Origin of the sequence: Sphingomonas colocasiae, assembly GCF_019880585.1 — a bacterium.
Taxonomy (GTDB): domain Bacteria; phylum Pseudomonadota; class Alphaproteobacteria; order Sphingomonadales; family Sphingomonadaceae; genus Sphingobium_A; species Sphingobium_A colocasiae.
The window spans coordinates 1-230686 of sequence record NZ_JAINVV010000008.1; the positions used below are offsets into that span (position 1 = coordinate 1).

A 230686-nucleotide genomic window follows, 5' to 3' on the forward strand; every position below is an offset into this window, starting at 1 on the left:
TCTTCTCCAAGCTGAAGCACTTCCGCCGGGTCGCAACCCGCTACGATAAGCTCGCCGCGAACTTCCTCGCCATGGTCCAACTCGCCTCAATGAGGCTGTGGCTACGGGCTTATGAGTCTACGGCCTAGCCAGCCCTGCAGGCCGGTCCGCTTCATCGATCGCTCGCAACAGGTCGCCAAAGCAGGGAGTTTCATCGATCTTGTATGCCCGTTCGAATGTCGGCCCCAAGAGCGCAAGGTCCGTCAGCTTCAATGATCCGATGGCCACGATCGGCTCTTCCTCATCTTTCATGGCCTCAATCTCCATGCCTGGCATCAAGGCCGGCGGCAGACGCTTCGTGGCGGCGCACTATGAAGGGAGCAGCGGTTGCGGCCGAATTGAAACGGCGGGGGACTGCACGCCCACGACCATGATCGTGAACAGAATCAGTCCCTCTTCTGTCGTGACATCGAAGCGCACGTCACCATCCCAGACCATATCCGGGCGCTCTCGCAGCATCTCGCTGACAAACAGGACGGCCTGCCGACGAGCGTTCTCGGCACTTTCAAATTCGAGAGGATCGCCGCTCGGTCCTCCGGCGTCGTTCGCCGTGCGAAAATAATATTGTGACATACAGCCCCAATCGGTCTGGTTGCATTTTGATTGCCATCGATTGCCAGGCGAAATGAAAGCGAGCGTCGACGCTCGATCCTGGCGCTGAATGGTAGTGCCGTTAACGACCGAACCGCGACGGGCGATCTGGCTTAGCGAGGCCCCGCATGGGTGCGTGCCTTTGAGAACACGGCGACTGTACGCTTAACTCGCCAACGCACCTAGCGTTAGTTTTCCTAGTGGCGCTGCCGTGGCGGCCTGAGTGGAGGGCATTCGGAACCGAGACCCTCCCGTCGCATTTGGCGACAGGAGGGACTGGTTACGACGATCTACGGTGACACTTGCAATAACCACTAAACACTAAATGCGAGGCTTGGGCTTTGGCCCACGCTTCCGGGGTTTGAGGATGAGGCCGGTCCGCGCCTCCATATCCTCCATCCATTGGGCAGAGCCGACCGGGCGGCCGATGCTCTCCGCTTTGCGGAGGGCGGCATAGCCCATGGCCTGGTCGAAGGGCTCCCCCAGGAAGGCTGCAAAGTCACCGACGCGCTCCAGGGCCGGCGCAACGCACACGACATGATCGTCGACGCCATCGAGATGCGCGCGAACGCTCGACCAGCGCCATTGCTCGGCACTCGAGACAAGCCGCGCGCGCACCGGATTGAGCGCCACATAGCGCAGGGCATGGACAAGATGCGGCTCATCCATCGCGACCAAACTGAAACGCCCTGCCATAAATGACCGGTCACGCGCAGGCGGGCATTGATATAGCCGGTATAGTGACGATGGACATGGCGGAATGTGCGCCGCAACCCGTCCTCATCCGAGCGCACCGCGATCAGATGCACATGATTGGGCATCAGGCAATAGGACCAAGATCCCAACGCCCCACCGCCCCGCCGCATCGGCCAGGAGATCAAGGTAGAGCGCATAATCCCCATCTTCGAAGAGGGTCGGATCACGCCGATTGCCCCGCTGCGTCACGTGATGGAAGATGCCGGGAAGCACGATGCGCGGAGGGCGAGCCATCGCAGGAGATGGTCAGCAGATCGCACATCCGTCAACAATTTGGGGTTTTTGCACCTGTCACCGTAATATCAAGCAGAAGCAGCGACAATCATAACAGCTTCAACGCTTCGGCGTCGGCGATTGGACAAGCATGCACAGGCCGCTGTACCGGCTTGTCGTCTCGATCGTGGTCGTTGTCAGGTAACCAGCCTTTTTCGAGGATGATTTGGTGTCGATCCTCGCGTTCATGGCGTTACCCGAATAGGCGCCCTCAATATCCAAGTTCGTCGCGAAGCCGACCGCATCATCTCCGCAGGTCACGTTGAGCTTAAAACGCCCGCCACGGGCTTCGACACGATTGAAGGTGCATGCGCCGTCTACGGCAATTCCGGGCAGGATCAATCTGCCAGCCTTGTCGAGCCCTCTTCCGATACAGTCATCCGTATCGAACGGCATGCCGATCCTTTCGCGGAGCTTCGATCGCGCGGTCGACATGGCAGTGCTCCCCTTTTCAAGCGGAACAAGATCGGCGGCCGTGATCTGGAGCTTCGTGTGCCAGCCGCCAATTCTCAGTCCCATCACCCCGGCCAGATCCTCCTTGCGCGTCGAGACTTGGCCGGCAGCATCGGTTGACGCGATACCGGCGACCGCCAATCCAACACAAAACGCCAGATGCGCCCTCATTGTCGATCTTCCTATCCTATTCACCCTGAGGGCATAACCCTGCCGATCGTCCCATGATCCAGCGGAACACAGTCCCATAGGACCGAATCGCTTTTCCTACCCAAAGGCGACCCACGTGGAACCCACGACCGCACACAGCGCAATGGGTCTTCCGCAGGTCGGGGAGATTTTGCCTGTCCAATGCGCTTAAAGATGGTGGTGCCGCTTAGGTGACTCGAACACCTGACCCTCGCATTACGAAATCGTGTCAGAGATTTGTAAAAAGCGACGGTTTTCTAGTATTTTATAGCTGCTTGCACTGGCACTTTTGAACCGACCCACGCCTATCCCAAACTGCGCTGAAACCGTTCGTCGCACGCTTCCACGGGAAAGCACTTTGGCCCAGTGAAAATAAGGAATCCAACCTGCGCTATACCTGCAACGCGCCGTGATCGGGCGATGGGGGAGGTGCGCTTACTTACGAGAACGATCTCTACCGGGCTTCACGAGCATCCAAGGGTAGATGATTTCCCTTGGCATGCGCCCCCGGAACCGATGACCCGTATTTGTGATATGCCAAGCGCCGCCACGGTTTTTGCCATGGCCGGGAATACACATAATCTTGTTCACATTCTCCAGCGTGGGCCAAAGCGCCCAGATCAGAATGTGTTCGAGCTCTTCCGTGACGAGCTTGGTTCGCGCTGATGCGTTTACAATTCGTCCGAAATCGATGTGTCCAATGCTCAGAAAGGTCTTTCGTTTTTTGCTCCGCAGATATTCGGCGGAGGGATGGTTCTCGAAGCGGGATGCTAGGTTCTTCGTGATGCCGATGTACGCGATGGTTTCCCGATGATGCGCCGACTGATGGTCCCAGCTAATCGCATAGAGGTATCCGGGCTTCTGTTGCGCTCCGCTGATCGGCGCTATCTCGTTGCTAGGCCCCCACGGTTTAGGCTTTGACCAATCTATCTCGATTGGCCGGAAGGCGGGCTTGCAATCAAATTCGTTTGGCTCACCCCCTAAATCAGCAGGTTTGAATCCGTGTGGTGCTGCCATGGGTCATCCTCATTGAGTTTAACGAGATAAAAGCCGTCGCTTCTCCGCCTCGAACTCAGCCTCAGTCAGAACTCCCGTCTCCTTGAGCTTCGCCAGCTTCTGAAGCTCGTCGGCTACCGAAATTGGAGCGGCTGGAGGAGGAGGCGGAGCGGCTGAAGCAACCACGATTGGTTGGACGGCCTCAGCGATGTCAGCTCGGAAGGCGCGTTCCACGGGGATGGAAAGCATCTTGCCGCTGCGCTCAATACCAACCTCGTAGGTAGGCAGAGTTGCAGCCTTGGCGGTTGCATCCAGAAAGCTGTTTGGATCTTTGAAGCGCTTCTTGGCGACCTGAGTGATTAGGTCTCCAATCTGGATTCCAGCTCGCTCCGCAGGCGAGCCAGGTTCAATCTTCGTCACCCGAAGTGCCATGAACTTGCCCACGGTGGTGGTATCGAACGTCACTCCGATCGTTGCATGATTGGGAAAACGTGTCCCGACTGGTAGCTTGCCACCGGCTGCACCGAGGAAATTCAGAATGTTGTTGTGAAACTCTGGACCGGAGAAATCGGTGCGCTTCATCTGACCGAACGCCATCTGCAGCTCGATCCAGCCGGATGCCTGCACGCGGGATATTCCCCTCAAGTCAGCCACGTTGAACCGGAAGAAGCGGCGCGGCGGCGTCGAGTAACTGTTCCCCATAAGCACTTGGCCCAGGATGGACTCGCCCATCGACATCGGGGATTCGCAGACGACTTCGCTTGTTGTCGAGGAGATCACAGTCCAGCGGGCATCGATGCACTTGCTAGCAAGCTGACCCACCACGGCTGATGGCGGCTCGGCAAAATGCATTTCAGTCGCGCCTGACGGTGTGACTGCATAATATTCGTCTGCCAGCGCAGGCGTCGATACGAGGCCGCATAGCGCAGCTATCAACATCCTTATTGTCATCGCATTCAGCCCCCTCAATGACCTATCGATCTACTGATGATTTATCGCTGATCGCTTAACAGCCCCAGCCGCAGTGAAGAGCTGATCCGCCAGATATCGTTTCAACGTACATGCTGCCGCCGCAACTGTTATAGGTATCCGGAAGAGTAGCGTACTCTGGATCGAGAGGAGCAGAGAAGCCAAGCGCGGAGAGGCGTGTCTGAACGACTTCGGGCTTTTCCAGAAACGTGATTATTCGGCTGTAGCTACTGTCCGATTCCGGAGGAGAGTAACGGGCGGTCCCGATCCTGCTAAGTGCAAGTCCGTTCCATTTCGTTTCGGCAGGAAACCTGATTTCGGCATGCGCAGAAAGGACGCCATCGTTGTCAGTCGTCGAGCCAGCCTTGACGGGTAACCCGTTAGGAAAGGCATCCAACTTAACAGTAGCCCCGCTCGCGCCATTGTTCATGGCAGCATCAAGTTTATCGTAAACCGCGCTGAGAGTGCCACCGCTTATGCACTCGGAAGGCGATGCAAAAACCAGCGTATCGTCCAAATTGTACTCGACCACAGGCGAAGGGATCACCGGACGCTCAGGCTCGGTAAGCGTGGTATCGACGGCCTCCGGTTGGCTGCTTTCCTTCGAGCAGGCAGCAACAAGGCATATTGCAACGGCAAACGTCACCCCCCGGATACAGAGCCTTTTATTCATGGGCGTCCTGCGCGGGAGGGATTATGCTTGTCGTATGCACAAGGCGCAGGCTTCGCTCAATCTTGACGAACAGAAATATGAAAATGATCAGGACAAATGCTAGAAACGCCGCACCGGCACCGCCCAAGGTCAACCAGAACCGGGCATTTGCCTCAACTTCGCTGGCTGCTCGCGCGGAAACATTGGCCTCAAAACGATTTTTATGCCAATCCACCAACTGAGCCACCCGCTCTTCGCTTAAAGGTTTGCCTTTACTGATTTTAAGCTGGTTGGCGACATCGAGGACGCTCGTGGCGTACGTCAGCGAATGTCCAGGCATCTCGTCGGCAAAGCTCTGTAAGCCCTTCTCCCAATCTGTCAGCTTAGTCGTTGTGCGCTGGCCCAAATAGGTGTGGAGAATTTTTGCAGCCGCCTTCAGGTCCGGCAGGATGAATGCCTCTACGTCCTTCGGTGCATCGCTGACTGTTTCGGTGATCTTCTGCTCGGCGATAAACTCGGCGAGCGTCCCGCCATTGGGTTTGCTCGTCTCGGTCAGACCGCTCGAGCGAATTAATGGCGGGATAGCGCTAGCCAAGCCGAAGCCAGCAACCAACAGCGCAACCGTCGCTGCCACAAGAATGACGACGCGCAATATACCAAGGTAAACTTGTTCTAGTTTGGCAAGCATCCCCATCTCCCCCGATCGATCGCATGCTCCCCAACAGCGTGTCGCTATTGCAGGGTAGTCGGGGTTCATTGTTGCACAAGTGGCAAACCGCCAACGAACGGGTCCAAAATGGATGTGTTTATAAGCGATGCTCGGCAAAGGCCATAACCCTGCCGATGGCCCCATGATCCAGCGGGAAGCAGCCCCATAGGACCGAATCGCTTTTCCACCCAGAGACGACCCACGTGGAACCCACGACCGCACGCAGCGCAATGGGCCTCCCGCAGGTCGGGGAGATTTTGCCTGTCCAATGCGCTTAAAGATGGTGGTGCCGCTTAGGTGACTCGAACACCTGACCCTCGCATTACGAATGCGATGCTCTACCGGCTGAGCTAAAGCGGCCCACTGCAAATGCCCGCGCCGGTGCGTGGGCGGGGTGGCGCTTAGCAGCGCTTCGCGTGTTGCACAAGCGTCGATTGCCGCCGCCGGGCGCGATTTCGCGGTGGCGGGCTTAACCACTCCTCAACCATATGGGCGCATGAATGGCGGATGGGCGGCGTGCCCCGGAGCGCGGAATGGATAGCATGCGGGCAATCGACGAGCAGGATGTGTTCGACCGCGATCGTGCGGACGAAGGATCCGCCGACATGTCCGTCACGATCGGAACCGACGAGCGGCGCATGCATGTGCGCGCCTATAACCACTGGGCGTCGCTGCTCAATGGCCGCCCCTTTCCGCTGATTTCAGACCTCCAGCCCGCCGATCTCGAGGATTTCGGCCCGCACAGCGTGCTGCTGGATTTCACCGCCGATCCCGAAAATCCGTCGATCGCCTATCTCGGCCGCAAGCTGCAGGACGAATGTGGGTTCGATCAGACGATCAGCGTCGCCGACATTCCGAGTCGCTCGCTGCTGTCGCGGCTGACAGACCATTATCTCGAGATCATCGCCAACCGCGCGCCGATCGGCTTCGAGGCCGAGTTCGTCAATGTGCGCGGATCGAACACGCTCTATCGCGGCATCCTGATGCCCTATTCGTCCAGCGGCGAGGCGATCGACTTCATCTATGGCGTGATCAACTGGAAGGAAGTCGCGCGCACCGATCTGGAGGACGAACTGATCCTTGAGATGGATCAGGCGATCCGCACCACCCCGCGCACCGCGCCTGCGCCCGTCCCCGTCTGGGCCGACGGCCCCAGCGGCGAAACGATCGACGAAGAGGAAGACGCGGCGGACGAAGGCGCCGTCGCGCTTTCCGAGGATGACGGGCTGGCCGACTGGCTGGACGCGGCACGCGAAGGCGCCGTCGCCTTTCGCGGCGCCGACGCGCGCAGCCGCGCCGCGCTCTACCGCGCGCTCAGCCTCTGCTATGATTTCGCGCTGGTCGCCGAGCGCCGCGCCGAGGAATATGCCGAACTGCTCGAGGACGCGGGCGTGAGCGCGCAGGCGCGCGCGCCCATGACGCCGATCGTCAAGCTCGTCTTCGGCGTGAACTACGACAAGGGCCGCCTGACCGAATTCGCGGCGGCGCTCAGCCATGGCCGCCGGCTCGACCTGGGCGTCGGCGCGCTCCGCGCCTTCCTGGAAGGCGCCAAGGGCGGACTGAAGGCGATCGTGAAGGCCGAGCGCGCGCTGCGCACCCCGGCCAAACCCAGGATCGACCGCGCCGAGGCCGGCCGCGTCCGGCTGCGTGACGTCGCGCCCAAGGGCATCGTCACCATCGATACGGGCGACGCGGAGTTCGTACTGCTGATCGCCCGCCGCGTCGCCGACGGCACCGTCGGCGTGCTCGGCGCCGTCGAGGATGGCGACATGCTGGACCGCGCGATCCGCAAGGCGGCCAAAACCGATCTTTAAGAGCCTGTTCGGAAAATGCGTCGACGGCGCATTGCCGCAATATCCCAAACGGACTCAAAGCGCCTCCACGGGCTTGCGATCGCGTTCGTCCGATCCTTTTGTCGAAACCCGGCGAGTCAAGCCGGTTTTAGTCCGTTTCGGGTGCCCGTTATGGGTTGAGATCGCCGCCGCTTAGGCGCATAGACGCGTAATAATATTGCGCGGAACCACCGCGCACCTTGCAGGCGGAGTAACATGACGGACTCGATCGAAGTGCGACCCAGCGCGCTCGCGAAACCCTTTCACGCGCCCATCGCGGCGGCACTTGTCGACGGCGCATTGCCTGGGGAAATCCAGAATTTCGGAAAATCGGCGCGGGCGGCAGCGGCGGCATTCGTCGCGGAAACCGCATGGCAGCGCCGCCCCGAGACTCCCGCGATCGCGCTCGAGTCGATCGGTGCGGAAGAAGAAGGCGGGCTGCGCCGGATGCGGCTGGCGGTGATCAATCGCGACAAGCCGTTCCTGGTCGATTCGATCGCCGGTGCCATCGCCTCGTTCGGCCTCGCCATCGAACGGCTGCTCCACCCCGTCGTGCCCGTCGCGCGCGACAAGGACGGTCGCCTGGCCGCGATCGGCAAGAAGGCGGGCAAGGATGCCGCGCTTGAATCGCTCGTCTATGTCGAGATCGAGCGCGCCGACGCGAAGGATCGCCGCGCGCTCGTCGCCGCGATCCGCGAAACGCTGGGTGACGTGCGCGCCGCCGTGCGCGACTGGCCCAAGATGCAGGTCGCGCTGCGGAACGACGCGGAAGCGCTGGGCGATACCGAGGGCGCGGCGCTGCTGCGCTGGTTCCTCGACGGCAATTTCACCCAGCTCGGCCATCAGATCCGCCTGAACGACGGCACGATCGAATCGTCGCTCGGCATCGCGGATGCCGGCGGCGCGCCGATCCTGGCCGACGCCTCGCTCGAGCTTGCCCGCAAATGGCTGGCGACGAAAGGCAACACCGCCCCGCTCATCGTCAAGTCGAACCGGATTTCGTCGGTCCATCGCCGCGCGCCGCTCGACGTGCTGATCGCCCCCGTCGTGCGCGATCGCAAGACCGTGGGCCTTTCCATCCATAGCGGCCTGTGGACCAGCGCCGCGCTCGCCGCCGCCCCCGGCAAGGTGCCGGTGCTGCGCGAGGGGCTGGCGCATATCCAGGACAAATACGGGTTCAGCGCGACCGGCCATGCCGGCAAGGCGCTGGCGCATGCGCTGTCCGAATTGCCGCACGACCTGCTGATCAGCTTCACGCTCGACCAGCTCGAGGAAACCGCGCTCACCGCCATGTCGCTGGAGGATCGCCCGCGCCCGGCGCTGATGCTGCAGAAAAGCCCGCTCGGCCGCCATCTGTTCGCGCTGGTCTGGCTGCCGCGCGACGATGTGTCGACCGCGCGCCGCGTCGCGATCGGCGCGATGCTGGAGGAAGCCGCCAACGCCACGGTGCTGAGCTGGGCGATGGAGCTGGACGACGGCAATGTCGCGCTGATCCGTTACGCGCTCGACCTGCGCGACGGCGGCGCGATGCCCGACAGCGCCGCGCTCGACCGGCGGCTGGTGCAGATGGTGCGCGGCTGGCTGCCCGGCGTGGAGGCCGCGCTCGGCGAACTGGGCGAAGGGCAGCGCGCCGCCGCCCGCCTGGCGCTGCGCTATGCCAACGCCTTTCCCAACGGCTATCGCAACGCCTATGGGCCGGAAGAAGGCGCGCGCGACATCGCCCGGCTGGGCGCGCTCACCGATCCGGCCGATCGCGGCGCGCGGCTGTTCCGCCGCGACAGCGACGCCCCCAACCAGCTCCGCCTGAAGATCTATCATGCCGGCGGGCTGATCCCGCTGTCGGACGCGGTGCCCGCGCTCGAACATTTCGGCTTCCGCGTGCTGGAGGAGATCCCGACCGCGCTGGATGCGGGCAAGCTCGGCTATATCCACGATTTCCTGCTGGAAACGACCGCCGATCCCGACGACCTGCTCGCGCGCGCCGACGTGATCGAAGCGACGATCTCGGCGGTGCTCGACGGGCGCGCGGAGAATGATTCCTTCAACCAGCTCATCACCACCGTGGCGCTCGATCCGCGATCGGTGCTGCTGTTCCGCGCCTGGTTCCGCTATCTGCGCCAGACCGGTTTCGCTTACGGGCTGGACACGTTCGCCGCGGCGATCCGCCGCGCGCCCACCGTCGCCCGGCGGATCATCGAACTGTTCCACGCGCTGCACGATCCGGCGAACAAGGGGGACGCCGACGCGGCCGAAGCCGCGATCGACAGCGCGCTCGCCAAGGTGACCGCGATCGACGACGATCGCATCCTGCGCCGCATCCGCGCGCTGGTGGCGGCAACGCTGCGCACCAACGCCTTCTCGCCCGCCGCCGCCGAGGCGCTGGCGTTCAAGCTGGACAGCGCCGCCATTCCCGGCCTGCCCGCGCCGCGCCCCTGGCGCGAGATCTGGGTCTATTCGCCGCGCGTGGAGGGCATCCATCTGCGCGGCGGGCCGATCGCGCGCGGCGGCCTGCGCTGGTCCGACCGGCGCGACGATTTCCGCACCGAGATCCTGGGCCTGATGAAGGCGCAGCTCGTCAAGAACGCGGTGATCGTGCCGACGGGCGCCAAGGGCGGCTTCTATCCCAAGCAGCTTCCCAGCCCCGCCACCGATCGCGACGCCTGGCTCGCCGAGGGCACCGAAAGCTACCGCATCTTCATCCGATCGCTGCTGTCGGTCACCGACAATATCGTCGAGGATAAGGTGGTCCATCCGCAAAGCGTGGTCGTGCGCGACGGTGAGGATCCCTATTTCGTCGTCGCCGCCGACAAGGGCACGGCGACCTTCTCCGACGTCGCCAACGCCATCGCGCTCGATCGCAATTTCTGGCTGGGCGACGCCTTCGCGTCGGGCGGCAGCCAGGGTTACGATCACAAGGCGATGGGCATCACCGCGCGCGGCGCCTGGGTCTCGGTCCAGCGTCATTTCGCCGAAATGGGCATCGACGTGCAGAGCGATCCGGTGACGGTGGCGGGCTGCGGCGACATGTCCGGCGACGTGTTCGGCAACGGCATGCTGCTGTCGAAGTCGCTGAAGATCGTGGCGGCGTTCGACCATCGCCATATCTTCCTCGATCCCGATCCCGATCCGGCGGCGAGCTGGGCGGAGCGCGACCGCATGTTCAAGCTGCCGCGCTCGTCCTGGGCGGATTATGACGCCAAGCTGATCTCGAAGGGCGGCGGCGTCTTCCCCCGCACCCAGAAGGAGATCCCGCTCAGCAAGGAGATCCAGGCGGTACTGGGCATCAGCGCCAAGAAGATCGATCCCTCCTCGCTGATCTCCGCGATCCTGACCGCGCAGATCGACCTGTTCTGGTTCGGCGGCATCGGCACCTATGTGAAGTCGCGCGACGAGAGCAATGCCGAGGTCGGCGATCCGGCGAACGACGCGCACCGCGTCAATGGCGGCGACATGCGCTGCCGCGTCGTCGGCGAAGGCGCGAACCTGGGCGTCACCCAGGCGGGCCGCATCGAATTCTCCGAACGCGGCGGCCGCATCAACACCGACTTCATCGACAATTCGGCGGGCGTCGATTGTTCGGATAACGAGGTGAACATCAAGATCCCGCTCAACCGCGAGATGCGCGAAGGGCGGCTGTCGTTCGAGGATCGCAACACCTTCCTCGCCAGCATGACCGACGAGGTCGCCGGTCTGGTGCTGGAGGATAACCGCTTCCAGACGCTGGCGCTCTCGATCGCGGAACGCGGCGGCGCGGCGGTATTGCCGCAGCAGGTGCGCGTGCTCGAGATCCTCGAAAGCTCGGGCCGGATCGATCGCGAGGTCGAGGGGCTGGAAAGCTCGGACGATCTGCTGCGCCGCGCGCAGGACGATCGCGGCCTCACCCGGCCGGAGCTCGCCATCCTCCTGAGCCATGGCAAGCTGGCGTTGCAGCACGCGATCGAAAAGAGCGCGGTGCCGCAGGATCCGGCGCTGACGCCGCTGCTCCACCAGTCTTTCCCCAAGGCGATGCAGAAGCGCTTCGCCAAGGCGATCGACGCACACCGGCTGCGTTCGGAAATCATCGCGACCGAGATGGCGAACCGCTTCGTCAACCGCATGGGCCTCGTCGCGCCGTTCGAGCTCGCCGAGGAGGAAGGCGCGCCGCTTTCGCAGGTGGCGATGGCCTATTTCGCGGCGGACGCGATGTTCGGCCTGCAATCGCTGTGGGATGCGATCGAGGCCGCGCCGGTGAACGAGGTCGCCCGCCTCGAGCTGCTCGTGGCGGCGGCGGCGGCGGCGAGGCTGCATGTCAGCGACCTGCTGCGCGCGACACGGCAGGATTCGCTGGTCGGCGAAACCGCCGAGCGGCTTGGCCCCGGCATCGCCCGGCTCGATCGCCAGACCGACAAGCTGTTGCGCGCGGAGGCGAAGAGCCAGGCGAGCGCGCTACGCGCCCGGCTCGAAACGCTCGACGCGCCGGCGGCGATCGTCGATCGCATCGTGCGGCTGGACGAGCTCGACGGCGCGGTCGGCATCGCCGATTTCAGCCGCGCGCGCGGTTTCGACGAGATCGACGCGACCAAGGCCTATGTCCGGCTGGGCGAGGCGCTGGGGCTCGATTGGGCGAAGGCGGCCGCGCTGCGCTGCGCCACCGCCGATCCCTGGGAGAAGCTGCTCGCCGCCGGACTGGCGCGCGATTTCGAACAGTTGCGCATGGACTTCCTGACGCGCACCGAGGGCAATGATCCGCAGGCCGCGACCGAAGCGTGGCTGGAGGCGCAGACCGCGCGCATCGCGCAGTTCCGCGCGCTGATCGACCGCGCCCGGACAGCGCCCGCGCCGACCACGGCGATGCTGGCGCAGATCGCGAACCAGGCACGGATCCTGCTCGCGCGGTAACCTGCCTCTCCTTTGTCATTCCCGCGCATGCGGGAATCCAGTTTCTTCTTCCGGATACTTCACGGAAAAGCTGGATTCCCGCGTTCGCGGGAATGACAATGAGGGGAAAGCAGGCGTACAAGGCCCCACTCAGGCCTGAAGCCACTCCCGCAGCAGCGCGCTGGTCTCGGCGGGCGCTTCCAGTGCGGGCAGATGGCCGCATTTCTCGAAGACGTGCAGCCTGGCACCGGCAATGCCGGCATGGATTTCGCGTGACGCGGCGGGCGGCGTCAGCCTGTCGCCATCGCCCACGCCCACGATCGTCGGCACCGCGATGGTCGCGAGCGCCGGCCGGCTGTCCGGCCGGGTCAGGATCGCCTGCTGCTGGCGAAGAAAGGCGTCGCGGCCGACCCGCTGCGCCATCGCCGTCACCGCCTCGCCCACCGGCCCCTCGACATGGCTAGGATGGACGAGCTGCGGCAGCAGCCGCGCGGTGACGCCCATGAACTTGCCGATCCTGAGCGACTCCATCGCGCCGCGCCGTTCGGCCGCGCGCGCCGCATCGTCGGGCGCGGCGCTCGTCGCGAGCAGCGCGAGGCGGACCACCCGTTCAGGCGCCTGGCGCATGATCTCGAACGCGACATAGCCGCCCATCGAGAGCGCCACGAGCGAGAAGCGCGGCGGCGCCGCCGCCAGGGTTCGCGCGGCCATCGCCGCGACGCTGTCGTCGAGCGTGAGATCGGCGACCATCGGCGCCGCGATATCCGCCAGATCGTCGATCTGCGCCCGCCACAATGTGGCGTCGCACAACAGCCCCGGCAGGAACAGCACAGGCGTCAACATGATGACGGCCATGGCATGGCGGCCCCGATCTTGCGACACTTTTCGATATTGTAAATGCGAATCGTTCTCGATATGCGACTCGCATCATTCATTGCAGGAACGACGCGGCGCCGATGCCCGAACCGACGCCGACACGAACGCCGCCGAAGCGCAGCCGCAAGGCATTCTGGCTGAAGCAGCTTCACACCTGGCATTGGATGAGCTCGGCGATCAGCCTGATCGGCCTGTTGCTGTTCACGATCACCGGCTTCACGCTCAACCACGCGGCCGAAATCGAGGGCACCCCGGTGGTGACCGAAGGGAGCGGCCAGTTGCCCGCCCCGCTGCTCCCGCAGATCGCGCCCGACGACAAGCCGGACGCGAAGAAGCCGCTGCCGCCGGCGGTGGCCGAATGGGTGGGACAGGCATTCTCGGTCAAGTCGGGCGGCACCGCCGAATGGTCGGCCGACGAAATCTATCTGGCGCTTCCGCGCCCCGGCGGCGACGGCTGGGTCGCGATCGACCGCGCGACCGGCGCCGCGACCAGCGAGAAGACCGACCGGGGCTGGATCTCGTACCTCAACGATCTCCACAAGGGCCGCAATTCGGGCACCGCGTGGAAATGGTTCATCGACATTTTCGCCTTCGCCTGCCTCGTCTTCGCGCTGACCGGCCTGTTCCTGCTTCAGCTCCACGCCGCCAAGCGCCGGAGCACCTGGCCGCTCGTCGGCCTGGGCCTCGCCATTCCGACCGCGATCGCGGTCGCTTTCATCCACTAGGAGCCACGAACATGCAGCTTTCCCACCGCATCGTGCTGACCGGCGCCACGCTCGGCGTGGTCGGAGCGCTCGCCGCTCCCGCCGCCGCGCAGACCATGGACGTCACCGTCACCATCCCCCGGCTGACCGTGGCGGAATATCACCGCCCCTATGTGGCGATGTGGATCGAGCCCGCCGCCGGCGCCGCGCGCACCATCGCGGTCTGGTACGATTTCGACATGAAGAACAACGAGGGCACCAAATGGCTGCGCGACGTGCGCCAATGGTGGCGCGCCTCGGGGCGGACCATGCAGTTCCCCGCCGACGGGATCACCGGCGCGACGCGCGCGCCGGGCGCGCAGAAGATCAGCTTTACCGCCGGGCGCGGACCGCTCGGCACGCTGGCACCCGGCCAGTATACGCTGGTGGTGGAGGCCGCGCGCGAAGTGGGCGGCCGCGAACTGCTCCGCCTGCCCTTCGCCTGGCCGCCCAAGCCCGGCCAGACCGCCCGCGCCGCCGGCACCACCGAGCTCGGCGCCGTCACCGTCGCATTCCGTCGTTAAGCACAGTCATCGATCTGGGAGAATGACCATGAAGACCCGTATCGCACGCATTCTCGCCGGCGCGGCGCTCGCCGCCGCGCTCGTCTCTCCCGCCGCGGCGCATCGCCAGTGGATGATGCCCTCGGCCACCGTCCTTTCGGGTGACGATGTCTGGGTGACGGTCGACGCCGCCGTCTCCAACGACCTGTTCTATTTCGAGCATCAGCCGATGCGCACCAACAACGTCAAGGCCTGGGCGCCCGACGGCACCGAAGTGAAGATCGAGAACGCGTCCACCGCGCGCTATCGCAGCACCTTCGACGTGCACCTGCTGCAAAAGGGCACGTACAAGATCGCCTCGGTCAGCACATCCGTGATGGGCAGCTACACGCTCAACGGCAAGACCGAGCGGCTGCCGCGCGGCACCACCACGGAAAATCTGGCGCAGGCGATCCCGGCGGGCGCAACCAACGTCCAGACCGCCGAGAGCAGCAACCGCAACGAGATCTTCGTGACCGTGGGCGCGCCGACCGACACCGCGCTCAAGCCGACGGGCAAGGGCATCGAACTGGTGCCCGTCACCCATCCCAACGATCTGATCGCGGGCGAGGCGGCGACCTTCCAGTTCCTGCTCGACGGCAAGCCCGCCGCCAACCTGCCCGTCACCGTCATTCCCGGCGGCATCCGCTATCGCGACACGCTCAACCAGATCGACCTGAAGACCGGCGCGGACGGCAAGGTGACGATCACCTGGCCCGAACCCGGCATGTACTGGCTCAACGTCACCACCGGCGGCGGCCGGGGCGAAGGCCCGGGGGGACCGGGCGGCCCTGGCGCGGGTGAAGGCGGCCAGCCGTCGGCGCCCCCGGCCGCGCCCGCCGGCCCGCCGCAGCGCCGCGCGGGTTATGTGACGACGCTGGAAGTGCTCGCGCCCTGACCGGCCAGCCGCGGATCCTGATACCCCGCGCACTATCCCCGGCCGCGTTCGCCATGCGCGACGCGGCCGGATCCGTTGTGGCGCTGAGCGGCCTCACCATGGGCACAAGCTGGTCGGTGCGCGCGATCGCCCCGCCCGCGGGTATCGCGCATGACATCCAGGCTGTGCTCGACCGGATCGTCGCCCAGATGAGCAACTGGGAAGCAGGATCGGACATCAGCCGCTTCAACAGGGCGACACCGGGCGCCTGGCGCATGCTTCCGCCCGAATTCGCGACCGTGCTCGATGCGGCGCTTGGCGTCGCGCGCGCCAGCGACGGCGCGTTCGATCCCGCGATCGGCGCGCTGGTCGATCTGTGGGGCTTCGGCCCGGCCGGACGCGTTGCGCGACCACCCGACGACACGGCGGTGGCGGAAGCGCTCGACCAGGCCGGCCATCAGGCGATCGAGCTCGACATGCTCGGCCTGCGCGCTCGCCGCACCCGCCGCGCCGCGCTCGATTTTTCAGGCATCGCCAAGGGCTATGGCGTCGATCGTGTCGCGGACCTGCTGCGATCGCGCGGCGTGCGCCATTTCCTCGTGGAGGTCGGCGGCGAACTGTTCGGCGCGGGGCTGAAGCCCGACGGCCAGCCCTGGTGGATCGATCTGGAAGCGCCGCCCGGCGCGCCCTTCCCGCCCGTCCGCGTCGCACTGCACGAACTGGCGATCGCGACTTCGGGTGATTATCGCCGCTGGCACGAACATGCCGGCCGCCGTTACGCGCACAGCATCGATCCGGCGACGGGCCGCCCCTCCACCAACGGCGTGCGATCGGTGACGGTGCTCCACCCCAGTTGCATGCACGCCGATGCCTGGGCGACCGCACTCACCATCGCCGGCCCCGATGCCGGCCTGGCCATGGCCGAGGCGCAGGGCCTGCCCGCGCTGATCCAGAGCGACGCCGGAGAGGCGATGTCCGCGGCGATGCGGGAGATGCTGGACTGAGCCGCGCGGAAACGGGGCAGCGTCGCCCTTCCTGTCACCCCCGCGCACGCGGGGATCCAGCTTTTCCGTGAAGCATCGGAAAGAAGAAGAAGAAGCTGGATTGACCGACGGTCGACTACGTCTCCCGCGTGCGCGGGAATGACAAGAGTGGAAACGAGTCGCCCCCCAAAAAAGCGAACCCCCGGCAGGGAGGGACCGCCTGCCGGGGGAGCTTCGGGCATTGCTGCCCTCTCAAAGGGGGTAATGGCCGGCGACAGAGGGACAGAAGTCGCCGGCCACCCCCTTATCGGTCAGAAGCTGTAATAGAGGCTCAGCACCGCCGAACGGTCCTCGCCGGGGGTCGCCCAGCCATTGTTGCGGATGCTGGTGTAATATTTCTCGTTGGTGAAATTCTGGACGTTCAGCTGCGCGGTCAGCCCTTCCGTGATCGGATAGGAGATGAAGGCGCGATGCGTCAGGTAGCTGTCCGCCTTGTACAGCACCGTCGTCGGCGTCGTGCGGGCGTTGTTCAGGTAGAAGCTGCCCTGATAGGTCAGGCCGTATCCCACCTGCAGCCCGAACGGGAAGGTGTAGGTGGTGAACAGGCTGCCCGAATGCTTGGGCGTGTTGGTCAGCGGGTTGCCCGCCTGCGGATCGAAGGCCGCGCAGGTATAGGTGGTCCCGCCGATCACCTTGGTCGCGCCGGGATTGGCAAGGCATTCGTCGGTGATGCTCTGCTTCACCACGCTGTCCAGATAGGTGTAGTTGGCGAAGATCGACCATTCGCGCGTGATGTTGCCGGTGGCGCCCAGCGAGACGCCGTCCACGCGGTTGCGGCCGTCATTGACCGGCAGGCTGCCGACGAATGGATCGTTCGCGGTGACCCGGAAATTCTTGCGCTCGTTGCGGAACAGGGCGGCGGTGAGCTGGAGCTTGCGATCGAACAGGTCGATCTTGCCGCCGATCTCGTAGTTGACCGCCTGTTCGGGCGCCAGGCTGCACGGATCGACGTTCAGGTTGGTCGCCGCCGCCAGGCCGCAGCCCGACCGCACGCTTGTCGAGGTCGGGTTCTTCGAATTGCCATAGGCGATGTACAGGCTCGACGCGGGCGTCGGCTTGAAGACCAGGCCGACGCGGTACGAGAAGAGATTGTCGTTCGAACTCTGCACCACGCCGGTCAGGTAACGGCTGGTCTGGCCCGCAGGGATCGGCAGCGCGTCGGGCGTGATCGTGTCCGACCGGAAATCGCCCTTGTTGTTCTCGTAGCGAAGGCCGGCATTGAGCTCGATCTGATCGGTGATCTTGATCGCGTCGAAGATATAGACCGCCTTGTTGTTGGTCTCGCCATCCTGATGGCCGGTGCGGATCGCGTTGACCGGGCCGGTATAGATGCCGTTGGGATTCGCGATATTGATCGGATCGAGCGCGGGGTTGGGCGTGGCGCCGCCGGGGTTGCGCTGCACGTTGCCGTTGTTGAGCGTGTAATCCTCGACCAGGATCGATCCGCCGATCACCATGGTGTGCTCAAGCCCGCCGGTGCTGAAGTTCAGGCGCAGATCGAGCTGGTTGTAGAGCGTCTGGTTGACCGAGTTGCGATAGCCGCCGCGCGGGCCGCTGGGATAATAGACGCCCGGCAACTGGCCGGCGGCGCAGGCCGCGCCGGTGGGCAGCGTGCCGTTGGCGAGGCAATAGGTGCCCTGCGGCGGATCGACGACCAGATTCTGCGCGATCCGCTGCCAGCGGGAAAGGTTGCGGACCGACACCTTGTCGCTGAAGGCGTGATCGAAGATGATCGTCGCCTGATCGACCGTCTGATCCTGCGTGTCGAGATTCCTGTAGCCATAATAGCCGGAATCGGGAACGCCGGGCAGCGGACCATCGTACAGCGCGTTCTTGTAATAGGGCACGCCATATTGCGGCGTGTTCTCGTCCTCCTGATGGACATAGAGGAAGGTCAGCGAGGTCGGCCCGTCGATACCGAGCTTGACCGAAGGCGCGATGCCCCAGCGCTTGTACTTGTCGAAATCGCGGCCCGGCACGTCGTTGCGATGGAACATCGCGTTGACGCGCACCGCCGCCAGTTCGGACACGCGGACATTGCTGTCCACCGTCGCGCGGTAATAATCGTCGGTGCCGATGCCCGCCTGCAGGATCGTCAGGTCGTCGGCGCCCGGGCGCTTGGTGACCAGATTGACGGTGCCGCCGATCGAGCCCGATCCGCCATAGACCGAGTTGGCGCCGTTCACGACCTCGATCTGCTCGAGGTTGAAGGGATCGGTGCGGCTGTACTGCGCGCTGTCGCGCACGCCGTCGATCGTGATGTCGGTATTGGCGCTCTGGCCGCGCAGGTTGATGCTGTCGCCATAGCCGCCGCCGCCTTCGCCCGCGCCGAAGGTGATGCCGGGAACGGTGGCCAGCACGTCGCGCAGGGTCAGCAGGTTCTGCTTGCGGATCGTCTGGCTGCTGACGACGGTGATCGTCTGCGGCGTATCGAGCAGCGGCCGCACCTGCTTGGGCGATTCGAGTTCCGAATGGGGGTTGGTCGCGGTGACGATGATCGGTTTCGCCTCGGCCTCGCCTGCGTGCTGCTCGTCCGCCGGAACCGCGTCATCGGCCGCGAAAGCCGGCGAAGACAGCAATCCAACGCACGACAAGGCGAGAAAGGCTGGCGCTGCCGCCGATGTTTTCCTGGACACGATGAAACCCCCATTTGTTGTCTGGGGGCCTGCTATTGAGAGTCGTTCGCACTGTCAATGCTATTGCGAGACATTCTTACCTTTGTTGCGCCGGAAGCCGGTCGCGACGCGTCAGGCGGCGGCGCTATCCTCCACACCCTCGGCGCCGGACGCGCGGACCGAGCGATTGCGGCCGCGCCTTTTCGCTTCGAGAAGCGCCGCGTCGGCGCGATTGATCAAGCTGTTGGTCGGGCTGTCCTCGGGCGATGCGGCGACGCCGACCGAGATCGTGACCGCACCCAATATGCGCCCGCGATAGGCGAGCGGCGCGGACGCAACCGCGTCACGCAGGCGCTCGGCGGTGTCGAAGGCGCCCGGCGCCGCGATATCAGGCAGCAGGATCGAGAATTCCTCGCCGCCGAAGCGGTAGACGCTGCCATGCGCACCGACGATGTCGAGCATCACCTGCGCGACATGCTGCATCACCGCATCGCCGGCATCATGGCCGAACTCGTCGTTGAAGCGCTTGAAATGATCGATATCGATCATCAGGCACGACAGCGGCTCAGCCTTGCGATCGCGCGCGCGACGATTGAGCGTCTCGTCCAGACAGCGGCGATTGAACAGGCCGGTCAGCGCATCCTTGATCGCAAGGTTGGTCAGCCGCTCCCGCAACCGGAGATTGGCGAGCGCAAGCCCGATATTCTCCGCCATCAGTTCCAGATAGAGCCCGGTCGCCGCCGCCGTCTCCCCGTCCGCGGCTTCCTCGAAATAGAGCAGGCCGACGGTATCGCCCTGCGCGGTCAGCGGCACGCACAGGCTGGTCACGCCGCTTTCCCCGATATGCGGGCACGGCACGTCGTTGCGCGCGCGGTTGCTGACATGCGGCCGCCCCCGGCGCAGCCCCCAGCAGGCGGTGGAGGGAAAGGCGGTGACGGGTTGCGCCGGATCGAGCCAGGTGCCCACGCGCGACAGGCCGTTGCGGCTGTCGTTGAGCACATAGAGATGGCCGGGCAGGCCCGGAAAGATCTGCGGCGCGAAACAGGTGACGACCTCCGCCAGTTCGTCCTGGGATTCGCAGGCCTGCAGCCGGTGCATCATCTGCAGGATCAGATCCTTGGTCTCGCGATCGGCCCGCTGCGCGGCATCGAGCCGGTCGCGCTCCAGCCCGTTGTTCCGGAAGATCTGGATCGCCTTGTTCATGTCGCCGATTTCGTCGCGGCGGCGATCGGCGGGCACGTCGACGGCATAATCCTGATTGGCCAGCCGGTTGACGATGCCCGCCATCCGCGCGAGCGGCAGCACGACGCGGCGGCGCAGGACGAAATAAAGCACGGCCAGGAACAGCAGCGCGGTCAGCCCCAGCATCGTCTTCGCGACCAGGCTGAGCGCGTCGGCGGTCTTCTGCGCCTGCTGCACCATCATGTCCGATCGGGTGGATACCAGTTCGCGGAACCGCGCGATCGGATCGAGAACAGCCGCCTGCGCGCGCTCGTGATCGGGGCCGAACAGCAATGCCTGGGCGCCTTCGCGATCGCCGCCACGCATCTTCGCGATCGCCGATCGCTCCAGCGCGTCCAGTTCATCCAGATTGCGTTCGGCCTGATGCAACGCCGCGCCCTCCGCCGGCGTGAGCCCCAGCCGGCGAAGCCCGTCTATCGCGCGTTCCATCGCGGTGATCTGGTTCTCCTCCCGGCGAAAGGCCGCGAGATGACGCTCGGCACCGCCACGCATGACGAAAAGTCGCGCCTGATCCGACCGCACCTCCGATTCCAGCGCGAGCGCGTCGCCGAATTCCTCCAGCGCCAGCCTGTGCTCGATCGTCGCGCGCTCGTCATTCGCTGCCTTGGCGGACAGAAGGAAGGAGACGCTCGAAACGAGCGTCATCACGATGGTCAGGCCATAGGCCCAGTTGGTGATCGTGCTGATCCGCATGGCCCAAACCTAGCGGGGACGGATTAGAACATGATTAACCCGGAATATCGGCGGAGCGCAGCGTGTTCCGCCCGGCGCGTTTCGCCACGTACAAGGCCGCGTCGGCAGCGACGAACATCGCTTCCGCATCATAAACGAAGGGATCCGCGGCATATGCGATCCCTGCGGACGCGCTGAGGCTGGACGGTTCGCCGGAGCGCAGGATCGGCGCGGACAGCCGATCGAGTACGGAAGCGACCTGCATGTCGATCGCACGCCGCGACCGGCATGGCCGGCACAGCACCGCGAATTCGTCGCCGCCGATGCGCGCGACCATCAGCGCATCGGGAAAACCGGCGGCCAGCCTTTCCGCCACGGTTTCGAGGCACGCATCCCCCATGGCATGCCCGCCCGCATCGTTGATCTGTTTGAAACCGTCTATGTCGAACAGCACCAGCGCACCCAATGGCACCATGCCGGAATCCACCAGTTCCCCATCCAGGAAGCGCGCCTGGAAGACCGCGCGATTGACCAGGCCCGTCAATGCGTCATGTTCGGCCAGGCGGCGCAGCGCTTCCCAGCGCACGCGTTCGTCGGTGATGTCGCGCTTCAGCCCGTAAAGATGGGTGGGGCGGCCGGCGCTGCAAACGATATCGGCGGTCAGCCGCATCCAGCGATAGGCACCGTCGGCACGCCGGATCCGGGCATCGAGGCTGAAACCCCGCCGCCGCGCGATCGCCTCGGCACGCAGCCTCTCCATCGCGTCGCGCGAATCCTCGCAATACATCGCGACGGCGTCCGGCCGGGTGACCTGGGCATCCTCGGGAATGCCGAACAGCTCGAACACGCCGCGCGTCCAGGTCAGCGCCTCGGTGGACAGATCGCATTCCCAGGCACCGATGCCGGCACGCAAGGCGGCACGGGCGAGCAGGTCGTCCGATCCCGCCATGCCGGGTCTTGCCGGCAATGTATCGATCCTGTGTCGAGGCACGCTGTTCCCCGTGAGACTCGTCAGGGCTGGCGCCGCGCGGCGACGACCTTGACCGGGGCGGCGATCATCTGGCCTTTCATCAACCCCTCGCCGGCGGCTTCGGAGGTCGGTGCGTCCATGATGCGACGAACGACATCCATGCCCTCGACGACGCGGCCGAACACCGCAAAACCTTGGTTGTCGCCGGGTTTGGACGGATCGGCATCGAGCGACGACAGATTGCCGACGGAGATGAAGAAATCGGCCCTGGCGGTGCCGGGCGCATCGCGCGCCATCGAGATCGCTCCATCGACATGCGACAATCCGGTCTGGGTGGTCGGTTCGTGCTTGATCGGCGGCAACAGCTTCTTCATGTCCGCGCGGATCCCGGCCTGGATCAGCCCGAAGCCGTCGCCCAGCTTCATCGCGCGATAAAAACTGATGCCGTCGAAACGCTTCTGATCGACATAACGCAGGAAATTGGCGGTGGTGATCGGCGCCCGCTCCTTTTCCAGCTCGAGCACGATCGCCCCTTCACCGGTCTGGAAGATGACACGTACCGTCGCCGGTTTCGCCGCATCGGCGGCGACCGCCGGCGGAACCTGTGCGGCGGGCGGCTGGGCCGCAGCGGGTGAAACGGCGAGATAGAGCAGCGCCAATGGTACGAATCGTCTCAGCATCGGACGAGCTTAGCGCAATTCCCGCCGCGAGACCCAGCGGACTTGACGGGTACGGGCTGGCGGCATCTTATGCGCGGGGGTCAATCGTCGGGGACTCGAAACCATGCATGTCGCGGCCGGGCAGGACGCAGGGGCGGAGCACGCCGCGCCGCCGCGCGTTCTGCTGATCGATTGCTATGCGGAGATGCGCCGCACCGCGCGCGCGATGATCCGCGGCGAAGGCGATCTGTCGTTCCAGCCCACCGACCTCGCGCATGAGGCGGCGATCCGGCTGATGGGGCTCGATCGCATCGATGTGAACGGGCATGGCCATATGCTGGCCCTGTCCGCCCGGGTGATGCGCCAGACGCTGATCGACGAGATCCGTCGCGCCAGGGCCGCCAAGCGCCAGGCGCCGAATTCGCTCACCGAATGGCCGGGCGGCGGACGCAGGCAGATCGAGCTGGACATTCTCGACGATGCGCTGCGCGCGCTCGCCCAGGTCTCCGCCGACCATGCAGAGATCGTCGAGCTGCGCTTCTCGCTGGGCCTGACCGTGGAGGAGGCGGCCGCGGCGACGGGCATCACCACCCGCACGGTGAAACGGCGCTGGCAGGCTGCGCGTGCCTGGCTTCAACGCTATCTCGAAACCGACGGGCTCGAAACGGACGGGGCCGTTGCCCACGCTTGAAGCCAGGCGCCGGGCGCTGCTGCTGTTCGAGCAGTTGCTCGACCTTCCGCCCGGCGCGCCGCAACGCGCCACCCTGTTCGCCGACGCCTCGCCCGAGATCCTGGCCGAGGTCGCGGCGCTCGAAGCCGCCGAGGCCCGGAGCGCCGAATCCTTCGCCACCGCCTTCGACGCCGATGCGCCGGTCTTTCCCGGCGAGCGGCCCGAGCGTGTCGGCGCCTATCGCCTCGACGCGCTGATCGGCGAAGGCGGCATGGGCGAAGTCTGGCGCGGCATCCGCGACGACGGGCTGTTCGAGCATCGCGTCGCGGTCAAGCTCATCCGCCCCGGCATCGTCTCGGCCGGCGCCGAAGCCCGTTTCGTCGAGGAACGCCGCCTGCTTGCCCGGCTCGACCATCCCGGGGTCGCGCGCATCATCGACGGCGGCGTCAGCGAGGGCGGCTGGCCCTATCTGATCACCGAACTCGTCGAAGGCGACGCGATCGACCGGCATTGCGCCGCGCAGGATTGCGACCTGCGCACCCGGATCATGCTGGTGCGCGACGCCGCGCGCGCGGTCGAGGCCGCGCACGGCCAGTTGATCGTCCATGCCGACATCAAGCCGGGCAACCTGCTCGTCACCCCCCGGAACATGGTGAAGCTGCTCGATTTCGGCATCGCGCGACTGATCGGCGGGGCGGGCGACGCCGGCCCCGCGCTCCAGCCGATGACGCGCGCCTATGCGAGCCCGGAACGCGCGGCCGGCGCGCTGGCGGACGTCGCCGACGACATCTATGCGCTGGGGCTGGTGCTGCGCGATCTTGTCGCGGATCGTCCGGCGGATCCGGGTGCGACGGCGATCGTCATGCGCGCGACCGCACCGGCAGCGGCAAATCGTTATCGCACCATGGAGGCGATGGGCGCCGATCTCGATCGCTGGCTCGCCGATCTTCCGGTGCGCGCGCATCCCCGCTCATTTCGCTATCGGCTGAACCGTTTCACGCACCGCCATCGCTTCGGCGTGGCGGCGAGCGCCATCGCGCTGCTCGCGATGCTCGGCGGCACGACCTTCGGCGCGATCGGCCATGTCCGCGCCGAGCGCGCGCGCACGGCGGAGGCGCAGCGCATCGCCGATCTGCGCGCGGTATCGCATTATCTGCTGTTCGATCTGCAGGCGGAGATGGCGCGCCAGCCCAATTCGCTGCGGCTGCGGACGCGGATCGCCGAACGGCTCCAGCTCTATCTCGATCGCATGGCCGCCGATCCGCGCGCCACGCCCGCCACCCGCATCGAGGCCGCAGAGGGACTGATCCGCCTGGCCGATCAGCAGGGCGATCCGGGCCAGGCCAATCTCGGCCAGCCCGCCCATGCCCGCCGCAATCTGGAGCGTGCGGCGAACCTTGCCCAAGGCCTGCCGGGCCCCGACGCGGCGCTGGTCCGCGCGCGGATCGCGATCGCATTGGCCAGGCAGATCACGATCTACGACCATGCCCTCGTCCGTGCCGACGCGCTGATGACCGCCGCCAGCCGGGATATCGATGCGTCCGGAGCCGTGGGCGTGGGACTGCGCGCCACATATCAGACCGAACTCGCCACGCTGCGCGCCTGGCAGAATCGCTATGACGAGGCGATCGCCGCCGCGCGCGCGGCTATGCGCGAGTCCCTGCCCGCCGATCCGCGCGAGGCGGCGCTGCTCTCGTCGCGCATGGCCGACATTCTTGGCGAGAGCATCTTCTATCGCGGCGATCATCCCGGCGCGGTCGCCCCCTATCGCCGGCAGCTCGCGATCCTGACCGACGCGCGCGCGCGCTGGCCGGACGACGCCAGGATCCGCCGCAATTTCGCGCGCGCCACCTGGGCGCTCGGCACCACGCTGATCGATATCGATCGCGCCGCCGAAGCCCTCCCCATGCTCGAACAGGGACTGGCCGAAATCCGGGCCCTGATCGCGCAGGATCGCGACAATGCCGATGCGCAGCGCATGCTGCGGATCCAGGAGATCGCCTATACCCAGGCATTGGGCCGAACGGGCCGCGCGGACGAGGCCGTCGCGATGCTGGCGGCCAATGTCGAGACACGTCGCAGATCCTGGCTCGCCCAGCCCGGGGAAGCGATGCGGCTGCGCGACTATGCCATCGCCATCGCCGCGCTCGGCGATCTCCAGGCCGAACATGGCCGCACCGCCGAAGCCTGCCGAACCTATGACCAGGCGGACATCATGTTCGGCCGGCTGAAACGCGACGGCAAGTTCATCGAGATCGACCGGGATTATTCCCAGCGGCTGCTCAACGAGGCGCGCGCGCGCTATTGCCGGAACCGGGCGTAGAAGTCCGCTGCGCCGTCGCCGCGCCCCGGCGAACGAGCTCGACCACCCGGCGTGTCGCGTCGATCACGGCATCGGGCCGATCGATCTGGACATAATGGTTGGCGTCCGTCAACACCCGATGCCAGCTCCGCGTCGACCAGGATGCCTGATCGTCGTGCAACGCCTTGAGCTCCGCCTGGAAACGCACGCCCTGTTGCGGGTTCAGCTTCATGTCCTTCAGGATCTCCGGCGAATAGGGCGCGACGCCGGTGAGCACGAACAGCGGCCGGTTACCCAGAGTCCGCACGGCGCCGGCACGCGCCATCGTCCGGTCGAACCCTTCGAGTTCGGCGATCGCGCCGGTGATCGAGCGATGCGACAATGCGGTGGTCTCCGCGACGATCGCCGGCGGCCCCTGGGGCGGTTCCTTGCCGCCGACCGCCAGGCGCACCGCGCCCATCCACGACCAGGCCGCGATCGCCTTCATCGTCGGCACCATCGTGCGGGGATGCGTGTCCGCGCCGGTGACGCGGCGGAACCGCGCGATCTGGTCGGGATGCGAGGTATCGACGAACACCAGGCCGGCGACGCGGTCGCCATGGTCCTGCGTGAACACCGTCGCATAAGGCCCGCCGATCGAATGCGCGACCAGCACCAGCGGGCCGGTGACGTCCGCGGCATCCAGCGTCGCCTGAAGATCGCGCGAGATCGCGGCGGCATCCTGCGGCCCCGATTTGGGATCGCTCCACAAGATGCCGGCGCGATCATAGACGCAGGCGCGCGTGAACGACGCGACCGGACCGAACACCTTGCTCCACGAGAGCGATCCCGACAGCGTCAGCCCGGCTTCGAAGATCACGGTGGGCGATCCGCTGCCCCGGCAATCGATATGCATCCGCCGCCCGCCGATATCGACCAGCCGGCCGGTCGGCGGATAGGCGGATGCCGCCTGCCGCCGTTCAAAGGCCTCATAGCCGCTCCCGACGATCATGGTCGCCGCCGCAACGCCCACGACACCGAGCCCGATGCGCTTCAGCCAGCGGCGCGCGGGCATCAGAAACGCGTCTCGACCGCGAGGCCGACGGTGCGCGGCTGGACCGGCGTGACCAGGATGTAATTGGGCCGGTTGAGCGCATCGCGCGACAGCGTACGCGTGATCGCGCCGTCGCTGTCCAGCAAGTTGCGGGCATAGACACGCACGGTCCAGCGTTCGGAGAGGGTGAGCGATGCGTTGAGGTCGATCGCGCCATAGGCGTCCGCGACAACCGGATAGAGCAGGGGATTGGCGCTGGTCACGTCGGACAGGCGCCGCCCGGTATGGCGCAGGCCCGCGCCGATCTGCATTTCCGCATTGTCGGCCGCACGGAACCGGTAATCGGCGGTGAGCGCGCCGCTGAACTTCGGAATCCGCGGCAGCCCGTCACCATCGCGCCCGCCCAGGCTGGGCGGCGCATCGGCCGTCAATTGCGCGTCGGTATAGGCGCCGTTGGCGCCCAGGGTCAGCCCGTCGATCGGCCGCCAGGCAATCGTCGCCTCGAACCCCTGGCTGCGCGCGGAACCCGCATTGGCGAAGCCAGCGGTGCCGCCCGCGAAATTGACGAGAAGCTGGATGTCCTTCCAGTCCATATAGAAAGCGGCGATGTCGAGCGTCAGGCTGCGATCGAACAGCAGCGACTTCAGACCGATCTCGTAATTGACCAGCGAATCCGAATCCACCGTCGGCGGCACGCCCGGCAGGACGACATTGGGGCCGCCGGGCCGGTAGCCGCTGGCGACACGCGCATAGAGCATGGTGTCGCGGTTCAGGTGGAAACGCGGGCTGACGCTGTAGGTGACGACGCTTTCCGCCGAAGTTCCGGGGGTGTTCGCGGTCGGCACGATCGCGCCGCTGCTGATCTGGCGAAAGCGCTGTTCGTTGCGCGCCCAGCGCAGCCCGCCGGTCACGTCGAACCGGTCGCTGAACTTGTAGGTGGCGTTGCCGAAGACCGCATATTCGCGATATCGGGCGGGCAGGCTGGCGATCGCGAGCGGATTGAGGCCGGGAAGCGGATTGCCGCTCATGTCGAACGCCCCGAGCCGTTGCTCCTGCCCCGTCTTCTCATGGGTGAAGAAACCGCCGATCAGCCACTCGAAACGGTCATTGGTGGGTGAGGTCAGCCGCACTTCCTGCGTGAATTTCTTTATGTCGAGATCGAGCGTGAAGGGCGCGAGACCGACCGGCGCACCGAACAGCGGAAACAGCACGCCATAGGCGCGGCTGGTATCGCGGACATGCCTGGTGCGCGTGCGATTGTACGAACCGGCGGCGGTCAGCGCGGCAAAACCGAGATCGTAATCGATCGTCGCCGCATAATAGTTCAGCGTCTTGCGGAAGCTCTCGGGCAGGTAATTGTTGTTCGAGAGACCATTGCCGATGCGTTCGCCGGTCACCAGATCCTCGACGACATTGGCATTGCCGTCGGCGTCGATCGTCTGCCACAGTCCAGACAGCTTCACCGAGAGATCGTCGGTCGGCTTCCACAACAGGCTTACGCGTCCGCCGCGCTGTTCATAGCCATTCTCGTCGCGCTTGCCGGTGGTGAGGCTGTCCACATAGCCCGGCGCCTTGCGATAGGCGTAGCTCGCGGTCAGGCCCAGCCGATCCTGCACGATCGGCAGGTTGACCATCGCCTGCCCCGCATAGCCGGCATGGCCCGCGCCCCGGATGCCGAACGTCTCCCCGCCGGCCTTGCCCGAAGCAGCGTCGAGCCGGGGCGAGACCGTCACATATTTGAGCAGCCCGCCGATCGAGCTGGCGCCGTAGAGCGTCCCCTGCGGGCCGCGCAGCACCTCGATCCGCTCGATATCATAAGGCAGCAGGTCGAGCGTGAAGCCGGCGCTGCGGGCGTAGATCGAACTGGCGCCGACGGGCGCGTCGTCCAGATAGGTGCCGACCGTCGTGCTCTCCCCGATCGGCGCGATGCCACGCAACGACACCGTCGCCTGGCCCGGCGTGCCGGTGCTGTCGATCTGGAGGCCGGGAATATAGGGCCCGACATCGGTCAACTGCCCCGCACCGAACTGCTCCATCTGCCGTCCGCCGACGACGCTGATCGAGATCGGCACATTGCGCTGCTTCTCGCTGCGCTTCTGCGCGGTCACGACGATCTCGGCATCGCTTTCCGCTTCGGCATCGGCGCCGGTTTCTTCAGAGATGCGCGTGGCCGACGCGGCGCGGATCAGGATCGTGCCGTCGGCGTTGACGCTCGCGGCCAGGCCCGATCGCGCGATCAGCCGGGTGACGGCGTCACGCGCGGTGAAGCTGCCCTTCAGCCGTGCCGCCGTCTGCCCCGCCACCGTTGCCGGCGCGAAGATGATGTTGGCGCCGGTCCGCCGCGAAACCGCCTTCAACGATGCTTCGAGCGATTGCGCGGGCAGATCGAAATCGATCGCCTGGGCATGGGCCGCCACGGGCGCCAATGCCGCGACCACCGCCGCCGCCATCATCGTATCGCGCAAACCCCGGTGCCCCATTCCATCCCCCGTCTTCATGACGCCGGCCATTCGCCAGCACGCCATAGACGCGCGTCCCCCTGGAACACCCCACCCGCTTTTTTTCAGCGTGGCTTGCCGAGGCGCTGCCCCTGGGGAGAGCTGGTCAGCGCCAGCCCGTAAATGTCCGAAACCGCGCGGGCGAACTGCGCGCTGTCGGTGGCGCGGAAGGCGCCGCTGATCCGCAATCGCGCGACGGCGGGATCGTCGATCGCGATCGGCTGATCGGCATAGCGGTTCATTTCCGCCACCGCCTCGCCCAGCGGGGTATCGCCGAACACCACTTGCCCGGCGCGCCAGGCGCGCGCGGTCTGGAGATTGACCGCCTGGAGCATCGGCCGCGCACCGGGCGTCGCCTGTCGCAGCCGCTGGCCCGGAACCATCTCGATCTCGGCGGGCGCGACGCCGGCCCTGGACGGTTCGACCACGCGGACCTTGCCTTCGGCCAAGGTCACCGACAGGCCGCCATCGACGAAGCGGACATCGAAAACCGTGCCCACCGCCACGACGCGGGTGCCGCCGGCCTCGACGATGAATGGCCTCAGCGAATCCTTCGCGACCTCGAACGACGCCTCGCCGCGATCGAGCCGGACGAGGCGGCGATCGGCGTCGAACGCGGTGGTCAGCGCCGTCGCGGTGTTGAGCGTCACGACCGACCCGTCGGCCAGGCGCAGCGAACGCTGCTCGCCCACCGCGGTCTCAATCGGCGCCGGGCGCTGCGCATACCAGCCGCCGATGCCGACAGCGACGGCCAGGCTGGCGGCAAGCGCCAGCGCGAGCGGCCGTCGCGAACGGCGCGCGGGCCCCGCCGCGGCCCTGGCGCCACCCGCCAGATCCCAGGTCTCGCTCGTCATTTCGAACGCCGCGCGATTGGCCGCGCTGGCATCGAGCCAGACACGAAAATCGCGCTCGACCTCCGGCCCGCGTGTGTCCGACTGGAGGCGCGCGACCCAGACCGAGGCCTCGACGATCTTCTCCTCGTCCACCGGCTCAGGCTTCGCGGTCAATGCGGTTCACCTTCATCGTCAGCTTCGCCACGGCGCGCGCCATCGCCTTTTCCACCGCGCTCGACGAGATACCGAAGGCCGCCGCCGCCTGGCTATAGGTCAGCCCGTCGACGCGGACCGCGATGAAGATCTCGCGCGTGCGTTCGGGCAGGTCCGCGATCGCGGCCTCCACCAGGCGCAGCCGCTCGCGCATCGCCAGCACCTCGTCCTGCGGCGGGGCGGCGGGATGGAGCAGATCGAGCACCGCGCGGTCGGCATGCGCGGTCGTGCGCACGCGCTGATGGCGGCCGAGCGACGCCGAAAGATTGAGCGCGGTCCGCCACAGGAAGCGCTCGCGATCAACGATCGGCCGTTCGGGCGGCTGCGCGGACAGCCGTGTATAGGCTTCCTGCACGATATCCTCCGCATCGTCGCCGGCACGCGTCCGCGCGCGCAGATATTGCATCAATCTCGCCCGGAAGCCGTGATCGGCCATGCGGCCCTCCTCTCGCGCGCGAGGATCGCGCATCGCGGCGGCGGCGCAAGTGGGTTTCGGTTCAGTTCGCCCGCCTCACCCTGCCGGCGGCCAGCCGCTCGGCCAGGAAATCGACGAAGACGCGCACGCGCGCCGGCGTGTTCGCGCCGCCGACAAAGACCGCATGGATATCCTCGCGGTCGCCGGGATTATAGGGTTCGAGCAACGCCACCAGCCGCCCTGCCGCGATATCGTCGACGACATGGAAACTGCCGACGCGCGCGATGCCGACGCCCTGGCGCGCGAGCTGGACCAGGGTTTCGCCATTGTTCGCCTCGATATTGCCCTTGACGCCCAGCGCATAATCGCGGCCGTCGCGGCGGAAGGGCCAGACCGGTTCCGCCCGGCGGAAATTGAAGTTCAGGCAATTGTGCGCGTGCAGATCCTCCGGGACGTCCGGCGTGCCCATCCGCGCCAGATAATCGGGCGAGGCGACGATCGTGCGGCCATTCTCGCCCAGCTTCCGCGCGGTCAGCAAACTGTCGGGCAACGGACCGAAGCGGATGGCGATATCGGCGCGGCCGCCGGCGATATCGACCAGCGTGTCGCCCAGGCTGATATCGACCAATATGTGCGGATAGAGCTGAACGAATTCCTCCAGCAGCGGCACGATCGACAGCCGCCCATGCGCGAGCGCCGCGCTTACCCGCAACCGGCCGCGCGGCGCCGCCTGCTCGGCGATCGCTTCCTCGGTTTCGGCCATGTCCGCCAGGATCCGCTGCGCCGCCAGATGATAGGCCTCGCCTTCCGGCGTCAGGATCATGCGGCGCGTGGTGCGCACGATCAGCCGGACGCCCAGCCGCGCCTCGATCCGCGCGACGATGCGGCTCACCGCCGAGGGGGTAAGCCCCAGCACCCGCCCCGCCGAGGAGAAACTGCCCTCGCGGATCGCCGCGACGAACGCCTCCATCTCACCCGACCGATCGATCATTTCGCGCGCCATTGTTGATTCCCACGCACAGATGCTTCGCCTGCACGCCGTCTACCGGACATTGCCGCGAAGCGCCATTTGTACGCGATCCCGAGGATGCTGGCGCATCCGGGATCGTTTCGCTCAAGCGCCGCGCAGGCTGACGCAATCAAAAATGAAAGGGTGCGCCCCATGAAGATCAACCCGCCGCTCCTGGCGCTCGCCATCGGCGCATTCGGCATCGGCGTGACCGAATTCGCCCCCATGGGACTGCTGCCGGTGATCGCGAACGATCTGGGCGTCTCGATTCCGGCGGCCGGGCTGCTTGTCAGCGCCTATGCGCTGGGCGTGCTGATCGGCGCGCCACTGATGACGCTGACCACCGGACGCGTGCCGCGCCGCACCTTGCTGATGCTGCTGATGGGGATCTTCACGGTCGGCAACCTGGTGTCGGCGATCTCCGACGGCTATGCGATGCTGCTGGTCTCTCGCGTCATCACCTCGTTCAACCATGGCGCCTTTTTCGGCGTGGGATCGCTGGTCGCGGCCAGCGTGGTGCCCGCCGACAAGCGCGCCGGCGCGGTGGCGGCGATGTTCATGGGCCTGACCATCGCCAATATCGCGGGCGTGCCGCTCGCCACCTGGGCGGGCGAACTGATGGGCTGGCGCGCCGCCTTCTGGGGGATCGCGCTGCTCGGCCTCGTCACGCTGGCGGCGCTGCGCTTCGCGCTGCCCGATCTGCCCGCCGACCAGGGAACCGACATGCGCGCCGAACTGCGCGAACTGACGCGCGGGCCAGTGCTGGCGGCCCTCGCGCTCACCGTCATCGGATCGAGCGCGATGTTCACGGTCTTCACCTATATCGCGCCGATCCTGCGCGTGGAGGCGCATGCGTCTACAATGTTCGTCACCGCCATGCTCGTGCTCTATGGCCTGGGCCTTACCGTCGGCAACTGGCTGGGCGGCCGCTATGCCGATCGCTCGGTCGACGGCACGCTGATCGCGGCGCTGGGCGCGCTGGTGCTGCTGCTGATCCTGTTCGCCGGAATGATGCACTGGCCGGCGCCGGCGGCAGTGCTGATCTTCCTGTGGGGGGTGGCGAGCTTCGCGCTGGTGCCGCCGCTGCAGATGCGCGTGATGACCGAAGCGGCGAGCGCCCCCAACCTCGCCTCCGCGATGAATATCGGCGCCTTCAATCTCGGCAATGCCATCGGCGCCGCGCTGGGCGGCGGCGTGATCGGGGCCGGGCTCGGCTATCCGGCGGTGTCGCTCGCCGGCGCGGCGATGGCGGGTGCCGGGCTCGCGCTTGTCATCGGCCTGCGCCGCAAACCCCGGGCCGCGCAACTCGCCAACGCATGCCCATGATAAATCAATCCTGATCGAACCAGATATTTTCCATTTGGAGAAAACACCCGGCCGTCCTACGCTTCGCGAAATATGATCCAATCGCGTCGGACGGGGGACATGGGATGGACAGGGGCAAACTGACGGGCGACGTATCGCTTTTCCTGGTGCTGACCTTGGCGATCAGTTGCATCTTCTATGCGCTGATCCTGAGCGCCGGGCCGGTGCAGGGATTGCGCCTGTATATCACCGGACTGATGTGGGCGCCCGCGGTCGGCGCATTGCTCACCGTCCATATCCGCAAGCTCGACCTGGCGTCGCTCGGCTGGGGCTGGGGCGAAAACCGGTGGAACCTCGCCGGCTACCTCATCCCGCTCGGCTATGCCGGGATCGCCTATCTCATCATCTGGCTGACCGGCCTTGGCGGCTTCGCCGACGCGAAGAATGTCGCGCAATTCGCGGAGATGCTCGGCTGGAAGAATGCGGAACCGGCGATCGTCGTCATCGGCTATGTCCTGCTCGCGGCCACCGCGGGCTTCGTCACCTCGCTCGCGACCGGGCTGGGCGAAGAGATCGGCTGGCGCGGCTTCCTGGCGCCACGCATGGCGGCATTGACGGGTTTCACGCCCAGCGTGTTCATCGTCGGGCTGATCTGGGGCGCCTGGCACATGCCGCTGCTGCTGTTCGGCGATTACAACCAGGGCACCGAATGGTGGGTTGCCGCACCCTGCTTCATGGTGCTCGTCTTCAGCGTGAGCATGATCATGGCCTGGCTCCGCCTGCGTTCCGGCAGCCTGTGGCCCTGCGCGATCCTGCACGCCAGCCACAACCTGTTCATCCAGGCCGTCTTCACGCCACTGACCGGCGAACGCGGCACCGCCACCGCCTATGCGATCGACGAATTCGGCATCGTCGTGCCCGCCGTGCTGATCGGCTTCGCGATCTGGTTCTGGTTGCGGCGCGGACAGGTTTCGCAGCCCGCGATCGCGTCCTGATCGATGCGCCGGGATCACCCTTGTCACCCGATCGCAGGATTTACGGCCCGTCCGATTGCGCAAGCCATATCCAGATCATATGTAATGAGCCGTTTGAAGCGATGAGTTCCAATCAAGAGACAATGAATCACTCCATGGAAATGCCGGACACCGCCAATGCGGATCATTCCCCTGTCGATGGAGCGATCATCGCATGAAGGGCGACCAACCCACGCTCGGCACGCTGTTGCGCGGTCTACGGACGCGCAACAACTGGACGCTCAAGGAAATGAGCGACCATAGCGGCATCCCGATCTCGACGCTGTCCAAGGTCGAGCATGACCGGCTGACGCTCACCTATGACAAGCTGCTCCAGCTCAGCCAGCGGCTCAACATCCGCATGTCCGAACTGTTCGCGGAAACCGACCCCGCCGCCGAGACGCAAGTGACCGCGCGGCGCAGTATCGGCGAGTTGGAGAGCGCGATCCGCGTCACCACGCCGAATTACGATTATCACTATCTCTGCACCGAATTGCGCCGCAAACGGATGATCCCGCTGATCACGCGCATCCGCGCCAAATCGGCCGAGGAATTCGGCGAGCCCGTGCGCCACCCCGGCGAGGAGTTCGTCTATGTCGTGAAGGGCAGGATCGTCGTCCACACCGAATTCTACGATCCCGTCACGCTGGACGAAGGCGCGTCGATCTATCTCGATTCGAACATGGGCCATGCCTATGTCACGGCCGAGGGCTGCGAAGAGGCGATCGTGCTGGGCGTCTGCTCAAGCGCCGAGGACGGCCTGATGGATTCGCTGCTCAACCTGCATGGCGACGACGCCGAGCTGGAGAATATGCCGGCCTGACCGCCGGTCGCGCCTTACCGATCCCGCTTGCGCCAGGCATTGGCGGCGATCGCGCCGCCGCCCTTGATCTCGCGCATGGCGATCGTCGTCACGAAACGCTCGACGCCGGGCAGGCGCCATAATTCGGTGCGCAGCAGTTCGTCGAGATCGCCCATGTCGCGCGCGAGCACCTGCAATTGATAATCCGCGTCGCCGACGGTGGCATGGCACGCCATGACCATCGGGTGCGCGCGCACGGCATCCTCGAAGGCGAGATGGAGATCGAAGCGCACCATGACGCGCACGAAGGCGGTGGTACGCAGCCCCACCGCCGCCGGATCGACTGCGGCGTGATAGCCACGGATCACCTTCGCATCTTCCAGCGCCTGGACGCGCTTCCAGCAGGGCGATTTCGATATGCCGACGGCATCGGCAAGCGCCGCGAACGACAATCGCGCGTCGCCCTCGAGCGCGCTCACAATCTCCCGATCGATGCGGTCGAGCGATGGGAGGGCGGATTCGGCCGGCATCAGGAGGCGTCCTCAGTCGAGTGCTGCGGTGAACCGATATCCAAGTCCGGATTGCATGACAACCCGCGCACGACACATCAATCGTTCTCATATTCATCATATTCGAGAAACGATTCTCGAAATCCGGTCACCCGAGCCCCCTAGATTAGGCACAATGTGCCACGCCCGAAATGTTAGGTTCGATCCATCGATACGGCCCTGCAAGGAGAGACAGGCAATGGACCGCGCCCGTTATCACGCGCTGTTGGGAGCGAGCGAAAAGCTCGACTATGAAATCTATATCTCGACTCAGGCGCTACTGTCCTGCCAGAAGCCGTTCGACCAGCTCATCAATCACGATGAGCTCCAGTTCCAGATCGTTCACCAGGTCGAGGAACTCTGGATGAAGCTGATGGCGCACACGCTGCTTGAAGTGGACGACTATATGGTTGCGGGCAACGCGCATCGCGTCGCCGGCCTGCTCGGCCGTTGCCATCGCATCATGCGGCTGATGATCTCGCAGCTCGATCTGCTCGAGACCATGTCACCCAAGGAATATCAGCAGATCCGTTTGCAGCTCGGCAACGGCAGCGGGCAGGAATCGCCGGGCTTCCGTGTGCTTCTCCAGATGATCCCGGAACTCTGGCGCAGCTTCGAGAAGCGCTATCTGATCGACGCGGGACGTACCGTGCGCTCGATCTACGACCAGGACTATGCGCATGACGACGCCTATGTCGTCGCCGAGGCCCTGATCGAACTGGACGAACAGTTCGGCAAGTTCCGCTCTCACCATATCTTCCTGATCCACCGTTCGATCGGCATGGGATCGGCATCGCTCAAGGGCCGCTCGGTCGATCTGCTCCAGGCCGGCGCGCGGCACCGCTTCTTCCCCGAACTGTGGGATGTGCGCGTCGCCATGACCGACGATTGGGGCGGGCAATATGGCCGCGTTCGCGACAGCATATCCGTAACCGGTGAAGCAGCATGAGCGCGCATCGCGCGCTGTTCCTGGTCCCGGGCGAAGGCCCCTATCTGCTCAGCCATTCGGTCGGCTGCCTGCCGCGCGCCGCGCGCGCCCGGCTCGACGACGACATGCTGACGCCCTGGGCCGAACTGGGATCGGACGGCTGGGGCAACTGGCTGGGCGTGATCGATCGCTTCCGGGGCGCCGCATCCGGCCTGCTTGGCGTCGAGCCCGAGGAGATCTGCCCGCAGCCCACCGTCTCCTCCGCGCTGTTCAACCTGCTTTCCGGCCTCAAGCGCGAACCCGGCCGCGACGTCCTGCTCGCATCGGCGCATGCCTTTTCATCGCTGGTGTTCGCGATGGAGCGGCTTCAGCGACTCGGCTATCGCCTCGAGCTCTTGCCCGAGGATGTCGACCCCGGCGATCCGCAGAGCTGGATCGACGCGATCGACGAGCGCGTCGCGGCGGTGGTTCCGATGCATGTCCATTCGAACAGCGGCGTGATCTCGCCGATCGTCGAGATCGCGACGGCCGCGCGGCGACACGGGGTATTCTCGATCGTCGATGCCGCGCAGTCGGTCGGCATCCTGCCGGTCACGCCCCGCGCCTGGGGCGTCGATGCCGTGCTCGGCACTTCGGTCAAATGGCTGTGCGGCGGCCCCGGCGCGCCCTTCCTGTGGATCCGGCGCGAACTGGTCGCGGAAATCGAGCCGATCGATGTGGGCTGGTTCTCGCATGAAAATCCGTTCGCCTTCGACGTCCGCGACTTCCGCTACGCCGGCGATGCGCGGCGCTTCTGGGGCGGCACGCCCACGATCGCGCCCTTCTCGCTCGCAACCACGGGCATCGAGACGATCGCATCGATCGGCGTCGACGCCGCGCTCGAATGGAATCGCACGCTCATCGCGCATCTCGAAGTCGCGGCGGATTGCCGCTTCGACATGACCCGCCAGGGCGGCACATTGTGCCTGACAGCCGAGGATATCGAGGGCCTCGCCACGGCGCTCGGCGATGCGGGCTGTCGCTTCGACAGGCGCGGAGATGTGGTGCGCGCATCGTTCCATGTCTGGAACAGCATCGAGGATGCAGAACTGGTGGGCGGCATCCTGCGCGACTTTCCGGCGCGTCAGATCGGCGCGGATCGGCCCGATCAGCGCAAACCGCTGGGCCGCGCCGCATAACAGGCGGTCACGCCCCGCTCAGGCGGCGGCAGGCATCGTCGTCCAGCCGAGCGCGGGGATGGTGATCGAACGCTTGCCCGACATGTCGACGCGCGTAACGAGGATCTGGCGCTCCTCGATATAATTGATCACACGCTGGGCGCGGCGCAGCGAGGTGGTGCCGTAGACGCGCGCGAGCTCCTCGTCGCTGGGGCACGGTTCGCCATCGCGCGCGGCGCGGGCGATGCGCAGATAAGCGCCGAGCATGTCGTCGGGCAGCCCGTGCGCCACCGCGATCGCGGGCGCCCATTCCTCGTCCATATCCTCGAACACGCCGGCGCGCGCGGCGCCCAGGCGCCGGGCAAAGGCCGATGCGTCGAGCGGCGGCCGGTGCACGCCCATCATCCGGCAACGCACCTGGAAATCCTGGAACAGCAGGGCAGCCGATCGCGATGACGAGTCCGGATCCTCGACGAGCGCGCGCAATGCCTCCGCGACCACCGGGCCGGGGTCGATCGCGGGTGCCGCCGGGCGCTCGGGCGGGGGCGCGGTGCTGACTTCGATGGTGTGCAGCACATCCTCGACCGGCGGTGGCTTGGGCGGCACATAGGTGACCGGTGCGGGGCCGGGCTCATCCAGTCCGTCGAGCAGGGTCTGGCGCATATCCTCGGCCGAAACCTGCGGCAGCGGCGTCAGCAGCGGGCCGGTGCCGCGCGCGGCGGTTTCGACGGGCCCGATGCGGATCGACACCGGCCGGCGCGAAATGGCGGGGCCAAGCGCAAGGAAATTGCCGCGCTGGAGATCGCGGATCGCATCGGCCTGGCGCCGTTCCATGCCGAGCAAGTCGGCGGCGCGCGCCATGTCGATGTCGAGAAAGGTGCGGCCCATCAGGAAGTTGGACGCCTCCGCCGCGACATTCTTGGCGAGCTTGGCCAGGCGCTGGGTCGCGATGATCCCGGCGAGCCCGCGCTTGCGCCCGCGGCACATCAGGTTGGTCATCGCCGAGAGCGACGCGCGCCGCACCTCCTCCGTCACCTCGACGGCGCCGGAGGGTGCGAACACCTGCGCCTCGTCCACCACCACCAGCGCGGGATACCAATGTTCGCGCGGCGCATCGAACATGCCCGAAAGGAAAGCGGCCGCGCAGCGCATCTGCCCTTCGGCGTCGAGTCCCTCCAGGCTGAGCACGACCGAGGCGCGATGCTCGCGGCAGCGCGCGGCGAACTTGACGACTTCGTTGATCGAATAATCCGCGCCTTCGACGACGACATGGCCATAGGGACCGGACAAGGTCACGAAATCGCCCTCGGGATCGATGATCACCTGCTGGACATGCTCGGCGCTGCGTTCGAGCAGACGGCGCAACAGGTGCGACTTGCCCGAGCCGGAATTGCCCTGGACGAGCAACCGCGTCGCCAACAGCTCCTCGAGGTCGATCGAAGCGCCCTTGCCTGTCGTGTCCGTGCCTATATCGACTTGAATCGTCATCGCCGCCGTTTGGCCGAGATGCCACCGTTCCGGCAAGGGCCGGATGCGCCTTTCGTCGCGACTTGGCGAAATAGACTCTAGGGTGTGGCGCCTCCAGCCGCGTTCCAGCGCTTCATCGACCGCTTCAGCACATCGTGCGGCAGGCCGAAGACCTTGAATCCATCCGCCCCCGTCATGTCGCGCGCGGCGACCATCGCGTTGACCACGGCTTCCTCGGTCGCATCCACCGTCGCCTCGAACAGCGGCGTCAGTTCCTCATTCGAATACATCTCGACCTGGGCCTGGCCGCTCTGCACCGCTGGCACTTGCGGATTCGCGGTCGAGAAGGCGACGAAGATATCGCCCGAGCCCGCGCTGGCGACCGAACCCAGCCGGCCGAGCCCGAGACCCGCGCGCTTCGAGATGCGCTTGAGCTGGTGCGGCAGCAGCGGCGCATCGGTTGCGACCACGATGATGATCGAGCCGTCGCGCGCCCGACCGACCGGAGCGGCTGCGGGCGCGCAGGCCCGGACGCCCTTGCCGTCGCCGCCCACCTTGCAGGGCAGATAGCTGTCCGCCAGTTCCTTGCCGACCGGCGCCCCGCCGATCCGCAGGCTTTTGCGGTCGCCATAATTGCACTGCACCAGCACGCCGACGGTGTAGCTTTTCCCGCCCTGCTTCACGATGCGCGACGAGGTGCCGATGCCGCCCTTGAACATGTTGCAGATCATGCCGGTGCCGCCACCGACCGCGCCTTCCGTCACCGGGCCGCTCCGCGCGGAATCCAGCGCCTGGCGGACATGCTCAGGCTTCACATGGAAACCGTTGATGTCGTTGAGCACGCCATCAAAGGTTTCCGCGACCAGCGGCACGAACCAGCGCGCGTTCCAGCCCTTGTCGACCATCCAGCCCACGGCGGTGTCGCGCGCGATGCCGACGCTGTGCGTGTTGGTGATCAGGATCGGCCCGTCGAGCAGGCCGCGCTCCTCCAGCCAGACGGTGCCGGTCATTTCGCCCGCGCCGTTGAGCGTCGACCAGCCGGCGAAAACCGGCGTCGTCGACTGGCGCCCGCGCGGGATCACCGCGGTCACGCCGGTGCGCACCGGGCCTTGGCCGACCTTCGTCGCGCCCTCGCCCGAAATCAGCGTGGTATGGCCAACCTCGACGCCGGCGACATCGGTGATCGCGTTGAGCGGTCCGGTCTCGCCGTGGAAGGGAACGCCGAGGTCGCGCGCGCGCTCGGGCGCGGTCTGGGCGCCGGCCATGCCGGTGAAGCCGCCTGCCAGGGCGAGCACGGCGAGCGCCGCACGGACTGTTCGATTGGTCATATATCCCCCGGCCGATGAAATAGCGGCTGATTGTCGCGACGGCGGCGCAAACCGCAAGGTGCGAAGCGCCGACCGGCGTTGCCCCCAGCGCACCAAGACGGCTTGTATTCGTGGCGATGGTCAACATAATCGCCCGATGCCGAAACCGACCGATAATGCCCCATCATCGCCCGATGCCAGCGATGCGCGGCACACGCCGATCCCGCCTTTCGCGGCGTTGCGCGCGTTCGAGGCGGTCGGCCGCGAAGGCGGCATCCGCAAGGCGGCGGCGGCGCTCAATCTCGACCATGCCGTGGTCAGCCGCCATATCCGGCTGCTCGAGGAATGGATGGGCATCGGCCTGTTCCACCGTGACGGCGGACGGTTGCGACTGACCGAGGCGGGCGGACGTTTCCATGCGCGGATCTCCGGGGCGATCGCCGAGATCGCGCACGCGACGACCGATGCGATGGACAATGACGGCCATCGTGGACGCAGTCTCAAACTCTGGTGCGTGCCGGGCTTCGCCGCGCAATGGCTGACCGACCAGATCGCCGATTTCGAAGCACTCCATCCCGATCATCGCGTCGAATTGCGCCCGACCGATGCCGCGGCCGACCTGCTCGCGCGCGAAGCTGATATCGATATCCGCTTCTATGGCGACGACTGGCCGCCCAGCCCCGGCGGCAAGGGGCTGCGCTTCGTGGCGCTGGCGCGGCCGTCGATCATGGCGGTCGCCAATCCAGAGATGGCGGCGCGGCTGGCGCAGGCCTCGCCCGCCGACCTGCTCGACGCGCCCCTGCTGCACGAGGAGCATGACGAACAATGGCGCGCCTGGCTGCGGCTGAACGGCGTCGCGCCCGCCGGCCGGATCGCGGGTCCGCTGCTCTGGCACGCGCACCTTGCGATCGCCGCCGCGCGGCGCGGGCGCGGCGTGGCGCTGGCGAGCGACTATCTGGTCGCCCGCGATCTCAAACAGGGCACGCTGGTCGAAGTGCGGATGCCCGGCACGCGCCAGGTGGAGCTGGGCACCTATGCCTTCGTCACGCGCGAGGACCGCTGGTCCTCACCCGCGATCACCGCGCTCCGCCGCTTCCTGCTCGCGCGCGCGGCGGGATAGGCGAAACGATCGGATGCTCAAGCCCTTCTAGCTCGACGCACCTTACCCCTCCATGGTCATTGCGAGGAGCGTAGCGACGAAGCAATCCAATGCCGGACGCATCTCTGGATTGCTTCGCTTCGCTCGCAATGACGGGGGTGGCCGGAACGACGCTCAAGATGGCTCGGATGATGCTTACTTCAATCCACCGCGCGCAGGGCGGTGCCGATCCGTTCGACGATCTCGTCGATCTGCGCCTCGCTGATGATGAGCGGCGGCGACAGCGCGATGATGTCGCCCGTCACGCGGATCAGCAGGCCGTCGTCGAAGCAGCGCTGAAAGACATCGAATGCCCGCCGCCCCGGCGAGTCCGCTCTGGGCGTCAGTTCGATGCCCGCGATCAGGCCGAGATTGCGGACATCGACGACATGGCGCTCGCCCTTCAGCCCGTGCACCGCCGCCTCCCAATAGGCGTTGAGATCGGCGGCGCGCGCGAACAGCCCGTCCTCGGCATAGACACCAAGTGTGGCGAGGCCGGCCGCGGCGGCAAGCGGATGGCCCGAATAGGTATAGCCGTGGAAGAATTCGATGCCGCGCGGCGCGCCTTCGACGATGCGATCATGCACAGCACGGCTGGCGGCGACCGCGCCCATCGGCACCGCGGCGTTGGTCAGCCCCTTGGCCATCGTGACGATATCGGGAGTGATGCCGAAATAATGCGCGGCGGTGGGCGCGCCCAGCCGACCGAAGGCAGTGATCACCTCGTCGAAGATCAGCAATATGCCGTGGCGCGCCGTGATCTCGCGCAGGCGCTCGAGATAGCCGCGCGGGGGAACGAGCACGCCGGTGGAACAGGCGACCGGTTCGACGATCACGGCGGCGATCGTCTCCGGCCCATGCAGCGCGACCAGCCGTTCGAGCTCGCCCGCCATGTCCTCGTTGGTGTCGGGCTGCCCGCGCGTGAACGCCGCCTCCGCGCGATAGGTGGCGGAGAGATGGTCGACGCCCCAGATCTGCGCGCCGAAACTGCGGCGATTGCCGCCGATCCCGCCGACCGAGGTGCCGCCCATGTTGGTGCCGTGATAGCCGCGCTCGCGCCCGATCAGCCGCGTGCGTGCGCCCTCGCCATTGGCGCGGTGATAGGCGAGCGCCATCTTGAGCGACGTATCCGCCGCTTCCGACCCCGAATTGGTGAAGAAGATGCGATCGAGCCCGGCCGGCATCATGTCGGCCAGCGCGCTTGCCAGCTCGAACGCCTTGGGATGGCCGAGCTGGAAGGTCGGCGCGAAATCGAGTTCGGCGGCCTGTTCGCGGATCGCCTCGACGATCGCCCGTCGGCCATGGCCGGCATTGACGCACCAGAGTCCCGCGGTCGAGTCGAGTACGGGCCGCCCCTCCGGCGTGCGGTAATACATGCCCTCCGCCGAGGCGAACATGCGCGGCCGTGCCTTGAACCCGCGATTGTCGGTGAAAGGCATCCAGAAGGCGGACAGATCGCCACCGGCCTGTTCGGGATTCATGGGGCTCGCATCCTCCTTTGTCGCCAGCGCTCTGGCTCGCGCTGAATGTCGCGCCAAGGATAGCGGAGGGCAAGGTGCCAAGCTCGCCGCATCGTTGCCCTGCGGGCAACACCGTGCCTGCTGATGCCGGCCTATTCGATCGCGTCGACGCGATCGGGATAGAAGGCCAGCCGGTCCCGGATTTCGGCGACGGCCGGGTGCGGATGCTCATAGCTCCACACCGCGTTCCGCGAACGATCGCCGCCGATGGGAATGCTGAAATAGGATGCCTCGCCCTTGTACGGGCAATAGGTCGCGTGCCCGGTCCGTTCGAGCAGGGCCATGTCGACATCGGCGCGCGGGATGTAATGGACGGGCGGATAGCAGGCTTCACGCAGCGTCAGCGCGCGCCGCGTATCCGCGACGATCCGCCCCGCGACGGTGACGACGACGCGCCCGGGATGCGCCTCGATCGTGATGGGATGATCCGGACCGGGGATCAGGACAGGCTTGTCGGTCATGACGCGGCTCCCTCGATTTTCATCAAGATAGGGAGCCGGCCACGCCGCTTCTACGTCGCCGGCCGCAATTCCGGCCCGCCACGGAACAGGCGATACAGGCCGACGGTCAGCAACGGCAGCACCAGCACGACCAGGAAATAGGCCGCGCTGTAGCGATATCCCGTGCCGATCAGTTCAATGAGGCCGATCGCGGTGGCGGCATAGCCCGCCAGGATGATCAGCGCGATCGCGATCGCCGGACGGGCAGCCTTGGGCAAGGGCCGGCCGCGATCGAGCCCGGTGCGCGCCAGCCGCTCGTTGAAGCCGTGCAGCAGGCCCACGCCCGTCTTCAGCAGCGCGCCGAAGATCACCAGCCGGATCACCAGCGACAAGGTCGGGCTGTCGACACGATCGAGCACATAGCTGACCGGCAAGGCGGACGCCTTCACCTCCGGATAAAAGGCGCTGAGCGTAAGGAGGAAAGCGAAGCCGGGAAACAGGATCAACGGCCCGGCGATCGCGCCCGCCACCAGCGCCTCGCGCCGGCTCGCGAAATCGCGCGCGACGAAGATCAGCACGGGCAGGATGGTGATGTTGTACGCGGTATAGCTGACGCCGTTCCACAGCGCCGGGCCGGCATGGACGGGTTCGGCGCCGAGCGCGCCCGCCATATCGCCGCCGAATTGCGCGACGACGAGCACGAACATCGTGCCATAGGCGATGTAGAAGATGATCGACCAGGCGGAGATGACGCGCTCGATCCAGGTGTTGCCGAAAAAGACGAGGCCCGCCACCATCGCCATGAACAGGCTGGCGCTCAGCCAGTGCGGCATGCCCGCCAGTTCGGCGAGCAACTCGCTCGCCGCCGCCGATACCACCGCCAGCGACAGGATGAGCGCCGCGATATAGCCGATCTCGAACAGCCAGCGGAACCGGCCGAGCAACAGCCCCATCAGGCTGTTATAATCGAACGCCCCGGCGCTCCGCGCGAGTTCGAAGGCGATCATCGCGCCGATGCTGAACAGCAAGGCGGTAAGCGCCATGCCGATCAGACCGGAGGCCGGATTGACCGAGAGGAAGAACTCCACGAGTTCGCGCCCGGTGGCATAGCCGCCACCGACGAGCACCGCCTGGATGACGAGGCCGGGCACCACATAGCGAGTCAAACCGCGCACATCATTCCTCCCGCCATGTATCGAGCGCTTCCCGACGAAACCGGCCGCCGCCCTTTCGGGTAGCGAACGCGAATTGCGCGATCATGCCCGTTCCGCCGCGCCCGCGCTTTCCGAATCGGGACTGGTTGTATCCCGATCGGGTCAGACGCGGCGCGTGGCGGCACCAGGCTCAGCGCGCGCCGGCCACGCGGACCGAGATCGCCGACGGCTGGCTGGCCGTATGGACGATCGAATGGGTCTGCGCCTTGAAGTCGCCCGGCCTGGCCTTGAGGATGTTGGGCACGAAGGTCTGCGGATTGCGGTCGATCAGCGGGAACCAGCTGCTCTGCACCTGGACGGCGATGCGGTGCCCCTTCTTGAAGACGTGCGATGCCGAATGCAGGTCGATATCGTAGCGCAGCACCTTGCCCGGTGCGATCGGCTCGGGCTTTTCATAGCTGGTGCGGAAACGCCCGCGGAACACGTCGTTCGCGACCATGCGCTGGCGGCCGCGCAGCTCGACCGGCGTCGCCTCGTCCGACGGCGAGACGTCGATCAGCTTGACCACCCAGTCGGCATCGCTGCCCGTGGTGCTCGCGAAAAGCTGCGCGGCGATGTCGCCCGAAATCGTCAGATCCTCGGCCAGCGGTTCGGTCTGCCAGAACAGCACATCCTTGCGCTTGGCGAAGGGCGCCTGATCATCGGCGATCCAGCTCGACCAGGTGGAGCCGGGGCGCATGAAGGGCTTCAGGTTCGCCCGGTCGCGATAGGGCACGGGATTGGCGGGATCGGAGACGAAGCTGTCCGCCTTCTCGCCCGCGCCGGGCGCCTCGAACGACAGCCTGCCGCCGCTGCGCAGATACAGCTTCCGCTCGACGCTGTCGGCCGGCGGCCATTGCTTCAGCTTCTGCCACTGGTTGCTGCCCGACTGGAAGACCAGCGCCTCGGGCTGGTCGAGCGTGCCGATCCCTTTCAGCCAATAGCGGAACCAGGGCAGTTCGACATTGGTGCGGAACTCGGTGCCGGTCGGCGAACCGAGCTGATAGGGGCCATAGCTGCTGCCCTCGCCACGCCAGCCGCCATGATTCCAGGGACCGACGACGAGATAGTTGAGCCCCTTGTCGTCGCCCTTCTCCTGATTGGCGTAGATTTCCATCGGCCCGTAGAAATCCTCCTGATCCCACCAGCCGGCGACGATCAGGTTGGGCGTCGCCACCTTGGCGGGCATCATGTGCGAGGTGCGGCCCGTCTTCCAGAAAGCGTCGTAATTGGGGTGATTCACGAAATTCTGCCAGCTCGGCATGGTGCGGCCCAGCTTCTGCTGGTCGAGCGTCGCGAGGTCGGTCTGCTTCAGATACCAGTCATAGGCGTCGTCGGTGCCGAAATCGAAAGCCTGCATCGATCGGCCGTCGGTTTCCAGCGCCGACACCCATGACCAGGCATAATCGAGGCGGAAAGCGCCATTGTGCAGAAAGTCGTCGCCGATGAACATGTCCTCGGGCGAGGCCTGGGACGAGACCGCCTTGAGCGCCGGATGCGGATCGATCGTCGCGATGGCCGATGTCCAGCCGCCATAGGAGACGCCGAATACGCCGACCTTGCCGTTATTGTCGGGCAGGGTCTTCACCAGCCAGTCGATCGAATCATAGGTATCGGTCGCCTCGTCGATCCCGTCGGGCGTCGTCCTGGTCGGCCGCAGATTGACGAACTCGCCCTCCGACGCGAAACGGCCGCGAATATCCTGGAAGACGAAGATATACTTGTCGGCAGCCAGCTCGGCATAGCCGCCGCCCTTGGCCAGCGCATGATCGATCCGCGCGCTGGTGAAGCCATAGGGCGATCGCGTCATCATGATCGGCAGCTTCTCGGTCACGCCCTTGGGGCGCCAGACCTGCGCGTGCAGCTTCACGCCGTCGCGCATCGGGATCATCACATCTTCGCTGACATAGCCGGAAACCGGGGCTTCGGCCGGCGCCGGCTGGGCCTGCGCGAAGGCGGCGGGTGTCGATACGATCGGCGTGGACAGGCCGCACAGCGCCGCCACCGCCAACAGCCGGGCCAGATGCCCGCGACGAACCCTCAATCCATTCATGCAACGCCTCCCATTTTTCCGGCGAGACGAGACGAACGGAAATGATTTGTCAATATCTTCGAGAATTTTTCCAGACAGGATCAATAAATCCTGAACTGGCGCGCGCTACGGTCGTCATTCGGCGAGCGCGACCTCGACGGTGGTCGACAGGCCCGGTCGCAGCCGCGCCAGATCGCGCTGTCCGGCATCGAGCACGATCCGCACCGGCACGCGCTGCACGATCTTGGTGAAATTGCCGCTGCCGGGCTCGAACGGCAGCAGCGAGAATTCCGAACCGGAGGCTGGTGCGAAACTCTCGACACGCCCGGTCAGCGCATCGCCACCCAGCGCATCGACCTTCACCCGCGCCGTCTGGCCGACCAGCATGCGCCGGGTCTGGGTCTCCTTGAAATTGGCGACCACATAGAGCCCCTGATTGGGAACGAGGGTCAGCAACCGCGTGCCCGGCTGGACGAAATCGCCCGGCTGCGCCTGGCGGTTGCCGACAATGCCGGAGACGGGCGCGCGCACCAGCGTGTAGCCGCGATCCTGCTCGGCCAGGCTGCGTGCCGCGCGGGCGCGCTCGGCCCCCGCCAGCGCGCGCTCCAGATCGGCCTGAAGCCCCGCGCGACGGGTCGCCGTCACCGTCGCGCGATCGCGCGTCGCCGCGAGGCTGGCGATATCGTGCTGCGCCCTCGCGCGCGCATCGGCGGCGGCGGCGCTCACCCGTTCTGCATCGCGACGGGTGGCGAAACCGCGCTGCATCAGCGCCGCGAAACGGTCATTGTCCGCCTCGGCACGGCGGCGCTCCGCGTCCGACGAGGCGATCGCGGTCCGCGCCACCGCGATATCGGCGTCGGCCAGCCGGTTTTCCGCGACATGCGACGCCAGCGCCGCGCGCGCCGCCGCCACGCCCGCATCGGCGTCATGCACCGCGGCGTCGGCGGCGGCGAGCCGGGCGGCGAATTCGCGATCGTCGATGCGCACCAGCGGATCGCCCGCGCGGACCTGCTGATTGTCGCGCACCAGCACCGTGGTGATCTGCCCGCCGATCCGCGAGGAGACCATCGTGCTGTCCGCGCGCAGATAGGCATTGTCGGTCGCTTCGCGTGACGCCGGCGAGAGGATCCAGGCGACGCCCGCCGCCGCCAGCAGCAAGGCGGCACCGCCCGCGACGAGCGGACGCGGAACGCGGCGCGGTGGCGCATCAGCGACGGGCGCCGCCACGATCGGTTCGGCGGTCAGCGCGTTCATGGCGTGATCACCAGCAATGTCGAGGTGGCGGAGGCGAGCAGACGCCCGTTCGCATCGGTCAGCTTCGCCTCAGCGAAAGCGACGCGACGCCCGATCGATATCACCGTGCCTTCGGCTCGGACCCGGCCGGTCCTGGCGGTCATCGCGCGGTGATAGGCCACTTTGAGCTCGAGCGTCGTATAGCTCTGCCCCGGCGCGAGCCGTGAATGGGTGGCGATGCCGCAGGCGGAATCGAGCAGGGTCGCGGCATAGCCGCCATGCACGGTGCCGAGCGGATTATAAGTGCGCCCGTCGGGCTCCCCTTCGAACACGGCGCGCCCCTCCGCCACCTCGACCAGCGCGAAATCGAGCGTGCGGCCGATCGGCGGCTGGTTGCCATGCGCCAGCATCGCGCGGAGCTGATCGAGGCCGGAAAGATCGGCGCTGTCACTCATGCCCCGCCTCCCAGCCCGAACCGGTTCCGGATCGCGGCGGCGGCATGCGCCAGGATCGCATCGGACTGGGCGGGATCCGCCACGGCGCGCGACAGCGACAGCGCACCGACCATTTCCGAAAGCATCGCACTCGCGGCGGCATCGGCATCAGCCACGCCGAGACGCGCCAGCGCACCGGCCAGCCAGCCGGTGAGCGCCGCTATACCCCGGCCGAAACGCTCGCGCGAAACCGGCTCCAGCCGCGCCATGTCGGTCGAGAGCGCGGCGATCGGGCAGCCGCGTTCGCGCGAATCGCGGTGCCGCCGCGACAGGTAGAAACCGACATAGGCGTCGAGCGCGGCCGCCGGATCGCGCTCCGCCGTCTCATGATCGAAACGCCCGCGCACATCATCGAACATCACGCCGATCGCCTGCGCGACCAGATCGTCCTTCGACGCGAAATGCGCGTAGAATCCACCATGGGTGAGCCCGGCCTGCTTCATCAGCGCGGCCACGCCGACGCCGTCCGGCCCCCTGGCTCGGATCGCCGAGGCCGCCTCTCTCAGGATCTTCTCGCGGGTCTTTCCCCGGTGTTCGGCATCGTAGCGCATCGCCGCCTCTTGCTTTATATGATGATCATCATATTATCACCGTCCCGCAAGCGCAAGGGGTGAAGGAGCGATGGCGAACACGATGATCGCCCCGGAGGCGCTGCCGGACGCGCGCAAATATCTGATCTTCGGGGTGATGGCGTTCGGCCAGTTCCTGGCGCTGATCGACATCCAGATCGTCGCCTCCTCGCTCAACGAGGTGCGCGCGGGGCTGTCGGCGAGCGCCGACGAGATCAGCTGGGTGCAGACCGCCTATCTGATGGCGGAACTGGTGATGATCCCCTTCGCCGCGTTCCTGGCGCAGGCGATGTCGACGCGCTGGCTGTTCGCGCTGTCGGCCGGCCTCTTCACGGTGGCGAGCGCGCTGTGCGGCCTGGCCTGGAGCATCGAATCGATGATCGCCTTTCGCGCGCTGCAGGGCTTTGTCGGCGGCGCGATGGTGCCGACCGTGTTCGCGACCGGTTTCGTGCTGTTCACCGGCAAGCAGCGCGCGATGATCCCCGCGATCCTCGGCATGGTCTCGGTCCTCGCGCCCACGATGGGGCCGACGCTGGGCGGCTGGATCACCGACGCGTTCAGCTGGCGCTGGATCTTCTACGTCAACATCGTGCCGGGCACGCTCGTCGCGGTGCTGGCGTTCCTGTTGATCCGTGTCGACCAGGCCGATCCGTCGATGCTGAGGCGGATCGACTGGATGCATCTGGCGGCGATGGCGGTGTTCCTGGGCGGGCTCGAATATGTGCTGGAGGAAGGCCCCCGGAACGACTGGTTCGAGGATGAGGCGATCGCGATCGGCGGCTGGCTGTCGTTCGTGGCGCTGCTGCTGTTCCTCGAACGATCCTTCCGGTCGAGCCGCCCGATCGTCAGCCTGACGCCCTTTCGCCGGCCGACCTTCGTTTTCGCCTGCGTGTTCAACCTGGTGATCGGCTTCGGCATCTATTCGGCGACCTATCTGGTGCCCGTCTTCCTGGGCACGGTGCGCGGCTATAACGCGTCGGAGATCGGCACCACGGTGTTCGTCGCCGGACTGATCCAGATGCTCGGCGTGCCCGTCGCCGCCGCGCTTTCGCAACGGATCGATCCGCGGATCATGATCACCTGCGGCCTTGGCCTGTTCGCCGCCGGCCTGTGGATGTTCAGCTTCATGACGCCCGAATGGGGTTTCCACGCGCTGCTCTGGCCGCAGGCGGTGCGCAGCTTCGCGATCATGCTCTGCATCGTGCCGAGCGTGACAATGGCGCTCGCCGGCTTCGAGGGGCCGGAACTGCGCTACGCATCCGGCCTGTTCAACCTGATGCGCAACCTGGGCGGCGCGATCGGGATCGCATTGGTCAACACCTGGCTGCAGGACAATGGCCGGCTCCACATGCTGCGGCTGGGCGAGGCTTTGGGCAGTGCGGGCCGCAGCGGCGGCGAGCTGATCGAGGCGCTGGCCCGCCACGCGAGCACGATCACGCCCGATCCGGCGCGCGCGCTGATGATGGCGCAGGCGCTGGCGGGGCGGATCGTCCAGCGCGAAGCGCTGACATTGGCGTTCAACGACGTCTTCCGGCTGATGGCGCTGCTGTTCCTCGCCGCGCTGGTCCTGGTGCCCTTTTGCCGGCCGGTCCGCCAGGGCTGATGGCGGACCGGCCGCTCGATCATTTCCGCCAGACCGCGACGCTGGCCGAACCGCAGGTATAGGATGAGGTCCGCTTGTAACCCTGCTTGGTATAGTCGGCGTGCCTGGCCGCCGCTTCCGCCGCGCTCATGCCATGGAAGGTCGCCCATTTGCCCTGCGCCGGAACCCATTTGGAATCATAGGTCGCGCCGTTCGCCTTGCAGGTGACGATATCGGGCATGATGCCCGAATCGGCGAGATGGTCGACCATGCGCTGATAATTGGCGCTGGCCACGCCGTTGAAGCTGTAATTGCCGATGCGGTGCGGCGCCCAGAGCAGCACCGGTGCCAGCGGCATCTCCTTTCCGGCAAGCGGCGTCCATGTGCCGTTGATCTCCGCCGCGTCGTTGACCAGCGTGTTCGTCATCCCGCGCTTGAACGGCATCGGCTGGGGAACACCGTTTTTGACGACATGGACATGCAGGTGCGGCCCGGAGGAATCGCCCGAATTGCCGATCACCCCCAGCTTCTGCCCGGCAACGATGCGCGCGCCGTTGGTCACCTTGGTCTCCAGCAACAGGCTGGGCGAATTGCCGTCGCGTTTGGTGCTGGTGAGCAGGGCCGCATTGTGCGGGCAGAGCGAGGCTTCGATGCCGCCGGCCGGCGCATGTGCATAGAGCACATGGTTCCCGTCATCCTGGAGCACCCAGAGATGGTTGCCGCCGAACGGCATATTGCCCTTCGTGAATTCGGCATGTTTGCTGCCGGGAATATTCTCCGGCGCGTTGCGCCAGCAGCCGACAACGGTGCCCGATGCGATGGCGTAGAACGGCTTTCCATAGACCACCCAGTTCGACAGGATCTTTTTGTCCGCATTGGCGGTCTTCAATCCCGACCAGATATTGTCGGCGCCCAATCGACGCGCGCCGATATCCTTGCCGAGCACTTGGGTGGGATTTTCCTTCGAATGGACGCCCGCCGAATAGCGTTCCTCCGGCCCCAGATCATTGGCGCGCAGCGGCGGTTCATAACCCGCCTGCGCCATCGCCGCCCCGCCGGGAATCATCGCGGCGCAGGCCATCAGAAGATGGGCGACCCCGCCCCTTGCACGCGTGTGAACCATCGCAACTCTCCCAGAACGATTGATACGAACCGCTGCGATATCTGGTCACATCGCATGGCCCGCGGACCTAAGGGGGATGAGAAGGACGGAGACAAGCGCGCGGCCGATCGGCCGGTGCGATGTATCCACGCGTGCAAGATCCGTATCGCCGGCGACGGCGGCCACGCCCGAAACGACCCTTGTCATCGCATCGGCCAGTGCTCTTCGGCTGCCGCCGTTTCGCGCAACGCCTATCTGAGCGCGCGGATCCAGTCCCACATATGTTCGCCACCGGGATCGCGGGCGGGCTCGGGCAGGCGGCTCGCGGCAAGCGCGCGTGCCTCGTTCGGGGTCAGGCCGAAGCGCTGCCGAAAGGCGCGCGCGAAATTGGTGCGCCAGAGAAAGCCGCAGCTTTGCGCCACATCGGCGATCGCGATGCCCCGCCGGGCGGGATCGCGCAGCATGGCATGGGCCAGATGCAATCGGTGATCACGCAGGCAGGCAGCGAAGCCACCATGCGGCTCCATCAGATAGTAGAGCTTGCGGCGCGATATGCCGAAACGCGCCGCCACGCCGGCCACGCTCAAACCGGCATCCGCCGCATTCTCGCCCAGGAAGCGGCGGATCCGCGCGGTCAGGATCGGATCGAAGCCTGCCGCTTCCTCTACCGGCCCTTCCGCGTTGAGCACCGCGGCGGCGAGGGAGAGCGTCGGCCGCACCACCGCCTCGGCATCGCCGGCGCTCATCATGGGGGCGGCCGCGAACAAGGCGACCAGATGATTGCGCAACAGCGCCGTGAGCGGCGCGGCGCCCGGAATCCGCCGCAGATTATGCGCGTCGGGCGCATCGAGCAGCGGAGCCAGCAACCGGCGCGGCACAGTGAGGTTGAGGCTGTCGAACGCGCTGGCCACCGTCGCCTGACGCTGCGCGAGATCGGCGACGAGCAGATCGCCCGCCATCGCCTCTCCGTTCCCCATGCCGTCGCGCGGCCCATGCCGGCCGGACAGGCAGAATTGCAGCGTGATATGATCGATTCCGTCGCGGCCGATGCGCGCGCGAGACCGATCGAAGGTTTGCGCCGAACAGCGATAGGCCGTCAGCACCACCTCACCGAAATGAAAGGCCTCGGCGCGGAAATGGAATTCCGTATCTTCCACCAGGCGCGCGCGGACATCGTAAAGCGCGCCCATGCTGTCATGCCACAGCGCCAGTGCGGCGGCCGGCCGCATGCGCGCCGTATCGAGCAGGCTGTACGGGATCCGGATTCCGGCGTCGGGACCATGTTCGAGCATCTGCACACCGCCCTGTGCCCTATCCCACCCGGACAGGACGCTCGGTCAGAGCGGTGCGATCGTCAAGCCCGGAATGCGGAAGCCCGCCGCGTTCAGGCGATCCGCGTGAAATCCATGCCGCAGAAGATCAGGCGGGAAGGAACGCCGTTCACCGCCCCGTCGAACCAGACCCGGGTGACGCCGCCGATATCCTCCTTGGGCGACCAGAAGCCGGCCGGCCGGCGGACGAACTCGCCCGCGCCTTCCGCGACGAGCCGGTTGCCACGCACCAGGACCGCGAATGTCCCCTCCGGACCGCCATATTCGCCGGCCAGCGGCTTGAGCGCCGTCGCCGCCACGGGTTGCTGCGGCGCCGCGCCGCGACCGAACAGCGTGTCGCCCCACCAGAAACGGTCCGCCGCCTCACCCTCGAAATCGAGCTGGTGTGCGGCATAGGCCGGATGATCGGTCGCCAGCGATGCCTGACCGGCCAGTTCCACCCTGCCCTCTCCGCGCCCATCCGCGAGCACGAGCCCCGTATCGGTGGCGCGCAGCGTGACCGAACGGCCGTTCGGCCCAATGAAAGTGCCGGCATAGCGTTCCGGCTTCGGCACGCGGCGGAAGGCGAGCGGATCGGGCGGTGGCGGCAATGCGGCGCCCGCCGCCACAGCGCGCATGAGCTGCACGGCGTAAGCGGAGGTCTGGCGCGGACGATAGGAGACCAGCCGCCCATTGACGCTGGCGAAACAGGCGACACCCGCCGCCGGATCGGCATGGAAGGCCGACGAGAACAGCGTCATGCCCCCGGTGTGGTGCAAGGCGGGCTTGCCGTCGATCTGCACGGTGCCGAAGCCGCTGGCATAGCGCGCGCCCGGCCCGAATTCGGAAGAGGCGATATCGGCGGCGAGCAGCTTGCGCGCGGCCGCGTCGGACATGAGCGGTCCGCCCTTGCCCGCGCCCAGCGCCAGTACATAGCGCAGATAGCCCGCCATGCCCTCCGCCGAGGCGGCGACCGCGCCGGCCGCATTGTCAGACTCGCTCCACGGCCCCACGATCAGCGCGGCGCGGCTCATCGCCGCGCCATCCTCGCGGAAAGGCACATAGCCCGTGGCATAGCGCCCGCGATCGGCGGTGCGGATATGCGCGGCCGCGCCCGTCATGCCCAGCGGCCGCAGCACATCGTCCTCCAGCGCCTGGACGTGCGATTTGCCGGAGACCTTGCCGATGATCAGCCCGAGCATGGCATAGCCGATATTGCTGTACGACATGCGCGCGCCCGGCTTGAAGCCGGCCCATAATTTGCCGTCGGGCGTGCGCGGGAAGACCGGCGCGTCATGCGCCAGGCCGCCGGCATGGTTGAGCAATTGCAGCACCGTCATCGGCTGGGCAGGCAACGGCACACCGGACAGATAGCGGGAAACCGGCGCGTTCAGATCGATCAGCCCCTTGTCCTGCGCGGCATGGAGCCACAACCCGGTGATCGACTTGCTGATCGATCCGATCTGGAAAAGCTGTTCGGGGTCCACCGCCACGCGCTTGTCGACATCCGACCAGCCGACGCAGAGCGAGGCCGCGAAGCCCTGTGCGTCGACCAGGCTGATCGTCATGCCGGGCAGGCCGACCGCGTCGAGCTCGGCGGCGGCATAATCGCGCAGCCGTTCCAGCGCCTCGCCATAATCGCGGCCCGACTTGTTGCGGATCGAAAGCGTCGCCGGCGGTTTCGCCGCGCTCGCCATCGCGGGCAGGCTCGCCGCGACGGTCCCGATCGCCGCCATGCCAAGCAGATCGCGCCTGTTCACGCCCATCATTCTTCTCCCCAATCCGGTTTTCGGTCGCCGCCTCTGGCCGCGCATGCTCTGGCCAAACCCCGATCTCGTCAAGGCGAAGAATGGCCTGAACAGGACAAGATTATCCGAATTCTTATTCAGGGGGCCGTTACGATCCGTACCACCGGAGAGAGGCGATCGAAGACGACCACCGCGTCGAAGGCGCTTGCGGGCGCCATCAGCATCTCGGTCGTGAAATTGGCGCGGATCGTCCGGTCGCGCGCCAGCCATGAGGAGACGCGCGGCGCGGTTCGGGCGGTGCGGAGATCGAGGATGAAATCGCCGCGCCCGGCGGCCGAGAGCGCGGCATCGAGGCTGCCCGGCGGCTGCGCGTCCGGCATGTCGGCGGGCGGCGACGCGGCGGAGCTTGCCGCGACGATCAGCAGATCCTTGCCCAGGGCGGCGCGCAGATGCTGGCCCATCGCCTTTGGCGCCTGCGCATAGACGCTCCAGATCCCGCCGCGCAGCGGCGCGTTCACGACATGGCCGTTATGCGCGAAGACCAGCACCCGCCCCGCCGGCCCCTCGCGATCGAGCACCCAGCGCACATTCTCCGCCATCGCGGCGTCACGCACCGCATCGGCCCTGTAGAGGTTCGGCGACAGCGTCGCGCCCGGCGCCTCGGGCGGCACCGCACCGAACAGCGCTTCAAGCTGGCGCGCGGCGATCATGCTGTTGCGCGCCCAGTCATAATCCGCGCGCGTCGACGCCGCGATCAGCGCCGCGCGATGACGGTCGAAAAAGCCGATCAGCCCGGCGATCGCCCGGCGCAGGCGGGTGCGATCGCGCGGCGCCAATGCGGCATGGCCGTCATGGCTGAAGCGATCCACAAGGGGGGTGATCGCCTGCCGCGCCGCCAAAGACCGGTCCGGCGCGGCACGTTCCAGATAGGCAAGGCCATCACGCAGGGTGCCGGCCGCGTTGCGCCACAGGCCGCTCGCCTCGCCGCCGCTCATGTCGAAGCCGTAAAAGCCGATCTTGCGGCCGGCGCCGCGATCGGCGTTGTAGCGGCGGATCCAGTCGATCAGCTCGCCATTCTCGGGATAACGCCCGAAACCCCAGGTCAGCCCGCCGGGCAGGAGCCGGCGGATGTCGCCCGGCCCGCCCGCCGCATAATCGTGCAGGCGGCGCGATTCACTGATCCCGGATTCGATCGCGATCGCGGTGAAGCCCCCCTGTTCGACAAGCGCGCGGAACAGGCAGTTGCGAAAGGCGAGCGGCTCATGCGCGCCATGGCCGGGCTCGCCGAGCGCGACCACCCGCGCCTTGCCGATCATCGACAGGATCGGCGCCATCGCCGCCCGATATGACGGCGACGAACAGTCGGGCAGCGGAACCGCATGGTCGCGCGCCCATGCGGCAAAGGCATCGTCCTGCCCGTCCGGCTGCCGCGCCATCGCGGGCGACGCGGCCAGCGCGAGCGCAATCAGTGGCCAGGGCCGGAAGCGCCGCGACCGCACGGCGCGCCCGATCACGGCAAGTCGACCCGATAGGCCGGAACGCCGGTCAGCAGCAGTCGCTGCGCCTGCCCATCGATCATCGTGTCGAACGCCAGCCATTCGGGTGCGTGCGCGGGGCTCGCCATCCGGAAACGCGCGCCATCGGCTTCGAGCGGCGTGGCGTCGCCATCGGCATAGGCCATCATCAACCGGCCATTGCGGACGAGAATGTGCAGGTCCGGCCCCTCCTCGCCATGCATGCGATAATGGCCGACAAGCGCATGATAGGCGGCGGGCGCCTCGACGGGCCTGGCGGCGCCCTTCGCGACATAGCCGGTCGCGCCTTCGACGATGTCGGTCACCACGCCTTTGTCATCGCGAAAGAAGGTGAAGGCGCGCGGCCCCCTGGGCGTCACATACAGCCCCCAGCTCTGGTCACCCAGGCGCGTCAGCGGCAGCGCGGCGCCACCCTCGCTCAGCATCAGCCCACCCTTCGCATCCGTCGCGAAGCGCAGCACCTCCCCCTTCGGCCCCGAGAACTGGCCGACGAAGTCCGCCGCCTCGGTGCGCAGCGCGGGCGGCGCGGCGGCCGGTGCGGGCTTGCCGCCGCTGGCCTGGACCAGACGGGCGATGATGCGATCGCGCAACGCCCGGTCGAGCGGACCGTTGGCGAGCAGGACCACGCCGAAACCATCGGCCAGATGCGCCGACAGATACGCGCGGAACCCCGCGATCGCACCGCCATGCGCGATGACGCGCCCACCATCCTGCACATCGACGCCATAGCCGTAATTGTCGCGCGCCGGCGTCACGAACCGATCGAAGGCGCGTGCCGAGATCAGCCGGCCCGATGGCGTATCGCCACGCGCCAGCAGCATCCGGGCATAGGCGCTCATATCCGCCGCGTTCGACACGATCGCGCCGTCCGACGCCAGATAGTCGAACCAGGGCGCCTCGACGAAACCGCCTTGGGGCGTGCGATCATAGCTGGTGGCGATCTGGCCGCGCAGCCGGCCGTCGATCTGCGGCGCGCTCGCCGTCATGCCCAGCCGGTCGAACACGCGCTGTTGCAGGATCAGCGGAAAAGGGCGCTGGTCGATCTTCTCCGCCGCATAGCCGAGCAGTTGATAGCCCGAATTGGAGTACCAGAAATGCGCGCCTGGCGCGTAGCGCGGCTCGAAATCGTCGAGCGCCGCGATCAGGAAGCGCATCGACGCGACATGGGTCAGGTAATTGGGCAGGCCCGCCGTATGCGTCAGCAGCGCATGGCCGGTGATCGCCGGGAAACGCGAGCGCGGATGGAAATCGGGCAGATAGCGGGCGATCGGCGCGTCGGGATCGAAACGCCCCTCGTCGGCGAGCTGCATCATCACGATCGCGTTGAACGATTTGGAGATCGATCCGATCGCGAAGCGCGTTTCCGCCGTCACCGGCTGACGACGGGCGATATCCGCATAGCCATGCGTCGCCACCATCAACAGGCGCTCACGGCTGGTGACCGCGACAACAAGGCCGGTATCGCCGGGCGCCGATTCCACCATGGCGCGCACGTCCGCGAGTGCGGCGCGCATCGCCGGCGTTTCGGCCTGCGCGGCGGCGGGCGTGGTGAATGCGAAGCCCAGCGCGAGCAGCAGCGCGGCCAGGAGGGATTTCAAGCGAGGCATGCGTTCACCAGTTCGTCAAATGCCCGGCCCGGCCGCATCGGATCGGCGACGGGCAGATTCCATTGATCGGCGCAGCGCGCGATCGCATCCGCCGCGGCCTCGGCCGAAAGCCCGGCGGTGTTGAGCGACACGCCGGCGCAGCGCGCTGCCGGATTGGTGAGCCGCGCCAGCCGCACCGACATCGACACCGCCTCGCCGATCGATGGCAGGGGATAGCCGGAAAGCCCGACGATATTCTCCCGCCCATGGGCATGGCAAAGGACGAGAATATCGGGTTGCGATCCGTGCAGCAGCCCCAGCGACACGCCGGCATAGGAGGGATGGAAAACCGATCCCTGCCCCTCGATCACGTCCCAATGATCGGGATCGGCGGCGGGGCTCAGCAGTTCCGCCGCCCCGGCCACGAAATCGCTGACCACCGCATCGATCGGAATGCCCGATCCCGCGATCATGATTCCCGTCTGACCCGTCGCACGGAAATCGGCGTCGAGGCCGCGTGCACGGAACGCCGCGGCGAGCGACAGGGCGGTGTATTTCTTGCCCAGCGCGCAATCGGTGCCGACGGTGAGCAGCCGCTTGCCCGTCCGTGGACGACCATTGCCGATCGGCAGATCGGCCGGCGGCGTGCGGATATCGATCAGCCTGCGCCCGAGGCGTTCGGCCGCAATCTGGAGGCGGGGATCGGCGGACAGACGGTCGTGCGCGCCGCTGACGATATCCAGCCCCGCTTCCAGCGCTTCGAGCAGACAGGGAATCCATGCCTCGCGAATGCCGCCGCCGATCGACGCCATCGCGAGTACCAGCGCGCGCGCGCCGGCGGCATGCGCCTCGCCTGGCCGCATCACGGGCATGCCCAGCGAAGCGAGAGCGCCATCGCATTTATATTCGGCGACGCACAGCGCCGGCGCCCAATCGCGCAGGCCCAGCCCTGTCTTCAGGAATGTCGCATCATCGGCGTCGCCCAGGAACAGAAGATAGGGGCGCGGCAGATCGATCAGTGCACTCATTGCTTGAACTCCGAATAAACCGGTCGGCCGGGCCGGGCGTCGGGCACCAGCGCCCCGCCATCGACGACATGCACGCCGTTCACCAACACGTAGCGGAACCCCTCCGAATAGCGCGCCGCGTCGCCATAGACCGCCTTCGCACCCACGGTCCTGGGATCGAACAACACAATATCGGCATCGGCGCCGGGCTGGAGCCGCCCCTTGCGGCGCATCGCCGGCACGAAGCTCTCAAGCCTTTGCGCGGGCATCAGCGACATCTTGCGGATCGCCTCGCTCCAGCCGAGCACCTGCGTGTCGCGCACATAGTGACCGAGCACGCGCGCGAAGGTGCCGGCCGAGCGCGGATGGCTGTTCGGCCCCTCGATATTGCCCGCGTCGCTCGCCACCAGCACGAGCGGATCGCGCAGCAGCGCGCCGATGGTCTCCTCGCTGTTCATGTGCATGATGACGCCGTCGTCGCCTGTGCCCGATCGCAGCGCGTCGAACTCGGCCTGGGTCAGCCGCTTGCCGGTGACGCGCGACTGGAGATCGCCGACGGTGACGCCCCAGCGCTTCTCCCAGCCGGGCTCGAAGATCACGCTGCGGATCGCATCGACCGAACCGTCCCACGGATAGGTTTCGGTCGAGATATCGATGCCGCGTTCGCGCGCCGCGCGCATCAGCCGCACCATCAGCGGCGCATCGGACATCGCCATGCTGTTGATATGGACGACATGGACGCAGGCATTGGTGATGGCGGCGTTGGCGATGCTTTCCTGCACCGATTCGAGCGTGCTGTCCGGCTCGATCAGGCTGCCGTAGCGAACATGCGTGAAGACGCAGCTCTTCGTCTTGCCGGCGACGCGGGTGACATCGAGCATTTCCTTGTGCGTGATGCCCGGCGCATATTGGGTGCCGCTGCCGATCCCGATCGCCCCGTCGCGCAGCCCTTCCTCCAGCAACGGCGACAGCCGCGCATATTGGGCGTCGGGAATGGGCCGGTTGATCTCGTCCGCGGTAAAGGCGGCCATCTCGTCCTCGAGTGCCGCCAGTCCCGCCGCGCCGCCGCCCTTCTGAAGGAAATAGCGGATCGCGGTATGGCCGACGCTGGTGCCGTAGTTGAGGCGCTCGCGCCCCTGTTTCGCATCATACCAGTTCGCCACCGGATAGGTGCCGATCTCCAGCTCCAGCCGGGTGGTGACGCCGTCCTTCGCCTCGAAGGCGGCGGTTTCGTCGTTGGTGGCGTGCGAATGCAGATCGATGAAGCCCGGCGCCGCGATCAGCCTGCGTGCATCGATGGTGCGCCGCCCCTTGAGAGGCGCTTCGCTGACGGCGGCGATCCTGTCGCCGTCGACCGCGATGTTGCGCACCCCGTCCAGCCCGGTCTCCGGATCGATGGCCCGCGCACCGATATAGACGATGTCGTGCACCGCATCATCGCCCTGCGCGACCGCGAAGCCTGTCGGGAAGCCGAAAGCCAGCACTGCCCCGGCCATCCCCAGCATTCGCGCGCCGGACGGTCGCTTCCGGCTCGGGCTGCATTCCTGACTGAGCGTCTTCATGATGCGCGTTCCCTGCGCTTTGGTGAGGATCGACATGCCGGGGCTCGCGCCCCGACGATGCGGCCCCCATGAGAAAGCGGATTTGATATAATTCTGTCAATTGATAGTTTATTTGGAAAACTAACATCGGCATGGGCAGGCGACGAATCATGGCAGGCAGAAACGGAGACAGGAAATCGGATGCGGACCGGGGGCCGGTCGATCCCGCCGACCCGGCGGCCAGCCTGCCCAATATCGCGATATTGCGGCGCCTGCGGAACGAGCTGGCCGATTACACACCGGCTGAACGCGCGGTCGCCAAACATATCCTCGCCGAATATGCGACTCTCGGCTTCGAGACCGCCGAATCGCTGGCCGACAGGATCGGCGTCAGCGCGATCACCGTCGGCCGCTTCGCCCGCCGACTGGGCTATCGCAATTTCAAGGCGCTGAAGAACGAACTCAAGGAGAGCAGCACCGACGCCTTTCCCTGGCTGATCGGCGAGGATCTGGCGGATTTCGTCGATGGGGCGGATCAGTCCGACGGAATGGAGAACAGTCATCAGCGCGAGATGAATGCGCTGATGGCAGTCTATCGTCTGGCGAAAACCCCGGGCTGGGCGGATCTGGTGGAGTTGCTCGCCCGCTCGCGCACCGTCCATGTCGCGGGTTTCCAGACCGAGCGCGGCATCGCGATGCTGCTCGCCCATCACCTGCAGTTCATGCGCGACGGGGTGCGGCTGGTCGATCTGAGCGCGGGCAATTATGCCGATGTGTTCGCGCTGGAGGAAGCCGACACCTGCCTGGTGGTGATCGACATCCGCCGCTATTCGCGCCAATCCTATCTGGTCGCCGAACAGGCGAGCCAGCACGGCATTCCCCTGATCGTGCTGACCGACATCTATTGCGACTGGGCGCCCCGCTTCACCCCGCATGTCGTGACCGTGCCGACACAGACCGGCATGTTCTGGAGCTCGCCCGTGGCCCTGGTCTGCGCGGTGAACCTGATGGTCAACGGCGTGATCAAGCTGATCGGCCCGCGCGTCGAGCAAAGGCTGGAGAAGCTCACCCGCCTCCACCAGACCTTTACCGGCTATGCCGGCCACCAGCCGCCACGCCCGAGGCGCCCGTAGACGCGCCGGGACGGATAGCGGTACCGCCCTGGCCTAGCGGAACATGAAATAGTCGTAGGCGGAGCGCGCGACCTCCGCGACCGCCTTTTCGCGGGCGTCGTTCGACGTCGTACTGCCCTTGGTATAGACCGAGATCGCGACATGACCGCGCCCGCCCGGCAGCGTGATCACGCCGACATCGTTGATCGTGCCGCCCAGCGTGCCTGTCTTGTGCGCGACGGGCGTATCCGCCGGCAACAGGCCCTTCAGCCTCTTGTCGCCCGTCGTCGTCCGGCTCATCACGCCAAGCAGGAATTCGGTGCTCTTCGCGCTCAGGATCTTGCCCGACCAGATCTTGGCAAGCAGATCGATCATCGCCAGCGGCGTGCTGCTGTCATTGGGATCCGCATCGAAATCGGCGCGCGGCAGGTTGCTCGCCGGGATCGCCGCGCCGGACGCGCGCGCCGCGCGCAGACCCTCGCGCAGCGGCACGTCGGCCGGCAGCTTGTAGAATTTCTTCAGCAGCGTCTTCGTGTCGGCATTGACGTTCTGATCCTTGATGCCGAGCGCGCGCAGGTTCGCGGTCACCGCGTCCGGGCCGCCGGCCAGCGCGGTCATGATGTCGGTCGCGGTATTGTTCGACTGGATGATCATCACCTCGATCAGATTGGCGACCGACAACTGGATGCCTGGATGGAAGATACCCGGCGCGACGGGGCCGGATTCGTTGATATTGGCATCGGCCACTGGCACGAGCTGATCGAGCGTGATCTCGCCCTTGTCGACCCGGCTCAGCACCTTGACCGCGACCGCCACCTTGAAGGTGCTCGCCATCGGGAACATCTCGGACCCGTTGACCGAAACCTGCTGCCCGCTCTCCAGGTGCCGCGCGGCGAAACCGATCTTTCCGCCGCCGAGCGCCTTGGCGTAATCCGCCACCGCAACGTCGAATCCCTTTTGCGTCGACGCGCTCGCGGCGACCGGCCTGGCTTCCGGAATATTCTGCGCCCAGGCCGGGGACGCGATGGCGACGGCGGCGGCAATGGTCGGGATCAGCAGGCGCATGGATTTTCCTTTCAGGGACGGCTTGAATCTGGAAGCGGACGGGATGTTCGATGGCGCAGGCCATGAAACAGTCCGGCAGGTTTAGCGGTCGGGAATTCCCGATTGCAATGGCCGGCAAGCCGTTCGCTCTCCACTTTACGACTACAATTGTAATCGATAATGTGGCGATCACGGCAGGTACCGGTGAAACAGGGTATGGCGAATAGCGGATATGACCGATGGACGCGCCGCTCGGCATTGGGCGCGCTGGCCGCCGGGTCCTTCTGGAGCGGCATAAGCGCCCATCCCGTGCGCGCGACAAGTTCGACGAAACCAGCGCCCATCGACAGGTCCGGCTTCGTGCCGATCGGCGGCCTCGATCAATGGATCGGCATCCGTGGCGATGACATGCGCAATCCCGTCCTGCTGGTCGTGCACGGCGGACCGGGGGAGGCGCAATGGCCGATGGCGGCGCATTACCGGGTGTGGGAAAGACATTTCACCGTCGTGCACTGGGATCAGCGCGGCGCCGGCCACAGCTTCGGTCGCCATGGCACGGCGACGCCGGACATGACGCTGGAACGGATCAGCAGCGACGGCGCCGAACTTGTCGAGCATCTCTGCCGCACGCTCGGGCGGAAGCGGATCATCCTGCTCGGCCACTCATGGGGATCGACCGTCGCCGTCAATATCGTGCAGCGACGACCCGATCGCATCGCCGCCTATGTGGGCACCGGCCAGGTCGGTAGCTGGAAAGGCGCGATCGCGATCAAGTTCGACCTGCTTCTGTCGAAAGCGCGGGCCGATGGCGACCATGCGGCGGTCGCGGCGCTGGAAAAGAGCGGGCCACCCGATCCGGACGATGCCATGGCGGTCTTTGCCCTCAACGATCGCATCCATCGCTACTGGCCGCCATCCGACATCGAATGGGTCAAGTCGCTTCGCGCCAATGCCGCCGCCGCGCGATCTTCCGATCCGCAAAGCTACAAGGATTTCGAAGACGGGTTTCGCTTCAGCGCCCGACAGGTCGTTTACGATCAGATCAAGGTGGACCTTCCCGCCACGGCCGGCACGCTCGACACCGCTTTCTTCGTGCTTCAGGGACGCGACGACCTGATCACCCCGACCCGCGACGCCATCGATTATTTCGAGCGCGTCGTCGCGCCCTTCAAGAAACTGATCCTGATCCCCGACGCCGGACACTTCGCATTCATGACGGCGCCTGACGCATTTCTTGGACATTTGACGGGCGCGGTCAGGCCCGTCGCCATCGAACGCGGAGCGTGACGCTCTCGACGGGCTGGTCCCTCGTCGGTGCTCCCCATGCTGCCGGTACATCGCCGATCTCGTTCAACCCCGCCGAGCGCAAGCGATCCGGCGGCGGGTCATCTTTGCCGGTCGTTCAGAAGGCCTTGCCCACTCTGATCTGCAGCGTTGTGCCATTTTCGCCCTGGCCGGTCCGCAGGCCGGCCTCAACGTCGAACTGCCAGCGCCCTTTCAATATGTCGAACCGAGTACCAAGACTGAGCTGGAATTGCTCGCGCTTCCAGCCATTGCCCTGGAGCGCATAGATCGCGAGGCCGGGGATATCGGCATAATCGAGCCACTGCGCATCGACATCGGCGAACTCGTGATTCCATTCCGCACGCATCCGGGGTGTGATCGAACCGAAGCCGGCCTTCCGGCGATACTGGATCGTCCCGCCGATCGTGCCGGTGAGCGATTCCACCCTGCGGGCGTCGAAGCGCAGATTGTAGCGATCAGCCCCGGTTTCCGAATAGGCATCGAGATCGGCGCCCATATATTCGCCGCGCCCGTAGAGCGACCACATCAGCGCACCGTCCATCCGGTCGATGCCAAGCGCGAGGGCGGCAACGCTATAGTCTCCGCTCCGCTTGCCCAGGGCTGTGCCGTTCACCGCCGCGACATGGCGCCGCGTGGTGAAATCGAGCTGACCACGCCCGATCATGCCGTCGACGAACCCATTCTCGATCGGCTGGAAGCTGGCATAGGCGGCATAAAGCGTGCTCTTGCCGCGCACCCGCGCGCCCGTGGCGGTGCGGCTGACGTCATTGCCATAGCCGCCGCCCACCCCGACCAGCAGGCCTTCGGCAAGCTTGATGTCTGCGCCACCGCTGAGGCCCGAAGTGGTCGCGGTGACCTTGGATCGATCGGTGGTCGCGTCCCGGGTGCCGATATCGATCGCGCCCCCCAACCAGCTTGCAACCGAGCCGATGCGGCGCTTCCCATCGTCATCGCCGGCATTGGCTGCGGCATGATTTGGGTTCGAACCGCCCGCTGCGCGCGAAACGCCGACGGACGTGCCGCCTTTGCCCGGTACCTCACCCCGGATCGGCGACGGTTGCAGCCTGTTCATATGACGATCCATCACCGAATCCGTGTCGTAGCCGCGCATCTGATCGGGGGTCGCGCGCGCCCTGTTCCAATCGTCGGAACGCTGGAGCATGGCCGTCGGATCGCGCGCGGCGAGCGTAAGGCCCATCGCCATGCCTGTGCGACCGCCGCCATGGTGGAGCTGTTCGTTGCGACGCATGAAGTTCGACACCTGCGCGCGCGCGAAACGCCGTGCCGCTTCGGACTGGGCATCGCTGATCGCACCGACATCAGGATCGGTGCGCGGATCGGGACGGGCCTCGACGGTGAGCGTCACGGTCGAAGGCAATGAGGTCCCGAAAATATTGCTCAGCGTATAGGCGATCTCGATCGTCCCACCGAAACGGTCGTTCGGCGTCACGTCGAGGCGATAGTCCGCGCCGTTCGCGACGATCGCCGTGGTGGCGGAATCCGCCGGCGTGATGCCGACCACGGTCGCACCGGTGAACGGGCCGCCGATGGCGCCGTCGGTGAGCAAGATCGACACCGTTTGGCCATCGCCCGTCCTGGCGATCTTGGGCATGATCACCGGGATCTGGCCCGCCACCGTGATGGTCACGGTTCCCGGCGACGAGGTGCCGCCGGGGCCTGTCGCGGTAAAAGTGAAGCTGTCCATGCCCGCGAAACCGACCGCAGGGGTGTAGGTCGCGACATAAGACGCAACGCCAGCCTGGACTCTGGCGCCTGGGATCGAGGCGCCGCCATTGAGGGTAACCGTGCCCTGCGCGGGCTGCATGCCGATCTGGATCGTGTCGTACACGCCGGTCACCAAGGCCGACAGATCGATGCTGACGCTCGTGCCAGCCGTGGTGGTCCGGCCGTGGACCGCGCCCGCCCCCGATGCCGCGACCGGTGCCGCGGGCGTCGCGACGATGAGGTTGACGCTGGCCGGGGCCGAAGGTCCGTTGGGCCCGATCGCCAGCCAGGTGAAGCTGTCCGCGCCATAATAGGTGGCAGCCGGCGTGTAGGTCACCACATCGCCCGCAATGGCCACGGTGCCATGCGCGGGCGCCGTGCCGATCGCGATGCCCGAATACACCCCGGTGATCGAGCCCGACAGGTCGATCGCGGTGCCGGTGCCGGCATAAGGCACCGCCACGCCGGTCTTGTCGACAGCAATCGGGACAGGCGGCACCGCGACGCTCAGCGTCACCGTCGCAGGCGCAGAGGTGCCGCCGGGGCCGGTCGCCACCCAGGTGAAGCTGTCCGCGCCGTAATAGGTGGCGGCCGGCGTGTAGGTGACCACATCGCCCGCAATGGCCACGGTGCCATGCGCGGGCGCCGCGCCGATCGTGATGCTTGAATACACCCCGGTGATCGAGCCCGACAGGTCGATCGCGGTGCCGGTACCCGCGTAAGGCACGGCCACGCCGGCTTTGTCGGCAACGATCGGCGCGGGCGGAACCGCGATGTTGAGCGCCACCGTCGCGGGCGCAGACGTGCCGCCCGGGCCCATCGCGACATAGGTGAAGCTATCGCTGCCGTGATAGGCAGGGGACGGCGTATAAGTCACCACATCGCCTGCAACAGCCACGGTGCCATGCGCGGGCGCCGTGCCGATCATGATGCCCGAATGCACGCCGGCGATCGAGCCCGACAGATCGATCGCGGTGCCCGTGCCGGCATAGGGAACGGCCACGCCGCTTTTGTCGGCGGCGGTCGGCGCAGGCGGAAGCGCGACGTTCAAGGTCACCGTGGCGGGCGCGGAGGTGCCGCCAGGGCCGGTTGCGACATAGGTGAAGCTGTCCGCACCGTAATAGGTGGCGGCCGGCGTGTAGGTCACCACGTCGCCGGCGATGGCCGCGGTGCCATGCGCAGGCGCCGTGCCGATCGCGATGCCCGAATGCACACCGGTGATCGAGCCCGACAGATCGATCGCCATGCCGCCACCCGCATAAGGCACGGCTACACCGTTCCTGTCCGCGACGATCGGTGCAGCTGGAAGCGCGACGCTCAGCGTCACCGTGGCAGGCACAGAAGTGCCGCCGGGGCCCGTCGCGACATAGGTGAAGCTGTCCGCGCCGTAATAGGTGGCGGCCGGCGTGTAAGTGACCACGTCGCCCGCAATGGCCACGGTGCCATGCGCAGGCGCGGTGCCGATCACGATGCCCGAATGCACACCGGTGATCGAGTCCGACAGGTCGATCGCCGTGCCGGTGCCGGCATAAGGCACCGCCACGCCGCTCCTGTCGGCGACGATCGGCGCGGATGGGGTCGCGATGCTCAGCGTCACCGTCGCGGGCGTGGACGTACCACCGGGGCCGGTTGCGACATAAGTGAAGCTGTCCGCGCCGTGATAGGTGGCAGCCGGTGTGTAGGTCACCACGTCGCCGGCGATGGCCACGGTGCCATGTACCGGCGCGGCGCCGATCGCGATGCCCGAATGCACACCGGTGATCGAACCCGACAAGTCGATCGCGGTGCCGGTACCGGCATAAGGCACAGTCACGCCGGCCCTGTCGGCGACGACCGGCACGGATGGAAGCGCGACATTCAGCGTCACCGTCGCGGGCGCGGACGTACCGCCGGGGCCCGTCGCGACATAAGTGAAGCTGTCCGCGCCGTGATAAGTGGCGGCCGGCGTGTAGGTCACCACGTCGCCGGCGATGGCCACGGTGCCATGCGCGGGCGCCGTGCCGATCGCGATGCCCGAATGCACGCCGCTGATCGAATCCGACAGGTCGATCACCGTGCCGGTGCCGGCGTAGGGCACAGCCACGCCGGCCTTGTCGGCGGCGATCGGCGCAGGCGGAACCGTGACGTTCAGCGTGACTTTCGCGGGCGCAGACCTGCCGCCAGGGCCAATCGCGACAAAGGTGAAGCTGTCTACCCCGTGATAGGCGGCAGCCGGCGTATAGGTGACCACATCGCCCGCAATGGCCACGGTGCCATGCACCGGCGCGGCGCCGATCGCGATGCCCGAATGCACACCGGTGATCGAGCCCGACAGGTCGATCGCGGTGCCGGTGCTGCCATAGGGCACCGCCACCCGGCTCTTGTCGACTGCGATCGGCGCGGTCGGACTCGCGACGTCCAGTGTGACTTTCGCCGGTGCGGAGGTGCCGCCGGGGCCGGTCGCCACCCAGGTGAAGCTGTCCGCACCGTAATAGGTGGCGGCCGGCGTGTAGGTCACCACGTCGCCGGCGATGGCCACGGTGCCATGCGCGGGCGCCGTGCCGATCACGATGCCCGAATGCACACCGGTGATCGAACCCGACAGGTCGATCGCCGTGCCGGTACCCGCGTAAGGCACGGCCACACCGGCCTTGTCGGCGACGACCGGCGCGGATGGGGTCGCGATGCTCAGCGTCACCGTCGCGGGCGCGGACGTGCCTCCGGGGCCCGTCGCCACCCAGGTGAAGCTGTCCGCGCCATAATAGGTGGCGGCCGGCGTATAGGTCACCACGTCGCCGGCAATGGCCACGGTGCCATGCGCGGGCGCCGTGCCGATCGCGATGTTCGAATGCACGCCGGTGATCGAGTTCGACAGATCGATCGCGATGCCGGTGCCGGCATAAGGCACCGCCACGCCGCTCCTGTCGGCGACAGTCGGTGCGGATGGGATCGCGACGTTCAGCGTCACCGTCGCGGGTGCGGAGGTGCCACCGGGACCGGTCGCGAGATAGGTGAAGCTGTCCACGCCGTAATAGGTAGCGGCCGGCGTGTAGGTCACCACATCGCCCGCGATGGCCACGGTGCCATGCGCGGGCGCGGTGTCGATCGCGATGTTCGAATGCACGCCGGCGATCGAACCGGACAGGTCGATCGCGATGCCGGTGCTGGCATAGGGCACCGCCACGCCGCTCCTGTCGGCGACGACCGGCGCGGATGGGGTCGCGATGCTCAGCGTCACCGTCGCGGGCGCGGAGGTGCCTCCGGGGCCCGTCGCGACATAGGTGAAGCTGTCCGCGCCATAGTAGGTGGCAACCGGCGTGTAGGTCACGACATCGCCGGCAATGGTGACCGTGCCGTTCCTCGCCGCAGTGCCGATCGCGATCGCCGTATGCGGCCCGCCGGTGATCGACCCCGACAGGTCGATCGCGGTGCCGGTGCCCGCATAAGGCACCGTCACGCCGCTCTTGTCGGCGGCGATCGGCTTGTCGATGAAAATGTAGGTCGCACTGTCGGTGCTGGTCTGGCCGTTGACTGTCACGCTGACGGCTGCGGCGCCGGAGCCGATTGTCGGCGCGGCGACCGTGAGTGAAGTCGCGCTCGCGGCTTCGACGATCCCCACCGTCGAGCCGAAGCTGACCAGATTGTCGCTGGGCGTGGTGCTGAAGCCGGTACCGGAAATCGTCACGACCTGGCCGACCGGGCCGGAGTTGGGTGAGATGCCGGTCACGCTCGGCACCACGACGAAGCCGCTGCTGCCGGTCGCCGAGCTTTGCGAATAGCCCTTGGGTGTGGACAGGCCGAGCTTGAAGCCCGTGGTCGAGCCTGGCGTGGTGCCGATATAATCGAGCGTGATGGTGCAGCCGCCATTCGGCACGACCACGTCGTTGAACTGGACGATGATCGGGATCGGAGTCGCCATCGATCCGATTCCGCAGGTACCGCCCGGTGCGCCGTTCAGGCGCGTCACGAGTACAGGCACGCCGAGCACCGCAGTCAGGGGCGCGCTGCTCGTTGCATTGGGATTGCTGAAGCTGATCGTCATCGTACCCGCCGCACCGGCCGCCAGCGAGCCGGGCATGAAGTCCGTCGATGCGGTGATCGCGATCGCCGCGCCGACCGTGAAGCTCTGCTGAACCTGAGACGCGACGTTCCAGTTGGAATCGCCCGCCTGGTTGGCGTCGATCCTGCAGGTGCCCGTGGCAGTGAAGGTTACAGTGTTCCCGGTGAGCGCACAGCCGGTGCTGGCGCCGTCGAGCAACAGGGTCACCGGCAGTCCCGATGTCGCGGCAGCGCTCACGGTGTAGGGTACACCGCCTACCGATGCGGCCGGTGCCGCCGAAGTGAAGCTGATCGTCTGATCGCCCCTGGTGATCGTGACGCTGACATTGCCGGATATGGAGACGGCCGGAGCCTGGCTGTCTGATGCCATCACGGCATAGCTGAACGAACCGGCCGTCGTCGGCGTGCCCGAAACGGTGCCGGTCGCGGGATCGAGCACAGTGCCGGGCGGAAGCGAGCCGGGAACGGCGAGTGCATAGGAATAGGGTGCGATGCCGCCCGAGCCGGTATTGGCCTGGCTATAGGTCGCGCCCACCTTCGCCCCCGAAGCGGGGCCGGTGGCGATCACCAGGATTTCGGGGGTCACGGTGAAGCTGCGCGACACCGTCGGCGCCACCGCCCAGCTTCCGCCGCCGGCCTGATCCGCATCGATCGTGCAGATGCCGGTCCGGAGCAGCGTCAGCGCGGCGCCTGTCACCGAACAGATCTGGGTCGTGGCCGATGTGAAGCTCACCGCCAGGCCTGAACTCGCCGTTGCCGCCAGCGTCAGCGGCGAGTTGGAGAGCGACGCATCCGCCAGCGGATCGAAGGTGATGGTCTGGTCGACCGGCTTGACAGTCAGGCTCACGGTCGCCGGCGGTGAACTGCCGCCAATCCCGATCGCCTTATAGGCGAAGCTGTCGGGGCCCGCGAAACCGGCGTTCGGGGTATAGGTCACCTGCTCGCCCGCGAGCTCGGCCGTGCCGTGCGCCGGCTGCATCGTGATCTCGATGCTGGTGTGATGGCCGCCGGTGATCATGTCGGACAGGCCGATCGGCGTCGGCACCTCCGCCGGGACCTCGAGCGCGAAGCCCGCCGCGATCGGCGGCGCGACATAGGTGAACCCGCCCGGCACCGCGCTACTCGTCCCACCAGGGGCCGTGACCGACACCGCGACATTGCCCGCTGCATGCGCGGGCGTGTTGAAGGTCAGCGATGTGGCGCTGTTGACGGTGACGCTGCCGGCCGGAACCAGGACACCACCGATCGTCACGCTGGTGCTGCCGGCAAAGAAGTTGGTGCCCGTCAGCGTCACCGACGTGTCGCCCGTCATCGGTCCGCTGCTCACCGACAGCGCGCTTGCGGTCGGGACGGCGGCATAGGTGAAGCCACCGGGCACATTGGCGCTCGTCCCCGCAGGGTTGGTGACCGTCACCGCGACATTGCCCGCCGCACGCGCGGGCGTGCTGAAAGTCAGCGACGTTTCGCTGGCGACCGCCACGCTGGCGGCCGGGATGACGGTGCCGCCGATCGTCACGCTGGTCTTGCCCGCGACGAAACTGGTTCCGGTCACCGTCACGGCCGTGCCGCCCGCAATCGGTCCGCCGTTCGGCGACAGCGCGGTTGCCGTCGGCACATCGGCATAGGTGAACCCGGCGGAGACCGGCGCGGTCGTGCCGCCGGGTGTCGAGATGGTCAAGGCGACACTGCCCGCCGCATGGGCAGGCGTGTTGAACCTGAGCGAGGTGGTGCCGCTGACGGTCACGCTGCTTGCCGGAACCAGGATGCCGCCGATCGTCACGCTGGTCTGACCGGCGAAGAAGCCGCTTCCCGCCACGAATAGCGACGTGCCGCCCGCGGTCGGCCCGAAAACCGGCGTCAGCGCCAGCCCAGTGGGCACGGCGAGATAGGTGAACCCGCCCACCACCGGATCGGTCATTCCGTCCGGCATCGTGGCCGTCACGATGACGTTGCCCGCCGCATGGGCGGGCGTGACGAAGCTCAACGATGTGGGACTGGAGACCGTGACATTGGCGGCCGGAATGACGGTACCGCCGATCGTGATACTGGTGTTTCCGGCAACAAAGCCGGTTCCCGTCGCCGTCACGCTCGTCCCGCCCGCGATCGGGCCGGCAGTCGCCGACAGCGAGCTTATGGTCGACGCCGATGACGCCACATAGGTGAAGGCGTTGTTCAAGGTGGCGGTGGTTCCGCCTGCGTTGGTGATCTGGACGTTGACAACCCCCGCGGCATGGGGAGGCGTGACGAAGCTGAGCGACGTCTTGCTGATGACGTTGACGTTGCTCGCAGCGGCGCCGTCGACCAACACGGTGGCGCCGTTCACAAAATCATTGCCCGTCACCGTAACCGTCGTACCGCCCGAAGCCGAGCCGGAGGTGGTGTTCAGCGAAGTGATGGTCGGAATCGGGATACAGGTGATGGTGAAGTTGACCGAGCCCCCCTGGCCGTTATTGCCATAGGAGATGTCATAATTGGCGGCGGTGGGCTTGAAGCTTCCCGATCCGCTCCCGGATCCCATGACACGGCCCGAAACATAGGTTATGTTCTGCGACCAGAAATACGGATATGCGTTGTTCCTGGATGTCCAGCTATACTGGATGACGTCGCCGACCTTTCCGTTCAATATGCCGGCGAGGGTGGTGCTTCCGCTTGCGAAGCTTCCGCTGTAGTTTCCGGCATTGAATGCATTGCACGCGGCGGAGGCCCAAGCGGCGCCAGGCGCGAGCGCGGCGCAGAGCAGGAAGGCGCCAAGAACGGCGCGACGGGCCCGGCAGGCCGCGACGACGATGCTTCGCAGCAACCCGATCGCGAGCAGCAGCAAAGCTGCCCCCACCCCGGATTGCCGCGCGCGATCGCGTGCCTGCGTGACGATGCCTGCGGCGAATGCCGCGATTCCCCCGATCCTTGCCATGCCGAGCTTGAGCCCGAAACGACCCGTTCGGTGCAATGCTACAGATTGACCGGCGGCGCGCAGGACCGGTCAATATTGACTGCCGACAAGACGATTATCGCCGATTAAGGTGCCGGCATCGCCATTCCGTCCGCCATCGACCAAGCCCGTCCATGGCTTTCCCTCAATGCCTGGCCCCGGCCAGCGAAGCCGGTGAACCGATGATGCCCTTCACGGTCGTTTCCATCGACGATCACAGCCTGTTCCGCACCGGCATCGAACTGATCGTGAAGGGTGCGTTTCGCGGCGTGGTGTTCGCGTCGTTCGCCTCGCTCGGCCAGGCGCTGGAAATGCTGACCGCGGCGCCCGACATCATCCTTCTCGACCTGCATCTGCCCGGGGTCGGCGGGCATGATGCCATCCCGCTGCTGCGCCTGCGTTGGCCGGGCAGCAGGATCATCGTCGTCACGTCGGTGCAGAACGATGCGGAGATCGCGCGCGCGATCGAGGCGGGCGGCGATATCGCGATCCTGAAGTCCGAGGCGCCCGAACGCCTGATCGGCGCCATCCGCGATCTCGCGCCGCGCGCCCGCGAGGCCAGCAGATCGACCTCGGAGGGGCAGAGCCCAGCCGGGGCGGCGCTGACCGGCCGCCAGCTCGAGGTGCTGGGCTATCTGCGCGAAGGCCATTCGAACAAGGCGATCGCCAACCGGATGGATATTTCGGAATTCACCGTGCGCGGGCATGTCCAGCTGATCCTCAAGGTCCTGCAGGTATCCAGCCGCGCGCAGGCCGTGTTCGAGGCCCAGAAAGCGGGCATCCTTTGAGCGCGGCATCGACCGCGATTTCCGCTCACGACGAGCCGATCTCCGAGCGGGAAGTGCTGATCGAGCAGGTGCGTATCGTCTATCGCACCGTCGGTCGCGCGGGCTGGACGATGATGTTCCTGTCGATCTTTGTCGCGGCGGTATTGCACGATCAGGGCCTGCCCATCCTGATCTGGCTGGCGGTGCAGATCGCGCTCAAGCTCGCGACCTTCGCGGAAATGCGCTGGTTCTTCTCGGAAGACAGTATCGAGCGGAATCCCGAAGGCATGGCACGGAGGCTGATCCTGAGCCAGATGCCCCATGCCGCCGGCTGGGCAAGCCTGATCTGGCTGGTGGCGCCGCACGCCACCCCGGGAGAGATACCGTTCGTGATGGTCATCCTGGCCGGCGCGGTGAGCGGTGGCGTCACGACCTATGGCGCCCTGCCGCGCGTGCATGCCGCCTATATCGCCACCTTCGCGCTGGTGCAGCTGATGACGTTCATCTATCTCCGCGCGATCCCGGGCGACGATCCCTATATCCAGTACGCGCCGCTGCTGAGCATCGTTTTCGGAATCGGCATCTTCATGAACACTCGGATCGCGGGCCAATCCTATCGTCAGTCGATCCTGCTGCGCTTCACCAACGCGCAGCTGGTGCACCGGCTGGAAAAGGAAGTGCGGAGCGCCGAGGCGGCCGATGCCGCCAAGTCGACCTTCCTGGCGGCCGCCAGCCACGATCTGCGTCAGCCGATCCATGCGCTGGGCCTGTTCCTGGCGCTGCTCGACGGATCCAGGCTGAACGCCGCGCAACGCGAGACGCTCGGACTGGCAAGGTCGGCGCTTCGCGCATCGAGCGAGATGCTGGATGCGCTGCTCGACTTCTCGCGCGCCGAGGCCGGGGTGATCGTGCCGCGCCCCCGGACCTTTCCGATCAACGAGGCGCTGCGCCAGGTCGAAGAGGAAATCGGGATCACCGCCGACGAGAAGAAACTCTTCTATCGCACGCGCGACTGCGACGCGATGGTCGAAGCCGATCCGGGCCTGGTCAAGATCATCCTGCACAATCTGGTCAGCAACGCGATACGCTACACCACCACAGGCGGGGTACTGATCGGATGCCGCCGACGCGGCGCACGGATCATGGTGGAGGTCTGGGACAGTGGCGAGGGCATTCCCGCCGATCAGCGCGAGGCGATCTTCAGCGATTTCGTCCAGCTCGGCAATCCGGAGCGAGATCACCGGAAAGGATTGGGGCTGGGACTGGCGATCGCCCGGCGTCTCGCCCGCCTGATCGGCAGCGAGATCACCCTGGCATCGATCGAGGGGCGCGGCAGCGTATTCCGATTCGCCCTGCCCTTGGCGCCCGCCGATGCCGACGGCATCGCAGGGGGTGCGCCATCCGAACCGGGCCGCGCGCTCGCCGGGGGCACGGCCCGATCCCCCGCCCATATCCTGGTCATCGACGACGACGAAACCATCCGCATCGGGCTCGGCGCCCTGCTGCGCCACGCCGGCTATTCGGTCGATACCGTCGAGACCATCGCCGAGGGGCAAGACAGCGCCCGAAAGCATGTGCCCGATCTTCTGATCTGCGACCTGCGCCTGCGCGCTGGAGAAGATGGCGCCGAAGCCATCCGGCTGCTGCGCGCGCAAAGCGGCCGGCGGATCGGCGCGCTCCTGATTACCGGCGAGACCCACCCGGCGCGGATCGCAGAGGCCGCGCGCGAGGATATCGAAATATTATACAAGCCAACTCCACCCGATCGCTTGCTCGAAGCCATCGTCCGCGAGCTTTCAAGATGAAATGCCTCGCTACGGGGGTCGGATATGCCGACATGCGGTAGCGGTGGAGCGGGTAGCGGGGATCGAACCCGCATCACAAGCTTGGAAGGCTAGTGCTCTACCATTGAGGAAGACCAAAACTCCCTTGATTTTAAACACTTTTTATCTCGACGCATTTGCGCCAACGCCACGAAATGCGACCGAAATTACCCCACGGTTACCCCAGAAAATGGGGTGAAATCGTCCTAGCCGATCGACATTGCTCGGTGAGCGCCGCTCCGCATCGATGCCGATTGCCCCCGATTCCTGACGATAAATATCGACCCGGCTCGACAAGCGACAAGCGAGGACGAGCATGGCAAGGCACAGGTTTACCGAGAAGTGGATATGGGCACGAAAGGCGCCGCGAACAGGTCGGGTTTCTCACAGTGACATCCTGTGCCCGGGACTTCAGCTACGCATCTCCGAAAGCGACGTTCGATCCTTCTCTGCGCTCGTTCGAGTGGAGGGGCGGCTTCGGCGCTACACGCTGGGCCAGTTTCCGCGGCTGAGCCTGAGGGACGCTCGCAGACAGACGCTGGAGCTATGGCGCGCGGCCGATGAGGGCAGCCTGCCCGCGCCGGCGCCCGTCCAGGCACGGTTGCGGCCCGTTGAAACCTCACCCCCGAAAGCTCGGACGGTCGCCGTCACTTCGCTCATCACGTACGCGCAGATGATCGAGCGCTATGTCGAGCTGCATGCCAAGCCAAACACGCGGTCCTGGCGGGCGATTGATGCGGGTCTTCGACACGCGGCGGTTCAGCACTTCATGCCGCTGCCGGCGGAGGAGATAACTCGTCGCCAGATTATCGACGTGCTTGATGGGCTTGTCATGGCCGGCACGCCCTATGCGGCGATCACGGTCCGCAAATACCTTGCCATGGCGTATCGCTGGGCGCACGATCGCGAGATGATCTCGGTCAACCCGGCCGAGCGTATCCGCCCCCCAGCCAAGAACATCGATCGCGATCGAGTCCTGACCGACGCGGAGCTAGGTGCCGTCTGGCGAGCGACCTTCCGCATGGGCGATCCCTACGGCCAGCTCATCCGGTGCCTGATCCTGCTCGGCCAGCGTCGCACCGAGACGGCATCCTTGCGCTGGTCGCACATCGTCGGCGACGAGTGGCATCTGGCCCAAACGAAGAATGGCCGCCCGCATCTGGTGCCCCTGCCGCCACTTGTAATGGAAACGCTCGCCAGCCTGCCCCGGCATGGCGATGATGCGTTCGTGTTCACCACCGATGGGGGCGCCACCTTCAGCTGTGGATATTCGAAGGCGAAGCAGGAGCTCGACCGCTTGTCCGGCGTCAGCAATTTCAGGCTTCACGATCTGAGGCGCACGATGCGTTCCGGCCTAGCCCGGCTTGGCGTGACGGCGTCCGTCTGCCGAAAAATCATCGGTCACAGCGAGGGCAGAATTGACAGAATCTACGATCGTTACGATGCCCTCGCCGAACGGCGAGAGGGGTTGGAGCGATGGGAACAGCACGTGGTGAGGGTGGTCGGGGCGTAGGGACTGGGAAGCCGCCACGAGCAAAGAAGGATACAAAGAAGCGTCCGGTCATGACTTCGCTCGCTTATTCTCAGATGTGGGCAGCGTTCAGTGATTATTACGAGCTGCGGGATGAATTTGGATACGACGATCTAGTGATGTATCTCAACGCATTACATGTACGAGACCAAGAGGATACAGAACAAGCTGCCAATCAAGGAACACGACGACGAGATATTTATAAACTTACAAACGAGTTTCTGAAGAATGCCTCGTCCATTGATCGCATACTGCGGAGCATGCAAGGGCAAGTAGAAGCGATTCTCGACCTACTTCAAGACAGCCCTACTTTGATGGAAGCGGTTTACGATGTTAATGCAGGTCATCCAAGCGTGTTATTTCTCCCGCCAGAACTTATTAAATTATACACTTTTCATCATGACTTGAGTGAATTGAATTTTTTGGAGTGGATTGACGAACTTCGAGCGATCCCAGTTCGAAAAAAACTTCCTCGTGGTAGATTCGGGCAGCCGACTCTCCAGCGCGCTGTTGCCGCTTGCCGCGACTACTGGATCAAATCGGAGGGTCGTTCGTGGACGATGATCGCCCTGAAGAACCATGCTGACAAGCCAACCGGCCCTGACCGCCTCACAGGTCTTTGCGAGGCATTCGTATTCGACATTCTGTCATGCTGCGGCATCAATTTCACACTCTCCCAACTGGCGACGGCATGGGCGGTCGTCGACAAAGCTCCGGGCACGCCAAACATACATGCACGACGGGGGAAACGGCGTCCTATCCTTATCAGCGAAAAATAAGTTGCCGACGCGGCCATTATTTACTCCAATAGACTATTAGCGATCACTCAAAATGTTGTGTATCTGGTCTGTCGCCAATTCGGCTTTCCGAAAGGACGACCAGTGCCCCACCATGATCACAGTCTCAGCAGGGTTTCGACCGCTCGCGCCGGTAATGGTGAAGAGGCGGTCGAATTGGCCACCGGGAACGATCCCCGCCGCGAGCATCGGAATCGCCTTAACCGGGTTGCGCAACAACCGTTGGCAATTGCGCCGACATCGCGGACTCCCGCCTCGATCAGCGACAATGCAGCGTCCAGAGGCGTGTTCGATCAGCGCGCCAGACCGCCCCCAAATTCTTAGCCCATAACGCGCCTTCGGCCAGACCGCGCGCCCATCCAACGCCTACTCTCTTCCGAACTGAACCACGCCGGCACGCGCTGCGGCGATCGCAGCTCTGCGTCCGTAATTCTAGGATTGTTTTTGCATGACTATCGATATCGCCAACCTACCGGACACCTACAAGGTTACCGAGCTCATGGCTCAGAAATTTGGTCTGAACGACAATCAGGCCAACGATTTAGCCGGCGCCCTCCCCGCCTTTCGTCCCGAGAGGTTCTCCTTGCCATACGCCGATGGTGCCGAACTCGCTCTTCAGCGACCTTTCGGCACGGAACTTCGCGCGCTCACTGGTCGCCACAACCTGCATATCGAGGAACTGGCGTTGCTTGACGAGGACACGTTCGAAACGGCCGGCCATCTGGACTTCTTCGATCGACATGGGATGGAGGTCGGCTGGGCACTGATCAGAGCTGCTTGGGCTGCCGAAGGCCAGCTCCCACCTGCCGCTGGAACCAGAGTTGAGCCTATCGACGCCTCCAAAATTCTGACACTGATGCGGGACGGGCTGGCGGAACTTTTCCGCAAATACACCGGTCACAGTGCGTCTCGATCAGACTTTCGTATTGTCGGGGGTCGGCGGCAGCCGGTTATCGTCCAAGGCAGTTGCGCAGACTTCGTGCATACGGCCCTTAAGTCGCTTGGCTGGCCGTTCACGGACGCCGACATTGCGGAGAACTATTCGCTTGTAATCGGCAGCTCGTGGCACAACCGCGATCGCAGCTGATGCATTTCTGATCAACTATCGCGACCGCAAGATCTCTAGCTGTCTTAGCGCGGGGTCCTGAACTCCAAACCGCGCGGGCTGTCCAGGCGATTGAGCAAGAGCCGCCAAACTGCCTTTTCTGCGCATTGGTCCACGGCCCACCCGGCTGGTAATACAGCTGGGTGGACCACGGCAGGGCTTTGCCCGGACGCCGCGACCGTCGCGCAGGGGTGAAGGCAGGCAGGCCATCCGCGCGCGGCGGTCGCATTCCACCGTCCCGGCCCAGTCCGGGGCGCCTCCAACATCCACGCGCGACGATCGCGCATCGTAGGGACCTGCCTTATTTATGGAAATCTTTGACTCTGAAAATGCCGGCGAAGTGCCGTTCGAAGCACTGTCGTCCGAGCTGCGCGCCTATCTCGGCGGTATCCAGCCATGGGGCAATCCCTCCTATCTGGCAAACGAAATGGGGGCCGATACTCCTGTTATCCCGTGGCGAGAAGGCATGCCGCCTTCCACGTTCAGTTGCCCGTGCTGCAAAGGCGGAACTGTAATTGCGACCGCACACAGAAACACCGCTGGCGTCATGACCCTGACCTGTGATCGGGGTTGCTCTCAGCACAGGGTTGCGACCAAGTCCAAGCGCGTCGCTCCCCGCGCATTCCGGTACAACGACGATCTGCTCGAGCCTATGCCGCACGCGATGCTGGAGGCGATCAGCGCGAGGTTGAACGAAGGCGTCTACAACGCTGACTATCCGGACGTTATGCGCATGCTGGATCTTATTCGCGGCAAAGCGCAGAAAAAAACAATGTACCGGGCGACGACCTCGTCCGGCACGATCGCTGTCGTCGTTCGCGGCGATTGGACCGAAGCTGGCGCAAACAGCAAGATCATTCGGCAAGTGCATGCTGTGCGGAATGTCGACGGTAACGTAGTGGCGGTTGTTGGCCTGCCCAAAGGGCCTTGGCCCCTCGTCGGTCAAGACGAAGTACTGTCGCGGACAGATGCGCCGATTCTCCACGTCGAAGGCGAGAAGACCCGGGAGGCAGCCGGAGCGCTGTTCCCGAGCTTTGTGCCTACGACATCGCTGTGCGGCGCGCAGAACCCTCACCATTCTGACTGGTCATGCATGCACGATCGCGACGTGACGATCGTAGGCGACAACGATGCCGCCGGTAAGCAATACGCGGAAAGTGTCGCCGCACAGGCGTTTGCGGTGCGCGCTCGCTCCGTCAGGATCGTAAAGCTGCCCTCCGGCCTTCCGGATGGATGGGATCTGGCCGATGCGCTCGAAAACGGAGTGTCAGCGGAGGATCTGGCGGTGGCGGTAACCAACGCCCCGGCTGTCGAATGGGACGCGGTGAAGCACGCCATGCGCAGCCAGCACGACGTGTTGCATTGGCCCCCTCTTCGCCTGCCAGACGGCCATCTGCGGAATAAGCACCATGTCGTCTCGGCGGTGGAGGAAGCGCTTAAGCGGATTGATTCCGGCTGTCGGCGCGGAACCTGGCTTGGCATTCTGGGCTGCATCTTCCATGCGTTTGGCACCGATGGACTCGGCATTGCGATCGCATGGTCGAAGAGTGATCGCGAGCGGCACGGGAAGTTTTGTGAGGGAGAGGTCGAGCAGATCTTCGATCAGTTCGTTCTCCAGCCTTTCCCCACGCCGATGCTGGTACGCGACCTGTTTTGGCGGGCGTGGCGCGAGTCCTCGGCAAAATCTGACGATGGGAACGGCTGGCGGCCTGCCCCCGACGCCATCGCCGAAGCAGAACTCGCGGCATTCGAAGCCGAACATCGCAAATTCCAGCAGGGCGACAATGTGAAGATCGGCGTCCAGAAGAGGATGGAGGACGGCTCTTATCAAGTCGAACGGGTAAGTGAAGACACTATGAAAACCCTCTATAAGTCGCGACGAGTTAAAGGCTTCGACGGGAAGAAGGAGATGTCGATCTTCGATCTCTGGTCGCTGCACCAACGGATAAGCCCGCAGGAGCTTGTTTTCCGCCCGGGCCTGGAAGTCGGCCCCAGCCAGTTCAATATGTTCCAGGGTTTCAAAATCCGACCTGTAAAGAATGCCGGTAGCTATCGGGAATTTCGCATTCTGATCGATCGGATTTCAGCTGAAAATGAAATACGCAATGACTATCTGTGGAAGCTGCTGGCTTACCGATTTCAGAATCTCAATACATTCGTTCCGGTCGCTGTGATCTTTAGAGGCCCGCGAGGCGCCATGAAGACCACCCTGACAACGGTCATTCGCAATCTTCTAGCTCCGTACAGCGTATCGATTTCGGATCCCGATAATCTCGCAGGACGCAACAACGGGATTCTGCAAGATAAGCTCTTTGTGCAAGCTGAAGAAATCGAAGTGCGCACCGAGGATCAAAATCGACGGCTGAACAATTACATCACTAACGATATGATTGATTATATCGACAAATATAAAGCGCAGTGGACTGGAGAAAACCGTACGTTCATGGCGATGACGAGCAACGCGTTTTCTCCGGTGAAAATCGCCCCGGATGATCGGCGATATCTTGTTCTGAACGTGAGCGATCCGTTTAACGGTGACGAGGAAGCGCGGGGCAAGGTGTGGCTGCGTATGCACGCCGAACTGGAGTCCGGCGGGTACGAGGCACTTATGTACGATCTTCTCCACACCGACTTGTCGGGGTTCAACGTTCGCGCGATCCCGAAAACACCTTTGTTCCGGGAACTGGCGAGCTATGACATGGACAAGGAGCCGGTAGTTTCGTGGTGGCATGAGATTTTGTTGGACGGCGGTATCGAGTGGGCCGATGGGGCGGTGAACGCCTGGACCGACCCAGTCGCTAAGGACGCTTTGTATCAGCGTTATCGCGGCTGGTGCGAGGACAACGGAACAGCAGCTAGGACGAGCATTCTGTCAAAAAGTATGTGGGCGAAGCGGCTTAAAGAAATAACAGGCGGTAAGCTCACGGCGACGCGAGTCCGGCAAAGCGACGGCTCCCGGAAGTGGTTTTTCGTCTTTCCTTCCTATGAAGAATGCTGCGCCGCATTCGAGCGAGAGTTCCGGACCACGATCGAGCGCGCGCCCGCTCCCGACAGGGTACAGCCCAAAATGTAACGGTTATCGGCCACCCCTTGAGCGTAGGGGTGGCCGACATCTGGTCGGACAACATGCAGTGTACCCGGCTGAAGTCCTCGGCTTTTTTTGCCCGACCACCCCAACCATACTGACCATAGGAAAGAGAAGAAAAGTAGAGAATCTTTTATTTAGTCACGCTCCCAGAACTCTTTCCGAGAGATATGGTTGGGGTGGCCGGGATGGCCGGCGCCCTAGCCGTTGTTTTCGTCACCGGATGTCAGAGGACCTGCGCGCCCGATCGAGTAAGAATGCAGACGTTATAAGCAAAGCCATTTGCTGCGCACCTTCGCCTGCAAATCCCCCAATTGCGAGCACAGCTTCCGCGAAGCCTTCGCCAACTGGTCCGCCAACTGCGCAACCTCGTCCTGCTCCATGGCTCGATGCGTGCGCGCAGCCTTGCGTGCCCGCAGCGCCAGCACCCGCATAACCACTGTCCAGCGCCCATGCTTGTCGAGCGTCACCTTCGCCACGCCGTGGCACAGGAACGCGCGCAGGTCGTCGTGTTGGCGAAACGCAGCCAGCGTCGCGGATGCTGCCTTGCCCTCGCCAGCGAAAGCGCCGCCCTCGCCCAGCGCCGTGTTCAACTCATCGAACCGCTGCCCGACCAGATGCTGCAGACGGATCGCCTTGCCGCGCTCAGTCTCTGCCATGACAAGCAGCGTCTCCGTTACCGCTTCTTCCGCTCTCGCGAAGGCGTCCATGCACCGGCCCCTCAAAGCGTTCACCTTGTCGCGGGCGGCGTCGAATGGCTCCGGCGGCAGGGCCGGCTCGATCTTGGTCTGGGCGTTCATTTCGCTACCGTAGGGGCTCTCAGTTTGGATTGCGTGTAGAGTGCTGGTGCTACCGCCCCAGATACGGCTCGCACGCGACGCCATCCCCGTCACGGTCCAGCGCGTCCCGATAGCCCGGTTGCCCGCGATACAGTGGCGCGGCGCCGGCAGCGCGCGCGTCGGCGCAAGCTCGATAGAACGCGACCCCCGCCGATGCCGGTCTCGTCATCGCCGGGGCATCAACTTCGGGTCTATCGGCGCCAGTCATGGCGGACAGCGTCTCGGGCGGCTCGGCCGCCTCCCTGCGCCGCAATGCCTCGACGCGGTCGTCTTCGCCCTGCGAAACCACGGCCTGCGGCTCGACTGGTGCAGTTTGCTCGCCTTCCGACAACATCCATCCCAACCCAAGCCCTGCCGCAACTGCGGCGCCGATCGGAAGGACCATGCCGCGCGACTTGCGAGGGACCGCCACTGCCCGCGAGAAGGAGGAGATTTTCGACGCGTTGAAGCGCTTGGGGCGCGGCTGAAGCGGAGTAGCTTTAAAGGGCTTCTTGAAAGACATTCGCAGACGATAACTCGTCTTGCTTATCAGGTCGTAAATCCAGAGCGCTGTTCCTGCCAATCAATGCCGCCGCCTTCCCGGATTTAGACGGCAACACCGGACCTGAGCGGAGTTTTGTCGCGGTACCGCAGGCTTTTCCTAACGGTCGGTCGAATGGTCGTATTGCTACTGACCCGTACGCCGCATATTGATCCAAATTGGACATAACCGCCAAAGGAAGCCGACATGGCCGAGGATACCAACATAATCGAGCTGACGATCGAGGTCGTCACGGCCTATGTCAGTAACAACAACATGCGCGCCGACGACATGGCCGGCTTCATTGCCACAACGCACGCCGCGATCGCCGCTCTGGACAAGCCCACCGATGAGCCCGAGCAGGAAGTAGCCGCACCCGAGCATGTTCCAGCGGTCACGGTGCGCAAGTCGCTCTCGTCCAAGGATCACATCATTTCGATGATCGACGGGAAGCCCTACCGCACGCTGCGCCGACACCTCTCCACGAACGGCCTCACGCCGGACGAGTATCGCGCGCGCTACAATCTGAAAGCCGATTATCCGATGGTTGCGGAGACCTATTCGGAAGCGCGCCGTGCCATGGCGAAGAAGATCGGGCTTGGGCGCAAGCCGGGCGAGAAGGCACCTGCCAAGAAATCGACCGTCGAGGCTCCTGCAAAGAAGCGTGGCCGGCCCGCTAGCAAACCTAACGCCTGAGCTGGCAACTCGGCGAGCACGGAAGCACGACCAAGCAAGGCGATAGCGGCGCTATGATCCGCAACTGTTGGTCGGCGCGGCAATCACGCTGCCGACTTATATCGCAGCCCGATACGGCGAAGTCGAAATTCCCACTTTGCCCTCGTTGGCCTCGAACGAAACGGGTCTAGTTACTCTTTATCCACGCTGCAAAGCTATCGGGATTAGCTATCACCCAGTTAGAGGATAGAGAGATATGAGCGCGGCTAAGTGGATCTGGATCACCGGCGCGATTCTATTGGGTGTCGTTATCAACACACCGGTGGGATGGATCATGACAGCGATATTGATTGGCTGCCTCTATGATCCCCCGTGGACGCGATTGGCCATGCGCGGCGGCTCGGATTATCGGCAAGGTCGCAAGATCACTTCTATCGTCTTGACCAGCATTATGGGGCTAGGAAGTTGGTCGATGATGGCGGATCGTCGAACGATGGCTGAGGCCGACAAGGTGCTGGCAGATAGTCAAAAGACTCTTGCCTCCTTGGAAGAACAGTTTCCCAGCGAGAACAAAAACCAGGAATGGGAATATACATCTGACGTGGACGTTATGACGGATCGGCCGACACGGATGGCATGCATCATGTCGCGGAACGCGGTTCGGTTAAACCCGCCCTATGAGTCTACAAGGGCCAAGCTGTGTCTCCGCGATAGCCCGCAGCACGGGCAGAACGCCTTTATCACGCTGGAGAAAGAGGGGCAGATTCTCTGCGCATACACGGGGTGTACCGTGAGGGTACGGTTCGACAAGAAGAAGGCCCGGGATATGGCGGCTGGGGCCCCCGACGACAACTCGACTCGCACGGTGTTCATAGCAGATCGGAAGACCATCGAGCGGGAGATCAAGCAATCTGCTGCCGTCATCATCCAGCTTCAGCTCTATCAAGCCGGGACTCAGTCGCTTAGCTTTGACGTAAAGGGCTTGAGTTGGCCTAACGGTTGAGCACGAGTGGGGTTCTGGATACACCCCGATCAAAGGCGGGCGCTTCAATCGGGTGTGGAGTCGGAATCTCGGATTTCCTGATCGCCTCCCGACGGCGACTGGTCGTCCTCGATAAAAGTTACCGCTTTTCGCCAGGCGCGCTCGGCTTCACGAAGATCTGGAAAATTCATCGCCACCCGTGAGCGAGGCGACGTCACGGCGTAGCTTTGATGGGTTATAAACGGTCCGTTGTGAACCGTCATTTCGAACAGCTTCACACCGGCGCGTACCCGCAATAGCTTTTCCAAGGTGGGCATTGTTACCCCCGTGAATCAACGGCGTATCGGTGGCACGGATATCCTTCATGAAGGGTTCGAGGCATTCACCAACGCCGTATCAACTGTAATTCTTCGGCGCCTCAGGCCGGCTCCGCCGCCGATTGATCAGCAATCGGAATGCTGCGAGAGCGATCTCATATCTAGACTATTGATGGTGGGCCAGCTGCGTAGTTCAGATGACAACGGCTCTGCACCACTGTCATCCTGCTGCGGGGCATGTGCTCACGCCGGTCTCTACCTGTCAAATGACTCCGGGTTGCACGAGCCACTGGCAGGCCGGTCCTGGTCACCCGGCCTGCCGGACATGCGGTGGGGCAGCATGCCCTAACACCAGTGGCGTGGGGCACCGGCTGGCGTCACGGGAAAGGCTATCTCACGCTCGCAGCTTCGCAAGTCCTATTATTGCTTGCGATCAAATCCGGTGCCTTGCCTAGGTGCGTTGCCCTCGGACAGGTCGGTATCTTTTATCTCGATCCAGATTTTTTGATGTCGATCCTGCCTGCGCCCTAGCCGGCGGCGCACCAGCTTAGATCGACGGAGGCCAAGCGTGATCAGGCAAAGAAGCGCAGCCGCCAAGACCAGATAGATCATGCTTCCATGCATAAGATGAAGTCCACTCCACTTTATTGCTTCCGACGTTTCGATCACTCGGATCGTTGACGCGCCAGCCTGGGAGTCCTGAGCGCCGCGCCAGCTAGAGCCCCTTCAATCATTGCGGTGGTGGCGGACGCGATTCAAGCGCTTCCGCTACCAATTTCCAAAGATCGCCTCCCGTCTTGTCGCCAACAAACACGCACGATCGCAGTTGCTCAGCCACGAATGCGGACGCGCGCTCTCCATGAAGACGCTCCACTTGGAGAGCGATTGCGAGCGCCTCCTGTTCCGGTGTCATAGTACCACCCCCGAAAACGAGAAAACCAGAGGACGACAGCCTCCGAAACAATACGCGCGCAGGAAAAATCGCACACCGCAACGAACAAAATCGCCGGAGCGACGCGCCTTTCAAAAGTCAAACCATCAGGTGGCGACTCGCAAGGCCGTTCGGCATGATGAGACACGATGCTTGACTATAGAGATCGAAGTAAGCTCTCCAAAGATTACCAACTTCTTAATTTTTACATGTCAGATTGATCGGAATTGGACTGTAAATTTGGTAAATCCACCACTGGCTGGGCATGTTAACCTTTAGGGGCAGCGCTGTCCCATAATCGCGCCGCTTCGGTGGCGACACCCGTCGCGCCGCCGCCCCCTTCACCCCTCGGAAAAGGCTGACACACGAACCCAAACGGGCGATTGATTTGCCGAATCCGCCATCTGGGCGTGGGATGAGAAACTGGATCGTCTGTTACCGCCCCAATCGCGGCCATCCACTTGCTGTAAACGACCGCTGAAACCCGTCAGCTAGCGCGCCAATTGCGATCATTATTGGAGTCATGTAATGATGCAGTATGCTGACTCGTACCCGATGGCTATTTCTTGCTCTACTGGTTGCAGCTTGCGATGCTCAAAATGATGGATTGCAGAAAGTCGAACGCATCCAACTGATCCTTTCAGGTTGGGCGTCGATGGATATAGAAGTCAATATTTCAGGCGAGGGACGATACACCATAAATCATGGGGTGAGCAGCGCCCAAGCGGTATCCGGATCATTTGTGATCTCGCCTCAGAAGTTCGCCGATTTGGCGAACCTACTAAAGCCTTTCCAAAGCCGATCCGTGCCTCTGACGAAATCGAGCATCGATCGACTTATGACGTGGACTTGCCCAAAGCCGTCGACACGGATCAATGATGCTGGAGCCTTCTATGTGCAATGGACCGGGCCACGACTGAATAATTACTACTATGCCGACTTCGGATGTGATGCGAATAAAATGAAAGCGCGCAATGCAGAACTCCGCGCGATAATGCGAAGCCTTCCAGTGCCGACGTTATGAACGAGGTAGGCGAACGACCGCATCCCACCCATTTTCGCCGTTCGCGATCGGAGAGGCGCTGATAAAAGCGGTCGGGCAGGAAGCGCCCCAATTGCGGACGTCGCTGCTTCCATTAGGATTGCGCCCTCAGGCTTGTGGACAGAGGATCATATGGAACGACAGGACAGAGACGTATCGCTACCGGATCAGATGCAGGGGCGCTGGGTGGATGTCGATGATGCATCTTCCGAGTTGGTTGTCGTAGGCAGCGAGGTTACCTGCTTCGGTCAAGAAATCGTCTATGACTACAAACTAGTAGGTACAGACAATGGTGCCCTTACTGTTAGCTTGAAGATAGATGATGAAGCACGGGAAGATGAATTTCAGCGTTCTAACGTAACGGAATTGGTGATTACGCCTGAGGGCGATTTTCATGCCTACAATACTCAGTTCGCAAGCCAGTTCATAAAAGCGGACGGTTGATACGCGAATTTGGACGACAGCTTCCCACCCATTAATGGCCGTCGATCCAATCCTTTCACGGCGACGCGTCACCACCCTACGAATATCCAGACCAGCACGTATACGCCGCCCAGTGCGACCAGCACTCGGCTCATGTCGCCAGCATCGCCACGGCACGGCGAACCTGCTCGGGATACCAGAGGCCGCCGCTCGGCGACGGCACGCCACGCCGATTAAGCGCCGCCGCGACGGCGCGAGCGCCAACCACGCCCTCGGCCGCGAGCTGATCCAGAAGCGGTGCGACGGCTAGGGCGCGCTCGACCGCCTCGCGGCGCCGGGCCCTGCCGCTATTCGCCGCCCCGACACGGCACAGGTCCCGCAAATGCGCCGCCCCATTGGGATTGCCCAACTTAACGCCCCTAGCCTTCGCCGCCGCAAGCGCGGCCTTGGTCCTCTGGCTGATCATCTCGCGCTCGTGCTCGGCCATCGCGGCCATCAGGTGCAGGGTCAGGCGGTTGGCGTAGGGCATGTCGCACGCGACGAACTCGACGCCGCCGTCCATCAGGTTCGCGATAAAAGCGACGTTGCGGGCAAGCCGGTCCAGCTTAGCGATAACCAGCGTCGCGCGGTGCAGGCGGCACGCGGCAAGCGCGGCCTCCAACTGCGGGCGATCGGTCTTCTTGCCCGACTCAACCTCGACAAACTCGGCGACGACGCGATGCCCGCCGCTGGCGGCGAAGCCCTCCACGGCGGAGCGCTGCGCCTCCATGCCAAGCCCGGTCATGCCCTGCTTGGCTGTGGAGACGCGCAGATAGGTCACGATCTGCATGGCGCCCTGCCCTACGCCGCCACGTCAGCGACGACGGGCTCGGAGGCCTCCGCCAGGAAGCCGGAGCGGATCGCGCCAGCCACATAGCCTTGGCACCAGCTCTTGTCCGAGGGACGCGCCTTGGCGTTCGAGAAGGTGGTCGCGCCCATCAGACCGATCAGCTCGCCACGGGCGACAGTGCCGCGCTCTGCGACGAGCGCGACGATCGCCGCGACCACCGTGCCCGGATTCGGCGCTATGTCGCCAACGCGAACGAGTTGAGCGTTCACCTCGCGCCCACGACCGCGATAGCCCGACGCCTTGCGACGCGCGGACAGCGCTTGGAACGCGGCCTCGTCCTGCGCGGACCATGTTGGCGACGCTACGACGATAGGCGCCGCCTCGGCAGCGATTGGAGCGGCTGGAGCGGGCTCCGAGCCCGACGTGGGCTCCTTTATATCGGCGTGCGCGGCCAGCTCGACCACGGACGCCTCGCCATCGTCGCCCGCGCCTGCGGCCGGGAAGCTGTCCTCCAGCGCCCCGCCCTCTGGCGACGCCCCCGTCTCGGCCTTCTCCAGCGCCTTGCGCTGCAACAGCTTGGCGCTGGCGCCGGTCCGGGTGGAGAGGGTTTTGCGCTCGGCGGCGCCCGTCGTCTTGCTCATAGTCTTTGCTCCAAGAAAGTCTCGTTCTGGGAGCCTTTCGATGCCCGGAGAGCAGAGAATGGCAAGTGACGGCGGACGTTATTTTTGGTAGTTTTCCGCCATTTTTGGCCCTCCCGGCATGGTACCTTGCCGGGGCATACCCGCCGGACTCCCCCGCGCCCTCGGTTACCGGGATCGGAAATTCTCGAAGAAATTTTTTCGATTTTCGAGTCACAAACTCAAGCTGGCGATGGTCCTTGAATAGGCGCTGACGGCTAGTCTTTCCTGCAAAAGTCTCGTTTGGAGGCAACTCGATTGCATCCTCGCAGACGCTGGCGAGTGATCGAAACGCCTATTTTGGCAGATTTTCGCTATTTTTTGCACGGTCCCGGGCGGAGGTTTCTCCACCGGGGGAGCCGGCGGCCTCAGCCACTGCGATCGAGGATTTTTCGATTTTTTTCGAATTTGCGAGGCCGACGACTGGCAGAGTCGCTGCCGCCTTCTCTTCGGCTTCGATCAGCAGCCTCAGTTCGGTTAAGGGGATTTGCACGATCTTCTCCGATCCGCGCTCCGACGTCAGCTTTATGTCGAAAAAGCCAAGCGGGTTGCGGGCCGCTTGAGCGATAAACGCGTTGATCTCTTCCTGCGGAAAATCCATCGCCACGTATTCCGTGTATGTGCAGGTATAATTGGAGATCACCGGATTTGGCACAGACCCGCACTCTCGCCCGGAGCCCTTTTGCAGGTAGACCTCACGCTCGACCAGCGCTCCGCCAATAATAAGATTCGCTTTCGTAAACCGCTCTGACCCGGCGCTCAGATTGCTGGTCACCTCCACGTCACCTATGCTTGTCGCCGTCCGACTGTATTCCAGCGCCAGGACCAGAATGGTGAGCCGCTCGTTGGGCTTTGCCTTAAGCCGCTTCGTCTCGAACCAGCTCTTGTATTGCACAAAAGGCCCGGCATCACCCTCGGCTTCCTCGGAGCGTGCGCAGCCCACGGTGTTCGACTTTATGGCGTCGTCCAATGCCCCGAAGCCTTTTACCTCGATGCATTTGGCGTATCGGGCCTCCTTCAAGGGCTTTCGCTTCGCGAGCGCTGGCTGTTGCGCCAGCAATCCAAACGCCAGTACGGCTGTCGCTACAGCAAATTTGTAAGTCGGCATCGTTGTCGCCCCTATGTTCCTCTCGGGGCGACGGCCGAAGCCGGATGTTGGAAACCCGCTGAACCAACGAGCGCATGCGCCTTTACCGGCAAGCCGGCTGGACATGCGCGCATGCCACCCGGCCTCCGAAGATCGGTGACCGGCTGGTTCAGAAGGGGTTTCCACGCCCCGCCCCCGAGTGTCGCGGAGGCGGCATCTGTTTACGCGCGGCTTTGGGCGGGTGGCAAGTGATGGCAAACCGACAATGTTTTGCGGATCGGCGCCCCTCACGGAACGGTCAGGTTCTGCGGTCTGTTAGACGATTGATCGGAGCGAGATATGGCAAGGAAAGTATATAGCGAGCCCAGTAAGGTTGAGGCTCAAGCGGATGGGATCCACGTCGAGGGGCCTGATGCGGTCGAAGTAACGTTGACGCCACAAGCCGCACTGGAAACCGCCAAGCGGCTGGGTAATGCCGCCGTGGACATGCTCGTCGGCAATCCGGACAGTCCGCCGAAGGGCAACAACGAGCCCTGAGGACCAGCGTAGCGACGGCTGCGATCGGGGCAGCGAGCCTCGGCACTGCGCTCCCGCGTACGTTGCAACGTTAGCACCGACCCTCGAAACCCATTTATATTCGATACAAAACCAACCTCTCGCGTATAAATTCGAGGGACTGTTTTATTGTACGACCGTTGCAGTCCCGCCGGGAACACGCTTGATTACGGGGGATCGTTCCGCCATCCATTTCTGGAGAACGCCGATCGCGATCGCAAGCTGGCGGGCTTCCTTTGAACCGCCATTGTGAATGATGCCGATCACCCCGCCGTGCACTTCTGCGATGGGCCGCCGGACATCCCCTGAGCCAGTTCCTGACTTACCTCTACCATCTGGACGCTGCTCTTGACCCGGAGCGAGGTGACCGAACCGCCGCGCACGTTCATTTTCGCCCGGGCCGAAACCGGGATAGCCGAACGCCGTCACCGCAGCGCCGAGGGCATCGGCTGCGCGGCGGTTTTGAGCTCTAAGCATCTCCTAACACAAACGCCCTCAAACCTTCCCAAGGCATTCTCAGGAAAAATAGCGGCTGATCGCGGGAAGGTGATCCCCGTCGAACTGGATGAGTGAGTCCCCGTCGGGCATCAGCATCGCGGGCGTCTGAAAGCCACGAAACTCAGGATAAGTGGCGGTGAGCGCCCTGCTGATGTGGGTGATGCGCGTCAGGTTTATCGAATAAAGCTCATCGCTGTTTTTTAGAGCCTTGACACTCCCGCTTTTAACTACATTGGCCGGCGGGGCACCCCGATATCCTAACGCCATATACCGTTTGAAATACTCGAACGCAGCTGACTTATCGAGTTCAGCCTCCCAATAAAATTGGGCCACTTCGCCAGACTCCTCGGGTTTGAGCGTCACGGGTATGTAGCGTATCTCAAGATTGGCCACGGCACCGGGATGACGTTTCAAGAGTGCCTGAGAGTACGGGCAGCGGCTACTGCAAAGGACATAGATTGGCCGCCCATGGCCAACCGACGCCTTGGTGATCTTATCTATAACGCGCAGGGGATGCAGGGCCGTTTGACCGCTGATCACGCGCGCGCCGTTGTTTTGGCGAAAATGGCCTGCGGCTTGCGCGGCGGCAGGAATAACACGCCCCGCAACCAGCAATGCAGCAGATGTGGCAAGCATTTCTCTTCGGTTCATGATGAGATCCTTGCTTTGCTTAAAACTAAAGCTCGGGCGTTGCCCGTTGGTCGGCCTGACGGATCGTCTCGGCGTCACGGGCGGCCTTCATCGATTGCGCCTCCGCATTCGCGATCTCGTCCTGCTGCGCCCCATAGGTCGGATTGAACAGGAAGGAGGTGAAATCGCCCGCGAGACCCGCACCCACGTTGTTCGAGATGCTGAACGCAACCGTATCACCACAACCCGCCCGCACGGCCTCCTTGAGCACAAAGGAGTCGCTGTAGCTCAGCGTCCCTTGATTGATCGCTCGAAGGCATCGCGAATATGGGGGCACGTTAGGGACGAGCCGTTGCCCGTCTACGGATTTGAGGCTCACCGTTCCATCGAACGGGCCGTATTTGGCGGCCATATCCGCCGCGATCTTGTCTTTCAGCGGTGCATGCTCGGGGCGGTAGTAGACGACCCGCCATACGCCGACGACCTTCTCGTCATTCTTCGCACCCGACAGAAACACATCAATCGTTTCATAGGGTCGTCCGTCCTGCGGCTTGAATAGCATTTTAAGGCCGTAGGTTGAGCCGTTAAGCGCGACATAGGGATTCTTGTTCTCGTTGTTATTTGCGGTGAACTGCGCCTCGGGATAGCGGCAAGCCAGCCCGCCCACCGCGTCCGGCAACGATCCACCCAAGGCCACACCGAGTATATCGGGGCGGCCATTGGTGTTCGGTTGAACAGGACAGGCGACCCCGAACGCATCGGTGATGCTCTTGCCCGTCCACAAATCTCCCGGCCCGATCCGGTTGGCGTCGATGGTGGCGGGTGATGCAGGGCGCGCTGCTGGAGAAGCGGCGGCGTTGCTCGCCGATGCGCCTTGTGTGCTATTATCTGGGGAAGTTTCATTCTCGGAAGACCCGCAGCCGGACAATGCAGTCAGGCAGAGAAGTGCCGTCACGGCCGCGTGAACGCGGTAGCTCATAATTATTCCCCTTTACCTTCAGCCCACCAAATGTGAGCCGCCCCAGCCGAACGACGCTGATAAATGGAATTAGCGACGAATGGAATCTGAATTCCAGCGATCGTTGCGAGCACCTCCGCGTGGGTCCGATGAGCAAGGCCACCCCAATCAGCCCAAGGATACGGGCGGCGTTATAAGCCTTATCCGCAAGCATGATGGTGTGCGGCCAAGTTGGTCGAGCAGGTTGTCCGCGGCCGTGGTGCGTCTGTCCTAAGGATACGCGGCACCGACCGCTCGCACCTCACTCGATCAAATCCAGGACGGTCGCGCCTTTCGCTTCCAACTCCGCAGCGATCTGCGCTTTACTCTTCGATTGCAACATATTGCATACTGAGCAGCGCCAAGTGATCGTCTGCAGGAGCTTGAAATTGAAAATCTGCTGACCGTCGCAATCAGGCGTACCGCAAGGAAGCCTGAGCGTGTTCTTGAGTGAGGGATGCACCATCTCCGCTACATAGCGAACCGACAACGCAAGCGCCATCGCTCGCGCACTGAGCAGCATCTGCGACCGGCCTCGGGTTGCAGGGGGCAAGCCGCGTACGCTGCAACGTTATAACCGGGTGTCGAAACCCATTGTATATTCGACACCCATCATGGCTCTCGCGGTATAAATTCGAGGGGGTGTTTTAACGTACCAACGTTGCAGGGGACCGCGACCTTCCCTCGCGCGGTTTTCCACCCGGCTTCAAATTGCACCTTCGCTCGACAGGATTTGCAAAATGGTTGGCAGAGCGGGCCGCCCGCAATAAGATTAGATCGCGTCGGACGACGACTATGGACGGAGCCGGCTTGGAATCTAGCTCCGGTGCCCCCCTTCGTCGTCGACCGACGCGACCTGCCTGCGCGCTATGGACCTGCGCAGGCCTGCCAAAACCCGAACGGGTTCGGGCAATGCGCACATTGTAGAACAATGGTTCCCCGTCGCAAGATAGGCCAGCGCGAAGAGATAGCGGAGCGCGAAGATTGGCCGTTTCCAACCATTGGTCTCGCAGTATCGTCGCGCTGCTTGGCGCCGAGGATCTACGATCGGCGCCTAATCCGCGATCATCGTCAGCCGCGCCATAAACCGAACGCCCTTGGCGTCACGCGAGCTGCCCTGCGCCAAGCAGACGCCGTCCTTCACAACGCCCTCCAACTGCACGCGCAGGTCGTTGTAGCCTAGCGCGGTCACCACGCCGGGCACGTGCCGATGCTGGGTGGTCAGCAGGTCTGCAGAAAACATGTCGCCCTGCTGCTTGTAGCTGCCCACGTAGGCCATGCCGCTGTCGCCGCCGCGCAGGCGGCCCTCGCGCAGGTCGAGGACGCCGTAGTCAGTGCCGTGGGGCGTCTCGAAGGCGATTTTGTATAGTCCGTTGGGTAGGGGCATGGTGGCGGCCTCCGAAGAATAATGACGGCTTCGATAGCAGCCAAATGAAAAGCGGACCAACCCTCCCGGCTTGCGCAGTCACGAGGGACGCCAACCGATGCAGATTAAGCGCATACACTATTGTGATCGGGCTCCAAGCGCGTCAAAACGTGACGCGCGTTCGACAGGAGGGGAAATTTGGCTGACTTAGAAATTGTCCATATATCGGACCTGCACTGGGCCTCGTCTCAGTCACAAAACCTCAAGGTAGTGGTAGAACCGCTGATAAACGACCTTGCGGATACCAAGCAAAAGTCCCTTATCAATCCTGACCTCGTAGTCTTCACTGGAGATTTTGTAAATTCAGGTGAAGACAAATGTGAGTTTAATGCTGCCTATGAAGAGTTCATGGTGCCGGCGATAAATGCCCTCGGCTTGAATAAGAATTGCGTTTTCCTTTGCCCTGGCAATCACGACATTTCCAGAAAATCCGTCCGCGATGCGGAATTCATTGACCGTGGCCTACGTTCGTCTTTATCTTCCGTCGATTCCACAAATAACTTTCTTGATAGACTGAAGAATCAGAATCTTGCCGACCTAATGGCTGTCGAACGAACGGATAATTATTATTCATTTGTCGACAGCGTTATTCCAGACCCTATTTATTCCGGTCCACTTCTGCGGTGCTACCAACGAAATGTTCGCGGTATTCAGGTTGGCATAGCATCCTTTGATACCGCATGGCGCGCCACAGGCGAAGCGGATGACGTTGATAAAAACTACTTGCTCCTAGGAGAGCGAAACGTCGATGATGCCATTGAATCTCTAAAGGCCGCCGACCTACGCCTAGGTCTGATGCACCACCCGCTTGAATGGCTTGCCGAGTTTGACGAATTAGCCGTATCAAGCCGTCTATCTGCACACTTTGATGCACTCTTTTGCGGACACATGCACCGAGCCAATCCCCAAACTCGCACTTCTGCGCAAGGCACCGCAATTTTTAGCCAGACAGGAAGCGCATACGCAAGCCGCCGATGGTTTAACGGCTATCAGACATTAAAAATCAACCTTGCCGAAGCGGAGTGCGAGTTCCTCATTCGGACATATTACGACACCCCGAGGCGAGAATTTGACAAGGCTACCAATATCCACAATGACGGATACGTCAAACTACCGTTCGTACCGCAAAAAAAAAGCACATCTGATGCAGTCGTAGAATCATTTCTGCGTGCGACCAGGCCAATCATTCGAATTCGAGCATCAGATCATTTCAATATGCTTGATGATGTCGCATTTTCTAAACTCGATGCGAAAGAAGCTTTTGTAGTACCACCTTTGTCAAAACGCATTGTTGAAACCAATTCGCAGGGCGCGTCCACCCCAGCGGAAAATTATATAGACCTTAGCGTCGATGAAATATTGCGAGACCATCGGTCCTATTTGCTATCTGGAGGAAGAGAGGTAGGAAAAACGAGTCTGCTGCACTATTTATCTGTGTTAAGCGCGGAAGGAATTATTGATCGCCCCCGTATACCGGTTGTTTTGAATGTTGAATATATGAAGACTGGCCTATACGAACTTAAACGCGCCATTCATTCGTATTTCGGATCATCGCCCAAGGGTTTCGACCTTGATAGAGAAATTGATGCAGGCTCGTTCATATTCCTCTGTGACAATTATATCAACGACACTGTCGGCTCGGCAGCGCTTGAATCTCATATCAAGACATACCCAGGAAACCGCTGGATTGTAATCAGCAGGCCTAGATTGGGCAGCATCACGGGAGACGTGGATGATGCACCCTTTTTGTCTGATTTCGTGAAGGTACACATTCGCGCGCTTCCCAGAAAGTCAATTCGAGCACTCAGCAACCGCTGGTCAGCTGCGATTGGCTCTGACAATCAAGACGTGTTTGATGTTGTAATGAAGCAACTGAAAGCTGACGGCCTGCCTCGGACAGGCTACATGGTCATGTTAATTTTATGGGCCATGCAGCAAGAAAAAGAGCTGGACCGCGTTAACGAAGCAATGCTTCTGAGCAATGTAGTGGATTATCTACTGGGAAAAGCTGATTTTACGCAGTCAAGAAGAGGAAATCTCGATCCGCGCGCAAAGGAGATTACTCTTGAGTATCTCGCTGAGTATATCTCTGACTGCTCTGGCTACGCACCAATAAACGACGTCACTACGTTTCTTTCAAACTTATTTCAGTCTAAACGGCTTCCCTTTGTCTCGACAGACGTCCTTCCAGAGCTTGTCAAATGTGGAATTCTCGAGCGTCGAGACGATATTATAAGCTTTAAGTATAAATGCTTTGAAGAGTATTTTTACGCGCTTAGAATGAAATCAGAGCCGTCTCTCCTAGAAGATTCTTTAAAAAGAGGGAATTACCCGCTCCGCGAACGAGAAATTGAGATCCTAGCCGGACTTCGCCGTCAGAATGCGGACCTAATAACTGCAATTAGCAGCGACATGGAATCGCGCAGACCTGCCTCTATATCAAACATCTCTCGCGCCGATTTACTTGCTATGAGTAACAGCTCGATGGGATTTTCTCTCTCTACCGAGCAACTCTCCGACCTTCGCAGAAAAAGACTTACTACGGAGCAGGTCGACGATCTCCTCGACGCAGCTGACAGGCGAGCAATTAAGAAGCAAGAGGAAGATTTGGAAAGGGAAAATAATAGGCATCTCGGTGACAAGGATTCTGTTAATCATCTCGTATTGCTCCCTGAGGAGCCCGACGAGATGAGTGTTGGCGAGTATATTGTTGCTTCCGAACTGCTTGCTCGTGTCGTCAAAAATTCTGATTTTACGGATTTCGAACATAAGGAACCGGCCGCGAGGCTTGTTCTACAGACCTTCGTAAAAATATGCGCCCACTTTAAGCAGGAAATTGAGAAGATTCTGAAAGAGCAGGGCGAGAGAGAGGAGACAAAACACGGACTCAAGCCCGAAGAAATGGAAATATTGGTCTACATTATAACTAATTTATTAACTAGAATAGTCGCCGATCGAATGGCAGAGCAACTGTCTGCTCCGAATATATCTCCGCTCATAGCCGAGATTTGCGACGATCGAGAAACTACTCCTATAGAGCGCATGTTTTTGGTCTTCCTACTGCAATCCTTGCGGTCTGAAAATTGGGAAGTTCAATGGGGGGATCTACTTAAGGACTCGGGAAAGAGCGGTTTTATTATGGAGAATTCGATCGGAAAAATGAGAGCAATTGTGAACTCTCAGTTCCTAAACGACCTCGAATACAGAAAGCTTCACAAGGTAATCGACGCGGCAGAGGAAGTGCTTGGCTGGACCCCAGCTCAACGAGACTATGTGATCGAGGATCTTAAAAAGGTAGCGCTTCAGGCCGAACTCAGAGACAGCGCGTGAAGGGGCGCCTAACTCCGTCGTCAACAACGGCCAGCGATTCTGGCGACCTGCGAGTCGATCAAAATAAGGTCTCTAGGGTTTTAGGAGATTGCCACCACCCTACGATTCGCAAGCTGCCAATCGATACCCTCGAAGCACCCGAGAGCTCTCGCCCTCGCGCCGCTCCCTTCAAGACCACTTAACCTGCTGTTTTTTCTGGGTTTTCTGGAGCGGGTAGCGGGGATCGAACCCGCATCACAAGCTTGGAAGGCTAGTGCTCTACCATTGAGCTATACCCGCACTCCGAGGATGGCGCACTGCCATTCCGTGCGCGGACAGTCAACCGCCCAACAGTCCGCCGAGGCAGTTCAGCGACGCGGATCACCCGCGCTGCCGAGCGGCGCATCGGCCGGGGGATAGAGCGACCAGGGTCCGGCCGCCGAACGATCCTCTGGTGCCAGCCGGCCGCGTTCGTTGGCGGCGGCGATCAGCCGGTCGAGCAGGCGCTGGCCGAACAGCCAGGCCCCCAAGCCGGAATCGGCGTTGATATGGCCGAGTTCGCCGACATCGACGAAATGGCTGCCCCAGAATTTCGCCATATTGTGCGCGCGATCGATCGAGCAATAGTCGTCGTTGCGGCTGGCGACGACGATCGACGGGAATGGCAGGCTCACCTTGGGCGCCGGCCCGAAACCGCCGATCGGCCGGCTCAACCCGTCGCGATCGCAATCGGGCGGGGCGACGAGCAGCGCGCCGGCGACCGGCCAGCCATAGGGTTGCCCCTCCAGCGCCGCCCACCATGCCACCGCCAGGCAGCCCAGGCTATGCGCGACGAGCACGATCGGAGCCGGCGCCGCCTTGATCGCATGATCGAGCTTGGTGACCCAGGGATTGCGGCGCGGCGCCGACCACATGCCGAGATCGACGCGGTCGCAATCGCCGCGCGTCGCTTCCCAGATGCTCTGCCAATGCGCGGGCTCCGAGCCGTTGAGGCCCGGAACGGTCAGGACAAGGGGCGTGCTGCCCCGGCCGGCGAAGTCATGGTCGACCATATGCGTCTCCACCCGAATCGAACGGCACGAAGGCACCGTCCCACACCGGAGACTTAATTCAACCAATCAAGTTGACAAGAGGCCTTCCGCCCAGTCGTTGTCCAATCGCGGCAAGCGGATCAGGCGAGCGGCACCGGATCCGCCAGGGTGATGCCGTCGAGCACATGCGCCGTCTCGTCGCGCACGCGCAGCATCAGCTGGCGCAGCCGGCAATGGCTTTCCTCCAGGCAATTCTTGCATTTCTCGTGCGCGTAACGGCTGGCGCACGGCACCAGCGCCAGCGATCCGCGCGTCAGGCGGACGATATCGCCATAGCTGACGTCTAGGGGCGCCAGCGCCAGCCAATAGCCGCCATCCTTGCCGCGCTGCGTGGCGACCAGGCCGGCGCGGCTCATCTCCGACAGGATGACGGTAAGGAACTTGGCGGGGATGTTCTGCGCGGTCGCGATCTCGGTCAACTGGATCGGACCTTCGCCATAATGGTCCGCAAGGTGCTGAAGCGCGCGGATTGTGTACCGGGTCCGTTGAGAAAGCATGGCTTTTCTTGGACCCGCGCCCCGCGCTTTGCAACCGCCTTGCGAACCGATCGGCGATGGACCCGACTATCATCACCGGATAATCAATGCGGATGACCGAAACGCTCCCCCATATCATCGGCGGACAGGCGGTTTCCGCCGACGCGCCGCTCACCAGCATCAATCCGTCGGACACCGACGATATCGTCGCCCGCTTCCCTGCCGGCGGCGCGGCGGAGGTCGATGCGGCGGTGGCGGCAGCGCGCGCTGCGCAGCCCGGCTGGGCGCACGCCTCTCCCGAGGTCCGCTCCGACCTGCTCGACCGGATCGGCGCGACGATCATGGCGCGCGCGACCGAACTGGGCGAATTGCTGTCGCGCGAGGAAGGCAAGACCCGCGCCGAAGGGCTGGGCGAGGTGCTGCGCGCCGCGCGCATCTTCAAATATTTCGCGGGCGAGGCGCTGCGCCGCCACGGCCATACGCTGGAATCGACGCGCCCCGGCGTCGACGCCGCGACCCATCGCGAGGCGGTGGGCGTGTGCGGGCTGATCACCCCCTGGAACTTCCCGATCGCGATTCCCGCCTGGAAGGCGGCGCCCGCGCTCGCCTTCGGCAATACGGTGGTGCTCAAGCCCGCGAACGTCACGCCCGCGACAGCCCATGCGCTGGCCGCGATCATCCAGGAATGCGGTGCCCCGCCGGGCGTGTTCAACCTGGTGCTCGGGCGCGGCGATGTCGGCCAGGCGATCGTCGATCATGCGGATGTCGATCTGATCTCCTTCACCGGATCGCAGGGCGTCGGCGCGAAGGTGGCGGCGGGCGCGGTGGCGCGCCAGGCGCGCGTCCAGCTCGAAATGGGCGGCAAGAACCCGCTGGTGGTGCTCGCCGACGCCGATCTCGACCGCGCGGTCTCCGTCGCGCTCGATGGCGGCTTCTTCCAGACCGGCCAGCGCTGCACCGCGTCGTCGCGCGTGATCGTCGAGGATGCGATCCATGACCGCTTCGTCGCGGCGCTCGCCGAGCGCGCGGCGGCGCTCAAGGTCGGCGCGGCGCTCGATCCCGAAACGCAGGTCGGCCCTGCGGCGAGCGAAAGCCAGTTCGAGCAGAATCTGCGCTATGTCGGCATCGCCACGGGCGAGGGCGGCAGGCTCGTCACCGGCGGAGAACCGCTGACCCTGGAGCGGCCGGGCTATTACATGGCGCCGACCTTGATCGCGGACACCGATCCGGACATGCGGATCAACAATGAGGAAGTGTTCGGACCCGTCGTTTCGACGGTGCGCGCCAGGGATTACGAGGACGCGCTGGCGCTCGCCAATCGCGGCAGCTTCGGCCTGTCCTCGGGCATCGTCACCACCTCGCTCAAACATGCGCGGCATTTCCGCCGCCATGTCCGCGCAGGGATGGTGATGATCAACCTGCCGACCGCGGGGGTCGATTATCACCTGCCCTTCGGCGGCACGCGCAAGTCGAGCTACGGCCCGCGCGAACAGGGTTTCGCGGCGGTCGAATTCTATACGAGCATCAAGACCGTCTACACCGCCGACTGATCGATGCTCTCCAGCAGATCGTCGATCGACGCGTCGAAATGCGTGTCCATCGCGGCGCGCGCGGCGGCGGGGTCGCGATCGGCGATCGCCTGCGCCAGCACACGATGGTGGACGAGCATCTTGCGGCGCAGTTCGGGGGTGTCGCGCGTTCGCCAGGCGGCGGGCACCGCCATCGTCATCATCGGGCCGAAGGAGCGGACGATCTGGAGGAACAGCGCATTGTGGCTGGCGCCGGCGATCGCCTCGTGCAGCGCGATGTCGTGGCGCGTGACCTGATCGGAATCGTCGCCCGCCGCCACCATCGCATCGGCCAGTGCGATGATCCGCGCGGCTTCCTCATCGGTGCGCTCGGTCGCGGCGAGCACCGCGATCCTGACTTCGAGCGTGCGGCGCACATCCCAGATATCGGTGATCGAGATCTGCGAGGTGGCGACGCCGTGATCGAGCGAGGCGGCCATCACCGATCCGTCGAGCGCGCCGACGCGCGCGCGCCGGCCATTGGCGACATCGATCAGCTTAAGCGCGGCGAGCGCGCCGAACGCCTCGCGCATCACCGCCCGGCTCACGCCCAGCGCCTCGGCGAAGAAGCCCTCGCCTGGCAGCGTGTCGCCCACCTTCAGATCATTGTCCTTGATATGGTCGCGTACCGCCTGCACCGCCTGGTGCACCAGCGATCGGCCATCGGATGCGCCGCCGCTCATGCCGCCACCCCGCAGGCGCGATATTGCGTGGGGGCGACGCCGAAGCGGCGCGCGAAGGCGCGGGTGAAGCTGGCATTGTTCAGATAGCCGCAGCGATAGCCGATCGACGAAACAGGCAGATCGGTCGCCATCAGCATCCGCCGCGCCTCCCCCAGCCGCTGTTCGGCCAGCGCGTCGGCGACGGTGCTGTCGAACATCTCGCGGAAGCCGCGCGTCAGCTTGGTGCGGTTGAGCCCGCAGGCGCGTGCGATGCCGTCCAGCGTCAGCTTTTCGGACCAATGCTCGTCGATCAGGCGCCGCGCCGCCATGATGCGCTGGCTGTCCGCCTGGGAGAGCTGCCCCTCGCCGATCATCGGCACGAGTTCTCCGGGCCGCTCGACGAGCAGGCCGAAGGTCTCGCACAGCAGTTCGATGCTCTTGGCCAGGCGATAGGTGTCGCGCATCGCGATCGGCAGTGCGCAATCGCGCAGCGCCAGCGCGATCGTGCGGATCGGCGCGGGCATGTGATAGGCGCCGCCATCGCCGGCGGGCAGCCGGCCGAAAATGCGGCGACAGGCAGCCGGGCAAACGATCAGGATCAGCCGCGCGGCGGCATCGGCATCGAGCGCGCGCCGGTCCGGCCGCGCATGATAGCGAAAGGTGGGCGCTGCACCGGGACCGCCAAATGCGTAGTCGATCGCGATCGCGCCGGCCGGCCAGGCACGGTCGCCGACGCTGCCCGCGCCGACCAGGGCGATCATCTCGTGCGAAACCTCGACGCGCTCCATCATGCCGTCCACTTCACCCTCTCCGTCGTGGAACATGATTGCCGTCTAAACCTATCAGACAGGTCTGGCAAGAGCTATCAGATAGGTTCCCTCATCCAGTCATGGCGAGAAAACGCGCCAGCGCGGCGCGGCTATCGCGCCGCGCAGCTTCGGACACCGCCGCGCCAGGCATCAGATCGAACCCGTGGAACGCACCCGGATAGACGTGCAGTTCGGTCGGCACGCCCACGCGCATCAGCCGGCGGGCATAATCGATATCCTCCTCGACGAAGAGATCGAGCGCGCCGGTGCTGATGAAGGTCGGCGGCAACCCGGCAAGATCGGTCGCGCGCGCCGGCGCCGCATAGGGGGAAACCCCGCCCGTCCCCGGTTCATGGCCGAGCAGCGCGGACCATCCGAAGCGGTTGTTGTGCGCGGGCCAGATGAATTCGCCGGCATAGGGGTGCGGATCGGCATGCACGCAGGTGCGATCGTCGAGCATCGGATAGATGAGATGCTGGAACGCCAGGCGATGCTCGCCCCGATCGCGCGCCAGCAACGCCAGCGCGGCGGCCAGGCCGCCGCCCGCGCTTTCGCCCATCACGCCCAGCCGCGCGGGATCGATGCCGAGATCGCCGGCATGCGCGATCGTCCAGCCCAGCCCGGCATAGCAATCCTCGATCGCGCCGGGGAACACGGTCTCGGGCGCCAGCCGGTAATCGACCGAGACGATCGCGCAGCCGAGCGCGGCGGCGAGCGGCCGATGGACATATTCGATCTGCTTCGCCGCGCCCGCCACATAACCGCCGCCATGGATATGGTAGATGCACGGCAACGCCGCCGCCGTATCGATGGGCCGGTAGACATGCAGCATCACATCCGGCGCGCCGGCGGGGCCTGGCACGGGAATCCGCTCCAGCGTCGTCGTACTTTCGTCGATCTGCGGCAGCGGCAATTTGCGCGTCCGCATCGCCGGCAGCGTCTCATCGCTCAGCATGACCATCGGAAACAGATCGAGCAGCGGCTTGAGCGCGGGATCGACGAGATGCTGGCTGTTCATCGGGTGCTCCAATCGGACCGGATCATGTCCGATGATGCGATAGCCGATCAGGACGCATCCGTCAGACCCTATCCCTCCAGAGCCGTGATTTCGAGGCAGGTGCTTCCACCCGCCTCGAAATCACTCCAGGACAAAGATCTTGTCGGGATTGAACAGATTCTTCGGGTCGAGCGCGCGCTTGATCGTGCGCATCAGATCGACCGCATCGCCCAGTTCGTCGACCAGCGCGTCGCGCTTGCCGAGGCCGATGCCGTGTTCGCCGGTGCAGGTGCCGTCCATCGCCAGCGCGCGCGCGACAAGGCGGTGATTGATCGCTTCCACTTCCGCCATCTCGTGCGGGGATGCGGGATCGATCGCGAAAACGACGTGGAAATTGCCGTCGCCGACATGCCCGACGATGGTGGCCGGCATCGACGCGCCTTCCAGATCGGCCTTGGTTTCGCCGATGCACTCGGCGAGCCGGCTGATCGGCACGCAGACATCGGTGGTCCAGCCGATCGAGCCCGGCCGCAGCCCGAGCGCGGCATAATAGGCCATGTGCCGCGCCTTCCACAGCCTGGAGCGTTCCTCCGGCAGGTTCGACCAGCGAAACTCGCCGCCACCATTGGCCGACGAAAGCGCGCTCAGCGTTTCCACCTGTTCCGCGACCGAGCGTTCCGAACCATGGAACTCGAACAGCAAGGTCGTCTGTTCGGCATAATCGAGCTTCGAATAGGCGTTGCACGCCTTCATCTGCATATCGTCGAGGATCTCGATCCGTGCGATCGGTACGCCGAGCTGGATCGCCTGCACGACCGTGTCGACCGCCCCCTTCAACGTGTCGAACGGGCAGACCGCGGCCGAGATCGCTTCCGGAATGCCGTGCAGCCGCAGCGTGATTTCCGTGACGATGCCCAGCGTGCCTTCGGCGCCGATGATCAGCCGGGTGAGATCATAGCCCGCCGCCGACTTCCGCGCGCGGCGCGCGGTGCGGACGATGCGGCCGTCGGGCATCACCACGCGCAGCGACAGCACCGCTTCGCGCATCGTGCCGTAACGCACCGCATTGGTGCCCGATGCACGCGTCGATGCCATGCCGCCGATCGTCGCATTGGCGCCGGGATCGATCGGGAAGAACAGCCCCTGGTCGCGCAGATGCTCGTTGAGCTGTTCGCGCCGGACGCCGGCCTGGACGGTACAGTCGAAATCCTCGGCATTGATTTCGAGGATGGCGTCCATCTCGCTCAGGTCCAGGCTGATGCCGCCGCGCACCGGCGTGACATTGCCTTCGAGCGAGGTGCCCGCGCCGAACGCCACGATCGGCACTTCGGCGGCGACGCACAGTTTGACGAGTTCGGCCACCTCCTCGGTCGAACGCGCGAACACCACCGCATCGGGCAGTACCGGATCGAAATGCGTTTCGCTGCTGCCATGCTGCAGGCGGATCGACTCGCCCAGGTGCAGGCGGTCCCCCACCAGTGCCTGCACCTGGGCAAGGAAGCCGTTCGGCAACGGCTTGCGGCGATCGGCTGTAAACGGCGCGGTCATGCTCAGAACCGCGCCGTGGCGCGCACGCCGATGCGGCGGCGATTGCCCTGGATCGCCAGATTCTGGGCGATCGGCGCGGGCAGGCCGGCGCGCAGCAGCACGGATCTGTCGATGTAGCTCTCGATATATTTGGCGTTGAACAGGTTGGTCGCGAAGCCGGCGATGTCGAAATGGTCGCCCAGGCGGAAGGTGATCGAGCCGTTGACGAGATGATAGGAGGACAGGCGCGGCGCCACATTGGGATCGAGCGACGATCCCACCCGGCTGCCTTTGGCGACGATATTGGCATCGAAGATCAACGCATTTTCCCCCAGCGGCACGGTGTAGTTGGTGCCGATATTGAAGTTCCAGTCCGGGGTGAAGATGATCCGATCGGTCGACACATGGAAGCCCGTCGTCGCGAAATACTGGCTGTCGTCGGTAATGCGGGCATGCAGCAGCGTCGCGCTCGCGCTCAACCGCCAATTGTCGGTCACGCGGTAGCTCGCTTCCGCTTCGATGCCATAGCTTTCGACGGTGCCGGTGTTGAGGTTGATCGCGACGAAGCCAACACCGCTGGTGTTGGGCGCGAGCGAATTCTGCCCGATAAAATTCCTGTAGTCGTTGTAGAAGATGGCGGCGTCGAGCGAGAAGCGGCGATCGGCGCTGCTCAGTTTCGTGCCCAGCTCATAGGTCCAGACATCGTCGCCGCGATAGATCAGGTTCGGCGCGCCGGGCCCGTTCTGGCCGCCGCCGCGCACGCCGCGCGCGACCGAGGCATAGGTCATGAAATCGGACGACCAGCGATTGGAGAGCGTCACCCGCGGCTGGAATTCGCTGGCGCGGTAGGTCGGCGCGGTGGTCGCGGTGCTGACGTCGAGCGTCTGATGATCGTAGCGCCCGCCGACCGCGAGATCGAGCGTATCGGTCAGCTTCGCGAAGATCGTGCCGAACACCGCCTGCGACTTGTTCTCGGTGAAGGCGGCGCTTGGCGCGGAGAGGCCGAGCGGGACGATGGTGTTGACCGCCGACGCGTCGGTCGTCGACTTGCTGGCGAAGACGCCGATCAGCGTGGAGATCGAATCGCTCCACTGCGTATCGAAGCGCAGCTCGCCCGTCCTGGTGACCAGCTTCGAGCGGCCTGAGGTGCGCAGGAAATCGATCGGGCTGTGATCGCCGTCGCCCGCCGAGACCACGTCACGACGATTATAGGCGCCGACGACCGTGATCCTGGTGTTGATCGCGTCCGCGTCGAACTCGCCCTTCAGATTGACGCCCTTATAGGTGATCGTCGCGCGGTTGAGCTGGTTGGTCGATCCGTCCAGCCGGTAATCGGTCGGGCCGGCGACGTTCAGATATGGCGTGTTGCCGCCGCTCACGCGATCGTAATTGGCGTTGAGCGTAAACTGCGCCCATTGCGCGGGCTTCAGCCGGACGGTGCCGTTCACCGTCTTTTGCGTCAGCGGGTTCTGCTTGCCGCCGGCCAGCAGATTCTCCTGGAAACCATCCTGGTGATGATAGGCGCCACCGATGCGGACCTGAAGGACATCCTCGACGATCGGCCCGCCGATGCTGGCGGAGATCGATCGATAATCGTCCGATCCGGCCAGCGCCCCGTCCATGCGCCCTTCCCACTGGTTGCCCGGCTGGCGGGTGATGACGTTGATCGCGCCGCCCAGCGTGTTGTTGCCGAACAGCGTCCCTTGCGGCCCGCGCAGCACCTCGATCCGCGAAACATCCACGATCGGGCTGTTCAGATAGGATGTGTTGGGCTGGTAGATGCCGTCGATGAAGATGCCGACGCCGGGCTGCACCGTATCGATCAGCGTGGTGCCGATGCCGCGCATCGAGACGAAGGCGCGACCGACCGAGTCCGAGTTGATGTTGAGCCCGGGCGCGAAGGCGGCAATGTCCTTCACCGTGTTGATCTGCTGCTGCTTCAGCATGTCGCCGCTGAGCGCGGTCACCGCGATGGGCACATCCTTCAGCGATTCCTCGCGCTGGCGGGCGGTGACGATGATGTCCTGATCCGCGGCTTCGGCCGCTGGCGCGTCCTGCGCGGTGGCCGGGACGGACAAGAAGGCGGCGGCGGCGCAGCCGGTGGCGAGCAAAGTCGTGAAGCGCATCGATCCTCATCCCTGAGAAAGCGCCGATCCGATGTCGGGGCTTTTCCTATGCGCAATACCTATCTGATAGCTTACCTATATGAAAGGTCTGACTCGCCGCCGATCTGTGCCGTTCGGCCCGATCAGTTGACCGAACGGCACGGTCAGGGAAGAAATGGCGCGGCGGGCATGACGGGTTCGAACCGCGCCGCGCCTGCCGACAGCGAATAGACATGCCGGGTCTCGCCATCGAATTCGGCCCAGGGCAGGCGACCATCGGTGGCGAAGCCGACCCATAAAGCATGGATGCGCGCGGCGAGATCCTGCGGCGGCGCCTCTCCCGTCAGCCCCTGCGGACCGGTCGTGGTCTCCAGCGTATCGAACACGAAGGGCATCTCCATGCCGTGCGCCGCGCCGAGTTCGCCGCCGAACGCCGGCGATCGCCAATCGAACTCGTACAGGTGTGCGCGCCCGCGATGCGCCTTCGCGAAGCGGCGCGCCGGCCAGCGGAAGACGAGATCGTTCAGCGCATCGGTCAGCGCCTGGCCGGGCTTCACGCCCGCCCGCCCCATGCCATAGGCCTTGAGCAGCTTGCGCGCATGGGGCTGCGAGCGATGCACCACATAGGTCGCGAGCAGCCGGCCGATCCTGTCGCGCACGCCGGTGGGCACCAGATAGAGATTCATCTCCTCCGCATTGGTGCCGATCAGCAGATCGACCTCCGCCCCCGCGCCCGCCGCCAGCGCATCGAGCGGGCGCTGCGGCAGCACGTCGTCGCCATGGACGGGGGTGAAGCGGCTGATCCCGAACACGGGCTCGCGCCCCTCGGCGTCGCGCAGGTCGATCCGGGCCGTGGGCATCGCTATCTTTTCAAGCGCATCGAAACAGGTCTCTGGAGAAACGCTGCGAAAACCCTCCGCATCGGCAGGGATCTTGAGCAACTTCGCCAGTTTGCGGACCAGGCGCTGCATGACGCCGATCTCACGCGTCATCCCGCCATGGCCGCTCTGGACGATCGCTCGCCGGAACAGCCCCTTCGCCAAGGGCGAGGCCATCAGGTTTGCGATCGACATCGCGCCGGCGGATTCGCCGAACACCGTGATATTGGCCGGATCACCGCCAAATGCGGCGATGGTGTCGCGCACCCAAGCCAGCGCCGCGATCTGGTCGCGCAATCCCAGATTGGTCGGCACGCCCGGGATCGGCAGGAAGCCCTCGATCGCCAGACGATAATTGATCGCGACGCAGATGACGCCGCTGCGCGCGAAGCCGCTGCCGTCATGCACCGCTGCGTCCTTGCTGCCGACGACGAAGCCGCCGCCATGGACGAATATCATCACCGGCAGGTCCGTCCGGCCGTTGTCCGGGCGCCAGATGTTGAGCGTCAGATAATCGTCACCGCCCTGCCAGCCGCGCCCGATCAAGGGCGCGACGTCGAGCCCCGGAAAATCCTTCACCCGGTGCGGCGCGCAGGGCCCCGGCACCGTCGCATCGCGCACGCCCGTCCAGGGCATGGGCGGCGCGGGCGGCGCGAAACGCAGGGTGCCGACGGGCGGCGCGGCATAGGGAATGCCCAGGAAACGCCGGACGCCGCCTTCGGCAGCACCCCGGATCGCGCCGGCAGGAATCATGATCTCGACGGGCTTCACACGGCTCTCCGATAACGGTCACGACGAAATGCCGTGACCGCATCCTATCACCGCGCAGCGCCGTAGCGCCGATATCCACTTTGCCGGCCGTCACTTTGACCATGCCGTGCGGCGGGTCAGCCTACGTCAAATCCCGTTCGTGTCGAGCCCTTCGACTGCCCGCCAGGGCGGGCGCTCAGGATGAACTTCGGCCCAAAGGGCCGAAGTCGAGACACGCTGCGCCGCGCCCCACGTCCCTCGACTTCGCTCGGGACAAACGGTGTTTAAATCCAAATTCTAGACTTACGTCAGCCCCCGCAGCTTCCCGCCGTCGGCACATGCCGGATCGGCCGGCCCGCCGCGGTGCCCGTCGCCTTGCCGCCATCGATCGCGACAGCGCCGTTGACGAGCAAAGTCCGCACGCCCTCGGTCAGCACCTCCGGATTGATATAATCCGCCTTGGGTCGATAGGCGGCGGGATCGAAGACCACGACATCGGCATAATAGCCCGAGCGGAGATGGCCGCGATGGTCGAGCTTGAACATGTCGGCGGTGCGGCCGGTGCTGCTGTTGATGAAGTCGGCGAGCGAGATCGCCTTCTCCTTCAGCACATATTTGGCGTATTTCTGCGGATAGGTGGCGTACATGCGCGGATGGCCGTGCGAACCGTCCGAACTGGTGACGACCCAGGGCTGCTTCATCAGCGCCTTGATATCGCTTTCCGCCATGTTGAACGAGACGACCGCGCTGCCCCGGTCGCTTTCGGTCATGATCCTGAGCGCCGCGTCGATCGGATCGACATTCCACTGCTTCGCGATCTCGTCGAGGCGTTTGGCCGTCCACGGGAAACCATGCGCGCTCAGCAGCAGCGAATTGGGGCCGCCGCGACGGCGCAGATTCTCGCGCATTTCGGTCTTGATCTTCTCGAGCTGCGCGGGATCGGCGAAGCGCTTGAGCATCGCCTCGCGCCCGCCATCGACCGCCCAGCGCGGCAACAGCGACGCTTCCAGCCCCGAGCCCGAGGCTTCCCAGGGATATTGATCGGCAGTGACGTCGATGCCCTGCGCGCGCGCCGCCTCCACCGTCGCGATCAGTGCCGGCGCCTGGCCATGCACGTCGACGCCCAGCGCCTTGAAGTGCGCGAAATGGACGGGCATGCCCGCCGCGCGGCCGATCTCGATCGCCTCCTTGGTCGAATTGACCACACCGATCGTGTAGGAGGATTCGTCGCGCTGATGCGTGTCGTAGACGCCGCCGCGCTTCGCGGCTTCCCTGGCCAGCGCAATCACCTCGTCGGTCTTGGCGAAGCTCTGCGGCGCATAGAACAGGCCGGTCGACAGGCCCAGCGCGCCTTCGCACATGCCCTTGGCGACCATCCCCTTCATCGTATCGAGCTCGGCCGATGTCGGCGCGCGATCGTCCTGGCCGATCACCGCGCGGCGGACCGCGCCGAAGCTGACATAGGCGGCTGCGTTGATGCCGAACCTGTTCTTCTCGATCCCGCCGAACAGACCCGCCACGTCGGAGACGCCACCCGGCTGACCATGGCCGTCGACACCGGTGAAGATCGTCGTCACGCCCTGCATCATCCAGGGCAGGTTGAGCCGCAGCGTCGGATCGGTCGCGGTCAGGAAGGTATCGGCATGGGTGTGCGGATCGATGAAGCCGGGCGCGACGACCATCCCCTTGGCATCGATCACGCGCTTGCCCTTGAACGGGTTCTTCGCGCTCGGCCCGACATAGACGATGCGATCGCCCGACACCGCGACATCGCCGATCACCGGCTTCGCGGCGCTGCCGTCATAGATGGTGCCGCCACGGATGACGAGATCGGCGTCCTTGGCATGCGCCATGGCCGGCGCGATCGAAAGGGCGAGCGCGCACAGGACGAGGCGGCGGCCGGAACCTGGCGGGTTGGAAATGGATGGCATCGATCGAACTCCTTGGCGCTGGGCCATATGATAGCGGAACACGGGGAAGCTCAATTGCCCCGGGCGAAATGGATCGCGGTCACCCGTCCGGTGGTCAGGGTGAAACCCTTGCCATCGTCGTCGAATGTCAGGCTGCCTTCGTCGCTGCGGAAGACACCGTCGCCCCCACGCTGGAAGACCAAGGGTTCGCCGGACTTGGTATAGGGCGACGACACGGCGGCGGTGAGCTTCGCACCGTCGACGGTGAGGTCGTAGGTGGCCTGAAGTTCGGGGGATACATAGCGGCCGGCAAGATTGGGCTTCGCTTCGGCGGCCAGGATATTGCCTTCGAGCAGCGCGATCACTTCATCCGCCTTCGCCACCGGATTCCAGTCGCCGCGATTGCAGAAGACCGCCACGCCCAGGCGGCGTTCGGGCAGTCGTTCATACTGGTTGCGGAACGCTTCGGCGCCACCGCCATGCTCGACGAAATACTGGCCGCGCCGCTGGCCGACCATCAGGCCGCCCGCATAGGCCTGACTGCCCATCTTGCGCCCGGCGGGCTGGCCGTTGGTGAAGGTGCCGGGCTTGAGCATGATTGCCTGCACCGCCGGGGTCCAGACCTTGTGGCCGATCTCGATATCCTGGTCGAACTTCGCCAGATCGTTGATCGACACCATCAGCCCGCCCGATCCGCTGAACCGGGGATAGGTGTCACGGATCACGAAGCCGCCATCCTTGGGATTGTAGCCGTGCGCGATCTTCCCCACCGGCTCCGCATCGTTCATGAAGAAGCTGCTCTTCATGCCCAGCGGCTTCAGGATGGCCGCATTCACATAGTCGGCGAAAGGCTTGCCGGAGACGCGCTCGACGATCTCGGCCAGCAGCAGATAGCCGCCGTTGGAATAGGTCCAGTCGGTGCCCGGGGTGAAGTTCGTCCCCTTTTGGCGAAACAGCAGGTCGAGCGCCTGAGCCTTGTTCGATTCATTGGAACCGGCCAGCCCGGCGAGGCGGAGCAGCGTCAGCGAATCGCGGATACCGGCGGTGTGATGCATCAGCATGCGCGCGGTGACGGGCACTTCATATTGCGGCAATTCGGGCAGATAGGTGCGGATATCGGCGTCGAGATCGATCTTGCCCTGCGTCGCCAGCATCGCCGCCGCCAGCGACGTGAACTGCTTGGAGACCGAGGCGGCGTAGATCAGCGTGTCGCCATCGAGCGGGGTACCCTTTTCGATGTCCGCCGAGCCCGCCGCGGTGACGAACAAGGTCTTGCCTGCCTTGAACGCACCGACCACACAACCCGGCGCCGCCGCGCCCTTGGGGTCCGACACGATCCGCCGCACCGCATCGAGATCGACCGGCGGCGGTGCCGCGGCAGCCGCGACCGGCGCCGACAGCAGCGCGGACGCAAGAAGAAGGGCAGTCAGCTTCATGTCGATTTCTCCCGAGACCCTTGGCGCGGATAGGGACGCGCATCTTGTATGCACACAAAGGAACGCCGCCCGCCCATGCACGCAAGACGCAATTGCGCGTTGGGTTATAGCCTCCGGTTATCCACCCATGGGCGCGACGGCGCGGCGCCCGGTGAGCCAGGCAAGACAGGCGACACCGGCGGCGACCGCCGCGCTCGAATGGAACTGGCTGGCGAGCGCGGGCGTCAGCGCCATCGCGAGCAGCACCGCGACGATGCCCGCGATCGCGGCATGGCTGGCCCAAGGGAACAGCCACATGCGCACGCCCAGCCGATCGGGCGCCTCGCGTTCGAGCTGCTTGCGCAAACGGATCTGCGCGAAACAGACCAGCAGATAGATGAACAGCATCGTCGCGCCGGAGGCATTGACGAGGAAGCTGAACACGATCTGCGGCGAGAGGGCGGAGGCGGCGAGCGCGACATAGCCGAACAGGCTGCCGATCAGGATCGCGCGTGCTGGCACCTGGCGGCGGTTGACGGCGACCAGCCATTGCGGCGCATCACCCTTGGCTGCCAAGGTGAACAGCACGCGCGAGGTGACGTACAGCCCCGAATTGAGGCAGGACAGCACCGCGATCAGCACCACGACGCTCATGATCGTGGCGGCACCGGGCACCTTCATATGGTCGAGCGCGGTGGCGAAGGGCGAAATGCCCGGCGCGATCTGCGTCCATGGCACGATCGAGACGATCAGCGCGATCGACACGACGTAGAAGAGCAGGATGCGCAGCGCGACCGATCCCGTCAGCCGCGCCACCGTGCGTGCCGGGTCTTCCGATTCTGCCGCCGCGATCGTCGCGATCTCCGCGCCGCACAGCGCGAAGATGACGCTGGTGACGCCCGACAGGATCGCCAGCCCGCCCATCGGCGCGAAACCGCCATGCGCGGTCAGGTTGGCGAAGGTCGGCGCGGGTGCGGTGAGGCCGAAGGCATAGGCGCCGGCGATCGCGATGAAGACGATGATCGCGCCTACCTTCAGCGACGAGAACCAGAATTCGAACTCGCCATAGGACCTTGTCGACATCAGGTTGATCGCGGTCATCAGCGCGAGCAGGACGACGCCGATCTGCCATGCCTCGAACGGCAGCCAGGCCTGGAGGATGATCGCCCCCGCGATCGCCTCAATCGCGACGACCACCACCCAGAAATACCAGTAAAGCCAGCCGCTGACGAAACCCGCCGTACGGCCGAGCCCGATGCGGATGAATTCGGTGAAGGCGCCCGCGCCGGGAAAGGCGGTCGCCATCTCGCTCAACATGCGCATGACGAGCAGGATCAGCCCGCCCGCCAGCGCATAGCTGAGCACCACCGCCGGACCGACCGTCGCGATCGAGGTGCTGCTGCCGACGAACAACCCGGCGCCGATGATGCCGCCGATGGCGATCATCGCGACATGGCGGGGCTGGAGCGAGCGGCTGAGCCGCGTTTCGGGTTCCTCCACCCCCGCTCCGCTCATCGCGGCGCGACCGGGCGGAAGCGGATGCCGGTGACGCGCGGGGTCTGGATCAGGAAACCGCGCCCGTCATCATCGACAACCATGCCGGTGGTGTCGGCCCTGAGCGCCCCCGTCGCATCGCGGAAAAAGGCGAACATGCGCTTGGGCTCCGCATGACCCGGCCAGGCCGATGTGACGGTGGCGGTCACCGTGTCGCCCTGCACCGCGATCCGGTATTCGGCCTTGAGATCGTCGGAGACATAGGTGCCGGGCTGCGGCATCACACGGCTCGGCGGCACGACATAGGGCGCCGCCACCACCGGCCGATATCGATCATAGGGCGTCAGATAGCCGGGCTCGACCGCATCGATGATCCGGTCGATCCGCTGGAGCGACCCGCCGTCGGAGCGATTGCACAACACGGCGACGCCCAGCGCGCGATCGGGCAGCCGCATATAACCGGTGCGGAAGGATTCGAAGCTGCCGAGATGATAGACGGTGCTCCGCCCACGCCTTTGCCCCACCACGACGCCGCCGGCATAGGGCATGCCGTCAAAATTGGGTGCCGTCACCGTGCGGCCGTCGCTGAAGGTGCCGGCGGTCAGCATGATCGCGGCCACCTTGTCCGTCCACACCATGTGGCCGACCTGGATGTCATGGTCGTAGCGCGCCATGTCCGCGATCGTCAGCATCAGCCCGCCCGATCCGCTGAAGGCGGGATATTGATTGCTCGGGCGCCAGCCGCGGTCGGTCGGCACATAGCCATTGGCGATCAGGCCCGGCGGCGGCTTGCCCGAGACGAAGAAACTGCGCGTCATGCCCAGGGGCTTGAGCACCGCCTCATTGGCATATTGGTGGAAGGGCCGGCCCGATGCGCGGCGGATCACTTCGGCGAGCAACAGATAGCCGCCATTGGTGTAGGAATAGGCGGTGCCCGGCACGAAATTCGTGTCCTTCTGCGCCATCAGCAGTTCGAGCGCAGCCTCCATATTGCTGCGGCTCGCGTCCTCGACGCCGGCCAGGTTGAGCAGTTCCAGCGAATCCCGGATGCCGGACGAATGGTTCATCAGCATCTGGACGGTGATAGGCGCCCGGTAGCGCGGCAGTTCGGGGATCCATTTATGGACCTCGTCATACAGGCCGAGCTTGCCGCTCTCGATCAGCTTCGCCGCCGCCAGCGCGGTGAACTGCTTGGCGACCGATGCGGCGTAGAGCAACGTCTCGCCATCCAGCTTGCGGCCGGTCGCGATATCCGCGCTGCCCGAAGCGCCGACATGGATGGTCTTGCCGTCGCGGAAGACGCCGGCGACACAGCCCGGCGCAGCCATATCCGCGGGGTCGCCCAATATCCGCTGGATCGCTTCGTTCCTGTCGGTCGCGGCGTTCGCCGGCATGCCCGACAGCACCATCGATACGGCGATCGCCGCACGCCCAATCCGCCAGCCCGTCCGCATGCGCCCTCGCCCCCCAGCCGATGATCCCGTATCGGGAGACTAGAGCGCGGCGGACATTGGTCAACGGACCCGCTATTTCCGAGCGTTGCCCACCCCATAGCCATAGGCCATGCCCTCGACACCATGCCGCGCGCGACAGCATCATAACCCGCAGCTATGGGGTGTAGTCCGATTTGCGCTTGGAACCGGCGCGCCGGGCGGACATGGACGGCGAGACTCGGCCCGGAGACCCAGAATGACCAGCCTGCCCGAATTCCTGTCGCGCGTACGGCCGCCGATGACGCCGGCGCTGGTCGTCCGGCGCGAGGCGCTGCTGCGCAACCTGAAGACGATGCAGGGCTATTGCGATGCGGCGGGCGTCCGGCTGCGCCCCCATGGCAAGATGCACAAATGCTCGACGCTCGGCCGGCTGCAGATCGAACTCGGCGGCGTCGGCCTGTGTTGCCAGACGATCGGTGAAGCCGAGGCCTATGCGGCGGCGGGCATCGCCGATCTGCTCGTCACCTCGCCGATCGCGCCCTGGGCGGCGCCCCGGCTGGCGGCGCTCGCCGCGCGCGAGATCGGCATCGCCGTGGTCGCCGACGATGCCGGGCAGATCGATCGGCTGGACGAAGCCGCCCGCGCCGCGGACGTCACACTCTCCGTGCTGGTCGATCTCGATCTCGGCACGCATCGCGCCGGTTGCGCGCCCGCAGCCGCGCCGGCGCTGGCGCAGCGCATCACCGATGCCGGCAATCTGCGTTTCGAAGGCGTGCAGGCGTATCTCGGCCACCTCCAGCATGTGACCGACCTGAAACGCCGGCGCGCCGCCAACGATATCGCCGCCGCGCGGCTGCGCGGGCTGGTCGAAACACTCGACGCGGCAGGGCTCCATCCCCGCTTCGTCACCGGCGGCGGCACCGGCACCTATGCGCAGGATCTGGCGAACGGCGTGTTCAACGAACTTCAGGCCGGATCCTATGCGGTGATGGATATCGAATATGGCGATTGCGACGCGCCCGATGGCGGCGGCCAATGGCCATTCGAACCCGCGCTGTTCATCGCCGCCACCGCCGTTTCGACACGGCACAAGACGCATGCAACGATCGATGCCGGGCTGAAGGCGGTTTCCGTCGACGGGCCGCGCCCGCGCGTGCTGGCGGGCGCAGCGCCCGGCAGCGAATGGCGTGCGTTCGGCGACGAGCATGGATCGATCCTGCATCCGGCGCACATGCCGGTCTTCGCGATTCCCGATCGGATGGAGCAATGCGCGGCGATCGAGGTGATCGACAATGACGACGCCGTCGAATGGCCCGCCGACGCGCCGCAAACCGGCGATCCGGTCTGGCTGCAGCCCGGCCATTGCGATCCGACGATCAACCTGTACGACGCGCTGATCGTCGCCGACGAGGACGGCGAGTGGGAAAGCTGGCCGATCGACGCCCGCCGCGTCACCCGCTAGAACCTTCCCCCGGCAAAGCGATTCCGCCCTGCCGGGGAAGACTCCGCTTCAGTATCTTGAGCGCTTCCCGAAAAACCGGTTCTCACTTTTTCGGGAAGCGCGCTGACGATCAGCGCGTCGGCCGGCAATCCTTCAGCCATACGACGTGGCGGAACGCGTCGAACTCGTACCAGCTACCGGTCAGCTTCACGGTCTTGTCGGGCTTCAGCGTCAACGCATAGGCCGCCTGGCCCTTCGCCATCAGGCAACTGATATCGGTCTTGAAGGGGGCGGTGTTGGGAAGGCGGATCGCTTCTTCCCAGGGATTGGGAATCTTGAACGCGACCCGGTAGAATTCGCCGTCGCGGACGACATGGTCCACCATGCCCGAAACGGTGAAGCTCCGGCCCTTGTACCGAAGCGGAACCGCGGCCGGATTCCGTTCGGTATCCTTGGAAATCTGATGCGAGAGGGCGATCGAATTGATCGCGAGCGGGGCGCCGCCGCCCGTTGCGACGGACCTGCCCTGTTCGGCCGCCGCCAGCCCGGCCTTGCCGCCCTTGATCTGATTGAGAATCCCGCACAGCTCGGTCATCACCGCCGCTTCCTTGACGAACATCGCTGCGCGCAGCTTCGCTTCCATGCGGACGGTGCCGACCCCGCCCTGGCTGCTCGCGGAAATGATGATCGGGAACGCGCGGCTCGATCCACTCATCGGCTGCTCGATCAGCATGCTGCCCTCTTCGGCTTCCTCGGCGAGGATATCGTAATTCCGGGGTGCGACGAGCCCGCGCATCTGGCCGATCGCGCTGGCCGGCGTCAGTTGCGCCACCGAGATCGTGGCGATGAAGCGCAGTCCGCTGACCGGGCTGCCCGCTTTGACGAAATTATCCTCGCACATGCCGGCCTGCGCCATGGCGGGTACGGAGAAAGCCAGTCCCGCAAGCAATCCCTTCAAACGCACGTCATGCTCTCCGCCACCCTGGATACAGGCCGGCCGATCCCATCGTGCGCAGGCATCGCGCAAGCACGACCCCGCCCAACCGCACGCGAGGGCGGCGCAGCGGCGGTACGATTCTGCGAATGGCGATTGCCGCCTGACGAGCGGCACTCGACAGACCCGCCGCCTTCGGGTCAGATGACGGCCATGACCATTGCCGGACACAGCCACGACGCATTCGCATGACCGACGTGTCCGTCCTGATCGTCGATGACGAACCGCTGGCGCGCGGGCGATTGCGCAGGATGCTGGGGGCGATGCATGGCGTGCGCGTGGCGGGCGAAGCCGGCAACGCCGTGGACGCCTGCCAGAGCATCGCCGTGCTCAAGCCCGATCTGCTGCTTCTCGATATACAGATGCCCGGCGCGGACGGCTTCGAACTGCTCGATCGGCTGGGTGACGCCGCGCCGCCGACCATCTTCGTCACCGCGTTCGACCATCATGCCCTGCGTGCCTTCGATGCGCGCGCGATCGACTATGTGACCAAGCCGGTGGAACCCGGACGCTTGGCAAGCGCGGTCGAACGCGCACGCCTTGCCGCGGGCGCCCAGGCCCGACAGGGCCGTATCGTCGAGTTGCAGGAGACCGTCGCGACCCTGCGCGCGGAACTGCGCAAGCGGGACGGCGGCGCGATCGAGTTCTGGGTACGGTACAAGGGCGAGCATCTCCGCATCCCCTCCGACAGGATCAGCCATATCCAGGCCGAGCGCGATTATGTCCGCCTCCATGCCGATGGGCAGTCCCACCTCTATTATGAAAGCCTGGCGTCGCTCGAACGCAGGCTCGACCCCGCGGAATTCGTGCGCATCCATCGCAGCACGATCGTACGGCGCGACCGCGTCCTGCGCCTGCGCGGCGCATCCTTCGCGGCCCTGATCGTCCATCTCGACGACGGCAGCGAGGTCCGCGTCGGCCGCACCTATGCCAAGGCCATGCGCCGCATGCTGAATGGCCCGGCATAGAGCGATTTGCGGTTCGTCCCCGCGATATCGCCATTCGCAGAATAGCATGTCGTTCGGCCAAGGCGATCCCGCGCCTCACAGCCGGACCCATGGTGCGGGATCGGGTGCCCGATACGGTTCCTGAGCGCGTGGCGGCGCGAACCGATCATGTCGCCACGGGCAATCCGTAACCGTAAGACAAAGAGGATATCCGATGAATATCAAGACATTCGCACTCGCGCTCGGCGGCGCCGGCATGCTGATCGCCAGCGGCGCGGCCATGGCCGCGCTGCCCGATCAGATCGCACGCCAGGCACCCGCCGCCACCGTCGAGGCGCCGACGAAAACCTCCGGCACGTTGAAGGCCCTGATGTCCGCCAAGCCCGGCAAGGCCGATCTGGCGAGCACCTGTGCAGATCCGTGGTGGGAGATGAGCGGCTGGCAGGCGCTGACCTGCGCCTATATCCGGGCCCGCATGAAGTAAGCCGCACGGCGAGCCCCATGTTTCAGCACGGGGCTCGCCGTCATCCCCCAGCCGGCCGAAACGGCAGATCCAGGATGGCGCGATAAACCGTCGAACCGGCGGGGCCATGCGTGAAGCGCGCATCGTCGGAAAAACGCGACGCGATCCGTTCGCGAACATTGCGCAGTCCGATGCCCGTGCCGCCCCTGTGCGCCGGGGCCCCACCCGCCGGCATGTCGTTCTCGATCATGACATTCAACCGATCGCCGTCGCGCCATGCGCGGATCGCGATACGGACCTTGCCCGGCGTTTCGCCCACGCCATAACGTACCGCATTCTCGACAAGAGGCTGGAGGATCAGGCTGGGCACCAGCGCATCGCCGCACCCTTCGGCCAATTCGATCACGACGGACATCCGGTCCGCGAAGCGCTCGCGCTCGATCTCCAGATATCCCTGCTGCAGGGCCAGTTCGTCATCCAGCCGCACATCGTGCATCGGATCAAGCGTCAAGGTGGCGCGCAGGAAATGCGACAGCGACTGGACCATGCGCCCGGCCCGCGCCGATGCACCTTCCTCGATCAACCCACGCAGTGAATTCAGCGTGTTGAACAGGAAATGGGGATTGATCTGGTAGCGCAACGCCCGCATCTGCGCGGCCAGCGCCTCTTCGCGGGCGGCGGACAATCGCGCGTCGCGATCCCGAATTTCGTGACTATAGGTCAAGCCCAGCAACAGACAGGCCCAGCCGAAGAAGATCCACCATCGGAACAGCGCATTGCCGGCAATGACGCGCACGGTGTAGCTGCCCCAGTCGGTGAAATAGTCGTAGCGGAACAGGGCGATGTCTGCCGCCACGTAGATCGCGGTCGCGGCGATCGCGAGCAACAGCCCGATCAGCGCCTGGAGCGGAAAGGACAGGCGGCGCGTTCGCATCAGCACCGGCGCCATCAACGCCGCCAGCCCGAGCCCCAGGGCAAAGAGCATCATCTTGCCGAACAGTTCCTGGCCAAGCGCCTCGTCGAGCGCGCCCGCAAGCAGAAACGCGCCCACCCAATAGAGGACGCCTATCCAGCCGGCTTCCCGCCACCAGCTACGGCGATCGAACGCGGATGCCCTGCCGCTTGCCACCTCCGTCGTCATCGCAATTCCCGCCGATGCCGGCCATGATCGCCCGGCGAGGCGCATTACAGCATGACCGGCAGCCCCGGAAAACGACCAATCGACCAGCGCAGGCGATCGGCAAGCACGACGCTCATACCGGCGGGACGGGTGCGGCTTCGGCCTCCATCGCACGCGGCGCCTGATTGCGCGCCTGCCAGACGCGCAGCGCGCCATAGGTGAGCAGCGGCGCCAGATAGATGCCCATGAAGACATAGGCGATGATCCGGTAGCCATTGGCGATCAGCGCGACGAGGCCGAACTGCGCCGCGAGAAAGACGGCGACGATCGCGACCAGGGTCGAGGAGGTGAAACGCGCCGCCAGCGACAGATCGCCGCCACGCCCGCTATGCGCGATCCGCTCGTTGATCGCGTGGAGCGCGCCGGTGCCGCTTTCGACCAGCGCCGAGAAGATCATGATCTGGAACGCGGTGCGGAAAAGCGGGATGCCGAGCTGGCCGAGCAGATAATCCGAGGGCAGCGTCTCATCGAGAATCGCCGGATAGAAGGCCGCCATGCACAGGAAGAACAGGATCGCCGGCACCATGGCGAGCGGCCCGGAGAGCAGGCCCGCGACCACCGCTTCCCGGCGGGTGGCGATGTGCCGCAGCATCGGCAGGATCAGCACCGCGCCGATCAGATTGTAACCGCTATAGGTGAGGCCGCCGGCGAGCCAGCCGTCCATCGGCACGGGCTTCGCGAAGGCATCGGCGATCCGGCTGCCGAAGATCGGAAAGGCCAGTAGCATGAAGACCGCATAGGTGGCGTAGAGCAACAGCGAGACATATTTGAACAACCCCTCCACCGCATCATTGCCGAAGGTCGCGAACAGCACGAGCAGCGACACGAACGCCAATGTGCCCGAGAGCGCGGGCAGGCCGAAGCTCGCCGCGATCGCGCCGGCGGCGGCGCCATAGACCGAGAGCATCACGATCGTGGACAGGAAATTGGCGATCTCGAAAACCGGCCAGGCCCTGCCCAGCAGGTTCCGGAAGAAGGTGCGATAATCATAGGCGCCGATCTGGACGGCGAACAGGAAGGTGAGCGCGCAGATGCCGCTCCAGATGCCCATCGCGACGATCATCGCGAGCAGGCCGCCCTGTGGTCCGCTCGGCAGGAAGAACTCCACGATCTCCCGGCCCGTCGCATAGCCGCCGCCGATGACGACGGCCTTGAAGGCGAGCCCGGGCAGAAGATAGCGCTGGAATTTCGAAGCGGCCATGTCCGCCGGTCCCCCTCCAATGATCGAACAGTCGCCCGACCCTAATGGCGGTTCGCTATTCAACAATCGTCATTGTTGGCGCGTCGTTATCCCAATCTGGAATATCGCTTCACATCGGCCGACGCGGCGCATGCCGGTCGACGATCGCCACGCCCAATGCCGAGACAAGGCAGGCCAGGGCGATCAGCGCGAAATAGGCGGGGCCGCCGGAGGGCAGCGCCAGCAGCAGCCCGGCGCCAAAAGCGCTGGCGATCGCGCCCAGCCGGCCGATGCTGGCCGAATAGCCGATCCCGGCCGCACGACAGGAAACGGGGAACACATGCACCGCCAGGCTGTAGAGCGTCACCTGCACCGCGAAGGCGCCCGCCCCCGCCGCGCCGAGCGCCGCCAGGATCGCGGCCGGCGGCGCCCTGCCCCCCGCCATCATCACCGCGCAGACCCCGGTCGCGAGCAGCGCCGCCACGCAAGCGGCGATCAGCGTGGTGCGTGATCCCCAGCGCGGCGTCGCCCAGGCGGCGACGAAGGATGCGAGCACGCCGCACAGGTTGAAGACCAGCGATCCCTGGATCGCCCGATCCATCGGAAAGCCGGCGCCCGCGAGCAGCACCGGGATCCAGCTCAGATAGGCGTAGAGCGCGAGCATGCTCGCGAAAAAGGCGATGGCGAGGCCGATCCCCGAACGTCGCAACGCGCCTACATAGACACCAGCGCCGTTCCCTTTTCCCACGGGCTCCACCTCCACGAAAACGGCATCCGCCGGGACGCGAGCGCCCGCACGACCGAGCAGGACTGCCAGCGCCGGAACCCCTCCCGAGCGGCGCGCCAGGATCGCGGGGGATTCGGGCAGGCTTCGCCACATGACGAGCGCGAGCAGCAATGGCAGCAATCCGCCAAGCCCCATGCAGAGCCGCCAGCCATGGGCCGGGATCAGCCACGACGCGAAACCCGCGCCGATCATGCCGCCGCACGGCACCGCCACGATGATCGCGGTCACCGCATAGCCCCGGATCCGCGCCGGCATCCATTCGGCGACGAGCGCGGTCGCATTGGGCACGGCCGCGCCAAGCCCGATCCCGGTAAGGAAGCGCAGGATGGCGAGTTCGGTGATATCGGGCGCGAAGGCGGTCAGTATCGACAGCGCGCCGAAGACGATCACGCTGCCGATCAGCGCGGGGCGGCGGCCGAGCCGGTCACCCGCCATGCCGCCAAGGCCGGTGCCGATCGCCATGCCGACAAGCGCCGCCGCCATCGCCGGGGCGAGCATGGCGGGGGTGGTCCGCCATTCGGCGAGGATGGCCGGCCCGGCGAATGCGGCGACCTGCACGTCGAAACCGTCGAGCAGGATGATCACCCCGACCAGCGCGAGCAACCGGATGTGGAAGGCCGTGACCGGCAGGCCCTCCACCGTCTGGTCAATCGGGATCGCCATGGCCGGCCGGTCAGTCGCGCGGCGGCCAGGGCTTGGCGGGAACGCCCTTTTTCGGTTCGCCGAGCAGCGGGCTCTTCAACGCGTAGAAGCCGTGATTGGTGAACAGCCAGATGATGTTGCGATCATATTCGACATAGATGCCGAAGCCGAGATTGCCCTTCACATAGTCGGGCGTTTCAGCGTCGGTCGGGAAGCGCGGCACATAATAGGCGGCGATCTCAGGCCTGGTCGGATCGCGCACGTCGAACAACTGCACCCCGGCATTGTAGAAGGCATAGGGCACCAGCCCCTCGCGCGATCGGCCGGGCTGGGTGAAATAGCCCGGGCGCTTCGGCCCGAAGCTGCCGCGGCGTTCACAGAAATCCTTGAACGCGGCGTCCTTGGGCGGCGTCGGGCGGGGAAAGGTGTTGACGATCTTCGGGTTCTTCAGATCGCGGACGTCGATGACGAAAATGTCCTTGTACGGCTCGAAACAATCATCGTTCATCGGATAGCCGTTCATGAAGATGTAGCCGGTGCGTTCATATTGGCTGACATCGATATTGTCGGCTTCGGTGCCCGCGAATTTGGGCACCATGTCGATATGGCTGATCACCTTCATGTGCGCGGGATCGGAGATGTCGAGCACGTAGAAGCCGAGCCCGCCCATCGCCGCGAAGCCGATAGTGCCGCCCTTTTCCACCGGCTTGGGGATGAAGATCGGCATGCGCGATCCCATCCATGACGTTCGGTTGCCCGCGCGCGGATTCTTGAGATAGGCGTCGGCCTCCGCCGGATCACCGACGATCTGGCCGGGCACCGAGAATTGCTGGAGGAATTTCGGGTTCGCCGGATCCGACATGTCCCAGGACTGATATCCCGGCGAATAAAGATAATTGGGATATTCGGTGAGCCCGAAACTGTCGTCGGGCGCGGTCGAGAGGAACATGTATTTGCCGCCGAACCAGGCGGGAACGTCGAGCGAGCCCGAGCCCTGCTGATGGCCGGGCTTGGCGTCGGGATGCTTGTAGTCGGTGGTGCGCGTCGCGATCTTCTCCCACTGGTCGGGCAGCGGGCCGTTCATCACATAGACGTTGAAACCCTTGTGATAAGGCCAGTCGCGGATCTTCTGGACGCCCTCCGGCTCGGTCATCTTCTCCTCGAAGATGCCGAAGCGCTGCACCTCGTTGGACTGGACCATGATATATTTGCCACGGCTCTTGTCCCACTGGATCGAGGCCGCGCCGATCATCTCGCCTTCGGGGAAGGGATTGACCGCTTCGCCGCCGCCCTTGCCCGTCCATGTCTGCCCCTTGGTCAGCAGCAGCCTGGCCTTGGCCGGATCGGTGATGTCGAATATCTTCAGATTGTGGCGGTCATAGACGTAGAGATACCGCTTGCCGTTGAAGTCCGCGATGTTCTGCCAGGTGTGGAAGGGCGAGGCGACCTGCGGATAGAAGGCGACCACTTCCATGTTCTTGGCGTAGGACTTCTGGTCCCAATAGGTGAGCTGCCCCGGGAAGGGCGCGCTTTCCTCATGCAGCGGCGTCGCCTTGGGATGCACGAAAACCCCGGTCTTCGGATCGACGCCGTAATCGACGCCGGGCTTGGGCAGCGGCGGCTTCCGGTCATAGGTCAGGTCATGCCATTGCTTCACCACCGGATCGCGAATGTCGATCTTCGGCTCCCCGTCCTTTGGGTCGGACGATCGCGCCGCGGTGCCCAGCATCAGCGCCGCGCCCGCGCAGCATGCCAGAATGACCGCCCGGATGCGGGGCGAGGCGGATTTGTCGATGGTCGGGGTCAACGAAACACTCCCTGGTTCGTCTGCTCTGGCGATGAGGCTAGAGCCGCATGCTATATTCACAAAATAGTGTTTTGAGCTTTTTCTATTCTCTTATCATATATTCGCGGGCGCTTCGCCCGGCTCGACCATCACCCGCGCGCGCGCCACGTCGTCGCTCCCAGCGGACGAACAGCCAGGGTATGCTGATCATCAGCAGGCCATAGGCGAGCGGCAGCCGCGCGATCGCCGGCATGTCGATCAGCGTCACCGAAGCGAGCAGCGCGATCGCCAGATTGTGCACGCCCACCTCGATCACGATCGTCAATCGCTGGAGCGGGCCGAGCCGCGCCGCCCGCGCCAGCATGTGGCTCGCGATCATCGCCAGCAGCATCAGCGCCAGGCAGACGCCGAAGCTTTCGACCAGCACGCGCCAGCCGGCGAGATGGTGCCAGTTGAAGCCGGTGGTGGTGAGGCACATGAACAGGATCAGCACGACCGACAGCCGCCGGCCGACCTCGACGCCGCGCGCGGCGATCGCGGGCGCCATCGCGCGAACGGCCATGCCGAGCATGACGGGCAACAGCGTGAGCAGCCCCAGCGTCATCGCGGTCTGGCCCACCGGCATCGCGACGGCGCGCATGTCCCCCATGAACTGGTGCAGCGCGAAGCTGGTCCAGAGCGGCAGGGTCACCGCGACCAGCAGAGTCGAGAGCGCGGTGAGGCTGACCGCGAGCGCGACATCGGCGCGCACCGCGAGCGTGATCGCGTTCGAGGTCACCCCGCCGGGGCTGGCGGCGAGGATGATGAGGCCGACCGCGACCTCCGGCCCCACCGGCAGGACAAGCGCGAGCGTGATCGCGATCAGCGGCAGCAGCAGCATCTGCGCGGACAGGCCGACCAGCACGGCGCGCGGCGATGCCAGGATCGCGCGGAAATCGGAAAGCCCAAGCGCCAGCCCCATGCCGAACATGATCACGAAGATGATGATGGGAAAGACGGTCTGCGACAGGAACGGGAAGATCTCGGCCACGCTCGGCTCCTCAGACGAATTCGATGGCTCCGGCGAAACCGGCGGCGCGCAGGATCGAACGATGGACCGCTTCCGCCATCTCGCTGCCCGAAACGCCGATCGCCGGCTGGCTGCGCTCGATCCTGAGCCGCGATCCGTCCTTGCCCTTCGCCTCGATCAGCAGTTCCAGACGATCGAGCGCGGGATCGGCGACCAGCCGGGCATGGCACGCGTCCAGCCCGGTCGTGGCGAGGGCGCAGGCGACCATGGCGTTGACATTGTGCGGGAATTGCCGCGCGATCCGGCGCACGCTGCCGTCGAAGATCACGGTCTCGCGGTCGATCTCCGCCGCCGCCGGCCCCAGGCTGCGCGGCGGCTTGCGAAAACAGATCGACACATGATCCCACATCGCCCGCCATTCGAGCAGGCTGTCCGCCCCCACCAGCGCGCCATGCGCGACGAATAGCGAATGCCCCGTGGCGCCCGCGCGATCGATCAGCCTGGCGCGCAGATCGTCATCGGCGAGCGCCGTCAACGAAAGCGGCATGTAGTCGGCGATGGCGAGCAACGCCTCGCCATGATCCACGGTGACCCGCGGCCCGGCGATCTCGACGATCAGGTCCGGCGCGAAACGATGCGCGTCGGCAAGATCGTCGAGGATCAGCGCGGGATCGACGCCCGCCAGCCGCGCCGGGCTGCGGCTGTGGACGAACGCCAGTTCAAGCGGCCCGTCGCCCCGGGCAATGCGACGATGAATTTCGGAGCCGATGAACCCGAACCCGATCAATCCGATGCGCATTGCCCGTTCCCCCACAGTTGGAAGCGCTCCAGGGTCTGACCCAGCTGGATCAACTCATCTCGACATTCCCGCGTTCGCGGGAATGTCATGACGGGTGGTGTTTCGACATGGCCCTGGGACCGATCGACATTCAGTTCAGACCGAGCCGAGAATGGTGGTTTTTCGCGACCCGGAGCGCAGCGTACTTAAAGTACGTGCGCACCGGAAGCGCGGGAGACCGCCATTCGCAGGCCGGTATGGGCTGAATGGCGACGGTCCTAGTATTTCCAGGTCAGCGTCGCGCCATAGGTGCGCGGCGGCGCATAGGAGACGAGGACCGACCCGATCACGTCCGACTTACCCGATTCATAGAGCTTGTTGGTCAGGTTCTTGCCCCAGATCGAAAGCTGCCATTTGCCGTCCTCGGTCGACAGGCCGAACGATCCGTTGAGCAGGCCGACCGAGGACTGGCGCGTGCGCAGGCTGTTCTCGTTGTCGAAGAAGAACGCGCCGGTCCAGCTATAATCGGCGCGCAGGAAGCCGTCGAAGCGATCGGACAGCGGCAAGGTCACGTCGCCGCCGAGGGTGAAGGCGTTCTCCGGCGAGCGCCGCAGCACATTGCCCTTGAGATTGGTCGCCACCGGCACCGAGCAGAAGCAGCTCGGATCATATTGCAGCTCGGTGCTGATCAGGTCGCCGGTGATCTTCGCCTTCATATAGGTGTAGTTGGCGAACAGCGTCACGCCGTTGACCGGCACGACGGCGGTTTCCAGTTCGATGCCGCGCACCCGCGCTTTGCCCGCGTTGGAGATGACGTTGTCGGCGGGCAGGTTGGGATCGAAGATCACGAACTGCTGGGTCTGGAGATCCTTATATTCGGTCCAGAAGCCGGTGAGGTTCAGGCGCAGGCGGCCGTCGAGCCAGGTCGTCTTCGCGCCCACTTCGTAATTGAGCGCATATTCGGGATCATAGGATGCGCGCGCCTCGCCCGGGCTGGTCGCATTCTCGCCGTTCCAGCCTCCCGACTTGTAGCCCTTGGACACCAGCGCATAGAGATAGACGTCCTTGGCGGGCTTCCAGTGCAGGTTGACGCTCGGCGTCCAGGCATCCCAGCTCTGCTTCGTGGACGCCGTGAAAGAGCGCGTGAAATTGCCAGCCTCATCCTCGAACTCGGCGCCCAGGAAATCGCCGATCGTCTCGCGATAGACGGAGAAGCGCTTGCGATCCTTGGTGTAGCGGATGCCCGCCGTCACCCCCAGCGTATCGGTGATGTCGAACGTACCTTCGACGAACGCCGCATAGGTGTCCGATTTCAGGCGGGTCTCCGCGATCTCGCGCCCCTGCGCGAAATAGTCGACGAAGATATAGTCGGCATCCTCGACGCGATCGACATCCTCATGCTGGTAATAGACGCCGGCGAGGAAATTGAACGGCCCTTCGAAATCGGAGCGGAAACGGAGCTCCTGCGAGAAGCTCTTCACCTTCTCGTCCTTGATGTTGACGTAATAATCGTCGTTGAAGGCGTCGCGATCGATCGCGAAGAAGTTGATCCGCCCGCCCGCGTCGTAGACCAGCCGGGTGAAATCGATGAAGCTGCCGCCGTCATTGCCCTTCGCCGCGAAGGTCCCCTCGCGATAGGCGGTGATCGAGGTCAGCGTGCCCGATCCGCTGTCCCAGTTGGCGGTCAGATGGACGCCGCCGAGATCGGCATTCTGGCGGCCGTCGATATTGTTCGGCCCGCGCCGGCGATCGGGATTGACGAAGGGGATATTGTGATCCGACGGGATCTGGATATCGACCCATTTGCCGCTCGCGCGGCGACGCGTGAGATCGCCGGTCAGCAGGATGTCGAGATCGTCGCTCGGCTGGTAGCGGAGCTGGCCGAGCACGCCGAAGACCGACAGATCCTCGATATCGTTGCCGGTGAAGGTGTTGAACGCGAAACCGTCACGCATGCGCGACGTCGCGGCAATGCTGCCCGACAGCCCCTCGCCGATGCCGCCGCCGACATGGCCCTTCACCTCGATCGCGCCGTAATTGCCGATGCCCGCCTCTATGCCGGCGCGGAAGCTGTCGGTGGGCTTGCGCGTGATGAAGTTGATGGCGCCGCCGACGACATTCTTGCCATAGAGCGTGCCCTGCGGCCCGCGCACGATCTCGACGCGTTCCAGGTCGAACAGCTCGATCGCGGTGCCCTGGGCGCGCGGCAGATAGACGTCGTTGAGGAAGAAGCCGATCGCGGCGCTCGCCGCCGCGCTTTCGATATCGGTGCCGATGCCGCGCAGGAAGATATTGGGCTCGGAGATATTGTCCGGATTGAGCGTGAAGCCGGGAACGCGCGCCGCGATTTCCGAGAAATCGTCGATGCCCGCCTTGTCCAGCATGTCGCCGCTGAACGCCGACACCGAAAGCGGCGTGGACTGCAGCGATTCCTCACGCTTGCGCGCCGTCACCACGATTTCTTCAAGGCCGCCGCTTTCGGCTGCCTGCGGTGCGCTGTCCTGCGCCCGGCCGGTCGCCGGCATGGCGATCATGGTCGCCGCCCCGATCAGCAGCCCAATCTTCTTTGCATGTGAATAGTCGCGCACCGGCGTTGCCCCTTTCCCCTTTAATCACCGCCAGCGGATCTGCGCTCTTCATTTGAACGCTTATCGTGTCTTCGATCCGACAGCAGTCTCGATCAAGTGGGAGCCTATGGTCTAAGGCCATATGTGAATAATAATATTGTAATGCCTCGATATAGGATTCCTTGATAACAGGGCAGCGCGCGAACGGATTGCGAGACCAAAGACAAGCCTTTGCTTTTCCTCACTTAATCGACAAGCACCAATAAAAAAGCGCGATGCCTGCCCGGCATCGCGCCCTGTAACTGTTCGAAAGGGTCGATGTCATCCCCCGCCATGACGGAGGACAGGGCCGACGCGCGAAACGGCTCAGCCGTGATTGAAACAGACCACCTTGGTCTGGGACATTTCGCGGATCGCGAAACGCACGCCCTCTCGGCCCATATTGCCGCGCTTGGCGCCGCCGAACGGCATCGCATCCAGCCGGTAGTCAGTGGAATCGTTGATCATCACGCCGGCCGCCTGGAGCATTCGCGCGGCGTGATGCGCCTCGCGGACGCTCTCGGTGAAGATCGCCGCGTGGATCGCGTAATCGCCCGCATTCGCCGCCGCGATCGCCGCATCGAGATCGTCATAGGGAAACAGGCTAACGACGGGGCCGAACGCCTCCTGACAGGCGAGCCGCGCATCGGCGGGCACCGCTTCCAGCACGGTGGGATGGAGCAGCGCGCCGTCGCGGCGACCGCCGGCAAGCACATGGGCGCCGGCCGCGACCGCCTCGGCCGTCCAGTCGAGCAGCCTTTGCGCGTCCCGTTCGGAGATCATCGGGCCGATGTCGGTTTCAGCCGCCATCGGATCGCCGACGACGAGTTTCGCGGTGCGGGCGACGAACAGATCGCGGAACGCGGCATAGGCGGTGCGTTGGATGAAGATCCGCTGCACGCCGATGCAATTCTGCCCCGCCGCCCAGAAGGCGCCTGACACACAGGCATCGGCGGCGCGCGCCAGATCCGCGCTCGCCGCGACGATGACGGGCGAATTCGCGCCAAGCTCCATGCCGATGCGCTTGATCCCCGCCGCGTGCGCGATCTGCGCGCCCACACGCTCTCCGCCGGTGAACGAGACCATCGCGACATCCTCCGCCGCGACCAGCGCGTCACCGAAGTCGCGGCCATGGCCGGTCAGCAGGTTGAGCGCTTCGGCGGGCAGGCCCGCTTCCAGCAGCAGTTCGGCCAGCATGATCGCGGTGAGCGGCGCCTGGTCCGCGGGCTTCAGCACCACGGCATTGCCCGCCGCGATCGCCGGCCCCAGCTTGTGACAGGCCAGGTTGAGCGGATCGTTGAACGGCGTGATCGCCGCGATCACGCCAACGGGTTCATGAACATAATAGCCGCTGCGCGCCTCGCCGCCCGCGAAGCTGTCGAACGCCACGGTCTCGCCGGTCAGCCGCCCGGCTTCTTCCGCCGACAGCCGCAGCGTATTGACCGCGCGCGCCGCTTCCTTGGCCGATGCGGTGATGGTCTTGCCCGTCTCCGCCGTGATCATCGCGGCGAACCGCGCAGACCGGGCCGCCAGCGCATCGGCCGCGCAGTGGAGGATCGCCGCGCGCGCCGCCGCGCTGAGCGCCGCCAGCGCCCGCTGCCCGCGCACCGCGCTCGCCACCGCATCGGCGGCGTCGGCCGGCGTGGCGCAGGCGACGCGATCGATCACCTCGCCCGTGAAGGGATTGTCGATCGCCATGCCGGTCGCGGCGCCGCGCCAGACACCGCCGACGAGCAGCGAGCGCTTCACCTCGACCGGCATGAGCATCACGGCTTGTCCTTGTGGAGGACAAGCCCGTCATATTCGCGGCTGTCGAGCAACGCCTCGACGATCACCGGACCGTCGGCGGCGAAGGCGTCGACCAGCGCCGCGCGCAGCGCGTCGGGATCGGCGACGGTGACGACGGGCACGCCAAACAGCGACGGGCCACCGATCGTGCCCTCGGCGCGCACCGGCGTGCCATAGATCGGATTGTCCTTCTTCTCCTGCTTGATGCGGATCAGCGCCAGATCATTATCGGTGAAGACGAGGATGACGATGGGCAGCTTCTCACGCACCGCCGTCGCCAGTTCGCCGACGGTCATCAGGAAACCGCCATCGCCGACGACCGTGCAGACCGACGTGTCCGGCCGGCACAATTTGGCGGCGATCGCTGCGGGCAGGCCGAAGCCCATCGACGACCAGCCATTGGACATGATCTGCGTGCCCGTCGCCGGCGTCGGCCATTTCTGGCCGATCAGATGGGTATGCGCGCCGACATCGCAGGTCATGATGCCGTCCGCCGGCAACACATCCCGCAGCACATCGAGCGCGGCGCAGGGGCCGAAACGGTTACTGTCGGGCGACAGCCGCGCGAACAGCTCCGCCGTGCGGGCCGCGACCGCCGCCATGTCCCAATCCTTCGGGGCGGCATCGAGCGCGAGCAGCGCATCGAGGCTGGCGCCGATATCGCCGACGACATCGGCGGCGACCGGATGCTTGGCCGTATCGATATCGACGGGTTCGACATCGATGCTGGCGACCGCAAGACCGTCGCGCATCCAGCCTTCGAAATTGAACTCGACCGGATCATAGCCGATCGCGACCACCAGATCGGCCTCGGCATGGGTGCGGCCGACAAGATCGCTGAGCGCATGGAACAGCACGCCGGCATAGCTCGGATGATCCTCGGCGATCAGGCCCTTGGCCATCGGCGTCAGCACCACCGGCAATCCGAAACGCTCGGCGAGCGCGGCCACCTTGTCGCCGACGCGCGCATGGGCGGCGCCCAGCCCGACGGCGAGGATCGGCTTGCGCGCGGCGGCGAAGGCGGTGGTCAGCGCGGCGATCGCCGAAGCATCGGCCGGCGCGGGCGCCGTGGCGGCGACCGGCCCGGCCGTGCCGTTCCCGGCAGGCGCGGCGCTGAGGCCGACCGGCAAGCCGATATGGACCGAACCCGGCCGCCCGGAAACCGCGATGCCGGCGGCTTCGGCCAATGTCTCGCCAAGCGAGTCCGCCTCCAGCCGGGTCGTCCATTTGGTGATCGGCCGGAACAGCGCCTGATGATCGATGCCCATCTGCACCGTGCGGCTGCGCAATGCCTCCGGCATCTCGTCGGTCAGCGCGATCATCGGCGAACGATCGAGCAGCGCGCCGCCCACGCCGGTGGAAAGATTGGTCGCGCCCGGCCCGAAGGTGCCGAAGCACACGCCGGGAACCCCGGTCAGCCGCCCGCAGACATCGGCCATGAAACTGGCGCCGCCCTCATGGCTGGTCAGCACGAAATCGATGCCGTCCGTCGTCCGCAGCGCTTCCATATAATCGACCCAGCCGCCGCTGGGCACGCCGAAGACATGGCGGACGCCCATATCCCTGAGCGACGTCACCAGTGCCTGGGCTACGGTGGTACCGGTCATGATCTATCCTTCAATTCTGGGTTGGGGCGACATAGCCGGCCGCGTTGCTGTGCGCACTGCGCCGGCGGCCGCGAATGCCGCATGCGGCGAGGAAGCTCAGCACGCTGTCGTTGAATTCGGTCGCATGTTCGAAGAACCCCGAATGGCCGGCATCGACCTCGACGAGGAACGATCCCGGCACGCGCGCCTGCACCTGCCGGATCGCCTCGATCGGGAAAAGCGGATCGCGCGTTCCCGCCAGGAACAGCACGGGCTTGCCCCCGCCCACCGCTTCGGGCGCGAGTGTCGCCGGCCACGCGCCCGCCAGGCTGTGACGATCGGTGCGATTGAAGCTCGCGAGCGCCGAATAGAGCGACGCCTGAACCGGATTGGCATCCCGGAACGCGGAATCGAGCACGCGGTCGAGCTGATCGAGGTCATCGGTCGCCGCGCGCGCCGCGTCCATCAGCGCGGCGACCGGACCATCCTCCGCGATCGCGTGAAGCGAGGCGGCGAGCACCAGCGCCCGTACGCGATCGGGGTGCCCGGCCGCGAAGGCGATGCACGTCCCTCCGCCCATCGACTGGCCGACCAGCACCGCCTGTTCGATGCCGAGACGATCGAGCAAGGCGAGCAGGTCTGAGACGAAGGCGCTCCGCCCCGCGCCCTCGACATCGCTCGATCGGCCGAAGCCGCGATGATCGAAGGTCACGACGCGATAGGATTGCGCGAAGACCGGCACCTGCTGGAACCAGCTCGCATGATTGCCGCCGATGCCGTGCGCGAGCACGATCGCGGGCCCTTCGCCCTGGTCTTCATAATAGAGTTCGCTCTGGCCGATCGGCAGAAGAGGCATGGCTGTTTCCCGGTATCAGACGACGCCCATGATCCGGCTCAGTTCGACGACATGATCGCCGAACGCTGGAAGGTCGCGGGTGGTGGAGGGATCGCGCGGACGCGGCAGATCGATGCGGATATCGGCGATCAGCCGGCCGGGGCGTTCGGAGAGAACAAGCACGCGATCGGACAGCAGCACCGCTTCCGAAATGCTGTGGGTGATCAGCACCACGGTCTTGCGATCGCGCTGCCACAGTCGCAGCAGTTCGATATTGAGCCGGTCGCGGGTCAGCGCGTCGAGCGCGCCGAACGGCTCGTCCATCAGCAGCACGCGCGGATTCTGCATCAGCGCCTGGCCGATGGCGACGCGGTGCTTCATGCCGCCCGACAGTTCGTGCGGGAACTTGTCCTCGAAACCCTTCAGGTTGAGCAGTTCGATCATCGCCGCGACATCGGCCGCCGCGGCGGCCGCCTTGCCGTGCCGGATCTCAAGCGCGAGCGTCAGGTTGCGCGTCACCGTCAGCCAGGGCAGCAGGTTGGAGGTCTGGAAGACGACCCCGACATCGTCGCGCGGCGCGGTCACCGCCTCGCCGAACAGCGTCGCCGTGCCGCTGTCATGCCCGTGCAGGCCGGCCAGGATGCGCAGCAACGTGCTCTTGCCGCAGCCCGAAGGCCCGATGATCGAGACGAACTCGCAATCGCCGATGCCGAGATCGACATCCTCCAGCGCCTTGGTGCCGCCGGCGCCGCCATAATATTTGGTCAGTCCGTCGACCCGGATCGCCATCTCGGTCATATCGCCCGCCACCAGATGAATTTGGACACCAGCTCGACGATGTAGAACATCGCGAGCGAAAGCAGCGTCACCGCCAGCAGCGCGGCGAAGGTGAGCGCGGTCTGCGACGATCCGGTCGCGAGCAGGATGACGTTGCCCAGGCCATTGTTCGATCCGACGAACTCGCCGACGATCGCGCCGATCACCGCGAGCGGCATCGCCACCTTGCAGCCGTCCATGAAGTTGGGCATCGCGGCGGGCACCTGAAGCCTGCGGAACATCGTCCAGCGGCCGGCGCCCAATGCGCGGAAATGCTCCTCCAGATTGGCGGGCACGCCCGCCAGCCCACCCAGCGTCGCGATCACGATCGGGAAGAAGGCGAAGAGGAACGCCATCACCAGCTTCGATCCGAAGCCATAGCCCAGCCACACCACCATCAGCGGCGCGAGGCCGATCTTGGGGATGCTCTGCAGCGCGATCACCATCGGATAGAGCGTCGATCGCGCGATCGGCACGACATGGATCAGCGCGGCCAGCGCGACGCCGAGCACCGCCGCCGCGACGAAGCCGCTGAGCACTTCGCCCAAGGTCACCAGCCCGTGTTCGAGCAGCAATCCGCGCGCATCCCAGAAGGCCACGCCGATATCGCTGAGCGACGGCAGCAGATAGGCCTTCACGCCGAACCAGCGGACGCTGAATTCCCAGATCAGCGCCAGCGCCACGAAAAAGGCGCCGGCGATCAGCGGATTGGACCGCTTCTCCCCCTGCACGGCCATGATCAGTCGTCCTTGCGCGGTTTCAGGATCTTCGCGATCCGTTCGGGCGGCGGCACCAGGAAATGGTCGAGCGCCCAGCGATCGAAGGTCGCCATCTCCGCGCCGTCCCACACCTGCGGCTCATGCGGCGGAAAGTCCGGGCCGACCTGGATCATGTCCGAATAGAATTCGACATTGTTGCCGTCGGGATCACGGAAGACGAGGAAGCTGTTGCCGCCCGGGCCATGCTTGCCGATGCCGCGATCGATCGGCACGCCGCGCTCGACGAGCATCGCGGCGATCGCCTCGACCTCGTCGATGCTTTCGACATGATAGGAGAAATGCTCGACCGGGGACCGGCCGGGCTCGTGCCGCGCGACCTCGTCCGGGCTCATCTGCAACAGCGCCAGATCATGATGATCCTGGCCGCTGCGCAGGAAGACCATGCGATCGTCGATCCAGTCGGACACATCGAGGCCGACGATATCCCGGTAGAAGGCGAGCGAGGCCTGGACATCGCGGACCTTGAGCACGAGATGGCCGAGCTTGGTGGGCCTGGGGCGATACATCGGCCGCGCCCTATTGCGCGCCGGCGAACACGTCGCCGGGCGCGAGATCGGCCTTCAACGGATAGGCCTGTTTCAGAAAGTCGAGCGTGCTGGCAACGCGCGCGGGGTCGAAGCGGCCCGCGCCGTCCTTCATCAGCGCCGTGGTCTCCAGCATCTGCTGTCTGGTGATCTCCGGCTCCAGCATCGGGAAGCGCTTCACCATCATGCCGACGACCTCGTCGGGATTGGCGGCGGAATAGGCATAGCCGCGATAGGTGGCGTCGAGGAACTTCTTCACCGTCGCCGCGCGTTCGGCCAGCATCGCCTCGGTGGAGAGGATGCCGCTGCCATAGATGTCGAGCCCGAAGGCCGAATAGGGCAGCCAGCCAAGCGTTACCCCGGCTTCCTTCGCGCGCTTGCGGAACAGCGGCAGGCTGTTGCCTTCCCAGCATTCGCCCGCGTCGATCTTGCCTTCGACCAGAGAGGTGACGACCAGTGCCGGATCGAGCTGGAGCAGCTTCACCTTCGTCTTGTCGACGCCGTTGCGTTCCAGCCAGGCGGGCACCAGCGCCTGCATCGGCGAGCTTTGCCCGCCGCCCACGGTGAGCCCCGCCAGATCGGCGGGTTTCGCGATGTCGTGGCGCTCCTTGATGTAGCAGAGGCCGGCGGGCCAGCGCGTGTTGATCGTGCCGACCATCTTGGTCTTGCCGCCATTGTTGCGGTTGAGCACCACCGAGATCGGATCGCCATAGCCGAATTCGAACATGCCCTGGTCGAGCTCGTTCGCGGTCCGGATGCCGCCGAAGCCGCGCACGACGTTCACGTCGAGGCCGGCCTCCGCATAATAGCCCTTGTCGATCGCCGCGATCACGCCGCTCATGCTGCCCTGGGGCAGCCACGACATGTTGAAGGTCACCTTCTCCTTGTCGGTGCCGCCGCCATCGCCACATCCGGTCAAAGCAAGCGCGAGCGCCGCAGCGGCCGCGCCGATCATCCTCTTGCCGATCATACAATCACCTCCGCGCGAACCGGATTGGCGAGCGTGCCGACGCCATCGATCGTCGCCACCATCTCGTCGCCATGCTTCAGAAAAATGCCGCGCCCCATGCCAACGCCGGCGGGCGTGCCCGTCGCGATCACGTCGCCGGGTTTCAGCGCCAGCAGGGTCGAGAGATAGGCGATCTGCTCGTAGGCGTTGAAGATCATGTCGCCCGAATTGCCGTCCTGCATCATCTCGCCATTGACGCTGAGCCTGAGGCGAAGATCGTGCGGATCGCCCAGGCAATCGCGCGGCACGAACCACGGGCCCATCGGGGTGAAGCTGTCGAAGCTCTTGCCGCGGAACCAGTCGTGCGAGAACGGAAAGTCGCTGCGCCGCGTCAGGTCGCGCGCCGAAACATCGTTGACGATCACATAGCCGGCGATGTGGTCATGCGCCCGATCGACCGGGATGCGCCGCCCGCCACGGCCGATGACGACGCCCAGCTCGACTTCCCAGTCGACCCGTGCGCTTTCGGGCGGCAGCAATACCGTCTCGCCGGGTCCGATGACGCTGTCGGCGGTCTTGAGGAAGATATAGGGCTGGCTGTCCGACTTGGCGGCGAGCTTCGTCGCCATCTCATCGGCATGCTCGATATAGTTGGAGGCCGCGCCGAACACGCGGTGCGGCATGAAGGGCGCCAGCGGCGTGGCGGCGATCGGGGTGAGGGCCAGGCCCCGCGCGCGATCGGCCAGAGCCGCCAGTTCGGCGCCGATCGCATCCCAGTCGCGGATCAGCGCGTCGACCGAACCGATCCGCGCCGCCAACGCCTCACCGACCGTGAGCCGGCCCGCGATCTCGGCAAGATCGTAGAGCGCCTCGTCGAGCACGAGCGCGGATCGCGTGCCCTCCTGCGCCATATAACGCGCAAGCCCGAACCAGGGTGCCGTCATTGCCATCTCCAAAAACTGCGCCGGCGCCCATTGGCGGATCGCTTCGGCGGACCATCGTCTCTGGATCAATAAAAGGCATAACGAACGACATTCATAATATCACTTTGGAATATCTCCTCCCTATTTTCCTATAGGCGCGCGGCGCTCAGAGTCCGTTTGGGAAATGTGCGGAAGAGCACATTTCCAAAGCCGCACCGGCGCATTTCAAAACAGGCGCTCAGATGATCTCGACATCGAGCGGCGGCAGCCCGTCGATCCGCGCCTCCAGCCGCTCACCGCGCACCACCGGGCCGACGCCGGCGGGCGTGCCGGTGAAGATCAGATCGCCCGGCATCAGACGAAGATAGCGCGACAGCGCCGCGACGATCTCCGCCACTGGCCAGATCATGTCGGCCAGCCGCCCCTGCTGCCGCAACGCGCCGTCGACGGTGAGCGTGATCGCGGCATCGTCGAGCCCGGCCGCATCGGCGGCGGGCAGAATCGGCCCGACCGGCGCGGCGCCGTCGAAGCTCTTGCCCATATCCCAGGGTCGGCGCTTGTCCTTGGCAGCGCCCTGAAGATCACGGCGCGTCATATCGAGCCCCACCGCGTAGCCGAAGACATGGCGGATCGCATCGTCCGCCGCGATATCGGCGCCGCCCAGGCCGAGCGCCACAACCAGCTCGACCTCATGGTGGAGATCCTCGGTCAACGGCGGATAAGGCAGGCGTCCGGGTGTGGCGGGCAGGCAGCTTGCCGGCTTGATGAAGAAGAAGGGCGGTTCGGGAACCGCGTCGCCCATCTCCTTCGCATGTTCGGCATAGTTGCGGCCGACGCAGAAGATCCGGCCCACGGGAAAGCGACCGCCCCCGACGATCGGCAGCGTCGGCGGCACTTGCGGTTCGACGATCATGAAAACTCCTTCAGCTCGTGATCACGCGCCACGCCATGCGTATCGCGACGATCAGCAGGAAAATTCCGAACGCGACGCCCAGTTGCCGCTTCGACAGGCGATGCGCGAGCGCCGCGCCCCAGGGCGCCGAGATCCAGGTCATCGGCGCGATCAGCAGGAAGCCGATCACATTGACATAGCCGAGGCTGGCCATCGGCAGGCGCGGATCGCCCCAGCCGCCCAATATATAGCCGATCGTGCCGGGAATGCTGATCAGCAGCCCAAACAGCGCGGCGGTGCCGACGGCGCGGTGGATCGGATAATTCATCAGGGTCAGGATCGGCACGCTCAGGGTGCCGCCGCCAATCCCCATCATCGACGAGGTCGTGCCGACCGCGAACGGCAGCGGCTGCGCGGCCAGCCCATGCGGCACGCCATCCGCCAACGTGACATGATCGAGCGGCAGCAGCATCTTGGCGGCGACGATGAAGGCAACCACCGCGAACACGCCCGACAGCACGATGCTGTGCACATGCGATGCGATCAGCGTGCCCGCGATCGCGCCCAGGAAGATCGCGACGCCCCAGCGGCGGACGAGATCGCCATCGACCGCACCCTTCGCGCGATGCGCGCGCGACGAGGAGATCGAGGTCGGGATGATCGTCGCCAGCGAGGTCGCGACCGCGACCTGCATGCGGATTGCCGGATCGACGCCGAGAAAACCCAATGCCAGATCGAGGATCGGCACCACGACGATCCCCCCGCCCACGCCGAGCATGCCGGCGATCACGCCACCGGCAAGCCCCGTCGCCAGCATCGCGGCGGCAAGCGCCAGAGCCTGCGATATATCCATCGATCTTTCCCCGATCCTGAAGCGGACGATCGGAGATGATCGCCCGTCATCGCCGCGCTAGCGCCGTTTGGCGCACGATAAACCTATAAAAACCACCCGCCCATATTCGCTTTCGGAATAATGATGGCTGCACCATTATTATTCCAGACCCATATAATAAGCCGACCGATTTCTATATTTCAGTGATAGATCGATCCCCTATGCTCGCCGCCTGATCAGCGGAAGGCCAATCATGACTCACAGCGTCGGCATCGCCGGCTTCGGTACAATCGGCGCGGTCGTCGCCGCGCGCCTCGTGCACGACCTGCCCGGGCTCGCGCTCGCGGCGCTCAGTTCGGGACGACGCGAAACCGCCGAGGCGAGGATGGCGTCGCTGGGCATCGCCGTCCCGCTGGTCGGGCCATCCGAACTCGCCGAACGCTGCGACATCATCGTCGAATGCGCGCCGACCGCCGCCTTCGCGGCGATCGCGGAACCGGCGCTGGCGGCGGGCCGCACGCTCGTCACCGTCAGCGGCGCCGCGATCCTCCAGCATCCCGACATCGTCGACCATGCCCGCCGGGGCGGTGGACAGATCATCCTGGCGACCGGCGCGCTGCTGGGCTTCGACGCGGTGCGCGCGGCGGCGGAAGGCACCATCCATTCGGTGCGCATGGTCACGCGCAAGCCGCCGCGCTCGCTGCGCACCGCCAAATATGTGGTCGAGAACCGGATCGACCTCGACGCGCTGACCGAGCCGCTGCTGCTGTTTCGCGGCAGCGCGCGCGAAGGCGCGCTCGCCTTTCCCTCCAACGTCAATGTCGCGGCGGCGCTCGGCCTGGCGGGCATCGGTCCCGATCGTACCGAACTCGAGATCTGGGCCGATCCCAGCAAGGTCCGCAACTGCCATCGCATCGATGTGGACTCGGACAGCGCCAGGCTGGGCCTGGAGATCGAGAATATCCCGACCGACGAAAATCCCGGCACCGGCCGGATCACCGCGCTCAGCATGATCGCGGCGCTGCGCGGCCTGAGCGCCCCGCTGCGCGTGGGCAGCTAGAAAGGAAAACTCAAGAATGACGGTTCACCTCAAGCATGTCGCGATCGCATCGGCCGACCCCGACAACGCCTCCAAATTCTTCGTCGAGGTGCTCGGCTGGACGATCGCCGGCCGCATCGATAGCCGCAACGCGCGCGGCTATTACGTCACCGACGGCACGATCAACATCGCATTGCTCAACTTCAAGAACCGTCCCGCCGCCGGCATGGAGTTCGACGAGGGCTATACCGGCCTCCATCATCTCGGCTTCCAGTGCGAGGATATCGAGGAGATCGTCGACCGGTTCGAGAACTCCGGCTTTGCCCCGCGCCACGACGTCAATATAGCGCAGGGGCTCGGCATGAACCCGGCCAAGGACAATGCCGAATACAAGATGACCGGTCCCGAGGGGGTGATGATGGACGTTTCCGAACGCGGCTGGGTGGGCACCGCCACCTTCAAGCCCAGGCCGGCCTGACCGGCATGGCGACCGCCCCGCGCCTTCCCGCCGACCTCTCCCGCGAAGCCGCGCTCGCCCGCGACGCGGCCGATCCGCTGGCCGGCTTCATCGGCGAATTCACGCTTCCCGAAGCCACCATCTATCTGAACGGCAATTCGCTGGGGCCGAGCCCGAGCGCGGCGCTGGCGCGCGTCAACGAAGCCGCGACCGAGGAATGGAGCCGACGGCTGATCACGAGCTGGAACCGGTCTGGCTGGTTCCAGCTTCCCTATCGGCTGGGCGACCGGATCGCGCGGCTGATCGGCGCCAATGCGGGCGAAGTCGTGATGACCGACGGCACCAGCATCAACCTGTTCCGCATGGTCGCCGCCGCGCTCGCGCTGCGCCCCGATCGCCGCGTGATCGTGATGGAGGGCAGCAATTTCCCGACCGACAATTACGTCGTCCAGGGGCTGATCGCCACGCTCGGCCAGGGCCATGTCATCCGCTTCGCCGAACATGACGCTATCGCCGCCGCCATCGATGGCGATGTCGCGGTGGTGGTGCTCACCCAGACCCACTACAAGACCGGCCATATCCTCGACATGGCCGCGATCACCGCGCGGGCGCACGAAGCCGGCGCGCTGGCATTGTGGGACCTGTGCCACAGCGCGGGCGCCATTCCCGTCGACCTCAACGGCTGCAATGCCGATCTCGCGGTCGGCTGCACCTATAAATATCTGAACGGCGGCCCCGGCAGCCCCGGCTTCCAGTTCGCCGCGAAACGCCACCAGGCCGATCTCGTCCAGCCGCTGACCGGCTGGTGGGGCCATGGCGCGCCCTTCGCCTTCGATCGCGATTATGCGCCCGCCACCGGCATCGGCCGGACGCTCACCGGCACTCAGCCGATCCTGAGCATGGTCGCCGCCGAAGCCGGGATCGACATCGCCGAACGCGCGGGGCTGGATCGCGCACGTGCCAAATCGCGCGCGCTGGGCGCCCTGTTCCAGGATCTGGTCGCGGCGCGGCTGGGTGATGCCGGCTTCGAACTCGGCAGCCCCGCCGATCCAGACGCGCGCGGCGGCCATATCGCCTATGAGCACCCCCAAGGCTATCCGATCATGAAGGCGCTGATCAGCCGCGGCGTGATCGGCGATTTCCGGGCGCCGTCGTCGATCCGGTTCGGCTTCTCGCCTCTCTATCTGCGCTATGTCGATATCTGGGATGCGGTGGAGATCCTCCACGACATCATGATGAGCGGTGCCTGGCGCGATCCCGCCTTCGCCGCCGTCGAGGCCGTGACCTGATTGCTGCTTATCCGTCGCCGGCATGGTCGGCGGCGGATTCGGCGGCGACGCGCTTGAGCACGGCGACGAAATAATTCGTCGCCGGGGACCGATCGACACCCTCGCGCAGCGTCACGCCGACCGCGCCATAGCCGATCTCCAGATTGACCGGCAGCCGCACCAGATCGTGCTGGGCATCGGCCACCTGATACGGCACCGCCGCGACCATGTCGGTCTCTCGCAGGATCGCGTAATTGGCGAGGATCGAGACCGATTCCACCGCGCGCACCGGCAGTTCCAGCTTGGCCTTGCGGAAACATTCCTCGAGTTGGCGGCGCAGCGAGGTTTCAGGCGGCGGCATGATCCAGTCCTGCGCCTGGAGATCGGCGAGCGTGACCGTCGGCAGCCGGGTCAGCGGATGATCCTTGCGCACGACGATCGAGACGGGCTCGTCATAGAGCATTTCCTGCACCAGACCCTCGCGCTCGCGATATTCGGGCAGGCGGCCGACCACCAGATCGAGATCGCCGACGCGCAGCATCGGCATCAGCTTGTCGTTGGTGCCCTCCACCACCGAAACCGTGATGCCCGGCCGCTCGCGCTTCAGCGCGACGATGCTGCGCGGCAGCAGGCTGGGTGCGGCGGCGAGCAGCGTGCCCACCGCGATCTTGCCCGTCGTGCCTTCGCGCAGCGACAGCAATTCCTCGCTGGCATGGCGGACCTGCGCCAGGATCAGCTTGGCGTGGCGGATGATGACGTCGCCATAAAGCGTCGGCGTCACGCCGCGCGAGGAGCGTTCGAACAATTGCATGCCCAAGGTCGCCTCAAGATCGCGGATCATCTTGGTCGCCGCCGGCTGGGCGACGTTGAGCAGGGTGGCGGCGCGCAGGATGTTGCGCTGCTCGCCTACGGTGATCAGCAATTTCAGCTGGCGCAGCTTCAGCCGCGCGAGCAGCCGGTTCTCCACGACCTGCGGTGTCGCCTCTCCAGCCATCGCCGTCCTATCACAGTAAAGTTATACAACGCCCTCAAAATATTATTTTCGCATTATAAAAACAATCCATAGTTTTGGCGCATTCACAAAGCCCGAGCGTTGGAATCCGAATGCCGAAAACCCCCTATCCCTTCGCCGGCCGCACCCTTCCGAATTACATCGACGGCGCGTTCGTCGGATCGGAAACCAGCTTTCCGGTGGTCGATCCGGTGACCGGCCAGGCGATCGGAAATGTCGCGCTGGCGGACAAGGCGGCGGTCGACGCAGCGGTGAGCGCGGCGAAGCGCGCACTCAAAGGCCCATGGGCGCGGATGACGCTGGCCGCGCGCACCACGATGCTCGTCGCCATCGCCGACGCGATCGAGGCGCGGTTCGACGAGTTCGTCGCCGCCGAGATCGCGGACACCGGCAAGTCGCTGCTCCAGGCGACGACGATCGACATTCCGCGCGGTGCCGCCAATTTCCGCAGCTTCGCGGCGCTCGCCCAGGCGCGCGCGATGACGAGCTTCCAGAGCGACACGCCCGACGGGCGCGGTGCGATCAACTACAGCATCGCGCGGCCGCTCGGCGTGGTCGCGGTGGTCTCCCCCTGGAACCTGCCGCTGCTGCTGCTCACCTGGAAAGTCGCGCCCGCGCTGGCGTGTGGCAACACCATCGTCGCCAAGCCGTCGGAGGAGACGCCGTCGACCGCCACCCTGCTCGCCGAAGTGATGGATCAGGTCGGCCTGCCCGCCGGCGTGTTCAACCTCGTCCATGGTTTTGGCGGCGGATCGACCGGCGAATGGCTGGTCGGCCATCCCGATATCGACGCGATCACCTTCACCGGCGAATCCGCGACCGGCTCCACGATCATGCGCGGCGCCGCCGACGGGGTGAAGCCGCTCTCCTTCGAACTGGGCGGCAAGAACGCCGCGATCGTCTTCGCCGATGCCGATTTCGACGCGGCGATCGCGGGCACGATGCGCTCGGTCTTCTCCAATTGCGGGCAGGTCTGCCTGTGCTCCGAACGCGTCTATGTCGAACGGCCGATCTATGACCGCTTCGTCGCCGAACTCGCGGCGCGGGCGAATGCGCTGAAGGTCGGCGATCCGTTCGACGGCGCTGATATGGGGCCGCTGATCTCCGCCCAGCATCGCGACAAGGTGCTCGGCTATTACCGGCTCGCGGTGGAGGAAGGCGCGACGATCGTGGCGGGTGGCGGCGTGCCCGCGCTCGACGGCGACATCGCCAACGGCTTCTTCGTCGAACCGACGATCCTGACCGGCTTGCCCGAAACCGCGCGCTGCGTGCGCGAGGAGATATTCGGCCCCATCTGCCATATCGCGCCCTTCGATGACGAGGATGCGGTGGTCGAGATGGCCAATGACTCGCGCTACGGCCTGGCCGCCGCGATCTGGACACGCGACGTCGGCCGCGCGCACCGTGTCGCGGCACGCATGGAAACCGGCGTAGTCTGGGTCAACGACTGGTTCCTGCGCGACCTGCGCACGCCGTTCGGCGGGGTGAAGCTGTCGGGCATCGGCCGTGAGGGCGGCGAACATTCGCTGGCCTTCTATTCCGAACCCATGAACATCTGCATCAAATTGTGAGCGCGCTTATGCCCGATCTGGATCTCATCGCCGAACGGCTCGACACCGCCGCGCTGACCGCGCGCTCGACCGCGCAGATCACCGCCGAGCATCCCGGCTTCGCGCTCGACGACGCCTATGCGGTGCAACGGCGCCTGATCGACCGCCGCATCGCGCGCGGTGAAACGCTTGTCGGCATGAAGATGGGTTTCACCAGCCGCGCGAAGATGGCGCAGATGGGCGTATCCGACCTGATCTGGGGCCGGCTGACCAACGCGATGCGGATCGCGGACGGCGGCACGCTCGACATGGCCCGCTTCGTCCATCCCCGCGCCGAACCCGAAATCGCGTTCCGGCTGAAGGCGCCACTGTCAGGCGCGGTGACGCCGGCCGAGGCGCGCGCGGCGATCGGCGAGATCGCGCCCGCGATCGAGATCATCGACAGCCGCTACACCGATTTCCGCTTCGCGCTGAGCGATGTCGTCGCCGACAATTCCTCATCCTCGGCATTCGTGATCGGCCCCTGGCAGGCGCCGTTCGACGACCTGTCCGATATCGGCATGACGATGCGTTTCGACGGAGAACCGGTCCAGTCAGGCTCGACCGAAGCCATTCTCGGCGATCCCGTCCAGTCGCTGGTCGAGGCCGCGCGGCTGACCGCAGCATCGGGCGTGACGCTGGAGGCGGGCTGGATCATCCTGTGCGGCGCCGCCACCTCGGCCGAGGCGCTGAAACCCGGCATCCGGGTCTCGCTCGACGCCGGGCCGCTCGGCCAGGCCGGCTTCAGCGTCGTCGGAGCGTCCGCATGAGCGGGGATGCCGTGAAAGCGGGCCGGGTCATCCCCGGCAAGGCCGTGCCGCGCGGCGCCTTTCCGCATTATCGGCGCGCGGGCGATTTCATCTTCGTCTCGGGCACCAGCGCGCGCCGCGCGGACAACAGCATCGCGGGCGCGGAGGCCGACGGATTCGGCGCGACCACGCTCGACATCGCCGCGCAGACCCGCGCCGTGATCGAGAATATCGCCGACATATTGGCGGACGCGGGCGCCACGCTCGGCGATGTCGTCGATCTGGGCGTCTTCCTCGTCAACATGAACGATTTTCGGGGATTCAACGCAGTCTATGCCGAATATTTCGGCACCGACGGCCCCACCCGCACCACGGTGGCGGTGCACCAGCTTCCCCACCCCCATCTCCTCATCGAGATCAAGGCAACCGCCTATGCGCCCAGGGCGCGCGGGCAAGACGGCAGCGAGGCGAACTGAGATGCTGACATATGGCCTCCCCTTCAATTTCCACAAATGGATCGAGGAGCATCGCGACCTGCTCAAGCCGCCCGTCGGCAATGCGCAGATCTGGCAGGACAGCGACCTGATCGTCACCATCGTCGGCGGCCCCAATGCGCGCACCGACTATCATGTCGATCCCTGCGAGGAGTTCTTCTACCAGATCGAAGGCGACATGAACCTGCGCCTGTGGAAGGACGGCAAGCCTCAGGACCTGCCGATCCGCGAAGGCGACATCTTCCTGTTGCCGCCGGGCGTGCCGCATTCGCCGCAGCGCCCCGTCGCGGGCAGCATCGGGCTGGTGATCGAACGCCAGCGCCCCGCCGGCATGCTCGACGCCTTCCAATGGTATTGCGGCGACTGCGGCGAGATCGTCCACCGCGTCGAGGTGCAGCTCAAGAGCATCGTCGCGGACCTGCCCCCGCTCTTCGCGCAATTCTACGACAGCGAAGACCTCCGAACCTGCCGCGCGTGCGGCACCCTCCATCCCGGCAAGGCGTAAGTCAGATCATGTCGTTCTCGGTCGATATCCATAGCCATTTCCTGCCCGAACACTGGCCCGATCTGGAGGCGCGCTTCGGCACGCCCGACTGGCCCTGGATGAAGCAGCTCGGGCAGGGCCGCGCGATGCTGATGCTCGGCCAGAAGGAATTCCGGCCCGTGCTCGACGATTGCTGGAGCGGCGAGCGCCGGATCGAGGCGATGGACGAACATGGCATCGACGTGCAGGTGATGTCCGCCACGCCCTTGCTCTTCGCCTATGGCCGCCCGGCCGACCAGGCGCGCGAAGTCGCCCGGCTGTTCAACGGTGCCGCGCGCGAGATCTGCGCGCATGATCCCCGGCGGCTCAAGTCGCTCTGCCAGGTGCCGTTGCAGGATACCGACGCGGCCTGCGCCGAACTCGATATCGCGATGGCCGAAGGGCATATCGGCGTGCAGATCGGCAACCATGTCGGCGATCGCAATCTCGACGATGCCGGCATCATCACCTTCCTCCACCATTGCGCCGATGTCGGCGCGGCGGTGCTGATCCATCCCTGGGACATGATGGCGCAGCAGCGCATGCCCAAATATATGATGTCGTGGCTGGTCGGCATGCCCGCCGAAACCCAGCTCTCGATCCTGTCGCTGATCCTGTCGGGCGCGTTCGAGAAGCTGCCGCGTTCGCTGCGGCTGTGCTTCGCGCATGGCGGCGGCAGCTTCGCCTTCCTGCTCGGCCGCGTCGACAATGCCTGGCGCAACCGCGACATCGTCCGCGTCGACTGCCCCCAACTGCCCTCGTCCTACACCGATCGCTTCTATGTCGATTCCGCGGTGTTCAACGAGGATGCGCTCGCCATGCTGATCAAGGTGATGGGCGAGGACCGGGTGGTGCTCGGTTCGGACTATCCCTTCCCGCTCGGCGAGCAGGTGGTCGGCCAGATGATCCGCGAGGACCAGGGGCTCGACGCCAGCCTGCGCGCCAAGCTGCTGGGCACCAACGCCGCCCGCTTCCTCAATCTGGAGGAATGCATGGAGGAGTTCGCGTAAGACGATCGAGATCGGTTCGGACGATGGCGTCGGGATCAACCAGGTCCCACACCGTCATGCCAGCGCAGGCTGGCATCTGCCAACCACATCCCGCCCTGTTATGTGGACGCTGCCCGCCCGCGCGGGCAAGAGGGCCGCCGCAGGTGTTCTTGGGCACACCAGAGGGCCCTTTTTTCTGTGGAAGATGCCAGCCTGCGCTGGCATGACGGTGTGGGTCAGATATTCGTCTTAAGCCACCACCTCAGCAGCAAAAGTGGGATCGAACATCTCGCGCATCCGGCGCCGGTAACGATCCTCCGACGTCGACCAGCGCAACTCGGCGAGCATGTTGCTGTCCGCCCCCGCCGGATAGCGGATCGCATCGCCCTTGTCGGTCGCGGCGGCGAACACCGCCTCCGCCACCTCGGCCTCGGTGCAATAGGGTGTCGGATAGTCCGCCATCCGCGCGAAACAGGCCTGGGCGAAATCAGCGTAATCCGCCGGAATCAGCCCGGCCATGCGCGCGCCGCCATTGGCGGTGAAATTCGTCGTCGGCGCATAGCCGGGTTCGACGAGGCGCGCATCGATCCCGAAGGGGCGCAGTTCATAGGCCAGCGCCTCGGTATAGCCCTCCACCGCGCATTTGCTGCCGGCATAGATGGCGACCAGCGGCATCGGGCCGATCGCGGCGCTCGACGTGACGTTGACAATGGCGCCATGGCCCTGCCGGCGCATCTGCGGGATGATCGCGCGGCAGGTGGCGAAGACGCCGAAGCTGTTGGTTTCGAAGACCTCGCGGATGACGGTATCGGGCGTCGCCTCCACCGCCGAGGCCAGGCCGATGCCGGCATTGTTCACGAGGACGTCGATCGCGCCGAACCGGGCGACGCCCGCCGCGACCGCCGCGTCGATGCTCTCCGGATCGGTGACGTCGAGGCGGACAAGCTCGAGCCGCGCATGCTCGCCGCCGAAAACCGCCGGATCCGGGCGGCGCATCGTCGCGATCACGTTCCAGCCGCGATCGAGGAAAAGCATCGTGATCGCCTTGCCATAGCCCGACGAGGTGCCGGTGATGAGAATGGTCCTGTTCATGTCGATCTCCTTGTGATGGGCGGAAGATAGACAGGCCGGCAGGATGATCTATAATATATCATCCGCATTTCATTATGGATCGTCCAGAATGGACCCTTTGAGCGACATCATCGCGCTGCTGCGCCCGCACACCGCCCTGTCCAAGCCGATCGAGGGCCGGGGCGACTGGGCCGTCCGCTACGCCGCCTATGGCCAGCCAGGCTTCGCGCTGGTGCTCGACGGCAGCGGCTGGCTCACGCTCGAGGGATGCGAACCCGTGCGGCTGGATCGCGGCGATTTCGTGCTCCTGCCGGCAACCCCGGCATTCGAACTGGCGAGCCGCACAGGCATCGCCGCCATTCCCGTCGAACCCACGGCAAGCGCGGTGCGGCACGGCGATGCGGACGGGCCGCCGGACCTGCGGATGCTGGGCGGCAGCTTCCAGATCGAACCCGCCAATGCGGCGATGCTCGCAACATTGCTGCCCGCGTTGATCCATGTCCGCGCGGACCGGCGCGATACCGACCGGCTCGCGCGCATCGCCACGCTCGTCATCGAGGAATGCGCCGACGACCGGCCCGGCGGCGCGATGATCCTCGCGCGGCTGATCGAAGTCATGCTGGTCGAGGTGTTGCGGCACGAGGCGATCGGGCGCGAAAGCCATCAGGCCGGATTGCTGGCCGCCCTGCGCGATCCCGCGATCGCCAGGGTGATGCAGGCGATCCATGCCGATGTGCGCGGACGATGGACCGTTACCGGACTGGCCGGCATCGCGCGCATGTCCCGATCCGCCTTCGCGGCCAGGTTCGCGGATACGGTCGGATGCGGGCCGATCGAATATCTTCTGCGATGGCGCATGGCGCTTGCCAAGGAAGCGCTCAGCCGGGGAGGCACCTCGCTCGATCGCATCGCCGAGGAGATTGGCTATGAATCCGCCAGCGCGTTCAGCACGGCGTTCCGCCGCAGGATCGGCTGCGCGCCCGGTGCTTTCGCGCGCGGCCTTGCCGCCGGCGCCTGATTCTCAAACCAGTCCCGCGCGCGCCGCGATATGGCCGGCGCAGGCGGTGAGATCGGCCGCGACCGCTTCCACCCGTGGCCAGCCCATCCGCGCGGGCGTGGAGGACAGCGAGATCGCCGCGACCGCGCGCCTTCGGCGATCGAGGATGGGCACGGCGACGCAGAAAATCTCGTCCGCCATCTCGCCGTCATCCACGGCATAGCCGCGCGCGGCGGCACGCTCCACCTCCGCGCGCAGCGCATCGGGCTCGGTGATGGTGCGCGGGGTCAGCCGCACGAAGCTGCCTTCGAGAAACACCGACAGTTCCTCCGGCGGCAGGTGCGCGAGCAGGATCTTGCCGACGCCGGTGCAATAGGCTTCAAGCTGGCCATGTTCGCGCGTGAAGAGCCCGGATGGTTTCGGGCTTTCCTTGACCAGATAGGTCACCATGAAATCGTCGAAGATGCCGAGATGCGCGGTCGCGCCATTGGCCACGGCCAGGCGACGCAGCAGCGGCCGCGCGATCCTGGCCAGGGTCGCGTCAGGATCGATCGTCCGCGCCAGATCGGCGAATTGCCCGCCCGCAGCATAGCGCCCCTTTTCGACGCGCGCGATCAGCCCCTGTCGCGCAAGCGCGCCGAGCACCCGCCGTGCCGTCGATCCCGGCAGCCCCAGTTGCGCCGCCAGCGTCGCGGCGGGCGTGCGGCCACCATCACGGATGACCAGGGCAAGCAGTTCCATGCCCTTGTCGAGCGCGCCCGTGCCGGCGGGAGATTGGGGGCCCGATACCATCCGCTCACATTATGAGCAAAAATCGGCCGCGTAAATTGCCCGCCCACCCCGCCGCGCGATACGACGACGCGGAACTGGAGAGGTCATGACCATGGATCAGCAAACCGGCACCGCCACGCACGAGCAAATCGCCGCCCGGCTTCGCGACGCCTATCGCACGGGCGCGGTGGCGCCGCTGCGCGACGGGCTCGAGACGAGCGACGGCGCGGGCGCCTATGCCGTCCAGGCCATCAACACGCGGTTCTGGCAGGATGGCGGCCGCCGCATCATCGGCCGCAAGATCGGCCTGACGGCAAAGGCCGTGCAGGCGCAGCTCGGCGTCGATCAGCCCGATTTCGGCGTGCTGTTCGATGACATGCGCATCGACAATGGCGGCATCCTGCCCGCCGCCGCCATTCTCCAGCCCAAGGCCGAGGCCGAGGTCGCGCTGGTGCTGGGCCGCGACCTGAACGACCCGCACGCGACGGCGGCCGATGTTGCGGCGGCGACCGACCATGCGGTGGCCGCGATCGAGATCGTCGACAGCCGCATCGCCGACTGGAAGATCAGCTTCGCCGATACGGTCGCGGACAATGGTTCGTCCGCTTTCTTCGTGCTGGGCGACGATCGCCGCCCGCTCGACGGGCTCGATCTCTATACCTGCGGCATGGCGCTGGAAGTGAACGGCGCGGTCGCCTCGCTCGGCGCGGGCGCCGCCTGTCTCGGCCATCCGCTCAACGCCGCCGCCTGGCTCGCGCGCACCTTGTCCACGGTCGGCGAGGGGCTGAAGGCGGGCGACATCGTGCTGACCGGCGCGCTCGGCCCGATGGTGACGCTCAATCGCGGCGACCATGTCGTGGCGAAGATCGGCGGCCTGGGAGAGGCCGGCTTCACATTCGAAGGAGCATGACGATGACCAAGATGAAGGCCGCGATCATCGGATCGGGCAATATCGGCACCGATCTGATGATCAAGATCATGCGCACGTCCGACGTGCTGGAAGTGGGCGCGATGGTCGGCATCGATCCCGCATCGGACGGGCTGGCGCGCGCCGAACGCATGGGCGTAGCGACCACGGCGGAGGGCATTGAAGGGCTGCAGCGCCTGCCCGTCTGGCCGGAGATCGGCGTGGTGTTCGACGCCACCTCCGCCGGCGCGCACAAGCATCATAGCGATATCGTGACCGGCGCGGGCAAGGTGATGGTGGATCTGACGCCGGCCGCGATCGGCCCCTATGTCATCCCCGTCGTCAATGGCGACGATCATCTCGACGCCGAGAACGTCAACATGGTGACGTGCGGTGGCCAGGCGACCATACCGATCGTCGCGGCGGTCTCGTCCGTGGCGACGGTGCATTATGCGGAGATCGTCGCCTCTATCTCGTCGAAAAGCGCCGGCCCCGGCACGCGCGCCAATATCGACGAGTTCACCGAAACCACCTCGCGCGGGATCGAGCAGGTGGGCGGCGCCACGCGCGGCAAGGCGATCATCGTGCTCAATCCGGCCGAACCGCCGATGATCATGCGCGATACGGTGTTCACCCTGTCGTCCGGCGCGGACGAGGCCGAAATCGAAGCCGCGGTCGAGGCGATGGTCGCCCGGGTCAACGCCTATGTGCCCGGCTATCGGCTGAAGCAGAAGGTGCAGTTCGAGCGGTTCGGATCGAACAACCCCGTCGCCATTCCGGGGCTCGGCAGCTTCGAGGGCATCAAGACCAGCGTGTTCCTCGAAGTCGAAGGGGCCGCACATTACCTGCCCGCCTATGCCGGCAATCTCGACATCATGACCTCCGCCGGGCTGGCGACCGCGGAGAAGATCGCTCGCCGCCGCTTGATGAAGGAGGCCGCATGATGGTTTTCGATCCCACCCAGACCAAGCTCTATATCCAGGACGTGACGCTGCGCGACGGCATGCACGCGATCCGGCATCGCTACGGGCTCGACCATGTCCGCGCTATCGCGCGCGCGCTCGACGAAGCGGGCGTCGATGCGATCGAGATCGCGCATGGCGACGGCATCAACGGCTCCAGCTTCAACTACGGCTTCGGCGCGCATACCGATTGGGAATGGATCGAGGCGGTCGCCGACGCGGTCGAGAAGAGCGTCGTCACCACCTTGCTCCTGCCCGGCATCGGCACCGTCCACGACCTGAAACAGGCCTATGACCTGGGCGTGCGTTCGGTCCGCATCGCGACGCATTGCACCGAGGCCGATGTCGCGAAACAGCATATCGCGGCGGCGCGCGACCTGGGCATGGACACGATCGGCTTCCTGATGATGAGCCATATGATCGAGCCCGAGGCGCTCGCGGGGCAGGCCAAGCTGATGGAAAGTTATGGCGCGACCTGCGTCTATGTGACCGACAGCGGCGGCGCGCTCGACATGGACGGATATCGCGCGCGGCTGGAAGCCTATGATCGCGTGTTGAAGCCGGAGACCGAGCGCGGCGTGCACGCCCACCATAATCTGTCGCTGGGCGTCGCCAATTCGATGGTCGCGGTGCAGGCCGGCGCGATCCGCGTCGATGCCAGCCTGGCCGGCATGGGCGCGGGCGCGGGCAACGCGCCGCTCGAAGTGTTCATCGCCGCCGCCGATCGCAAGGGCTGGCAGCATGGCTGCGACCTGTTCAAGCTGATGGACGCCGCCGAGGATCTGGTGCGCCCGCTGCAGGACCGCCCCGTCCGCGTCGATCGCGAGACGCTGAGCCTGGGCTATGCCGGCGTCTATTCCAGCTTCCTGCGCCACGCCGAAAAGGCGTCGCAGGATCATGGCGTCGATACCCGCGCGATCCTGGTCGAACTCGGCCGCCGCCGCATGGTCGGCGGTCAGGAAGACATGATCGTCGACGTCGCGCTCGACATGGCCCGCAACGCCGCCTGATCATCGACCCAGGCCCTCGTAGACCAGCGCGCGCGACTGCGCCTCCAGTTGGAGGCGCACCGGGCCACCCATGCGCTGGACCATGCCGACAAAGACGATGTCATTGGCCGGATCGACCCAGAACCAGGTGCTGGCTGCGCCGTCCCAGCTCATCGTCCCCTTGCCGTCGGGCAAGCCCGCCGCCTGGGGATCGGTCGCGACCATGACCCCCAGGCCATAACCGAGCGCGGGGCTGAAAGCGATTTTGTTGGCGTTGGGCTTGCCGAGGGCGATCGCGGGGATCTGGTTCGTCCCCATCAGCCTGACGGTTTCGGGCTTCAGGATACGGCGGCCGCCCAGCGCGCCGCCGCGCGCGAGCATGCGCGCGAACCGCGCATAATCGTCGATCGTCGACACCAGCCCGCCGCCGCCCGATTCCACCTTGGGCGGTTCCGCATAGTCGCGCACCAGCCCGGTCGCCACGGCGGCGGGCGTCGCGATCACCGGTACGGGCTTTCCGCTCGCCGGATCAGTCGCATAGAGATCGACCAGCCGCGCCAGCTTATCGGCGGGCACGGTGAAGCCCGTGTCGCGCATGGCCAGCGGGCCGAAGATATGTTCCCGCATGAATGCACCCAGGCTCTGCCCCGAAATGCGCTCGACGATCACGCCCTGCAGGTCCGACGAGATCGAATAGGCCCATTCGGCGCCCGGCTGCGACAGCAGCGGCAGCCCCGCCACCATATCGACCATCGCGTTCGCGCTCGGCGCCGCCGCCACATTGCGCTGGCGGAACAGCGTGCTCGCGAGCCGCCCGTCCATCATGCCATAGGCGAAGCCGCCGCTATGGCTCATCAGCTCGCGCATCGTCGGCGGGCGCACCGCATCGGCCAGGATCGGCTTGCCGTCCGCCGTTTCGCCCGTCACCACCTTGAGATCGGCCATTTCGGGCAGGAAGCGCGTGATCGGATCGTCGAGCGTCCATTTCCCCTGTTCGTACAGGATCATCATCGCGACCGCCGTGATCGGCTTGGTCATCGAATAGATGCGGAAGATGGTATCGCGGGTGAGCGGCGCGCCGGTTACGGCATTGCGCTGGCCATGCGCATGGAACGCCACCTCGCGATCGCGGTGGATCAGCAGCGTCGATATCCCCGCCAGCTCACCGCGATCGACGAATCCATCCATCGCCGCATCGAGCTTCGCCAGTTCCGCCGTCGAAAAGGCGCCCGCCGATGCCTTGCCGGCCTGCGCGGCGACCGGCGGCGATGCGAATGCGGAGAGCGGCAGGGCGATCGCGACGAGGCCGCAGGCGATGCGCGCGAACATCCTTGTCATGCCGCTCTCCGCCTGCCCGTCAGAAGGATTTGCGCAGGCGGAGCCCATACATGCGCTCGTCGCCGACAAAGCCGCCATAGCCGCCGGAAAGCAGCGGCGAATTGAAGCCGAAGCTCATATAATCCTTGTCGAACAGGTTGTTCACCCAGGCTTCGACACGGATCTGGCCCGGCGCCTCGACGCCCAGGCGCAAATCGACCAGCCCATAGCCCTTCTGGTAGAGATACGGATCGAGCGCCTGGTTCGAATATGTACCGCTGCGATAGGAATAGCCGAGATAGCCGAAGCCCTTCCAGTCGCTCTGCCCGATATTGCTTTCATAGTTCAGTGAACTGCTGAGCGTCAGGCGCGGGGCCTGGTGAAGGCGGCGGCCGGTCAGGTCGCACGATCCCGCGATACCCTGCGGGCAGGCGCCATTCACGAAATCCGTATAATGCGCATCGACATAGCTGACCTGATTGGTCCACGCCAATCCGCGCGCCGGAAAGGCATTGAGCTCCAGCTCGACGCCGCGCGTCACGAATTCGGGCGCGTTGAGCGACAGGAAGCGCAGCCCGTCGAACGCGAGCGTCTGGAAATTCTTGTAGGTCGTGCTGAACGCGGTCAGGTTGAGAGTCAGCTTCTTGTCGAGCAACTGGGTGCGCAGGCCGATCTCGGTATTGAGGTTGGTCTCCGCCTCGAACTCGAAATTGGTGTAGGTCGCGGGCCGGCCCAGATCGAAGCCGCCGGGCTTGAAGCCGCGCGCGACGGTGGCATAGGCCATCACGTCGGGCGTGAAATGGTAGCTGGCATTGCCGGTGAAGGTGAATTGGCCGTCGGTGCGATCGGCCGCGCGGTTATAGGCCGGGTCGACGAAATTCTGGGTGACCTGCACCTGTGTCGCCTTCTGGTCCTCGAACGAATAGCGTCCGCCGATCGCCAGGGTGAATTTGTCGGTGACGTCATAGGTCACCTGTCCGAAGCCGGCATAGCTGGTGTCGCGGATGCGGAAGCGTGTGTTGGTGATCCCGCTCGCGCCCGCCGGATAGAGGCTCGGCACCTTGTAGTGGAGCTCGCTGATCGACCGCGTCGTGCGATCGAAGAAGAACAGCCCCGCCACCCATTTGAGCGGCCCGCCGCCATCGGAGGTCAGGCGGATTTCCTGGCTGAACTGGCGATGCCGCTGGCTGCCGACCGTTTCGACAAGCTTGATGGGCAGCGCGCCCGGATCCAGCCGCGTGTCGAGGTTCCAGTCGCGCCAGCCGGTGAGCGAGGTGAGCGTCAGCGCGTCGCTCAATTGCCAGTTCAGTTCGGCGGTGATGCCCCCGGTCTCCGATTTGGTGTAGGGCACGAAGGGCGAGACCGAGATGCGGCTGTACGGATAGCCCGCCGGCAACAGCGGCGCGGCCGGATTACCGAGCAGGCTGGCGCCCGGCTTCATCCGCCACGGAATACTGGTGCAGCAGTTCGACTCTTCGTTCTGATAATCGGCGATCAGCAGGAAATCGACGGTCTCACCCTTATAGGCGAGCTTGGCGCGCACGCCCGAACGATCGCGATCGTTCACCTTGCGGTCGAGCGTGTCGTTATAGATCAGCCCGTCGCGATGCGTGGTGAAGCCCGACAGGCTATAGGCCCAATTCTCCGAGATCGGGCCGGTGATCAGACCACGGATATCCCAGCGCCCCTTGTTGCCCACCACGCCTTCGACAAAGCCCGTGGTCTCGTTGAAGTTGGGACGGGCGGTGACGATATGGACGAGGCCGGCGGCGGTGTTCATGCCGAACAAGGTGCCCTGCGGGCCGCGCAGCACCTCCACCCGCTCGATATCCTGGAATTCGGCGAAGGCCATGCCGACGCGCGACATGAAGATGCCGTCGACAAAGACGCCGACCGAGGATTGCTTGCCGTCTTCCTGCGAGCTGGTCACGCCGCGCAGGCCGAGCCGCGCGCCCTTCGGATCGCTGTTGGAATCGGCGATCATGCCCGGCACCTGCGTGGTCAGCCGGCTGAAATCGGTGATGCCCGCGGCGTCGAGCTTCTCGCCCGAAAGCGCGACGATCGAGATCGGCACATCCTGCACATTCTCGGCACGGCGCTGCGCGGTGACGACGATGTCGTAGGGCGACGCACTGTCTTCGGCCGCCTGTTCGGCCGCGCCGTCCGCGGGCTGCTGCGCATGAACCGGCATCGCCGCCGCGATGGCGCAGACCGCGCATGTGACCGCAAAGCTCTTCCTCATTCCAATCCCCTCCTCCACCTGCCGCGCGCATATCCGCTTCGTCAGCATCGATGCCTATAATTATTAATATTACACTATATAAATTCCGCTCTCCGAGTCAAGCGCCGCCAACGGCCTGCACAACCGTCTGCAACTCAAGGAATTCGGCGATTCCGTAGTGCGATCCTTCACGGCCGATGCCCGACTGACGGCATCCGCCGAACGGCGCGACCTCGCTGGAGATCAGCCCGGTGTTGATGCCGACCATGCCGTATCGCAGCGCTTCCGGCAGGCGGATCGCGCGATCGGCGTCGCGGGTGAACAGATAGGCGGCAAGCCCCGCCGATCCCGCATTGGCGAGCGCGACGGCTTCCGCCTCACTGCCGAAGCGGACGACACCCGCGACCGGCCCGAACGTCTCCTCGCGGCACAGCAACGCATCGGGCGAGACCCCGGCGATCACGGTCGGCCGAACGAACACATCGTCGATCACGCTGCCGCCGGCGAGCAGCCGCCCACCGCCGTCGAGCGCGTCGCGCACATGCGCCATCGTCTTCGCCACCGCCCGCGCATCGATCAGCGGCCCCTGATCGGGCGCGCCGGCCAGTCCGTCGCCGCAGCCGAGCGCGTCGGCGCGATCGGCCAGGCGTGCGACAAAGGCGTCATGGATTCCCGCCTGTACGAGGAAACGGTTGGCGCAGACGCAGGTCTGGCCGGCATTGCGGAACTTGGAAAGCATCGCGCCTTCGACCGCGATGTCGAGATCGGCATCGTCGAAGACCAGAAAGGGCGCATTGCCGCCGAGTTCGAGCGAGACGCGCTTCACATTGCCCATCGCCCGCCCGCCGAGCATCCGCCCGACCGCCGTCGATCCGGTGAAGCTGAACTTGGCGACGCGCGGATCCTCCACCATCGCATCGCCGATCGGCGCGGGCGCGCCGGTCACGATATTGAACAGCCCCGCGGGCAGCCCGGCCTCTTCCGCCAGCACCGCCAGCGCCAGCGCTGAAAAAGGCGTCAGTTCGGATGGTTTGAGGACGACGGCACAGCCCGCCGCGAGGGCGGGCGCGGCCTTGCGCGTGACCATCGCCGCCGGGAAATTCCAGGGCGTGATCGCCGCGACCACGCCGACCGGCCGTTTCTCCACCCGGATGCGCGCATTGGCGAGATGACCGGGAATGATGTCGCCATAGGTGCGCCGCCCTTCCTCCGCGAACCAGTCGACAAAGGCGGCGGCATAGGTGATCTCACCCGCCGCCTCGGCAAGCGGCTTGCCCTGTTCGGCGGTCATCAGCCGGGCAAGATCGTCCCGATGCTCGAGGATGAGTTCGGCCCAGCGACGGAGCAGCAGGCCGCGTTCGCGCGCCGGGCGCGCCGCCCATGCGGGCTGTGCCGCCGTCGCCGCCGCGATCGCCGCTTCCGCATCGCCGCGGCCCAGATCGGGGACATGGCCGAGCGTGCGGCCCGTCGCGGGGTTGACGACCGCGATGCCGGCATCACCCCCAACCCATTCGCCGCCGACGAACGCAGCCTCGCGCAGCAGGGCGGGGCGCAGCAACGCCAGTCGGGCGCGCTCGACGGGATCGGCCAAGCTCATTCGCGCCATGGCTCGATCACCACCTTCACCTGGCCATGATCGCGACCGGACAGTTCGGCGAAGGTCGCCTCCGCCTGCGAGCGGCCGATCACATCAGTGACGACGCGGCTGAGATCGATCCGCCCATCGGCGATGCGCGCCAGAGTCTCGCGGAACTCGTCCATCGTGTACGCCGCGCTGAAGCCGATGCGCAGTTCCTTGGACAGCGCCTGATAGGGCAGGATCACATCGTCGGTCAGGCAGACGCCGACCACCATGATCTGCGCACCCGCGCTGGCGCCGGCGATCGCCTGCTGGATCATGCCGGGCACGCCCACGCATTCGAAGATCACCGCGTCGCGCGGCGGCACGCCGAGCGCCGGCCATTGCGCGAAGGGCGATTCCGTGGCTGGATCGATCGCGCGATGCGCGCCCATCGCGATCGCCATCTCGCGGCGCGCGGGCGAGAAATCGGACGCGACGATCGTGCCGACACCCTCGGCCGCGAGCGCCGCGATCACCGCGAGCCCGACGGGACCGCAGCCGATGACGAGCGCCACGCCGTCATGCCCCAGCCCGGCCCTGGCGACGGCATGCGCGCCGACCGCGAAGGGTTCGGTCATCGCGGCCTCGGCATCGCTCAATCCGTCGGGCACGGGCACCAGCATGGCCGCATCGACGCAGACCTGCTCGGCATAGCCGCCGGGGAAGCGATGCGAGAGGCCGACGGTCTCCAGCCCGTTGGGGCCGGTCGCGCGCGGAAAGGCGACGACGCGCGTGCCGACCGGCAACACCGCCTCGGTGCCCGGGCCATATTCGGCGACGACGCCGCAGATCTCGTGCCCGAAGACGAGATCGCGATCGGGATCGAGGATATTCTTCGCGCCGACGCGCCTGCCCAGTTCGGCCAGCGCCTGTCCATGCGAAAAGGCATGCAGGTCCGATCCGCAGACGCCGCAGGCCAACGTGCGCAGCAGCACTTGGCCGGGGCCGGGGCGCGGCGCCGGAATCTCCTCGCTCACCAGACGCGAACCGCGCCGAACCACCGCCTTCATGCCGCCCTCCGTCAGAACACCAGCGTCCCGCCGCCCTCTACAAGCAGCGTGACGCCGTTGATGTATGATGCGGCGGGGCTCAGCAGAAAGACGATGGCGTTGGCAACATCCCCGGCCTGCGCGAGCCGGCCAAGCGGCGAACGCTCGACCAGCATCTGGCCATAGGCGCCGGCGGTGAGATCGCCCATGCGCGGCGTCGCGACCACGCCGGGCGCGACCGCGTTGGAGCGATAACGGCCACGGCCGATCACCGCCTGGAAGCGCGTCAGCCCGCCGATCGCCGCCTTGCCCGCGCCGTACCAGCCCGAATTGGCGTCGACATCGCCGCGCCCGGCCAGCATCGCGGGCGGCGGACCGCCGGAGAGCGTGCCCGCGACCGACGCGACATTGACCACCGACGCGCCTTCGGGCGGGCCGAGCGCGAGCCAGTTGCTCGTCATCATCTGGACACTGCCCGCCGTCTTCGCCAGCCCGTCCTCGATCGAAAGCGGCATCGAACTCGGCGGCCCGGCATTGTTGACCAGAAAGGCGATCGGCCCGAACTCGGCGTGGAGCGCGGGCAGCATCGCTTCCACCGCCGCACGGTCGCCACTGTCGAGCACGCGCCCGACAAAGCCTTCGCCCGGCTCGAGCGCGGCAAGCCCTGCTTCATTGATGTCGAGCCCGATGACGCGAACGCCCTGGCCCAGCAACGCCAGCGCGGTCGCATGGCCGATGCCGCTCGCGGCGCCCGTGACGATCGCCGTCGCGCCCGCCGGAAAACCCAGGAAATCGGCCTTGCCGCTCATCGTCCCACTCCCCTTCTCAAATCCTGTCGGCGATCGCGCGGCCGAGATCCTGCGTGGTCGCGCGGCCGCCCAGATCGGGCGTGCGCGGTTCGGCGGGATCGGCGAGCACTCCCTCGATCGCGGCGAGCATCGCCTGCGCCGCCGCTCCCTCCCCCAGATGATCGAGCATCATCGCCGCCGACCAGATCTGGCCGATCGGATTGGCGATGCCGCGCCCCGCGATATCGGGGGCGGAGCCGTGGACGGGCTCGAACATCGAAGGGTGCGCGCGCTCCGGATTGATATTGGCCGACGGCGCCAGCGCGATCGTGCCGGTCACGCCGGGGCCGAGATCGGAAAGGATGTCGCCGAACAGGTTGCTCGCGACGATCACGTCGAAACGGCGCGGCTGCATCACCATGCGCGCGGCCATGATGTCGATATGGTGCTGGTCGTGCTCGATCTCCGGATAGCGCGACGCGATCTCGGCGAAACGCGCGTCCCAGAAGGGCATGGAATGCCACAGCCCGTTCGACTTGGTCGCGGAACTCACCCGCCCGCGCCCCAGCCGCCGCGCGAGATCGAAGGCATAGGTGATGATGCGATCGGTGCCGCGCCGCGTGAAGGTGGCGACCTGCGTCACCACCTCGTCGGGCGTGCCCTCGAACATCCGGCCGCCGACCTGCGAATATTCGCCCTCGCTGTTCTCGCGGACGATCCACATGTCGATGTCGCCGGGGGCGACGTCGCGCAGCGGCGAATTGACGCCGGCGAGCAGCCGCACCGGCCGCAGGTTCACATATTGATCGAAGGCGCGGCGGATCGGCAGCAACAGTCCCCAAAGCGAGATATGGTCAGGAACCCCAGGAAAGCCGACCGCGCCGAGCAATATGGCGTCATGAGGCCGAAGCTGCTCCAGCCCATCCTCGGGCATCATCCGGCCGGTCGCGGCATAGGTTTCGCACGACCAGTCGAAGTCGGTCGCCGCGATCTCGAAACCGAAGCGGCGGCCGGCCGCCTCCAGCGCGCGCAACCCCTCCGGCATCACTTCCCGGCCGATGCCGTCGCCGGCGACCACGGCGATGCGATGCGCCCTCATGCGCGCACCACCAGCGCGTCGGCGGCGAGCGCGGCGCCATTCGCGACGCGCACCGGATTGACGTCGATCTCCGCAACCTCGGGCAGTTCGAGCGCGGCGTCCCCCAGCGCCATCGCCAGCCGCGCGACCGCATCGGCCTCCGCCGCGTCGAGCCCCCTGCCCCCGGCGAGCAGCCGCCCGCCCAGCATCGCCTGCAACGCTTCGAGCACATCCTCCCGATCGAACGGCGCGCGCAGCAAGGCGGCTTCCCCGATGATCTCGACGAGCACGCCGCCAAGCCCGATCGCGACGATCGGCCCGAACAGCGGATCGCGCGTCATCCCGCACAGGATTTCGATCCGGGCGGGCACCATTTGCTGGACGAGCACGCCCGCGATCCGCGCATCGGGCGCGTTGCGCGCGACATCGCCAAGCATGGCGGCGTGGCCCCTGCGCACCGCCTCGTCACCCGCCAGCCCAAGCCGCACCCCGCCGACGTCGGACTTGTGCGGCAGATCGACCGACATGATCTTGAGCGCGACGGGGCCGCCGATCCGCGCGGCGGCGGCAACCGCCTCGTCCGCGTCGGCGCACAGCGCCTCCTCCGTCACCGGCGCGCCGTAAAGCGCGAGCAGCCGCTTCGAATCCGCCTCGATCAGCGCGGTTCCGGGTTCGGCATCGGCCAGGATCGCGCGCGCGGCGGCGATACGCGCCGGATCGGGCACGGGCGCGGGCACGGGGGGCCGCCGGCGGCGCAGCGCGAATTCGGCATTGGCCGCGAGCGCCCGCGCGGCCCGGCGCGGATCGGTATAGGCGGGCACACCGGCATCGAGCAGGCTGGTCGGCAGCAAGGTCGAGACAAAGGCGATCGGCTTGTCGGTCGAGCGATGCGCGCGGATATACATGTCCGGGTGCGTCGGATTGCCGATGATCACCGGCGAAACCATGTCGACCGCATCGCTGGCGGGCACGCCGGTCAGCACGCCTTCGAGCGCACCGGGTGCGGCGAGCGCCTGCGCGGTGACGTCGACGGGATTGACCACCGATCCCATGAAGGGCTGCGGCATGAGCGCGAGCAGGGCGCCCTGATCGCCGGCCGGCAGTTCGGGCACCGAAAGCCCTTCGAGCACGCAGGCGTCGGTCAGCATCACGCCCGCCCCGCCCGATCCGGTGATGATGCCGACGCGGCGCCCCCGCGCACGCCGGCCACCCTGGAAGATCAGGCCGAGATCGAGCATTTCCTCGAGCGACCCCGCCGAGAAGACGCCATGCTGGCGGCAGACCGCGTCGAACGCCTCGGCCGATCCGACCAGCGAACCGGTATGCGCCTGCGCCGCGCGCGCGGCCGCCTGCGAACGGCCCGCCTTCAGCACCACCATCGGCTTGTCGAGTTCGGACGCGCGGCGCGCGGTCTCGATAAACACCTCGGGATCGCGCAGCGTCTCGCTGAAGGCGAGCAGCACCTTCACCTCGTCGCGTTCGACCAGGTGGCGCAGCACGCCCGCGATATTGACGTCGACTTCGTTGCCGGTGCTGACGAACCAGCCGACGCCGAGCCCGGCGGTGAGCGCCTTGCGCACCATATAGCCGCCGAAACCCCCGCTCTGCGACACCAGGGCGACCGGACCGCCCGCCGGGATCTCATCGGTCGGATCGAGCACGAAATTGGCCATCGCGCCTTCGGCCAAGTTCATGAAACCGATGCAGTTCGGCCCGGCGACACGCACCCCCGTGCGCGCCGCGATCTCGGCGAGCCGCGCCTGCAGCGCGACACCCTCTCCCCCCACTTCGGCGAAGCCCGAGGTGATGACGACCACGCCGCCGACGCCGCGCCGCGCCAGCGCCTCGACAACCGCCGGCACGGCGAGCGCGGGCACCACCACCATCGCCAGATCGATGCCCTCCGGCAGATCCTCGACGGTGGCGAAGGCCGGCAGGCCCTGCACTTCGGCCTCGCGCGGATTGACGGGATAGATCGCGCCGCCAAAGGCGCGGATGACATTGGCGGTCACGAAACCGCCGATGCCGGGCATCCGGTTCGATGCGCCGACGATCGCGATCGATCGCGGGCTGAGCAAACGATCGAGCGATGATGTGAAGAGCGGGCGTCCGTCGGCCATCGTTCAGCGTCCCCTGAACATGGGCTGGCGCTTTTCGAGAAAGGCCGAAGCCGCCTCGCGATGATCCTCGCTGACGAAGGTCGCACCTTCGAGCAGCAGGCCGGTATCGAGCGTGAGCGCGATGCGATCGCGGACGATGCGGTTGAGCGTCGCCTTGGTTCCCTGCACCGCGAGCGGCGCGATGCCGGCAAGGCGCTGCGCCATCGCCAGCGCGGTCGGGTCGAGATCGTCGGCGGGCACCGCCTTGAGCGCCAAGCCCAGGCGCACCGCCTCGGTTCCGCTGACGCGCTCGCCGGTCATCAGATACCAGCGCGCGGCCCCCAGCGATCCGGCGAGCGGCCACAGCACCGCGCCGCCATCGCCCGCGACCAGGCCGATATTCACATGGGTGTCGGCGATCGCCGCGTCCTCGGCCATCACCAGCACATCGCACAGCAGCGCGATCGAGGCGCCAAGCCCCATGGCGAAACCCTGCACCGCGCAGATGATGGGCTGCGGCACCGACAGGATCATCTCCAGCATTTTCACTGTGTCGAGCGTGGAGAGCACCATATGCGCGGGGCTGTGTTCGTCCTTGTCCTCCATCGTCGTCACGTCGCCGCCCGCGCAGAACGCCTTGCCCTCGCCGCGCAACACGATCGCGCGCACCTCGCGATCGGCCGAGACGAGCGCGAGGATCGCTTCCAGATCATGGTGGAGCGCGGCGTTGATCGCGTTGCGGCGCTCCGGCCGGTTGAACGAGACGATCAGCACATGGCCGTCGCGGCGCGCGGTGACAGTGGTGAAATCCGAATAGGCGGCCATCTCAGCCATTCTCCTTCCAGCGGGCGCGCACGAGATCGCGGGCATGGGCGCGCGGCCCGCCGCCTTCGTGGCGCAGCGCCTGCAGCCGCATGGTCCACAGGTGCAGATCATATTCGATGGTGAAGCCCATCGCCCCGGTGAGCTGATGGGTTTCCTGGAACGCGCGCTGCGCGGCCTCGCACGCGGTGAGCGCGGCGGCGGCGGCGAGATCGGCGCGGGCATGGTGCCAGGCCGCCTCGCGCACCGCCCATTCGGCCGAATCGACCGAGACATGGAGTTCGGCGATACGGTGCTGGACGGCCTGGAAGGTCGCGATCGCCTTTCCGAACTGGAGGCGCTCACGCAAGTAGCGCGTGGTGAGATCGAGCGCGGCGCGCGCCGTGCCCGCGATCTCCGCCGCGATGGCGACCTGACGCCAGCGCCGCGCGACCGCACCGGATCCGGGTGCGAGCGGCGTGCCGCGCACGTCCGACACCTGCGCGAAGGGATAGCCGAACTTGGATTTGACAGGCACCGCCGCGAAGTCGCCGCGCGCCGCCACCCGCACCTCGTCCCCGTCGATCACGATCAGCAGATCGGCATCGGCGGCGAAACGCACGGCATCGAGCCGATCGGCATCGGCGACGGCAACCATGGTCGGCGGCGTTTCCGCGAGCAACGCCGGCGCGACGAGCAGGCGGTTGCCAATGGGCGCGAGCGCCGCGGCCTCCCCCGCCCATTCGACGACGAGCGCGGCGGTGAGCGGCCCCGCCCCGTCCGCGCCGAACAGATCGGCGAAACCGTCGCCCTCCAGCGCCTGGACCAGCGCGCGGTCGCAGCCATTGTCGCGGCGCAGGTCGCGCGCGCGCGCCGGGCCGGCATGGCGCGCGAACAGCCGCTCGCACGAATCCTTGATCGCGGCCTGGGTATCGTCGAACGCAAGGTCCATCGTCAGTTCCTCGCCGTGCCCACGACGTCGCGGGCGATCAGGTTGAGCTGCATTTCGGTGGTGCCGGTGGCGATGCCGGTGGCCAGCGCATGGCCGAACTGGAGCGCGCCGAAGCTGCCCTTGATCAGGCCGCCCGCCCCCTCCACCGCCATGCATGCGTCGTAGACGGCGCGCTCGGCGCGGGTGGTGGCGACGCGATAGACATAGGCATTGAGATCGGGCGCGCTGCCCTTCGCCTTTTCATCGACGACACGGTAAATCAGCACGCGCGCGGCGTCGCAGGCGGCCTGCGCCTTCGCCAGCGCATCGGTGACCAGCGGATCGTCGATCAGATCCTGTTCCACCGCCATCTGCGCAAGCCGGTCCAGCGTCTGCCCGGCGCGGCGGAAGCGCGCGACGCCGATGCGTTCGTTGACCAGCAACTGGCGGATGATCGGCCAACCGGCATTTTCCGGGCCGAGCCGCCAGCTTGCCGGCACGCGGACATTCTCGAACACGCACTGGTTGAACGCGCCTTCGGAGAAGATCGAGGGGATTTCGGTGATCGTCAGCCCCGGCGCATCGGTGGGCACAAGAAAGATCGAGATGCCCTGATGGCGCGGCGCATCGCTGTCGGTGCGCGCGAGCAGGAAGCAGAAATCCGCGACATCGGCATAGGATGTCCAGATCTTCTCGCCATTGATCACATAGTCGTCGCCGTCGCGCACCGCGCGGGTACGCAACGAGGCGAGATCCGAGCCGGCATCGGGCTCCGAAAAGCCCTGACACCAGGTGACGTCCCCACGCCGGATGCGATCGAGATGATAGGCCTTCTGCTCGTCGCTGCCCGCCAGGATCAGCGCCGGCCCCACCCAGTTGACGCACATATATTGGGCGGTGCGCGGCTCGCCATGCGCAACCATCTCCTCGCTGAGGATCAGTTGCTGCCAGGGCGACTGATCGAGCCCGCCATAGGCGCGCGGCCAGGCGGGAACGAGCCAGCCCTTGTCCGCCAGCTTGGCGCCGAACGCCTTGGAAAAGGCCTTCTGATCATGCGGATCGAGCGTGAACGCGTCGAAATCGGCGGGCAGCTCGGCATCGAGAAAGCCCTTGAGTTCGGCGCGGAAGGCGGCGTCCTCCGCCGACCAGTCGAAGTTCATCGGATTCCTCCCCCGATCATCGCGGCAGCCCCAGCACCTGGCCGGCGAGGATGTTCTTCTGGATCTCGGACGTGCCGCCGAAGATGCTGATCGTGCGCGAGCGCAGATAATTGGCGAGCACGTCGGGCGCGCGACCGCTGACCGCATCGGCGGCGCGCAGGCGGAATTCCAGGCTGCGCAGCGCCTGCTCGGCCTGGGTGAGCAACAGCCGCGCAACCGATCCGTCGGGGCCGGGCGGGCGGCCGGCATTGCGCAGCGAAAGCTGCTCGACGACATTCAGCCGCAGCACTTCGCCGATCACATAGGTGCGCGCGATCGCCTGGCGTATCTGGGGATCGCGATCGATCGCGCGTTCCTCGGCATAGGTCTCCAGCTTGGCGAGCGCGGTCTGGAAGGTCGCGATCAGGCCGACATCGGCGGGGCCGCGTTCGAAGGCCAGCACGGTCATCGCGATGCGCCAGCCCGCGCCGGGATCGCCGATGCGCTGCGTGACGGGCACGCGGACATCGTCGAAGAACATCTCGCACGTCTCGGGCGAACCGTCGGAGATATGGATGGGCCGCACGGTGATGCCCGGCTGGTTCACCGGCGCGAGCAGGCAGGTGATGCCCTTGTGCTTGGGCGCATCGCGATCGGTGCGCACCAGCAGGATGCACCAGTCGGCATGCTGCGCGCCGGAGGTCCACATCTTCTGCCCGTTGACGACATAGTGATCGCCGTCGAGCACGGCGGAGGTGCGCAGCGACGCCAGGTCCGATCCCGCGCCGGGTTCGCTGAAGCCCTGGCACCACTGGATCTCGCCGCGCAGCATGGGCGGCAGAAAGCGCTGCTTCTGCGCCTCCGTGCCATAGGTGAAGATCGCGCGGCCGAGATAATTGTGGAACGAGATGCGCGGCGTATCGGCCTTGCCCAGCTCGTCGTTCAGGATCGCCTCATAGGTGGCGCTGAGCCCGCGCCCGCCATAATCGACGGGCCAGGACAGACCAACATAGCCGCCGTCGTAAAGCGTGCGCTGCCATTCGCGATGGAGCCGCGCCAGATCGTCCTCGGTCGGATAGCGCGCGCGCCAGTCCTTCGGCGCGTTTTCGGCGAGCCAGGCGCGCACGCCCATGCGGAAGGCGGCTTCCTCGGCATTTTCGAGATAGTCCATGTCAGGCGGCCTTCCGGACGGCGTCGCGATTGTCGGCGATGGCGTTCAGGTGATGCGTCTCATCGCCGAAGAGCAGGCGATCGAGCATGACGCGGCGCGCGCGCAGATGCGCGACATGTTCCCAGGTCTGGCCGATCCCGCCATAGACCTGCATCAGCATCTCGCCGGCGGCCTCGCCCGCCGGCGCGCACCAGGATTTGGCGACATGCGCGGCGGCCAGCGCGTCCGCCGCGGGCAGGGCATCGACCGCCCAGGCGGCATAGCGCGTCGCGCTCGCCGCCCCCTCGATGCGGACCAGCATGTCCGCGCACATGTGCTGAACCGCCTGGAACGAGCCGATCGGCACGTCATATTGAATGCGCGTCTTCGCATAGTCGACCGCATGGGCGAGCCCGTCGCGCAGCACGCCCACCAGATCGGCACAGGCAAGGGCGACGGCGAAGGCGGCCCAGCGCGCGAACGCATCGGCGGCAAGCGGCGCACCGACGAGCTTGGCGCCCGCGCCCGGCCGCCATACGGCCAGCGGACGCGTGAGATCCGCCCCCTCCATCGCCGCCGCCCCCTCGACGGCGAGGATCACGGGCTGCGCTCCACCATTTCCCGGGGCGAGCGCAAGCACGCTATCGGCGCCTTCGCCGTCGAATATCACCGCGCCCGGCGCATCGGCATCGGCGAGGCCGGCAAGATCGGGCGCAAGCAACAGGCCGATACGGCGGCGCCCCTCGGCAAGATCGGCGAGCAGCGCCGCATCCGCGCCGGCCAGCGCCAGCAGCTCATAGGCGAGCAACGCGCCGGTGAGCGGCAGCGGCGCGAGCGCGCCGGCCAACGGTTCGATCGCCAGCGTCACTTCATAAGCCGATGCCGCGGGCACACCGCCATCGCGCGCGCGCATGCCCAGCACCCCGAGCCCGGCCAGATCGCGCCACGCGGCGTCGCGATCGATCTTGGCCAGTTCGGCGGGACTGTTGACCGCGAGCGTCGCGGCGAAGCGGGCCATCGTCTCGCGCAGCATTTCCTGATCGGGCGTCGGCACTGCGCGCATCGGATCGGCTCTCCTCTTATGGTCTATTTATTACACTATATGGAAAGAAATCCTGCTGTCACGCGAAATTTTTCGCTGCGCGATCACGCGCGCCCGCCGGCGGCGAAGGTATCGCTTGCAGCCTTCGGTTTAAATATTACACTATTAATCGCCGAACAGAAAACGGCGGGGAGGAAAGAGGATGGAGAGCGGATCGCAACGGGGCACGGCCGGCGCCTGGTACGCCGTGGTGCTGATGGGAATGCTCTACATCGTCGCCTTCGTGGACCGGGTGATCCTGGCGCTGCTGATCCAGCCGCTGCGCGCCGAATTCGCGATCAGCGACACCCAGATCAGCCTGCTGATCGGCTTCACCTTCGCGCTGTTCTACGCACTGGTCGGGCTGCCGATCGGCCGGCTGGCGGATCGCATCAACCGGCACCGGCTGATCCTGGCGAGCACGGTGGTGTGGGCGGCATGCACCTTCGGATCGGGCTTCGCGACGTCGTTCTGGATGCTGTGCCTGCTGCGCATCGGCGTGGCGGTGGGCGAAGCGGCGCTCAGCCCCAGCGCGATCTCGATGATCGGCGATCTGTTTCCACCCGCAAGGCGCGGCGCTGCGACATCGCTCTATATGTCGCTGGGCGCGCTGGGCGCGACGGGCGGTTATATATTGGGCGGGCTGATGGTGGGCGCGATCGGGCAGGCCGAATCCGTCGCGGTGCCGCTGATCGGCGCGGTGAAGCCATGGCAGTTCACCTTCATCCTGGTCTCGCTGCCCGCCGTCGCGCTCGGGCTGCTGCTCCTGTTCACGGTGCGCGAGCCCGCCCGGCCGGCGGCGGCGGCGGAAGCGCCGCCATCGCGCGCGCTCGCCTGGGCCGCGCCGATGTGGCGGCCGCTGATCATCCTGTTCTTCGCCGGATCGATCGGCCAGACCATGGTGCATGGCGCCGGCACCTGGGCGCCGACATTGCTGGTGCGCGATTATGGATGGACGATCGGCGCGGCGGGCGTGCGCGTGGGGCTGATCACCATGGTCTGCGGCGTCGGCGGCATGATGCTGTGGCCGATCTTCGCGGACCGCTGGGCGCGCGGCGGGCGCGCCGACGCGCTGCCGCTGACGCTGGCGATCGGGGTGGGCGGCGGCGCGGCGCTGATCGCGGCCTGCGCCTTCGCGCCCGGCGCGCTGGCGTTCCAGATCCTCTATGGCGGGGCGATGTTCATGCTGATGGGCACGGGCGTGCTGCTGATGGTCGCGATCCAGGCCTTCGCTCCGTCCTCGATGCGCGGCGAACTGATGGCGCTGTGCCTGTTGCTCACCGGGCTGATCGCGCTTGGCGTGGGCCCGACATTGGTGCCGCTGGCCGGCGAATGGATCGGCGCCGCCGATGGCGAACTGAAGCCCGGCTATGTCGCGATCGCGCTGCTGACCGGGCCGCTCGCCGCCGGATTGGCGCTGTGGTGCCGCCGCGGACTGGTCGGCTTGGCGCGCGCGGGAGATACGCTATGATAAGGCGGCCTCACCGGCTTCGTCGGGCAGCGCGGCGGGGCGCGTTTCGGTTTCTCCGTCCAGACAGGGAGCACAGGTCCTGACCCGCATTCCATCAGCCCCGGCGTCGCGCACCGTGCGGGTACCCAAGGCCGCCGAACTGATCGCGGCGTCGCTGCGCCAGCGGATCGCGATGGGCGAATTGCTGGAAGGCGACGCCCTGCCGCCGGAGGCCGACCTGATCGTCGAGTTCGGCGTGTCGCGCGCGTCCCTGCGCGAGGCGCTGCGCATCCTGGAGAATGAGGGGCTGATCGAAGTGCGGCGCGGCGCGCATGGCGGTGCGCGCATCCGCCTGCCGCGCGAGGACACCGCCGCGCATTCGATGGGGCTGCTGCTGCAGATCCGTGGCGCGACGCTGAAGGACATGTTCGACGCGCGCGTGATCATCGAACCGCCGCTGATCCACCAGCTCGCGCAGATCCGCACTGACGAGGATATGGCCGCGATCCGCGCGCATATCGACCTCGAACGCGCGGCGATCGACGATGTCCGCGCCTTCGCCGCCGCCGCCGCCGAATTCCACCGGCTGATGATCGGGCGCAGCGGCAATTCGGTGCTGATCCTGGTCGCGGGCATGCTCGACGAGCTTTATCTCAAGCACCTCAACCAGTTCATCGCGAGCGCGCGGCCCGATCAGGCGCAGCTCAACCGGGAAACATTGCTCAACCACCAGCGCCTGGCCGACCTGATCGAAAGCAGGGACGGGCCGGCCGCCGAAACCTTGTGGCGCTACCATATGCAGGGCGCGCGCAAGATCATCCTGGGTCAATTGGGCGAAGGATCGAAGCTGGCGCTCTATTAGGGTTCGGACTCCGATCGCGGGAGCCGGCTTGCGCGCGACGCGATGGCGCGGCAACAAGCGCGCCATCGATTAGGAGAGTCCCATGCGTAAAGCCCTTGCCCTGCTCTTGCTGCCCCTCGCCCCGCTCATGCAGGCCGGCGCCCCCGCCCCCGCCCCGGTTGCGCAGGCCGGCGCGCAGGATCAGGCGCTGCTCCAGTTCCTGGACCAAGCGTTCGACGAACAGACCAATCTGAGCCCGGAGAGCCAGACGCGGCTGGGCTTCAAGACCAATTACGACCGGCTGGACGATTATACCGACGCCGCGGCGGTGCGCTCGCGCGATCTGGCCGAGACGCAGCTGAAGGAGATGCAGGCCCGCTTCCGGCCCGATCGACTGGGGGAAAGCGCGCGCGTCAGCTATCGCCTGTTCGAATATGAGGTGAAGCGCGGCCGCGAGGCCTTCCAGTTCCGCAAGCTGGCCTTTCCCGTGTCCACCAATGGCAGCCCGGCAGGCGATATCCCGGTGCTGCTGATCAACAATCACAAGATCGACAGCGTCGCCGACGCCCGCGCCTATATCGCGCGCCTGCGTGACACCGAACGCGTGATGCGCGAAACCGCCGCGTTGATGCGCGAACAGGCGGCGGCGGGCATCGTGCCCAACAAGGTCAATTTCGCGCCGGCGCGCGCCGATGCGCTGAAGGTGATCACCGGCGCCCCCTTCGACGGCGGCGCGGATTCGACGCTGATGGCGGATTTCAGCAAGAAGGTGGCTGCGCTGAACGCGCCGGCGGCGGACAAGGAAGCGCTGCTGAACGACGCCCGCGCCGCGCTGACCGGCCCGTTCCGCAACGGCTATCAAATGCTGATCGCGGCGATCGACGAGATCGAGCCCAAGTCCAGGGGCAATTTCGGCGCGTGGAGCCTGCCCAATGGCGACGCCTATTATGCGGACCGGCTGAAGGCATCCACCACCACCGCGCTGACCGCGGACCAGATCCATCAACTGGGCCTGAAACAAGTCGCCGCGATCCGGCAGGAGATGGAGGCGATCAAACCGGAAGTCGGGTTCCAGGGCACGCTGGAACAGTTCTTCGATCATATCCGCACCGATCCCCAGTTCAAATATCCGAACACCGAGGCCGGCCGCGAAACCTATCTGAGCGACGCGCGCGGCGTGATCGCGGCGATGATGGCGGCGGCGCCACGCTATTTCCGCACCTTGCCCAAGGCCGCGCTGGAAGTGCGCGCGGTGGAGAAATGGCGCGAGGGCACGGCCCCCACCGCCTTCTACAACGCGCCTTCGGCGGACGGCACGCGGCCCGGCATCTATTACGTGAACCTGGTCGACATGAACCAGACGCAGAAGGTGCAGGTGACCGGGATCGCGGTGCATGAAGGCGCGCCGGGCCATCATTTCCAGATCGCCCGGCAACAGGAACTGGCCGGCATCCCCAAGTTCCGCAAGTTCGGCGGCTATGGCGCCTATGCCGAGGGCTGGGGCCTGTATACGGAGCGGCTGGCGGGCGAGATGGGCGCCTATAAGGATCACTATTCGCGGCTCGGCATGTTGTCGCTCCAGGTGTGGCGCGCGATCCGGCTGGTGCTGGATACGGGCATCCACTCCAAACGCTGGACGCGCGAACAGTCGATCGCCTATTTCAAATCCAACAGCTCGATATCGGACACCGATATCGCGCGCGAGGTCGATCGCTATTTCAACTGGCCGGGCCAGGCGACCAGCTACATGGTCGGCCAGCTCAAGATCGCCGAATTGCGCACGCGCGCGGAAAAGGCGCTGGGGCCGCGCTTCGACATCCGCGACTTCCACGAAGCGGTGCTGAGCCAGGGTTCGCTGCCGCTGGACGTGCTGGAGGAGCAGGTGGACCGCTATATCGCGGGCGCACGAAAATAAAGATGGTCAAAGCGCATCGTGCGGAAAGCGGTGCCGCGTTTCCGCACGATGCGCTCGGAATATCAGCGCGATCCCGCGACCTGCGCTTCGAGCTCTTCGGCCGTCAGGCCGATGATGCCACCTTGCGGCCCAGCGCCTACGCTGCTCCGCTGGATCTTGATCAACTTGCCCGACAGGAGCTTCAGCGTCACATATTGATCGTCGATGGCGTCGATCGTGCCCACTGACGTACCCTTCGATCCCGTCACCGTGGCACCAACGGCAAGCTTGGCCTGCGCCTCGGCCTGCGCGCGATCGACCGCTGCGTTGAGCTCAACCTGGGTCATACCCATGACGAGTTTGCCCGCCCCAACGGTGAAGGAATTGCTCGGCAGTTGCACGTCATGCTTGTCGGTCTTGACCGTCACGATATCGCCGGCGACAGCGGAAACGGTTCCCACTTCCCCGCCCTGGGGGTCCTCCACCTTCATGCCGGCGGTGATCGAAGTGCCGGATTCAGCCGGCTGCGCGGCGAGCGGCGCGGAAACCCCGGCAATCGACAGGAGGCAGGCAACGAGAAACGGGCTTCGAATTCGCATCATTTTCCTTTCCAAGCAATCGTAACCAGATCGTCCATGCCCGGACCGGGCCCGACGACGCCCGCCTGGTGGATCATGTCCGCCAAAAGCCTATGCCTTTGTCAGAGCCCGATCCGCGGGACAGTGGCAATGGTCTGGATCAGACCATCAGCGGCAGCGCGCGCCGTCCTTGTCGATGGCACGCCCAGCGATCGCCCCACCGGCAGCCCCCAACAGGGTGCCGAGCGTTTCGGATCCGCCGGGAGCGATGATATTGCCCAGAACGCCGCCGGCGATGCCACCCACAATGAGACCGGTCGTGCCATCCGAGCGGCGACAATAATAACGACCATCGCGTCCGCGATAGACGCGCTCGCTGTTGCTCAGCCGCCGCTCGCGATAGCGGCGGTCATCACGGTAATAACGATCGGCATCATATCCGCCATAAGCCGGATCGGGGCGATTATAGTCATAGTTGCGATAACCCGGGCCGGCGCCATAGCCGCCATCGCTGCCCATGCAGCCCGAAAGCAATATCGTTGTGGCGACAAGGCCGAGGGTAGCGGCGCGCATCTCTCTCTCCAAGCTTGATCCGATATCCGTTCAATGCCCGGGCGCATGATTTGGTTGCTCGGTTCATCGCTTGCCGCCCAGTGCGGACACTGCCCGGCTCGCGATATCGAGCCCATTCGCGGAATGCTGAACCGCTTGGCGCGATCAGAACACCAAGGCCACCTGTACGTCGCGATGGCCGGTGAACGGCTCGCGCCCATGCGCGCAGTAGATATTGTCGACCAGCATGAAATCGCCGCTCTGATAGGGGATGTTGACCGCCAGATCGTCGAGAATGGCGTAGAGCGGCTCGACCAGCGCATCGGGAATATCGCCGCCGTCGCCGTAGAGGATCTCGATCGGACGCGGGCGGCCGCTGCGGAAAACGGCGGCGAGGCGATCGTAGTTCGCCTCCAGCCGCGCCCGGTTGAAATGCATGCCATGGACCTGCGCGAACCAGGTTTCCTCGCCCGTGGCCGGATGCGCGACGAAGCCGCTGGAACGATAGTGCATGGAGAGCGAGCCATCATCCTCCCACACCGCGGTGCAGCCGACCTGGCGGCAGGCCTCCTCCGCCTGCTCGCGCGTCTCGACCTGAAGCACATCGGTCCATTCGCGGCGGAACAGCGCGACCAGCGGATCCTCCACCGGGCCAGGCGCGCGATAGTTGCGGCGATAGAGCACGCCGCGTTCCCGCACCGAAGCCATCAGCGCATCGGGAATCGCCGCCTGGAAGCGGCGCATGTCGCCCAATGTCGTGGCGCCGCGCGTTTCGGGCGGCACAAGGCAGTAAAAGGCGACCATGCGCGGATAGGCCGGCAGATAGCCCATTTCCTGATGCAGGATGATCTTCTGGTCGGCGGGTACGCGCGACGCCTCGAACACCTTGCCCGATATGTTCTTGCGCGGGGTGAGCCCACCGGCATAGCCGTGCGGATCGGTCTGGTAATCGGCGACGAGCGCGTTGAAATCGGCGGTGGTGGGAATGGCGAAACCGCGCAGCATCACGCAGCCATGTTCGTTCGCCAGCCTCTCGATCGCCGGGCGATGCTCCCCATACCAGGCCTGCACCGCGCGCGGATCGCTGCGCAGCGCGGCGGATACCGGCTCCACCATCAGCGGCAGGCCATGATCGTCATAGGGCCAGCAGGTCACGTCCGCCGGCAGGCGGGGTTCGAAATGCGTGGTTCGCGCGGAAGTCGCCATCATCCTCTCCATGCCGGCCGCGCCGGCGATACCGTTCCTAGTCCCTGAAATCGGATCCCTGCCGATCGAGCCGGCGCAACAGGGCGGGCCAGATATAATCGTCCGCCACCCATTGATGCTGGTCGGCACCCTGCCGCCGCGTCACGGCCTGCACGTTTTCGCCCGGCCAGCGGAGCGCCGCGCCGCCAGCCGTCGCCGCCACCTGCATCTGGCAGGCGCGTTCGAGATGATACATGCGCGCAAAGGCCTCCGCGACCGAGCGGCCGACCACCAGAGTGCCATGGTTGCGCAGGATCATGTAGATGGCGTCGCCCAGATCGGCGACGAGGCGGGGGCGCTCGTCATGGTCGAACGCGATCCCCTCATAATCGTGATAGGCGAGCTGCGCCTGGAGCAGCATCGCTTCCTGGTGCATGGGCAGCAGCCCCTGTTCCTGGCACGACACGCCGACGCCGGCGACGGTGTGGAGATGCATCACGCATTGCGCATCGGCGCGCGCGGCATGCACCGCCGAATGGATGGTGAAGCCCGCCGGATTGATCCGCGCTTCCGCCGGCTCGATCACATTGCCGTCGAGATCGACCTTGACCAGCGACGACGCCGTCACCTCCTCGAACATCAGGCCGAAGGGGTTGAGCAGGAAATGGTGATCCGGCCCGGGAATGCGCACCGACAAATGGGTGAACAGAAGATCGTCCCACCCATAGAGCGCGACCAGCCGATAGGCGGCCGCCAGATCCTCCCGCAGCCGGGCTTCGGCGGGGCTCATTTCCAGGCGGCGCGCCTGGCTGATCGTCGCAATTTTCATGGGCGACCTCTCCTCTTCCCCTCTATGCTCATGCGCGATACGCAGAGTCAATACCGTCGGTATCGAAATTGGGAGGCAGGATGAGGACGCCGCGAAAACAGGTGAGGGAAGCCGTTCTGGACGCGGCGGAGGCGCTGTTCCGCGCCCGCGGATTTCAGGCCGCGTCGCTGGAAGACATCGCCCGCGCCGCGAAACTGACCAAGGGCGCGGTCTATTCGAACTTCGCAGGCAAGGACGAACTGTTCCTGGCGGTGCTGGAAACGCATGTCGGCCACACCATCGCGCGCTATCGCGCGGCGACGGACGACGGGGACGGGGGTGGAGACGCGGATGAAGCCCGCACGCTCGATCGCATGGCCGAGTTCCTGGCGCGAAGCGCGATCGAGGATGCGGCCTGGTCCGCCGCCTTCGCCGAATTCGCGCTCCACGCCTCGCGCCGGCCCGCGACGGCGGCGGCGCTGGCGGCGGTGCGCGGGCGGCTGCGGCAGGAAGTGATCGCCTTGCTGCGCCCGATCGTCGACCATGGCCAGGCGGACGAAGCGCGGCTGGAGCGCGCGGCGACACTGTTCTTCGCGATCGGCAACGGCCTGACGCTGGAAGCGCTGAGCGACGCTACGCGCGTGGATGCGAGCGTGTATCGCGAAGCGCTGGAACGGCTGCTGGAGAGCTGAGGACGAAGCATGTCGACTCCGGCCTTGCCAGTCGCGCTTTCCCGCGCCAGAGGTTTGCGGGGTTCGGGGGAGGCGATCAGACACTCATGCATGGCTATGCCAATCCGCGCCGCTTCCTGTCGATCGCCAAGCCGCTTACGCCCTGGCTGGTCTGGAGCGGACTGATCCTCTCCATCGCTGGCATGACGGCCGGGCTCTTCTATACGCCGAAGGACTATCTGCAGGGGGACAGCGTCCGCATCCTCTATGTCCATGTGCCCGCCGCCTGGCTGGGCATGGGCGGATGGAGCGCGCTGGCGATCGCCTGCCTCGCGCAACTCGTCTGGCGGCATCCGCTCGCCGGGCTCGCGGCGCGCGCGATCGCGGTGCCCGGCGCGCTGTTCACCGCGATCTGCCTGGGGGCCGGATCGGTCTGGGGGCGGCCGACCTGGGGAACCTATTGGCAATGGGACGGGCGGATGACCTCGATGCTCGTGCTGCTGTTCCTCTATTTCGGCTATATCGCGCTGGCGAACGCGACGATGGATCGCGGCCAGGTGGGCAAAAGCGCGGCGATCTTCGGCCTGGTCGGCGTGGTCAACATCCCCATCATCAACCGCTCCGTCGTCTGGTGGAACTCGCTCCACCAGGGGCCGAGCATCACGCTGAAGGGGTCCAGCATCGACAGTTCGATGCTGTGGCCGCTGGGGCTGACCACGCTGGGTTTCGCGCTGATCTTCGGCGCGATCGTGCTGATGCTGATGCGCGCCGATCTGGCGCGCATCCAGGCCGAGGCCCGGCTCAGGCGGATGGCGGCGGAATGAACCACTGGCCCTTCATCATCGCCGCATATGGCATGGCCTTTCTCGGTATCGGCGGCGTCATGCTCTGGGCATGGCGATCGATGCGGCGCGCGGAGAGCGCCACCAGCGATCGCGTGCGCTCCGACTAGACCGGATCAGGCGGCGCGGCTCAGCCTGCCCAGCGCCGCGCCATATTCCGCCGCCAGCCGCGCGACGAGTTCGCCCGTCCCCGGCACCGAATCGATCGCGCCGATCCCCTGCCCGCAGCCCCAGATGTCGCGCCAGGCCTTTTTGTCGCTGCCGCCGCCCGAGCCGAAATCCATGCGACTGGGATCGGATTCGGGCAGATTGTCCGGGTCGAGCCCGGCCGCGACGATGGACGGGCGGAGATAGTTGCCGTGCACGCCGGTGAAGAGGTTCGAATAGACGATGTCCGCCGCCATGCCATCGACCACCGCCTGCTTATAGGCTTCGGACGCATTGGCCTCCCGCGTCGCGATGAAGGCCGACCCGACATAGCCGAAGTCCGCGCCCATCGCGCGCGCGGCGAGCACAGCACCGCCCGTCGCGATCGCACCCGACAGCGCGACCGGCCCGTCGAACCATCGGCGGATTTCCTGCACCAGCGCGAAGGGCGATTGCACGCCAGCATGGCCGCCCGCGCCCGTCGCCACCGCGATCAGCCCATCTGCCCCCTTCTCGATCGCCTTGCGTGCGAAAGGCTGGTTGATGATGTCGTGCATCACGGCGCCGCCATAGCCGTGGATCGCGGCATTGATGTCCTCGCGCGCGCCGAGCGAAGTGATGATCAACGGCACCCGATGCTTCACGCACAATTCGACATCCTGCTCCAGCCGGTCATTCGAACGATGGACGATCTGGTTGACCGCAAAGGGAGCCGACGGGCGATCGGGATTGTCGCGATCCCAGGCGGCAAGCTCCTCGGTGATGCGGTGCAACCACTCGTCGAGCAACGCGACCGGCCGGGCGTTGAGCGCCGGGAAGGAGCCGACGATCCCCGCCTTGCACTGCGCGATCACGAGATCGGGATTGGAGATGATGAAAAGCGGCGCCGCGATCACGGGCACCGAAAGCCGATCCGCCAGCCCATCCAGCACCGTGCCCGTCGCGCGTTCCGTCATATCCATCCTCCCGAATCTGGAAACATTGTTTCCACTTGCATCATCGTTGCCATGATTCCAGGATGACCGCAATGGCCGACTATGATGCGAAACAGGCGCGCGAACAGGTGCGCGCGGCGACACGCCGGGCGCTGATCGACGCGGCACGCGCGATCCTGAACGAGGACGGGCTTTCCGGGCTGACCGTGCGGCGCGTGGGCGAGCGCGTGAATGCGTCGGCCAAGCTGATCTACACCTTGTTCGGCGGCAAGGACGGGCTGCTGGAGGCCGTGTATCTCGACGCGTTCGCGGGGTTAGAAGCGATGCTGGAAGGCGGCGTCGATACGCTCGCCCCCCGCCAGCGCGTCGCCGCGATGGCGGATGCCTATCGCCGCTACGCTCTGGCGCATCCCGACCGCTATGCGGTTATGTTCGGCGATGCGGTGGCGGGCTTCACGCCCTCGGAAGACGCGCGCCGCCGCGCCTGGCGCACCTTCGCCGCGCTGCGCCAGGCGATCCGCGACAGCAACGATCGGCCCGACGATCAACAGACCGACTTGGCGACGCGCGTGCTGTGGGCGGCGATGCACGGCGCGATCAGCTTGGAACTGCGTGCGCTCAGCGGGTCTCCGGCACTGGCGGATGCGATCTTCGACGGCGCCGTTTCCGCCGCGACCGCGCGGTATCTTTCCGATTAGCGCGGCCCGCGGCGGAATCGCCGGTTCAGAGCTTGAAGCGTACGCCCAGCGTGAAACGACGGCCGATCGGATCGTACAGCGTATAGTTCGACACGATCGGGCTGACCGGGCCGACAAAGCTGGGGATGATCGGCGGCGCCTTGTCGAGCAGATTTTCGATATTGCCGAAGATCTGGATGTTCAGCCCGTCGCGCTTGACGAGTTGATGCTGGAACGAGGCGTCGAGGTAAAAGCGGTCCGGAAACTTGTCGATGCCCAGACCGATCGGCTGGCTGCTGCCCGGCGTGCCGTTATACTGGACGCTGCCGACATATTGGCCGGAGAGCTGAAGATCCCAGCCGCCATTGGAATAGGTGACGGCGCCTGTCGCGTTCCAGTGCGGGAAGATGACGCCGGCCGACTGGATGACCTGCCCCATCAGCCGCGATTCATAGCTGTCCGTATAGCTGGCGCTGCCGCGGAACGAGAGCTTGCCGCCCATGTTCGCGCCGATCCGTTCGAGCGGCAGCGAATAATAGAGTTCGATATCGACGCCGTTGGTCTTCAGCGTCTGCGCGTTGAAGCGGCCGTTGATCACCTGCGCCAGCTTGCCGGCGCCGTCGCGCACCAGACGCGAGCAAAGATCGGCCTGGCCGGAGCCGCAGCCATTGATGATCTGCTGCGCGGTCAGCGTGGTGATCGCCCCGTCGATCTTGATGTCGTAATAATCGACCGAGATCCGCAGATCGCCCGCCCATGACGGCTGGTAACCCAGGCCGACGGTGAGCGTCCTGGCGATTTCGGGCTTCAGCAGCGGATTGGGATTGGTGGGTACGGCGACGGTCACCGCGTCCCCGTTCAGATCGATGACCGGGAAATAGCTGGCGGCGCCGGTCGCGGCGAGTTCGCTGAAATTGGGCGCACGGATGTCGCGCGACAATGTCGCCCGCAACCGGAGATCGCCGGTGATCTCGTTGGTGACGCCTACCTTCCAGGTGGCGACGGTGCCCGTGGTGTTATAGTCGGTCACGCGGATCGCGCCGTTGAGATCGAGGCGCCTGAAGAAGGGCACGTCGCGCAGCAGCGGCACGACGGTTTCGGCGAAGGCCTCCTTGACCCTGATCGTGCCCGGCCCGGCCGACGGCCCGTTGAAGATGCCGTGGCCGAAGGCCGCGGTAAGCGGCGCGACGGTGAACGAGACAGTCTCGTCGCGATATTCGCCGCCAACCGCGATCGAGACGGGGCCGGCCCAGAGCGAGAAGGGCTCGCCCTGGATGCTGGCGGCGACACTGGTCTGGCGCACGCGCTGGCGATGCGTGAAATCGTCGGTGACATAGTCGATCGCCTGTTGCGAGGGCGATCCCGATCCGAACAGGTTGATCGGCACGCAGCCATTGCCGGGGGCGGTGAGCGTGGAGCGGCAAACGATGCGGCCGCTTGCCGGATCGAGCACCGCATCGGTCGCCAGCGCGAGATTGCGGGTGATCGTGTCGTTCACATAATTCTGGCGCTGGTCGTATTTGCCGTAGCTGGCGCTGACATCCCATTTCCAGCTACCGCCGAACTTGCCGGTGAGGCCCGCCGAGACCTGACGGTGCCTGGCGAGCGCGCTGTTGCCGTAAAAGCCGAAATCGGAATTGAGCCGGCTCATCGCGAAGCTGGTCTGGCCGGCCGCCGCCAGCGCGTTGCGCAGCGATTCGGGCAGATAGGCATTGTCGCGCTGGATGATGATGTTGCCGAAATTGAACGACGGGATCGTCGCACGGTCGTCGCCATAGAGCCGGGCATAGCCGCCCTCGACCCAAGCGGTGACATCGTCGCTCAGATCATAGGATGCGCGCCCGAACAGCGTAATCCGCTCGGTCGGCACGAGCAGCTTCAGGGTCGCGCCGACATTGGGGCCATCGCCGCCGAAGGTGCCCGCGGCACCGACGCTGGCGATGCCGGGATCGAACGCCGCCGGAAGGCCGCCGGGCAGGAACTGGGTGCCCTTCAGCGCACCGTTGACGATCAGGCCGCCATAGGTGGCGTTCGCCATGCGCGCATCCCGCCCCATCAGCACGGCGGGCTGACCGTTGCCCGGCACATAGGCGGGATTGGCGATGAGCCCCCAATTGGGCTTGGCCCATTTGCGCGAACTGACCTGCCCGATACCGCTATTGTCGTAATATTCGCCCGACAGCATCAGGTGACCGCGATCATCGGCGAAGCGCGTGCCGTAGCTGAGCGTGCCCTTGATTTCGCGCGCATCGGCGTAGCGGAAGGTCTGCCCGCCCTGGATCGAGCCTTCGATCCCTTCCAGATCCTTGCGGAGCAGGATGTTGACCACGCCGGCGACCGCGTCCGACCCATAAGCGGCGGACGCGCCGCCCGTGACGATCTCCACCCGGTCGATGATGCCGGAGGGGATAACGTTCACGTCGAAGGATTCGTCGTTCCCGGTCGGCGTCGGCCGGCGGCCGTCGACCAGGGTGAGTGTCCGGCTGGGCCCGGGATAGCCGCTAAGGCCGCGCAGGTTGAAATAATTGCCGCCGACATTGCCGCCGGTATGCGTGGCATAGGAACTGCGGCCCGAACGGAACTGGGGAAGCTTCAGCGCGATATCGCCGATCGTCGCGACGCCGGCCATGCCGAGTTCCTCGGCGGTGACCACCGATGTCGGCGTGGGCGCCACGAAACCGCTGCGTTCGATGCGCGATCCGGTGACCGTGATCTCCGGCGCCTGCGCATCGTCTTCCGGAACAGCCGCCTGATCCTGCGGCGACGGCGCATCCTGCGCGGCGGCCGGCATGGCGAATGCGGCGAGAATGATCGCGCCCGTCGCGCACAATGACGTCGTTGCCCGGCAATGCGCCGCCAACCCGGTGATCGATCGCATGACTTCCCCCCTTTTTCTGGACTGTGGACGACAGGCCGGCAGCCCCGATTCCCGTCTTCATCCTGATAGCAGCGAGAATTCACTATGCGAATTATTTTTTTCGTTATCGCATATTTTATCGATAACGCATAATCTTCGACCTGATGCCGGCGCTCGGCGGATCTGGATTTGTTGTTCTGAATCAGCCCCTTGAATCGGAAGATCGCCGTGGCGGGAAATCGGCGATCAACGGAAGCGCATGATCGGCATCGGCGTTTCCGGCCCGACCATCGATCAGCATCGCACCCAGCCTGGCCAGCGCCGGCGCGATCTGGATGCCATAACCGCCCTGGCCCGCGAACCAGAAGAAGCCGGGCAAGGCATCGTCATGGCCGACAACCGGCGAGCGATCGGGCGCGAAGGTGCGCAGCCCGGCCCAGCGATGCCGGACATGACGTACATCGATGTCGCAATGCTGCTGCAGGCGATCGATCGCGACGGCGACATCCCATTCCTCCGCCTGGACGTCGCAGGGTTCGACCGGGGTTTCGTCGGCCGGCGACACCATGAGCAGTCCGGCATCGGGCTTGAAATACAGATCTTCCTTGGCCGTCATCACCATCGGCAGCGTATCGAGGTCGAGCCCGGCGGGCGGGTCGATCAGTACGGCGGTCCGCCGCATCGGGACCAGTCCGGCCGGTGCGGCGCCGAACAGGCGGGCGATCCGGTCGGCCCATGCCCCCGCCGCGTTGACGACGATGTCCGCCTCCACAATGCCCGCCGACGTTCGCACCGACCAGGATGCCCCGGCCCACGCCGCCGCCTCCACCCGCGCACCGAGCGACAGCGCCGCGCCGCGCGCGCGGGCGGCGCGCGCATAGCATTGGTGCAGAAGATCGACCTCGATCTCCGCGCTGTCGCGATCGAGCCCGCCGGCAACCACCGCCGACGGACGAAGCATCGGAACCCGCGCCAGCACCTGTTCGACGGAGAGGAGATCGAGCGCCGCATATTCCTCGCGTGCGAGCGCATCCGCCTGCGCCTCGTTCGCGATATAGAGCGTCTCGCGCGGGCGCAGGATCGGGGTCTCGCAGAAGCCGGCAGGCGGCACGCACAGAAAGCCCCGGCTCGCACGGGTGAGCGCGCGGATCGCGGCATTGCCGTAATTGGCGACATACATGGCGGCAGATCGCCCGGTGGCGTGATAGCCCAGCACCGCTTCCGCCTCGACGACGGTGACCCGATGCGAACAGGCAAGCTCATAGGCGAGCGAGACGCCGGCAATGCCGCCGCCGATGACGAGAATGCGCTTGCGATCGCCTGGCGCCATCGGGATCGCGGGATCGAAATTCGAATCAGAAACTTCCACTGCATCACCAATCATCTCGTCGGCACGCACAGTTCGGTGCGCCCGAATGCCTCGGACATAGGAGTCCTAGCGAATAATATTCGATTTCGAAATAGACGATCGAAGCGCGGTGGTGAAATGGGGCCCGATCGCGCATAGCCGCGAGGCGCGCGATGGCCCCGGTGCGAAATATGGTGAAAGCGGCGATATCGGGCGGGATCGACCTGACCGGTCGAAACGAGTCTCGTTGGAGAGCCTCACCCGTTGAGGCATTTGCGAATGCCTCGATCGGGGATGGTGGACAGGGCTGGATTCGAACCAGCGTACGCTCACGCGGGCAGATTTACAGTCTGCTGCCTTTAACCACTCGGCCACCTGTCCAGGGTGCCTGACGTCAGGAAGGCGGCTCAATGACGAAAGGGGGCTTGCCTGTCAACCGTGCCGCGGCCTACCGGTCGCACATTCACGAGGGAGATCCCGTTTCATGCGTCATGTTCTTGCCGCGCTGCTGCTTGCATCCGTCGCCGTCGTCCCGGCGAACGCCCAGAAATCCGCGTCCGACAAGGGCGCATCCGCCGAAACCGGCCGGATCATCGATGAAGGGCTGAATCACAGCGAAGTGATGCAGACCGCGCAATATCTGACCGACCGGATCGGCGGCCGGATGACCAATTCGCCCGCGATGCGCGAAGCCGAGAAATGGACGCAGGAACAGTTCCGCCGCTACGGCCTGTCGAACGTGCGCGCCGATCCGTTCGAATTCGGGCGCGGATGGTCGATCGTGTCGTCGAGCGTGCGGATGACGAGCCCGCGCCCCATCGCCCTCACCGCGATCCCCGTCGCCTGGACGCCCGGCACCAACGGCGCGGTCAGCGCGGAGGTGATCGTCGCACCGCTGCGCAAGGCGCGCGACTTCGACACATGGCGCGGCAAGCTGGCGGGCAAGATCGTGCTGATCACCCTGCCCGACAACGGCTCCGAACCCGAAACCGCGCCGTTCCGGCGGCTTTCGTCGGAGGATCTCGGCAAGCTCGACAAGTTCGAGCAGCCCAAATACACCCCCGATTCGGTCGAGAGCGACCTGAAGCAGGCGCGTTTCGCGCGTGAGATGGACGCATTCCTGAAGCAGGAAGGCGCGCTCGCCTGGGTCCGCATGGCCTATCGCGACGGCAAGCTCGTCCATGGCACGGGCAGCGTCGCGTTCCGCACCGGCCAGACCCCGGCGGTGCCCGGCATCGAACTGGCCGCCGAGGATTATCGCCGCCTCGCCCGCCTCGCGAAGGCAGGGCCGGCGCCGGTGATCTCGATCGACAGCCAGGTGAAATGGCATGACGAGGATCTGAACGCCTACAACATCCTGGCCGATATCCCCGGCAGCGATCCCGCCGCCGGTTATGTGATGGCGGGCGCGCATCTCGACAGCTGGGTCGCCGGCGACGGCGCGACCGACAATGCGGCGGGCAGCGCCGTGATCATGGAGGCGGCGCGCATCCTGGCCAAGCTGGGCGTGCGGCCGAAGCGCACCATCCGATTCGCGCTGTGGAGCGGCGAGGAACAGGGGCTGCGCGGATCGCTCGCCTATGTCGGCAAATATCTTGCCAATTTCCCGCCCATCGAACAGGGCGGCATCAACACCCGCGAGGAAGCGATCCTGCTGCGCCAGGCCTGGCCGATCACGCCCAAAGCCGGACACAAGGATCTTGGCGCCTATTTCAATATGGACAACGGCTCCGGCCGGTTCCGCGGCATCTATGCCGAGAACAACCCGGCGGTGGTGCCGATCTTCAAGGACTGGCTGGCGCCCTTCGCCAGCATGGGCGCGAACACGGTGGCGATCGGCAAGACGGGCGCGACCGATCACGTCTATATGCAATATGTCGGCCTGCCCGGTTTCCAGTTCATCCAGGATCCGCTGGACTATGGTTCGCGCACCCATCATTCGAACGCCGACACCTTCGACCATCTGAAGCCGGAGGATCTGCGGCAGAACGCGGTGATCCTGGCGAGCATGCTGCTCAACGCCGCAAACCGCGCCGAAGGGCTGCCGCGGCCGCCCTTCCCGACCAAACCCACGCCGACCGATCCGTTCGGCTATCGCGACGACAGGGACGATTGATGAGCCGCCGTGGTCACCGCCCATCCCAGCCCGCGCATGGCCGTCCGCGCCTGTGGGGCCGTCACGCCGTGCTTGCCGCACTGGCCAATCCCGAGCGCACCGTGCGCAAGCTGTGGGGCACGCGCGATGCGCTGACCCGGCTGGACCTGCCCCCGGTGATCCCGGTCACCTATTGCGACGTCGCCGATCTCGGCCGGCTCGTGCCGTCGGACGCACCGCACCAGGGGCTGGTCGCCGAAGTCGATCCGCTGGAGGATATCTGGCTGGGCGACCTGCTGGAGCAGCATGAGGAAGGCACCCAGCCGCTGGTGGTTCTCGATCAGGTGACCGATCCGCACAATGTGGGCGCGATCCTGCGTTCCGCGGCGGCGTTCGGCGCGATCGGCATCGTCACCCAGGATCGCCACAGCCCGCCCGAATCGGGCACGGTCGCGCGCGCCGCATCGGGCGCGCTCGAACTCGTGCCCTGGGTGCGCGTCGTCAATCTGGCGCGCGCGCTCGACGAGATCGCGGAGGCCGGATTCTGGCGGATCGGCCTGACGGGCGAAGCGAGCGACTCGCTGGCCGACGCGATGGGCACCGCGCGCATCGCGCTGGTGCTGGGCGCCGAAGGCGAAGGGCTGCGTTTCAACACCCAGGCGCATTGCGACATGCTTGCGCGGTTGCCGATCAGCCCTAAGGTGGAGAGCCTCAACGTCTCGAACGCGGCGGCAATCTCGCTCTACGCGGTCGCGACGCGCTGAACATGAACGCACCGAACAAGGGGGATCCTATGACGGTTTACCGTTTCGGCCGGCTGGCGCTGGCGCTGTGCGCGCCCCTGCTGCTGCTCGGCTGCATCCTGACGCCCGGCAAGTTCACCTCGACATTGTCGATCAACGCCGATCGCAGCTTCGCCTTCACCTATAAGGGCGAGGTGATCGCGGTCGACATGGCGAACGAGATGTCGAAAGGCCTCAGTTCGGGCTCCAGCGACAGCGATTCGGAATCGATCGAGGAAACCGAGCCGGACAAGAAGGACAGCCTGTTCACGCCGACGGCGCTGCAACAGGACGAAAAAACCGACGAGAAGGCGGAAGCCGCCAAATCGAAAGCTGAAACCGAAGCCAAGAACCGCGCGATCGCGGACGCGCTGTCGAAGGAAGCGGGCTATCGCTCTGTTCAATATGTCGGCGATGGCAAGTTCGTCATCGACTATGCGATCAAGGGCACGCTCGACCACAATTTCGTCTACCCCTATAATGTCGATGCGGAGATCATCTTTCCCTTCATCGCCATCGAACTGCGCGCCAACGGCGCGGTCCGCATGAAGGCGCCGGCCTTCGGCAACGAGAAGAATGGCGGCGACAAGTCGATGGGCATGGGCGGCATGGGCGAAGACAAGGCGTCCAGACTGCGCGAAGGCACCTTCACGCTCGACACCGATGCCGAGATCATCAGCCAGAACAACGAGGACGGCGTTCAGACGGTCAATGGCCGCAAGACCATCGTCTGGAAAGTCACGCCGCTCAGCCAGTCCGCGCCGACCGCGGTGCTGAAGATGACCAAGTAAATCGCGGAAATTGCCGTCGCTCCAGCGAAAGCTGGAGCGACATGGCAGGGACCGATCTCAATCCTCGGCGGCGATGGTGATGCGCAGGCCGTCGAGATCGGCGCCGAAGGTGAGCTGGCACGAAAGCCGCGACGTCTCGTCACGGTGATCGGAGCTGTCGAGCAGGTCGTTCTCATCCTCGCTCATCGCCGGCAGCTTGTCGGCGAAGGCAGGATCGACATGGACATGGCAGGTCGCACAAGAGCAGCAACCGCCGCACAGCGCCAGCAATTCGTCGAAGCCGGCATCGCGGATCACTTCCATCACCGACAATCCGGCTTCACCCTCGACCGTCCGTTCGGACCCATCCCGTGTCACGACGACCAGTTGCGGCATCTCAATCTCCCTTGCGTTCCCGCTGGGCTAATAGGGCGTACACTCCGCAAATCAAGCGTCCAGGCGCGACAGGGCTGTTCAGCATGGTCGCCATGCGGCATGAGAACAAAATGGGACTTTCGCAGGAACAGATCATCCGATCGATCGACGCCATTGCCGCGATCGAACCGGGCTTCGCCGCGGCGCTCGGCCGGGTCGGCTATCCCGAACCACGCATCCGCGCGCGCGGATACGACACGCTGCTGCGCACGATCGTCGGCCAGCAGGTGAGCGTGAAGGCAGCCTCGGCGGTCTGGAGCCGGCTGGAGGCGGTGCTGGGCGCGGGCTGCGATCCGGCCGCGCTGCTCGCCAGCGATTTCGACACGTTGCGCGGCTGCGGGCTCTCACGCCAGAAGCAGGGCTATGCGCGCAGCCTGGCCGAACTGGTCGTCTCCAGCGGGATCGACCTCCATGCGCTGCCGGAAGACGATGAGGCGGCGATCGCCGCGCTGACCCGGATCAAGGGCATCGGGCGCTGGTCCGCCGAAATCTACCTGCTGTTCGCGGAAGGCCGGCCGGACATCTGGCCGGCGGGCGATCTCGCCGTCCAGATCGAGACCGGACGGATCCTTGGCCTCGAAGCGCGCCCGAGCGAAGCGCTCACCCGCGAGCTGGCGGAACGCTGGCGGCCGCATCGCGGCGCCGCCGCAATCATGACCTGGCATCATTACAACAGCGACATGGGCATTCCCGTCTGATGTCCTTCATCGGGACGCCCGAGAAACTCGCTTGCATCCCCGATGGTTAGCATGAAATCCTGCCTTCATGAGCCGGTTGATCGACAGGGATTCGCAGGCGGAGACCGCTCCGTCGCACGATGTGCGTTTCGCGCGCCCCTCCACCGCGCTCGCGGACTGCCTGGCCGGCTATCACAGCTATGACATCCGCCTTCCGGCGGGCGAGACGCGCGAGGAGATCTTCTTTCCCGCCTGGGCCAATATCCGCTTCAAACTCTCCGGAAACGACTGGGCGATGCGTTACGGCAAGGCGCGGATCGATCCCATCCCGATGCCCGCGCTGTTCGGGCCGACCTCTTGCGCCGGCTTCGCCGAATTCTCGGGCGGCCATATGTTCGGCGTCGGCATCACGCCCGTCGGCTGGGCACGGCTGATCGGCGGCGACGCCAGCCGCTTCACCGATGCGATCGTGCCGCTGGAGACGGTGCTGGGCGCGGATGCCGCGATGCTCGACGAACGGATCGCGGCGAAGGCAGGTGATTTCGAGGCGATGGTCGAGACGCTGGAGACCTATCTGCTGGCACGGCTGGCGCGATCGCGCCCCGCCACCGCCGAACTTGCCCGCATCATGGACCTGCTCAACAATCCGGGCATCGAAAGCGTCGAGCAGGCGGCCGCGCGGCTGGCGATGCCGGTCTGGCAATTCACCCGGCTCTGCCGCCGCAATTTCGGCTTCGCGCCCAAAAGGCTGATGCGCCGCGCGCGCTTCCTGCGCACGCTGATGACGCTCCGCGCGCCCTCACCGCTGCCCTGGACCGAGCGGATCGAGGAAAGCTATCATGACCAGTCGCATTTCATCCGCGACTGCCATGATTTCCTGGGCATGGCGCCCGGCCAGTTCCTGGCCCGCGCCCAGCCCGTCGCCAACACCTCCTTCGCCGAACGCACCCGGGTGCTGGGCGCCCCCGCCCAGGCCTTGCAGCGCGCATCCGACGACGACAGCCGGAACTGACGGGAATCGCATCGCGCGGTCTTGTCGAGGCGTCCGATCGCTCTATCTGATCTGACGATGGCCGATACCAACGCTCCCTCGCCCGCCGCCGCCGTCGACGCCGCGGCCCCGCTCATCGAACGCGCCAAGCTGTTCGGCAATCCAAGCCGGGCGGCGGGCACGCTCAGCCCGGACGGGAAGTGGCTGAGCTGGATCGCGCCGCGCGATGGCGTGCTCAACATCTGGATCGCGCCATCCGCCGGCCTGACCGACGCGAAGCCGGTGACGGCGGAGACGGTCCGTCCGATCCGCGAGCATCTCTGGGCGCCGGACAGCCGATCGGTGCTCTACATCCAGGACAAGGGCGGCGACGAGAATTTCCTGCTTTATGGCGTCGACATCGCCACGGGCGTCGAAACCAACCTCACCCCGTTCGAGAATACACGGGTGATGCTGGTCGGATCCTCGGTCACCATCAAGGACCGCATCCTGATCGGCCTCAACAATCGTGATCCGCACTGGCACGACATCCACAGCCTGGACCTCAACAGCGGTGCGCTGACCGAACTGATCCGGGGCGACGGCTTTGCCGGTTTCCTCGCCGACGACACGCTGACGCTGCGGCTGGCGGTCGGCCCCAACGAAGCGGGCGGCATGGATTATTTCCGGGTCGTCGACGGCGTGGTCGAAGACGAGCCCATCGCCTCCGCCGGCCTGGAGGATGCGCTGACCACCAGCCCGGCCGGTTTCACCACCGATGGCAAGACGCTCTACTGGATCGACAGCCGGGGCCGGAACACCGCGGCGCTGATCGCGCAGGACGTCGCGTCCGGCGACAGCGTCATCGTCGCAGAGGATGCGCGCGCCGATATCGGCGGCGTGCTTTCCGATCCGAAGACCGGCGTGATTCAGGCCTATTCGGTCGATTACCTCACCACCGAATGGACGGCGATCGATCTCGGCATCGGCGAGGATCTGGCTTTCCTGGAAGCGCGCCTGCCCGGCAAGATCGCCGTCACCTCACGCACCGAAGCCGACGACAAATGGACGGTCGCGCACGATGCCGTCACCGCATCGCCCGCCGTCTATCTCTACGACCGGACCGCGAAGACACTCGACCAGTTGTATGTCAGCCGGCCCGAGCTGGACGGCGCGCCGCTGGTTGCCATGCACGCGCGCGAGATCCCCGCGCGCGACGGGCTGACATTGGTCTCCTATCTCTCGCTGCCGCCGGGCAGCGATATGGATGGCGACGGGCGGCCCGATTCCCCGCTGCCGATGGTGCTGCTCGTCCATGGCGGGCCATGGGCGCGCGACGCCTATGGCTACAACCCCTATCACCAATGGCTCGCCAATCGCGGCTATGCCGTGCTTTCGGTTAATTTCCGGGGCTCGACCGGCTTCGGCAAGGCCTTCATCTCCGCCGCCGACCTGCAATGGGGCCGCAAGATGCATGACGACCTGCTCGACGCGGTCGCCTGGGCCGAACAGCAGGGCATCGCGCTGCCGGGTGGGACCGCGATCATGGGCGGCAGCTATGGCGGCTATGCGACGCTCGCCGGCCTCGCCTTCACGCCCGACATCTTCGCCTGCGGCGTCGATATCGTCGGGCCGTCCAACCTGGAGACCTTGCTGGCGACCATCCCGCCTTATTGGGAGGCAGCGCGCCAGCAATTCCACCAGCGCATGGGCAATCCCGAAACCCCGGACGGGCTGACGATGCTCAAGGAGCGTTCGCCGCTCCACAAGGCGGGCGACATCCGCAAGCCGCTGCTGATCGGCCAAGGCGCCAACGATCCGCGCGTCAACCAGGCCGAATCGGACCAGATCGTCACCGCGATGAAGGCGCACGGCATCCCCGTCACCTATGTCCTGTTCCCCGACGAAGGCCATGGCTTCGCCCGGCCCGAGAACAACATCGCCTTCAACGCGATCGCCGAGAATTTCCTGCAAGCCTGCTTGGGTGGCCGCGCCGAGCCGATCGGCGGCACGGTGAAGGCGTCGAGCGCCGAGATACCGGAAGGCGCCGCATTCACGCCGGGATTGGAAGCCGCGCTGAAATAAAATCCTCCCCTTCAGGGAGGATCTTTATTCCGCGAATCGTTTCCGGGCTTCGGTCATCCGCGCGATGCCCGCGTCGATCGTCTCGTCACGCTTGGCGAAGCAGAGCCGCGCGACCGATGCCACGGGATTCTCGGCATAGAAGGCGGAAACCGGGATCGCCGCGACGCCGCCTTCGCGCACCAGCATCTGGCAGAATGTCTCGTCGTCCATATGGATGCCCGATCCGGGCAGGTCGATGGAGAGGAAATAGGTGCCCTGGCTGGGGAGCACCGCCCATCCCGCCGCGGACAATCCGGCGGTCAGCCGGTCGCGCGAGCGCGCGAGTTCGGCGCGCATCTCGACGAAATAATCCTCGTCCTTGCCCAGGCCATAGGCGACTGCGGCCTGCAGGCTGGGGGGCGTGGTGAAGGTGAGGAACTGATGCGCCTTGGCTAGCACGCGCGTCAGCGCCGGGGCCGCGACCATCCAGCCGACCTTCCAGCCGGTGACCGAGAAGATCTTGCCGCCCGATCCGATCTTGACCGTGCGTTCGCGCATGCCCGGCTGCGCCATGATCGGCTGGTGCGCGCGGCCGTCGAAGATCACATGTTCCCACACCTCGTCGCTGACGACGATCGCGTCGTGCCGCACCACCCATTCGGCGAGCAGCGCCAGATCCTCTTCGGGCCAGACGCTGGCGGTTGGATTGACGGGATTGTTGATGACGACGAGCCGGGTCTTCTCGCTGAACGCCTCCTCCAGCGCGGCTTCGGTCAGCCGCCATTCGGGCGGCTGGAGGCGAACGAAGCGGGGCACGCCGCCCGCGCGCAGCACCAGCGGCAGATAGGCGTCGTACATGGGCTGGATCAGCACCACCTCGTCGCCCGGCGAGACCAGCGCCAGGATCGCGGCGGCGAGCGCCTCGGTCGCCCCCGACGTGACCGTCACTTCGCTCTGCCAGTCGAGATCGAGGCCCTGATGGCGCCCATAATGATCGGCGACGGCTTTGCGCAATTCGGGCAGCCCGGCCATCGGCGGATACTGATTCGACATGGTCGTCAGCGCATCAGCGGCGGCGCGCACCACATCGGGCGGTCCGTTCGAATCGGGAAAGCCCTGGCCGAGGTTGATCGCCCCGGTCTCGCGGGCAAGGCCGGACATGACCTCGAAAATGGTGGTGGGCATGGAAGCGTAGAGCGGGTTCATGCCGACTCCTTAAGCCATTCCATCGCCGGCGTCATGACCACCACGCGTCATTCCGGCGAAAGCCGGAATCTCTTTCCAGAAGAGGTGCTATACGTCCGGGAGATGCCAGCTTTCGCTGGCATGACGGGTATAACGGACTGTATGGGGCCATCATGGCAACCGTCTCCCTCCCTGAAGCGCGCCGGACGATCGTCGCGGTCGGCCGCTGGCTCGATTCGAAGGGCTGGGCGCCAGCCACTGCCGGCAATTATTCGATGCGGCTGGACGACGGCAGCGTCGCGATCACCGTTTCGGGCCGCCACAAGGGCCGACTGGGCGAAGAGGATGTGATGCGCGTCGACATGACGGGGGCGTCGCTCGACGGCAAGAAGCCCTCCGCCGAAACCGCGCTGCACATGGCCATCTATCGCGATTTTCCGGAAGCTGGCGCGGTGCTGCACAGCCATTCGCCCCAGGCCGTCGGGCTCAGCCGCGCCTTTCCGGAGGCCATCGGCTGGACGCTCGCGCAGCACGAGATGCTCAAGGTCTATCCGGGCATCGCCACCCATGATCTCAGCCGCACGCTGCCGATCGTTGACAACAGCCAGGACATGGCGGTGATCGACGCGGCGATGGCGCCCCGCCTGCTGGACGCCGATGCGCTGCCCGCCTATCTCATCCGTGGGCACGGGCTTTACGGCTGGGGTGCCGACATGGCGGAAGCCGAGCGCGTGATCGAGGCGACCGAATGGCTGATCGCCGCCGAACTGGCGGAGATCGGCTTCAGGAACGGGAGCAAGGCATGAGCAATCTCCAGATCTTCGCCGAAAGCGGCGAATTGCTGTCCGAAACCGGCGATGGCGATGCGATCGCGCAAGCGCTCGACGGGATCGGCGTCAGTTTCGAACGCTGGCCGACACGCGAAACCGACGGCAACATCCTCGCGGCCTATGCGCCCGAGATCGATCGATTGAAGGCCGAGGGCGGATACCGGTCGGTCGACACGATCAGCCTGGGGCCGGACCATCCCGATCGCGACGCGCTGCGCGCCAAGTTCCTGTCCGAACATATCCATGCCGAGGACGAGGTGCGCTTCTTCGTCGCGGGCGAAGGGCTGTTCACGCTTCACAGCCATGGCCGCGTGTTCAACATATTGTGCACCCAGGGCGACCTGATCCGCGTGCCCGCCGGCACCAGGCACTGGTTCGACATGGGGCCACGCCCCAGCTTCACCGCGATCCGGCTGTTCATCAATCCCGAGGGCTGGGTGGCACACTTCACCGGCGACGACATCGCCGCGCGCTTTCCGCGCCACGAACCGGTCGCCGCCTGAATGACCAAGGCCGTGCTGACCGATATCGAGGGAACGACGAGCAGCATCGCGTTCGTCACCGATACGCTGTTTCCCTATGCCAAGGCCCATCTGCGCGATTTCGTCGAGAGGAATCGCGAGATTTCCGCCCCACTGCTCGACGCGGTCGGTGCCGAGGAGCCCGGCGATCCCGTCGAGACGCTGCTGCGCTGGATCGACGAGGATCGCAAGGCGACGCCGCTCAAGACGCTGCAGGGCCTGATCTGGGCGGAGGGCTATGCCGATGGCACGCTGAAGGGGCATGTCTATCGTGACGCCGCCGATGCGCTGCGGCGCTGGCACGATGCCGGCGTCGCGCTCCATATCTATTCCTCCGGCTCGATCGCGGCGCAGAAGCTGATCTTCGGCAACAGCAACGAAGGCGATCTGACGCCGCTTTTCTCGGGCTATTTCGACACGACCAGCGGCCCCAAGAAAGACGCGGAATCCTATCGGACGATCGCGCGGGCGATCGGCGAGGCGCCCGGCGACATCCTGTTCCTGTCCGACAATATCCAGGAGATCGACGCAGCGCGCGAAGCAGGCATGCAGGCGATCCATATCGATCGCGAAACCGGCGGCGGCGAGATGGCGAGCTTCGCGGGGATCGAGCTGTGAAACTGGAGGGCACGTACCGCCGGTCGATCCAGCGGACGGCCGATGGCCGCGGCGCGCTGATCCTGGACCAGCGCAAGCTGCCCTGGACCGTGGAATGGGTGGAATTGCGCACGGCGGAGCAAGCCGCGATCGCGATCCGCGACATGTGGACGCGCGGCGCGCCGCTGATCGGCGCCACCGCCGCTTATGGATTGGCGCTGGCGCTGGCGGAAGATCCGGACGGGCTGGATGCGGCGCACGCGATGCTGCTCGCCACGCGGCCGACCGCAGTCAATCTGCGCTGGGCGCTCGATGCGGTCGCCGATGCGGTGCGTGCGCTGCCGGCCGAGGAGCGGGCCGAGGCCGCCTTCGCAAAGGCCGATGCGATCTGCGACGAGGATGTCGCGCTGTGCCGTGCGATCGGCGAGCATGGCCTGGCGCTGCTGCGCGACCTGCACGCCCGGCATCCCGATCGCCCGGTCAACATCCTGACCCATTGCAATGCCGGCTGGCTGGCGACCGTCGATTACGGCACCGCGACCGCGCCCATCTATCTGGCCCACGAAGCGGGCATCCCCGTCCATGTCTGGGTGGACGAGACACGCCCGCGCAACCAGGGCGCGCTGCTCACCGCCTTCGAACTCGCGGGGCACGGGGTGCCGCACACGGTGATCGCCGACAATGCCGGCGGCCTGCTGATGATGCGCGGACAGGTTGATGCGGTGATCGTCGGCACCGATCGGGTGACCGCCAACGGCGACGTCTGCAACAAGATCGGCACCTATCTGAAGGCGCTGGCCGCGCATGACAGCGGCGTGCCCTTCTATGTCGCGCTGCCCTATACGACCTTCGATCCGCACACTTTGTCCGGCGCGGACGTGCCGATCGAGGAACGCGACCCCGGCGAACTCACGTCATTGTCAGATGGCGAAGCGAGCGTCCGCGTCACCCGATCGCAGGCCTACAACCCGGCTTTCGACGTGACCCCCGCCCGGCTGGTGACAGGCTATATCACCGAGAGCGGCGTGAAGGACCGGATCGGCTGATCGGCCATCAGAAACCGGCCGCGCGCCGAAGCTCCCCGCGACGGACCTTGCCATTGGGCGTGCGCGGCAGGTCGTCCACGAAACGGATGATCCGCGGATATTTATAAGGGGCGATCGCCGCCTTGACGTGGTTCTGCAACTGCTCCGCCAGATCGTCTCCGGCGGCGGCATGCGGCGCCGCGATGACGAGCGCCGCTACTTGCATGCCCCGTTTGGAGCACGGCACGCCCACCACCGCGCATTCGGCGACCGCCGGGTGCGACATCAGCGCCGCCTCCACCTCCGGTGCCGCGATATTATAGCCGCTGGAGACGATCATGTCGTCGGCACGGCCGACATAGGTGAAATAGCCATCGGCGTCGCGGCGATAGATATCGCCGGTGACGTTCCATCCGCCCGCGACATAATCGGCCTGGCGCGGATCGTCGAGATAGCGGCAACCGGTGGGCCCCTTCACCGCCAGGCGGCCCATGCCCTCCGTGATCGGCCGGCCCGCATCGTCGAGCAGCGTCACCCGATATCCAGGCACCGCGCGGCCGGTGGCGCCCGGCCGGATATCGTCGCCCGAAGCGCTGATGAAGATGTGCATCATCTCGGTCGCGCCGATGCCGTTCACCAGCTTCATCCCCGTCGCGCGCGATGCCAATCGTGCCAGATCGCCTCGGGCAGATTTTCGCCCGCCGACACGCAGCAGCGCAATTTTGAAGGAAGACCATCCGCGAGCATGCCCAGCATCGCGCGATAGCCGGTCGGCGCGGTCGCCATCACGGTGGCGCCCAATTGCGTCGCGGCATCGAGCAGCGCCCTGGGGCCAGGGGTCTCGATCGTCGCGGCTGCCCCCCCGAAACGCCATGGAAAGATGAACTGCATGCCCAACCCGAAGGTGAAGGCGAGCGGGGCCGAGCAGATCCAGATATCGTCGGGACGCGGATCGAGCAGGTTGGCGGCGAAACTGTCGGCACAGGCCAATATATCGCGGTGGAAATGGACGCAGCCCTTCGGCACGCCGGTGGTGCCGGAGGTGAAGGCGATCAGCGCGGGATCGTCGCGATGCGTGTCGACCGGCACGAAGCCCGGTGCGATCTGCCGAAGCTGCTGCTCCAGCGCGCCACCGCCGGCATCACCGTCATAGGTCAGCACCGATCGCATGACCGGCGACATCGCCGCCGCCGCCGTGAAATCCCCGATCGTCCGGCTGTCGACGATCGCATGGGAAATCGCCCCCTTGTCGATGATCTTGGCGATCTCGCCCGCGCGCAGGATCGGCATGGTGGCGACAGCCACGCCACCGGCCTTCAGGATGCCGAGCCAGGCGGCGATCATCATCGCCGTGTTGGGACCGCGCAACAGCACCCGGTTTCCCGGCACAAGGCCTTCCTGTTCGACGAGCAGCCGGGCGATCCCGTCGGAGAGAGCGCGCATCTCGCCATAGCTCCAGCGTCCGGCGGCGTTGATGACCGCGAGACGATCGGGATCGCCCCTATCGATCAGCAGCGACGCCGCGTTCATGCGCGCGGGATAGCGGAGTGCCGGCAGGTCGAAACGGAATTCGGGCTGCGCTTCGGCCGGCGGCAGGCGATCGATCACGAAACGGTCGATATGGGAACTCTTCATCACCCCTGCCCCTGAACCGACGATCCTGCGATGCGACGATGCAGCGCGAAGGCGATCACCGTCAGCACCAGCCAGGCGGCGCCGATCATCACCGAAAGCCGCCAGACTCCGCCCGCCAGCATCATCGTCACGGCGATCGCGAGCAGCCCGGCCAGGCCGGCCAATTGGGCGAAGGGGGACAAGGGCGCACGGAATGCCGATGAGGGCGCCTTGCGGCCACGGCGGAAACGGAGATGGGTGATCAGGATCAGCGCCCAGGTGAACAGGCCGCCGAACAGAGCGATACCGAGCAGATATTCGAAGGCGCGCGGCGTGAGCAGCGCGGTCGCGGTGGCGACCACTATGCCCAGACCCGATGCCAATGTCGCCGGTGCCGGCACCGCCGCCGCATTCAATGTGCCGAACCGCGCCGGAGCCTCGCCGGCGCGCGCCAGCGAGAACAGCATGCGGCTGGCCATGAACAGGCTGGAATTCATCGCCGACAGCGCCGCGCACAGCACGACGAAGTTCATGACCGTCGCCGCGCCCGCGATGCCGAAACCCGCGAACAATTTCACGAACGGGCTTTGGTCGATCACGTTGGCGCCGCTGCTCGACCATGGAACGACGGCCAGGATGATCGCGATCGACAGGATGTAGAAGAGCGCAAGCCGCGCCAGCAGCGTGCGCATCGCCCGCGGCACCGACACGCCGGGATCGCGCGCTTCTCCGGCCGCGACGGCGACCATCTCGATCCCGAAGAACGAGAAGATCGCGATCATCGCGCCCATCCATACGCCGGCCATGCCGAAGGGCAGCGGACCGCCGTCGACCCAATAGTTGGACAGGCCGATGGCCGGGGCACCGACGCCCAGGATCATGCCCAGACCCAGCAGGATGAAGGCCAGGATGGCAACGACCTTGATCGAGGAAAGCCAATATTCGATGCTGCCGAAATTGCCGACCGCGCGCGTGTTCACGAAGAGAATCGCGAGGCCGGAGGCGAGCGTGGGCAGCCAGACCGGCAGATCGGGCGCCCAGAACCGCACATAATGGCCGACCGCGACGGCCTCGCTGCCGATCAGGATCACCATTTCCGCCCAATAGGTCCATCGCGCCATCCAACCTGCGAGCGGCGACAGATGGATTTCGGCATAGGTGCCGAACGAGCCAGCGGTGGGGTTGTCCACCGCCATTTCCGCGAGCGCATACATGACGACAAGCGCTATCGCCGCCGCCATCGCATAGCTCAGCAACACCCCCGGTCCGGCATAGCCGATCGCCAGACCGCTGCCCATGAACAGGCCGGTGCCGATCGCGCCGCCGATGCCGATCATGGTCAACTGGCGCTGGCTCAGGCCGCGTTTCAGCCCCTTCTCGCGCGCCTGCGCCACTTCTGACGAAATCCCCGTCACCCCTGCCATCCTTCCGGCGCCACCAGGGCGCACATCTCCAATGCCGGAACCTGTTTGTTCCGGCCGATTTTTCCGTTCGTCATCTGCTCCACGCCGGCGTCTCCGAACGGCGCTTCCCGGTGCTATCTCGCGGCGAGCGCCGCCGCGGCATCGGCCAATGAACCGTCGGTCTTCACCGCCTTCAGGCAGATCGTCGTCTTGGTGTGCTGCACCCCGGGCAGCACGGTCAGATCATGGCGCAATATGGTGTCGAGCTGCTCGGCGTCGCGGCAGTAAAGCTTGATCAGATAATCCGCAGCGCCCGCCATCGTGCGGCATTCGATGACCACCGGCGACTTGATCACCGCAGCTTCGAACTCGGCGCGACGCGCCGATTCGATCACCACCTCCACATAGGCGGTCATCAGCAGCCCCAGCGCCGCCGGCGCCAGGGCGGCATGATAGCCCGTGATCGCGCCGGTGCGCTCAAGCTCCTGAACGCGTGACCAGCACGGCGTTTTCGACAAGCCCACCGTTTCTCCAAGCGCGGCGAAGGGCTGCCTTGCATCGCGTTCGAGTTCGGCGAGCAACTTGCGATCGATCTTGTCCATGCGACTCCCAGGGGCTGCCCCGGCGGTTACCGCTCCGCGCCGGCGGCGATGATCCTGCCGCCCGTCATCATGAAATATTCCAGCTCCATTTGCCATCGCGGCTCATATCCCCAATTCATGTCCCGTCAGGTGACGGCCGCGCGAACCTTGTAATCCTGGCGATCCCAGGCCCGCTCCTCCAGAACGGTCGCCAGCGTATCGACAGCACGCCAGATATCCTCGAATCCCAGATAAAGCGGCGTGAATCCGAATCGGATCGCATCGGGTGCGCGGAAATCGCCGACCACGCCACGCGCGATCAGCGCCTGGCACAGCGCATAGGCATCCGCATGGGCGAACGAGACATGGCTGCCGCGCCGTGATGCATCGCGCGGCGAGATCAGCGTCAGGCCCTGCCCGGCACAGCGGGCCTCGACCATCTCGATGAAATGATCGCTCAGCGCCCGCGATTTGGCCAGCAGATCGGCCGGCGAGACATCGTCGAACACCGCCACGCCCGCTTCCAGCGCGGCGAGTCCGAGGACCGGCGGGGTGCCGCACAGAAAGCGGGATATACCCTGGGCAGGCACATAGTCATCGTCGAACGCGAAAGGCGTGCCATGCCCCATCCAGCCACTGAGCGGCGAAGCCAGCTGATCCTGCAGCCGCTTCGCGACGTACAGGAAGGCGGGCGCGCCGGGGCCGCCATTCAGATATTTATAGCCGCAGCCAACCGCCAGATCGACATCGCAGCCATTCATGTCGACCGGCAAGGCACCAACGCTGTGGCTGAGGTCCCAGAGCACCAGAGCGCCCCGCGCGTGCGCGGCCGCGGTGATCGCCGCCATGTCGTGCATGGCCCCGGTGCGGTAATGGACATGAGTCAGCAACACGACGGCGGTGTCGTCGTCGATCGCTTCACTCAGCCGATCCGCGGTGACTGTCCTGACGGTGCGGCCGGGCAAGGTGGCGGCGACGCCCTGGGCGATGTAAAGATCCGTCGGGAAATTGCCGGGCTCGGTCAGGATGGTCGAACGGCCTGAACGATGCGTGCAAGCGGCGACCAGCAATTTGAACAGATTGACCGATGTGGTGTCCGCGACCACGACCTCGTCGGGCGCGGCGCCGATCAACCGCGCGATGCTGGCGCCGACACGCTGCGGCGCGCGGATCCAGCCATGCAGGTTCCAGCTGCCGATCAGGTCGCGCGCCCATTCGACGCAGACGGCCCGGTCCATGCCGGAGGCCGCGGCCACCGGGGCGGCGCCGAGCGAGTTGCCGTTCATGTAAACGACCCCCTCCGGCAGCGCGAATTGCGCGCGCTTGGCGCGCAAGGGATCCGCCATATCCAGCGCCAGGGCGGCATCGCGGTCGAGCGGATCGCCCATCAACGCCTCCCCTCCGCTCGCTCGCCCGAGGCGCTCCGGAAGATTGGGCAATGGCCGTCACGATACTGCGCTGCGCGCGCCGGCCGGGCGGATTTGATGCGGGCTGGATTCATGGACAAACCATATCCCAGCATCAAAAGGTTATCGTTCTTATTATCCCACGAATTGACAAAACATCATAACGTCTGGCCTGTATATCGTTCAATATGAAGAACGATGTTCTTCATTTCGAATCGACCGCGGCCGGCGCACCTGAACGCACGGTCCCGAATCGGAAGGGCCTCGGGGACCGTCCGGAAATGTGCGGAAGAGCGCATTTCCAGAGCCGCAGACACTCAGAAGCCGATTCGTCCGCTGATCCCATAGGTGCGCGGTTCGCCATATTCGACAAGCTGGGTCTGGAAGAAATCGAAGACGCGATTGTCGATCCAGCGTTCGTCGAACAGGTTGCGGCCCCAAAGGGCGAGCGACCAGTGCTTGCCGTCGCCCACGAGTTCCACGCGCGCATCGACGGTGGTGCGGGCATCCAGCTTCTGCGCGGCGATATTCTCCGGCCCCGAAAACGCACCGGACTTGTGGCTGAGCTGCGCCGACAGGTCGAGGCTGCCGAAACCGACCGGCACCGAATAGGACGCCCCCGCCGACGCGGTCAGGCGCGGCGCGTAGGGCAGCCGCTTGCCGTCCAGATCCACGCCCGGTCCGCCGCCATCGGGAAAGCGATCGAACTCGGCATGGGTATAGCCGAGATCGGCGGTCAGCAGCAGGTTCCTGACGGGCGCCGCCTGCACGCTCGCCTCCGCGCCCCAGCTCGTCACCTTGGCGGCGTTGCGGAGCTGGAGCGAGGTCTGGCCGAAGCCGATATCGACGAACTGGTTGATCTGGTAATCATCATAGACCGCGTAGAAGGCGGCGGCGTTGAAGCGCAGCGTGCGATCGGCATTCTCGGTCTTGAAGCCGACCTCGCCCGAATCGACCCGCTCGGTCTTGAACGGCACGCCATCCAGGGTCAGCGGCAGGCTGATGAAGTCGACGTTCCAGCCGCCGCTCTTGAAGCCGCGCGCATATTTCACATAGGCGTTGGAGCGTTCGGACAGCTTGAACGACAGGCCGATCGTCGGATCGAAACTGTCGACCGAACGGGCATCGTCATAGTCGGGCAGCGATGCCAGGCCGAGCACCGCCGGGGCCGAGATCGCATAATCGGTGATCTTCAGCTTTTCATGGCTGAAGCGCGCGCCGAGATTGAGCGTGAGCCGATCGCTCAATTCCCAATCGGCCGAACCGAACGCCGCATAGGATTTGGTCTTCACCCGCGCGCTGACGATACCGCCGGGGCCAGGCTGCAGTCCGAGGCCCAGGAAGCCGATCATCGACCCGCCCGAAACCACGCTCAGCGACTTGGCCGATTCGTCGAAATAATAGAGGCCGGCGACGCCGCTCAGCGGCCCGCCCTTGCCGAAGGCGACACGCACTTCCTGGCTGAACTGGCGGAAGCTCTGGTCGAAATCGATGAAGAAGAAATCGAACGACGCATAATCGAGATCGTTGGTGCGATCGTAGCGCGTCCAGCGATAGCCGCTGATCGCGGTCAAGGTCGCGCTATCCGAAAGATCCCAGTTGAGCGTCGCCGAACCGCCCGCCAGCTCGATCCGCTGGCGCGGATCGCGATTATAGGGCGTCCGGAACGCGCCCGGCTCCTCCGACGGACCGGTGCCGAATGTATCGGTGATCGCCTCGCCCGCCTGCTTGTTGCTGCGATCGCGGCTGTAATCCGCCGCCAGATCGAGACGGACACCGTCGCTGAGATCGGCGCTCAACTGCGCGCGCGCGCTGGTGCGATCGATATTGTCGAGATCGGTGCCCGTGGGCACGTTGAGCGTGAAGCCGTCGCGTTCGCGGTGCGAGGCCGAGACGCGCAGCGCCACGCCCTCACCCAGCGGCGCATTCATCATGCCCCGGATCTCGAACAGATCCTTGTTGCCGATGCCGCCATCGACCCGCCCCTCGAACACCGATCCCGGACGTTCGGTGACGATGCTGACCGCGCCCGACACGGTGTTGCGGCCGAACAACTGGCCCTGCGGACCGCGCAGCACCTCGATCCGGGAAATATCGAGCGTATCCTGATTGATCGAGGCGAACTGCCCGGCATAGACGCCGTCGACATAGACGCCCGCGCGCGTCGAGAAACCGATATTGCGGCCGCCACCGCCGACGCCGCGAATGAAGATGGTATCGATCGCGCCCTGGCGTTCGACAGAGAAATTGGGAACATAGCGCGACAGATCGCGCAATTCGTACGATCGCGTCGCCGCCAGCGTCGCCGCGTCGACCACGCTGATCGAGATCGGCACATCGACCAGCGCCTGTTCGCGCTTCTGCGCGGTGACCACGATATCATCGAGCGCACCGGTATCGCCGGCCGCATCCTGTGCGTGCGCCGCGACCGGCGCGCAGATCATGGCGATCGCAATCGCCCGTATCGAAACCATCTGTCCCTAATCCCATTGGCACGCGCCAGAACGGCGCGCGACGACCTTCTCCGACAATGGTTAACGGATAAGGAATTAGGATTTGGTTACCCGGTGGCAATCAGGCCAAGCCGGTCGCGCCGCACCCAGCGCAGCACCATCAGAACCGCAACCGCCGCAAGCCCGCTCGCCAGCCCCAGCCAGATGCCGATGCCGCGCAACCCCAGCGGAAAGGCCAGTACGGTGCCGACGCCGATTCCGACCACCCAATAGCCGAAACCGGCATAAAGCATCGGCACCCGCGTATCGTGAAGCCCACGCAAGACGCCCGCCCCCACGGCCTGCGCGCCGTCGACGATCTGGAACAGGGCCGCGATCGCGAGGAATGACACCGCTAGCCGAACGACCAGCGCATTGGCCGGATCGCGAAGATCGAGGAAAACGCCGATCAGCAGGCGCGGCGCGCCGATCAGCACCGCCGCCGCCAGCACCGAAAAACCGAAGGCGATGGCGAGCGACAGCCAGCCGGCACGCGCCACCGCGCGCGCATCGCCGCGCCCCTGCCAGAAGCCGACACGGACCGTCGCCGCCTGGGCAAGCCCCATCGGCACCATGAAGGCCATGGCGGAGATCTGGATGGCGATCGCGTGCGCGGCGAGTGACGGCTTGTCGATCAGCCCCATCAGGAACACTGCCGCGTTGAACACCGTCACTTCGAAGGCGAGCGTCACCGCGATCGGCAGGCCGAGCGCCCACACCGCCCGATAGCGCGGCCAGTCCGCCACCCAGAAACGGCCGAACAGCCGGTAACGGCGGAACTGGCGATCGGTGACGACCACCGCCGACAAGCCCAGGAACAGCAGCATATTGGTGAGCGCGCTCGCCAGGCCGGCGCCCGCCAGCCCCATTCTCGGCATGCCAAGATGGCCGAAGATCAGGATCCAGGCGAGCAGCGCGTTGGTCGGCAGTCCCGCCACCAGCACGCCGACGGCCCAGCGCGGCCGTTCGAGCGCGGAGACGTAATTGCGCAGCGCGAGGAAGAAGAGATAGGGCAGCAGCCCCCATTGCAGCCAGCGCAGCATCGTGCCCGCCATCGCGGCAAGCGCCGGATCCTGATCCATCAGCAGCAGGATCGCCTCGCCGTTCCACATCACCGCCCACAGCGGAAGCGCGATGGTGACGGCCGCCCAGCACGACTGGCGGACGGTGCGCCGAACGTCGCGAATCGAGTTGAAGCGGCGGCCGCGCTCGCGCGCGATCATCGGCGACGCGGCGGTCATCAGCCCCATGCCGAAGATCATGCAGGCGGTGTAGAGATTGACGCCGAGCGCGGCGGCGGCGAGCGAATCGGCGCCGAGCCGGCCGATCCAGATCAGGTCGGTCGCATAGATGGCGGACTGGGCGAGATTGCCGAAGATAAGCGGCAGGGCGAGCAATATCGTCGCCCGCATCTCCGTCCGCCATTCATGCTGCGCCGTCACGGCCGTCATCGTCCCGCCCAAATCCGTGGCCGCGCTCTATGCACGCAAGCGGCGCCAAGGTGAAGGTTCAGCGGCGCAGGTCGGACGGCCGATCGATATCCGCGAGCATCGCCGCATCACCGGGCACCAGCACCGCACCCCGCAACAGGCCCCGCGCCCCGCGATCACCCTCCAGCGCAAGCAGTGCGCGCGCCGCATCGCGTGAGAACAAGGCGGGCGGCATCGCCTGCCCGTCGAGCGACGAGGCAATGATCGCTCCATCCGACGCCAGCAGCGCACGCAGATGCGAAGCGGGGACGAACGGCATGTCGCCGAGCATGACCAGCACCGCATCGACATCCTGTTCCAATGCATGCGCCACGCCGAGCCGGATCGAATGCGATTGGCCCCGTTCGGACGCATCGTTGATCACGATATCGAAGCCGGGAAGCAGCGTCACGGTCGTCCGAGCGCAGACTGCGACAAGCCCGCCGAAACCGAAGCCGGCGATCAGCGCGGCGGCATGTGTCACCAGCGGCCTGCCATCCAGTTCGGCGTGCAGCTTGTCCGCCGGCCCGAAACGTGCCGAGCCGCCCGCCGCGAGCAGGATGGCGGCGACGCGGTCAGCCGCGATCATTAGGGTCTAGCCCCTAAATGCCGCGACCATGCCGGCGGCGATCGATAGCGCGATTTCCGTCGGACCGATCGCGCCGATATCGAGGCCCGCCGGCCCATCGATCCGCGCCAGCGCTTCCGCCGGCACCCCGGCGGCAGCCAGTCGTTCGAGCCGCGCCGCATGGCTGCGCCGCGATCCCAGCGCGGCGACATAGCCGGTCGGCGCAGCGAGCGCGGCGATCAGCGCGGGATCGTCGATCTTGGGATCGTGGCTGAGCGTCACCACGGCGGTCGCCGCATTGGGGCGGCGCACGGCGACAGCATCGTCGGGCCAGGCATCGTCGAGCTCAGCCCCCGGAAAGCGCTCCGCCGTCAGGAACCGGCCACGCGGATCGATGATCACCGGCGTCACGCCGATCTCGCGCGCCAGCCCGGCCAGCGCCTGCGCAATCTGCACCGCGCCGACGATGAACAGACGGCGTGGCGGCAGGTAACGATTCTGGAAGCCCTGCCCGGCACCTTCCAGGCTGTGGCCGCTTTCGAGATCGGTCGAGACGATGAGCGTATCGCCCTGTGTCCTTGCGGCCGCGATCCGATCGAACAGGTCGGGCGCAAAGCCGATCTCGGAAACCGGCTGGACGAACACGGCGATTTCGCCGCCACAGGGCAGCCCGACTTCCCAGGCCGAGGCATCGGCGACACCGAACCGCATCAGCCGCGCCGGCGCGCCCGCGATCACCTCCGCCGCCGCGTGCAGGATCTCCGCCTCTACGCAGCCGCCCGATACCGATCCCTCGAACCGCCCATCTGCATGGACGATCAGATGGCTGCCGACCGGCCGCGGCGCCGATCCCCAGGTCAAGACGACGGTCGCAAGCGCAAGCGATGCGCCGCGCCAACGGCGCGCGGCGTCCAGGATGATGTCTATATCGGCCATTCCCCCTCCTTAACGCCGAGTGGCGGGGAGAGGGAAGCCATGCTTTACGAGGTCAGAGCCCGAGGCTGAGCGAGACGCGGAACGCCAGCGCGACGCGACCCTGCTGCTCCTCCGCGCTCGCTTCGCCGCCAAGCTGGAAATCGCCCAGCCCGCCAACGGCGCGGAACTTGCCGACCCAGCCATCGGTGCGCTGTTCGGGCTCCAGCGTGAAACGCTCGCCGCCCTTGAACTGCGCGATGGTGGCGCCGAGCGCGCCGCCGACGATCTGGCGGCGCCCGCCTTCGAGTTCGAGGCGCAGCCAGGTCGCATCGGGTTCGCGGCTGCCGAAGTTGAGGCCCGCGGCGACGCTGCCCGTCGCGGCCAGTTCGTCGCTCTTGCGCCCGAGCACGGTCAGGTTGAACGCGTCGCCGCCGCCGGTTTCGGTATAGCCCTTCTCGTCGAGCTTGTAATAATCGATCGCCGCCGCCGGGCGGAGCGAGAAGCGGCCGAAGCGCAGTTCGTACGAGAGCCCGCCCGAGGCGGAGTAGAGCTTGCCGTTCCAGGCGCCGCTCGCCGTGCGCGAGACCGTTTCGGTGCCGAGGCGGCCGCTGAACACGCGCACGCCGTCGAAATCGATCTGTGCGGCAGAGACGCGCGCAAAGGCGTTGAGCCCGCCCCATTGGCCGCGCCAGTGCGCCGCCAGCTCGATCTGGTCCGCCGTCACTTCGTTCGACACATCGCCATCGGAATCCTTGCCCGAGAGATAGGCGATCGACAGGCCGACATTGCCGAACCCGCCGGTCTTGATCTCAAGTCCGCCCGACGCGCCCCAGCCGGTGATGTCGTAGGACGAGGTCTTGCCGATGCCCTTGGACGTGCCCCAGGCGACCTGCTGCAGCCAGAAGCCCCAGCCACCCTGGTCGCTCATCGGCGCATTGGGATCGGCCAGGTAACGCGCGGTCGCGCGCGAGCCCTGCGTCACCGTTTCGAACGCGCCGCCGGCATGATCGGGCAACATGCTGGCGACCGCACGGCGGAAATCATCGCCATTGGCATAACCCAGGAAGACGTTGGCGACCTTGGCGTCGCTATCGAGCACCTTGAAGATCGCGTCATAGGCGCTGGCCTGCGAGCGATTGAGACCGAGTTCGGCGGTGGTCTTGCGCGCGACGTTGAGCTTGACCTCGCCCGCCGCATCGTTCGCGGTGACGTTGCTCTTGAACATGAAGGGCAGCGCCGCCGCTTCGCTCGCCAGATTGGCGCCCCCGGTCATCGATCCGGATTTGACGATCAGATATTCGCCCTCCGCATCGCTGACGTTCGCGAGCGATACGGCGACCTTGGATCCGGCCGCGAAATTCGCGGCGCCGCTCACCAGATACTGGGTGAACTTGTTGGCCTGCGCATCGATGTTCACGCCGATCGTGCCCTGGCCGCTCACCGCAAGCGACGAGACCGCGACAGCATTGGTGCCCTGCACGAGCAGCTTGCCGCCGCTGACATTCACGGCGGCGCCGGTGCTGTTGAGCAGCGTGCCGGTGAAGATCGAGGTGCCACCGAGCGTCAGGCTGTCGGCGCCGCCGCCGAAATCGAGCGCGCCGGTCATCGTCGAGGTTCCCGAAAGCGCGATCGTGTCGACGCCGGCACCGAAGGTGGCGTTGCCCGTATATTTGGCGTCGCCGCTCAAGCTCAGCCGGTTGTCGCCCGCGCCGAATTTGGCGGCGCCGGTCACGGTGCCGTCGGCGATATCGAGCGTATCGGCGCCCGCGCCGAACAGGATGTCCCCGCTGATGACGGGCGCGGTCGCGCCGCTGGCGACCGCGACCTGCTTGACCGTCGCGCCCGCATTGTTCGCGGAAAGATCGATGGCAATCGCATTGCCGCTCTTGCCCGTGGCGATGATCGATCCGCTGGTCTCGACAAGCGCGAGCTTGCCCGCCTTGTCGGAGATCGCGACGGCGGTGCCGTCGCCGGCCGCATCGGCCTGGATCCGGCCGGTATTGGCAAGCGAGCGGACATCGCCGCCGGCATCGATCGCGACGGCGCGCACCAGCGAGCCGGCCGCATTGCCGCCCGCCGCCGTGATCACGCCGGAGGTCTTGATATTGGGAACGCTGGCGCCGCTGCCGATGCGCAGCGCCGTGGCATTGGCGGAATTGGACGAAGCGGAGACCGTTCCGGTGACGGTGACGCCGCCGGCGACCGTCACGTTTCCGCCCAGCCCGCCGATCACGAGGCCGTTCGCCGCGACATCCTTGTAGACGCCGGCGCCGGTGATCGTGCCGTTGACGACGATGCCATGGCCATCGGCATTGCCTCCGACCGCGCCGATCGTGGTGGCGGCGCTGTCCGATCCGATCTGGACCGCCGGCGCCGCGCCATAGGAGATGACGGCCGCCGTGCCTTCATTGGCGTCGGGGATGCCGTCCTTGTCCTCGTCCGCATCGTCCTTGTTGTTGTCCGCGGGCGGAACCGCGAAGACGATGCCGCCGCCGACATTGCCCGAGACGCGCAGCGCCGGGCCGCCCTGAAGCAGATCGTCGGCGTCGAGCTTGCTGACGTCGCTGGGTGCGCTGGTCGAACGATAGCCGGAGGACGAGATCGCGCCCTGGATCACAAGCGCGCCGCCGACATTGCCGTCGATGGCGACGCCGACCGCATTGGCCCCGCGCGCCGATACCGCCGACTGGATCTTCACGTCGCCGCTGACATTGCCGGTGCGGATACCGTAGCTGCGGTCACCGGTGACCGCGATGGTGCCCCCGGTGTGCGAGAGCGATCCGGTGAGCGGCCCGCCCAGCGCGATGCCCGCGCTGTCATTGCCCTCGACCGTGATGGTTCCGCTATTGGCGACATTGCCGGTGAAGGCGCCGGCGGTGCGGATGCCGAACCGGTTGCTGCCTTGCGCGAAGGGGCCGTCGAGATCGCCGTCATTGTCGGTGTCGGTCGCGGTGTAATTCTCGTCGATCGTGATCGTGCCGCTGTTGGTGATGCCGCCGGAAACATTGGCATTGGCGAGAATGCCCGTCGCGTCATTGGCGCCGGTGATCTGGATGGTGCCTTCATTCTTGACGCTGTTGTTGCTGTCGATGGTCACCGCCGTGCCGCCGGCGGGCTTCACCGATCCTGCAGAGGTGATGCGGATATCATCGGCCGCGCCGCTCTTGATCGTCGATGTCGCCGCCGCCGTGGTGCGCGCGGTGTCAACCACCGTCTCCGCGCGCAGCGGGGTCGTGGCCGCGAGCAGGGCGATCGGTGTCAGGCAGGTGCAGGCAAGAAGAGTACGCATTTGAGCTCCGTCTTTGGGCAGCGGAGCAGGCGTGCGCGCTCCGTGAATGCCCGCATGACGGCGCGGGACGACCAGACCCGTAAGAATTTTCGATCAGCGGAGGCGCGACGACAGCGCGCGGGAAACCGGTTCCCCATCTTCTTCGGGCGGATACCCTTAAAAACGGATGTCCATGCCGATGCGCAACGTACGGGGACGCAGCGGGGTGATCTGGCGTTCGTGCGGCAGGGTGAAGGGCGATCCCAGCGCGAAGCGGTTGCCGATCGAATCGAACAAGTTGGTCGCGCTCAGGAACAGGCCGTATCCGCCCCGCCCGATGCGCGCGCTGAGGGCGGTATCGAGGTAGTTGCCCTGCGACACGCCGAGCACCGGGCCGATGCCGAGCCGCGACCGGCCGACATAGCGCGCCCAGCCAGACACGCGCAGATCATATCCGCCGGCAAGGACGGTGGTATAGTCCGCGCCGATCCGTCCGTTGAACCGCGCGACATTGGGCAGATCGTCGCTTTCCGCGATCACCGCCGTTGCGGGCAGCGGGAAGATCACCCCGGGGCCGGGGCCGCTGACCACGCCGGTGCCGCCGTCATAGGCGACCAGCGACGAGCGCAGTACCACCGCCGATGTGAACGGATCGGTGAGCTTGCTGTCCGCATAGACGCCGGACGCCTCGATCAGCAGCCCGGGCAGCGGACGCCATCCGATCGTCGCGTCGACCGACCAGATCCGGCCATCGCCGATATTGTTCGTCGAGGGGAGGCCGGTGCTGTCGACCAGATCGGCCTGGATATCGCGCCAGCGCGTGTGCGCGACCGACAGCGCCAGATTCACGTCGCCCGTACCGGTTCCGCCGTAACGCAGGCCGAGTTCGGCGGTGGCCACGTCGTCATTCCGGTAACGCTGGACGAAATTGTTACGCACCGCGATGCCGCCGGGTCGGAACCCTTCCTGATAACGCGCGAACACTGTCAGATCCGGCGCTGCGCGATAGCTGAACGCGAGCGACGGCAGGATCGTGGTTTCGGACCGTTTGGCCTGCATGCGAACATCGGCCTGTTCGAATTGCGGGGCGTCGAGCGCATCGCCCGAAAGCCGCGCATGCGTCAATCGCCCGCCGCCGGTGACGCTGAGCGAAGGCGTGACCGCCAGCGTGACTTCACCGAACAGGGTCGCTTCGTCGACGCGATTGAACACACCCACTTCACTGCTGAACATGCCCGCGCCGCTGCTGCGGCTGAGCCGATAGTCGTTCCGGACCACGCTGGTGCCGACCACCCAGCCGAGCCCGCCATCCATATCGTAGGACAGGCGATTCTCATTCGAGAGCAAAGAGATACGGCTGTTCTGCCGAAACAGCGTGGGCGGGCCGCTCTCCGGCGTCGCGTCATAGGTCTCGTCGATATCCTGGCGCACCACGCCCGTCGCCGAAACGAAGCTGAGGCCCGAATCCCATTGCTTGCGCACGACGAACTGGCCCAGCGCATAATCATTGCCGAACGCCTGGGCGACCGGGCTTTCCTTGACCAGATCGCGCAGGTCGCGATTGGCATATTGGCTGTCGCGCGCGCGGATCGACTGATAGGTGCCCCCGATGTCGATGGTCCAGCCCGGCGCGGGCTCGGCACGCAGCGAGATGCGCCCGCCATAGGTGTCTGTACGGTTGACGTCCTTCAGGTCGCGCAGCGTATCGTCGATATAGCCGCCGTCTCGCACCGCATAACCGACCGCGCGCACCGCCACATGATCCCCGGCGACAGGCAGGTTGATCATGGCGTTGGCATCGTAGCTGGGCGCACCGTGCGCGGTCGCCGCCGCCGACAACGCGGCGCTCGCCTGCGTCTCGCCCAGGCGCGGCGCCACCGGCAGGATGCGCAGCACCCCGCCGAGCGAACCCGCGCCATGCAATGTGCCCTGCGGCCCCTGCAGCACCTCGATCGTCGCGATGTCGTACAGCCGGAGATCGGGATCGGGCGCGTTATAGTTGAGGCGGGTTTCGCCCAGATACTGGCCCACCGTCGCCTGGGTGGGGCCGTTGAAGCTGGAATCGGCAATGCCGCGAATGAACAGCTTGTTGCGTCCGGGCCCGAAATGCGTGGAACCGACGCCCGGCAGGCGCTGCGCAATCGCCTCCGTGCCGACGCCTTCGGCACCGACGGGCAGATCGTCCATCCTTAAAACCGAAACGCTCCCCGGATAGGCGGAGAGCGGAGTCGCACGCTTGCTGCCGGTCACGATGATGTCGCCGGGCGGTTCTTCGGCCATCATCACCGCGGGCTGGAGCATCGGCCTTTGCGCGACTCGCAGGGGCTGGGGCGGCGGGCTGCGCCGAACGATCCGCCAGCTATCCGCGCCGATGCTGACAAAGCCCGCCTCGGTGCCGTCGAGCAGTTTTTGCAAAGCCTGGCGGACGGTGAATTGCCCACGCACCCGCCGCACCGGCATGGAGGCCAGCCGCGGATCGGAAACGCCGATGCTGATTCCCGCCTGGCGCCCGAGCGCAACCACAGCGCCGCCAAGCGATCCGGCGGGCAGATCCACCGGACGCCGCGTTTCCGCCTGGGCGGCGGACGCACTCGCCACAAGGGCGATCGCAATCAACGCACGTTCAGCGTTCCGCATCGCTCCCCGCCATGAGCACCCAGCCATCGCCCTCGCGCCGCGCGGAGACGCCCAGCACCGCGCCGGCACGCGGCACCGCCCGATCGGCGCCACCGTCGAGCAGGATCACGCCGCTGAAGCGGCGCCCGCGCACGCCCGGCGCAGCCGTCACCGGCACGCCCAGGTTGCGGGAAAGATCGTCGGCAACCGTCGCGAACGCCGCGCTGCCATAGATCAAACGACCTTCGCGCCATGCCGCTACCGCGCCGGGATCGGTATCGCCCGCTTCGGCGCGGCTGCCATCGACCGCACGGAGACGGCGGCCGATCGGCAAAGTCACGCGCTCGGCGCCCTTGTCATAGATCACCACGCCCTCGGACACCGCGACTTCGGTCACGTCGCCCGCGCGGACGACGTTGAACGCGGTGCCGGCATCGGTCAGTGTCGCCCCGCCGGTCTTGACGATGAAGGGGCGGCTTTCGTCATGGACGACGGTGAACAGCGCCTCGCCGCGCTCGAGTTGGGCGAAGCGCGGATTTTCGCGATCGAGCATCAGCCGGGTCCCGCCATTCAGGTCGATGCGGCTGCCATCGGCGAGCGCGACGCTCTGGCGCTCGCCTGCCCTGGTCTCGACGGCATAGCTCGCGCTGGCGGGCAGCAGCAGCGAATAGCCGGCCACCGCGACGAGCGACGCGGCGACCGCGCCCCAGCCCATCGCCCTGCGCCGGCTGGGGCGATAGCCGCCATCATGCCGTGCAGGCGGTGCCAGCGGCCTGGGGGCCGGCGCGACATATGCCGCGCTGTCCCAATCCATATCCTGATCGGCGACGGCCATCGCGTCGTAGACCTGCGCGTGCATCGGATCTTCCTCCAGCCACAGCATGAAGGAATCCCAGTCCGCGAATCCGGGCTCGCGCTGGCGGATAACCCAGGCGATTGCCTCGTCTTCGATGGTGATGCGCGGTCTGTTCATGTCTGTCTCAGGACCATGACGCCGCGGCCCCCGCTAACCCGCATCGTCCTGTCTCCTTAATTCGATCATCGCCCGATAGGCCTTCTGGAGATCCTTCTCGACCGCGCTCAGGCTGATGCCGAATTCCTCCGCGATCTCGCGCTGGCTGACGCCATCGATGCGAAATCTTCGAAAGACCGCAGCGGGCCGTTCGCCAAGAGCCGCCAAGGCAGCCTCGGCCCGGCGCAGGCGCTCGCGTCCGATCAGCACGCGTTCGGCCGAAGGCGTATCGGAAACCCCGGCTACGGTACTACCCGCGGCATCCGACCAGTCATGGTCGCGACGCTGCGCCCGTGTCGTCGAGCGATGGCGATCGAGCATCAGATTGTTGGCGGTCGCGTAAAGATAGGACAGGGGTTCCGCGATCGGCCCCGCCTGCGCGCCCGATACGCGCAGCCACAATTCGTGCAGCAGATCTTCCGCCGCATCGCCCGCGCCACGCGCGCGCAGGAAACGCAGCAGCGTATCGCGGTTGGCAAGGAATACCGCTTCGAGACCGCCGACGGTCATTGATCGCTGATCGGCAGGAAAAACACGGGCGCTCCATGCCGCGAATGCGGCCCCGGAAGCAAGAGCCGCGCGCTTTTGAAGAGCCCCAGAAAAAATATTTGCGGGTTTCGCGAAGCCGCGGCGTCTTACGGGCAAGCCTCGAAATGTATCCCCCCTCGAGGTGACCCACTCCCCCAGACGGTGGGCCGGGGAAGGCGGCGTATCGGCCTTCCTCGGGAATTCTCCGGACGAGAGCGCGGCGCGCGCGAAGGGCGCATTTGCTCCCCCTTAAAGCAGGCCGCCCAGCCGACCGCGTTCTCGTCCGGCTTCACAACATGCGACAGTCTCCCGTTTTCCTCGCTCCTCTTCGCGGGGCGGGCTTTGCCGCCCGGCGCACATCATCGCGCGGGCATATAACGATCGCGCAAGTCCAGCGGACGCGCCGTCAGCGGCATCTGCATTCCCTTCACGAACACCGCTTCGGGCCGCGACAACGGCTCGAGCGGGTCGCCATTCCATAGCACCAGATCAGCTTCTTTTCCTGATTCAAGAGAACCGATACGGTTAGAAACGCCGAATATCCTCGCCGGATTGATCGTGATCGCGGCAATCGCCGCCGCATGCGGCAAACCCCAGGCGACCGCATTCCCCGCGCCGTAGCGCAACTCGCGCGCACGATGCGCGACGCCGCTGCCCGTTTTAAGGATCAGCGTGACGCCGGCGGCGTTGAGCCGGGCCGCATTCTCTTCGGTCGCGCCGAGTTCGGAGAAGCTGCGCGGCAGGTTTGCGATCGGATCGACGATAACCGGCACGCCCGCCGCCGCGATCTGCGGCGCGACGCGCCAGCCCTCCGCCGCGCCGTCGAGGATGATCTTCAGCTTTTCCTCGCGCGCGAGGGTGAGCATTTCCACAATGTCCGATGCGCGATCGACCTTCACGATCACCGGCATCCGCCCTTCGACCACCGGCACCAGCGCTTCCAGATCGATCCGCGCCAACGGCTGGGGGCGTCCGCCGCCGCGATCATAGGCGGCACGGTTGCGCGCGAAATGCCGGACATCCGCGAGCGTCGCCTTCAACTGGACGATCGCCGCGCCCCGCGCGCCGCCCGCGCGCGCGGCGCCGCCTTCGCCCATCTCGAGCACCATGGCGACGCGCGGGCGCGTCACCATGTCCGGCTGCTGCGCCAGATCGATCACCGCCGCCTGCCCCGAAAATTGCAGCTCGCGACCGCGCCGGTCGTCATAGAGCGGCGTCGTCACCGCATGGGTGATGCCGGCCAGCCGCGAAACGGGCAGCAGGATCGAATCGGGATTGAGCCCGCGCGAAATATCGAAGCCCGCGCTGATCCCGGCGCTGTGCGTCGCGCGATCAGCGCTTGGCGGCACCTGACTGACCTCGACCGCGCCCAGCGTGCTGTCCGCCTGGATGAAGCCGGGCGTCACCACGCCCCCCCTGCCGTCGATGACGCGCGCGCCGGTGGGCACAGCGACGCCCGCACCGGCGGCGACGATCCGCCCGTCGCGGATCAGGACGGTGCCGCGTTCGACCTCCCCGGCGGCGGCCATCGTCATCAGTCGCGCATCGACGATCGCGACGGTTTCGGCGGACGCCTGAGAGGAAAGCATGAGCGCCAGCGCGCCGAGCATCGGCCGGATCATCGCGCGCCTCCCACCTGGCCCAGCGTAAAGTCCGAATGCGGCCGATAGGATGGATCGGAGCGATCGAAGACGATGCCGCCATCGATCCAGACCTTGTCCGCGCGCGCATAGATGCTGAACGGATCGGCGCTCCACAGCACGACATCGGCATTCTTGCCGGGCTCCAGCGTGCCGACGTTGTCGGCGATGCCGAGCGCCCGCGCCGAATTGGCGGTGAACCATTTGATCGCCTCGCTCTTGGGGATCTTCAGCCCCGCGCGCCAGGCGGACGACAGCGCCGCCGCCGCTTCCTGGTTCAATCGCTGGATCACCAGCGGATCGTCCGAATGGATGATCGCGCAGCCGCCGGCCGCGTGGATCAGCGGCGCGTTCTCCTCGATCGCGTCGAACACCTCCATCTTGTAGCCCCACCAGCTTGCCCAGGTGGCGACGCAGATATCCTCCTTCACCAGCATCGGCGCGATCTTGTACGCTTCGTTGGCGTGGTGGAAGGTGCGGATGCGGAAGCCGAATTCGCGCGCGATATCGATCATGTTCGCCATCTCGTCGGCGCGGTAGCAATGGTTCTGGACAAGGATCTCGCCCTTGAGCACGCCGGCCAGGGTTTCGAGCTGGAGATCGCGCCTGGGCGGATCGCCGACTTTCCCACCCTTTTCCCATTTGTCCCAGCGGCGCGCATAATCCTGCGCGTCGATCCAGGCCTTGCGATAGCCCGCGACATTGCCCATCCGCGTCGCCGGCGAGCGCCCCTTGGCGGCATAGACGCGCTTGGGATTCTCGCCGCAGGCGATCTTGAGGCCATAGGGCGCGCCGGGGAATTTCATGCCCTGCATGGTCGTGGCGGGCACGTTCTTGAGCGTGACCGAGCGGCCGCCGAACAGATTGGCCGAGCCGGGCAGCACCATCAGCGTCGTCACCCCCGCCTGCCGCGCGGCATCGAGCCCCGGATCCTGCGGCCAGATCGAATGTTCGACCCAGGCCTGGGCGGTATTGGGATCGGTCATCTCGTTGACGTCGTTGAGCGCGTCCGCGCTTTCCGGCTGCGACCAGGCGCCGAGATGCGAATGCGCGTCGATCACGCCCGGCGTCACCCATTTGCCGCGCGCATCCACCCGCTGATATCCCTCCGGCACCGGCAGGTTCGCGCCCACCGCGACGATCCGGCCGCCATCCATCAGCACCGTGCCGTCCGCGATCTCCGCGCCCGTCGCGGTGAGCACATTGCCCCCGACGAGCGCGACCTTGCCGACGACGGGGGCGCGATAGGTGCTCGGAAAGGGGTTGGCATCGATCGCACGGACCGGCTCGGCCGGCGCGGCGACGGTCGCCGTCGCCGCAGGAGTCCTTGCGGGCGGGGGACGCGTGGCCGCGCAGCCGGCAAGTGCGACGGCGATCGACAGGGAAAGCGCGGGCCTGATCATTTGCCGTCGGGCGTCACCGAGCGGACCACGCCGCCCTTTTCGTCGAGGAAGTCGATCGAAGCCTTTCCGTCCGCCATCACCTTCATCAGGATGCGCGGGCGGCCCATCGCGTCGTTGAGCATCACCGCGGAATCGCGATCTCGCGTCTTGCCGACATAGACACGCTGGCGGCCGAACGTGCCCTCCGCCTGGAATTTCTGCATCAGCGCGGTCTTTTCAGGACCATCGGGCAGCTTGCTGAAACGCATGGCCTCGTCGAAATCGAGCGGCGCATCGGGCCGGTCGTTGACGATCATGCCCGCCCAGCGGCGGCCCGCATATTCGCTCTGGGTCAGCTGGATCACCTGATCCTGCTCGAACTGATCGAAGCTCAGATGACCGCCGCCCGAAACCTTGCCATCGGGGCCCTTCTGGCCGCTGAAGGTGAGGCCACCATTCTCGGTGCCTTCGTTGTTGTAGAAGATGATGCCGGCGCCGCGATTGCCGCTGGGGTGCGGGCGTTCCTTGCCGTGATAGATGATGCCCGGCGATCGGCTGGTGTTCGACACGATCATGCGGATGGTGCCGTCATCCTCGCGCACATTGATGCGCTTCACGTCGATCTCGTCGAACGCGGCCTTTTTGGGCGTGGTATCCGCCATCGCGCCGGTGCCGAGCGAAAAGGCCATGGCGGCGGTGAGCACGCCCGAATAGAGGATGAGGAGCCTGTTGCCGTTCATTGTTTTTCTCCTGTCGAACGATTTTGGGTGATTGCGGGAAGATAGCGGTCGCGCAGCTCGGTCGCGCGCGAGGTCATGGGTTGTTCGACACCGCCGATCAGCACCGATACCGGCCGCGCGACGGTTTCCAGCGGATCGCCGTCCCAGATCACGACGTCTCCCGCCTTGCCCGGTTCGAGCGATCCGATGCGATCGGCCAGGCCGAAAATGCGGGCCGGATTGATCGTGACCGCCGCGAGCGCCGCCTGCCAGGGCAGGCCGTTGGCGACGGCATTGCCGGCATTATAGCGCATCTCGCGCTCGCGGTGATTGCCATTGCCCTGGATCGCGATCGTCACGCCGGCGGCGGCCAGGCGCCGGGCATTGCCGAGCGTCGCGCCGAGCATCTCGAACGAGACGGGATTATTCTCGATCGGGGTCAACAGCACCGGCACCTTCGCCGCCGCGATCTCACGCGCGACACGCCAGCCCTCGCCCGCACCCTCCAGGATCAGCTTTACCTTCTCCTCGCGCGCCATCGCCAGCGCGTCACGGATGTCCGATGCGCGATTGACCGAAACGAGCAAGGGCATCCGCCCTTCGACCACCGGAAGCAGCGCCTCCAGATCGACGCGCGACAGCGTGTAATCACGCGTCTCGCCGCGATCATAGGCGGCGCGGCGGCGCGCGAAGTCGCGCACTTCGGCGAAGATCGCCTGGAGCGCGACCAGTTCGGCGGCGCGCGCGCCGCCCGCGCGTTCGGCGCCGGCATCGCCCATGTCGAGCACCATCGCGACGCCGCGCTTCATCAGCATCGGCGCGCCACCGAGCAAGACCGCCGCCGCCTGCCCCGCGAAGAGCAGTTCGCGGCCCGCCGCATCGTCATAAGCCGGCGTCGCGATCGCGCTGGTGATGCCGCCCAGCCGCGCGACGGGCAGCAGCAGCGAATCCGGGTTGAGGCCATAGCCCGCGTCGAACGCCGCGCTGATATCGCTTTTGCGCGTGCCGCGATCATCGGTCGATTCGACCGCGCGCACCTCGATCAGGCCGAGCGCGGTGCCCGACGCGACCAGGCCGGGCGTGACGATCCTGTTCGTGGCATCGATGATCCGCGCGCCTGGCGGCACGGGCACATCCGCGCCGACCGCGACGATGCGGCCGTCACGGACGATGACGGTGCCGCGCGCGATCTCGCCCGCGCCGCCCATCGTCACGACGCGCCCGCCGGTGATCGCCACCGTCTCCGCCGCTGCCGGCAGCGCGACGGTCAGCATCAATGCGGCAAGAAGGGGCCGGATCATCGCGCGAACTCCTGTCCCGGCTGGCCGAGCACGAAATCGGACGACCCCTGATAGCGCGGATCGGCGCGGTCCCAGCTCAGCACACCGTCGATCCAGACCTTTTCCGCGACGGCATAGACGCTGAACGGATCGGCGCTCCACAGCACCACATCCCCCATCTTGCCCGGCTCCAGCGTGCCGACGCGATCGGCGACGCCCATCGCCTTGGCCGGATTGGCGGTGATCCAGCGGATCGCCTGCCCGCGCGCGATCGTCATGCCTGCATGGTTGGCGGCGGTCATCGCGATCCCAGCTTCCTGGTTGAGCCGCTGGATCAGCAATCCGTCGTCCGAATGGATGATCGCGCAGCCGCCGGCCGCGTCGATCATCGGCGCATTCTCCTCGATGCCGTCGAGCGATTCCATCTTCGCGCCCCAGCTGTTCGCCCAGGTCGCGACGCAGATATCCTCCTTCGCGAGCAGCGGCGCGATCTTGTAGGCCTCGTTCGCGTGATGGAAGGCGCGGATGCGGAAGCCGAATTCGCGCGCGACATCGATCATCACCGCCATCTCGTCGGCACGGTAACAATGATTCTGGACGAGGATCTCGCCCTTGAGCACGCCCGCCAGCGTTTCGAGCTGGAGATCGCGCTTGGGCGGATCGCCCGCCTTCCCGCCCTTTTCCCACTTCTCCCAGCGCCGGAGATAGTCGGCGGCGTCGATCCAGGCCTTGCGATAGCCCGCGACATTGCCCATCCGCGTCATCGGCGCACGGCCCTTGCCGCCATAGACGCGCTTGGGATTCTCGCCGCACGCCATTTTCAGGCCATAGGGCGCGCCCGGGAACTTCATCGCCTGGGCGGTGACGGCGGGCACGTTCTTGAGCGTGGCCGAACGGCCGCCGAAAAGGTTGGCCGAACCCGGCAACACCATCAGCGACGTGACGCCGCCGCCCCGCGCCAGCCGGAATTTGGGATCCTGCGGCCAGACCGAATGTTCGGCCCAGACCTCCGCCGTGTTGGGAGAGACCGCCTCATTGCCATCCTCGTGCGAGGGCGTACCGGGTGACGGATAGACGCCGAGATGCGAATGCGCGTCGATGATGCCGGGCGTCACCCATTTGCCGCGCCCGTCGATCCGCTGATAACCGTCCGGCACCGCCAGATCGGCGCCGACCGCCTCCACCTTACCGTCGCGCACCAGCACGGTGCCGGTCGCGATCTCCGCGCCCGTGCCCGTCAGGATCGACGCGCCGACAATGGCGAGCGGAGGATGCGGCGCAGGACGATAGGTGGAGGTAAAGGGATCCCCGCCACCCACATCCTGCGCCGCCGCAACGCAGCCGACCGCTAACAGCAGCGCCGCGCCGACCAGCCGGCCAGCACCCAAAACCGTTCGTTCCGCCGCTGACCCCATAATCGACCTCCACCCCACAGCAGAGGAGCGACGGGCGCGGAGAATCCGCCACTCGCTTTTTACATCGGACGAGTGGCGGATTTGCCCGGCCTGACCATCGTCTCGGGCAGGGGAGATCCGCTTATCCCTGCGGATATCATGAGGGGCTGGGCCATAGTGAGTGTACATCGTCTGGCGCGTCGCGCCGCCAATCTTCCGACCAGCTTTCCGGCGCCGCATTTTCCATCGGAACTCGAAGCCGATGTGATCCCGTTCGATTCGGGTTTCGCGGCGCCGCAATTGCTGCCGGACCTGACCGATTTCGCGATCGCCGCGCTCAACGCGCATCGTGAGGAAACGCTGCAATATTCGCCGACGCACGGCCAGCCCGAACTGCGCGGCTGGCTGTCCGACCTGATGAACGAGGATGGCTGCGCGCTGACGCCCGACCATCTGCTGATCGTCAACGGCGCCAAGCACGGGCTGGAGCTGATCTGCCGGCTGCTGCTCGACGAAGGCGACACTGTCGTCGTCACCGCGCCGACCTATTTCACCGCGATCCCGATCTTCCGCAGCTTCGGCGTCGATTTCATCGAAGTGGGCCAGGACGCGCACGGCATCGACGTCGCCGCGCTGGATAGCCTGCTCGATGCACGGGCGCAGCAGGGGCTCGCCGCGCCCAAGCTGATCTACAATGTCGCCGATTTCCACAATCCGACGGGCGCCACCATGTCACTGGAACGCCGCCAGGCGTTGATCGCGCTCGCCGATGCGCGCGGAATCACCATTGTGGAAGACACGCCCTATCGCCGCGTCCGTTTCGAAGGCGAGACCGTGCCGTCATTGAAGGCGCTCGATCGGAACGGCACGGTGCTGCATGTCGGCACCTTCTCCAAACTGGTGGCGCCCGGCCTGCGCATCGGCTGGGTCGCCGCCGATCCGGAAATCATCGCACGGCTGATCCGGCTGAAATCGGATGGCGGATCGTCTCCGCTCGTCCAGCGCATCATCTATGAATTCGGTCGCTCACCCGCCTTCGCCGCGCATATCGAGCGCGTCCAGGCGGTCTATCGCGAACGGCGCGACCGCATCGTCGAGGCGGTGCGCCGCGAAATCCCGGCCGCCGAGATCGCGGTGCCGGAGGGCGGATATTATGTCTGGCTGACCTTGCCGTCGCATATCGACGGCGACGTGGTCACCGCGCTCGCGGCCGAGGCGAAAGTGAACCTGATCGCGGGCAGCACCTTCTTCGCGACGCCGGGCGCGGGCAATGCCCGCGCGCCCAGGAATCATATCCGTCTGTCCTACAGCTATGCGACGCCCGAGCAGATCGACGAGGGCGTGCGCCGGCTGGCCGGCGCCTATCGGTCGGTCGCCGGCTGATGGCATCGGCCCCGCAGCCGCTGGTCGAGTTCCGCGGCGTCGAGAAACGCTATGGCGGCGGAACGCGGCCGGCCGTGGCGGGGCTGGACCTGACGGTCGCCAAGGGGGAGTTCCTGACGTTGCTCGGCCCCTCCGGATCGGGCAAGACGACCACGCTGATGATGCTCGCCGGCTTCGAAACGCCGACGGCGGGAGACATCATGCTCGACGGCCGCTCGCTCGCCAAACAGCCGCCGCACAAGCGCAACATGGGCGTGGTCTTCCAGAATTACGCGCTGTTCCCGCATATGAGCGTTTCGCAGAATCTCGCCTTCCCGCTGAGCGTACGCGGCATGCGCACCCAGGATATCGCGGCGCGCGTCGACGAGGCGCTGGCGCTGGTCCGGCTCGACGGGCTCGGCCATCGCCGGCTCGACGCGCTGTCGGGCGGCCAGCGCCAACGCGTCGCATTGGCGCGCGCGCTGATCTTCGAACCCGATCTGGTGCTGATGGACGAACCGCTGGGCGCGCTCGACCGCCAGCTCCGCGAAAAGCTGCAGGCGGAAATCAAGCGCATCCAGCGCGCGCTGGGGCTGACGATCGTCTATGTCACGCACGACCAGAGCGAAGCGCTGACCTTGTCCGACCGGATCGTGGTGTTCGCCGACGGCGCCGTGCAGCAGATCGGATCGCCGCAATCGATCTACGAACATCCTGCCAACGCCTTTGTCGCGGGGTTCGTCGGCGAGAATAACGGGCTGGCAGGCACCGTCACCGCGCGCGACGGCGATGTCTGCGAGGTCCGGCTGGACGGCGGCGAGGCGATCCGCGCGACCGCGATCGGCAATATCGCGCCGGGCGCGCGCGTCGTCACCACCATCCGCCCTGAACATGTCGGCATGGACAACGGCATCGACAGCTATTGCAACCGGCTGGATGCGCGCGTCGACGAACTCGTCTATCACGGCGATCATAGCCGCATCCGGGCGACATTGCCGGGCGGGGCGACGCTGACGATCTGCGCGCCGCGCGGACGGGGGATCGAGCCGGCCGAGGCATTGCCGATCGGCTGGTGCGCGGATCGGTGCTTCGCCTTCCCGGCCGACGACTGGGTAGAGGATCCGCTGGGGGACGCGCAATGAAGCGATGGGCACGCATGGTCGCGACGCTCGGCCTCACGGCCACCACCATCGCGCTCTCCTCATGCGGATCGGACGCGCCGACGCGGCCGCTGACCATCGTCGGCTGGGGCGGATCGTCGCAGGACGCGCATCGCAACGCCTATTGGACGTCCTTCACCAAAACCACCGGCATCAAGCTGCGCGAGGACACCTGGCACGGCGGCGTCGGCGTGATCCGCACCAAGGTGATCGGCGGCGATTCGAGCTGGGATATCGTCCAGGTCGAGACCGAGGACCTGATCCTGGGTTGCGAGGAAGGGCTGTTCCAGCCGCTCGACTGGGCGGCGCTGGGCGGGCGCGGCGCCTTCGTGCCCTCCGCCGTCCATGAATGCGGCGTCGGCGCTATGCTCTGGTCCTATCTGATCGGCTATGACGGCGACCGGATCAAGGGACCGGGGCCGCAAAGCTGGGCCGATTTCTGGGACGTGAAGCGTTTTCCCGGCAAGCGCGGCATGCGCAAAACGCCCAAATATTCGCTCGAATTCGCGCTGCTCGCCGATGGCGTGCCGCCAGCGCAGGTCTATCCCACGCTGCGCACCGCGTCGGGCGTCGATCGCGCATTCCGCAAGCTCGACGCGCTCAAGCCCAATATCGTCTGGTGGTCCTCGATCTCGCAGGTGCCCGATCTGATCGGATCGGGCGAGGTCGCGATGTCGGTGACGAGCCCGGGCCGGCTGATCGTCGCCAACCAGACCGAGAAGCGCAATTTCAAGGTGAGCTGGCACGGCAATATCTACGCCGTCGATTATTGGGTGATCCTGAGCAACAGCCCGCGCAAGGCCGAAGCGAACGAACTGCTGCGCTACATGACGCGTCCGGAAAACCAGATGCGCCTACCCACCTTCATTCCCACCGGCCTGACCAGCGTGGAGGCAGGAAAAAGGATCGATCCACGCTACAAGCGCGACACTCCGTCCGATCCCGCCAACATGACCGACGCGCTCGCGCTCGATGGCGATTTCTGGGTGGAATATGGCGACCAGCTCACCCAGCGCTTCAATGCCTGGGTCGCGCGCTGAAACCATGACCCCGTCGATATCCGTCCAGCCGGGATCGGTGCGGGCGACGCGGATGCCGCGTCGCTGGTGGACCTTCGCGCTGGTCGCGCCGCTGCTGCTGTTCCTGTTGGCGAGCTTCATCGTGCCGGTGCTGATGATGCTCTCCCGCGCGGTGACCGATCACGAACTCGCCGACAGTTGGCCGAAAAGTGCGGCGGCGCTCTCGCGATGGGATGGAGAGGGCCTGCCCGATGATGCGCTGGCGCGCACCGTCGCCGCCGAGATGCTGGCGACCCGGCAGGCGGGCACGCTCAACCGCGTCGCCAACCGGCTCAATTACGACGTGGTCGGATCGCGGACTTTGCTCTACCTGACCGCCGATCGCATGGCCGCCGGGGCGCCCGGCAATTCGCTCGCCGATCTGGTGCGGATCGATCCGCGCTGGGCCAACCGCACCTATTGGTCGGCGATGCGGCACGCGGCCGGGCCGCTGACCAGCTATTACCTGCTCGCCTCGCTCGACCGGCGGATCGACGCGGACGGCAATATCGCGGCGGTTTCGCGCGAACAGGCGGTGTTCGTCGATATCTTCCTGCGCACCTTCAAGATCAGCCTGGTCGTCGCCCTGCTCTGCACGATGCTGGGCTATCCCGTCGCCTATCTGCTGGCCTCGCTGCCCGAACGCCGCGCCAATCCGCTGCTGATCCTGGTGCTGCTGCCCTTCTGGACCTCCGCACTGGTGCGAACCACCGCCTGGGTGGTGCTGCTGCAAACCAATGGCGTGGTGAACGGGCTGCTCGAACAGGCCGGGCTGATCGATGCGCCGCTGCAACTGATCTACAACCGGCTGGGCGTCTATATCGCGATGACGCATGTGTTGCTGCCCTTCTTCATCCTGCCGCTCTACGGCGTGATGAAGGGGATCGAGCCGTCGGCGATGCGCGCCGCCAGTTCGCTCGGCGCGACGCCGCTCACCGCTTTCCTCAAAGTCTATCTGCCGCAGACCATGCCGGGCGTGGCGGCGGGCGCGATCATCGTCTTCACGCTGGCGCTGGGCTATTACATCACGCCCGCGCTGGTCGGCGGCGGCGCGGACCAGATGATCAGCGGATCGATCGCCTTCTACACCAACCAGTCGCTCAACTGGGGCATGGCGGCGGCGCTCAGCCTGTTACTGCTGATCCCGCTGCTGCTGATGGTCTTCGCCGGGCGCACGATGGCGCGAACGGTGCCGGCATGAGCACGCATGGCATCGCATCGCGCGGCTGGGGCCGTTTCGCGCTGATCGGCTATTGCAGCCTGGTCTTCGCCTTCCTGGTGCTGCCGATCCTGGCGGTGGTGCCGCTGTCGCTCAACCCCAGCTCGTTCCTGGTCTTTCCAGAGCATGGCCTCTCGCTGCGCTGGTACCGGGCGCTGTGGGACTCGCCGCAATGGATGCGCGCCTTCGGCAACAGCCTGTCAGTCGCCACCGCGACCATGCTGATCGCGACGCCGCTCGGCACGCTCGCCGCGATCGGCCTCGCCAATATGCGGTCGCGCGCCAAGCCGCTGATCGTCGCGCTGCTCTCGGCGCCGATGGTCGTGCCCGTCGTGATCGTCGCGATCGCCTTTTATTTCCTGTTCGCGCCACTGGGCCTGGTCAACGGCTTTGCCGGCCTCGTCATCGCGCACACGGTGCTTGCCCTGCCCTTCGTCGTCATCGTCGTCCATGCCTCGCTCCAGGGTTTCGATTTCGAACTGGTGCGCGCCGCCGCGAGCCTGGGCGCCCGCCCCGCCACCGTGATGGTGCGCGTGCTGGCGCCGCTGATCGCGCCGGGCATCGCAGCGGGCGCGGTCTTCGCCTTCATGACGTCATTCGACGAGACGGTGGTGGCGCTGTTCATCGCCGGCCCCGATCAACGCACGCTGCCGATGCAGATGTTCGAAGGCGTGCGCGAGCAGATCAGCCCCGCCATCACCGCCGCCGCGACCCTGCTGGTGATCGCATCGACCGTGCTGCTCGGCACCGCCGAACTGCTGCGCCGCCGCGCCGACCGGCTGCGTCCGGATCGGCCATGATTGAAGTTCCGTCCGAAGCCGAACTGCGCCGGCGCGCCGGCCGCAAATGGCGCAGCTATCCCGACGACGTGATCCCGGCCTGGATCGCGGACATGGATCTGATGCCCGCGCCGGCGATCGTGGAGACGCTGTCCGAAGCGGTGCGGCTGGGGGATTTCGGCTATGGCCTGACCATGGCGACGAACGGCGTCCCCGCCGCCTTTGCGCGCTGGGCGGAGCGGCGCTGGGACTGGCGGGTCTCGCCCGAACATGTGCTGCTGATGCCCGATGTCGTCGGCGGGATCGCCAATTGCATCGAGGCGCTGAGCGCGCCGGGCGATGCGATCATCGTCCAGACGCCTGCCTATCCTCCGCTGCTCAGTTCGGTGCGGACCGCCGGCCGCCGGCTGATCGAGCACCCTCTGGCCGATGGCCGGATCGACCTGGACGAACTCGATGCGCTGATGAGCCGGGATGGTGCGCGGATGATGCTGTTCTGCCATCCGCACAATCCCAGCGGCCACTGTTTTACCGCGCTCGAACTGACCGGCATCGCCGAGCTTGCGCGCCGTCACGACGTGATCGTGATTTCGGACGAAGTGCATGCCGACCTGACCTATAAACCGCATCGCCATATTCCCTTCGCGACGATCGCGCCCGAACGCACGGTGACGCTCAATGCGCCGAGCAAGGCGTTCAACGTCGCGGGGCTGCGCACGGCGGTCTGCGCGGCGCGGGGCGATTTGCTGGCGAAGCTCAAGGCCTTGCCCTCGACGCGCTGGAACGCCTTTTCCGCGCCGGGCGTCCGCGCCGCGCTGGCGGCGTGGAGCGACGCGGGGGAGGACTGGCTGATCGCCTGTGTCGATCATCTCCAGGCGCGGCGCGACCAGCTTGCGGCGCTGCTTGCGGAGCATTGCCCGGCGATCGGCTATATGCCTCCCGAAGCCGGCTATCTCGCCTGGCTCGATTGCCGGGCGCTCGGGCTGGAGAATCCGGCGGGGTATTTTCTGGAGCGGGCGAAGGTCGCGCTGTCGGCGGGGCCGGATTTCGGCGCGCCGGGTGAGGGGTTCGTGCGGCTCAATTTCGCGACTTCGGCTGAGATATTGGAGGAGATTGTGGTGAGGATGGGTCGGGTGCTTTCTCCCCTCCCGTTTACGGGAGGGGTCGGGGGAGGGCCTGTCAACGTCAGCACCAAGCCCAAACAGGCCCTCCCGCAAGCGGGAGGGGGATAATCACTCAACCGCCCCAAACCTCCGCGCAAAGCCTTGCGAAATTGCCGCCGAGCAGCTTCTCGATCCGCCGCGCGGGCCAGCCGCGCGCGGAGAGATCGTCGGCGAGGCGCAGGAAGCGCGCGGGCTCGTTATACTCCGGCACCAGATTGAGCACATCCGGGGCCTCGCCCGGGGCCGCCACGCCCAACGCACGACGCTCTTCATAGAAGCGCTTCTGCGCCGCCAGCGCCTCCGGACCGGTCGGCGCCGCGCGGATGCCACCATCGGTGCCGAGCGAGACATGATCCTCCCCCGCCACCTTCACCACATGCTCGACATGGCGGATGACATCCTCGGCGCGCGCCTGGCCGCCCGCACGCAGGAAGGGCATGAAATAGATGCCGGCGACGCCACCCTTATCGGCGAGTGCCCGCAATTCGATATCCGACGTGTTGCGCGGCACGTCGACCAGCGCGCGGCAGCCGGTGTGGCTGATCGCGATCGGCGCGGTGGAGGCGGCGATGGCGTCGGCGATGGTGCGCGCGCCGGCATGGCTGGCATCGACCAGCATCCGCCGCGCGTTGAGCGCCGCGACGACATCGCGGCCATAGGCGCTGAGCCCGGCATTGGCGGGCTCCAGGCAGCCGTCGCCGACGAGGTTGCGGATGTTGTAGGTCAATTGGACGATGCGCACGCCGAGCAGATCGAACAGGTCGAGCCGGCCGATCTCGGTTTCGAGCGGGACACTGTCCTGGAAACCGAAGATCACGCCCAGCCGTCCGCTGTCCTGCGCCAGTTTGAGGTCGGCGGCACTGCGGACCTGGAGCAGATGGTCGGGAAAGGCGGAGACGAAGCGCGCATAGCGGGTGATGCGGCGCAAGGTCTCCTCGAAGCGGCCCGGCGCCCCGCCGCCCGCCCCCACCGTCTGGTTGATCGCGGTAAGGCCCGAGGCGCGGAACGCGTCGAGCTGCGCCTGGATGCCCGGCGATCTGGGATCGAGATTGCCGAGCGAACCGAGCCCGTCGATCACCATCGCGCGGGCGTAGCGCTCCGCACCGAAGCCTTGGGCATGGGCCCGACCGGCGAATGCCAGCGCCGCGGCACCGGCGAGCACGGTGCGGCGGCTGGGGCAAATTGCACGAACGGAATGTTGAAAAGGTGAATTGAAGCCACTCACGGCGTCATCCCCGCCCTTCGAAAGCCGTCATTGCGAGCGAAGCGAAGCAATCCAGGGATGCACGAGCCGCTGGATTGCTTCGCTTCGCTCGCAATGACGACGGTAGTGAAACCTGCTCTGCAAACTCCAGATCGCCCCCGGCAGCGTACCTACGCGGGAATGGCGAGAAGCTTTTCACGTCCGCATCGCCGTTTCGAACCATGTCGCCTGATCGGCGCCGGCGATTGCGGTCAGATGCTTCAGGAAGATCGGCGTGGTGTGGACGGGCTCATGCGCCATCGCGATCATCAGCCGGTCCATCGCCGGCCGCCCGATCCTCTTGTCGAGCTCCCACAGGATCAGCGGCCCCTTGCCGTAGAGCTGGATGCGATTGGGGCGACCATGGCCCATCACCGGGCCGGCATCCTTGCTGCCATCGACCTTGGAGGCGATGTTCCTGGCGATCTCCCCGGCGCCGAAGGTCGCCTCGACATAGCGCATCGACATATATTCGGCGGCGGATTCGACCAGCCAGAAATCCTCGCTGAGCGGGCTCGCCAGCATCCACCAGGCATGGCCGACCTCGTGCGCGACATAGCGCGCCGGATTGACCTCCGGCACGTCCTCGCCCGATCGCCCGCCTTCGGAAAGCACGGTATAGGCGGTACGGGCATAGCCGAGACCGCTTTTGCGCCAGACCTGCGCCATCCGCACCTTGCGCGGCAGGGGACCGAACATCGCCTCGAAATAACGCGCCGCGCCCTCGGCATGCTTGACGTAGAACCCCGAAAGCCGCGTCGAAAGATCGCGGCCGAAAAATTCGACGCCATGCGCCTCGGCGCGTTGCAGCCCCTGCATCGCGACCATCGGCAGATCGATATCGATGAAGTCGCGGCGGATGCGGACCCCGGTCTTCGTCCGCTTCACATCACCCTGGGCGACGACGACGAGATCGGGGGCCAGCCCCTCGATATCGGCATCGACGGTGAAGCGCGTCTGGATGTCCGCGCCGATCGGAATCCACATATGATCGATGAACAGCTCGAACCCTTCAGGCCGCAAGGCGGCGGCGTTGCTGTCATGTTTGGTGTTGATCTGCCCGGTATAAAGGAAGCGCAGCTTGACCGGCGCGGCGGTCGGCTTCGCGAAATGGAAGGTGTAGCGCGTCAGTTCCTCGACCGGCTTTTCCGCAGGCTCGGTCGTCACCGTCACGCCGCTCGGAAGCTGCATCGGCTGCAGCGCGAACCGCCGCGACAGCAGGAAGGATTTTTCGGGCATGGCCTCCGTCAGCGTGACGGTGACGTCCGCCTTCAGATTGCCCTGGGGATCGAAATCGGCGTTCACCCGATAATGGGGCGGGGCGGCATGGGCGCTCGCCACGGACAGAAGGCCCAGAACCAGGCCCGAGACGATACGCATCATTCCCCCCTATTTCTTGTAGATCGTGCCGCCCTTCATCACGAAGCCGACATGCTGGAGTGTGGTGACATCGGTCAGCGGATCGCCGCGCACCGCGACGATGTCCGCCGCCTTGCCCGGCGCGAGCGAGCCGATCGTCGAGAGCAGGCCGAGATGATCGGCGGCGTTGACGGTCGCGGCGCGGATCGCCTCGAGCGGCGTCAGCCCGGCGCGGACCAGCAGCGAGAATTCGCGCGCATTCTCGCCATGCTTGCTCACGCTGGCATCGGTGCCGAAGGCGATGCGCACGCCATGTTTGTGCGCAAAGGCGGCCGATTGCAGCATGCGCGGCCCCGCCTCCAGCGCCTTGGCGCGGACGGCGGGGGACAGGAAGCTTTGCGGATCATTGCCCCAGCGCGTCACCGTATCGCCGGCTAGCAAGGTCGGGATCAGCCAGGCATTGTTCGCCTTGAACAGCTTCACCGTCTCCGCATCGAGATTGGTGCCATGTTCGACCGAATCGCCGCCCGCGCCGAGAAAGGCGTTCATCGCCGCGGCATTGTGCGCATGCGCGGTGACGCGGCGGCCGAGCGCGTGCGCGGCATCGACAATCGCCTTGATCTCGTCGTCGGCGAATTGCTGGCCCAGTCCCGACGCCTGATCCGCCAGCACCGATCCGGTCGCGACGATCTTGATCATGTCCGCGCCGCGATGGATCGTCTCGCGCGTCACGCGTCGGCAATCGTCGCCACCCGAACACAGGCTGGGCCGGCGGACGAGATGGCCGACATCGGGCCGGTAGCCCGCCGGATCGCCCGCGCCGCCATGCGGGCTCAGTGCGTTGCCCGCCGCCACGATGCGCGGCCCGGGCACCTTGCCGGCGGCGATGCCGTCGCGCAGCGCGAAGATCGCGTCATTCTCCTCGCCCATGTCCGCGACGGTGGTGAAGCCGGCGTCGAGCGTGATCCGCGCATAGCGCGCGCCGTCGATCGCGAGGTCGGCGGCGGTCTGCACGGTGCGGCGCAACTTATCGTTGGGGCCGTTTTCGTGGCAGATATGGACATGGCTGTCGATCAGGCCGGGCAGTACGAAACTGTCGGCAAGATCGACGACATCGCCTTCGCCGACGAAACCGGCGCGGATCTCCGCCACCTTGCCGTCGCGCACCACGATGGTCTGGCGCTCGAGCACGCGCCCGCTCGCCGGATCGGCGAGCAATTTGCCGGCATGGATATAGGTTGCCGGCGCTTCCTGCGCAGCGGCGCCCCAGCCCAAAGCCGCGATCGCCAGTGCAGCGCCGCCCGCCAACAAATGCCATGTCCGTTTCATGCGTTTCGACCCTTCCCGCCGCCCGCGATCCAGGCGGCAATCTGCTCGTCCAGGATCGGCAGCGGCAGCGGCCCGGCCCCGAGCGCGACGTCATGGAAGGCGCGCAAGTCGAACGCCGGACCGAGCTTCGCCTTCGCCCGGCTCCTCAGCTCGAGGAACTTCTGCATGCCGACATAATAGGATGTCGCCTGGCCGGGAATGACGATGTAGCGGTCGATCTCGCGCTGGTTGTCGTAGTGGCTCGACGGCATGTTTTCGTCGAAATAGGCGGTGGCCCGTTCGCGCGTCCATTTGATGTGGTGGATGCCGGTGTCGACCACCAGCCGGCAGGCGCGCATCAGTTCGAGCGAGAGCCGCCCAAAATCCGAATAGGGATCGGCATAGAGCCCCATCTCCTTGGGCAGCCGTTCCGAATAGAGGCCCCAGCCCTCGCTGAACGCGGCGATGCTCGCGAAACGACGAAATTTGGGCAGCCCCGTCATCTCGTGCGCGATGCAGGTTTCGACATGATGGCCCGGGATCGCCTCGTGATAGAGCGTCGCGGCGAGCTGGTAGCGCGGCTGCGCCTTCATATCCGCCAGGTTGATATAGAAGATGCCCGGCGACGATCCGTCCTGCGGCGGATTGCGATATTGCGCCTTGGGCGCCGATTTCTCGCGCCAGGCCTCGGTCGGCCGGACGACGACCTCCGCCTTGGGCAACACGCCGAACAATTCGCTCTGGCGCTTGCGGATCTCGTCGAGCAAAGCGTTCGCCTCCGCGACATAGGCGGCGCGACCGGCATCGTTGTCGGGATGGTAGAATTGCGGATCGCTGCGCATGAAGGCGAAGAAATCCTGCAGATTTCCAGCGAAACCGACGCGTTTCATGATGGCGCGCATCTCGTCATGGATCCGCGCCACCTCACGAAGCCCGAGCTCGTGGACGTCGGCCGCCTTGAGCGGCAACGTCGTATAGGATTCGAGTTGGGCCTCGTAATAGGCCTGGCCGTCGGGCAGCTTCCAGATGCCGTCGATGGTATCTGCCTGGGCTTCGGCGGCGCGCAGATGCGCGATCAGTGCGCGATAGCCGGTGGCGAAGCCGCCCAAAAGCGCGGCGGTGACGCGCGCGAGCAGGTCGGCGCGTTCAGCATCGGTGAAATCGGCCTTGGTTACCTTGGCCCTGAAATCGGCGAGGATCGGGCTGTCGGCCACGCCCGCGTCGAAGGGCGCGCCTTTCAGCATGTTCTCGCACGGACCGATCACCTGCGCATAGACGAAGCGCGGCGGACGGATGCCCTTCGCCTCCTGACGAACAAGCCCCGCGATCGCCTGCGCCATCAGCGGCCCGACCCCGGCGACACGCGCGATATAGGCATCGGCATCGGCGCGCGTGGCGATCGGATGACTGTTGGTGAGCGTGCTCGGCACGCGCGTGTGCAGCCCGCCCATCTGCGTCATCGCATAATCATGATCGCGCCAGCGGAAGTCGGCGATGCCGCGCTCGGCGGAACGCTCGAACATGCGATAGCTGAGCCGCGCCTGGGGCGAGAGTTTGGCGACATCGAAGCTGCGGAGCACGGACAGATCCCGCTTGAGCAGTTCATGGCTTTCGAGCGCGCGCGCTTCGCCGATATCGTCCCACTTGTCCTGATCGCGGCGGATGCCGAGCGCCGACTGGCGCGTCGGGCTGCGATCGAGGCCGCGCTGGAACACGCTCTCGAAAAACGCGTCGAGCCGGGCATCCTCGTCGGTTTCGGCCGCGAAGAGCAGCGGCATGGCGAGTGTGCCCAGCAGGAGCGCGACCGACGCGCCGAACCGACGCCGGCTGATCATGCGGCTTGCCCCTTCCCGGCGATCCATCGATCCACATTTTCCTCCAGGATCGGCAGCGGCAGCGCGCCGCTGCCCAGCACCACATCGTTGAAGCGCCGGATGTCGAAACGCGCGCCCAGCCGCGCGCGCGCGCGATCGCGCAACGCGACGAGCCTGAGCTTGCCCATTTCATAGGCGCAGGCCTGTCCGGGCGTGACGATGTAGCGCTGG

The 230686-nt window shown here is 65.7% G+C and carries 192 protein-coding genes, 3 tRNA genes and 2 pseudogenes (1 of these 197 cut by a window edge); 68 read left to right on the forward strand and 129 right to left on the reverse strand.

Going from position 1 to position 230686, the window contains the following annotated elements; genetic code table 11:
• Positions 1-128 (forward strand): annotated as a pseudogene (locus tag K7G82_RS15880) (IS5/IS1182 family transposase); the annotation flags it as partial.
• On the opposite strand, the gene K7G82_RS15885 reads toward K7G82_RS15880, so the two are convergent.
• From K7G82_RS15885 to K7G82_RS15925, 9 genes are all read right to left on the reverse strand, one after another.
• On the reverse strand, positions 118-291 hold the full coding sequence (locus tag K7G82_RS15885; RefSeq protein WP_222990904.1) for a hypothetical protein: 174 nt from the start codon (positions 289-291) through the stop codon (positions 118-120). The pseudogene K7G82_RS15880 and the gene K7G82_RS15885 overlap by 11 nt on opposite strands.
• A gap of 57 nt (positions 292-348) precedes the next feature.
• The gene (locus tag K7G82_RS15890; RefSeq protein ID WP_222990905.1) at positions 349-612 is read right to left on the reverse strand and encodes a DUF6894 family protein; all 264 of its coding nucleotides are present in this window, start codon (positions 610-612) and stop codon (positions 349-351) included.
• 339 nt (positions 613-951) lie between these two features.
• The gene (locus K7G82_RS15895) at positions 952-1308 is read right to left on the reverse strand and encodes a hypothetical protein (RefSeq protein WP_222990906.1); all 357 of its coding nucleotides are present in this window, start codon (positions 1306-1308) and stop codon (positions 952-954) included.
• 411 nt (positions 1309-1719) lie between these two features.
• Positions 1720-2283, reverse strand: a complete 564-nt coding sequence (locus K7G82_RS15900; RefSeq protein WP_222990907.1) for a DUF3617 family protein — start codon at positions 2281-2283, stop codon at positions 1720-1722.
• Positions 2284-2736: 453 nt separating this feature from the next.
• The gene (locus K7G82_RS15905; protein ID WP_222990908.1) at positions 2737-3318 is read right to left on the reverse strand and encodes a hypothetical protein; all 582 of its coding nucleotides are present in this window, start codon (positions 3316-3318) and stop codon (positions 2737-2739) included.
• Between the two features lie 18 nt (positions 3319-3336).
• Complete coding sequence (locus tag K7G82_RS15910; RefSeq protein ID WP_246623616.1) at positions 3337-4236, reverse strand: PDZ domain-containing protein; 900 nt, start codon at positions 4234-4236, stop codon at positions 3337-3339.
• A gap of 67 nt (positions 4237-4303) precedes the next feature.
• Positions 4304-4939, reverse strand: a complete 636-nt coding sequence (locus K7G82_RS15915; protein ID WP_222990910.1) for a hypothetical protein — start codon at positions 4937-4939, stop codon at positions 4304-4306.
• Positions 4932-5606, reverse strand: coding sequence for a hypothetical protein (locus tag K7G82_RS15920; protein ID WP_222990911.1), 675 nt, complete (start codon positions 5604-5606; stop codon positions 4932-4934). Before K7G82_RS15920 ends, K7G82_RS15915 begins: the two co-directional genes overlap by 8 nt.
• 305 nt (positions 5607-5911) lie before the next feature.
• Positions 5912-5987: transfer RNA gene (locus K7G82_RS15925), tRNA-Thr, on the reverse strand.
• A gap of 182 nt (positions 5988-6169) precedes the next feature.
• Between K7G82_RS15925 and K7G82_RS15930 the strand changes: the two genes are divergently transcribed.
• Together K7G82_RS15930 and K7G82_RS15935 are read left to right on the forward strand one after the other, a co-directional pair.
• Positions 6170-7441, forward strand: coding sequence for a PAS domain-containing protein (locus tag K7G82_RS15930; protein WP_246623617.1), 1272 nt, complete (start codon positions 6170-6172; stop codon positions 7439-7441).
• A 234-nt stretch (positions 7442-7675) separates the two neighbouring features.
• On the forward strand, positions 7676-12337 hold the full coding sequence (locus tag K7G82_RS15935) for an NAD-glutamate dehydrogenase (RefSeq protein WP_222990913.1): 4662 nt from the start codon (positions 7676-7678) through the stop codon (positions 12335-12337).
• 129 nt (positions 12338-12466) lie between these two features.
• On the opposite strand, the gene K7G82_RS15940 is transcribed toward K7G82_RS15935, so the two are convergent.
• Positions 12467-13159, reverse strand: coding sequence for an alpha/beta fold hydrolase (locus tag K7G82_RS15940; RefSeq protein ID WP_222990914.1), 693 nt, complete (start codon positions 13157-13159; stop codon positions 12467-12469).
• 113 nt (positions 13160-13272) lie between these two features.
• Between K7G82_RS15940 and K7G82_RS15945 the strand changes: the two genes are divergently transcribed.
• From K7G82_RS15945 to K7G82_RS15960, 4 genes are read left to right on the forward strand one after another with little or no spacing between them, the layout of a single operon-like run.
• Positions 13273-13917, forward strand: a complete 645-nt coding sequence (locus K7G82_RS15945; protein ID WP_222990915.1) for a PepSY-associated TM helix domain-containing protein — start codon at positions 13273-13275, stop codon at positions 13915-13917.
• An 11-nt stretch (positions 13918-13928) separates the two neighbouring features.
• The gene (locus K7G82_RS15950) at positions 13929-14459 is read left to right on the forward strand and encodes a DUF2271 domain-containing protein (RefSeq protein ID WP_222990916.1); all 531 of its coding nucleotides are present in this window, start codon (positions 13929-13931) and stop codon (positions 14457-14459) included.
• 28 nt (positions 14460-14487) lie between these two features.
• Entirely contained in the window at positions 14488-15375 is an 888-nt protein-coding gene (locus K7G82_RS15955) for a DUF4198 domain-containing protein (protein WP_222990917.1), read from the forward strand.
• Between the two features lie 53 nt (positions 15376-15428).
• On the forward strand, positions 15429-16358 hold the full coding sequence (locus tag K7G82_RS15960; RefSeq protein ID WP_246623618.1) for an FAD:protein FMN transferase: 930 nt from the start codon (positions 15429-15431) through the stop codon (positions 16356-16358).
• A gap of 290 nt (positions 16359-16648) precedes the next feature.
• Here K7G82_RS15960 and K7G82_RS15965 read toward each other — a convergent pair whose 3' ends face one another.
• The 4 genes from K7G82_RS15965 to K7G82_RS15980 form a co-directional block, all read right to left on the reverse strand.
• Complete coding sequence (locus tag K7G82_RS15965; RefSeq protein ID WP_222990918.1) at positions 16649-19033, reverse strand: TonB-dependent receptor; 2385 nt, start codon at positions 19031-19033, stop codon at positions 16649-16651.
• A 111-nt stretch (positions 19034-19144) separates the two neighbouring features.
• Positions 19145-20947, reverse strand: coding sequence for a diguanylate cyclase (locus tag K7G82_RS15970; RefSeq protein ID WP_222990919.1), 1803 nt, complete (start codon positions 20945-20947; stop codon positions 19145-19147).
• Positions 20948-20981: 34 nt separating this feature from the next.
• On the reverse strand, positions 20982-21893 hold the full coding sequence (locus K7G82_RS15975; RefSeq protein ID WP_222990920.1) for a diguanylate cyclase domain-containing protein: 912 nt from the start codon (positions 21891-21893) through the stop codon (positions 20982-20984).
• Between the two features lie 44 nt (positions 21894-21937).
• A complete protein-coding gene (locus K7G82_RS15980) occupies positions 21938-22576 on the reverse strand; it encodes a peptidylprolyl isomerase (protein ID WP_222990921.1) in 639 nt (212 codons plus the stop codon).
• Positions 22577-22679: 103 nt separating this feature from the next.
• On the opposite strand from K7G82_RS15980, the gene K7G82_RS15985 reads away from it, so the two are divergent.
• Together K7G82_RS15985 and K7G82_RS15990 are read left to right on the forward strand one after the other, a co-directional pair.
• Entirely contained in the window at positions 22680-23246 is a 567-nt protein-coding gene (locus tag K7G82_RS15985; RefSeq protein ID WP_222990922.1) for an ECF-type sigma factor, read from the forward strand.
• Entirely contained in the window at positions 23233-25548 is a 2316-nt protein-coding gene (locus K7G82_RS15990) for a serine/threonine-protein kinase (RefSeq protein WP_222990923.1), read from the forward strand. The genes K7G82_RS15985 and K7G82_RS15990 overlap by 14 nt, the downstream gene beginning before the upstream one ends.
• On the opposite strand, the gene K7G82_RS15995 is transcribed toward K7G82_RS15990, so the two are convergent.
• The 5 genes from K7G82_RS15995 to K7G82_RS16015 form a co-directional block, all read right to left on the reverse strand.
• Positions 25508-26581, reverse strand: a complete 1074-nt coding sequence (locus K7G82_RS15995; RefSeq protein WP_222990924.1) for an alpha/beta fold hydrolase — start codon at positions 26579-26581, stop codon at positions 25508-25510. The two genes, K7G82_RS15990 and K7G82_RS15995, sit on opposite strands and share 41 nt — an antisense overlap.
• Positions 26581-29040, reverse strand: a complete 2460-nt coding sequence (locus tag K7G82_RS16000; protein WP_222990925.1) for a TonB-dependent receptor — start codon at positions 29038-29040, stop codon at positions 26581-26583. Before K7G82_RS16000 ends, K7G82_RS15995 begins: the two co-directional genes overlap by 1 nt.
• 83 nt (positions 29041-29123) lie before the next feature.
• Positions 29124-30065, reverse strand: a complete 942-nt coding sequence (locus K7G82_RS16005; RefSeq protein ID WP_222990926.1) for a FecR family protein — start codon at positions 30063-30065, stop codon at positions 29124-29126.
• Positions 30049-30540 carry an RNA polymerase sigma factor gene (locus tag K7G82_RS16010; RefSeq protein ID WP_222990927.1) on the reverse strand — a complete coding sequence of 164 codons (492 nt, stop codon included), beginning with the start codon at positions 30538-30540 and terminating at the stop codon, positions 30049-30051. Before K7G82_RS16010 ends, K7G82_RS16005 begins: the two co-directional genes overlap by 17 nt.
• Positions 30541-30601: 61 nt before the next feature.
• The gene (locus tag K7G82_RS16015; protein WP_246623619.1) at positions 30602-31510 is read right to left on the reverse strand and encodes a LysR family transcriptional regulator; all 909 of its coding nucleotides are present in this window, start codon (positions 31508-31510) and stop codon (positions 30602-30604) included.
• A gap of 171 nt (positions 31511-31681) precedes the next feature.
• On the opposite strand from K7G82_RS16015, the gene K7G82_RS16020 reads away from it, so the two are divergent.
• The 3 genes from K7G82_RS16020 to K7G82_RS16030 all read left to right on the forward strand — a co-directional run bounded on the left by K7G82_RS16020 (position 31682) and on the right by K7G82_RS16030 (position 34669).
• The gene (locus K7G82_RS16020) at positions 31682-32854 is read left to right on the forward strand and encodes an MFS transporter (protein ID WP_222990929.1); all 1173 of its coding nucleotides are present in this window, start codon (positions 31682-31684) and stop codon (positions 32852-32854) included.
• A 104-nt stretch (positions 32855-32958) separates the two neighbouring features.
• Positions 32959-33828 carry a CPBP family intramembrane glutamic endopeptidase gene (locus K7G82_RS16025; RefSeq protein ID WP_222990930.1) on the forward strand — a complete coding sequence of 290 codons (870 nt, stop codon included), beginning with the start codon at positions 32959-32961 and terminating at the stop codon, positions 33826-33828.
• A gap of 193 nt (positions 33829-34021) precedes the next feature.
• Positions 34022-34669 (forward strand): helix-turn-helix domain-containing protein, encoded by a 648-nt coding sequence (locus K7G82_RS16030; protein ID WP_222990931.1) that lies wholly within the window; start codon positions 34022-34024, stop codon positions 34667-34669.
• Between the two features lie 14 nt (positions 34670-34683).
• Here K7G82_RS16030 and K7G82_RS16035 read toward each other — a convergent pair whose 3' ends face one another.
• Positions 34684-35178: an Lrp/AsnC family transcriptional regulator gene (locus K7G82_RS16035; protein ID WP_222990932.1), complete on the reverse strand. Its 495-nt coding sequence runs from the start codon at positions 35176-35178 to the stop codon at positions 34684-34686.
• Positions 35179-35395: 217 nt separating this feature from the next.
• On the opposite strand from K7G82_RS16035, the gene K7G82_RS16040 reads away from it, so the two are divergent.
• Both K7G82_RS16040 and K7G82_RS16045 read left to right on the forward strand, forming a co-directional pair.
• Positions 35396-36145 (forward strand): tryptophan 2,3-dioxygenase family protein, encoded by a 750-nt coding sequence (locus K7G82_RS16040; protein ID WP_222990933.1) that lies wholly within the window; start codon positions 35396-35398, stop codon positions 36143-36145.
• Positions 36142-37302: an aminotransferase class V-fold PLP-dependent enzyme gene (locus tag K7G82_RS16045; protein WP_222990934.1), complete on the forward strand. Its 1161-nt coding sequence runs from the start codon at positions 36142-36144 to the stop codon at positions 37300-37302. The genes K7G82_RS16040 and K7G82_RS16045 overlap by 4 nt, the downstream gene beginning before the upstream one ends.
• A gap of 18 nt (positions 37303-37320) precedes the next feature.
• Here the strand turns inward: K7G82_RS16045 and K7G82_RS16050 are convergent, their stop codons facing one another.
• The gene (locus K7G82_RS16050) at positions 37321-38769 is read right to left on the reverse strand and encodes a helicase HerA domain-containing protein (RefSeq protein ID WP_222990935.1); all 1449 of its coding nucleotides are present in this window, start codon (positions 38767-38769) and stop codon (positions 37321-37323) included.
• A gap of 77 nt (positions 38770-38846) precedes the next feature.
• Complete coding sequence (locus K7G82_RS16055) at positions 38847-40076, reverse strand: DmpA family aminopeptidase (protein WP_246623620.1); 1230 nt, start codon at positions 40074-40076, stop codon at positions 38847-38849.
• A 136-nt stretch (positions 40077-40212) separates the two neighbouring features.
• Here K7G82_RS16055 and K7G82_RS16060 point away from each other — a divergent pair, with 136 nt between their 5' ends.
• Positions 40213-41175 carry a LysR substrate-binding domain-containing protein gene (locus K7G82_RS16060; RefSeq protein WP_222990936.1) on the forward strand — a complete coding sequence of 321 codons (963 nt, stop codon included), beginning with the start codon at positions 40213-40215 and terminating at the stop codon, positions 41173-41175.
• 179 nt (positions 41176-41354) lie between these two features.
• Here K7G82_RS16060 and aptA read toward each other — a convergent pair whose 3' ends face one another.
• The 7 genes from aptA to K7G82_RS16095 all read right to left on the reverse strand — a co-directional run bounded on the left by aptA (position 41355) and on the right by K7G82_RS16095 (position 48656).
• On the reverse strand, positions 41355-42674 hold the full coding sequence (gene aptA, locus K7G82_RS16065) for an omega-aminotransferase AptA (RefSeq protein WP_246623621.1): 1320 nt from the start codon (positions 42672-42674) through the stop codon (positions 41355-41357).
• Positions 42675-42805: 131 nt separating this feature from the next.
• Complete coding sequence (locus K7G82_RS16070) at positions 42806-43174, reverse strand: DUF427 domain-containing protein (protein WP_222990937.1); 369 nt, start codon at positions 43172-43174, stop codon at positions 42806-42808.
• Positions 43175-43224: 50 nt separating this feature from the next.
• Positions 43225-44328 (reverse strand): YkvI family membrane protein, encoded by a 1104-nt coding sequence (locus tag K7G82_RS16075; protein WP_222990938.1) that lies wholly within the window; start codon positions 44326-44328, stop codon positions 43225-43227.
• Between the two features lie 169 nt (positions 44329-44497).
• Positions 44498-46399, reverse strand: a complete 1902-nt coding sequence (locus K7G82_RS16080) for a CocE/NonD family hydrolase (protein ID WP_222990939.1) — start codon at positions 46397-46399, stop codon at positions 44498-44500.
• A gap of 114 nt (positions 46400-46513) precedes the next feature.
• Positions 46514-47632: an HlyD family secretion protein gene (locus tag K7G82_RS16085; RefSeq protein ID WP_222990940.1), complete on the reverse strand. Its 1119-nt coding sequence runs from the start codon at positions 47630-47632 to the stop codon at positions 46514-46516.
• Entirely contained in the window at positions 47629-48066 is a 438-nt protein-coding gene (locus K7G82_RS16090) for a PaaI family thioesterase (RefSeq protein ID WP_222990941.1), read from the reverse strand. Before K7G82_RS16090 ends, K7G82_RS16085 begins: the two co-directional genes overlap by 4 nt.
• Entirely contained in the window at positions 48063-48656 is a 594-nt protein-coding gene (locus tag K7G82_RS16095; protein WP_222990942.1) for a TetR/AcrR family transcriptional regulator, read from the reverse strand. Before K7G82_RS16095 ends, K7G82_RS16090 begins: the two co-directional genes overlap by 4 nt.
• A gap of 70 nt (positions 48657-48726) precedes the next feature.
• On the opposite strand from K7G82_RS16095, the gene K7G82_RS16100 reads away from it, so the two are divergent.
• Positions 48727-50277, forward strand: a complete 1551-nt coding sequence (locus tag K7G82_RS16100; RefSeq protein WP_222990943.1) for a DHA2 family efflux MFS transporter permease subunit — start codon at positions 48727-48729, stop codon at positions 50275-50277.
• A gap of 19 nt (positions 50278-50296) precedes the next feature.
• Here K7G82_RS16100 and K7G82_RS16105 read toward each other — a convergent pair whose 3' ends face one another.
• The 7 genes from K7G82_RS16105 to K7G82_RS16135 form a co-directional block, all read right to left on the reverse strand.
• Entirely contained in the window at positions 50297-51379 is a 1083-nt protein-coding gene (locus K7G82_RS16105; protein WP_222990944.1) for a M23 family metallopeptidase, read from the reverse strand.
• 230 nt (positions 51380-51609) lie between these two features.
• Complete coding sequence (locus K7G82_RS16110) at positions 51610-52650, reverse strand: AraC family transcriptional regulator (RefSeq protein WP_222990945.1); 1041 nt, start codon at positions 52648-52650, stop codon at positions 51610-51612.
• A gap of 92 nt (positions 52651-52742) precedes the next feature.
• A complete protein-coding gene (locus tag K7G82_RS16115) occupies positions 52743-54434 on the reverse strand; it encodes a serine hydrolase domain-containing protein (RefSeq protein ID WP_222990946.1) in 1692 nt (563 codons plus the stop codon).
• Positions 54435-54553: 119 nt separating this feature from the next.
• Positions 54554-55915: an erythromycin esterase family protein gene (locus K7G82_RS16120; protein WP_343228592.1), complete on the reverse strand. Its 1362-nt coding sequence runs from the start codon at positions 55913-55915 to the stop codon at positions 54554-54556.
• Between the two features lie 11 nt (positions 55916-55926).
• Complete coding sequence (locus K7G82_RS16125; protein ID WP_222990947.1) at positions 55927-57558, reverse strand: serine hydrolase domain-containing protein; 1632 nt, start codon at positions 57556-57558, stop codon at positions 55927-55929.
• Positions 57546-58565 (reverse strand): N-acetyltransferase DgcN family protein, encoded by a 1020-nt coding sequence (locus K7G82_RS16130; protein ID WP_222990948.1) that lies wholly within the window; start codon positions 58563-58565, stop codon positions 57546-57548. Before K7G82_RS16130 ends, K7G82_RS16125 begins: the two co-directional genes overlap by 13 nt.
• Positions 58562-60106, reverse strand: coding sequence for an amidohydrolase family protein (locus K7G82_RS16135; RefSeq protein ID WP_246623622.1), 1545 nt, complete (start codon positions 60104-60106; stop codon positions 58562-58564). The genes K7G82_RS16130 and K7G82_RS16135 overlap by 4 nt, the downstream gene beginning before the upstream one ends.
• Positions 60107-60255: 149 nt before the next feature.
• Here K7G82_RS16135 and K7G82_RS16140 point away from each other — a divergent pair, with 149 nt between their 5' ends.
• Positions 60256-61218, forward strand: coding sequence for a MurR/RpiR family transcriptional regulator (locus tag K7G82_RS16140; protein WP_222990949.1), 963 nt, complete (start codon positions 60256-60258; stop codon positions 61216-61218).
• A 33-nt stretch (positions 61219-61251) separates the two neighbouring features.
• Here the strand turns inward: K7G82_RS16140 and bla are convergent, their stop codons facing one another.
• Positions 61252-62262: a class A beta-lactamase gene (bla, locus tag K7G82_RS16145; RefSeq protein ID WP_222990950.1), complete on the reverse strand. Its 1011-nt coding sequence runs from the start codon at positions 62260-62262 to the stop codon at positions 61252-61254.
• A gap of 195 nt (positions 62263-62457) precedes the next feature.
• Here bla and K7G82_RS16150 point away from each other — a divergent pair, with 195 nt between their 5' ends.
• Complete coding sequence (locus tag K7G82_RS16150; protein ID WP_222990951.1) at positions 62458-63528, forward strand: alpha/beta fold hydrolase; 1071 nt, start codon at positions 62458-62460, stop codon at positions 63526-63528.
• Between the two features lie 115 nt (positions 63529-63643).
• Here the strand turns inward: K7G82_RS16150 and K7G82_RS16155 are convergent, their stop codons facing one another.
• Positions 63644-72220 (reverse strand): Ig-like domain-containing protein, encoded by an 8577-nt coding sequence (locus tag K7G82_RS16155; RefSeq protein ID WP_222990952.1) that lies wholly within the window; start codon positions 72218-72220, stop codon positions 63644-63646.
• 200 nt (positions 72221-72420) lie between these two features.
• On the opposite strand from K7G82_RS16155, the gene K7G82_RS16160 reads away from it, so the two are divergent.
• From K7G82_RS16160 to K7G82_RS16185, 6 genes are all read left to right on the forward strand, one after another.
• A complete protein-coding gene (locus K7G82_RS16160) occupies positions 72421-73026 on the forward strand; it encodes a response regulator (protein ID WP_222990953.1) in 606 nt (201 codons plus the stop codon).
• Positions 73023-74810, forward strand: coding sequence for a hybrid sensor histidine kinase/response regulator (locus K7G82_RS16165; protein ID WP_222990954.1), 1788 nt, complete (start codon positions 73023-73025; stop codon positions 74808-74810). Before K7G82_RS16160 ends, K7G82_RS16165 begins: the two co-directional genes overlap by 4 nt.
• Positions 74811-75144: 334 nt before the next feature.
• Entirely contained in the window at positions 75145-76341 is a 1197-nt protein-coding gene (locus K7G82_RS16170) for a tyrosine-type recombinase/integrase (RefSeq protein ID WP_222990955.1), read from the forward strand.
• Positions 76342-76391: 50 nt separating this feature from the next.
• Positions 76392-77138: a hypothetical protein gene (locus K7G82_RS16175; RefSeq protein ID WP_222990956.1), complete on the forward strand. Its 747-nt coding sequence runs from the start codon at positions 76392-76394 to the stop codon at positions 77136-77138.
• Positions 77139-77604: 466 nt separating this feature from the next.
• Positions 77605-78243, forward strand: a complete 639-nt coding sequence (locus K7G82_RS16180) for a hypothetical protein (RefSeq protein ID WP_222990957.1) — start codon at positions 77605-77607, stop codon at positions 78241-78243.
• A gap of 325 nt (positions 78244-78568) precedes the next feature.
• Positions 78569-81334 carry a DUF5906 domain-containing protein gene (locus K7G82_RS16185; RefSeq protein ID WP_222990958.1) on the forward strand — a complete coding sequence of 922 codons (2766 nt, stop codon included), beginning with the start codon at positions 78569-78571 and terminating at the stop codon, positions 81332-81334.
• Positions 81335-81612: 278 nt separating this feature from the next.
• Here the strand turns inward: K7G82_RS16185 and K7G82_RS16190 are convergent, their stop codons facing one another.
• Positions 81613-82146, reverse strand: a complete 534-nt coding sequence (locus K7G82_RS16190) for a hypothetical protein (RefSeq protein ID WP_222990959.1) — start codon at positions 82144-82146, stop codon at positions 81613-81615.
• Positions 82147-82195: 49 nt separating this feature from the next.
• Complete coding sequence (locus K7G82_RS29825; protein WP_246623623.1) at positions 82196-82747, reverse strand: excalibur calcium-binding domain-containing protein; 552 nt, start codon at positions 82745-82747, stop codon at positions 82196-82198.
• Between the two features lie 165 nt (positions 82748-82912).
• Between K7G82_RS29825 and K7G82_RS16200 the strand changes: the two genes are divergently transcribed.
• Together K7G82_RS16200 and K7G82_RS16205 are read left to right on the forward strand one after the other, a co-directional pair.
• Positions 82913-83401 carry a Ros/MucR family transcriptional regulator gene (locus tag K7G82_RS16200; protein ID WP_222990960.1) on the forward strand — a complete coding sequence of 163 codons (489 nt, stop codon included), beginning with the start codon at positions 82913-82915 and terminating at the stop codon, positions 83399-83401.
• Between the two features lie 235 nt (positions 83402-83636).
• Positions 83637-84383, forward strand: coding sequence for a hypothetical protein (locus tag K7G82_RS16205; protein ID WP_222990961.1), 747 nt, complete (start codon positions 83637-83639; stop codon positions 84381-84383).
• Between the two features lie 44 nt (positions 84384-84427).
• Here K7G82_RS16205 and K7G82_RS16210 read toward each other — a convergent pair whose 3' ends face one another.
• The 3 genes from K7G82_RS16210 to K7G82_RS30315 form a co-directional block, all read right to left on the reverse strand.
• On the reverse strand, positions 84428-84679 hold the full coding sequence (locus K7G82_RS16210; protein WP_222990962.1) for a hypothetical protein: 252 nt from the start codon (positions 84677-84679) through the stop codon (positions 84428-84430).
• Positions 84680-85099: 420 nt separating this feature from the next.
• Positions 85100-85291, reverse strand: a complete 192-nt coding sequence (locus tag K7G82_RS16215; protein WP_222990963.1) for a hypothetical protein — start codon at positions 85289-85291, stop codon at positions 85100-85102.
• Between the two features lie 118 nt (positions 85292-85409).
• Positions 85410-85592, reverse strand: coding sequence for a DUF6961 family protein (locus K7G82_RS30315; RefSeq protein WP_425517274.1), 183 nt, complete (start codon positions 85590-85592; stop codon positions 85410-85412).
• Between the two features lie 556 nt (positions 85593-86148).
• On the opposite strand from K7G82_RS30315, the gene K7G82_RS16220 reads away from it, so the two are divergent.
• Entirely contained in the window at positions 86149-86634 is a 486-nt protein-coding gene (locus K7G82_RS16220; protein WP_222990964.1) for a hypothetical protein, read from the forward strand.
• A 150-nt stretch (positions 86635-86784) separates the two neighbouring features.
• Positions 86785-87096 (forward strand): hypothetical protein, encoded by a 312-nt coding sequence (locus K7G82_RS16225; protein ID WP_222990965.1) that lies wholly within the window; start codon positions 86785-86787, stop codon positions 87094-87096.
• Positions 87097-87226: 130 nt separating this feature from the next.
• Here K7G82_RS16225 and K7G82_RS16230 read toward each other — a convergent pair whose 3' ends face one another.
• The 7 genes from K7G82_RS16230 to K7G82_RS16260 form a co-directional block, all read right to left on the reverse strand.
• Positions 87227-87904, reverse strand: a complete 678-nt coding sequence (locus K7G82_RS16230; RefSeq protein WP_222990966.1) for a recombinase family protein — start codon at positions 87902-87904, stop codon at positions 87227-87229.
• Positions 87905-87915: 11 nt separating this feature from the next.
• Complete coding sequence (locus tag K7G82_RS16235) at positions 87916-88545, reverse strand: hypothetical protein (protein WP_222990967.1); 630 nt, start codon at positions 88543-88545, stop codon at positions 87916-87918.
• A 331-nt stretch (positions 88546-88876) separates the two neighbouring features.
• The gene (locus K7G82_RS16240) at positions 88877-89689 is read right to left on the reverse strand and encodes a hypothetical protein (protein WP_222990968.1); all 813 of its coding nucleotides are present in this window, start codon (positions 89687-89689) and stop codon (positions 88877-88879) included.
• Positions 89690-90739: 1050 nt separating this feature from the next.
• Entirely contained in the window at positions 90740-91372 is a 633-nt protein-coding gene (locus K7G82_RS16245) for a thioredoxin domain-containing protein (RefSeq protein ID WP_222990969.1), read from the reverse strand.
• Between the two features lie 25 nt (positions 91373-91397).
• Positions 91398-92330 carry a hypothetical protein gene (locus tag K7G82_RS16250; protein ID WP_222990970.1) on the reverse strand — a complete coding sequence of 311 codons (933 nt, stop codon included), beginning with the start codon at positions 92328-92330 and terminating at the stop codon, positions 91398-91400.
• A 280-nt stretch (positions 92331-92610) separates the two neighbouring features.
• On the reverse strand, positions 92611-92871 hold the full coding sequence (locus K7G82_RS16255) for a hypothetical protein (RefSeq protein WP_222990971.1): 261 nt from the start codon (positions 92869-92871) through the stop codon (positions 92611-92613).
• A gap of 531 nt (positions 92872-93402) precedes the next feature.
• Positions 93403-93735 carry a GrlR family regulatory protein gene (locus tag K7G82_RS16260; RefSeq protein WP_222990972.1) on the reverse strand — a complete coding sequence of 111 codons (333 nt, stop codon included), beginning with the start codon at positions 93733-93735 and terminating at the stop codon, positions 93403-93405.
• Between the two features lie 177 nt (positions 93736-93912).
• Here K7G82_RS16260 and K7G82_RS16265 point away from each other — a divergent pair, with 177 nt between their 5' ends.
• Positions 93913-97104: a metallophosphoesterase family protein gene (locus K7G82_RS16265; protein WP_222990973.1), complete on the forward strand. Its 3192-nt coding sequence runs from the start codon at positions 93913-93915 to the stop codon at positions 97102-97104.
• Between the two features lie 205 nt (positions 97105-97309).
• On the opposite strand, the gene K7G82_RS16270 is transcribed toward K7G82_RS16265, so the two are convergent.
• The 3 genes from K7G82_RS16270 to K7G82_RS16280 all read right to left on the reverse strand — a co-directional run bounded on the left by K7G82_RS16270 (position 97310) and on the right by K7G82_RS16280 (position 98671).
• Positions 97310-97383, reverse strand: a tRNA-Gly gene (locus K7G82_RS16270).
• A gap of 68 nt (positions 97384-97451) precedes the next feature.
• Positions 97452-98135 (reverse strand): RBBP9/YdeN family alpha/beta hydrolase, encoded by a 684-nt coding sequence (locus K7G82_RS16275; RefSeq protein WP_222990974.1) that lies wholly within the window; start codon positions 98133-98135, stop codon positions 97452-97454.
• Positions 98136-98254: 119 nt separating this feature from the next.
• Positions 98255-98671 (reverse strand): RrF2 family transcriptional regulator, encoded by a 417-nt coding sequence (locus K7G82_RS16280; RefSeq protein WP_222990975.1) that lies wholly within the window; start codon positions 98669-98671, stop codon positions 98255-98257.
• A gap of 92 nt (positions 98672-98763) precedes the next feature.
• On the opposite strand from K7G82_RS16280, the gene K7G82_RS16285 reads away from it, so the two are divergent.
• A complete protein-coding gene (locus K7G82_RS16285; protein ID WP_222990976.1) occupies positions 98764-100200 on the forward strand; it encodes an aldehyde dehydrogenase family protein in 1437 nt (478 codons plus the stop codon).
• Here the strand turns inward: K7G82_RS16285 and K7G82_RS16290 are convergent.
• From K7G82_RS16290 to K7G82_RS16335, 10 genes are all read right to left on the reverse strand, one after another.
• Positions 100185-100901 carry a FadR/GntR family transcriptional regulator gene (locus K7G82_RS16290; RefSeq protein ID WP_222990977.1) on the reverse strand — a complete coding sequence of 239 codons (717 nt, stop codon included), beginning with the start codon at positions 100899-100901 and terminating at the stop codon, positions 100185-100187. The genes K7G82_RS16285 and K7G82_RS16290 overlap by 16 nt on opposite strands.
• Positions 100898-101704, reverse strand: coding sequence for an AraC family transcriptional regulator (locus tag K7G82_RS16295; protein WP_246623624.1), 807 nt, complete (start codon positions 101702-101704; stop codon positions 100898-100900). Before K7G82_RS16295 ends, K7G82_RS16290 begins: the two co-directional genes overlap by 4 nt.
• A 55-nt stretch (positions 101705-101759) precedes the next feature.
• Positions 101760-102707: an alpha/beta hydrolase gene (locus K7G82_RS16300; RefSeq protein WP_222990978.1), complete on the reverse strand. Its 948-nt coding sequence runs from the start codon at positions 102705-102707 to the stop codon at positions 101760-101762.
• 120 nt (positions 102708-102827) lie between these two features.
• On the reverse strand, positions 102828-104234 hold the full coding sequence (locus K7G82_RS16305; protein ID WP_222990979.1) for an FAD-binding oxidoreductase: 1407 nt from the start codon (positions 104232-104234) through the stop codon (positions 102828-102830).
• A 2-nt stretch (positions 104235-104236) separates the two neighbouring features.
• Positions 104237-106339: a TonB-dependent receptor gene (locus K7G82_RS16310; protein ID WP_222990980.1), complete on the reverse strand. Its 2103-nt coding sequence runs from the start codon at positions 106337-106339 to the stop codon at positions 104237-104239.
• Between the two features lie 143 nt (positions 106340-106482).
• On the reverse strand, positions 106483-107967 hold the full coding sequence (locus tag K7G82_RS16315; RefSeq protein WP_343228593.1) for a carboxylesterase/lipase family protein: 1485 nt from the start codon (positions 107965-107967) through the stop codon (positions 106483-106485).
• Positions 107968-108254: 287 nt separating this feature from the next.
• The gene (locus K7G82_RS16320) at positions 108255-109877 is read right to left on the reverse strand and encodes an N-acyl-D-amino-acid deacylase family protein (RefSeq protein ID WP_222990981.1); all 1623 of its coding nucleotides are present in this window, start codon (positions 109875-109877) and stop codon (positions 108255-108257) included.
• Between the two features lie 50 nt (positions 109878-109927).
• The gene (locus tag K7G82_RS16325; RefSeq protein WP_222990982.1) at positions 109928-111292 is read right to left on the reverse strand and encodes a serine hydrolase domain-containing protein; all 1365 of its coding nucleotides are present in this window, start codon (positions 111290-111292) and stop codon (positions 109928-109930) included.
• Positions 111293-111409: 117 nt separating this feature from the next.
• Positions 111410-112786, reverse strand: a complete 1377-nt coding sequence (locus K7G82_RS16330; protein ID WP_222990983.1) for an amino acid permease — start codon at positions 112784-112786, stop codon at positions 111410-111412.
• A complete protein-coding gene (locus tag K7G82_RS16335; protein WP_222990984.1) occupies positions 112783-114219 on the reverse strand; it encodes a serine hydrolase domain-containing protein in 1437 nt (478 codons plus the stop codon). Before K7G82_RS16335 ends, K7G82_RS16330 begins: the two co-directional genes overlap by 4 nt.
• Positions 114220-114454: 235 nt before the next feature.
• On the opposite strand from K7G82_RS16335, the gene K7G82_RS16340 reads away from it, so the two are divergent.
• Complete coding sequence (locus tag K7G82_RS16340; protein ID WP_222990985.1) at positions 114455-115660, forward strand: alanine racemase; 1206 nt, start codon at positions 114455-114457, stop codon at positions 115658-115660.
• 109 nt (positions 115661-115769) lie between these two features.
• Here the strand turns inward: K7G82_RS16340 and K7G82_RS16345 are convergent, their stop codons facing one another.
• On the reverse strand, positions 115770-116603 hold the full coding sequence (locus tag K7G82_RS16345) for a hypothetical protein (RefSeq protein ID WP_222990986.1): 834 nt from the start codon (positions 116601-116603) through the stop codon (positions 115770-115772).
• A 218-nt stretch (positions 116604-116821) separates the two neighbouring features.
• Between K7G82_RS16345 and K7G82_RS16350 the strand changes: the two genes are divergently transcribed.
• Positions 116822-117601: a LytR/AlgR family response regulator transcription factor gene (locus K7G82_RS16350; protein WP_222990987.1), complete on the forward strand. Its 780-nt coding sequence runs from the start codon at positions 116822-116824 to the stop codon at positions 117599-117601.
• Between the two features lie 193 nt (positions 117602-117794).
• Positions 117795-118064 (forward strand): hypothetical protein, encoded by a 270-nt coding sequence (locus K7G82_RS16355; protein ID WP_222990988.1) that lies wholly within the window; start codon positions 117795-117797, stop codon positions 118062-118064.
• A 40-nt stretch (positions 118065-118104) separates the two neighbouring features.
• On the opposite strand, the gene K7G82_RS16360 is transcribed toward K7G82_RS16355, so the two are convergent.
• From K7G82_RS16360 to K7G82_RS16440, 17 genes are all read right to left on the reverse strand, one after another.
• Entirely contained in the window at positions 118105-119184 is a 1080-nt protein-coding gene (locus tag K7G82_RS16360) for a sensor histidine kinase (RefSeq protein WP_222990989.1), read from the reverse strand.
• A 112-nt stretch (positions 119185-119296) separates the two neighbouring features.
• Positions 119297-120424: a YkvI family membrane protein gene (locus K7G82_RS16365; RefSeq protein ID WP_222990990.1), complete on the reverse strand. Its 1128-nt coding sequence runs from the start codon at positions 120422-120424 to the stop codon at positions 119297-119299.
• A gap of 109 nt (positions 120425-120533) precedes the next feature.
• Entirely contained in the window at positions 120534-121853 is a 1320-nt protein-coding gene (locus K7G82_RS16370) for an MFS transporter (RefSeq protein ID WP_222990991.1), read from the reverse strand.
• A gap of 10 nt (positions 121854-121863) precedes the next feature.
• Positions 121864-123639 (reverse strand): LVIVD repeat-containing protein, encoded by a 1776-nt coding sequence (locus K7G82_RS16375; RefSeq protein ID WP_222990992.1) that lies wholly within the window; start codon positions 123637-123639, stop codon positions 121864-121866.
• A gap of 82 nt (positions 123640-123721) precedes the next feature.
• Entirely contained in the window at positions 123722-124648 is a 927-nt protein-coding gene (locus tag K7G82_RS16380) for a bile acid:sodium symporter family protein (RefSeq protein WP_222990993.1), read from the reverse strand.
• 10 nt (positions 124649-124658) lie between these two features.
• Positions 124659-125426, reverse strand: coding sequence for an aspartate dehydrogenase domain-containing protein (locus K7G82_RS16385; protein WP_222990994.1), 768 nt, complete (start codon positions 125424-125426; stop codon positions 124659-124661).
• A 257-nt stretch (positions 125427-125683) separates the two neighbouring features.
• A complete protein-coding gene (locus K7G82_RS16390) occupies positions 125684-127993 on the reverse strand; it encodes a TonB-dependent receptor (protein WP_222990995.1) in 2310 nt (769 codons plus the stop codon).
• Between the two features lie 345 nt (positions 127994-128338).
• Complete coding sequence (locus tag K7G82_RS16395; RefSeq protein ID WP_222991433.1) at positions 128339-129778, reverse strand: aldehyde dehydrogenase family protein; 1440 nt, start codon at positions 129776-129778, stop codon at positions 128339-128341.
• Positions 129778-131406 carry a thiamine pyrophosphate-binding protein gene (locus K7G82_RS16400; protein ID WP_222990996.1) on the reverse strand — a complete coding sequence of 543 codons (1629 nt, stop codon included), beginning with the start codon at positions 131404-131406 and terminating at the stop codon, positions 129778-129780. Before K7G82_RS16400 ends, K7G82_RS16395 begins: the two co-directional genes overlap by 1 nt.
• Positions 131407-131416: 10 nt before the next feature.
• Entirely contained in the window at positions 131417-132241 is an 825-nt protein-coding gene (locus tag K7G82_RS16405) for an alpha/beta fold hydrolase (protein ID WP_222990997.1), read from the reverse strand.
• Positions 132242-132256: 15 nt separating this feature from the next.
• The gene (locus K7G82_RS16410; RefSeq protein ID WP_246623625.1) at positions 132257-133018 is read right to left on the reverse strand and encodes an ABC transporter ATP-binding protein; all 762 of its coding nucleotides are present in this window, start codon (positions 133016-133018) and stop codon (positions 132257-132259) included.
• The gene (locus K7G82_RS16415; protein WP_222990999.1) at positions 133015-133773 is read right to left on the reverse strand and encodes an ABC transporter permease; all 759 of its coding nucleotides are present in this window, start codon (positions 133771-133773) and stop codon (positions 133015-133017) included. Before K7G82_RS16415 ends, K7G82_RS16410 begins: the two co-directional genes overlap by 4 nt.
• Before the next feature lie 2 nt (positions 133774-133775).
• Entirely contained in the window at positions 133776-134321 is a 546-nt protein-coding gene (locus tag K7G82_RS16420) for a VOC family protein (protein WP_222991000.1), read from the reverse strand.
• A 10-nt stretch (positions 134322-134331) separates the two neighbouring features.
• A complete protein-coding gene (locus K7G82_RS16425) occupies positions 134332-135309 on the reverse strand; it encodes an ABC transporter substrate-binding protein (protein ID WP_246623626.1) in 978 nt (325 codons plus the stop codon).
• Entirely contained in the window at positions 135306-136232 is a 927-nt protein-coding gene (locus K7G82_RS16430; protein WP_246623627.1) for a fumarylacetoacetate hydrolase family protein, read from the reverse strand. Before K7G82_RS16430 ends, K7G82_RS16425 begins: the two co-directional genes overlap by 4 nt.
• A 217-nt stretch (positions 136233-136449) precedes the next feature.
• Positions 136450-137124, reverse strand: coding sequence for a fumarylacetoacetate hydrolase family protein (locus K7G82_RS16435; protein ID WP_222991001.1), 675 nt, complete (start codon positions 137122-137124; stop codon positions 136450-136452).
• 10 nt (positions 137125-137134) lie between these two features.
• On the reverse strand, positions 137135-137956 hold the full coding sequence (locus K7G82_RS16440; RefSeq protein WP_222991002.1) for a sulfite exporter TauE/SafE family protein: 822 nt from the start codon (positions 137954-137956) through the stop codon (positions 137135-137137).
• 232 nt (positions 137957-138188) lie between these two features.
• On the opposite strand from K7G82_RS16440, the gene K7G82_RS16445 reads away from it, so the two are divergent.
• From K7G82_RS16445 to kynU (K7G82_RS16455), 3 genes are read left to right on the forward strand one after another with little or no spacing between them, the layout of a single operon-like run.
• A complete protein-coding gene (locus K7G82_RS16445) occupies positions 138189-138995 on the forward strand; it encodes an aspartate dehydrogenase (RefSeq protein WP_222991003.1) in 807 nt (268 codons plus the stop codon).
• Between the two features lie 16 nt (positions 138996-139011).
• Positions 139012-139452 (forward strand): VOC family protein, encoded by a 441-nt coding sequence (locus tag K7G82_RS16450; protein WP_222991004.1) that lies wholly within the window; start codon positions 139012-139014, stop codon positions 139450-139452.
• A 5-nt stretch (positions 139453-139457) separates the two neighbouring features.
• On the forward strand, positions 139458-140720 hold the full coding sequence (gene kynU, locus K7G82_RS16455; protein ID WP_222991005.1) for a kynureninase: 1263 nt from the start codon (positions 139458-139460) through the stop codon (positions 140718-140720).
• A 7-nt stretch (positions 140721-140727) separates the two neighbouring features.
• Here kynU (K7G82_RS16455) and K7G82_RS16460 read toward each other — a convergent pair whose 3' ends face one another.
• Positions 140728-141693, reverse strand: coding sequence for a LysR substrate-binding domain-containing protein (locus tag K7G82_RS16460; RefSeq protein WP_222991006.1), 966 nt, complete (start codon positions 141691-141693; stop codon positions 140728-140730).
• 110 nt (positions 141694-141803) lie between these two features.
• On the opposite strand from K7G82_RS16460, the gene K7G82_RS16465 reads away from it, so the two are divergent.
• The 5 genes from K7G82_RS16465 to K7G82_RS16485 are packed head-to-tail and all read left to right on the forward strand — an operon-like array spanning position 141804 to position 146076.
• The gene (locus K7G82_RS16465; protein ID WP_222991007.1) at positions 141804-143282 is read left to right on the forward strand and encodes a 2-hydroxymuconic semialdehyde dehydrogenase; all 1479 of its coding nucleotides are present in this window, start codon (positions 141804-141806) and stop codon (positions 143280-143282) included.
• A gap of 8 nt (positions 143283-143290) precedes the next feature.
• Entirely contained in the window at positions 143291-144070 is a 780-nt protein-coding gene (locus tag K7G82_RS16470; protein ID WP_222991008.1) for a 2-keto-4-pentenoate hydratase, read from the forward strand.
• Positions 144067-144525 (forward strand): RidA family protein, encoded by a 459-nt coding sequence (locus K7G82_RS16475; protein WP_222991009.1) that lies wholly within the window; start codon positions 144067-144069, stop codon positions 144523-144525. Before K7G82_RS16470 ends, K7G82_RS16475 begins: the two co-directional genes overlap by 4 nt.
• Before the next feature lies 1 nt (position 144526).
• Positions 144527-145048, forward strand: a complete 522-nt coding sequence (locus K7G82_RS16480; RefSeq protein ID WP_222991010.1) for a 3-hydroxyanthranilate 3,4-dioxygenase — start codon at positions 144527-144529, stop codon at positions 145046-145048.
• Positions 145049-145056: 8 nt separating this feature from the next.
• Positions 145057-146076, forward strand: coding sequence for an amidohydrolase family protein (locus tag K7G82_RS16485; protein ID WP_222991011.1), 1020 nt, complete (start codon positions 145057-145059; stop codon positions 146074-146076).
• 228 nt (positions 146077-146304) lie between these two features.
• On the opposite strand, the gene K7G82_RS16490 is transcribed toward K7G82_RS16485, so the two are convergent.
• Complete coding sequence (locus tag K7G82_RS16490) at positions 146305-147147, reverse strand: SDR family oxidoreductase (RefSeq protein WP_222991012.1); 843 nt, start codon at positions 147145-147147, stop codon at positions 146305-146307.
• Between the two features lie 88 nt (positions 147148-147235).
• Here K7G82_RS16490 and K7G82_RS16495 point away from each other — a divergent pair, with 88 nt between their 5' ends.
• Positions 147236-148144 carry an AraC family transcriptional regulator gene (locus K7G82_RS16495; RefSeq protein ID WP_222991013.1) on the forward strand — a complete coding sequence of 303 codons (909 nt, stop codon included), beginning with the start codon at positions 147236-147238 and terminating at the stop codon, positions 148142-148144.
• Positions 148145-148147: 3 nt separating this feature from the next.
• Here the strand turns inward: K7G82_RS16495 and K7G82_RS16500 are convergent, their stop codons facing one another.
• Positions 148148-148915, reverse strand: a complete 768-nt coding sequence (locus K7G82_RS16500; RefSeq protein ID WP_222991014.1) for an IclR family transcriptional regulator — start codon at positions 148913-148915, stop codon at positions 148148-148150.
• Between the two features lie 85 nt (positions 148916-149000).
• Between K7G82_RS16500 and K7G82_RS16505 the strand changes: the two genes are divergently transcribed.
• From K7G82_RS16505 to dmpG, 3 genes are read left to right on the forward strand one after another with little or no spacing between them, the layout of a single operon-like run.
• Positions 149001-149804, forward strand: a complete 804-nt coding sequence (locus tag K7G82_RS16505) for a 2-keto-4-pentenoate hydratase (RefSeq protein WP_222991015.1) — start codon at positions 149001-149003, stop codon at positions 149802-149804.
• Between the two features lie 2 nt (positions 149805-149806).
• On the forward strand, positions 149807-150745 hold the full coding sequence (locus K7G82_RS16510; protein ID WP_222991016.1) for an acetaldehyde dehydrogenase (acetylating): 939 nt from the start codon (positions 149807-149809) through the stop codon (positions 150743-150745).
• Positions 150745-151773: a 4-hydroxy-2-oxovalerate aldolase gene (gene dmpG, locus K7G82_RS16515; protein WP_222991436.1), complete on the forward strand. Its 1029-nt coding sequence runs from the start codon at positions 150745-150747 to the stop codon at positions 151771-151773. Before K7G82_RS16510 ends, dmpG begins: the two co-directional genes overlap by 1 nt.
• Here the strand turns inward: dmpG and K7G82_RS16520 are convergent, their stop codons facing one another.
• The 12 genes from K7G82_RS16520 to K7G82_RS16575 form a co-directional block, all read right to left on the reverse strand.
• Positions 151774-153090, reverse strand: coding sequence for a serine hydrolase domain-containing protein (locus tag K7G82_RS16520; RefSeq protein ID WP_222991017.1), 1317 nt, complete (start codon positions 153088-153090; stop codon positions 151774-151776). It lies immediately after the preceding gene.
• A gap of 19 nt (positions 153091-153109) precedes the next feature.
• The gene (locus tag K7G82_RS16525) at positions 153110-155311 is read right to left on the reverse strand and encodes a TonB-dependent receptor (RefSeq protein WP_222991018.1); all 2202 of its coding nucleotides are present in this window, start codon (positions 155309-155311) and stop codon (positions 153110-153112) included.
• Positions 155312-155408: 97 nt separating this feature from the next.
• On the reverse strand, positions 155409-156887 hold the full coding sequence (locus K7G82_RS16530; RefSeq protein ID WP_222991019.1) for an NAD-dependent succinate-semialdehyde dehydrogenase: 1479 nt from the start codon (positions 156885-156887) through the stop codon (positions 155409-155411).
• Complete coding sequence (locus K7G82_RS16535; protein ID WP_222991020.1) at positions 156884-157921, reverse strand: zinc-binding dehydrogenase; 1038 nt, start codon at positions 157919-157921, stop codon at positions 156884-156886. Before K7G82_RS16535 ends, K7G82_RS16530 begins: the two co-directional genes overlap by 4 nt.
• An 11-nt stretch (positions 157922-157932) precedes the next feature.
• Complete coding sequence (locus tag K7G82_RS16540) at positions 157933-158709, reverse strand: SDR family NAD(P)-dependent oxidoreductase (RefSeq protein ID WP_222991021.1); 777 nt, start codon at positions 158707-158709, stop codon at positions 157933-157935.
• Between the two features lie 16 nt (positions 158710-158725).
• Complete coding sequence (locus tag K7G82_RS16545; RefSeq protein ID WP_222991022.1) at positions 158726-159787, reverse strand: tartrate dehydrogenase; 1062 nt, start codon at positions 159785-159787, stop codon at positions 158726-158728.
• The gene (locus K7G82_RS16550) at positions 159784-161886 is read right to left on the reverse strand and encodes an acetate--CoA ligase family protein (RefSeq protein ID WP_222991023.1); all 2103 of its coding nucleotides are present in this window, start codon (positions 161884-161886) and stop codon (positions 159784-159786) included. The genes K7G82_RS16545 and K7G82_RS16550 overlap by 4 nt, the downstream gene beginning before the upstream one ends.
• A gap of 3 nt (positions 161887-161889) precedes the next feature.
• Complete coding sequence (locus K7G82_RS16555) at positions 161890-162699, reverse strand: enoyl-CoA hydratase/isomerase family protein (protein WP_222991024.1); 810 nt, start codon at positions 162697-162699, stop codon at positions 161890-161892.
• Complete coding sequence (locus K7G82_RS16560) at positions 162692-163618, reverse strand: acyl-CoA dehydrogenase family protein (protein WP_222991025.1); 927 nt, start codon at positions 163616-163618, stop codon at positions 162692-162694. Before K7G82_RS16560 ends, K7G82_RS16555 begins: the two co-directional genes overlap by 8 nt.
• Before the next feature lie 2 nt (positions 163619-163620).
• On the reverse strand, positions 163621-164757 hold the full coding sequence (locus K7G82_RS16565) for an acyl-CoA dehydrogenase family protein (protein WP_222991026.1): 1137 nt from the start codon (positions 164755-164757) through the stop codon (positions 163621-163623).
• 16 nt (positions 164758-164773) lie between these two features.
• The gene (locus K7G82_RS16570) at positions 164774-165907 is read right to left on the reverse strand and encodes an acyl-CoA dehydrogenase family protein (RefSeq protein ID WP_222991027.1); all 1134 of its coding nucleotides are present in this window, start codon (positions 165905-165907) and stop codon (positions 164774-164776) included.
• Position 165908: 1 nt separating this feature from the next.
• Complete coding sequence (locus K7G82_RS16575; protein WP_222991028.1) at positions 165909-166949, reverse strand: acyl-CoA dehydrogenase family protein; 1041 nt, start codon at positions 166947-166949, stop codon at positions 165909-165911.
• 181 nt (positions 166950-167130) lie between these two features.
• On the opposite strand from K7G82_RS16575, the gene K7G82_RS16580 reads away from it, so the two are divergent.
• The 3 genes from K7G82_RS16580 to K7G82_RS16590 all read left to right on the forward strand — a co-directional run bounded on the left by K7G82_RS16580 (position 167131) and on the right by K7G82_RS16590 (position 171173).
• Positions 167131-168438, forward strand: a complete 1308-nt coding sequence (locus tag K7G82_RS16580; protein WP_222991029.1) for an MFS transporter — start codon at positions 167131-167133, stop codon at positions 168436-168438.
• A 115-nt stretch (positions 168439-168553) separates the two neighbouring features.
• On the forward strand, positions 168554-169279 hold the full coding sequence (locus tag K7G82_RS16585) for a FadR/GntR family transcriptional regulator (RefSeq protein ID WP_222991030.1): 726 nt from the start codon (positions 168554-168556) through the stop codon (positions 169277-169279).
• 82 nt (positions 169280-169361) lie between these two features.
• Positions 169362-171173: a DUF885 domain-containing protein gene (locus K7G82_RS16590; RefSeq protein WP_222991031.1), complete on the forward strand. Its 1812-nt coding sequence runs from the start codon at positions 169362-169364 to the stop codon at positions 171171-171173.
• A gap of 62 nt (positions 171174-171235) precedes the next feature.
• Here K7G82_RS16590 and K7G82_RS16595 read toward each other — a convergent pair whose 3' ends face one another.
• The 4 genes from K7G82_RS16595 to K7G82_RS16610 all read right to left on the reverse strand — a co-directional run bounded on the left by K7G82_RS16595 (position 171236) and on the right by K7G82_RS16610 (position 174296).
• The gene (locus K7G82_RS16595) at positions 171236-171766 is read right to left on the reverse strand and encodes a preprotein translocase subunit YajC (RefSeq protein ID WP_222991032.1); all 531 of its coding nucleotides are present in this window, start codon (positions 171764-171766) and stop codon (positions 171236-171238) included.
• A gap of 132 nt (positions 171767-171898) precedes the next feature.
• Positions 171899-172303, reverse strand: a complete 405-nt coding sequence (locus K7G82_RS16600) for a glycine zipper 2TM domain-containing protein (protein ID WP_222991033.1) — start codon at positions 172301-172303, stop codon at positions 171899-171901.
• Positions 172304-172447: 144 nt separating this feature from the next.
• Positions 172448-173488, reverse strand: a complete 1041-nt coding sequence (locus K7G82_RS16605) for a TauD/TfdA family dioxygenase (RefSeq protein WP_222991034.1) — start codon at positions 173486-173488, stop codon at positions 172448-172450.
• 37 nt (positions 173489-173525) lie between these two features.
• Positions 173526-174296 carry a class II aldolase/adducin family protein gene (locus tag K7G82_RS16610; RefSeq protein WP_222991035.1) on the reverse strand — a complete coding sequence of 257 codons (771 nt, stop codon included), beginning with the start codon at positions 174294-174296 and terminating at the stop codon, positions 173526-173528.
• A gap of 80 nt (positions 174297-174376) precedes the next feature.
• On the opposite strand from K7G82_RS16610, the gene K7G82_RS16615 reads away from it, so the two are divergent.
• From K7G82_RS16615 to K7G82_RS16625, 3 genes are all read left to right on the forward strand, one after another.
• The gene (locus tag K7G82_RS16615; protein WP_222991036.1) at positions 174377-174967 is read left to right on the forward strand and encodes a TetR/AcrR family transcriptional regulator; all 591 of its coding nucleotides are present in this window, start codon (positions 174377-174379) and stop codon (positions 174965-174967) included.
• 86 nt (positions 174968-175053) lie between these two features.
• Positions 175054-175770 (forward strand): heme ABC transporter permease CcmC, encoded by a 717-nt coding sequence (gene ccmC / locus K7G82_RS16620; RefSeq protein ID WP_222991037.1) that lies wholly within the window; start codon positions 175054-175056, stop codon positions 175768-175770.
• Positions 175767-175898, forward strand: a complete 132-nt coding sequence (locus K7G82_RS16625) for a heme exporter protein CcmD (RefSeq protein WP_222991038.1) — start codon at positions 175767-175769, stop codon at positions 175896-175898. Before ccmC ends, K7G82_RS16625 begins: the two co-directional genes overlap by 4 nt.
• A 6-nt stretch (positions 175899-175904) precedes the next feature.
• Here K7G82_RS16625 and K7G82_RS16630 read toward each other — a convergent pair whose 3' ends face one another.
• A complete protein-coding gene (locus K7G82_RS16630; protein ID WP_222991039.1) occupies positions 175905-176891 on the reverse strand; it encodes an NAD(P)H-dependent flavin oxidoreductase in 987 nt (328 codons plus the stop codon).
• A gap of 71 nt (positions 176892-176962) precedes the next feature.
• Between K7G82_RS16630 and K7G82_RS16635 the strand changes: the two genes are divergently transcribed.
• Positions 176963-177568 carry a TetR/AcrR family transcriptional regulator gene (locus tag K7G82_RS16635; RefSeq protein ID WP_222991040.1) on the forward strand — a complete coding sequence of 202 codons (606 nt, stop codon included), beginning with the start codon at positions 176963-176965 and terminating at the stop codon, positions 177566-177568.
• A gap of 25 nt (positions 177569-177593) precedes the next feature.
• Here the strand turns inward: K7G82_RS16635 and K7G82_RS16640 are convergent, their stop codons facing one another.
• The 3 genes from K7G82_RS16640 to K7G82_RS16650 all read right to left on the reverse strand — a co-directional run bounded on the left by K7G82_RS16640 (position 177594) and on the right by K7G82_RS16650 (position 182133).
• Entirely contained in the window at positions 177594-180425 is a 2832-nt protein-coding gene (locus K7G82_RS16640) for a TonB-dependent receptor plug domain-containing protein (RefSeq protein WP_222991041.1), read from the reverse strand.
• A 181-nt stretch (positions 180426-180606) separates the two neighbouring features.
• Complete coding sequence (locus K7G82_RS16645) at positions 180607-181773, reverse strand: NAD(P)/FAD-dependent oxidoreductase (RefSeq protein ID WP_343228594.1); 1167 nt, start codon at positions 181771-181773, stop codon at positions 180607-180609.
• A 274-nt stretch (positions 181774-182047) separates the two neighbouring features.
• Positions 182048-182133: transfer RNA gene (locus tag K7G82_RS16650), tRNA-Tyr, on the reverse strand.
• Positions 182134-182236: 103 nt separating this feature from the next.
• Between K7G82_RS16650 and K7G82_RS16655 the strand changes: the two genes are divergently transcribed.
• Genes K7G82_RS16655 through K7G82_RS16665 form a run of 3 tightly spaced genes read left to right on the forward strand, consistent with a single transcriptional unit; the run spans position 182237 to position 185420 of the window.
• Positions 182237-183868 (forward strand): M20/M25/M40 family metallo-hydrolase, encoded by a 1632-nt coding sequence (locus K7G82_RS16655; protein WP_222991042.1) that lies wholly within the window; start codon positions 182237-182239, stop codon positions 183866-183868.
• A complete protein-coding gene (gene rlmB / locus K7G82_RS16660) occupies positions 183868-184611 on the forward strand; it encodes a 23S rRNA (guanosine(2251)-2'-O)-methyltransferase RlmB (RefSeq protein WP_222991043.1) in 744 nt (247 codons plus the stop codon). The genes K7G82_RS16655 and rlmB overlap by 1 nt, the downstream gene beginning before the upstream one ends.
• A gap of 29 nt (positions 184612-184640) precedes the next feature.
• Positions 184641-185420 carry a hypothetical protein gene (locus tag K7G82_RS16665; RefSeq protein WP_222991044.1) on the forward strand — a complete coding sequence of 260 codons (780 nt, stop codon included), beginning with the start codon at positions 184641-184643 and terminating at the stop codon, positions 185418-185420.
• 57 nt (positions 185421-185477) lie between these two features.
• On the opposite strand, the gene K7G82_RS16670 is transcribed toward K7G82_RS16665, so the two are convergent.
• On the reverse strand, positions 185478-185795 hold the full coding sequence (locus K7G82_RS16670) for a 2Fe-2S iron-sulfur cluster-binding protein (RefSeq protein WP_222991045.1): 318 nt from the start codon (positions 185793-185795) through the stop codon (positions 185478-185480).
• A gap of 110 nt (positions 185796-185905) precedes the next feature.
• On the opposite strand from K7G82_RS16670, the gene K7G82_RS16675 reads away from it, so the two are divergent.
• The 3 genes from K7G82_RS16675 to K7G82_RS16685 all read left to right on the forward strand — a co-directional run bounded on the left by K7G82_RS16675 (position 185906) and on the right by K7G82_RS16685 (position 189566).
• Positions 185906-186532 carry a DNA-3-methyladenine glycosylase family protein gene (locus K7G82_RS16675; protein ID WP_222991046.1) on the forward strand — a complete coding sequence of 209 codons (627 nt, stop codon included), beginning with the start codon at positions 185906-185908 and terminating at the stop codon, positions 186530-186532.
• 67 nt (positions 186533-186599) lie between these two features.
• On the forward strand, positions 186600-187523 hold the full coding sequence (locus K7G82_RS16680; RefSeq protein WP_222991047.1) for an AraC family transcriptional regulator: 924 nt from the start codon (positions 186600-186602) through the stop codon (positions 187521-187523).
• A gap of 57 nt (positions 187524-187580) precedes the next feature.
• Positions 187581-189566, forward strand: a complete 1986-nt coding sequence (locus K7G82_RS16685) for a S9 family peptidase (protein WP_222991048.1) — start codon at positions 187581-187583, stop codon at positions 189564-189566.
• Positions 189567-189590: 24 nt separating this feature from the next.
• Here K7G82_RS16685 and K7G82_RS16690 read toward each other — a convergent pair whose 3' ends face one another.
• Complete coding sequence (locus tag K7G82_RS16690) at positions 189591-190751, reverse strand: aminotransferase (protein WP_222991049.1); 1161 nt, start codon at positions 190749-190751, stop codon at positions 189591-189593.
• Positions 190752-190903: 152 nt separating this feature from the next.
• Between K7G82_RS16690 and mtnB the strand changes: the two genes are divergently transcribed.
• Genes mtnB through mtnA form a run of 4 tightly spaced genes read left to right on the forward strand, consistent with a single transcriptional unit; the run spans position 190904 to position 193724 of the window.
• Positions 190904-191536 carry a methylthioribulose 1-phosphate dehydratase gene (mtnB, locus tag K7G82_RS16695; RefSeq protein WP_222991050.1) on the forward strand — a complete coding sequence of 211 codons (633 nt, stop codon included), beginning with the start codon at positions 190904-190906 and terminating at the stop codon, positions 191534-191536.
• Positions 191533-192063, forward strand: a complete 531-nt coding sequence (locus K7G82_RS16700) for a 1,2-dihydroxy-3-keto-5-methylthiopentene dioxygenase (protein ID WP_222991051.1) — start codon at positions 191533-191535, stop codon at positions 192061-192063. Before mtnB ends, K7G82_RS16700 begins: the two co-directional genes overlap by 4 nt.
• Positions 192064-192699: an acireductone synthase gene (gene mtnC, locus K7G82_RS16705; RefSeq protein WP_222991052.1), complete on the forward strand. Its 636-nt coding sequence runs from the start codon at positions 192064-192066 to the stop codon at positions 192697-192699.
• On the forward strand, positions 192696-193724 hold the full coding sequence (mtnA, locus tag K7G82_RS16710; RefSeq protein WP_222991053.1) for an S-methyl-5-thioribose-1-phosphate isomerase: 1029 nt from the start codon (positions 192696-192698) through the stop codon (positions 193722-193724). The genes mtnC and mtnA overlap by 4 nt, the downstream gene beginning before the upstream one ends.
• A gap of 7 nt (positions 193725-193731) precedes the next feature.
• Here mtnA and K7G82_RS16715 read toward each other — a convergent pair whose 3' ends face one another.
• The 18 genes and pseudogenes from K7G82_RS16715 to K7G82_RS16795 form a co-directional block, all read right to left on the reverse strand.
• Positions 193732-194196 (reverse strand): AMP-binding enzyme, encoded by a 465-nt coding sequence (locus tag K7G82_RS16715; RefSeq protein ID WP_425517291.1) that lies wholly within the window; start codon positions 194194-194196, stop codon positions 193732-193734.
• A gap of 30 nt (positions 194197-194226) precedes the next feature.
• Positions 194227-195338: pseudogene (locus tag K7G82_RS29830) on the reverse strand (AMP-binding protein); the annotation flags it as partial.
• A complete protein-coding gene (locus K7G82_RS16720) occupies positions 195338-196732 on the reverse strand; it encodes an amino acid permease (protein ID WP_343228595.1) in 1395 nt (464 codons plus the stop codon). The gene K7G82_RS16720 and the pseudogene K7G82_RS29830, both read right to left, overlap by 1 nt.
• A 122-nt stretch (positions 196733-196854) precedes the next feature.
• On the reverse strand, positions 196855-197322 hold the full coding sequence (locus K7G82_RS16725) for an Lrp/AsnC family transcriptional regulator (protein ID WP_222991056.1): 468 nt from the start codon (positions 197320-197322) through the stop codon (positions 196855-196857).
• Positions 197323-197447: 125 nt separating this feature from the next.
• Positions 197448-198689: a kynureninase gene (kynU, locus tag K7G82_RS16730; RefSeq protein WP_222991057.1), complete on the reverse strand. Its 1242-nt coding sequence runs from the start codon at positions 198687-198689 to the stop codon at positions 197448-197450.
• A 335-nt stretch (positions 198690-199024) separates the two neighbouring features.
• Complete coding sequence (locus K7G82_RS16735; RefSeq protein ID WP_222991058.1) at positions 199025-201181, reverse strand: TonB-dependent receptor; 2157 nt, start codon at positions 201179-201181, stop codon at positions 199025-199027.
• Between the two features lie 86 nt (positions 201182-201267).
• On the reverse strand, positions 201268-202650 hold the full coding sequence (locus K7G82_RS16740) for an MATE family efflux transporter (RefSeq protein WP_222991059.1): 1383 nt from the start codon (positions 202648-202650) through the stop codon (positions 201268-201270).
• Between the two features lie 58 nt (positions 202651-202708).
• The gene (locus tag K7G82_RS16745) at positions 202709-203257 is read right to left on the reverse strand and encodes a nucleotidyltransferase family protein (protein ID WP_222991060.1); all 549 of its coding nucleotides are present in this window, start codon (positions 203255-203257) and stop codon (positions 202709-202711) included.
• A 6-nt stretch (positions 203258-203263) separates the two neighbouring features.
• On the reverse strand, positions 203264-204172 hold the full coding sequence (locus K7G82_RS16750; protein ID WP_222991061.1) for an XdhC family protein: 909 nt from the start codon (positions 204170-204172) through the stop codon (positions 203264-203266).
• A 52-nt stretch (positions 204173-204224) separates the two neighbouring features.
• Positions 204225-207440, reverse strand: coding sequence for an autotransporter outer membrane beta-barrel domain-containing protein (locus K7G82_RS16755; RefSeq protein WP_222991062.1), 3216 nt, complete (start codon positions 207438-207440; stop codon positions 204225-204227).
• Positions 207441-207596: 156 nt separating this feature from the next.
• Positions 207597-210056, reverse strand: coding sequence for a TonB-dependent receptor (locus K7G82_RS16760; RefSeq protein ID WP_222991063.1), 2460 nt, complete (start codon positions 210054-210056; stop codon positions 207597-207599).
• Positions 210043-211008 (reverse strand): FecR family protein, encoded by a 966-nt coding sequence (locus K7G82_RS16765; protein WP_246623629.1) that lies wholly within the window; start codon positions 211006-211008, stop codon positions 210043-210045. Before K7G82_RS16765 ends, K7G82_RS16760 begins: the two co-directional genes overlap by 14 nt.
• Positions 211009-211041: 33 nt before the next feature.
• Positions 211042-211557, reverse strand: coding sequence for an RNA polymerase sigma factor (locus K7G82_RS16770; protein ID WP_222991064.1), 516 nt, complete (start codon positions 211555-211557; stop codon positions 211042-211044).
• A 377-nt stretch (positions 211558-211934) separates the two neighbouring features.
• Positions 211935-213197, reverse strand: coding sequence for an amidohydrolase family protein (locus tag K7G82_RS16775; protein ID WP_222991065.1), 1263 nt, complete (start codon positions 213195-213197; stop codon positions 211935-211937).
• A complete protein-coding gene (locus tag K7G82_RS16780; protein ID WP_222991066.1) occupies positions 213194-214618 on the reverse strand; it encodes an amidohydrolase in 1425 nt (474 codons plus the stop codon). Before K7G82_RS16780 ends, K7G82_RS16775 begins: the two co-directional genes overlap by 4 nt.
• Complete coding sequence (locus K7G82_RS16785; RefSeq protein ID WP_222991067.1) at positions 214615-215337, reverse strand: hypothetical protein; 723 nt, start codon at positions 215335-215337, stop codon at positions 214615-214617. The genes K7G82_RS16780 and K7G82_RS16785 overlap by 4 nt, the downstream gene beginning before the upstream one ends.
• Positions 215334-216617: an amidohydrolase family protein gene (locus tag K7G82_RS16790; RefSeq protein ID WP_222991068.1), complete on the reverse strand. Its 1284-nt coding sequence runs from the start codon at positions 216615-216617 to the stop codon at positions 215334-215336. Before K7G82_RS16790 ends, K7G82_RS16785 begins: the two co-directional genes overlap by 4 nt.
• Positions 216614-218011, reverse strand: coding sequence for an amidohydrolase (locus K7G82_RS16795; protein ID WP_222991069.1), 1398 nt, complete (start codon positions 218009-218011; stop codon positions 216614-216616). Before K7G82_RS16795 ends, K7G82_RS16790 begins: the two co-directional genes overlap by 4 nt.
• A 156-nt stretch (positions 218012-218167) precedes the next feature.
• Between K7G82_RS16795 and K7G82_RS16800 the strand changes: the two genes are divergently transcribed.
• The 6 genes from K7G82_RS16800 to K7G82_RS16825 are packed head-to-tail and all read left to right on the forward strand — an operon-like array spanning position 218168 to position 224800.
• Positions 218168-219373 carry an aminotransferase-like domain-containing protein gene (locus tag K7G82_RS16800; protein WP_222991070.1) on the forward strand — a complete coding sequence of 402 codons (1206 nt, stop codon included), beginning with the start codon at positions 218168-218170 and terminating at the stop codon, positions 219371-219373.
• Positions 219373-220494 (forward strand): ABC transporter ATP-binding protein, encoded by a 1122-nt coding sequence (locus K7G82_RS16805; protein WP_222991071.1) that lies wholly within the window; start codon positions 219373-219375, stop codon positions 220492-220494. Before K7G82_RS16800 ends, K7G82_RS16805 begins: the two co-directional genes overlap by 1 nt.
• On the forward strand, positions 220491-221552 hold the full coding sequence (locus tag K7G82_RS16810; RefSeq protein WP_222991072.1) for an ABC transporter substrate-binding protein: 1062 nt from the start codon (positions 220491-220493) through the stop codon (positions 221550-221552). Before K7G82_RS16805 ends, K7G82_RS16810 begins: the two co-directional genes overlap by 4 nt.
• 4 nt (positions 221553-221556) lie before the next feature.
• A complete protein-coding gene (locus tag K7G82_RS16815; protein ID WP_222991073.1) occupies positions 221557-222771 on the forward strand; it encodes an ABC transporter permease in 1215 nt (404 codons plus the stop codon).
• Positions 222768-223589 (forward strand): ABC transporter permease, encoded by an 822-nt coding sequence (locus K7G82_RS16820; protein WP_222991074.1) that lies wholly within the window; start codon positions 222768-222770, stop codon positions 223587-223589. The genes K7G82_RS16815 and K7G82_RS16820 overlap by 4 nt, the downstream gene beginning before the upstream one ends.
• Positions 223586-224800 (forward strand): MalY/PatB family protein, encoded by a 1215-nt coding sequence (locus K7G82_RS16825; RefSeq protein WP_222991075.1) that lies wholly within the window; start codon positions 223586-223588, stop codon positions 224798-224800. Before K7G82_RS16820 ends, K7G82_RS16825 begins: the two co-directional genes overlap by 4 nt.
• A 4-nt stretch (positions 224801-224804) precedes the next feature.
• Here K7G82_RS16825 and K7G82_RS16830 read toward each other — a convergent pair whose 3' ends face one another.
• The 5 genes from K7G82_RS16830 to K7G82_RS16850 all read right to left on the reverse strand — a co-directional run.
• A complete protein-coding gene (locus K7G82_RS16830; protein WP_222991076.1) occupies positions 224805-225893 on the reverse strand; it encodes a dipeptidase in 1089 nt (362 codons plus the stop codon).
• A gap of 237 nt (positions 225894-226130) precedes the next feature.
• Positions 226131-227354, reverse strand: coding sequence for a gluzincin family metallopeptidase (locus tag K7G82_RS16835; RefSeq protein WP_222991077.1), 1224 nt, complete (start codon positions 227352-227354; stop codon positions 226131-226133).
• Between the two features lie 9 nt (positions 227355-227363).
• Positions 227364-228662 (reverse strand): metal-dependent hydrolase family protein, encoded by a 1299-nt coding sequence (locus K7G82_RS16840; protein WP_222991078.1) that lies wholly within the window; start codon positions 228660-228662, stop codon positions 227364-227366.
• Complete coding sequence (locus K7G82_RS16845) at positions 228659-230476, reverse strand: DUF885 domain-containing protein (protein WP_222991079.1); 1818 nt, start codon at positions 230474-230476, stop codon at positions 228659-228661. Before K7G82_RS16845 ends, K7G82_RS16840 begins: the two co-directional genes overlap by 4 nt.
• Positions 230473-230686: the final stretch of a DUF885 domain-containing protein gene (locus K7G82_RS16850; RefSeq protein WP_222991080.1), read on the reverse strand. It continues 1592 nt past the right edge of the window; only the last 214 of its 1806 coding nucleotides appear in the window; its start codon lies off the right edge, out of view; its stop codon occupies positions 230473-230475. The genes K7G82_RS16845 and K7G82_RS16850 overlap by 4 nt, the downstream gene beginning before the upstream one ends.

Coding starts and splice junctions, on each gene's coding strand:
- K7G82_RS16370 (WP_222990991.1), bottom strand. CDS start 121,853: ATGGCGATCCCGATTGACCAGACGGTGGAGGGCCTGCCGGTCACGGCC.
- K7G82_RS16675 (WP_222991046.1), top strand. CDS start 185,906: ATGGGACTTTCGCAGGAACAGATCATCCGATCGATCGACGCCATTGCC.
- K7G82_RS16840 (WP_222991078.1), bottom strand. CDS start 228,662: ATGAAACGGACATGGCATTTGTTGGCGGGCGGCGCTGCACTGGCGATC.
- K7G82_RS16525 (WP_222991018.1), bottom strand. CDS start 155,311: ATGAGGAAGAGCTTTGCGGTCACATGCGCGGTCTGCGCCATCGCGGCG.
- K7G82_RS16210 (WP_222990962.1), bottom strand. CDS start 84,679: ATGCCCACCTTGGAAAAGCTATTGCGGGTACGCGCCGGTGTGAAGCTG.
- K7G82_RS15950 (WP_222990916.1), top strand. CDS start 13,929: ATGCAGCTTTCCCACCGCATCGTGCTGACCGGCGCCACGCTCGGCGTG.
- K7G82_RS16725 (WP_222991056.1), bottom strand. CDS start 197,322: ATGGACAAGATCGATCGCAAGTTGCTCGCCGAACTCGAACGCGATGCA.
- K7G82_RS16070 (WP_222990937.1), bottom strand. CDS start 43,174: ATGACCGACAAGCCTGTCCTGATCCCCGGTCCGGATCATCCCATCACG.
- K7G82_RS16025 (WP_222990930.1), top strand. CDS start 32,959: ATGGACAGGGGCAAACTGACGGGCGACGTATCGCTTTTCCTGGTGCTG.
- K7G82_RS16430 (WP_246623627.1), bottom strand. CDS start 136,232: ATGACGGCACCCTGGTTCGGGCTTGCGCGTTATATGGCGCAGGAGGGC.
- K7G82_RS15945 (WP_222990915.1), top strand. CDS start 13,273: ATGCCCGAACCGACGCCGACACGAACGCCGCCGAAGCGCAGCCGCAAG.
- K7G82_RS16050 (WP_222990935.1), bottom strand. CDS start 38,769: ATGACGATTCAAGTCGATATAGGCACGGACACGACAGGCAAGGGCGCT.
- K7G82_RS16275 (WP_222990974.1), bottom strand. CDS start 98,135: ATGGTCGACCATGACTTCGCCGGCCGGGGCAGCACGCCCCTTGTCCTG.
- K7G82_RS16155 (WP_222990952.1), bottom strand. CDS start 72,220: ATGGCAAGGATCGGGGGAATCGCGGCATTCGCCGCAGGCATCGTCACG.
- bla (WP_222990950.1), bottom strand. CDS start 62,262: ATGCGCCTGCTGATCCCGACCATTGCCGCCGCCGTCGCCATCGCGTCC.
- K7G82_RS16350 (WP_222990987.1), top strand. CDS start 116,822: ATGACCGACGTGTCCGTCCTGATCGTCGATGACGAACCGCTGGCGCGC.
- K7G82_RS16495 (WP_222991013.1), top strand. CDS start 147,236: ATGGACCCTTTGAGCGACATCATCGCGCTGCTGCGCCCGCACACCGCC.
- K7G82_RS15940 (WP_222990914.1), bottom strand. CDS start 13,159: ATGTTGACGCCTGTGCTGTTCCTGCCGGGGCTGTTGTGCGACGCCACA.
- K7G82_RS16545 (WP_222991022.1), bottom strand. CDS start 159,787: ATGAGGGCGCATCGCATCGCCGTGGTCGCCGGCGACGGCATCGGCCGG.
- K7G82_RS15920 (WP_222990911.1), bottom strand. CDS start 5,606: ATGCTTGCCAAACTAGAACAAGTTTACCTTGGTATATTGCGCGTCGTC.
- K7G82_RS16130 (WP_222990948.1), bottom strand. CDS start 58,565: ATGAGTGCACTGATCGATCTGCCGCGCCCCTATCTTCTGTTCCTGGGC.
- K7G82_RS16435 (WP_222991001.1), bottom strand. CDS start 137,124: ATGATCGTCGAACCGCAAGTGCCGCCGACGCTGCCGATCGTCGGGGGC.
- K7G82_RS16090 (WP_222990941.1), bottom strand. CDS start 48,066: ATGAGTGACAGCGCCGATCTTTCCGGCCTCGATCAGCTCCGCGCGATG.
- K7G82_RS16205 (WP_222990961.1), top strand. CDS start 83,637: ATGAGCGCGGCTAAGTGGATCTGGATCACCGGCGCGATTCTATTGGGT.
- mtnB (WP_222991050.1), top strand. CDS start 190,904: ATGGCAACCGTCTCCCTCCCTGAAGCGCGCCGGACGATCGTCGCGGTC.
- kynU (WP_222991005.1), top strand. CDS start 139,458: ATGGCGACCGCCCCGCGCCTTCCCGCCGACCTCTCCCGCGAAGCCGCG.
- K7G82_RS16250 (WP_222990970.1), bottom strand. CDS start 92,330: ATGAGCTACCGCGTTCACGCGGCCGTGACGGCACTTCTCTGCCTGACT.
- K7G82_RS16420 (WP_222991000.1), bottom strand. CDS start 134,321: ATGTATCGCCCCAGGCCCACCAAGCTCGGCCATCTCGTGCTCAAGGTC.
- K7G82_RS16580 (WP_222991029.1), top strand. CDS start 167,131: ATGGAGAGCGGATCGCAACGGGGCACGGCCGGCGCCTGGTACGCCGTG.
- K7G82_RS16140 (WP_222990949.1), top strand. CDS start 60,256: ATGGCAGGCAGAAACGGAGACAGGAAATCGGATGCGGACCGGGGGCCG.
- K7G82_RS16790 (WP_222991068.1), bottom strand. CDS start 216,617: ATGATCCGGCCCCTTCTTGCCGCATTGATGCTGACCGTCGCGCTGCCG.
- K7G82_RS16030 (WP_222990931.1), top strand. CDS start 34,022: ATGAAGGGCGACCAACCCACGCTCGGCACGCTGTTGCGCGGTCTACGG.
- K7G82_RS16690 (WP_222991049.1), bottom strand. CDS start 190,751: ATGAACCCGCTCTACGCTTCCATGCCCACCACCATTTTCGAGGTCATG.
- K7G82_RS16700 (WP_222991051.1), top strand. CDS start 191,533: ATGAGCAATCTCCAGATCTTCGCCGAAAGCGGCGAATTGCTGTCCGAA.
- K7G82_RS30315 (WP_425517274.1), bottom strand. CDS start 85,592: ATGACACCGGAACAGGAGGCGCTCGCAATCGCTCTCCAAGTGGAGCGT.
- K7G82_RS16805 (WP_222991071.1), top strand. CDS start 219,373: ATGGCATCGGCCCCGCAGCCGCTGGTCGAGTTCCGCGGCGTCGAGAAA.
- K7G82_RS16325 (WP_222990982.1), bottom strand. CDS start 111,292: ATGAAGCTGACTGCCCTTCTTCTTGCGTCCGCGCTGCTGTCGGCGCCG.
- K7G82_RS16415 (WP_222990999.1), bottom strand. CDS start 133,773: ATGGCCGTGCAGGGGGAGAAGCGGTCCAATCCGCTGATCGCCGGCGCC.
- K7G82_RS16740 (WP_222991059.1), bottom strand. CDS start 202,650: ATGACGGCCGTGACGGCGCAGCATGAATGGCGGACGGAGATGCGGGCG.
- K7G82_RS16425 (WP_246623626.1), bottom strand. CDS start 135,309: ATGATCGGCAAGAGGATGATCGGCGCGGCCGCTGCGGCGCTCGCGCTT.
- K7G82_RS16530 (WP_222991019.1), bottom strand. CDS start 156,887: ATGAGCTTGGCCGATCCCGTCGAGCGCGCCCGACTGGCGTTGCTGCGC.
- K7G82_RS16295 (WP_246623624.1), bottom strand. CDS start 101,704: ATGTTCCACGACGGAGAGGGTGAAGTGGACGGCATGATGGAGCGCGTC.
- K7G82_RS16010 (WP_222990927.1), bottom strand. CDS start 30,540: ATGGCCGATCACGGCTTCCGGGCGAGATTGATGCAATATCTGCGCGCG.
- K7G82_RS16245 (WP_222990969.1), bottom strand. CDS start 91,372: ATGAACCGAAGAGAAATGCTTGCCACATCTGCTGCATTGCTGGTTGCG.
- K7G82_RS16655 (WP_222991042.1), top strand. CDS start 182,237: ATGCGTCATGTTCTTGCCGCGCTGCTGCTTGCATCCGTCGCCGTCGTC.
- K7G82_RS16015 (WP_246623619.1), bottom strand. CDS start 31,510: ATGATCGATCGGTCGGGTGAGATGGAGGCGTTCGTCGCGGCGATCCGC.
- K7G82_RS16240 (WP_222990968.1), bottom strand. CDS start 89,689: ATGCCGACTTACAAATTTGCTGTAGCGACAGCCGTACTGGCGTTTGGA.
- K7G82_RS16490 (WP_222991012.1), bottom strand. CDS start 147,147: ATGAACAGGACCATTCTCATCACCGGCACCTCGTCGGGCTATGGCAAG.
- K7G82_RS16775 (WP_222991065.1), bottom strand. CDS start 213,197: ATGATCCGGCCGATGCTCGGCGCGCTGGCGCTCATGCTTTCCTCTCAG.
- K7G82_RS16360 (WP_222990989.1), bottom strand. CDS start 119,184: ATGACGACGGAGGTGGCAAGCGGCAGGGCATCCGCGTTCGATCGCCGT.
- K7G82_RS16200 (WP_222990960.1), top strand. CDS start 82,913: ATGGCCGAGGATACCAACATAATCGAGCTGACGATCGAGGTCGTCACG.
- K7G82_RS16480 (WP_222991010.1), top strand. CDS start 144,527: ATGCTGACATATGGCCTCCCCTTCAATTTCCACAAATGGATCGAGGAG.
- K7G82_RS15995 (WP_222990924.1), bottom strand. CDS start 26,581: ATGCCCGCGCGCCGCTGGCTGAAGCGCATCGGGCTCGGTGTCGTGGGC.
- K7G82_RS15930 (WP_246623617.1), top strand. CDS start 6,170: ATGCGGGCAATCGACGAGCAGGATGTGTTCGACCGCGATCGTGCGGAC.
- K7G82_RS16310 (WP_222990980.1), bottom strand. CDS start 106,339: ATGCGCTTCACGACTTTGCTCGCCACCGGCTGCGCCGCCGCCGCCTTC.
- K7G82_RS16780 (WP_222991066.1), bottom strand. CDS start 214,618: ATGATCAGGCCCGCGCTTTCCCTGTCGATCGCCGTCGCACTTGCCGGC.
- K7G82_RS16550 (WP_222991023.1), bottom strand. CDS start 161,886: ATGGCCGACGGACGCCCGCTCTTCACATCATCGCTCGATCGTTTGCTC.
- K7G82_RS16160 (WP_222990953.1), top strand. CDS start 72,421: ATGATGCCCTTCACGGTCGTTTCCATCGACGATCACAGCCTGTTCCGC.
- K7G82_RS16450 (WP_222991004.1), top strand. CDS start 139,012: ATGACGGTTCACCTCAAGCATGTCGCGATCGCATCGGCCGACCCCGAC.
- K7G82_RS16180 (WP_222990957.1), top strand. CDS start 77,605: ATGACTATCGATATCGCCAACCTACCGGACACCTACAAGGTTACCGAG.
- K7G82_RS16715 (WP_425517291.1), bottom strand. CDS start 194,196: ATGGGCCGCCTGGCGGTGAAGGGGCCCACCGGTTGCCGCTATCTCGAC.
- K7G82_RS16385 (WP_222990994.1), bottom strand. CDS start 125,426: ATGCGCATCGGATTGATCGGGTTCGGGTTCATCGGCTCCGAAATTCAT.
- K7G82_RS16355 (WP_222990988.1), top strand. CDS start 117,795: ATGAATATCAAGACATTCGCACTCGCGCTCGGCGGCGCCGGCATGCTG.
- K7G82_RS16765 (WP_246623629.1), bottom strand. CDS start 211,008: ATGAACAGACCGCGCATCACCATCGAAGACGAGGCAATCGCCTGGGTT.
- K7G82_RS16635 (WP_222991040.1), top strand. CDS start 176,963: ATGGCCGACTATGATGCGAAACAGGCGCGCGAACAGGTGCGCGCGGCG.
- K7G82_RS16745 (WP_222991060.1), bottom strand. CDS start 203,257: ATGATCGCGGCTGACCGCGTCGCCGCCATCCTGCTCGCGGCGGGCGGC.
- K7G82_RS16045 (WP_222990934.1), top strand. CDS start 36,142: ATGAGCGCGCATCGCGCGCTGTTCCTGGTCCCGGGCGAAGGCCCCTAT.
- K7G82_RS16340 (WP_222990985.1), top strand. CDS start 114,455: ATGACCAGCCTGCCCGAATTCCTGTCGCGCGTACGGCCGCCGATGACG.
- K7G82_RS16150 (WP_222990951.1), top strand. CDS start 62,458: ATGGCGAATAGCGGATATGACCGATGGACGCGCCGCTCGGCATTGGGC.
- K7G82_RS15935 (WP_222990913.1), top strand. CDS start 7,676: ATGACGGACTCGATCGAAGTGCGACCCAGCGCGCTCGCGAAACCCTTT.
- K7G82_RS16020 (WP_222990929.1), top strand. CDS start 31,682: ATGAAGATCAACCCGCCGCTCCTGGCGCTCGCCATCGGCGCATTCGGC.
- K7G82_RS16670 (WP_222991045.1), bottom strand. CDS start 185,795: ATGCCGCAACTGGTCGTCGTGACACGGGATGGGTCCGAACGGACGGTC.
- K7G82_RS16470 (WP_222991008.1), top strand. CDS start 143,291: ATGCCCGATCTGGATCTCATCGCCGAACGGCTCGACACCGCCGCGCTG.
- K7G82_RS16485 (WP_222991011.1), top strand. CDS start 145,057: ATGTCGTTCTCGGTCGATATCCATAGCCATTTCCTGCCCGAACACTGG.
- K7G82_RS16330 (WP_222990983.1), bottom strand. CDS start 112,786: ATGAGCGGAGCGGGGGTGGAGGAACCCGAAACGCGGCTCAGCCGCTCG.
- K7G82_RS16770 (WP_222991064.1), bottom strand. CDS start 211,557: ATGACCGTCGGCGGTCTCGAAGCGGTATTCCTTGCCAACCGCGATACG.
- ccmC (WP_222991037.1), top strand. CDS start 175,054: ATGCATGGCTATGCCAATCCGCGCCGCTTCCTGTCGATCGCCAAGCCG.
- K7G82_RS16135 (WP_246623622.1), bottom strand. CDS start 60,106: ATGAAGACGCTCAGTCAGGAATGCAGCCCGAGCCGGAAGCGACCGTCC.
- K7G82_RS16190 (WP_222990959.1), bottom strand. CDS start 82,146: ATGAACGCCCAGACCAAGATCGAGCCGGCCCTGCCGCCGGAGCCATTC.
- K7G82_RS16405 (WP_222990997.1), bottom strand. CDS start 132,241: ATGCCTCTTCTGCCGATCGGCCAGAGCGAACTCTATTATGAAGACCAG.
- K7G82_RS15905 (WP_222990908.1), bottom strand. CDS start 3,318: ATGGCAGCACCACACGGATTCAAACCTGCTGATTTAGGGGGTGAGCCA.
- K7G82_RS16510 (WP_222991016.1), top strand. CDS start 149,807: ATGACCAAGATGAAGGCCGCGATCATCGGATCGGGCAATATCGGCACC.
- kynU (WP_222991057.1), bottom strand. CDS start 198,689: ATGGGCGATCCGCTCGACCGCGATGCCGCCCTGGCGCTGGATATGGCG.
- K7G82_RS16285 (WP_222990976.1), top strand. CDS start 98,764: ATGACCGAAACGCTCCCCCATATCATCGGCGGACAGGCGGTTTCCGCC.
- mtnC (WP_222991052.1), top strand. CDS start 192,064: ATGACCAAGGCCGTGCTGACCGATATCGAGGGAACGACGAGCAGCATC.
- K7G82_RS16630 (WP_222991039.1), bottom strand. CDS start 176,891: ATGACGGAACGCGCGACGGGCACGGTGCTGGATGGGCTGGCGGATCGG.
- K7G82_RS16115 (WP_222990946.1), bottom strand. CDS start 54,434: ATGGGCGTGAACAGGCGCGATCTGCTTGGCATGGCGGCGATCGGGACC.
- K7G82_RS16235 (WP_222990967.1), bottom strand. CDS start 88,545: ATGAGCAAGACGACGGGCGCCGCCGAGCGCAAAACCCTCTCCACCCGG.
- K7G82_RS16610 (WP_222991035.1), bottom strand. CDS start 174,296: ATGAAAATTGCGACGATCAGCCAGGCGCGCCGCCTGGAAATGAGCCCC.
- K7G82_RS16625 (WP_222991038.1), top strand. CDS start 175,767: ATGAACCACTGGCCCTTCATCATCGCCGCATATGGCATGGCCTTTCTC.
- rlmB (WP_222991043.1), top strand. CDS start 183,868: ATGAGCCGCCGTGGTCACCGCCCATCCCAGCCCGCGCATGGCCGTCCG.
- K7G82_RS16520 (WP_222991017.1), bottom strand. CDS start 153,090: ATGACAAGGATGTTCGCGCGCATCGCCTGCGGCCTCGTCGCGATCGCC.
- K7G82_RS16560 (WP_222991025.1), bottom strand. CDS start 163,618: ATGGACCTTGCGTTCGACGATACCCAGGCCGCGATCAAGGATTCGTGC.
- K7G82_RS16825 (WP_222991075.1), top strand. CDS start 223,586: ATGATTGAAGTTCCGTCCGAAGCCGAACTGCGCCGGCGCGCCGGCCGC.
- K7G82_RS16565 (WP_222991026.1), bottom strand. CDS start 164,757: ATGAACTTCGACTGGTCGGCGGAGGACGCCGCCTTCCGCGCCGAACTC.
- K7G82_RS15910 (WP_246623616.1), bottom strand. CDS start 4,236: ATGTTGATAGCTGCGCTATGCGGCCTCGTATCGACGCCTGCGCTGGCA.
- K7G82_RS16440 (WP_222991002.1), bottom strand. CDS start 137,956: ATGGATATATCGCAGGCTCTGGCGCTTGCCGCCGCGATGCTGGCGACG.
- K7G82_RS16760 (WP_222991063.1), bottom strand. CDS start 210,056: ATGCGGAACGCTGAACGTGCGTTGATTGCGATCGCCCTTGTGGCGAGT.
- K7G82_RS16535 (WP_222991020.1), bottom strand. CDS start 157,921: ATGAAGGCGGTGGTTCGGCGCGGTTCGCGTCTGGTGAGCGAGGAGATT.
- K7G82_RS15900 (WP_222990907.1), bottom strand. CDS start 2,283: ATGAGGGCGCATCTGGCGTTTTGTGTTGGATTGGCGGTCGCCGGTATC.
- K7G82_RS16170 (WP_222990955.1), top strand. CDS start 75,145: ATGGCAAGGCACAGGTTTACCGAGAAGTGGATATGGGCACGAAAGGCG.
- K7G82_RS16575 (WP_222991028.1), bottom strand. CDS start 166,949: ATGCGCGCAGTGCCGACGCCCGATCAGGAAATGCTGCGCGAGACGATG.
- K7G82_RS16820 (WP_222991074.1), top strand. CDS start 222,768: ATGAGCACGCATGGCATCGCATCGCGCGGCTGGGGCCGTTTCGCGCTG.
- K7G82_RS16735 (WP_222991058.1), bottom strand. CDS start 201,181: ATGGTTTCGATACGGGCGATTGCGATCGCCATGATCTGCGCGCCGGTC.
- K7G82_RS16685 (WP_222991048.1), top strand. CDS start 187,581: ATGGCCGATACCAACGCTCCCTCGCCCGCCGCCGCCGTCGACGCCGCG.
- K7G82_RS16555 (WP_222991024.1), bottom strand. CDS start 162,699: ATGGCTGAGATGGCCGCCTATTCGGATTTCACCACTGTCACCGCGCGC.
- K7G82_RS16460 (WP_222991006.1), bottom strand. CDS start 141,693: ATGGCTGGAGAGGCGACACCGCAGGTCGTGGAGAACCGGCTGCTCGCG.
- K7G82_RS16110 (WP_222990945.1), bottom strand. CDS start 52,650: ATGCTCGAACATGGTCCCGACGCCGGAATCCGGATCCCGTACAGCCTG.
- K7G82_RS16320 (WP_222990981.1), bottom strand. CDS start 109,877: ATGCCATCCATTTCCAACCCGCCAGGTTCCGGCCGCCGCCTCGTCCTG.
- K7G82_RS16300 (WP_222990978.1), bottom strand. CDS start 102,707: ATGAACAGCCAGCATCTCGTCGATCCCGCGCTCAAGCCGCTGCTCGAT.
- K7G82_RS16600 (WP_222991033.1), bottom strand. CDS start 172,303: ATGCGCGCCGCTACCCTCGGCCTTGTCGCCACAACGATATTGCTTTCG.
- K7G82_RS16410 (WP_246623625.1), bottom strand. CDS start 133,018: ATGACCGAGATGGCGATCCGGGTCGACGGACTGACCAAATATTATGGC.
- K7G82_RS16835 (WP_222991077.1), bottom strand. CDS start 227,354: ATGCGTATCGTCTCGGGCCTGGTTCTGGGCCTTCTGTCCGTGGCGAGC.
- K7G82_RS16400 (WP_222990996.1), bottom strand. CDS start 131,406: ATGACCGGTACCACCGTAGCCCAGGCACTGGTGACGTCGCTCAGGGAT.
- K7G82_RS16845 (WP_222991079.1), bottom strand. CDS start 230,476: ATGATCAGCCGGCGTCGGTTCGGCGCGTCGGTCGCGCTCCTGCTGGGC.
- K7G82_RS16060 (WP_222990936.1), top strand. CDS start 40,213: ATGCCGAAACCGACCGATAATGCCCCATCATCGCCCGATGCCAGCGAT.
- K7G82_RS15980 (WP_222990921.1), bottom strand. CDS start 22,576: ATGCTGAGACGATTCGTACCATTGGCGCTGCTCTATCTCGCCGTTTCA.
- K7G82_RS16215 (WP_222990963.1), bottom strand. CDS start 85,291: ATGATCTATCTGGTCTTGGCGGCTGCGCTTCTTTGCCTGATCACGCTT.
- K7G82_RS16185 (WP_222990958.1), top strand. CDS start 78,569: ATGGAAATCTTTGACTCTGAAAATGCCGGCGAAGTGCCGTTCGAAGCA.
- K7G82_RS16085 (WP_222990940.1), bottom strand. CDS start 47,632: ATGAACGCGCTGACCGCCGAACCGATCGTGGCGGCGCCCGTCGCTGAT.
- K7G82_RS15890 (WP_222990905.1), bottom strand. CDS start 612: ATGTCACAATATTATTTTCGCACGGCGAACGACGCCGGAGGACCGAGC.
- K7G82_RS16175 (WP_222990956.1), top strand. CDS start 76,392: ATGACTTCGCTCGCTTATTCTCAGATGTGGGCAGCGTTCAGTGATTAT.
- K7G82_RS16615 (WP_222991036.1), top strand. CDS start 174,377: ATGAGGACGCCGCGAAAACAGGTGAGGGAAGCCGTTCTGGACGCGGCG.
- K7G82_RS15915 (WP_222990910.1), bottom strand. CDS start 4,939: ATGAATAAAAGGCTCTGTATCCGGGGGGTGACGTTTGCCGTTGCAATA.
- K7G82_RS16445 (WP_222991003.1), top strand. CDS start 138,189: ATGACTCACAGCGTCGGCATCGCCGGCTTCGGTACAATCGGCGCGGTC.
- K7G82_RS16465 (WP_222991007.1), top strand. CDS start 141,804: ATGCCGAAAACCCCCTATCCCTTCGCCGGCCGCACCCTTCCGAATTAC.
- K7G82_RS16475 (WP_222991009.1), top strand. CDS start 144,067: ATGAGCGGGGATGCCGTGAAAGCGGGCCGGGTCATCCCCGGCAAGGCC.
- K7G82_RS16540 (WP_222991021.1), bottom strand. CDS start 158,709: ATGAGCGGCAAGGCCGATTTCCTGGGTTTTCCGGCGGGCGCGACGGCG.
- K7G82_RS16040 (WP_222990933.1), top strand. CDS start 35,396: ATGGACCGCGCCCGTTATCACGCGCTGTTGGGAGCGAGCGAAAAGCTC.
- K7G82_RS16280 (WP_222990975.1), bottom strand. CDS start 98,671: ATGCTTTCTCAACGGACCCGGTACACAATCCGCGCGCTTCAGCACCTT.
- K7G82_RS16365 (WP_222990990.1), bottom strand. CDS start 120,424: ATGGCCGCTTCGAAATTCCAGCGCTATCTTCTGCCCGGGCTCGCCTTC.
- K7G82_RS16500 (WP_222991014.1), bottom strand. CDS start 148,915: ATGGTATCGGGCCCCCAATCTCCCGCCGGCACGGGCGCGCTCGACAAG.
- K7G82_RS16220 (WP_222990964.1), top strand. CDS start 86,149: ATGCTGACTCGTACCCGATGGCTATTTCTTGCTCTACTGGTTGCAGCT.
- K7G82_RS16335 (WP_222990984.1), bottom strand. CDS start 114,219: ATGCGGACGGGCTGGCGGATTGGGCGTGCGGCGATCGCCGTATCGATG.
- K7G82_RS16785 (WP_222991067.1), bottom strand. CDS start 215,337: ATGAACGGCAACAGGCTCCTCATCCTCTATTCGGGCGTGCTCACCGCC.
- K7G82_RS15970 (WP_222990919.1), bottom strand. CDS start 20,947: ATGCGGATCAGCACGATCACCAACTGGGCCTATGGCCTGACCATCGTG.
- K7G82_RS16290 (WP_222990977.1), bottom strand. CDS start 100,901: ATGAGCGGCGGCGCATCCGATGGCCGATCGCTGGTGCACCAGGCGGTG.
- K7G82_RS16755 (WP_222991062.1), bottom strand. CDS start 207,440: ATGCGTACTCTTCTTGCCTGCACCTGCCTGACACCGATCGCCCTGCTC.
- dmpG (WP_222991436.1), top strand. CDS start 150,745: ATGGTTTTCGATCCCACCCAGACCAAGCTCTATATCCAGGACGTGACG.
- K7G82_RS16225 (WP_222990965.1), top strand. CDS start 86,785: ATGGAACGACAGGACAGAGACGTATCGCTACCGGATCAGATGCAGGGG.
- K7G82_RS16230 (WP_222990966.1), bottom strand. CDS start 87,904: ATGCAGATCGTGACCTATCTGCGCGTCTCCACAGCCAAGCAGGGCATG.
- K7G82_RS16750 (WP_222991061.1), bottom strand. CDS start 204,172: ATGGCCGATATAGACATCATCCTGGACGCCGCGCGCCGTTGGCGCGGC.
- K7G82_RS16255 (WP_222990971.1), bottom strand. CDS start 92,871: ATGCTGCTCAGTGCGCGAGCGATGGCGCTTGCGTTGTCGGTTCGCTAT.
- K7G82_RS16260 (WP_222990972.1), bottom strand. CDS start 93,735: ATGCCCCTACCCAACGGACTATACAAAATCGCCTTCGAGACGCCCCAC.
- K7G82_RS15885 (WP_222990904.1), bottom strand. CDS start 291: ATGAAAGATGAGGAAGAGCCGATCGTGGCCATCGGATCATTGAAGCTG.
- K7G82_RS16055 (WP_246623620.1), bottom strand. CDS start 40,076: ATGACCAATCGAACAGTCCGTGCGGCGCTCGCCGTGCTCGCCCTGGCA.
- K7G82_RS16100 (WP_222990943.1), top strand. CDS start 48,727: ATGGCGAACACGATGATCGCCCCGGAGGCGCTGCCGGACGCGCGCAAA.
- K7G82_RS16505 (WP_222991015.1), top strand. CDS start 149,001: ATGACCATGGATCAGCAAACCGGCACCGCCACGCACGAGCAAATCGCC.
- K7G82_RS16605 (WP_222991034.1), bottom strand. CDS start 173,488: ATGGCGACTTCCGCGCGAACCACGCATTTCGAACCCCGCCTGCCGGCG.
- K7G82_RS16395 (WP_222991433.1), bottom strand. CDS start 129,778: ATGCTCATGCCGGTCGAGGTGAAGCGCTCGCTGCTCGTCGGCGGTGTC.
- K7G82_RS16105 (WP_222990944.1), bottom strand. CDS start 51,379: ATGGTTCACACGCGTGCAAGGGGCGGGGTCGCCCATCTTCTGATGGCC.
- K7G82_RS15960 (WP_246623618.1), top strand. CDS start 15,429: ATGCGCGACGCGGCCGGATCCGTTGTGGCGCTGAGCGGCCTCACCATG.
- K7G82_RS16795 (WP_222991069.1), bottom strand. CDS start 218,011: ATGGGGTCAGCGGCGGAACGAACGGTTTTGGGTGCTGGCCGGCTGGTC.
- K7G82_RS16590 (WP_222991031.1), top strand. CDS start 169,362: ATGCGTAAAGCCCTTGCCCTGCTCTTGCTGCCCCTCGCCCCGCTCATG.
- K7G82_RS15955 (WP_222990917.1), top strand. CDS start 14,488: ATGAAGACCCGTATCGCACGCATTCTCGCCGGCGCGGCGCTCGCCGCC.
- K7G82_RS16640 (WP_222991041.1), bottom strand. CDS start 180,425: ATGCGATCGATCACCGGGTTGGCGGCGCATTGCCGGGCAACGACGTCA.
- K7G82_RS16035 (WP_222990932.1), bottom strand. CDS start 35,178: ATGCCGGCCGAATCCGCCCTCCCATCGCTCGACCGCATCGATCGGGAG.
- K7G82_RS16080 (WP_222990939.1), bottom strand. CDS start 46,399: ATGAATGGATTGAGGGTTCGTCGCGGGCATCTGGCCCGGCTGTTGGCG.
- K7G82_RS16305 (WP_222990979.1), bottom strand. CDS start 104,234: ATGACCGCGCCGTTTACAGCCGATCGCCGCAAGCCGTTGCCGAACGGC.
- K7G82_RS16665 (WP_222991044.1), top strand. CDS start 184,641: ATGACGGTTTACCGTTTCGGCCGGCTGGCGCTGGCGCTGTGCGCGCCC.
- K7G82_RS16000 (WP_222990925.1), bottom strand. CDS start 29,040: ATGGGGCACCGGGGTTTGCGCGATACGATGATGGCGGCGGCGGTGGTC.
- K7G82_RS16680 (WP_222991047.1), top strand. CDS start 186,600: ATGAGCCGGTTGATCGACAGGGATTCGCAGGCGGAGACCGCTCCGTCG.
- aptA (WP_246623621.1), bottom strand. CDS start 42,674: ATGAATCCCGAACAGGCCGGTGGCGATCTGTCCGCCTTCTGGATGCCT.
- K7G82_RS15985 (WP_222990922.1), top strand. CDS start 22,680: ATGCATGTCGCGGCCGGGCAGGACGCAGGGGCGGAGCACGCCGCGCCG.
- K7G82_RS16810 (WP_222991072.1), top strand. CDS start 220,491: ATGAAGCGATGGGCACGCATGGTCGCGACGCTCGGCCTCACGGCCACC.
- K7G82_RS16095 (WP_222990942.1), bottom strand. CDS start 48,656: ATGCGCTACGATGCCGAACACCGGGGAAAGACCCGCGAGAAGATCCTG.
- K7G82_RS16125 (WP_222990947.1), bottom strand. CDS start 57,558: ATGCCTCGCTTGAAATCCCTCCTGGCCGCGCTGCTGCTCGCGCTGGGC.
- K7G82_RS16815 (WP_222991073.1), top strand. CDS start 221,557: ATGACCCCGTCGATATCCGTCCAGCCGGGATCGGTGCGGGCGACGCGG.
- K7G82_RS16570 (WP_222991027.1), bottom strand. CDS start 165,907: ATGGACTATCTCGAAAATGCCGAGGAAGCCGCCTTCCGCATGGGCGTG.